Below are 230,686 nucleotides of genomic sequence, written 5' to 3'. Positions count from 1 at the left end.
AGGCATTGTTGAAGGTGATTGACAGTTCCGCAAACCCAAGGCTGGTGTTTGCTCACAACGATGTAATGGCGCTTGGTGCTTACGAAGTTTTTAAAGAAAAGCAATTGCCCCCTGTAAAAATAATTGGTGTTGATGCGCTGCCGGGAAAGGGCGCAGGAATGGAATATGTAAGTAACCATATCATTACTGCTTCTGTATTATATCCAACCGGTGGCGCAGAATCTATCCGCAATGCGGTAAGTATATTAAGTAACCTGCCCGTGCCTAAAGAAACTGTTTTGCAAACCTTGGTGGTTGATAGTGGGAATGTACGGATGACATCGTTGCAAGCCGATAAAATATTAGACCAGCAAAAAGATATCGAGCAGCAGCAGGTAGTAATGGATAAACAGCAGCAAACCTATCAAACACAACGCAACCTTTTATACGTATTGTTGATTACATTGGTATTGACCTTTTGTTTTGCCGGTCTTCTTTTCTACTCACGCCAATTGAACCGGCGCATGAACAAACAACTTGCACAAAAGAATGATGAAGTGCAAAAGAAAAGCGAACAGTTGATTGAAATGTCAGCAAAAGCAGAAGCTGCACACGAAGCCAGGCTTAATTTCTTCACCAATATTTCTCATGAGTTTCGTACACCACTCAGTCTTATACTTGGTCCGGTTGAAGAGCTGCTTGATTTTTCAAAACTGCCCCCATCAACCAAACAACCATTACAGCTCATTCAAAAAAATACACAACGTCTCCTGCGACTGGTAAATCAGTTGATCGATTTCAGAAAGATAGAGTTTAATAAAATGCAGGTGAAAGCCACGGAGACCGATCTGGTGCTTTTTGTAAACGACATTGTTCAAACATTTCAACCGCTGGCTGATAAACGGAATATTGATTGCAGACTCATAACCCGTGAAAGGGCTTTGTTTATTTGGGCGGACCAAGGAATGCTTGATAAAATATTATTCAACCTGCTTTCCAATGCGTTTAAGTTCACAGCAGAAGGTGGTTTCATTACTGTGTCGCTGGAAAAAGATCCTGTTGCTGCAAATGCTATTATTAAAGTAGAAGATAATGGAAGAGGCATGTTGCCGGAAGAAATGAGCCAGGTGTTCGATATTTTTTACCAAGGTGATTATGGCAGTCATAAAGGATCAGGTCTTGGACTGCCACTAACAAAAGAACTGATCACACTGCATCATGGAAATATAACAGTGAGCAGTCAAAAAAACAAAGGCAGCGTTTTTACAGTAAGGCTTCCGTTGGGGAAAGAGCATTTCACAGAAACAGAGTTATCATTTGCGGATGAAATACAAAAGTTCAGTAGTGAGGAAGAAGAAATATTTATGTCGGATCTTTATTCGGAAGACGTTTTCTTACCAGCCATTGAAGAAAGCAAAAAAGAAAAGCTGGGCTCTATTGTAGTTGTGGAGGATAATCCTGAAATGCGGAAATTTCTCAGGCAAAGGCTTTCAGAATCTTATTATATATATGAAGCAGAAAATGGTGCCAAAGGATTACAGATCGTATTTGATCAAATGCCCGACCTTGTTATTTCTGATGTGATGATGCCTGTAAAGGATGGCTTCACTTTAACGGAAGAATTAAAAAAAGACATTCGTACTTCTCATATACCGGTAATATTATTAACAGCAAAAACATCGGCACAACAACAAATGGCCGGTCTTGAAATTGCTGCCGATGCTTATGTAGCCAAGCCATTTAATTTTTCGATATTAGAAAAAACAATCAGCAGCCTTCTTACAAACCGGCAGAAACTTAAAAGCCATTACAGCAGCGAAATACCTACGGAAATAAGAAGTGGCGGAAAAATAACAGACCGCCGCTTGGTTGCAGATTTTATTTCGATTGTTGAACGAAATATACCGAATGAAAATTTTTCCATCGATGATATCAGCAAAGAACTGAATCTTTCGAAGATTCAGTTGCATCGAAAAATCAAATCATTGATGGATACAAATATCAATGAGTATATATTGAACATGCGGATGCAGAAAGCTAAATACTATCTTCAGCATGAAGACCTTTCGATAGCTGAAACAGCCTACAAAACAGGCTTTTCCACAGCTTCTTACTTTTCTACAGTTTTTAAAAACAAAACAGGATTAAGTCCGAAAGATTTTAAAGGGAAAAAATCATAGTGACTAGCTTGATTACGATTGCATAAAAATGAAGCTTAGGGGTTTCAACTTTGGAGTGTAAAGCGGGTATCCCTACGAATAGTTAAAAGAATTTCATCGAATAACAGTATTAAAATCGATCACATGCCGTAGGTCGGCAAGCAAAAAGTTCGAACTCTGGCTAGTCCCGGGCACCAAAGTAAACCTGTTTGGCGATTCTGAAAAGAATCGCCATTTTTATTCTAGTCATGACCTCACTTTTTATATTCTGAGTATTTAAAGATTCAATCGCTCTGCTGACCGGGAGCAAAAAATCTATGCTATTTTTTATCAACTAATGCTTTAAAAGTTAAACTGGCATCTTCTAAACCGGTCGATCTAACAGTAAGTTTAATGTCACCAACATTGTGAGTACTCCTGATTACAACTAATACTCTTCCGTGCCATGCTTTACGTGTATTACCTGTATACTGATCAGTGTCTTTAAGATCAGCATTATCTATTCCAGCGATAATTCCCGGCCCATCAATTTCAACATGCAAGCGGTTTGCAGCATTGGGTTGAAATATTCCATTCTTGTCTGTTAGCTCAATTGTTACATACATCAAATCCTGTCCATTGGCAACTATTTCCTTCCGGTCGGCTATAAGTTTAATTTTTGCAGCATCACCTGAAGTTTGCAGAATGGTTGATGCTACCTCTTTGTTATTTTTAACAGCAACTGCTTTTAACACACCTGGTGAATAGGCCAATGAAAATGTAGCTTTATATTCCTGTTCTTTGGTTGTTGCTTTTTCACCAACAACTTTGTCATTTAAGTAAAGCCGAACGCCGGGGTATTTTGAATAAACTTCTACCTGCATTTCTTTTCCTGTATACTCCGGCCAAGTCCAGCTTTCCCAGGTGGGCCACACCGACCACCAGGTAGTTTTAATTTCTAATGGTTCAGGAGCAGGTTCACGAACAGCCATATAAAGTTTCTCAATATTATTATACAACATGCTTCGGTAATGTGATATTGGCTTTCTCCATCCTGTTAAATCAATATCTCCACAATAAGCGCCATGCCATGGAAAAAAATCATTCTCCCAATGCTCACCGGGTACATCCCCCGAATAATACCATCGCCCTATTCCTGACTCACCAAGATAATCCATCGCTGTCCAAACAAAATCGCCAATTACATAATCATTCTCCTGCACCAATTTCCAGTTGGCAAAAGCATCTTTAGGATAAGATTCTGTATGAACAATAATTCGTGAGGGAACTCTTTTATGATCATCCGGCGCACTATACAAATGATAATTGTAACCTGCAACGTCATGCACAGCCATCAGTGAATCAAATGCTTCCCATTTTTTTTCATTCACTACTATTGCTGATGTTACGGGTCTTGATTGATCGATTTTCTTAATAGCATCTGAAAGCATTGCGGCAGTTGTAATGGCTTCAGAACTTCCTCGTTCCGGAATTTCATTGCCTATGCTCCACATAATAATTGAAGGATGATTACGGTCACGCAGAACCATTGCTTCCAGATCACGTTGCCAGCATTGATTGAAATACATGGCATAGTCAAATTTATTTTTGCCAACTTTCCAGCAATCGAATGATTCATCCATTACCAACAAACCCAGTTTATCGCAGGCGTTGAGGAATGCTTCGGAAGGTGGGTTGTGAGAAGTTCTTACTGCATTAAAACCGGCAGCTTTCAGTAATTCAACTTTACGTTCTTCTGCCCGGTCGAAAGCTGCTGCGCCGAGGCAACCATTATCATGATGAACACAGCCGCCATTAAGCTTTACTGTATTACCATTAAGCTGGAAACCATTTTCAGTAGTATATTTTATAGAACGAATACCAAAATTGGTTTTAGTATCATCAACTAATTTTTTATTTTTTATTACCTGTATCTGTGCCGAGTATAGATGTGGCGTTTCAGGTGTCCATTGCAAGGGATCTGACACTGTTATTGTTTGTGTAATTTCTTTCTCACTATTAGCGGCTAATTCTATTCTTGTATGACTATCTCCTGCCTGTATATTTTTATTCCAAAGAAGGGTTTTAAGTATGATACTCTTGGTTGCAGATGTTTCATTTTTTACGATTGTTTTTACCTGCACGGTTGCTTTACTTGAAGTAACATCGGGAGTTGTAATTGCAACACCCCAATGCTTCACATGCACCGGATCGGTAACCATCATCCAAACATGCCGATAAATACCCGAGCCACTGTACCACCTGCTGTTCATTTGTTGTGAATTATCTACCCTTACTGCTATCACATTTTCACTACCAACATTCAGATAAGGTGAAAGGTCATAGCTAAAAGATGAATAACCGTATGGATAAGTGCCAAGCGATTTTCCATTGACAAAAACTTCGGAGTTCATATAAACTCCTTCAAAATAAATGGACACTTTTTTGCCTTTCCATTCTTTGGGCACTTGAAATGTTTTGCGGTACCATCCTACTCCAGCAGGAAAGTATCCACCTCCACCACCTGTAGGGTTTTTAGGATTTATTTTCCCTTCAATACTCCAATCGTGTGGCAGATCAAGGCTTCGCCAATTTTTATCGTTGAACTCTTTTAATTTGGCAGATGTTGTATCACCCAAAAAGAATTTCCAACTAAAATCAAACAGCTGTTTTCGTTCAGTGCTGTTCTGATATGAAAAGTTTTGCTGAGCAATAAGCGAATGAAAGAGCAGCACACAAATAATTGTGGTTAATTTCCTATTCATTTTACTCCTTTGTGATTTATTTGTGCGATTCCCGACAAGACTTTCTACGTTTTTATTTTTGAGTAATTCCTTTCCATGTATCTGTTCTGAAAGGAATGGCGGGCAAACCTGCCGAATTCACTAAATTACAATCAGGGTTATCGGCCCATGCATAACGCACAGCTTCGGGTTCAGTCACTTTATCACAGTAAACCACAACTTCATTTCCTTTGATAACAGCATTGGCCCAGTAAAACTTTTTGTCTTTGCCTGCAATGGCAAATCCTTTTATTTCTGTATCATCTTTTGTTGAAAGACCGGTTCCGGTATTTGTAAAACTGATACGAATTTGATTACCTTCTTTTTTAAAACTTTTATATACTGGGCCTGATGCGATCGTATTTTGTTTATATATCAACTTACTTGCATGTAAAGCCAGGCGACGGCCCACTTCCTGTTTATTGATTGGATGAATATCATCAGCATCACCAATATCTATAATACACGCCATTGCAGTATTGGGCAGCGATAAAGTCATTGTTTGTGCTTCTCTTAATTCGGCCCATTCACTCTCAGAAGGAAGGTCTTTTGCCTTTTTGAAGTTGGCCAATTGAACATATAAAAAAGGAAGGCTACCCTGCTGCCATCGTTGTCTCCAATCGTTTATCATCATCGGAAACAGTTTACGGTAATTGTATGCATCGCCATCATTTGCTTCTCCCTGGTACCAGATAAATCCCTTGATGCCGTAAGGGATCACCGGATTGATCATAGCGTTAAACAATACTGAAGGGTAATAATGGTAGTTATGGATCTTAGGCATCGTCGTTTCAATATCTTTGTTATACAACCAGCTTCCTGCTAAAGTAACTTTATCATTGCCATCAGTGATATAAATATTATCTGCAGGGGGATTTAATCCACCACCACCCCATAACATTGCTATGCGTAGTGAAATTGTGTTTTCTCCATTCTTCACTATACTGGCAGGAATAGTATAAGATTGTTTTGGATTATTATTCCAGATCGTTTTGCATATTTCAACACCATTGAAATAAAGGGAATAATTCATTTCCGGGTGGCCAATATTCAGCACCAGATCTTTTCCACCGAAAGATGCAGGTAATGTAATTTTCTTCCGCATCCACATCATCCCTTCATAATTACCAATCCCAAAATCTTTAACCAGGCGTGGCATCTCAACTGAAGGCCAGGCTGCATCATTATAATCCGGCAAAGGAATCGTTTTGTCAGCATTGTTCTGAGGTTGATAAACGATATCCCAAAAACGAGTCATATTCAATGAATCGTTTGCAAAATGCTGAACGGTAAGCGTATCATTGGCAAGTGTGGCGTTTTTTGTTATTGGCGATGAAAGCAACATGTCCCTGCTTGTCCACGATTCTACCGGCGTGCCACCCCATGTGCTTTGAATAATACCAATGGGTATGTTTTGTTCTTTGTGAATTTTTCGGGCAAAATAATAAGCCACTGCAGAGAACTGTTTTACATTATTTGTATCGCATGTTTTCCATTGACCGGCTGCAAAATCTGTTTGAGGAGTAAGTTTAATATCATGCTCAACAAATAGAAAACGGATGTTTGGATAATTTGCTTTTGCAATTTCACTTTTGGCATCTTTCGATTGTTGCACCTGCCATTCCATATTTGATTGACCGGAAGCCAGCCATACATCACCAATTAATATTCCTTTTAATTCAATACTACTATTAGCCTTCCCCGATTCGGAAATTTTAAGCGTGTATGGACCACCTGCTTTAAACTTTGGAAAACGAATCATCCATTTCCCTTTGCTATCTGCTTTCGTAGCAGCACGAATTTTTCCGAGTTGTGCAACAATCGATGTGCCCGGAACAGCATTTCCCCAAACAGGAATGGCTACATCCCTTTGCAAAACCATACTATCGCCAAATACTTTTGGTAAAATTATTTGAGCATAACTCAACGATTGAAAAAAAAACGTTATAAGCAATACAATTCCTGATCTTGCAATTTTTTTCATATACTAAATCCTGTAAATTTTATTTAACCGAAATTTTCACTGATTTTGAAATATTACGTGATGAATTGCCCATGTGTAATACGAATTCACCTGTTTCCACATTCCAGCCTTTTTTTGTTTCGTCATAAAAAGCCAGATCAGCAACTTTTATAGTCAGCTCAATTGTTTTTGATTCGCCGGGTTTCAAAAAAACTTTTTCAAAAGCTTTGAGTTCTTTGTCGGGGCGCAATACAGAACAAACCGGATCGCTTACATACAACTGTGCAACCTCTGCTCCATAGCGTGAACCGGTATTTTTTATCGTACATTTTACACGGATGGTTTCTCCTTTTCCATAACTTGTTTTATCTGTAGTAAAATTGTTGATAGAAAAGTTAGTGTAAGACAAGCCGTAACCAAACGGATAAAGCGGTTCAATTTTTTTTGTATCGAACCAGCGGTAACCTACCAAAATCCCTTCGTTGTATGTAAGCGTTTTATCTCCCGGAAAACTATTGGTGGCATGTGCAGGCGATTCGTTAATGTTCTTTGGCATTGTCCACGGTAGTTTACCTGAAGGATTTACATTTCCTAACAATACATCTGCCAAAGCATTTCCACCTTCGGAACCATTGAACCAACTCCAAACCATAGCCGAAGTTTTTTTGTCTATTTCGTCTATATCAAAAGGAGCTCCACCAATAAAAACCACAATGGTTTTTGGATTTACTTCCAATATTTTTTTTATCAGTTCTTCTTGCCCAAATGGAAGCTTCAAATTTCTGCGGTCAGATGCTTCGGTTTCGTAATCACGGTTAGATCCCGCAAAGATGATGACCATGTCTGAATTTTTAGCAGCTTCAATCGCCTCTTGTAATTTCACAGGATCTAACTGATCAATGGTTACAGGTCCACTTAATGTAATATCACCTAACTTACCCGATTTCTTTTCTTCATAACGTTCTAAATAGCCTTCGGCATAATTAATTTTAATCGAAGCTGGCAACCTGTTCTTCAACCCTTCCAGGGGAGTGATTTCTCTTTTTGTTTTTACTCCTGCACCAAAACCACCCAATGCATTTTTTTTGGTTGCATTATTTCCAATTACAGCAATCGATTTTATACCAGCTAATTTTAATGGCAATGCATTATTCTCATTTTTTAATAACACTACCGACTCTGCTGCAATTTTGTAAGCATCCTGGTAATGTGCTTCTGTAGCAATGCTGCCTTTTACTCTGTCCTTTGCTCCCATTGCCTTTACCTGAAATAAAGTGCGCAAAATTCTTTTCACATGTATATCAATTTCTGCTTCGGAAATTTCACCTGCCTTTACAGCAGCAATTAATTTGTCGGCAAGAAAAAATTCGTTGAAAGGTTTTGGTGTTCCCATTTCAATGTCTAACCCGTTTTTCAGCGATTTTACTGTGCTGTGAACTGCAGCCCAATCGGAAACAACAATGCCTTTGAAACCCCATTCATTTCTTAATATTTGATTGAGCATGTAATCATTCTCGCATAAATATTCGCCTCTGAATTTGTTATAGGCGCCCATGATGCTATATGCTTTTGCTTCTTTTATGGCTGCCTCAAATGCCGGCAAATAAATTTCACGAAGTGTTCGCTCATCCATTTGAACATCATAAAAATCACGATTGGTTTCCTGGTTGTTGGCTGCAAAGTGTTTGATGCAGGCCATTACATCGTTTTTTTGTAAACCTGTTACCAACTGCACCGCCATCTTTTTATTCAAAAAGGGATCTTCAGTTAAATATTCATAGGTTCTGCCGCCCAATGGTGTTCTTACAATATTAATTGCTGGTGAAAGCAACATGTCTTTGCCTCTTGCACGCAATTCCTGTCCCACACTATTGCCAAACGTGTAAGCCATTTTCGTATTCCAGGTGGCGGCCAAAGCTCCTGAGGCTGGATAGTAAGTTGCAAAATCATTCGTCCAACCTGCCGAAGACCAATTGTCTCGTGAAATTTCTTCACGAACCCCCAACGGACCATCAGCCATTTTTAATTCAGGAATCCCTAAACGTTTTACGCCACCGGTTGAGAACATACTGTTGCCATGCAACATGCCTATTTTTTCTTCCAACGTCATTTTTGAAATCAGTTTATCAATTTCAACATCATACTTAGAGCTTATTGGTTTTACCAGCGCTGATACTGTTTGAGAATGAGTTTCGGTTACTGCACTAATCATTGTTAAAGCAACTATACCCAAGGCAACTATTTTACATTTCATTTTCATCAACATTTATTATTTCAACATATTTATTCATTAACGTTTAACCAGGTTTACCATGATCACATCGTTTTCCCTGATCTCGATTTCTTTTGAAAAAGAAGCATTGGATTTGATTTCAATTTGCTGTGTGGTAACAGGTTTACCATTGTTTTGATTTTTTATTTTCTCTACCTGCTGCCTATTCAACTGGTTTGGCTTACCCATATCCAAGTAGCTTGTGTAAGCATCGTTTACACGATAACCACATTTGTAAATTTCCATTGTGTATTTGCCGGCAGGAACATTCGCTAAATTAATTTTCACTTTGCCTTTCGATTTTGCCGGTAAATCTTTGATATAATAGTTTTGATTGTTGGTTGAGTCTGGCAGCGTATAAGTAAAATCCCACAATAACATTTGCACATCGCCACGGGTATTTTTTGTAACCCAGGAACGGGAATCGGTATTGGCCAATTCTGTTTGCCCTAACTTATTTAAGAACTGATAAGCATAAAATGCAGGTTTGTTAATACCCTGTATGGTGAGCAATCCAAAGCCGCCGTGAAAAGGAGTATGACGGGGACCAGGTTCTTCAAAAATGTCGGTGAAAACCCAATACGACATTGAGTTGGCTGCATTGCCCACTTGTTTTAGTTTTTCTAAAATATAAGCCGCTTCATGGTAACTATCGTGAAGAGGATCGGCCGGAGTGTAAGAAGAACTCCATTCGGTATAATGCAATTCAAGGTTTGGTTTTGACGATGTTTGAATTTCATTTCGTGATTGCAACACATCGCCACTAACACTCATGGGATCTTTGCTTAATGCCGTACCGCCTTGTCCATACTCATCTAAAAAACCTTGTGTAACACCATACGAATGTGTACTAACGAAATCAATTGGTACATTATTTTTTTTACAAAACTCAATCGTTTCCGCTTCCCATGCAGCACCAGCAGTTCCCGGGCCGCCTACACGATATTCCTTATTTACACTTTTAACTGCCTGCGCAGCGTATTTGTATAATTTGAAATACTCTTCCTGTGTACCTGTCCAAAACCCGGGAGTTAAGTTAGGTTCATTCCACACTTCAAAATACCAGGTCTTTACTTCTTCAGCTCCATATCTTTCAGTAAAATGTTGTGTAAGATTTCGAACCAACGCCGCCCACTTTTCGTAATCCTTTGGTGGTGTTACATTACCCTTCCACCAAAAAATAGTTTGAGGGCCGCTTGCCAATGCATGCGGCATAAACCCAAGTTCAACAAATGGTTTCATTCCTATGCTTTGTAAGAAATCGATCAATGCATCAACATACATATAGTTGTAAACCGGGTTGCCTTTATTGTCCTCGGTATAAACCGCCATATCATCGGTAAGCAAGCCATGCATTCGTATGTATTTAAAGCCGCATTGTTTTTTTACATAAGCCAATTGCTGCTGCCAGTCTGCACGTAGCCCTTCATTTGCTCTGCCTGCACCCACACATTCTTTAAACATTGTATTAAGCTTCCCCGATGTTTTATGGTAATCGACACTGATCGTTCTTTGTGCCGGTGCTGTTATTAAAACTGTAACCTGAAAAACCAACCATAGCAAACCTTTTTTTTTCATCTGTGTATTTATTTTAGCATTTAATAACTATTCACTCCATACCAGTACTCCGGCAGGCTTCAGTACTTTTTCGCCAATTAAAATTTTACCTGTTACGGGAATATTCATTGTGTAATTTTCAGACGAATAGTTTACAGCAACATAAAATCCATCACGCCAATACACATAAACACCTTCAGGATAATTTTCAGTGCTTGCATTTGCATCGGTAAATATTTTACGCATCACATTTTTTTCAAGTTTTGAATCATCTGTATCAACACCTATGTATGTTACAGTACCTTTACCAAGCTTTCGTTTTACTACCGCAGCTTTTCCTTTATAAAACTGGTTATCGTAAGTGGCAACTGTTTCTGTGTTTTCATCAGCCACAAGCAAATCGGCCCAGTTGTTCCACTTGTAATGTGTTGAGTTCATCACAATATCGCCTTGTGTATGATTGGAAAGCATATCAGTTGCTTTCACTTTAGCGCCAATGAGTGTTGTTACAGGTGCTGCGGTTTCTGCTTCCCAGAAATGACCCATACGGTTTTTGGTAGCAGTGCGACAAGTAATAATTAAATGGCCTCCGTTTGATGCATACTCGCTCCACTTTTTCACCAAAGCATCATCAACCATTTCATACGCCGGTATAATAACAAACTTGTATTTCGACAAATCTGCTGTTTCAGGTATGATATCAACAGGAGCTCCAAATGACTTAGCTATTTCAACAAACTTTATTGGATAATTCCATGCGTCCCACTGGTAAGTCTGCTTTTGTCTTTCAATCGTCCAGTAATTTTCAAGATTCCAAACAATAGCAGTTGATCGTGCAGTTAATTTTTCTGGCATGCCTGCACCAGGCTTATATTGTTTTCGCAGTTCCTTAATTTCTTTCACGAACTGCATATAATCTTCTCCACCTGGTGATGGTGTTACTCCATCTGTTTGTATAATACCTGAATGGTACTGTTCTGCACTATAAATGATTTGACGAAAACGATATGAACATGCAAGTTTTCCACCGGCTGCAAACGTGTGATACAACCACATGCGTACTGTACCTGGCAACAACAGTGGATTATAGCTTCCCCAATTAACCGGGCCAGGTTGAATTTCCATTACGCCTGATACGCCACTTAATGATTTATAATAATCCGCAGCAAACAATATTGATCTGCTATTACCTATTCTGAATCCCAGGTTGCCGAGGTTATCGCTGCCTCCGTTAGGATAAGAAGTATAGGTAGCAAAGTCTAGTTTCTTCGTACGCATGGCATCGGCACCGGTTGAAACTGCCGTGTAATTAGTTGTGATGTATTGATCTTTTGAAATGTAGTTTCTTAATGTGTTTGCCTGGAAGTCGAGTAGTTCTGCCTGCGCATCTGCAGCGTATCGTTTAAAATCAAGTAAAGCATGCGGGTTATTGCCCCACCACCCTACTAAGTTTGTATTAGGTATAATTACCTGGTTGAAATTAGTGAACCATTGGCTCCAGAAAGCTGCTCCCCATGCTGCATTTAATGCATCAATGGTTTTGTATTTATTTTTTAACCAGGTTCTGAATGCTTGCTGCGATGAAGGACTGTAATCAGAAATGGCGCCTGGCTCATTATCTATTTGCCATCCGAGAACATTTGGATTTTTTCCGTAGCGTTTCGCCATTTCCGTTACTATTCTGCGAACGTAATTCCGATACTTTTGATTTACGATAGAAGCTAATCCCCTTGTTCCGTTTTCAGCACGGATATAATGACCATCCATGCTGAATGTTTCAGGATAATTTATACGCATCCATGTAGGCGTGGTTGCAGAAGGTGTACAAAGGAGTACTTTCAGGTGATACTTTGTGCAAAGGCTCACCACTTTATCAAGCCATGTAAAATTGAATTTTCCTTCTTCGGGTTCCATTTTAAACCAGGCAAATTCAGCAAGGTGTACAAATTCAAAACCCATTTCTGATATCTTCTTAATATCCCGTTCCCACTGGCTTTCTTTCCAATGTTCAGGATAATAATAGATGCCTGTTGTAATCAGGTCTTTTTCCGTGAAGAATATGTTTGGCTCTTGTGCTTTTACATTTAATACAGCAACTGCTAAGATTGCCAGAAATACCGTTACAGCTTTTTTCATAATCCAAAAACAAGAATATACATGTAGTTAAAACGTTTACACAAATGTTGCAACTCATTTAAAAAAGACCTGCAGGGGCATTGGGTTTTACCAGTTGCCCCACAGGTTATCTATCATTGCTATGCCAATAGCCCGTTGATTTTTTTTCCGGCAGCATTTTTATGTGCTCTATAAAAAATAGCACATGCGCATACTTCAAAGCATCTAATCTTTATTCTTTTGTTTATTCATCTGCTTATGCTTCTTCAGAATTTAACCGACCACATGATCTAAACATGTAAAAAAGACGGGCACTATAGAAATAGACCCGTGTACGATTCTATTTGCCGCACCGGTTTGATGGTCATAAACCACTTACGGTGAGAAAATAAGGCCTGCAGGGTGATTTCACTTTCGTTCAACACTCACAGACCATCGATGTCTGCTATATGAGAAACTTGTAAATTTTAAATGAAGTAATAGATTTCGCTATTCCCGATCATTATCAAAATATGATTAACACTGTTGCCATAACCTTAGTTATGACAACAGTGCTAATTTTTTAAACAGCTTTAATGTGTATCGTAATAATGCTTTGTTATATAATTATAGATGAGCCATTCGTTCGCATTTTTTTTAGCAATAAGTTGCATGGTACTGTCGGTAAGTGTTTTGATCAGCATTTTTGCGTTCCAGTTGGCAACCTGGCCACCCTGTGCTTTATCGTGTAATACCTGGGCGCCGATTGTTTGTAACTCATTTGAAGTTGAGTACAACATAAATTTACCAGTGCCTGAGAGGTCAGGAAACATTTTATTATCAGCTGTAAAATTTGCATCACCAATCAAATCAAAAGTCATAGTACCATAATCGCCTGCTGAAACTCCGGCCCAGGGTATATCGCTAAATTTAGGAGCCCATTCCCATCCTGTACCACCAAAGTAAAAAGGCCCATCAAAAAATTTACTTACAGCGTTTGCATCCAGATCCAAAACCCATGTTTTTGATTGTCCCAATCCTCCTGTCAGTGCAATCCACATAGGTTGACTCACTGTGTTCTGATCAATTGAATTGATCGTTACTGTTACAGGATCGGCATATACAAGACCGCCACGACTTTGAACCGCATACTTAATGGTATAAGTACCGGGAAAAGGAATGTTTATCGTGTCTGTCATCCTGATTGAATTTCCTGATGGCGATACCCAATAAGGAGTCGCATTAGGAGTAAGGCTTTTAAGAACGATGTCATTGGGGTTATTAGCGCTCGGACTTACTGTAAATTTCAATGCCGCTTTATCTAACGCAGGACCAAGTTCAATTTTTTCAGGTCTGCATCCTGAAAACAGGATGATTAATATGCAAACTGCTATTGTAGAGTGAATGAATTTTTTCATGTTATTAATTTTAAATAATTAAAACAATTACCAACCTGCGTTTTGTTTTAATACGCCGTTAGACAAAGTGATTTGTGAATAAGGAATTTGAGACAACCCTTTTGTTTCAATGATCTTTGATGCTGAAATTGTCTTCACTGTAGCCACACCACCATTTTCAAGTGTCACTGTTTCTGCAATGGTTGATGATGCGACATTTATGCCCTGGCGAAGCAGATCCCAGTAACGAACTCCTTCCCCGGCAAACTCAAATCTTCTTTCATCCAGAATATTAGCCTGGTTTACGGGTGTTTGAACAAAGTTGGTACCATAAGCTCTCTTGCGTACATCATCGAAGTATGTTTGAGCATTAGGTGATCCTAACTCTGCTGCCATCAATAAAACATCTGCATAACGGATGGAAACAAAATCCTGGAATTGTCCAATCATAAAACTTACGCCACCCATTTTCTCAGCAAGACTTGCACCTGCCGCATCGGCCATTGGGGTATACTTTTTTGTATAGTATCCTGTATATTCTCTTTGATCTTTTTTGTTTTTGAAGTCGAGGCTTTCTCCGTCAATTGAAATAATAGAAGCATTGCGTCTTGTATCATTTACACTGTATGCATTCCAGAGTTTTGGATTTACAGTGCCGCCTCCCCAACCAAGCCCATAAGGATAAATGGACTGGACACGTATGCCCATCATTACCATCCAATGATTGCCATCAACATTGCCATTCCAATCGCTGGTATAAGTATAGCGGATACTAAAAACAGTTTCCTTATTATTTTCTCCAACATAATTATTAAGCGATGCAGCAGGCCACAGGTTGGCGAAATTTTCAACAAGACCAAAACCTCCGTTACTAATAACATCTTCAAGTGCAGCTAATGCTTCGGCTTTCGACACAAGACCAACCAGATCAGGTTTACCATAATAGCCGGTATAATATAAAAATACACGGCCAATCAATGCTTCGGCTGCCCATTTAGTGACCCTTCCATAAGTTGCAGGAGCTTGTGAAGCATAACTTGTGGCGGGGAGATTGGCAACTGCAAATTTCAAATCTTCAGCAATCAGCTTATACACTTCATCAGGATTTGCCTGCGGCACGTTTTCAGTTGTTGGCGCTTTAATCAATGGAATATTGCCCCAAAATCTTACCATATCAAAATACAGGTAGGCCCGTATAAATCTTGCTTCTGATTCATATACCTTACGCAGATTATCGTTGCCATTCCAATTTACCTGGTCAAGATTTTTCAGCAACATATTAGCACGATAAATAGCCTTGTAATAAACAGTCCAGTTGTCACTAAACATGTCCTGGTCAGAAGGTGAACGGAGTTTATCAAACTCGTCCATCATCTGAAAACCAAACCCGTCGGCATTTCCTGTAGCACCAAATGCATTATCTGACAAGACCTCAGTTGCAACAACAGCCAACCCGGAGCCAGATGAACCTGCACGTTGCAATCCATCATACACCCCCACTAATGCTTTATAGGCATCCGATGGGGTTTTATAAAAGTTTTGCTCTGTGGCATTTGTTACATCTTCTGTATCCAGAAAACTTTTTTTGCAGGCCGTCAGCGATAACAAAGCGATGACAGGTATATATAGTTTTAGTTTTTTCATGTGAGTAATTTTTTATTTTACTGTTTGTGAGATGGAACTTTGCATGATAAACTTTTCATTGCATTTTATTTTACTAATGAAAGCTTTACCATACTTCGTTTCATGTTCATTTAGTTTTTTAATTAAAAACGAATGTTTGCGCCAACCATCATTGTTCGCGGTCTTGGATAATAGCCCACATCTACTCCTGTAGAGAAACCTTCATTGTGTCCAACTTCAGGATCCAGTCCGTTATACTTTGTGAAGGTGAAAGCATTTAATACAGAAGCGTATATTCTTACTTTACTCAGGTAATTTTTCTTTACGATGCGTGCTAAATCATAACCCAATGTAATGGTGTTGATGCGTACGAAGCTGCCATCGTAAATGTACAGGTCAGAGAACTGCGCCCAGTTAGCTCCTTCTTCTGTTACTCTTGGAATTTTGTTTGATGTGCCGGGCCCAGTCCAGCGATCTAAAATTTCAGCAGTGTAATTGCCACGGCCTCCTGGGCCTCTCCATGATTTTACCAATTCATTACCAGCTACACCCGATCCCTGCACCATAAGATCAAAGCCTTTATATTCAAGTGATACATTGAAACCAAAAACGAGATCAGGATTGGGATTGCCAATCATTGTTCTGTCTTTGTTGTCAATTACACCATCATCATTCAAATCAGCATAACGCAAATCACCGGGTTTAGCTTCGGGCTGAATAACTTTACCACTTTTGTTTTTATACGAAAGAACTTCTGCTTCTGTTTGAAAAATACCTGCTGTTTTCAAACCCCAGAAATAACCAACAGGCAAACCGTTTTGGGCCCTGTAAAACTCAAGCGAGTTGGCAAACAAAACATTGGTATTACCATGTATAATATGATCATTGGTTGGAATGTTGCCGATTTTGTTTTTATTATACGAACCATTCACCCCAATTGAATAACTCAGGTTTTTACCGATTGTATTGCGATAGTTAAGAGCCAGTTCAACACCTGTATTTTTTACATCACCACCGTTGATCAATGGAGCATCTGCTCCTGCTGTGGCAAGAATTGGTGCTGTTATCAACCAGTCTTTTGTTTCTTTAATATAAAAGTCAAATGCAACGTTCAATCCTCTTATAAGTGTGGCATCAAATCCAATATTTGTTTGCTCTGATGTTTCCCATTTTACGTTTGGATTAGCTAAGCGACTGGGATAGGCGCCCGGAGTATTAATGCCTTCAGCATTTCCGAATACATAACCCGCCTGGTTAAAACTGATAGGCGACAGGAACTGGTAAGCAGGAACACTTTGATTACCTACACGGCCCCAGCTTGCACGAAGCTTCAGGAAATTTAACCAGCTAATGTTCTGCATAAAATTTTCCCTTGAAGCAACCCAGCCAGCAGAAACGGAAGGAAAATAACCCCAACGATGATCCGGTGCAAACTTGGAAGAACCATCGGCACGGAAAGTAGCATTGAATAAATATTTTTCATTGAAGTTATATTGCACCCTTCCGAAATAAGAAAGCAACGCATCTTCAAACGGAGCACCGCTTGCACTAAGATGATTTGATTCCGGAGCTCTGTTTTGAGCAACGTCAAGATAAGCATGTTCCATATCTACAACACGTAAATCCCAGTTGGAACCAGACAGGCTGGAACCCATTGTATTGATAGCGGTAGTACCGCCCATTACATTGAAGCTGTGATTTTTTGCAACCCTGAAATCGTAACTTATTGTATTATCAAACTGAATTGTTCTGCCGCTACCCATTGACTGGAAAACGGTAGATGTATCATTCATATCAAAAATGGAAAGTTGGTACACCGGTCTGAAACCATGACTTTTATTGCTCCAGTAATTAAGCCCAACACTTGTACGAAGTTTCAAACCTTTAATGGGTTCAATTTGTAAATATGCATCGCCAAAAAGATTCTGACCACTGTTTCTGTTATTAGAATTGTAAACCATTGAAGCGTATGGATTCGATACGCTGTTATCCCACTGCGGATCGCCTACCTGTCCGGGATTCCACGGCTTATCATCTGATCTGAAGAAATTTCCGGCTGAATCATACATTGGCAAAAATGGCGTGGTTGAAAACGCAGAACGCAGTGAGTTACTGTATTGACCTCCTGTTGCAATGCCATGACTGTTTACATTGTTGATTGTAAGATGTTGTCCAAGTCTTACAATATCCTTATATAATCTATGCTCTGTGTTTATCTTAAATGTGTAACGTTCGTAATTGGAAATGGGCGGGCCACCTACAATGCCGCCCTGGCCGGTATAGCCAAGTGATGTGGAATAAACAGAACCAGCGTTACCACCATTTACACTCAATACATAGTTTTGAGTAGGAACATTATTTGCAAACATCTGACCAAGCCAATCGGTACTCACCGGCAGGTTATTAATTTCATCATTGGTGAAATAAGGTGATTTACCTGAGTTGAGTGCCTGCTCATTCATAATAATGGCATACTCCTTTGAATTTAACAGCGGAGCTTTCCATGAAAGATTCTGAACGCCGTAAAAAACATCCAGCGTAATTTGTGCTTTTTGATTTTGTCTTCCTGTTCTTGTTGTAATAAGGATTACACCATTAGCAGCTTGTGAACCATAAATGGCGGCAGAAGCTGCATCTTTTAAAACATCAACGGATTCAATGTCGGCAGGGTTAATAGAATTTATATTAACACCCTGAACTCCGTCAACCACAACCAATGGCCCGAAATTGCCAATGGTGCCTTTACCCCGAATAACGATATTGAATCCTGAGCCAGGCTGTCCTGATGAGGAGGTGATTTGCACACCTGGCGCCTGGCCTTGCATAGCATGCAAAGCGCTGGTGGTGTTTTGCTTTTGAATATCCTCACCTTTTACCTGCAAATTAGCACCGGTAACCAACTTTTTCTTTTGGGTGCCGTAACCAATCACAACAACCTCTTCCAATTTGTTGTCGGCTTCCTGCAGTTGAATACTTAATGAGCCGGCTCCAACTGTTGCTTCTTTAGAAATGTAGCCAACAGAAGTAATAACCAGTACTTCACCGGCAGATGCATCAATCGTAAACTTTCCTGCGTTATCTGCGCTTGCAGAGCGATTGGTGTTTTTCACGGTAACTGTTGCTCCTGCCACAGGTTCGGCAGTACGCTGATTGATAATTGTGCCACTAACTTTTGTTGTTTGTGCGCACAGATTTGTGCTCACCAGGAATACAGAAAGAATTCCCGATAGCAGCAGTGACATTAAGCGAATCGTTTTGGAATGGTTCATACTTGCATATTTATTATTGAATGGATAGATTGGTTTTTCTTGTTATTGTTTTTGATACCAAAAAGCTTTTTCCCGCACAAAGACCATTTGCTGTGCTGATAAACTTTGCACGAGTAAAAGCGATAACACCGTCTTATGATTTGAATGAAAGGAGAAACAAAGCCAACATAGCTTTGAATTGAGAGAGACTGAAAAATATAGAAATGGCAATCGAATTTTCATAACAGCAATCTTTCACTTGAAATCGTTCAATAAAATTACGTTGGTGGTTACTCAAGCAGGTTGCTCAAATGTTGCAGACTAGGGTACAAAATGTTGCAAGTAGATGATTTTCAGAATGTTTTTTTTTGAAACAAGGGAATGTGCAATACTTTTTGCAGTTGTATTTAAACGCATTCACTCAGTGGGCATAAAAGTCGTTTTCAACGAAAACGGAAGCTGTTTTGGCGTTAAAAGTCCTTGTCTTTTTTGTTGGCAACATATTGTGAAGGCAGTATTTTAAATTCTTCCTTAAAGGCTTTTGTGAAGTTTTTTGGATTGTTGAAACCCACCTCGTATGCAATTTCGGCAATTGACATGCCACTTTTTTCCAGCAGTTGTGCAGCCCTTTTCATCCGTATCGAACGGATAAATTCAATGGGCGTTTTACCGGTGATTGAAAGAATTTTTCTGTACAGCGTAACACGGTTCATAAACATATCACGGCTGAAATCTTCTACCGAAAACTCAGGCTTATCCATGTTTTTTTCAATAAGTTCCAGTGCTTGCTTTAGAAATTTTTCGTCAACTGAGGTGATCGTTACTTCCGCCGGGTTAACCTCAATTTGCTTTTGAAATCTTTTTTGCAGCAATTCCTGCTGTGCCAGCAAATTTTTGATACGTGAAGCCAGTATCTCAAACGTGAAAGGTTTGGTGATATAATCATTCACACCCGCCTTTAAACCCTCCAGCTGTTTTTCCTCGCTTCCCATAGCAGTAAGCAGAATAACCGGGATATGTGCTGTAAGCGTTTCGGTTTTTATTTTCCGTGCCAGTTCAACTCCATCCATCAAAGGCATCATAATATCGCTCACAACAAGGTCGGGGTTCAGATGTTTGATTTTTTCCCAGCCTTCTTTTCCGTTTACAGCCTCTTCAACTTTATAATTTGCTTTTAAATTGTCTTTTAAATAAAAGCGGATGTCTTCATTGTCTTCCACCATCAGGATTGTTTTTTTCCTGCTGACCTTTTGGCTTTCTTCCAGCATTGTTTGTTCTGCATCTTCCAACTGAGCAGTAGTCATTGCAGTGCGCTCAGGAGTATGATGAATCTTTTTTGCCGGCAGCAAAACTGTAAAACAGGTGCCCTGCTCCGGTTCACTTTTTACGGTAATGATACCGTTGTGTAACCTCACAAATTCTTTTGTTATTGCCAGGCCAATACCGGTTCCCTGGTTCACCATACTTTCAGGAACATCTGTTTGAAAGAATCGTTCAAATATTTTTTCCTCCATGCCTGCAGGAATTCCTATGCCGTTATCTTTTATTTCAATTGACAGTGTTCCATCTTCATCATTTGTTCCATGAGGGGTATACGCCATGTTAAGGCTCACCATGCCATTATCATGTGTGTATTTAAACGCATTTGAAAGCAGATTGAATAAAATCTTTTCAATTTTATCCTTATCAAAATAAATTTCAAGGCTGTCAAGATCAGAAGAGAATGATAACTGTATATTCTTTTTTTCAGCGATATCCATAAATGATTCGCAGATGTCTTTGCTAAACCCGATAATATCGCCAATGGCAGGATGCAATTTTATTTCCTGCACTTCCATTTTTCTGAAATCGAGCAATTGGTTTACCAGGCTGAGTAATCGTTTTGCATTACGCTGCACAAGATTCAATTGCTTTTTCTGTTCTTCATCTGTTGCCTGTTTAATGATCTTGTCTAACGGAGAAATGATCAGGCTCAAAGGTGTACGAAACTCATGACTTACGTTTGTGAAAAATTTTGTTTTTAACTGATCAAGTGTATGTGCCCTTTCTGCTTCCCTTCGTTGATGTTGCACTTCATACCGCATGTGAATTCTGTCAATAGTAATTCGCCGGGCAAGGAATAACAAACCAGCCAGGATCAACACATAAATCATGTATGCAATATTGGTTCGCCAAAATGGTGGATGAATGTTGATCTGCAAACTTTTTTCATCACTCCAAACACCATCATGATTTAAAACCTTTACTTTAAGCGTATATTTTCCGGGATTGAGATTGGTAAACGTTACTCTTCGCTGTGTGCCATCGGCATACAACCAGTCTGAGTTAAAACCTTTCAGCATGTATGCGTATTTATTACCGGCACTGTGCCCAAAATCCAAAGAAGCAAATTCAATTGTGAATACATTTTCTTTGTACTTCAGATCAATACTTTGCAGTTGCGATAACGATTGTTTCAACAAAACCCGGTTATTGATCAATTCGCCCGGCTCAACATTGTTATTTAAAATCTGCAAACCCGTAAAAACAATTTTTGTGCGATAAGCCGTTTTTTGAATTTTATCGGGATTAATAATATTAAACCCGGAAGGCCCGCCGAAGATCAATTCGCCTGCCCGTGTTTTAAGTGCAGCGTTGTCGTTGAATTCACGGTTTTGCAGGTTGTTCGTTACATCATAACTAATAACAGAAAATGCAATACCGTTTTTGGTTTGTTGTGGAATAGCATTACATAATCCGTTTGGTGTGGAAATCCAAAGTGTGTGGTGTTTATCTTCCAGTATATTCAAAATTATATTATCTGGTAACCCATCTGCTGTAGTAAATTTTTGGAACTCCTTTGTTTGTTCATTAAAAAAATTCAACCCTTCCCGTGTTCCTACCCAAATCTTTCCTTTGCTGTCTTCCAAAAGACAAATAACATTGTCATTGCTTAAACTACTTTTATCACCGGTTTGCTGAAAAGAAAATGTTTCGGTTTTATTTTTTTTAAAAACTGTTAATCCACCAGAAGTGCCAACCCATAAATTGCCCTCCTTATCCTGCAGGATAGAAGAAATGTAATTTGATGGTAAAGGATATTGGGTTCCGTTATATTGAGTGTGTTCAAACCTGTTTGCCTTTCTGTCAAAACGATCTAACCCTCCCCCAAGTGTACCTATCCATAGATTGTTTTGCCTGTCTTCAAATATCTCCCAGATGTTATCATTTGATAAACTTAAGGAATCGCTATCGCTATGCCGGTAGTGTGTAAACTTCTTTCCATCAAAGCTGTTAAGGCCGCCGAAGTATGTTCCAATCCAGAGAACATTCTCATGATCCATCCACAAGCTTACAATTACATTATTGCTAAGGCTGTTTTTATTGTTTGGATCGTGCAGGAATTGTTTGAACGTATTTTGCTTCCTGTCGAAAAAAATCAATCCTCCACCATTGGTGCCAATCCATAGATTACCAGCCTTATCTTCAACAAACTTATTGACATCATCATAAGGAAGGCTCTTTACATTCGATTCCTGGTGACGATAAAGCGGAAATAATACAATGTTGCTGTTTAAATAATTTACCCCCTGTTTATAAGTTCCCAGCCAGATGATTCCGTTGTCATCCTTATACATTGTTCGTACGCTATTTTGACTAAGGCTCCGTGGGTTTTTGAGATCATTCACCAGGTAACTGCTGCTGAAGTTATTTTTTTTATTGATGAGGTTTACACCGCCATGGTCAGTAGCCACCCAGATCAAACCATTGTTATCCTGTACAATTTCGGTTACCAGGTTTGTATTCAGTTTTGACGGGAATGAATTTTCATTAAACTGCCTGACTGAATTAAATTTTGGCTGAAAAAGAAAAGCTCCGGTATTGACAGCCCAAAGCCAAATATCTCCATCTCTGTCGATAAACAAATTATATAAATTGATTCCTTTATTCAGGTTTTGCAGAGTGGTACTGTTGAAAATGATCTTGTTTAATTTAGGATCATACTGTTGCAAAAATCCATTCTCATATACAATCCACAATTTTTCGTCTTTCGTTTCTTTAATGGATGTGATTTTTTCCAGGTTTTGATTACTGAAATTCTGTCTGAAAGGTTTTGCTTTCTTATCGGTGCTTGAATAAAGGAATATGTCCAGATTATTATACAAAAACCAATACCGGCCACTGTTTCCTTTTACAACCTTGCTGATAGCACCGGAAGGAAGACCAAGAGATTGCAAATAGTTATTATAATCAGGATCGAATTTTTCAGTATAGGAATTATAAATACAAGTCCCTCCCCCAGTCAATACCCATATCTTTCCATCGGGAAGCTCATAAAGTGATTCAACACTGTTATCGGGGAGCGATGAACTGTCATTATAGTTTTTACGAAATACCCTGCAGGAATAACCATCATAACGGTTGAGACCAGATAAGGTGCCAAACCATAAGAATCCATCCTGATCTTTTAGTATGGCAGTAACCTGGTTATGCGAAAGACCAGTATAGGTATCGAGTTTATAAAAATTATATTGCTCACTTTGAGCAAAAACCGAAAGCGATTGTAAGAATACAATTATCGAAATTATAAAACGCATCACATCAAGTTTAACCCTGGCATTTTTTACAGCACAGTTTAATATCCTGTTCAATTTCTATCTGAAATAGAGCATCAAGGTAACAAAATGGCCTGTATTACTGAATTTTCCATGTCATCTAATTACAACAGAACGCAATAATTTCTATAATAAATTTATCATCCCCCAATCTATCTGATTTTATTCACTCAAATCTCTCTTGCCGTTGAAACATCCTGATTTTAAAATCCTTAAAGCATAGCTTGTTATAATTAACTTTTCATAATTATTTATGTGTTATTTTGAAAACATGCGCCAGTAGATTGCTGTTCTTTTGGGGTAGAGTTATAGAGAGCCCTTGCCCATTAAATTCAAAAGATAATGGTTCCTTCATTCCCAACAGTTCAATTTTCTGAATGCCGGGAATATGATATAAGCTATTGCTGGCTAAACTTTTTATAAGCAGCTTCCCATTTTCCGGCCATCCCATTGCAGTGGCATAAAGATGGTTTCCTTTCACATTAAAGCGAATGTCTTCATGGGTAAATGGCTTTGCTTTTCCTTCATTAAATCCTGGTCCGTCGAGCTTTGCCGAAGTTTGTTGTGCTGGTCCTTCGCCAAATATTTTCCATGGCCTTGTGCTGTAAATACTTTCGCTGTTTACTTTCATCCACTCACCTATTTGCTCCACAATCTTCCTTTCTTTTTCATCAATACTGCCATCGGCACGAACAGGGATGTTCAACATAAGGTTGCCGTTCTTGCTAACAATGTCAACCAAAGTTTGAATAACAGTTGCTGCTGTTTTGTAACCATTACGTTCATACAATCCACGATCATAATGCCAGCCACCAATACAGGTATCGGTTTGCCATGGTAATGGTTGAATATCGTTTGCTTGTCCCCGTTCAATATCCCACACCATTGCCTTGCGTTGATTTTCATCTAAAATTTTTCCATTGATCACAGCACGAAGTTCTCCATGTTCTTTAATGCTTTTATTGTACACGTGAGCAGCAATGCGTAAGCCTACATCACTAACAGGCCATAATGGTAATTGCGAATCATCAAAATAAATCACATCTGGATCATATTTGTTGATGAGATCAATTGTACGATTGTAAAATTTAGTACAATACTCTTTTGAAGGCGGTGTGATGATTCCTTCTTTCCACTCCCAGTTATAGCCCTTACTTAACTCATGGTTTTGTGCATACAGTTCCTGCGGATCAAGACCTTCCCACCATTTTCCTTTTCCATCTGCTTTGGTGAGTTTGCCATCATAAGGCACACCAGCCAGTTCTCCATTCTTGTCAGCAAGCTGAGCGTACTCATACCACATCCATGCATGGGATGCATGAATACTTACTCCAAAGGGAAGTCCATTATTTTTAGCTGCTTTTGCCCAACCTCCAATCAGGTCTTTCTTTGGGCCAATTTTGGTAGAGTTCCAATGTTTTTGGTATTTGCTGTTGTATAAATCAAAATTATCATGATGGTTAGCCATTGCCATGAAATATTTTGCACCGGCATTTTTATACAAACTCACTAATTCTTCCGGATCCCATTTTTCAGCTTTCCATTCGTTGATCACATCTTTAAATCCAAACTTTGAAGGATGACCATATTTCTGTAGATGAATTTTATATTGCCATGATCCTTCTTCGTACATATTTCTTGCATACCAGTCACCGGCTTCGGGCTGGCATTGTGGCCCCCAATGTGCCCACATGCCAAACTTTGCATCACGAAACCAATCGGGAGTTTTATAATTCTGTAATGATTCCCAGGTTGGTTTGAATGGCCCTTTTATAAATGATTCACTTATTTTTTCTGCTTGTAAAAAATCATTACCCAATGCACGTGATAACCACAATGAAGGCAATGCTGCTGCCATGCCTTTTATTAATGTTCTGCGTTTCATTTTTTATAAGTTGTGAGTTTAGTATAATACTGTGAGTATGTAATTACAATTGAAAGATCTTATCCATTAAAATCCATTTCTCTCCCTTCTTTGCCCATGCCAATGGTTGTTGAAATTTCCACATCAGTTGCTCCCACTCCTGCACTTTGGGACTACCATTATCCATGGCTGCTTTGCGTTCGAAACTGAAACCATCATCTGTTTCAATGATCATGAACAGCCTGTTACCTGTTCTGTAAATCTCCATGTTGTTGATACCTGAATCGGTAATGCTTTTCGTAATTACGGGCCATGTATTTTCTTTTTTGTGCCACTCTTCATATTCGGCAATCAAATCAGGATTATCTATTAAGTCAACAGCCAGGCAATATTTTTTCATATTATTAAATTTACTCTTTAATTGATTAATCAGATGTTGAGAAACTGATCAGTTCATCTCAACCATTGCTTTTATAACGGCTTTAGCCGGGTTAAGCCATCCTTCAAATTCCTCTTTCACCTGCTCAAATAATACACGATGGGTGATGTACGTAGTAGGATCTACTTCTTTTCGTTTCATACACGAAATGACATGTTCAAAATCTTTCCGTGTAGCGTTCCTGCTGCTCATGAGTGTTGCTTCCCTTTTATGAAATTCAGGATGGCTAAAACTAATTTGTCCTTTCTGCAACCCGATTAAAACAAATCTTGCTCCATGTGCCATGTATTGAAAAGCATTATTAATAGCATTTAAATTTCCAGTGGCATCAATGACAACAGTTGGCATTGATGCATTTGTAATTTTCATTAACTGCTCCATCACATCAGCCTCAAGTGCATTAATCGTGTACTCAACATGCAATTTCTCTTTGCAAAACTTCAAGCGGTTGTTATTAACATCGAGAACGATAACTTTCCCTCCTGCGATGCGTGCAAACTCAATTGTTCCCAAGCCAATTGGGCCCGCACCGATGATCAAAACAAACTCATCTTTCATTACCCCGGCTCTCCTAACTCCGTGTGCACCAATTGCCAAAGGTTCAACAAGAGCCAGTTCATCAAAACTCAACCCCTCGCCGTGAATCAACGAATAAGAAGGCACTGAGAGATATTCTGCCATACCTCCATGCTGGTGCACGCCACACACTTTTATATTCACACATGCATTTTGTTTTCCCTTTCTGCAGGCAATGCATTTTCCACAATAGAAGTAAGGAATAAATGTAACTGCTTCACCAATTTCAAAATCAAAAGCGTCATCAACTGCAATCAATTCGCCTGAAAGCTCGTGACCTAAAATGCGTGGATATTCAAAAAACGGTTGCGTTCCTTCAAAAGCATGCAGATCTGTTCCGCAAATACCAATACGTTTGATCTTTATGATGGCATGTCCTGGTTTTAATGCAGGCATTTCGCTTTCTTTATACTCTAACTCTCCCGGAATTGTACAAACCAACGTTTTCATTTTTGCTCTATTGATTCTTTTTTGAATTGGTTGTTGAAGTTGGAAACAAAATCTACTTCAATTAAGTTTTTGTTCTTTAATTCGCTCCAAAATTCCACCGGAATATGTGCGTCAATCATTTGAAGGTTCGATTGTACACGATGTGCATGAGTGGTATTTAATGCAATACTTTTTACTCCGGGAACATTGTATGCAAACTGAACACAGGCTTCAGCAGGCTTTACATTGAATTGGCGGCATGTGTTAAAAAAGTCTTCTCTCCATTTCAGCAATGTATCGTTTTCAGCAATGCCCGGTTTTACTAATTGGTAATCAAAATAATCGCTGCCTACCAAAAAACCGGAATGAAACACTGCGGAGTTAATAACAGAAATACCTTTGCTATTCATCTCTTCTATAAAATCCAATAGTTCTTTTGGATGCCTTTTAATGGTCATGCTATTTGCAATCATAATCCAATCTAATTCAACATCCCCTGCAATCCGTTTTACCATTTTCCAGTCTTTTGCACCCACACCAACAGACTGTACTTTTCCTTCTTTCTTCAGATCATACAATGCTTCATAAGCATCGAGAATATCTTCATACAATTTTTGGGATTGAGGATAGCCTTTTGATGAAGCCATATATTCATCGGGGTCATGCACCGAAACCATTTGGGGATTGTATCCATTCAAAAGCTCATTACCTTGTTCGAAACATTCCATGATCCCATCATAGCTGATCTTTTGTACTGCATCATGTTTCAAATCTTTCCACACACCAGGTTCAAATGTAGGTTCAGCAGTTTTTAATTCGGTTCGTAACCATCCCAGCTTATTACTTATGATAACATCTTCTTTGGAAATGTTTAACTGCTTTAAAAGTTTACCAAGCGTTTCAAGAGCAAGTCCGGCTCCATACTTTCCAGCAGAATCAAAAACAACTTTTCCTTTACTCAGCCGGATACATTCTTCAATAATATCCAGCTTCTCTTCCTCTGTTAGTACAACAAATAAATTTCCAAGCCCACTTGTTCCAAAAATTACCGGCGGCAGAACAGGAGTAGTCTTATTGTCTTTATTCGCCTGATCTTTTACTAGCATTATCGTCAATTTTATAGTTCAACTTTGTATTGTGGAATGTTACAGCATTTTATTTTCCGTATTGACCACCTTGAAACCTCTCCAGCCAAACCAGGCAACAATTACAAAACACACTAATGGTACAATATATCCTAACTGTATATTCCCCGTGGCATCACTGATCCATCCAAATGCCTGTGGCAAAACTGCACCACCAACAATAGACATGATCACCAAGCTGCTGCCGTACTCTGTATCTCCACCCAAATCGCTAATGCCTAATGCAAAAATGGTTGGGAACATAATGGACATAAAAAAGCAAATAAGAATTACAGCATACACCGTTGTTATGCCATGCCCTGCAATAGCAACTATGCATAATAATATGTTGATGAAAGCGTAAATAGCCAGCAGATTACTTGGTTTAATATATTTCATTAGAAAGGTGCCTAGGAAGCGACCGGTCAAAAAAGCGATACCACATGCGCCTAAATAATCCGCAGCTTTTACTTCACTTACAGATGCCGACTTAGTAGCATACAATATGAATAAACTGAATACACAGACCTGTGCTCCTACATAAAAAAATTGTGCAACTACTGCCCATGTGAGGTGTTTATGTTTGAATGCATGAAATATGTTCTGGCTCTTTTGTCTTCCTGTTTCTTTATGCTGGATTTTGGGAAGTTTAGTGAGCGCAAACGCAAAAGCGATTAATAACAACACAGTACCTAAAATCAAATAGGGTGTTTTAACGGATGATGCTTCGGATGCCAATGCAATTTTCTTTGCTTCACTGGTCATGGCATTTAATTGTTCATTGGTATAGCCCTTTGTAAGAATCACCCGTGCTCCAATAACAGGTGCCAGCGCAGCAGCCAATCCATTAAACGATTGCGCAAGATTTAACCGTTGCGTACTTGTTTCAGGAGTACCCAATGCTGCCGCATAAGGATTTGCTGCCGTTTCAAGAAAACCCAACCCGCAGGCAATTACAAACAGCGCCACAAGGAAAAATGCATAAGATTGTGTATTTGCAGCCGGGATAAATAAAAATGCACCTATTGCAAAAAAAAGTAAGCCTGCTATGATGCCAATCTTATATCCAAAACGTTTCATGACATAACCAGCGGGCAATGCCATAAGAAAATAGGCGATGTAAACGGCAAAATCAACCAAGGTTGATTGCGTAGTGGTAAGCGTAAATGATTTTTTTAAATGGGGGATCAGGATCGGGTTCAGATTGTTGGAAAAACCCCATAAAAAAAACAGGGAAGTCACTAAAATAAATGGAAAGCCTGTTTTGGAAGCCGCTGTAGTTGTTGCGTTTTGCGGAAATGCAGTATTCATAACTATGGCAAGTGTATGATGTGTGAGCTAAGTATCTCAATAACAAATCTATTCCCTATCTTTCATCCGGTCATTCAATGAATAAGACTTTGTTTTATACAAATCCGACTTTTTTTAAGTTTTAAATAACTTTGCTGATGAGCAAAAGATTACTGCGACATAATTTTTCATTGCTGCATGTGAACCATGTTAAGCTCAATGAACAATGGAATTATGCCAATGTGATCAGTCCCTATTTCCGGATTTATTATATAGATGATGGCGAAGGATTTATTTCAAGCAGACAGGAAAAACTTAAACTGGAAAAAGGATATTTATACATTATCCCCAGCTTTACATTGTGCCATTTACGTTGTAACGATTATTTAAGCCAATACTTCCTTCATTTTTTCGAAGAGTCAGCAGAGGGTATTTCAGCTTTTGAATACAACAGAAAGATCATAAAAGTACCTGCTGGCAAAACAGATATTGTAAACTTTAAAAGATTACTGGAAATAAATCCCGGCAGAGGTATTAACCGTTCGGACAACCCGAAAGATTACGAAAAAAATGCTTACTATAAAAGCTACCAGGAGCTGAATAATATCGTAAGTGATGCTGTTTACTTTGAGACACAAGGGATCATGCTGCAACTTATTTCACGTTTCTTAAGTTCTGACCATTTCAAGTCCAGTAATTCGAATCCGATCCCATCAAAGATACTTGATGCCATCAGGCATATCCAGCTAAATCTGAAAAAGAATATAACTGTAGCTGACCTGGCTAAAAGAGCGAATCTGCAGCACGATTATTTTTCAAGATTATTTTTTCAATCAACCGGAGAACGTCCCTTGAATTATTTACACGAGAAAAGAATTGAACGTGCCCAGTATTTAATTGCAACTACAAGTTTATCGCTTAGTAAAATAGCTGAAGAAACCGGGTTTGAAAATGTTCCCTATTTTTCAAAAATCTTCAAGAAGGTTACCAGTCTTACACCGGGTGAGTATAAAAAGCAAAACGAGTTGATTTATCCAATAAACTAATAATTGACTTTTGTAAGTGTTAGCCAGGCCAGGTATTGTGTCAAAGAGACATTTCATTTTATTGCAATGGCCGCTCCTTACTAGACTATACTTTTTTCTTTCACCATCCTGTTTTTTGATCTTTAATGTGTTAAGAATTTTTATTCTTGCCTTTTATCACATGTTACTGTTGAACTATTAATCATTCGTAATTACAGCTACTTCAGCGTATCCTGTATTGTTGTTACCTTCTGTATTTTTTAACGCTCTCAGCTTAATATAACGGGCCATGTTAACAGGAAATTTTTTGATCTGCCATAAAGGGTTGTTTTTAATGTTAGAAAATTCTCCTTCATCAATTAACTTCCATTCTATGTTATCATTCGAAATATAAAATTGGTAATGGTTGATGATTCCGGGATTCCATAAACCCTGGTCAGGCAGATATCTGAATCCGCTCAACGATTCCTCTTTACCCAAATCAATTACAAAATCAACCGGCAGTTTATTGTCTTTGTTTTGATGCCATGTGGTAGATGGATCACCATCCAGAACAGCAGTTGCTTTTTCATCTTCAATGCCAACCAGTTTCCAGTTCTTTCTTGGAATATCAAATTTTTCATTTGTTACAGGACCGATTTTGCCTGATGCCGGTTCATAAGCAATTGCGTTTACTTGAATCTTCCCATCTGTTACAAAAGGGCCTGTATATTTTTTTGATTTCGGGTTAGGAACACTTCCATCCAAAGTATAATACAGTTCTGATTCTTTATCGGCTGCTATGATATGTATTTCGCCACGCTGATTCCTGATAACTGTTGGTGCTTCCAGGATTTGTGGTGCATTATAAATGCCAATATTTGAAATTATCGGGCAACTTTTAGCATCGGTAATACTGAAGCGAACTTTTGTTGCCGTTATACTTGGGAAAAGAAGGATGCGTTTGTAGCCAATAGTTGTTGCTTTTGCCAGTTCTTTCCAGTTACCATCAACAAAAGCTTCTACTGTAAACGATTTAACACGCTGTCCCAAACGAATATATTCCTGTACCAAAAAGCGATTGAATGTTGTTCGCTTACCAAGGTCTATTGTTAATGATGCTGTTTTTATTTTATCATCCGTTGCCCAGTAACTATTTTTATTTCCATCAACTGTCATTGCTGCAGCAAATTGCTTTGCATTGCCCCGCACATTTGTTACAATTACTTTTTTATTTAAGGCAAGGTTTACAGCAAATGCTTTTTTTACTTCATCAGCAAATGAAAGAGCAGCATTCTCATCATTCTCATGAATTAATCCTCTTGTGTCTATTGGAAAATTGAGGAGCAACGTGCCGTTTCGCCCAATAGAATTGTAATACGTTTCCATTAACTGCGGCACTGTTTTTACCCGTTCATTTTCACTTGGATGATAAAACCATTCGGGCCTGATGGATGTATTTACTTCAGCAGGCACCCATGAATCTCCGTTCTCCACACCATAGTGCAACATATTAAAAGGCACATCGCCTTTAGCATTCAATAAACTCCAGTTTGTTTCACCAACCCAACCTCCTTCTGTTCCCACCCAACGCAAATCAGCTCTGTCTCCACCATCGTTCCAAATTACAATTTTTGGTTGCAGCTTTCTGATCAGTTTATAGGTATTGCTCCAGTCGTAATATGTGGTGCGGTCAATTTTCCGTTCTTCATTTGCACCACCATAATAACCTGTGCCACCGTTAGCACCATCAAACCATATTTCGAAAATGGGGCCATAGTTGCTGAGCAGTTCTGTAAGTTGATTTCTGAAATAGGTAATATATTCAGGCTTTCCATAATCAGGATGATTTCTATCCCATGGCGATAAATAGATGCCGAGTTTCAAACCATATTCTTTACATGCTTCAGCCATTTCACGAACCACATCGCCCTTGCCATTTTTCCACGGTGCATTTTTAACACAGTACTCTGTGTACTTCGAAGGCCAAAGACAAAAGCCGCTGTGATGTTTTGCTGTAATGATAATTCCTTTCATTCCAGACTGTTTGCAGATACGTGCCCACTGCCGGCAATCTAATTTTTCAGGATTAAAGAGGTTGATATCTTCATTGCCAAATCCCCACGATTGATCGGTGTAAGTGTTCAATGAAAAATGGACAAATGCATAAAACTCCATCTCCTGCCACCGCATTTGATTTTCAGTTGGAATGGGGCCAAAAGCTGCAGGAGCTTTTAGTTGGGTATAACTATTGCCGATTGAAAAAAAAGAAAGAATAACTCCATAAATGAAATTGCGTATCATCATATTGAAATATTTATACAGAATTCAATTTAGTAAGGTCTGTTTATATGCACTGAAATTGACCGGTTGCAATGACGTTTTGCACAAATAATGTACAAAGCGTTACTGGCGCAGCAAAAGTGTTTTTTATTCAATTTATTAAATGAAGTTTATACTTTCAGTGAAATCATTCAAGAATCATTACAAATCCAGCATTTCCATTTAATGTAATATCCACGTTCTTATTTTTGAGTGTGTTCATTTCTGTTTTTGAAAACAGTACTCCCTTTTCACCATCTGTAAAAAGAGTTGCCTTGCTTTTCTTAAATGCAGTAAGGTCAACACGCAATTTCTTCTCGTCTGTTGTGCCATTTATACCTGCTATGTACCAACGGTTACCACTTCGTCTTGCGATAACGACATATTTCCCCGGATAGCCGTCCAAAAATTTTACATCATCCCAATAATCAGGAATTGTTCTCAAAAAGAGTTTTACATCATTTGGAACATTCGCCATCCCTTCCGGTGCCTGAGCATAATGTTGTATACCAGATAAGAATAAAACTGAAAGAGCCAATTCAAATGCCGGCGTTGTTTTCCTTGTACACTTAGATGATGTAAGTCCTGTAAGATTCATAGGTGTAAAATCCATTGGGTCGAATGCGTTTCTCGTAAATGGCAACATAGCACAATGGTTGGCTTGCTTATCGGCTGCACTCTGATCAAACGTTACCATCTCCATTCCATATATGGCTTCGGCTGTCATAAGATGAGGATATGTTTTTTGCCATCCTCTTGGTAATGTGGCACCGTGAAAATTTACAAGCAGCTTGTATTTTGCAGCATCATTCAAAATGTCAATGTAGTATTGAATCATGCTTTGCCCATCGCCACCGAAGAAATCAATCTTTACACCTTTAATACCCATTGCCTTGATACGACTGAATTCTTTTTCCCTTCCTTCTTTCTTCAGCAATTTATCTTTTGGCGTATAGGTTACCGTGTTCCAATCTCCTGCAGAATTATACCACAACAGCAACGCAACATTTTTTTTAGCAGCGTAGTCACTCAGAATTTTTATACTATCATATCCAATCTTCCTGTCCCAGTCTGCATCCACCAGGCAATATTGCCAATGCATGTCAGCAGCATAGTCAATATATTTTTTTTGTTCACTGAAAATGATATTGTCATCCTTGCTGTTGATCCAGCTCCACGATGCTTTGCCGGGTTTAATAAATGATTGGTCTATGTTGATAGCTTTCGGAGCCAAATCAGTACCTAGTGTTGATTCGGCAATTGTTTTCAAACTGCCAATTGTTATAATGCGCCATGGTGTAAGCCAGGGCTTATCATTAATTGGTAAATAACCGCCACCTGTAAACACTTCCCTGGGATCGGCAAAGCCAATTGAATAAACAGACGAAGCAGAGTCGTTAATTAATCTTGTACCACAGTAAGCACCATCAAGTGCTGCTTCTGTAATCAGCATCCAAGTATTATTTGTTTTAAATAAAGCCGGGTACATCCAACCTGATTTTAATGGCGACACTGTGCCAGCAGGAATATCCTGCAAGTAATGTTCTTCATAAGATGGATGAACTTTTTGCCAACCTGTTTTTGCTTCACTCATTGGTTGCAGCCAGGCTTTAGCATTTTTATTAAATGTAAAAGAGGAATGTTCTCCAATAATTGTCTCCATATTTTTTATCCAGAGAAAAGAATACCGGAAAGCAACACCATCGTTTGACAACCGGAAAATGATGTCCATTTTTTTCTTTTCTTCATTTGTAAAAGACAGTACCAGTTGATTGGCCTGGTAAACAATGCTGCTTTTTTTTGCATTCTTCGTTTGGTAACTGTCTGTTATACGCACCGGTTTTGATGTCGTCAACAACTTCATGCCTTGTGTAAAATCATGGCCCTTCATCGTTACACCTAAAGCCGAAGGTTCAATAATGCTGGTTCCGGATTTTTTTATGCTGTATTGAATTTTACCTGAAGCTGATAAGAATACATTTAGTACGATAGACTTGTCAGGACTTTCCAGTTTAGCAACCTGCGCAAAAAGTGAATGACAAAACAGGATACAAACAGTTACAATTAATTTCGATTTCATATTTTTCTTTAAGAATGATTCCAGAGACGGTTGAACGTTGATTTTATTTTTGAGTGATGCCTTTCCAATTATCGGTTCTGAAAGGAACGGCAGGCAAACCGTAAGTATTTATGAGATTACATTCCGGGTTATCGGCCCATGCATATCTTACAGCTATTGGTTTTTTTACTTCGGCTGATGATACCAGTATTTCATTTCCTTTAATAATTGCTTTAGCCCAATGAAATTTTTGGTCGGCACCGGCAATTGAAAAACCAATGATTTCTTTCCCATCTTTTGCTTTAAGTGCTGCACCATTATTAATAAAACTGATCCTGATATGATCGCCTTCTATTTTATAACTTTTATACTGTGGGCCGGAAGCAATACCATTTTGTTTGTACACCATTTTATTGGCCAGCAATGCCAAACGGTAGCCAACGTCCTGTTTGTTTTTCGGATGAATATCACCCGCTTCTCCAATATCAATCGCACAAGCCATGCCTGTGTTTGGTTGCGATAAGGTTCGTGTTTGTGCTTCTCTCAATTCTGCCCATTCGCTTTCTGATGGAAGTGGTTTTGTTTTCATGTAATTGGCCAACTGCACAAATAAGAATGGAAGATTACCTTGTTGCCAGCGTTGTCTCCAGTCTGCAATCAGCATAGGAAATAATGTTCGATAATCATAAGCCGCTGCTGCATTTGATTCGCCCTGGTACCAGATAAATCCTTTGATGCCATAAGGAATAACCGGGTAGATCATGTTATTAAAAATAACAGAAGGGTTTTGCTGATAATTGTGCATCTTGGGAAGTGCAGGTTCAACATCTTTTTTGTAAACCCATTTACCGCCTAATGAAATTTCAGATGAACCATCGGAAATAAAAACTGTATCTGCCGGATTCAATCCACCACCTGTCCATAACATAGCCATTCTTAATGCGATAATATTTTCTCCGTTCTTTACCAGGTTGGCCGGAATGGTATACGTATGTGTTGGATTGGAATACCAAACATTTTTACAAATTTCCTGACCATTAAAGTAGAGCGTATAATTCATCTCGGGATGTCCAAGGCTGATGGTTAATTCTTTTTGATGATAAGATTCAGGCAGGTTGATTTTTTTTCTTAACCACACGATACCTTCAAAAGGACCGATTCCAAAATTTTTTATCACATTGGGCATTTCAATTTCAGTCCAACCTGCATCATTAAATTCTGCAGACGGGACTAACTTGTCCGCATTATTTTGTGGATTATAAATGATATCCCAAAAACGTATCTGTTTCAAACTGTCCTGAATAATATCTTCCTGGCTTAGTGAAATTGTATCAACAACAAGTGTTCTTTCCCTTGTAACAGGTGAAGTAAGCAGCATTTCTTTGCTCATCCATGATTCGATGGCGGTGCCGCCCCAGGTGCTTTGAATAATACCAATCGGGATATTTTGATCTTGGTGAATTTTACGGGCAAAAAAATATGCAACAGCCGACCATTCCTTCGCATTTGATGTATCACAAATTTTCCACTGATCAGTTTGAATATCAGGTTGAGGTTTTATTTGTTTACCCTGCTTCACATAAAGAAATCGAATTTTTGGAAAATTTGCATTGGCAATTTCTTTAGCAGCATCTTTTGCTAACTGTAGTTGCCACTCCATATTTGACTGACCTGATGCTACCCAAACATCACCAATTAAAACATCGTTTAGTTCAATGCTGGTTTCAGGCTTTCCCTGTTCAGTAATTTTTAGTATATAGGGACCACCTGCTTTAAATTTCGGAAAACGGATCATCCACTTTCCTTTGTTATCAGCATTTGCTGTTGCACTTATATTTCCCAGAGTTGCTATTACTGTTGCTCCCGGACTGGCATTGCCCCACACCGGAATTTGAATATCCCTCTGCAACACCATATTGCTGCTAAACATTTTTGGCAAACTGAGTTGAGATAAATTACTCTTGCTTGATCTGAAAATGTGCTGTGCAAAATGATAAAGGTTATTGGCCCATTCAACATCGTCATGCCCGTTATCATCTACATGCCATACATGAGGTACTTGCTGTTCTTTCAGATGATTGTGCACACGCTGGCTCACACCAATCAAGCCATCTTTACTGCCACAGCCAAGCCAAAGCAATGCAAGTTGTTCTTTTGCTGCCAACAGATCGGGTAACAGTTTGATGTTATTAAGTCCTCCGAATTCATTTGTATTCGGGGCTGATGAAAATCCGCCAACAAAAGCAAACGTATTGATATGCGAAAGACCAATATTCAGCGACTGCCCACCACCCATGGACAAACCTGCAAGTGCACGATGCTTACGATCGGTGTACACAGAATAATGCGATTCGATGTAAGGAATAATATCGTTGAGCAAATCGTTTTCAAACAAGTTACCATAACCTTTAAATCCGCCCTTTCGTTCTTCCTGTTCATCAGGTTTGGGATTGGATACTGTTACATTGGTATTACAATTAGGAAAAACCATAATTACAGGTTCAATTTTTCCATCGGCTATCAGGTTGTCAATCACATGATCTGCACGCACCCAGTACGGCCATTGACCAGCACCTGAATTGAGACCATGCAATAAATAAATCACCGGGTATTTTCGATCAGTTGAATAACCGGCAGGTGTATACACCAACATCTCCCTGCGTGCAGAAACCGTTTTGGAATCGTACTGAACAGTGCTGATTGTACCATGAGCAATATTCTCTCGCTTGCTCCTGAAACCGGCAGGAGGATTGTTGTAAGCCGGCTTATCATCGGGGCCTAATTGAATGGGTGGCCGTTCCTGTGCCCAAACGTTTTCATCAAACAATAAGAAAAAAAATAAAAAACCAATGTATGCAACGGCAGATAATTGTTTAAACATTTTACTTGCACTGTTCTTAATAGTTAAGAATAATTTCCTTGCCTTTTATTTGTACTTAAGAAACTTCAACCTCGTTTTTCTGTTTTCAACGCACTGCAGGTGTTTAACCGGCAGTAACATTTACACAAGAAAACTTTTGCTCAACTTCTTTTTTCGACATCCACATTTTTAGCATCATCAATCGAATTATTTTTAATGGTATTGTTTTGTATAATAAACCAGGAATGCTTTAATAAAGCATTCCTGGTGATTGAAGAAGATTTGTCAATTAACAATGAGCCTTTTCGTTAAACTATATGCCTTGTAAGTTATCCTCACAATGTAAAGCCCTGGTTGAAGCTGCGAATCGATCTCAATTTTTTTATTGCTCTGGGCGCTCTTTTCATAAACCATGCGTCCCTGGTCATCAAAAATTTTCACTGTCGCATTTTCCAAAGTTTCCGGAAGGATAACTGTGAACCTTCCCTTATTGGATGGATTGGGATACAGATTGATCTCATCTTCGTTAAGACTAACAACAGCAGATGAACTACTGCCACCTGCAGGAACAAACGGAGAAAGATAGCTTCCTGCAATTACCTGTTGTGAAATACCGGGGCCTTGCCATGCTACAGCTATATTATCTGCACCAGTACCTTCCTTGTGAAGGACTTCGATGTAGTATTTCTGTCCGCCAGTGAGGTTGATGGTTACTGACTGTTGTGAGGCATACTTATTCCATTGTCTTGAATTTGTTGAACCATTCACATAAGCTATCCTTGAACTATTAGCAGGATTATCGCTTGTGCTCAGATATAATTCAGTATTATCATTTCCGGCCACCCAGAAAGTGTAGCTTCCGCTTGTAGCAGGATGAACATATCCACGTATTCTCGTTCCGTAGTTATTCGCCCAGTTTGTAGGGCCTTCAAGACTGGTGAGTTGCACACTACCCGTTGGATTGTTAGGGTAAATAACATTGGTAGTAAGACTGCTAATTGTACTGCCGTTAATACCTGTCCAGTATTCTCTCAGTATGGAGCCTGTGGCGGCTGTTGTCACAGTAACATTAAAAGTCTGTGTGCTTTGGCATCCTCCGTCATTGGTATATGTAGCTACGTAATTACCTGCCTGGTTAGCCTGAATATTTGAAATGGTTACTTCACGTGTTGTTGCGCTAAAATTATTCGGCCCGCTCCAGTTCCACGATCCTCCCTGCGTAGGCTGTGGGCCAAACATTACAGAGCCTCCTGCAGTTAAAGAAGCATTGGCGGTTTGCTGCCATGCTCCGCCGTTAATTTGTAAGTAAGGTGTGATAGCAGTTGGTGTGCAGGGGGCAGTCACCGTGATGTTAAACGTCTGTGTACTTTGACATCCTTCGTTATTCGTGTAAGTGGCTGCATAATTCCCTGCCTGGTTAGCCTGGATGTTTGGAAGAAAAACTTCACGTGTTGCAGCACTAAAATTATTCGGTCCACCCCAGCTCCATGTTCCTCCCTCTGCAGGTTGTGGGCCAAACATCAACGTGTCGCCAACAGTTAGTGAAGTATTGGCTGTTTGCTGCCAGGTTCCTCCATTAATTTGTAAGTATGGTGTAATTGTAGTTGGTGTACAGGAGCCAGTAGCAGGTTCCCAATAAATTACACCTCTTCCTCCGCCGGCACTCATAAATACTCTTCCTGCAACGTTCATATCTCCAATAAGCAATGGCGCTCCTGCAAACTGGTGGGCATCATCATTCAGCCTGAGCCATGTGACACCTTGGTCTGTTGATCTGAAAAGCCCGGTGACTCCCGATACTGTTCCCCAAATGAAAATAGTAGGATAATTAGATCCGGACATTGCCTTTCCTATCCCGATAGATTTACAATAAGTGACATTGGAAACAGTTGTATAAGCTACTCCGGCGTTGGTTGAATATTTCAGGCCATTGCGGCCAAGAGGAACCCATACATGTCCTTCAAAACCAGGTAGTGTGCGGATCAAGACTGCTTCCCACGGATGATTTGCTGTGGAAGAACCTGGAGTGCCAGCCACTGAAAAACTCACTCCTTTATTGGTGCTTCTGAACATTTGTCCTGTTGATGGATGGAATATGTAGAAATAATTTGCATTTACCTGGTCAGCTACCGGAGCAGCATCTCCGAGCGACACACCTGAAGAGGCAGACCAGTTTCCTCCATTGTTAGTGGTATAGTATGTTGTTGAAGAACCTCCCGGGCAATGTAATATAGTACCTCCATCTGCGCTGACAGCAACTCTTCCCGATGCGCCCATATTAGAAGAAGCTCCTGTCCATGTGCTGCCCTTATCATTTGAATAGTAAACAATGTTATCTCCATTACCAATTCTTACAACTTTGTTTGTGTTGCCGGCGGCATACGCAATACTATGGTTATTATAACCACCCGCAGGAGAAAGCCTGGTTGAAGGAGCAGAAGTCAGCGGCTCATGTCTAAAGCCCGATACGTCTCCGAAAGAAGAAATAAACGGTCCACCGGGAATGCTTGTGCCGTCAAGAAATGCTGTTTCTTCAATACCGATAACATCATATTTCCAGGATGTATTAGTGGCTGTAATATCCGAACAGGTGTATACTCCACCTCCACCGATTACCCGAACTTTTAAAAGATTGTCTTGATCAAACTCGATGCAGTCCATCCAGTTAATCGCTCCCCCTCTGGACCATTCCATACCGTTAGCATCATAGGTGGCATTTGAGCCATTTTTAAGCGTCCAGGTCGATCCTCCATCAGTAGTAATAAAAATAAAATCTCCCCAGCCGGTACCAAACTGGTTGTTCCAATACATACCACAGGTAGAAACTATTACACGATTGATATTTGTAGGATCGATACTTACACCACCGTATGAATAATCCTTCGAATGAACGGGAGTAACATTTGTCCAGGCACCTGTAGAAGTATTAAGCTTGTATAACTTTCCATCTCCATTGAGTGCCGGGCCTGCACCATCTGCATAAGTAACATACATGGTAGTTCCCTGCAATGCTGCCCGATGCGGCATAAAACTGGTGGTGGGGGTAATGTCGGTAAAGCTGGCACCTCCGTTTGTGCTCTTGTAAATGTTCCCGCCTCCTGTGCGTGAAACGCCTATGTAAATGGTTTGACTGGCTCCGTTTACCACGCTACCTGAGGGATCAAAAAGCACAAAGCATATTCCGTTTTCATTGGGAGTGGTTGTTACACCATTCCACGCAAGATTCCAGGTAACGCCGGCATCAGTACTTTTCCATAATCCATTACTCCTGGTTCCGCAGAATAAGATGTTGCTGTTTTTGGGATCGACAGCAAGACGTTCTCCATTGCCTCGTCCGTTCCCGTTTCCGTGGGTTTTAAATTTGGAAGTAACATCTGTATAGGTGAATGTATTTCCTTTATCCGTGGATTTCAATATCGCCGTTCTTCCGTTGTTGATATAAGAAGTACCGCAAAGCATATAAACATTATTTGCATTCTGCGGATCCAGTGCTAAAGCATCCACGCCAATAAATCCATTTTCTGACTCGTTAAGCCAGTCGAGCAATTGAATCCATTTATTGTTCGCAGCATCCCAACGGTAAGCACCACCCACGTCTGTGCGGCAATACCTGTCGCCAGATGTTTTATGCGTAACGATTCCTGTTACAAAACCACCACCACCAATGGGTGCATTCTTCCAGGTATAACCTGAAGTTTGCGCCTTTACTTCATATTGAAACAGACTGATTAAAAAAACTAAGGATAATAAGGCAATTGATTTTTTGCTGAATTGCGGAGATACTTTATTTCGCAAGTATGCGGATAAATTAAAGTGCTGCATGATCGTTTAGTTTTTTCTATTATAAAATATTGGGTTATCACAATTGTTGCAAAGCTGAAAAGGCCGGTTGCGTTTGGCATATCGCTTTATCCTCAACCGGCCAGTTCATCATTTATAAAAAACACTTTACTTGGTTGCTGCCATAAGCGCATCAATTGTACGCTGATCTTTTACTGTATTGTTTGCTCTGTCTAATGCACCACCTGTATCCCACCAAAAAGGTTTTATTCCACGGGCCAATGCTTCTTTGGTAGTAAAGGTTGTCCAATAGTCCACCGAAGCTTCATGCTTCTCCATATCTTTTGGAATATTAGTTGGGCCCTTGCGCCTGTAAGCTCCATACTCACCCATTATCACAGGAATCCCTTTATCAATAAATGCAGTTTTCACCTTGTTATAGTCAGAAATGATTTCGCTCTCTTCTCCAAAAGTGGCGTTACGGTCGGGTTCAATGGTGGAATGATTCCCATTGCCCCAGTAATAAATCATCCTGCCCCAGCTTTGGTCTTCACCTATGAAACAAAACAATGAAGGTGTATAGTTGTGCACTTCCACCATCAGTCGGTTAGCCGCAGGGTCTTTTGGTAGTGTGGTCATCAACCCTGCCGTTAATGTTGCCGATGTACTTGGCCCCTGCAGAATTAAAACACGATGACTGTTCTTTCCACCTGTTGAACGAACAGCATTAATAAAGGTTTGATGATACTGCGACAGGATTTCTGTTTCCTCTGCATTATGAGCAGCCGGTTCATTAGCACTTGCAAACATCAGGTGTTCTTCAAAGTCACGCATTGTTGTAGCTATCTGCTCCCACAATGCTTTTTGTTTTGCATTGACTGAATCCTGTTTTAGTTTGCTGATGTTATTTTCAAGCCAGCCACCATCCCAGTGAATGTTCAGCATAACGTACAGATCATTGTTTACACAGTATCCAACAATTTCTTTAACCCTATTGAGCCAGGCGGGATCGATCTTTGCAGTTTTTTCATCGCTTAAATGTGTCCAGTTCCATGCGCATGGAAGCCGGATAGCAGTAAAGCCTTGCTGCTTTACAAATTTGATATACGACTCTGTGATCTGAGGATTACCCCAACCAGTTTCACCATTTGGAGCTTCCAGCGTATTACCAATGTTCCATCCCAATTTGAATTTTGCAGCCAGTTGCACAGCAGTACTCATTCCTGTTGAATCGGGTGCTTTGGGAGATGTGTTATAAGAAGGATATAACGTGGGACGTTGTGATACCTTCACTCTTCTTGCCTGTCCGTTTGAAAAATTTACGGATAAGTATACTAACCGGGTAGAACCTGTTTCATTTGATGTTGATGATAATTTGATAGTATTGCTACCACTATTGCCTGATGTTGTGCTTAGTTGCAGCCATGCAGCAGCGTTACTGATCGTCCATTTTAGATTTCCGTTTATTGCTAAATCTGCTGTTCCTCCTTCGGCAGGAAGCATGATCTCCGATGGAGAAGCAGTGAGTTCGGCATTATTGGTATCATTCTTTTTTTTACAACTTGTAAAAAGTAAGATCGCCATTAAAAATCCTATCATTCTGTATCTGTTCATTTTTTTGTTTTTTAATTCAGAGAGGTAAATCTGTACAAACTTGAAATGGCCAACTCTTGATTGATCATCTCAAGTTTGATTTTATGTTTCTGTGAGATTTTTTTAACGTCACTTTATTTTTACCACACGTACATTATCAAATGCAGCATAAAATCCGGTGGTTGTTGCACCTGTGCCATAGTTATGCAGGTAAATACTCAAACCTGTATTACCGGTACCTCCTACTAAATTTGCTAAGCTTGAAACCGAAGCTCCTTTACCGGGACCAAGTGTTGGATCTGCTGCACGGAATGAAGACAAAGGAATCGTTATTGTTTGCCATCCTTTGGTAGTAACTGCTGCCGTGGCGTTGGCAGAAATTTGCCAGGGTTCATAACGGGCAATGTAGCTACCTCCGGCAAAACCAGATTCAAAACAAAGTGTGCCACCATTCCATGGTTTCGCAATGCTTATTTCAAATTTGATTGCCCAGTTACCAACGGGGTCAGAAAGATTAGAGACGGGCACCCATTCATTTGCTCCAATGGGGAAATTATAAGGACCAAAAGACTGTCCGTCGCCTGCAGGAATACTGCTTGTATTAAATGACACAAACATGCTGTTGTTTGTTCCTAATACTCCGTCGAAGTCAGATCTTACTGTAATCCATCCGCCACTATTTGCCGCACTGTTAACGGTAAGTCCTGAAGCTCCCCACCATCCCCAACCGAAATAATTACCCCACTCCATATTCGCTAACATACCAGTAGTACTGATCTGGTTATTTACTTTGAGAATGGTTGTAACGCTGCCAAACGGGGTAGTAATTGTTATTGGTTCACTTGTTGAAATGGAAGGCATCACAAAACCAACAGAGCTACCGTCGGCGGATGATTCAAAAGAACTGATCGTTGCGCCGCCAAAAGTGAACGACTGAATATTTTTTAAATAAGTACCATACACATAAACCGAATCGCCTGCGATGGCATTTTCATTTGAAACATGAGTTATTGTTGGAGTCGCCACAATTTGAAAATCTACTGATCCGCCTTTTGTGCTAAGCAATACACGGTCTGATGGTTGTTGTGCCGGCATTAGAAATCCAAGAGAAGTTCCATCAAGGTTTGATTTGAATGATGTAATGGGCGTTCCTGCATAAGAAAGACTTTGAACCAAAACCAAATTGGAGCCATATAAGAATACGGAGTCTCCGGGATTTGCAAATACATTTGAGATAGCCGAAATAATTGGCACACCTGGTCCTAATTTAAAATCGAATGTGGTGGAGCCGCCGGTAGTTGTATATTCTATCTTATAAAGTTTCGTAGTGTCTATTGTTGAAAACAGGATTGCTGGTATTTGCACCACTGCACTGTTCTCAGCAAACAACGTGCTGTTGAACGATGCATTTACACCATTAAACTTTATTTGTATTGCATTTTTTAAATTCTTGCCCGAAATAACTACCCATTGACCATCGGCTACAAGGCTGTTAAGAACAGAATCATTGGGTGATGCTTCATAACTCCTGATCTCAGAAATGACAGGAGGCATCTCCATACTTTTCTTACACGCCGTTACTAATGCCACGATCATTATTGACAGCGACAAAAAATACAAGCGGTCTTTTAATCTTTTATTCATAATAGTATTTTATATCGTTTTGGATTAATAGTATTTAACCGGAGGTTCAGCAAGCTTGGGATCAGCTGCCAGTTCCGATGCAGGTATTTGTAATGTAAACGCTGCAATGGTAGCAGGTACGATGGCTGTGCCAATAGGCGCATCGGGAGTTGCTACTCCGTTTGCATAAGCAAATGTTACCCGCTGCTGGTTGTTGAGAATATTTACAGCTTTGGTGGGGTTCCAATACGAAAGACGAACAAGATCAAGCCAGTATTGTCCTTCAAAAGCAAATTCAATTCTTCTTTCTTTAAGAATATCGTCTATATTAATTGTTGCAACCGGATCAAGACCAGCTCTAACTCTTACTTTATTAAAAAACTTCAACGCTTCAGCATTGGAAGTGCTTCCATTATTTCCAAGGATCGCTTCTGCATAAATTAAATAAACATCTGCAAGGCGAAGCAAAGCATCATGTTCAATAGAAGCAGTAAAAGTCATAGAGGGTGAGTTGTTATCCTTCTCGTTTCCGATAATATGCTTCTTCATGCTTTGACCATTAGCTGTGTATCCGCCTCCAGCAGCATTCAGCTCCGGATAATAATCACCATTAAGGGTAAACGATGCTTTTCTTCTAACACTATCCTTTACCTCATAATTCAGATATAAATCATAAGTAGGTGACAAAGCTGTCCATGCACCATTTCTTTGCGGGTTAATGTCGTTGGAGGGTGAATAAGTAAGCAACAAATTACCTTCCTCCCAACCGATGCCCGGACCTGTAGCCCACTGAAGCGCAAACAAAGACTCAGGATTATCGTTGTACTGAGATCTGAACAGGTTATAATAATTATCCAATAAACTCAACCCACTCTCATTACAAACAATTCCTGCAAAATGCTTTGCACTGTCTAAATACATCTGGTTACGTGTTCCGTTGCCTTCAAGACCTGCCCTTGTAAGGTAAACCTTCGCCAACATGCCTTGAGCCGACCATGTAGTAACACGCCCTTTTTCATCAGTACGAGGTAAATGTTTGGCGGCAAAATTTAAATCGAGAGTGATAAACTTATAAACATCGGAAACAATGTGACGATTCACTAACGGGTCCTGGATCAGTTTACTATTGTCTTCAATAATGGGAACTGCGCCCCACAAACTAACGAGATAATAATAAGCCATTGCACGAATAAATTTTGCTTCACCAATAGCTGCATTTTTATCTGCAGTGCTGATAGAATTAGCTCCTTTTTGTTCAATGGAATTAATAACACCATTGCATTGGCCAACTAAATTATACAAGCCCTTCCATCCTCCCTGTAATACACTATTACCGGCAGTGATGGTGCGTGTATAAAGCTGTACCCAATCACTGATCCATTGACGGTTACCGTTGCCGCTCAATATATCACCTAGAGGCAAATAGGCTTCGTGATGCCAAATACCCCAGGTTGCACCTCCATAAAGACTGGCAGTGGCTAGTCTTAATTCTGAAGTAGTTTTATAAAAGTTATCTGCACTTATTTGTGATTGTGAAGGGCGCTCGAGAAAGCTTTGTTTACAAGCAAAACAGCATACAGCAATCACAGCAACCAGTATGATTCTATTAAAATGTTTCATGTGCTGATTTTTTATTTTTTGAATTTGCTACATGTTATTCGTCCGGATTGTTATCGGACTCATTTCATGATTTCAATCGTTTTTTATTTGGTTAAATTCAGATTTAATCCGAACGTAAATGTTCTCGATTGTGGATAGTATCCACCATCCCATCCTGCCTGTAACGGATTCCATGATCCAATTTCAGGATCCATACCTGTGTACTTTGTAATAATGAAAGCATTTGAAACAGTTGCGTATACCCGCAGCGCATGTATATGTGCTTTGGATAATATTTTTGCCGGAATTCTGTAGCCCAGTGTAATGTTTTTACACCTGATAAACGAAGCATCTTCGATATACAAATCAGACGGACGGAGATTTTCGTTTGTATTATCATTTCTCAAGCCTGGTATTGTTGTGTTTGGATTTGAGACATAAGCATTATTAATATCATCACGTGGCCCGTTAGGATCTATATATTCAACTCTTGCATAGTTCATAACAGACTTGAAATAGTTGGTATTATTGCGGGGATAGGTTTGAGAAATTGTTAACTGGTTAAGCACTTTATTTCCCAGACTTGCACTAAGAAAAATATTTAAATCGAAATCCTTATAAGTAATGGTGTTGTTGAAACCAAATTGAAACTTCGGTAAAGGAGATCCCAAAAAAGTTTGATCCCTATTATCAATAACACCATCGCCATTTAAATCCTTATACTTTCTATCACCATACCAGATACCACCACCGTTCGGCGAAACAGGATAAGGGTTTCCGCTTTGATCAACAGGCAATGCATGAGAGGTAAAATCTTCAGGCTTTGCAAAAATGCCAGCGAACTTCCATCCATAAAACGATCCGATTGACTGACCGACAACAGTTTTTGCAAAAACATAATTGTTGAGCGTTTGAGAAAGGTTTGCGCCATCGCCGCCATTACCCAAACTGGTGATCTTGTTTACATTGTGTGAAACTGTAAAATCAGTTCTCCATGTAATATTTTTCGCCCTGATGTTTGTAGAGCTGATTCTGAAATCATATCCTTTATTGCTAACCGCACCAATATTTACATAAGGTGCCTGCATGGCTCCGGGCGACCATGCTGTTGTGGTTCCGGAAAACAAAGGCAATGGCAGTTTTAATAAAAGTCCATTAGTGTTGCGATCATAAATGTCAAATGAAAAACTGATTCTCCAGTTTAAAAACGTTCCGTCAATTCCTGCATTGGAGTATTTGGTTTTTTCCCATGTTACAAATGGATTTTCAAGGTTTGATTGAAATTGTGCAGAACCTGAAAGACCATTGTTTACAGAAGTAAGCATGGTAACGAATGTGTTACCGGGTATTCCCTGGTTATTGGTAACACCATAGCCTAACCGCAGTTTTAATTCATTCACAAATTTTACATCCTTTAAAAAAATTTCGTTGTTTATTTTCCATGCAAAAGCGCCGGAATAAGTTGTTACCCTGCGTCGGCCGGGAGCAAAATTTGAAGAGCCATCGTTACGTACATTACCAGTTAACAGATACCTGTCATTCCATCCCAGGTTTACACGGCCAAAATAAGATTCCAGTGCTGGTCCTGATCCCCATGTACCACTGTTTGCAGCAGTATTGGCATCGCCACTGCTGATAGATGTAACATTATCAGAAGGGAAATTTCTTCTTGATGCAGATACAAATTCAAAGCTGCTTAGTTGCGCTTCATGCCCTGCCAATGCGTTTACATTAAGTTTTCCAAATAAATGGTTGTAGGTAAGAAAATTGCGAACTACTGTATAAGTATTCTGCCCGGAAGAAGATGATGATGAATTCAACGTATTGATCGCCCTTCCAAAATTATATGTAGGATTGAACGATTTTTCGTTGGTAAAATCAAAATTTCCGGAGAGTTCACTTCGCAATGATAAATCCTTGTAAAACTGAATTTCGGCATACACATTTCCAAAAACCTGGTTTCTTTTCTTTGTGTGCGAATTCAGAAGTGCAAGTCCCACCGGATTGGGAATAGGTACAACCCAACCAGCATCATTGGTAACACCACCCCAACTGCCATCTAAATTTTTTACAGGAACATCAGGTGTTAAACTCAGCGCATTAGATATAACGCTTGATGTAGTTGAATTCACATTCTCGTCAACATGTGCTAACTGAATACTTGTTCCAATCTTCAGCCAGTTGGTTGTTTTATTATCTAAGTTCAAACGAAGCGAATATCTTTTAAACCCGGAGCCAAGAGCAATACCTTCCTGGTTAAAATAAGAAGTTGAAAGTAAATATTGTGTTCTTGCATCGCCACCGTTAATTGTAATCGAATGATTTTGCATGGGCGCATTGCGGAACAATTCCGATTGCCAATCGGTACCCATTCCCAAATATTTCGGATTGGCAAGTTCAGGTCTTGCATCGAACTGCCAAACAGCGGCACGATCGTTTAACAACGTGGCAAACTCCTGTAAATTAACAGTAGGAAGTTTTTTAGGTAATGCCTGGAAACCAAAATAACCATCATAGGAAATCGTAGGCGTTCCGGACTTTCCTCTTTTGGTAGTAATGACGATTACACCATTGGTAGCCTGGGAACCATAGATAGCAGATGCCGATGCATCTTTTAACACATCAATACTTTCAATTTCGGAAGGGTTGATCGTGTTTAATGGATTAGATCCACTACCCGGATCACCGGAAGATGGAATGATAACACCATCTATTACATATAATGGTGAGTTATTTCCACTGATTGATGAAACACCACGGATCTGGATAGATACACCACCACCAGGTTGACCGGAAATCTGCTGTACCATTACACCTGCAACCTTGCCTTGCAATGCCTGATCAATCGTTGTAGGAACGGTTCTGCGTAGTTCCTCACCGGTAACAGAGGAAATAGAACCAGTAACGTCTTTACGTTTTGTTCTTCCATATCCAATCACTACCACATCATCCAATTGTGAGCTGCTCTCAGAAAGCTTCACCTGGATATTGCTGTTTTTACCAACAGTAATTTCTTTTTTCACATATCCTACCATTGTAATTACCAATATATCGCCCGATGAAGCTTCAATGGAGAATCTTCCTGCATCATCTGCAACTGCAGAACGTTTGGTATTCTTAACGGTAATAGTAGCTCCGGCGGCGGGAGCTGATGTTCGCTCGTTAGTGATTGTTCCACTAATTTTTGTTTGTGCAAAGCTGTTTGTGCTTGCAATAAGCAGAAGTGTAAGAATAACAGAAAGCAGTTTTAATTTTAAGCAAATCGTTTTGGCTCGTTTCATAATTGAGTGTTTAGTAACTAAAAGAAATTACATTTTGATAATTGTTTTTTTGCCATTATAAAAAACCATTTTACCCGAAGCATTAAATTGTAAGGAATGTGTTTTAACAGGAGAAATGATATTGATCATGAAAACTCTCTTTTGCAGCATGCCATTATAGTTACCTTTTCTTTCTTCTATCGTAATTGTTTTTGCAGCTTCATTATACTTAACAGGAATAATTGAAAACAACCCCTTTTCATAATTGTAATTGGTTCCTTCATCTTCGTATAAATTGAAAGAAGCGTCTGCGCCCGCATATACATTCAACATAATTGTGTCGGCTTGTTTTTCAGACGTGTATTGCAACTCTGGTCCAAAAGGAATAATAGAACCGGCTTTTACAAATACCGGCATGCGCTCATAAGGAGCATCGGCCATAATATGTTTTGCACCGGAATACCATATGCCTGAATAGAGATCATACCAGCCGCCAGTATTTCTTGGCAAGTACACAGAACGTTTTGTTTGTTTGTATGCAACTACAGGATTGATCAATAACGATGAACCAAACATGTATTGATCTGCGATATTCAACACAGCCGTATCATTTGCAAAATCCATTGCCAGCCCACGCATGATGGTGTAATTGTTATGATAGGCATCTCCGGCCATTGAATAGATATATGGCAGTAAACGGTAACGCAACTTGTCGTAATAGAGAAAACTTTTGTATGCTAAATGATCTTCAGGAGCAGTATTATACACTTCACGAAATGGAAACTGACCATGTGAACGGAACAAAGGAGCAAACGCACCAAACTGCGTCCAACGTGTCATCAACTCTCGCCATTCTTCTAAATTTTCTGCATTAGGTTTTTCAAATTTTTCCGGAACAACAAAACCACCTATATCCATTGTCCAGTAAGGAATACCCGACATTGAAAAATTTACACCGGCAGAAATCTGGTTTCTCATATCATCCCAGGTAGAACCAATATCACCACTCCAAATCGCTGCGCCATAACGTTGCGAGCCTGCAAATCCTGAACGTGTTAAAAGAAATACTCTCTTTGATGAATCAGTTGAACGTTGGCCTTCATAAATTCCTTTTGCATTTTGAAGTGGATATGCATTTAAAAATTCTGCTGCACTGCCCGAGGCCGTTGGCGTCATTTGCAGTTTTCTTTTTTCAGGATTTACATTAGAAAGAATATCAGGCTCGCTTGCATCCATCCACCACGCATCAATTCCTTTGCTGTATATTTTCTTGTTGATGAGATCCCAAAAACCTTTGCGTGCCTGTGCATTAAATGCATCATAGAATGTTGACACATAGCCCTGGCCTATCCAATCACGCTGGCGATGTTCAATGTTACCTTTATAGAGCCAGCCCATTTTATTAAACTCATTATATGTTGCAATTCCTTCATAAAATTTCGGCCATACCGATATCATGATCTGTGTATTGTATTTATTATGCAACACATTAATCATGCTGTCAGGAGAAGGGAACCGGGATTCATCAAAATCCTGGCTACCCCACTCTGCTTCTCGCCAATAATTCCAGTCAAGTACAATATTGTCAATTGGAATTTTTCGTTTACGGAATTCTTCAACTGTAGAAAGTAATTCTTCTTGCGTTTTATATCGCTCACGACTTTGCCAGAAACCTAAAGCCCATTTGGGAATAATTGGTGCTTTGCCGGTTAGTGTCCGGTAACCAGAGATCACTTCATCCATATTACTTCCATAAATGAAATAATAATCGATCTGCTGGCCAGCTTCTGAAGAGAAGCTGAATAAATTTTGTTCTTTTTGAGAAAGCGGTTCAAGCCATTTTAACGATAAATATGATTCAGATGCTTCGGGAATCCATTCAATTTTCAGCGGCACTCTCTCCCCCTTCTTTAACGCAACCGGCAGAATTACCGATGCGGGGTTCCAGGCTTTGCGCCAACGGTCTAAAACCAGTTTTCCTTCTATCCATACTTTCAGGGTGCCACCTAACGTGAATCTTAGTTGATGTTCTCCCGAAAAATAACTGGCAATACTACCTTCCCAGGTTACTGAACCTGTTGCTCCTGTAAACTCTTTTGGAAGTATTAGTTTAGAATCGTTGAGATATTCCATATTGATCTCGGTCTCTGGTCGCTCAATAATGATCTCTTCTTTTTTTGATTTGTTATTACGATACGATGCAGTGAGCCATCCCTGGTCTCCGCTTTTTGAAAAGAGCTGCAGGGTTGAAAGCGGATGAAATGATCTTGCATCTCCGGCTTTTGTCAACGAATAATTATCCCATAAAATGCCGTAGTTTTTTGAAGAAATTAAAAAGGGTACGGCTACTTCTGTATTGTTCTGGAAAAAAGTAACCTGCTTACCCTTGTAATTCATAATACCGTCCTGATGTTGACCTAATCCATACAAGCCTTCATTATTGCTTACTTGAAATGTTTGCGTAATACCGTAAAAGGGTTGTCCATCAAATATTGCAGGTTGAAAACTTCTTCCAAACAATGGTTTTTCATGCACTATAATATTACCTTTCCTATCATAGAAAGAAACAGCGCCATTTTTCAGCTTAACTACTGCACTAATACTCTTGGTTGTAAGCGTAAGTGTTTCTTTATCTGAAACAATGTTCCAGGGAATATCTGCCCGTTTACTGTAAACTGTAACTAAACTTTGGGTTGTTGATATTTCCTTATCGGGTGAAACAATCACCCTTATTATATGATCGGAAACTACCTCCAGCTTAACTGCATGTGTTGTGCCCGTAAATAACGAATCTGTAAAAACAATAACTCCGTCTTTGGTTTTAATATAAGATGGAGTGCCGGCCAGAATGGCGCTAAAAAAAGAAAGGCAAACTAAACTTAGCACTAGCAATCGTATTTTCATATAAGCAATCTTAAACCTTGAAATGATGCTGTAAAACTACAGGCGGCTTCTATGAGAGAGGGGCTCAGATTGTTGCAAAGTGGGGATTAGATTGTTGCAAATGGCTGGTTATTAAACCATTTGTAAATGCATCTATGCCTATTCAGATTTTTTATCCTTCTTTGTCTGAAAATACCAGGTATCTTTTACAGTAGCAGTTCAACTTGAAATTTCCTGCTGAGTTGGCATCTTGTCTGTCACTTTTCTGATGATTATTCTTTACCAAAAAGTGGTTTGCAGATCATGGAATAACTATCAAAAGCATATTTATATATGTGCCATCTTCTGGTATTATCTGAGGTAAGCACTAAATGAATAATTGAAGAAATGTGTACACAAAGCCGGGTTGATCAAATACTTTTATCAGAATACTACAAGCGTCCCAAAAAGCAGATATTCTCATCCGAATCTGAGATCAGACAGATTATTTCATTGCTGGAATTTTTGACCTATTCATCTTAAATCGGCGAAAGATCTTTGCTCAATCCACAAAGATCAGTTTGAATAATGTGTAACGATCGGGATAAGTATTGAATGTGGAAAAAGATGGTTAATTATTTCGTTTGAAAAACTTGCATAAGCCGGGATGGTTGCAAACAAATCCTAAAACTGAATTTTATTTCCTCAGTTTATTCAGTTCGGGTTGTGTTACGGCATCCAGTAAAGTTTTGTCGGTATGTATAAGTTCAAAAACTATCAATTCATTCTTTCCTTTCTTTAGCCATTCGGCTGGAACATAAATTGTTTGTTGTGGCCCGATCTCCCAGTAACGGCCAAGATTGTGTCCATTGATCCATACACAGCCTTTACCCCATTTGCTCATATCTAAATAAGTATCACCGGTTTCTTCCAGTGTAAATTCCCCGTGTTTTAAAACAGGCGCATCGCTCTTTTTAGCCGTTGCCGTAAAGTTGATACCATCAAGCTTTTCAAATGGTAAGCTAAACATTTGCCAACCTTTTAATTCATTGCCATTAAATAATACAGATTGTGTGATGCCTTTTAAATTCTTAAGCAGGTGTGGGCCAAAATTTACCCGGCCTAAATTTTCAACAAGAATATCAATGGTAATTTTTCCAGCAGGTAGTTTAAGAAACAAACTGTCTTGTCGTAGCCGGCGATCGAGTATGCCAACACGTTTGCCATTGATCATCACAATGCCATAATCTCTGAGCTCTTTGATCTTTAATATACCAGCTTTGCCACCGTTAAGTGTAGTTCTGTAAAGTACATAACCGTATGCCTGGTTAAGAGCTTCAAATGTCAAAGGATTACTGCTGCTTTTTGATTTTGGCAATACATCGAAAATACTTACCTGTTTTTTTAGCGTGATAGCAGGAATGCTGATCACTTTTTTCGCTGAAGGAACATCCGGAAGAACTGTTCCTGCGGGAAGGTTTTTACTGATGGCATTTCTGAATTGCCAGAATTTTGGCGTTGCATTACCTGCTTCATCCAAAGGCGCATCATAATCATAACTGCTGATCTGTGGTTCATAACCACTGCTGTCATAATAATTGGCACCATTCATGAAACCACGTGTGGTGCCTCCATGAAACATGTACATATTAATCGAAATCCCTGCGGCCAATACTGTATCTAATTTGCCTGAATAATTCTCTGCAGGAACAGTATGATGTTTTTCGCCCCACCAATCGAACCATGCAGGATACCATTCTGCAATAAAGAACGGACCTTTGCCATTATTGTATTTTCTTACCAGCGATTTCATTTGTGAAGGTTTATCTAATCCGTTTACAGCCGGAAACAAACCAGGCAAATGACCTTTGTCAACGTCCTTCGCAGGGTCGCATGTGTACAGAGTGCCATCGAATCCAGCTTCAACAAACATCTTTCTGTTCAACTCGAGATATTCTTTATCATTAGAATAAGAACCATATTCGTTTTCAACCTGCACCAGGATAATGTTTCCTCCTTTATGAATCTGTAAGGTGGCAAGCTGCTTGCCGATCTGCATAATGTATTGCCTGTATGCCTGAATATATTTTGTTTCCCTGCTGCGAACCTGTAATCCTTTTTCATTTTGTAACCAATATGGATAACCACCGAACTCCCACTCTGCACATACATAAGGACTGGGACGAAGCACTACCCATAAACCTTCTTCCTGTGCAATTTTTACAAAAGCAGCAATATCATTATTGCCGGAGAAATCATATTTCCCTTTTTGAGGTTCATGTACATTCCAGAAAACATAAGTTCCAATTGTGTTAATGCCCATTGCTTTCGCCATCTTCATTCTGTGTCGCCATGCTTCTTTTGGTACACGGGGGTAGTGAATTTCACCAGAGATCATTTGAAACGGTTTTCCATTCAACAGGAACGCTGTATCATTATACGCAAAACTGTTTCCTGTTTGTGCGTTAACAGCAGTTATTCTTAAGCCGACCATGAGCAAAAGCATCGCAAATGGCTTGGCGTAGTTTATCCAATTAGAATTAAGCATCGGGAATGAATTGTTGTGATAAGTAAATTTCAGATTGTGTATTTTCCTGTTACAGAATAAACCGGTGTATATGATCATCAATAATCTGTAACCAGCGTTGTAATGCTTCTTGGGTCAATAGATAAGGTTTCGGTCAATGATAATAGTTTCTGCATGTTTTTTTGTTCCGATGTGGTATATACATCAAACCTTGTAAGATTAGTTGAGTTTGCAACATTTGTTAATGATACCTGCTGTGCATCCCAATTGGTATTAACAATAACCACTACCATTTTTTTTGTTATAGTATTGATGTATGCAGATGCTGTAACTCCGGTAGCGTTTTCACTAAATGAAAGATCTACCCTTGTCATTCCCGGACGAATAAATCTTGAATAGTTTCCCAAAGCCCACAGCATTTTACTTGGATAAACAGTTCCATTCGATTTATTCTGATCGATATACACAAGCCCGTCTTTATAATCATAAGGAGATACAGCCAACCACCATTGCCATGCAGTTGCATTGGCATATACAAGATCTTTATGAATAACATTGGCCACATACAAAGCCGGAACAATCCCAAGATCTCTTTTCTCACCTTTTATTTCACCGTCGTTATCGCCAAGAATACAATACTCCGACTGCCAGTAATGTATGCCGGGCACAGACGCTACTCGTGTTGCAATATTTTGCCGCATTGATATAGCAGTTACTGAAGGTGAAGTAGAGAAATAACTATGTGCTGCTATTGTTTTATTTACATTAGTAAACTGTCCGAGATAGTAACTCGATGAAGGATCGAAAAAAACATTCACCTGGTTTCCTCTGCCATATTTATCTTCATCAGCAAGCAGGTATTTGATATGTCCTGATTCCGGAACAATGATCTTTGTAAGTAAATTATTTTGCTGCAGATTCCTGTTAAGTGCTTTCACAACACCGAAGATCTCTTCATTCTTAAAAGGGCTCCCTTCCTGCCCGCCATCACTCCAATCCCACTGCGGTTCATTAACCGGGCTGATGTAATTGAAGTCGATAGCAGTTGAAGTTTTTACTCCTTTGATCACTTCAACAATATATTTTCCAAGATCATCAAACTTACTGCTATCAATGTTTGTAATTCCGTTGCTTGCAAATGCTTTTTGATTCTTCGTGAAATTAATTGGCGGACTGTTCAAAAAACCAAGGAACTGTTGCACTCCCCTTTGTTGCGCTGCTTTCAGAAACCATACCTGTCCGGCCTGTCGGTTCCAATTATAAGTTCCATTCAACTCCATAAATGATTCTGCACGTCTCCATTCATCTCTTATACCGCTTAATTCACCTTGTTGTGTACTGCCCGCACCGATATTAAATCTCCACAATGATAGACCGATACCTTTAGGACTTCCATCGCTAAAGGTATCGGTACTAAAAAGCAGATCTGCAATAGCGTTCTTCTTTTCATCGGGCCACAGACCTGCAAACTGGCAGGCCCAGGCATCTGATGCTCCAAAGTTTTCAATAACCTGGAATTGTTTATTTGTGTTGACACTGATCTTCAGAAGTACAGGTTCATTGTTTACCGGCAAACCTTTGCGGGAATTGCAGGCAAAGGAACAACAAGCCACTATGAATAAACAATGATAGAATAAACGCATTACAGTTAATATTTCAATGATCAATAACCGGTGTTCTGACTAATCTTGCCATTAGAAGCCTGTATCTCTGCACGTGGTATTGGCAACCAGTGATGCTTATCTTCAAACTTTCTTCCTGTTAATGCAACCTTTGTTGAATAAACAAAAGTGCCGTTGCCAAGTTTTTGTACATCAATACCATAAGCAGGTTCATTTTCAGTTTGCATTGCTATTTTCCAACGGCGCACATCATAAAAACGATGTTCTTCAAATGCCAATTCAACTCTTCGTTCATTCCTGATCCTGTCACGCATTTGTGACTGTGATAAGCCTGCTGGCAAAGGCGGCATGTTAATACCAGGTCGTTGACGGATTTGATTGACGGACCTGTATACAGATGCATCGGGTCCTACTGCTTCATTTTGCGCTTCAGCATAATTCAACAAGACTTCTGCATAACGCATATAGATCCATGGTTGAAAACCTGCCACTTCCCAAGGGTTATTAATTGGATATTCATCGTTCAGGAACTTCAGCAACAGATAACCTGTTTTAGATGTATTCCAGTTTTCGTTTCCATCTTTACTGTCTTTACCACCCGGTAAAAATGTTTCAACGTTTCTGCCTCTGTATGGAGCACCATTGTATAAAATGGTTTCATAAAAACGCTGGTCACGGTTGGCATAAGGATTTTGCAAACTATAGCCCGATGTAGGATCTTCAATAGGGTTACCATCTTTTGTTTCATAATCATCTACGAGGTTCTGAAGTGGAGTATTGCCACCCCATCCACCATATCCGTTTGGTGCGCATGCAATCTCTAATGGAAAATGTGACGCTCCTTTTGTATAAAGACGTTCAAAAATGATCTCGTTATTATCAGGAGTAAGAAACAATTTGCGATAACCACCGGTATAGATACTATAACGGTTTAAATCGATCACTGCCTTTGCAGCAGCTGCGGCATCGGTCCAGCTTCCTGCACCATACAATGGACTTGCAGCATATAACGCCAGTCTTGCTTTTAATGCAAGAGCAGCACCATTTGTTGCTCTGCCCAATTTCCAGCTGCTGCTGTTAAATGCAGGCAAGCCACTTGCAGCTGCAGTTAATTCAGCCAATGTATAATCAATGCTTTGTTTTATAGTTGATCTTGTATAAATACTTGCATCACTAAAATCATCATCAAGCTTATACACTTTATCACCTAATAAAATAACACCACCATAATTTATAATAAGATCAAAATACCTGTATGCTCTTATGAATTTTAATTCAGCAATCAGCCTGTTCTTATGCTCAGCACTCATTGTTACCTTCGCAATATTACCTAGGGCAAAATTACATTCTCTTATACCGCGGTAACTTCTTCCCCAAACAGTTCCTGCAATACCGAGGTTTTCAGGTGCTAGTAAACCACGTACAATACCCCAGGTATTATCATCGTTATTATAAATAGCTTCATCTGAAAGTGATGCCCACATGGCCCAGGTAAAACCTCTCCCGAAACCTGGAATATCTTCTTTATCCTGTAACCTTACACCGAGGTAACGGTTGGTAACGAATGATTCAAACAATGTTGAATCTGCTAATAGCGCCTCTTCAGAAAGACGATCTGTTGGCACAACATCAAGGAAATCTTTTTTACATGCCGCAAGAAGAGAAACCATGCCAGCTATGCAAAAGATGTTTATATATGTTCTTAGTTTCATTAGAAATAATTTTTTAATTCGAAAAAGATGTTGATCAGAATTTTACATTCACACCAATGTTGATAATACGCTGTTGCGGATAAAACTGGCCACTGCCGCTGCTGCCTTCCGGATCGTAATCTTTTACTTTTGTAATAGTAACCAGGTTAAATCCATTCAGATAAAAGCGAAGTGATTGCATTTTTATTTTGCTGAGAAATTCAGGTGAGAAATTATAACCCAACTCAATATTTTTCAGACGGAGGAAAGAGGCATCATTCAACCAGAATGTATTTCTGTACAATCCGCCGTTTATTGAAGAAGAAGCTCTTGTATCAACACGTGGGTATGAACCGTTCGGGTTTGAAGGGCTCCATCTGTTATCGGCCCAACTGCTGTAAAAGTTTCCGATCGTTCCTGATTCTGGCAATACATACTGACTAACTTTTGCCTGACCTGCCAGCACAAAGGAGAGATCGATATTCTTGTAGTCGAAATTAAATACAGCACCATAAGTGATCAGCGGGATATTGCCATACTTTGTTCTTACCTGGTCATCTGCATTGATCTTTCCATCTTTATTATAATCTTCATAAATAAGATCACCGGGTTGAGCGGCACTTAAATGAGGATACTTTGTTAAGTCAGATGGAGTTCTGAAAATGCCAATTACATTATATAACAAGTAAGTATTTAAAGGCATTCCGGTTTGTTTTTGGTAATCCAATACACCGGGAGCTTCATCAATAAAAATGATCTTACTTTTTGCGTATGTAATATTACCCGTTACGCCGTAATGAAATTTTCCTTTGTTATTACTATATCCGGCTGTTGCTTCTATACCGCTATTATTTACACGGCCTATATTTTCAGACGGTACAAGTGATGAACCGCCAAATGGATTTACAATGCCTGAAACAAACGGAATAGAAGCATTTCTGATCGCAAGAATGTTTGAACGTTCCTGTTTGAAATAGATCACTTCAAATGAGAAGTCATTAAAAATCCTTCCTTCAATACCAATATCTGTTTTCTTTGCTTCTTCCCATGTAATTTGATCGTTTGCAAGTTTTGTAAGATCTATACCCGGAGTAATACTTGATCCTGATACATAGTTATTGGCAAACGTATAGTTACTGAAGTACTGAAACTGTGCAACATTATCGTTACCCAATACACCATAGGAAGCACGGATCTTGAGATCGTTAATAAACGAATTAGTATTGAACCATGCTTCTCTTGAAATGCGCCATCCTGCCGATACTGAAGGGAAAAATCCGTACTGGCTGCCTTTAGGAAAAGTAGATGATCCATCAACACGTGCCTGCAACTCTGCCAGGTATTTTTCGCTGTAGTTGTAACCAAGCTTTGCTAAAAAACTTCTGCGTGTGAAATTGTAGCTGCTTCCCCAGTTGTTCTGATCTATTGCAGCTGTTCCGCCCTGTGAAAGTTCAGGTGTTTGTGTAGTTGGAAAATTGATTCTTGATGCACCGAAAGTTTCACTTTTCAACTGGCTTTGCTCAACAGCAACAAAACTACTGATGGCATGCGCACGAAAACTTCGTTGGTAGTTGATCTTAAAGTGAGAAGTTGTTTGCGATTGATTATACTGGCTTTCATTAAGTGTAGCAGCACCGGATGCTCCTCCCACTATACGCTGTTCATATGCGTTTGTATTTCTGTTGTAAGAAAACAAAGGGTACGGTTTGCTGAATGCTTTTGAAAAAGACCATGATTTATCAAAAGCCATAAACCCATCAACAGACAAACCTTTTACGCTTGCAATATTGTAACTGCCTTTTAATATACCATTGAAAACCTGCGTAGGATTTCTGTTAAGTCCGCCTTTATCTGTAGCCATCATTACTGGATTATTTCCTTCAATTCCAATAGAAGGAAGACCATTTGGATATACAGCAGGAATGGTTGCATACGCTCTGTAAATTGAACGGAAGATATCTCCGGCACCTGCTATTGGATATACTCTGTCTTCCTGGCGACCGGATAAGTAAAGACCAACTTTCAGGTTCTTTGTAATATTCGCATCAATATTTGATCGAAAACTGTATTGCTTGTATTTAGTAGCACCATTTTTATAAAGACCATCCTGGTTGAGAAAACCAGTTGACAAATAATAATGAACATTATCGGTACCACCGGAAATGCCAATGTTGGCCTGGCTTTGCAAAGCAGAACGTTGCAAGGTTTCTTTTGCCCAATCAGTATTTGGATAGTTTAATGGATCAGATCCATCAGCAAACTTTTGAATTTCTGCTGCAGAGTAACGTTGGTTCATACCACCGTTAGGATTATTGTAATAATCAATTTCATTATTGATGGTTGCATAGGTTGCAGCATCTGCCATCTTAGGCAATCTTGTTGGTGAAGTAAATGCCTGGTTATAACTTGCAGTAATAACCGGCTTACCTGATTTACCTCGCTTTGTAGTAACAAGAATAGCGCCATTAGCTGCACGGCTTCCGTAGATAGCAGCTGATGCATCTTTCAATACTGAAATACTTTCAATATCGTTTGGGTTCAATCTTTCCAAACCACCGATCTGGCTGGGAACACCATCCACAACAATCAACACATCGTTGTTGCCGGTGGTTGCAAGACCACGAATCGTAAATGACGATCCATCGTAACCCGGCTCACCACTACGGTTGTTAATGATCAAACCGGAAAAACGTCCGGCAAGTGAGTTTGATACATTTGGTTGTGGACTTTTCACAAGATCAGATCCTTTTACAACCGAAATAGAACCGGTTAAAGTTGCTTTCCGTTGTGAGTTATAACCCACTACCACAACCTCACCCAGGTTCACACTTTCGTCTTCCAGTTCAACCTGAACAGATGATCTACCATTAAGACTTATTTCCTGAGTTGTTTTTCCAACGAATGAAAAAACCAATGTTCCATTTGCTGGTGCATTGATTGAAAATTTACCCTGCGCATCTGAAAGTGTAGAAGCCGGGCTTCCTTTTACACTTACAGTAACATCTGGTAAAGGAACTCCTTTAGAGCTGACCGTACCTGTGACCTGCAGTTGGTTTTGTGCGATCAGGTTGATTGAAAAAAGATTGAGAAAAAGAAAAAACAGGACGGCTGAGGTAATCCATTTACCTGGCACCATCCTTCGCATGAAGGGGGATGGTAATTGACTCATAAAGCAAACAGTTTCGTTAAATTGATTTCAAAAAATTGGGTCTATTGCCCTTTCAAATGCAATTTACCACCCTCCTTCAGCCCTTCGTGGTGGGTAAAATGTCGAAATGTGGGGGGTAAAATGACAATTAAAAGAAATTGCTGGCCAGTACAAAGACTAATCCTGTTTAACAATATTGAAATCCCGGTTAAATGAATTGCGGTATTTTGAAATATACTCCGATGGGTTCATGCCAAAAAGTTTTACGAACTGTTCCCTGAAGTACCGGGCATCAGCAATACCCACCTGGAAAGCGGCCTGGTTAATATTCATATTACCGGTTAGCATCAGCACAGCTGCTCTTCGTAAACGGATAGAGCGAACAAAGGCATTTAATGATTGGCCTGAAACAGATCTCACCTTTTGGTAAAGACTGGAACGACTCATGCCCATTGCCTGAGCGAATTTTTTGATGGTAAAATCTTCAGTATCGATATTTTCTTCAACTACCTGGATGCATTTCTTTAGAAAATCCTGGTACTCTGCCGGCACCTTTATGGAAGTTTCTTTAAGTGTAATATTATCAAAGAAATACTGTTGCAGCAGGTTTCTGTTTTTAAGGATGGTATCAACTTTTGCCAAAAGCATTGCAACATCAAAAGGCTTGGTGATATAATCATCGGCACCGCCTTCAATTCCTTTTAACTGGCTTTCGTTTGCAGTTTCTGCCGTAAGCAGGATCACAGGAATATGACTAAGTGTAGATGATTTTTTTATGGCTGAACAAAGTTCCACCCCGTTCATGACCGGCATATTCACATCACTGATAATTAAGTCGGGAACTACTTCATTAGCCATTTTGAATCCCTCTTCACCATTTTCTGCAGTGTAAACAAGAAATCGTTCTTCAAAAACTCCCTGCAGGTAGCGACGTATTTCATCGTCGTCATCGATCAACAAAACCGATCTTCGATTTGTGATCACCTCTTCAGCCACTTTTCCTTCTTTTGGTTTAATCGATTGTTCTTTTTTAGAAAGAGGTACAAAGGTTTCTTCCGTTAACTCATCCAGGAAGCCTGATTGTTTAGCTGCTTCATTGCTGCTAAAGTTTTCCGGAAGATGAGCCCGTCCTTTTTTTAATGTAATATAAAAGGTAGTGCCTTGGTTTTCCGCACTTTCATAATTAACAGATCCCTGGTGCCAGGTTACAAAATGCTTTACGAGGTATAAACCAATGCCAAAGCCGGTCTTGCTCATGTTTTTCTGGTGACTGGATTGTTGAAACTTCTCAAATATTTTTTCCGCTTCGCCGGGAGCGATACCACAGCCGCTATCTTTTACAACAAGTTCAACTGTTTCATCAGCTTCATTTAATTGAAGGAGAATAGTGCCACCATCAGGAGTAAACTTAAATGCGTTGGATAACAGGTTAAACAGTGCAATCTCAATTTTTTCTTTATCCAGAAAAAGATATAGCGCTTCACTTTCAATATTGTTTTCAAATTGGTAGGATATATTGTGGACCTTTGCCTGCTGAATAAAGCAATAGTAAACATCATGACAGAGTTCCACAATATCTGCTTTTGCAATTTTCAGTGTATCTGCACCGCTGTCAGCTTTTCTGAAAAGTAACAATTGATCCACCAGGCTCAGTAATCGTCTTGAATTTCGATAAACAATATTCAACTCATTTGCTTGTTTATTGGCAACAGCATCTTTATTAACCATTTCTTTCAACGGATTAATAATAAGAGTAAGAGGAGTTCTGAACTCGTGTGAAATATTGGTAAAGAAATTCAGCTTCCTTTCATTTACTTCTTTATCCTTTTCATGTTCAAGATGAGCAAGCTTTATTTCAAATCTTAATCGTTCCTGCCGTTTGGTATACCTTATGTATAAATAGATCATGCCAGCTGCAAAAACGATGTAGAGCAAGTATGCCCACCATGTACGGTACCAGGGTGGAAGCACAATAACATTCAGCAAATGGGTTTCAGCTTTCCATTCGCCATCGGTACCGGCTACTTTAACTTTAAACTTATATTTTCCTTCTGAAAGACGTGTATAATTAGCTGTGCGTATATTATTGGAATAGTTCCAAACCTTATCCCATCCTTCAAGATAATAGGCATATATGATCTTATCAGCACTGGAATAATCCAATCCGAGGAAATCAAGACTAAGCGCTGCCTTATTAAAAGGCAAGGTTATTTCTGTTATCTTTTCAATTTCACGCTTTGAAATATAAGATGCATCTTCTTCAATCGGGTTATTATTAATTTTTAAGCCCGTTAAAAAAACCTTTCGTTCATTTTTATTTGCAATGGTGCTATCGGGATAAAAAATATTAAAGCCCTTAATGCCGCCAAATAAAAATTCTCCTGATTGGAGTGCAAGACCGGCATTGAAACTAAACTGGTTACTTTGCAATCCATCTGATTGAGAATAATTGAGCGCCACTTTTTTATCAGGATCAAATTTTGTTAACCCATTAAACGTGCTAAGCCACAAATCGCCTCTCTTATCTTCCAGTATACGCAGGATCGTATTGCTTGGTAATCCATCGGCAGTTGTAAAACTTTTATACTTACCCGTTTGCCTGTCAAATAACAACAAACCACTCCCCTGCGTACCCACCCAAAAATTCTTACGCTTATCTTCATGAATACAACGTACGGTTGTTTCCAACGGGTACACGTTGTGTTTTTTTGTTGTTCGGTCAATTTTGATTAGTGATGAATAATTACCACCCCAAAAATTTCCATCACTGTCTTCTGCAATTGATTGAAGATTGAGAATTGAAGGATCAAACAGCTCAAACTTATTGAGCAAACGATTAAACAAATAGAAACTTCCATCGTTGGTTGCACTAGCCCAAATTCTCTGTTGACGGTCTTTATAAACAAACCATGTATTATTTTCTATTGCCTGTGTTGATGGATTATAAAGTGGAAAACGTTGAAAGGTTTTCGTTACCCAGTTAAACCTGTTGATACCGCCAAACCATGTGGCAATCCAGATATCACCATTGATATCTTCGGTAACACCCGTAATAAAATTGCTGCTGATCGAATTACTGTTTCCCGGTGAGCGCACAAAATCTGTGGTTTCGTTTGTTGCTCTGTTCCAATAACGCAGGCCGGCACCATCTGTGCCAATCCACAGGTTGCGTTGTTTATCCTCACAAAATGTGAGGATGAAGTTTTTAATTGTGCTGGGTGTACCATCCGATTGATGAACAATATGCTTGAATGGGCTCGTTCTTGATTCAACCATATTTACGCCTCCACGAAGTGTGCCGATCCATTTTCTGCCGTTTGTATCTTCATAAATAGAATATACGGCATTGCTGTTGATCATTGCTTTTCCTTGCTTTGAAAGAAATGGATAAGCTGTTGTGGCAAGCGAAGGAAGCAACCATACTCCGCCTCCATCTGATGCAATCCATAATACAGCTTTATTATCGATAGTGAGATTAACGATCTTTTGCTGCACAGGTAAGAAATTCCCCTCGTAAGATTTTGTTGCAAGCGAAAATTTGAAAACGCCATTATCAGTGCCTAACCAAACATCTCCGTTAGCCGAAGCTTTTAACGTATTCCCTTGTTTTATGCTATCACTAATTTTTACAAGAACAGTTTTTTTATGATCATACATAAAAAGACCATGGTGTTGTACAAAGACCCATGATCGCTGTTGTTTAAGATCGTACTGTATTGCCCGAACCATGTAATTGGTTGTACCCGTGATGTGCTCTAATGCAATCTTTCTACCTGTATCCTGTTGATTTAAATACAATAACAAACCATTATGCTGTGTTCCCACAAGTATGCTGCCATTATCAATGGCCTTAATGCTCTGCACTTCATCAGTAAGAAGTTGAGCAGCTTTATTCTTTCCGGGATAATACCAAAGCGTTGAAAAATTTGATTGAACCGGGTTGTAAACACAAGCTCCTTTCTGACCACCTACCCAAAGGTTATGTTTACTATCTCCTTCAATTGTGTAGATGTTATTGTTGCTAAGCGAATTCTTGTCACCGATTTTATTTCTGAATATTTTAAATCCGTAACCATCGTAACGGTTCAGTCCATCATAAGTGCCAAACCACATAAATCCATTATAATCCTGGTAGATACTCGTTACAAAATTGTTAGAAAGCCCTTGTTCAATGCCGATATATTTTACAGGTAGATCAGCAGCGAATAGTTGAAAGCAAAAAAAACTGCTTGCAAAGACAATAGCAAATCGGTTCATTTGCTAAATGTATTTATTTTATGAAAACTAAAATAACAGCCTTGTTAGTTTTCATTTAATAAAGAGAACATTTTACTCAGCCCAATTTACGAAACCGTTTTCGCTGGTTAGCACTTAGTATCCAATTTCTATTGTTTTACTTTTTGATTGATTTATACATGTTCAAATAACTACGGGTTAATGTCCCCCACTCTTTTACATCAACATCTGTCCATTTCCCTTCTGATGCAGCCGATGGGTTAAGGATAGAGCAGGTTTCTTTTTTATCTGAAACCGACCAGGCAACCCAACTCAACCCACGTGTATCCATCCAATCAACAAAGGCTTTCCACTCTGCAACATCAAGTGGCCCGTCGCCTGTTGCTTCCATTCCTGCACATTCTGAAATAAAAACCGGTAGTCCTTTTTTAATTGCATCATCTGTACGGTCTCGCAACCATTTCTTGTGTGTTCCTGCATAAAAATGCATCGTGTACATAAGGTTGTCAAATCCCTGAATTGGATCTGCTGCGGGCAAATGAATATCCTGGTCCCATTTCGGAGAACCAACTAAAATAATATTGTCAGGATCATTTGCACGGATCGCTTTAATCACTTCTACTGAATACGCTTTTACTTCCGGCCATGTTTCGTAATCAGGTTCATTGAATATTTCATAGATGATATGTGGGTGATGACCATATTCTTTCGCCATAATCGAAAAAAAAGCGACTGCTTCTTTTGTGTGAATATTATGATCGTGCCAATCAATGATAACGTACACACCTTCTTTAATACATGCATCAATTACCTTTTTCATCAGCTTAACGGATTGTTGAGGACTTTTCAGATAACCGCTTTCGTTCAATTCAATACCCATCGATGCACGCACAACCGTAGAATTCCATTTGGTGACCAACTCATGCACGGCTCCTTTGTTGTAAAACCTCGGCCAGAGATTGTGCCAGCCAAAACTCATTCCGTGTAGAATAACAGGTGTTCCTTTTGCATCAACAAGCTGTGTGCCCTGCACATGCAATTTTCCGTGTTGGGAAACTGATTGTGATTGCGTGATGTTCGTAACGATGAAGAAAAAGCAAAAAAGTTGTAGCCGCATAGAAATATATTATGTACAAGTTACATGATCTTGAATTGTATCCTCTTAAAAAAAAAACAATTCACCAGTTCATTGTTTTGCCTATGAATGCCGATAACTCAGAAGCAATCTGCGTATGCTCTTCCAACGAAGGATGATTATCACATCCACTTTTGTATTGCTTACTGAAAATATAGGCATGGACTTTTCTTTCACCTCTGGCTTTTAGTTCTTTGATTACATCGGCGATACTTTTCCGCATGAAGTTCTTTAATGTTTCGCTTGCCATGGGGCTTGAAAGCAATATAAATATAGCGTTGGGATAAAGTGTTCGTAGTTGTTGCATAAATGTTACATAGTTGCGACAGAATATCGTTTGATCCTGTATGCCATCATTCTGTCCAAGACAAACTGTAACAACATCCGGTTGATAGTTGGCAAAATTCCATTGAATGCTATCATTACGCATGCTTACTTTATCGAACACCTTCGGCATTGTAATATTCATATCGCAGCAACTACGCATTAAGCCAATTCCGGAAACAGATGAAAGATGAAATTGTGCATTGAGTTTTCGTGCCGTTACTGCACCATAACTGTACCATGCATTGTGCTGATCCTGCCACTTACCTTTTCCGCAAGGGATTGAACTTGCATCGCTGCCTGTACCACAGGTGATAGAATTACCAATGCATTCAATTTTACGTTGGGGTTTTGCTAGTGGCTGAAGCAATTCCCGGCAACGGATACCTGCCAGTTCCATATAACCGATATTGGCCTCAGTATTCTTGCAAACAATAACAGTATGCTCTGTCGCTGCTGATAAATAGGTTGTAACAGATAACGTGTCGGTCTTTGTCTTCGTTTGCAAACGAAAAGCCTTGCCGTCAACTATCAGTTCGATATAATTATGATTATTACCCCAAAGCATTTCATCGTTCAACAACAGCTCACATTCATCACCTTGAAATCGAAAACTGATGTATACACCCGGTTGCCAGAAACGTGGTAACTGCGGATTACTGAAATCAATACGCCCCGTGTATTGAATAAACGGATGATCAGGCAGGTATGTTTCCATCTCTCCATCTTGAGCTGATGCGTGAAAAAACCAGCTGACAAAAAAAAGAATAATACTGACCTTCTTCATTTTAGTTGATACTTTATGCGTACATATTCTTTCCGTATTAATTCCTTTTCTCAACTGCCAAACATACAACTGCTCTTGCCGGTACCGATACTCTCACCGTTCCTGTTGCCGAAGCTGCATATGGGCTGATGGTTTTGTAATTCGGTGGCCCACCTGCCGCTCCTGCAGGACCACTACCATTCACAAATGTCTTACGTGAAAACTCTCCATTATCTGTTCCTCCTGTTAAAGCATACCAGTAGAACTTACTCCCTTTACGGAAATTTTTAAAAATCAACTCTACAGATTTTGATTCTGTACTTTTATTTACCAAAGTAATACCCGTTTCGCCCGATGTAAAAGAAGAAGCATAACTAACAATATCTGCCGAAGTAGAATATGAAGCTACCAACCTGTCACCAAGATATTTTTGAAAAAAATACATATGGTAGAAAGCTGGTCGTGGAGTCCACTTCGGTATCGCATCGGGTTCATCGCCCTGGCTGAACATGCCATGATCATTGCCATTGTCCCATGCATTCGCCAGATTCCATCGTGCTGTCATCCCAAATTTATTTTTAAGCGATTCGCCTAACACCATTACAGCATGCAAACCATTAACATGTGATACTTGTTGTTTTGATCCTGTAGAAAAAATATTCCACTCATTTAATACAACAGGTTTTTGGGTAAGCCCTGCCGTGGCGATTGATTGTTTTACATAATCCATCATGGTTTGTGTTACAGGTACAGGCGTATTCAATATTTCAGCTGCATTAGCATTGGTTTGATAGTTGGTATAGTAATTATGAACAATATAAAAATCGGGCGAGTTACCTGCACCGCTGAATAATCCGTTATTCCAGTTTTTAGCTGTGGTTGTCCACCACGAAAGTGGTGCCGATTCAGACATTACCGCTCCTATGTATATTGTTTTACCAATTTCCTGTGCCGCTTTGCGCATACTATCTGCAAAAACTTTGAAGTGCTGTCCATATAATAACCCACTTAAGTATTCGGGTTGTCCATCTTTGTTATTTGCAGTGTTGATGCGATACCCTGCTTCCCAATCGCCAAAATTTTCATTACCGATTTCCCAATAACGTGTGCGGCCATTATCGTAGCGAACCCAATCGGCAGCAAGATGTGCTGCCGATGCAACAGGATTTGTTCCCGTACCATAACGTGCATAACCATAGTTTACCGTGATCATGCCTTTGTTATTTGTTTGTTGCAACATGTTGTAATAATTATCAACAGAAAGTGTCCAGCTTTCAGAATTCTTTCCAAACCAATAACCGGCATTGGCCGTGCTGCCATCTGCTTTTACCAATTGTGCAGGTGCGTCAGTAGGTGCTGTATTGGGTTGTGTATTCCAGAAAAAGATATCGCTGATACTTCCACCGGGAAAACGGATCAGATGCGGATGCAATGTAGTGAGATGATCGAGCAAGGGAGCTTCTGTTACCATTTGTGTCATCCAGATATTGGAATTGTTACCGGCGAACGAACGTGGAATTTTGGTAATGACTGCACTGCGGTCGACCGTTACCGTTATACTGGATGTAACGGGAACAGATCCACCCGTGGTTGCAGAAGGGATCGCAAAATTTTTAACTTCCCAATCGTCAATAAAAAAACCAATGGTTGGTGCCAGCGCAGGATCAACCTGGGGGTTCACAGTTGTAGTATCAACAGGATTTGCAGGTCCACCTGGAGGAGTAGTTGGAGCAGCAGGATTTTTCCTGCAAGAAGAAAAGATGCTGCTGCTGCTGATTACAAACCCCAGTAAGGCTACTGATATATATTGTCTTATAGCCATTGATCAGATTAAATTATTGATGCGATGCATAACTTCCAGCAAAGCCCGGCTGTTGTGATAAGGACATTTCCAGAAACCTGCTTTTTCTTTTTGCATCGTTGAGTAATCGTTGTTCACACCCCAGAACCACTCACCTTTCGTTTCGTCTTTGATATGTTTTTTAATAAAGCCCCAGCTGCTTATTGATTGCCTGAGATAATGTTGCGCACCTGTAATTTGGTATGCATTGAAAAAGCCGATTATGGCTTCGGCCTGAGGCCACGAATGTTTTTCTTTTATCAGGTGATTGTTTGCAGGTTCATACTCATACCAGAGTCCGCCATCTTTATCCAACCCTTCTGATGCAGCATTTGTAACCGGAACAGCCAGCTCTTTGAATTGTTGGATAAGTGTAGGATGCTTGATAACCTCAGCACATTGTTGCAACAACCAGGCTGCTTCAATATCATGACCATAAGATTGTAATGTTGACCGAAGGTTCCATACATCACCAAAAAACAAATGAAGATGGTGATGATCTTTACTGATGAAATGCTGTTGAAATAATTCAAGCAGGTTTGCTATTCGATTTCTCAGCTTTTCGTTTGGCCATACGGTATAGAGATTACTGTAAGCCTCTACAATGTGCAAATGCGTATTGGCTGTCTTGCTTTCATTGTTGTCTTTTGCACTTAAGCGCAGATCAGCTGTTTGCTGCCAGTCTCTGGCAAAAGCCTCCGTGTAGCCATTGTTTACTTCATCGAAACTTTTTTCTTCGATGTAGTTATAAAGATCAATAGCTGTGTTCAATGCAGTTGAATTACCGGATATTTTATAGAATTCCGTAAGACCGTAGATACAGAAGGCAAGTCCATAGATCTGTTTTTTACCATCGAGTATATTTCCTTTTGCATCAACCGACCAATAAACTCCACCAAACTCTCTGTCGATAAAATGATCAAAAATATAATTGAATGCCCGTTCGGCCATTGTAGAATACTGAGGTTGTTTATTGAACCGATACGCTGCCGAAAAACTCCAGCAAATACGGCTCATCATCACAATGCCTTTTGCTGCATCTTTGTCGGGTTCGTTATTGTTATTTACGCTACCATAAAAACCTCCATCTTCCCGATCAACAGTATAGTTTATCCAGTAATCAAGAACACGCACAAGTTCTTCCTGCAATTCAGTTTTGTATTGCCGAAGTGCAAACGGAGTCGTAACTTCTGTTACATTTATCAATTCCATCACAAACCTTTTTTTGCATAACCGTTTCGAACCAATACTTCCGCCTGATTCTTATCGATCAGATCAACCAATGTTTTTACTGTTTCTGCCGAACGATAACCATCCTCCGGAGTATTCATTACGTAATCGAGTAAACGCTCAACCGTTGTTGTGGCTACGTGCATGCGTGTATCAGATGATGCATAATAAATAAATACTTTGCCGTCATCATCGGCTATCCATCCGTTACAGAATAATACATTCGATACATCTCCGATACGTTCATCGCCTTCAGGTGCCATAAAATAACCGGCTGGTTTATATGTTACTTTCTTAAGATCATTCAGGTCGGTCATGAACATATACAATACATAACGAAGACCCGCAGCCGTATTACGCACACCATGCGCCAGGTGCAACCAGCCATGTTTTGTTTTGATAGGTGCAGGGCCTAATCCATTTTTCAATTCGTAAACAGTGTGATATATTTTTCTGTCGATCACCGTTTCTTTTTCTACCACTGCCTTTTCAATACTTTTACTTAAACCAAAGCCAATTCCACCACCCTTTCCTGCTTCAATAAAACTATCCTGTGGCCTTGTATAAAATGCATAACAACCATCTACAAATTCAGGATGCAATACCACGTTGCGTTGTTGTGCAGATTTAGTTACAAGATCATTCAATCGTTCCCATTGCAACATGTCTTTTGTTCTTGCAATACCACATTGAGCAACAGCCGCTGATTGATCGGCTTCAGATGCAGCAGGATCTCTACGTTCAGTGCAGAACAATGCGTAGATCCATCCATCTTCATGCTGGATCAAACGCATATCATATATGTTGGTGTCAGGCACTTCCGTTTCAGGCATTACAACAGGGTAATCCCAAAAACGAAATTGATCAACGCCATTCGGACTTTCAGCAACGGCAAAAAATGATTTACGATCAGCAGCTTCTACTCTTGCAACTAATAGATATTTATTATTCCATTTAATTGCACCTGCATTCAATACTGCATTAATGCCGAAGCGTTGCATAAGATGCGGATTTGTTTCCTCATTCAGATCATAGCGCCAGAACAAGGGCGTATGCTTGTTCGTTAATACAGGAAATTTATAACGGTCAATAATACCGTTTCCTGTTTCCTCCCGTTCATTTTGTCTGTTCAGCAATTGCTCAAGCTCTTCTTCAAGCTTTGACAGACGGTTGTAAAATCGTTCAGACATAATTCGTAGTTAAAAGGTCAATCTTCCAGTTTATTCCACCATGTTTTTTTCAGGATAAGAATGATCAGAATCATTATTACAATAGTGATGATAAGAGGTAAGTGCATGGAGAGCACAACATACATAGGCAAAACAGTCATACATAACTGACCTATGATGCCTAATACAACGTTGAACATATCTAACTTAAACCTGCGGTTGGGTTCAAAGGATGGATCTTCTTTTTGTACAATTTCCTGTATTGGTTTCCAGAAACCCCAAGGGCGAACACTGCGATAAAATGCTTTGAGTGTTTCAGTATTTGTTGCCGGTGCAGTGAATGTTCCGATGAAACTTCCTGCAACAGACAATAAAAACAGTACAGGGAAATAGTATAAAAATTCGATGCCGGTAAATAATCTTGAGAAAACCATTGCACCTGCAACACCGGTTAGCATACCAATATAAAATCCGTTGGCATTAAAGCGCCACCAATACCATTTCAATACATTGGCAGCAATGTAGCCACCATATAAACCCGATACTATCCACTGAAGAATACTGTTCACATCTTTTGCAAAAAAGCCAAGTATCACGCCAACAGTCACCACCACAATACCTGCGAGATAATTCATGCTGATTATCTTCTTGGTTGATGCAGTTGGGTTAACATATTTCAGATACACATCGTTGATAAGATATGCCTGTGCTGCATTAAGCGTACCCGAAAATGTTCCCATAAATGCACCCAGTAAGCCGGTTAGAACTAAACCTAAGATTCCTATGGGTAAAAAATTATTAATAGCTGCTGGTAATATCCGTTCGAAATCGGTGCCACCATTACCATCGCTTAATTGTAACTGATCGTAGTACAACAAACCAAGTACAGTAAGACCAATAACCATTGAATAACGAACAGGCAACAACACAATGGAAACAAAGCCTGTCATCTTTGATGCTTCCTTGGGTGATTTCGTTGAAAGTATTTTCTGCATGTCATAGTTAGGCGCCGGGCCAGCTGCTGCTGCAAATACTCCTTTGAACAACATCATCATAAAGAACAAGCCAAATAAACCATAGCCATCATCTGCAATTTTCTTATTGGCATCGTTCACAATTCCTGTCCAGTCAAGACCAAGATGCCAGCCAAAGAAAGGATCATCCCACCCTGCCGGAAGTTTTAACGTATTTCCGTTGAGATGCATCATTGCAATAACAGCAATGGCAATACAGCCAATGGTCATGATTGCATATTTGATGAGATCACCTAACACAATGCTATGCATGCCACCAAGAATTGAATAAAACATAGCAAACAACGTAAACACAATTCCATACACATGTGCTACATATTGTGGAGCAACATCAAAGGGAACATAATCTTTCACTATTTCCCATGGAACAAATATTTCAATGAACTTTCCAAGACCAATAAAACCATAAGCAAGAAACCCAAGACAACCGATCAGTGCAAAGGCCACCACAATACTGTGGGATCCCTTTACACCTTTACCTGAAAGACCAAAACGTGTTGCCAGCCACTCTGCACCTGTTGTTGCGTTTGAACGGCGTAACCATTTTGAGAGATACATCATGTTAAACACCTGGTTGAACACGGGCCAAAGCCAGGGTATCCAGATACTTTTAATACCATAAACAAAACATAAACTCACCATCCACATGGTACCACTGATGTCGAACATATCTGATGCATCACTCATGCCCAGCATGTACCATGGAAGTTTTTTCCCTCCCATGAGATAACTCTCTTTGTTCAGTCTTGCTTTCTTGCGAAGAAACCATCCCAGCATAACCATTGTTACGAGGTACAGGACAATTATGCTGGTATCAATAAAACTTAATTTCATTTAACGAATATCTGTTACTTCATGCGTTGAACAAAGTGCAGACTGAAGAATCAGTCCGCCAATAATTGACTATGATTGCTAAAAAATCATTGGTAAAGTTTTTCTCTTGCTGCATCTTTTTCAAAAAGCGTTTTTTCATGTTGATAAAATTTCTGAAAATCAGCTGCTGATGTTTGCCCTTTATACGGCGCATAATAATGCATCTTCTTCATGCCTTCATTGTATCCATGATTACGCCAAACCAACACATACGAAATTTTATTGTCGCCGACTGCCTTGAGCAAAACGTCTGTCCACCAGTTTGTTTGCGGAATCGCTTCATAACCTGTTTCAGCTAAGGCAGTCAATTTATGTTTCTTATCTGCTATTGATTGCACAATCGATAACAGATGGTTTGTTTTTTCTGCGAATGAATTTGATTGCGAGTTATCGCCATACTGGTATGTATCGAAGCTGAGCATATCAACCATATCATCACCCGGATAACGTTCCATAAATTCTTCAGCTGTTTTAAAATCACCTGAAGTATTATACACCCACAGCAGGTTGTTCAGTTTTTTTTCATTGCGCATATACTGAAATGTAAATTTCCATAGTGCTTTAAACTCTTCTGCTGTGCATTGCCGTTGTCCCCACCAAAACCAACTTCCTGTCAATTCATGAAAAGGACGAAACAAAACAGGAATAGCTTCACCTTTCTTTCCTCTCAATGAATGAAGGAAGATGGCTACTTTATCAAGCCATGATTTGTATAATTCATGATTGACTGCACCAGGTAAAATCGTTGCAACAGTTCCATGCGTGGTGTCCCAGGCGCTCTTTTTATTTCCAAGCGGACTGTAGGCGTGCCAGCTGATGGTAATAATACCGCCACGATCGTACCCTTGTTGAATAAACTGCTGCATTGTTTCAAATGGAACAGCATCAAGATTTTTTGGATGATCTAATTCAAGTCCGCCAAGTTCCCAACCGTACACGGCCGGGAAATCACCTGCAGCCTCTTTTACATCGCTTCGTCCCTGTTCATATTTCCAGTTTACACCATAAGCCAAATCATCCTGATGACCGAACATAAAACCTTTAGAAGCCAATTTCTGTAAGTTGTTATAGAGGTTTACTGTTTCTTTCGTTGCATTTTTATCTGCAGGTAATTCCTGCTGCGCTTTTACCTGGCAGTTAACAAGTAAGAAAACTGAAAAAAATACAATATTTCGCTGATTGTAGTATTTCATTACAATACACTTAAGTTTTTGTAAAGAGACGGATTATTGCTCATGTGCTGCAGCTTTTTGATCCTTATAAACATCCACTTTCTTTATTTCAGCAAAAGAAAGTGGATGTTCATTTTACGCATCATTTTATTGTTACTGTTGTTACCTTAATCCAACATGGTCAATATGAATTACTCCACTCCATCCTGCAGACTGAAGAACAACTTCACTCAATGTAGTTGAAGCACCTATTGCAGAAAGATCTAAACTAAAAGTAGACCACTCTCCTGCTAACACCGTTACCGTTGCAGGAGCGCCCCAATTTCCGTTTATAACAACATTCAATGTTTTACCTCCTGTACCTGCTTCGCCGAATACAGAGAATTCAAGTTTTGTATATCCTGAGGTTGCAGTTGGAGCTCCTGCATGAAAAGTAATTCCTTCATAACCACCGGCACCGTAAGTAGCTTTAATTGATGTAGTACCCTGACGAACAATTGCTGTACTGTTGAAATCATTCGCTGCCCACGACCAGTTCTGATAAGCATTTTGCAATGCATCAGTATAAATTGGATATGGAAAATTAGCAAGAGGAGGAAGACCGCCAATTAAATCCAATACCTGGCTTGATATAACAGTTAATGAAGAATTTAAAACAGACAATGTTATTTTACCTTTCAATGTACCATCAGGAACTTTTACTACAAGTTGCGTAGCCGATTGGCTTACAAAAGTTGTAACCGGATTAACAATACCTGTAAACGAAACACCAGTTACCAAATCAAGATTTGTTCCTGTAATTGTGAGGTTGTCTAAAGGAAGTATTGGATTGGGGCCAATGTTTGTAATTGCAGGCAATACAACCTGTAAATCCATTGTTGAAACGGAAGTAACGCCTGAAGCAGCAACTAATGTTACTTTACCGGTTTGTGCTCCCGCAGGAACTTTCACAACAATCTGGGTAGCTGACTGACTTTCAAAAGTTGTAACAGGAGTTGCAACTCCGGCAAATATTATTTTCTTAGCAAGGTCGAGGTTTGTACCTGTTATGGTAAGATTTGTTTGATGTTTAATTGGATTGGGAGATAGAGCTGTTGTAACCGGCAAAGTAACTTTCAATGTATCTGCTGTTTGCACATCAGCTGAATCAGTTCCTCCGTAAGAAAGAATCAATGGCCCTGTTTCTGCATCAGCAGGTACTGTAACCACAATTTGATTGATTGATTTACTTACAAAGGTTGTTGCCAGTTTGTCTCTTGCAAATGTGATCCTTGTTACCCAGTTAAGATAGTTACCCGTAATGGTAATATTTTCTCCGGGACGAGCCTGGGCGGTAATAGAAGTTACGCTGGTTAACACATTCAGGTTAAAAATTGTTTTTGAAACAATATCACCATCGGCTGTTTTCAATGTTACAAATCCTTTTTCTGCAGATGTGGGAACAATCAGTTTGATGAGTTCTTCAGAGTGCATTACAAAATTTTTCTGCTCAATCATTGCAGCGGTTCCTGTAAACTGAATGGATGTTACTTTACTTAGATTTTTACCGATAAAAACTAATGTATCTCCATGCCTTGCACCTGTCGGGCCAAAACTCAACAATTCCACCTTGCCGGATTTCACATCATTTTTTTTACATGATGACGTTGCCGTTCCTATGACTATAGCAATGCAAATAAAGGAAAGGATCCGTACAGTAAATAGTTTATTCATTGTTTTGAATTGTATGATTAACGAGATGTTTATTTAATAACTTTTGGTACTACCCTGAAGTTATCAAAAGCAATATCTGCATCGAGGCTGCCTTCTGCGTGCCCCATAAGTAGGCGGCACCAGTAACCGGCAGGATTAACTACAGGTTTTGGTGTATACTCTGCAAACACTTCTGTTAATGGAATTACCACTGTTTGCCATTGTCCTTTTGTATCGTACGGAGGTATCCATTTGTAACCATTGTTATCTTCAGCACTCAGTGCAACATTAATTTTCAATACATTTCCGTTATAAGGTTTGATCGTATTTACCTCAAACTTCAGGTAATAATCTTCAGGCTTTAAGATTGCAGCATCAGGAATATTTTTACTGTGTGTTGGCATTGAGGATGCAGGGCCACCCGCTAATTCATTCCAGCTCCACGAACCGATTTGTTTTGTAAACCGTATATAATTTCCACTGATAGATGGAGGATCATTTGGGCTGGGATTGCTCACTACATATCCTGCATTCCACCAACCTTCATACGGATCACTGTTTATAAAGTGGTTCCGGCTGTCTCTAAACCAGAAATCTGATTTTGTTTCACCAAAATTGGTCTTAACAATTATTTGTCCTGCTTGTGCTCCTGCCGGAACCTCCACCTGTATCAGCTGGTCTGTTACAGAAACAATGTTTCCATTAACGCCGCCTGCAAATGTTACAGTTAACGGTTCGTAAAAAAAGTCGCCTTTAATTGTTGCTACACTTCCGGTGTTCACAAACTCGCAAACCATTCCGCTTATATATGGCTTACTGATCTGTACTTCAAAATCATGATTCAGAATAAAGCCATTGCTGAATATAATTTTCAGCTTATTCGTGATCTGTTTCGGAATTGGATTGGGGACCGATACCAATATGGTTGTATTGGTAATGTATGTTGGCGTGAGCATTGCTTGCTGGTCGTTAAACCAGATCTCAACTGCGCCACCTAAGTTTTCGCCAACTATAGCGATCAGGCTTCCCTGGCCGGCACCAACTAATAATGAATCGGATGATTCAGGGCTTGTTATTCTTACATACTTTATTTTAGGTTCACCGTTTGTTTCTTTCGTGCAGGAATAAAGCACACTCACTAAAGCAACAGTCATCAGAAAAAAAAGTATGTTCTTGTTTACTGGTTTCATTTTAATGTCTTTTTGATTTAACAATCTGCGTGGCATCAATTATGGATAATCAACTGGCGGTTTCTGAAGATTTGGCGCATTGCTGATTTCTGAATTTGGAATAGGTAACAGAAAATTACCTTCATTGGCAGAAATCATTCGTTCTGTAAACCAGGATGTTTTTGTAAATGTCCATTGTGTTGGATTCGGCATTTGATCCGGTCTTGTAAAGAACAAACCTCTGTCTTGCGAATTCAGGATAGAGAATGCTTTTGCAGGATTATAATAATGCAGGCTTACAAGATCGTACCAGGCCATTCCTTCCATTGCAAACTCTTTAAAACGTTCAGAGAAAATTGCATCAAGTGTAAGTGGGCCACTTCCATTTACACCTCCAACCACATAAGCAGGCAAGCCGGCTCTTGTATGCACTTTATTAAAGTATTCAATTGCAGTTGCATCACTGGTTGATGGATTATTACCAATGGTAGCTTCTGCATAGATCAAATACATTTCAGCCAGCCGCATCATATACGTGTTATTCGGATAACGTTGTTGAGCAGCAATGCCTGCTAAATCAACCGGAGAACCAATTATATATTTTTTTACTGCAAGAAAATTTTGATCTGTACCTGTAAATGGATAGATAAGTTTTGTCTTGTCGGAAACTTTTGTAATCTCAGGATAATAAGCTCCCGGCAGCATGAATGTTGAGTACAAACGGTTATCGAGTGTGCGCCCTCTTAATGTACCATCAGTTTGCTCTGTAATTCCGTCGTATTGTTTTATGAGCCACCATGTTGCTCCTTTATCTCCGCCCCATCCGCCAAATGCAATATCAGGACTATAAGCAAGATACTCAGGCATACTATTCGAAATACCCCAAACATTTGCGCCTGCAAAAACCCATTGCAATTCAAATAATCCTTCAGAATTATTATCATAAGGATGTTTGAACAGATCATAATAATTAGAAAGCAATTTCTTTCCGCTGTTATTAATTACTCTTGCAGCATAGTATTTTGCACTATCTAAAAACTGTTGCTTTCTGACACCACCTGTTGCTTCAACGCCAGCTCTTGTAAGATAGAAACGGGCAAGCATTCCTTCTGCCGACCATTTTGTAAGTCTTCCTTCCTGTGTTGCTGTTACTGGTAAATCTTCAGCAGCTGCACGCATTTCCCTTGTAATAAAACGCCATACACTTGTTACCGTATTTCTGCTGATGGATGTATCAAACAATTTATCGAAGTTGTTTTCAATAACCGGAACAGGGCCCCAGTTCATCACCAGGAAACGGTAAGCTAATGCACGCATAAATCTTGCTTCGGCAATGGCTGTTTTTCGTACTTGTGCTGAAACATTCGGTCCACCGTAACGATTGATATTGTAAAGGAAAAGATTTGATTGACCCACAACATTAAAGAATGCACGCCATGATGCACCGTTCTCCCCATTATCACCAGTGGTATTAAACAATACATTTCCCCTGTCGTTCCATGCAGAAAATGCAGTACCACCTCTGAAATCACCAAGGTTGTACATTGCTTTATCATTGTAATCAAACCACACTGTACTGTAAAGCAAAGCTGTACCTGCTAATACCTGCTCATCTGTTTTATAAAAGTTGGCATCTGTAATTGAGCTTAATGGCGGTTTTTCCAGAAACGTTTTTTTACATCCTGAAAATGCCGCAACGGCAACCAATAAGCCTGCTAAATATTTTATGCTATTAATTTTTTTCATATGAATAAGTTTAGAAGTCAACACTGATTGTCGCAGTATACATGCGGGTTAACGGATAGCGCCCAAAGTCAATTCCGATAGCCTGGTTCGATGCGCTGGATCCTGTTCCAACATAGGAACCTACTTCAGGATCATATCCTTTGTATTTGGTAAGTGTAATAAGATTCTGAGCGCCAATTGTTGCTCTTAATCCTTTGATTACTTTGGTATAATTTAAATATTTGAAAGGCACATTGTAAGAAAGTGTAACATTCTTTAACCGCAGGTAAGAACCATCTTCCACAAATCTTGTGGTAATTTTTCCATAGTTATTTTCATTCGAAACAGGATTGTTTGACATGCGTGGAATAGTTGTTCCTGCGTTGGTCAAAAATGGCTTCCCGTTCACATCTGTGCTGATCTTTGCATAACCCATTGACGCTGTCAATAAATTTCTACTAAGATTGATGTTATTCGGATTACTTGCTTCTGAAGCAATGTAATTGTAGATATCGTTACCGTATGTACCAATGATAAGAACACTCAGATCAAACCCTTTGTATGAAAACGAGTTGGTTAATCCTGCTGTGAGTTTAGGCCACGGGTTTCCGATATTCGTCATATCGTTTACATCGATCTTTCCATCACCATTTATGTCTTTGTATTTTACATCGCCAACCCAGATGCCGTTTTGCGGATCTGTAGGTCTTCTGTTTCCACTGTTATCAACAGGTACCGCACTGTTATTAATTTCTTCGATTGATGAAAATATTCCTTCTTCAATATATCCTCTGAATAGCCAGGGCTGCTGACCAATCGCTGCACGTTGAGTCCAGTTGTTCATCCACCACGATGTTCTGTCGATAAACGCATTATCTGAGTTTAATGATTCAATCGTTGATCTGAACTGAGACAGGTTGAGGTTTGTTTCCCATCTGAAATTTTTATTCTGGATGTTCGTACTTACAATAGAAAAATTCCAACCTGTTGTTCGTAAGGCACCGGCATTTACTAATGGTGCACCTACAGAACCGGGACTGCCGTTTGTGCCCATGTACCAGGGTAAGCTTGCCTGCAGAATCAGGTTGTCTGTATTCTTTACGTAGTAGTCTCCTTCAATTGCAATCCTGTTATTGAGTAATCCAAGGTTAAGACCAACATTGTGCGTCATTGTTTGTTCCCATTGCAATTTGGGATTGGTAAATGATGCAGGCAGCAAACCTGTTCCCCACGGCGTAGCTCCTGTATTTAATGGAGCATAAATACCTGAACCTGTACCTTGATTTCCTGTGAGACCGGTCTCGTATCTTAATTTCAATTCACTGATGAACGGAACTTTGAAAAAGTCTTCCTGCGAAACTCTCCATGCTGCAGATACGGAAGGGAAATTACCCCACCTGTTATCAGCACCAAAATATGGAGAGCCATCTCTTCTGAAAGTACCGGTTAACAGATAACGGTTTCCATAATTATAATTAATTCTTCCAAGGTAAGATTCCATTGACCATGGATACGTGCCTCCTTCATTGGTGGCTGAAGTAGGATTTCCTGCATTTACATCAAAAATATCATTGGTAAGGAAACCGGTTCTTCCTGCTGATAATGCTTTCCATTGTGACTCCTGCGCTTCATGACTTACCATTACAGTAAAACTGTGTTTATTAATCTGCTTTGTATATTCAAGCATTTGGTTCCAGTTCCAATACCAGCTTGAATATGTTCCCGATTGCAATGATGCAAGTAAGTTCGTACGCCATTGATCAATACTGTAAGTTGGAGTATAGTAAGTAGAAAGTCCGTTTCCTGCACTTGCATTAATTGAAGTTCTGAACACCAACCCCTTCATTAACGTGATGCCAAGGTTTAAGCCTCCCAGGAATTGCCGTTTCATATTGTTATTGGTAATGAGGCTTGCAAGTGCTACAGGATTTATAGGTGCAAATTGATTGGCGCCATTCACCGGATCGCTTCCGCCCCATGAACCATTCAGGTTTTTAACAGGTATCTGTGGAGTTAAACGCAGTGCATTTGAAATAAGCGGACTTTGTGCATCGCCATAATTTGTTGCTGTGAGATTTTCATTCGTTTGATTAAAACTCAGGTTTGTACCAATGGTTATCCAGTCTCTCGGTTTATTATCCATGTTCAGCCTGAAACCATAGCGGTTAAAACCAGAACCTAACGCAACGCCATCCTGTTTCAGGTATTCACCCGACAGATAATAAGTAGTATTGTTATTGCCGCCACTTAAACTTAATTGATGTTTACTCATGGCCGCATTATTAAATAATTCCCGCTGCCAGTTTGTGCCTTCGCCTAAGAGTGATGGATCTAAAAACTCTTCAGGAGTAGTTCCGCCTGCAATAGCATGGTATTCTTTTACCATTTGTGCATACTGGCTCAAATTCATTACATCCAGTTCGTCAGGCGGAGTTTGAAGATTGTATTGGTAAGTATAGTTGATTTTAAAATCTCCCGCCTTACCACGTTTTGTTGTAACCAGGATTACACCATTGCTGGCACGTGAACCGTAAATAGCGGTGGCAGATGGACCCTGCAAAATCTGTATATCTTCAATATCATTTGGATTGATGCCGGCTAACGGATTGGAAGAACTGGATGAGCCATATGAAACATCTTCATTTGCCTGTATTTGAACTCCATCAACTACATATAAAGGTTGTGTACGGCCCAATGAACTTACACCACGGATATTAACAGAAATACCACCGCCCGGCTGTCCGGAGTTTTGTGTAACATACACACCGGCAGCCCTTCCCTGTATAGCCTGCTCAATTGTTGTGTTCACTGTTCTGGCAATATCTTTTGCAGATACTGTGGTTTGGGCACTGGTAAGATTCGAACGTCTTGATTTACCGTAACCAACAATAACAACCTCACTCAACTTTGTTTCCGTAACATCAATTGTTACAAGAACATTTGATTTGCCCGCTGTGGAAACTTCTACAGATTTTGCGCCAACAAAGGATACAACTAAAACTGAGTTAGGAGATGGAACTGTTATTGTAAATGTACCATTGGCATCTGTTACAGTTGCAGTCCTTTGTCCCTTTACACTCACTGTAGCACTTCCAACGGGAGCACCTGTTTTGTCTGAAACAACGCCGGTAACAGTTTTGGTTTGTGCAAAATTGACAATAGAGAATAAAAGAAACACAATAGCCATTGTGATCTTTTGGGAAGATTGACACTTTCTCATATAGCAAGAATATTTACTCAAATGTAACCGTAAGAATTACTAAAAAACTAATACTATTTTACCAAAGAATTGTATTTTATAACTCTTGATTATTTTAGAATTCATTGAAAGCGTTGATGTAAGCGTATTTTTTTGCAATTGTTGTTACAGTATCATGCGATCAGAATTGTACTTTTTTACCTTGCTATTGCTAACTTTACTGCAAACGATAGCTGATGCACAAGGATATTATGCGGGAAATAACGCCACTTACCAGTAGTGATTGCTTTACTTTTTTTACCCGTACAAAGAGTGAGTTTGATTTTCCGTTACACTGTCACGAAGAGCTGGAATTGAATTTTATCCGCAATGCAAAAGGCGCCAGGCGAATTATTGGCGATCATATAGCAGAGATCGATGGATATGAACTGGTATTGGTTGGATCGAATCTTCCTCATGTGTGGGAAACACACAAATGCAAAAGCAAAGAAATTAAAGAGATCACCATTCAGTTTCATAAAGACCTGTTCGATGAAAAGTTTCTGAGACGAAACCAGCTGAGTTATATCCGCAAGATGCTTGAACGTTCTGCAAAAGGAATTATGTTTTCGGTGGAAACTATTCAACAGATAGAACCAAGATTGACCATATTAAGTCAGAAGCATGGATTTGACTCTGTACTTGAGCTTCTATCGATCTTACATGATCTTTCCGTATCCCGTAACATGCGTACCCTGTCTGATACAACTTTCAGTGGAGCAGAGTTAACATACAACAGTCGGCGGATTGAGAAAGTGCTCGAACATATGAATCAGAATTTTCACAAAAATGTTACATTAGACGAAGTGGCAAAGCTGGTGAATATGACGCCGGCATCGTTCAGTCGTTTCTTTAAACAACGTACAGGTATTTCATTTATCGACAGTTTGCATGAGTTAAGATTGGGGCACTCTTCCCGTCAACTAATCGACACAACACATTCCATTGCTGAAATTGCTTACAACTGCGGATTTAATAATATCTCCAATTTCAACCGCCTGTTTAAAAAGAAAAAAGGTTGTACGCCTAAAGAGTTCAGGGAAAATTACAATTATCACAACAGGATATTTGTGTAAGATTGATTGGTTTGTTCCTGGTAACTGCTGTAATTAATTCACCATCACTTCATCAACAAATAGCCATCCCTTATCTCCTTTGCCCGGATGCCATGCCGGTAGTTTACCTACAGTGTTACCAACGATTTTTATATATTTTACAGTAGAAGGATCGAATTTACACTCAAAGCCCCGCAGCGATGAAGGTTGAACCATTGTTGGTTGCGATGGCTTTACTGTACCAAGCAATTTCATTTTCTTTGGATCGTTTCCTCCCCAAATTTCAATGCTCGACGGCGGCATAATATAACTTCCAACATCAATCAACGTACTGAGTGTAACACTTTTTATCGTGGTTGGTTTGGTAAACAGTAACAGTACTTCCATTCTTGTTTGTCGCCATGCAAGCCAGCTGCCTAAACGAAAATTTGTTTCACCTTTAATCAGATCAGAAAGCATTTTAGCTTCTCCTTTATAAGCAGGATCAGGTTGCAACAGAAACAATACACTGTCAGCTTTAAATGTGCTTCTGTAAAAATTTTCTTCCATAATATCACTGCTGATCCATCCGGGTTTATATGCCTTTGCTTTTATCAAGACATTACCATCGATCATTTCGCCGGGTTTAAAGACAGGTGATGTAAGGCTGTCAGGATCGCTGCCATCTGTTGTAAACCGAATTGTAGTTCCATTGATATAGTGCTTCAGCTTTAATGGAATTGGTAAAGTAATGATCGATTCTTCATTCTGTATAATGGGTGCTGATAATTTCAGAACCATCGTGTCACCTTTAAAGCCTGTTTCAAAGCGAATATTTTTTGTCTGCGTTTTTATTTTCTCCATATCAGCAGCAGCGACAGGCATATTCCAGGTATAAACTGTTTTCAGTTGAGGAAAGCTTTGCAACTGCTTCAACTGTTCTGCATTAACCTGTGTACCGGATATCGAAAGACTTCTTAAAAACTTCAAACGTTTCAATTCTGCAAGACCGGCGCCGGTGATTGCAGAAAAACTAAGATTGAGTTTCCTGAGATTTTCAAACCCAGCAATAATCTTCAGGTCCGCATCCTTCACGGGCATTTGCGAAAGATCGAGTGAAACAATCTGCTTTTTAATTTTCGATAATTCTGCCAGCTGTTCTGCTTTAAATAGTTTAGTGTTGAAAAAACTTACATGCAGTGCCGGTGATTCAAGCGCTTCTGCAGTAACCACACGGTTAACCGTATTGAGTTCTTTAACAACAGAAGCATCTGCTTCATCAAAATCATATTCTGCTGTTTCTGCGGCTGTCAGCATATTATTTGCTACGATAAACAATGAATCATCTGTTGACAGATCAGCAACACGCAATTTAAAATCTGATCCTTTTTTTATCCAGTGTCTTAGTATGACGATTTCATCCTCTGTTAATTGGGGTTTGCCTTGAGGAGGCATATGTTTTTTTTCTTCGAGTGGTAAATGTATTCTTCGCAATAGCAGACCTAAGTCGGCAGAAGTGCTGTCCCATAAAACTCCGTTCTTCCCTCCCTTCAACAACAGATCTTCTGTTTCCATTACCAGTTCACCTTTTGCTTTTTTACTGTTATGACAGGAAATACATTTGGCTTCAAGGATCGGTCTTACAAGGTGTGTATACAGTTCTGCTTCTTCTGCAGATACTGCAACTTGTTTTTTCTCCGGTGTGATCGGTGCAAGTACAAAATTCTGTCCATGTGTTATGCCAGCACCCTGGTGACCTGCAACTACAATCAGTACAATGGCTACAATGGATGTAGCAAAAGCTGTGATCTTTTTCGCCTGCAATGTTTTCTTAAAGAGACACCATAACAACATGAAAAGAGAAATTGCTACCCCACTCCATTTGTGCCACTGCAAAGCATCAGCATCATAGCCTTCTTCTCTAGCTAAAAAGAAGCCTGCCAATGCTGTGATAGCAGAACTGAAAGCAGCCAAGTGTAAAATAAGATCAGCGATATACAGATTATGATTATCCTTTGTTTTCTGTACATGAAATAACAGCACAAGCAAAGCATACATGACGACTAATACAACAGGAAAATGCAAAACCAGAGGGTGCGTACGCCCCGCCACCTGTAACCATAGCGGAACTGATATCCTGCTTTCAAAAAATAACAGGAACAGTAACAGGCAATTCAGTAAAAGAGAAAGGTTGAGTAAACTATTTTTAAAACGTAACATGTTTAATATACTTGTATTTCATCAATGAATATCCAGGCGTGATTGTCTTTGCCCGGATGCCATGCAGGTATTTTCTTTAATGGAGATAATACCAGCTTCAGCTTATTTGTTTTAACCTTTCGCTTTGGAATAATTTCATGGGCACTACATTGTTTTGGCGATGGCCCTTCGCCCAAAAAAGTTTCTTTACCCAACGGCAGATAACTTTTTTGCGCCTCATCATAATAATACAACAGAATCTGCTCAGGTAAAAAGATCCAGCTGCTCTCGTTTTGTAACAGATCCAGCAACACAGCATTGATCGTTTCTTTTTTCTTTAATACAATATCAATTTCAACTGTATCGCTATCATACCCCAGCCATGCACCTGAACTGAAATTTGTATTCCCGCCCATTTGATCATTCAGGATGTTCTTATTGTTTGTAGTGTATTTCGGATTTGGTGCAGTAAAGTTGATTTGCTGAATGGCTTTGCCTGTCTTTATAAACTCTACACTTACTGTTTCGGATGGAAGAAAATCAGTTCCCATCGCCTTCGCTTTTATACTCGTTCTTTTACCTGCAATTACAATGGGCTTTGTGTAAAGCCGATCTTTTGCTGTTGGTTCATTGCCATTGATCGTGTAACGTACTTCTGCGCCCGGTTGTTCAAACTTTATTTCCAGTGTAGTCTTGTCCTGGAAAAAAACAGATCGATAGTTCAATAACGGTGGTGCCAGTTGAAACAACTGTTGAGCAAAACTGCATTGAGTAATAACCAGAAGAAAAAGGAACGCTAGTCTTTTCATAAAGGCTGGAGTTTGTAAGGATACACTTGTCCGCTGTTCCATTGTGCTACATAGATATTTTCTTCATCATCAATACATACATCATGTGGGTATTGAAAAACTTTGATCGTTTGGTACAGCTCATTCGGCTTATTGCCTGTATAAGCAGGCTCATTGCCACCGAGATTTGAGATCACTTTAAAATTCTTATCGAGTATTGTTACAAACCCAGACTTATCACCTTGTCTTGCATCTGTTTGCAAAACCGCTGCATACAAATAATCACCTTTAATAACAGGTCTGCAAACCCATGCTCCGGGTAATGGAATCGTATTAATATAAGTTCCATTCAACGTATAGCGCTTGAATGCATGCTGTTGTCGTGAAGTAACCACAAGACAAGGATTGTTCTTATCCCTGTAATCAACACAAATACCATGAGCATTCAACAAATGCTTTTCTTCATTCCCTCTTCCACCGAAATGACGGATGTAGTTGCCTTTGTAATCGTATTGAATAATAAAATCTTTTCCATAACCATCGGCTACATAAATATCACCGTTAGCTGCAATGGCGGTTTCCGTTGGAATATATTCATCTGCTTTTGTATACACGCCTGTTTCCTTTGGATAATCGAGCGTCATTAACACTCTTCCATCAATTGTGGTTTTAATTACCTGGTGACGGTTGTTATCACAAATGAATAATGTATCAGTACCATTTTCATGAAACAACGTTAGACCATGTGCACCGGGATATTCATTTCCCCAGGTAGTGATCAGTCTCCCGCTTTTATCATAAATAATGACATTGTTTTTTGTTTCATTGGTGAGCAGAAGAATCCGTCCAGATTTATCCTGCACCATTTCATGACAATCTTTTACAGGGTTTCTTGCAAAATCTGCCTGGCTCCATTTGGTATTGATGCGGTAGCGTTTCTTGTTATGCCCAAGAATAAGTTCATTCATGTCAGAGCCATACAACAATGGTGTTGCATACAACGAAGCTGTTGCCAGTGAAGAGTTTTTTATGAATGTGCGGCGATTCAATTTTACTTGTTTTAATGATAATTCACAATATGTACGAGGTACGAAGTCGGAAGTACGTACCTCGTAAATCGTACTTCTGTATTCTTCCTTTAAGCTATCAATCCTTTCACCACATTCCCTGCAACATCAGTTAAGCGATAGCGCCTGCCTAAATGTTTAAATGTAAGTTGCTCATGATTCATGCCCATCAGGTGAAGCACTGTTGCATGAAAGTCGTGTACATGCACCGGATCTTTTACAATGTTATAACCAAACTCATCTGTTTCGCCATATACACCGGGCCTCACTCCTCCACCCGCCATCCAGATCGTAAAGCAACGTGGATGATGATCACGACCATAATCTTCTTTTGTTAGCGGACCCTGGCAATAATTGGTACGACCAAACTCTCCACCCCATATCACCAATGTTTCATCAAGCAAACCACGTTGTTTCAGATCGGTGATAAGTGCTGCTGATGCTCTGTCTACATCTGCACATTGTCCTTTGATCTGACTTGGCAAATTGTTATGTCCATCCCAACCCTGGTGATATAATTGTACAAAGCGAACATCATTCTCAGAAAGTTTTCTTGCAAGCAAACAGTTTGCTGCATAAGTTCCGGGAGTTAAACAATCGGGCCCGTATAATTTTATAATGTCTTCGGGTTCTTTACTCAGATCGGTAATATCAGGCACTGATGTTTGCATGCGATAAGCCATTTCGTATTGCTGAACTTTTGCCTGAATCTCCGGATCACCAAATTCTTTATAAGTTTCCTGGTTTAACTCAGCAAGATTATCCAGCATTTTGCGTCGCTCATCTTTATCCATCCCATCCGGATTGTTGAGATACAACACAGGATTATCACCACTGCTGAACTGAACACCTTGATGAACGGAATCAAGAAAACCATTCGACCATAATTTTGAATAAACACCCTGGCCATTTCCTTTTCCTTTTGAAAGCAACACACAAAACGCAGGTAAATTTTTATTCTCGCTACCCAAACCATAGCTAAGCCATGAACCCATACTTGGCCGGTTACCAACCTGTGCTCCTGTCTGGAAAAAAGTTAATGCAGGATCATGATTGATGGCTTCGGTATGCATACTGCGTATAATGCAGAGATCATCTACCACTTTTGCTGTATGAGGAAGCAACTCGCTGATCCATGCTCTTGCCTGACCGTATTGATTGAATTGAAAATAACTTCCTGCTAACGGAAACTTTGCCTGGTCAGCGGTCATACCTGTTAAACGCTGACCCATGCGGATAGATGCAGGAAGATCTTGCCCATGCATTTTTTCCAGCATCGGTTTATAATCAAACAGATCTAATTGCGATGGTGCTCCGTTTTGAAAGAGATAAATGATACGTTTTGCTTTTGGTGCAAACTGCGGCAAGCCGGCAAGTATTGCTTCTTCCGTATCACCACCAAGCATATCAGGAACAAGTAATGAGCCTAATGCCATACCACCAATACCCATTCCGAGTCTTGATAAAAAACGGCGACGGTTTAGATGTAAACCATGTTCAAGAATTTGTTTTTCCATCATCAGGTTTTTGTTATTGCTTCTTCCATGTTAAAGATTGTATTGATCGCTTTCATCAACGCAGCAGATTTATTTTTATCTACATCATTGTTCTGCGGATATTCACCGGCTTTCAATATGATCGCTGCATCTGATTTTTTCTGTTGAAATAGTTGCAACTGCTCATTGTAATAATTCTCCAGTATACTCAATTCTTTGGCCGATGGTTTTCTGCAAACGATCAAACGAAAAGCTTTTGTTATTTTATCATTCACTTCCGATCGATCGAGCATTAACTTTTGTGCAAGTACTCTCGATGCTTCCAGTACAGCAGGATCATTCATCATCACCAGTGCCTGTAAGGGCGTATTTGTTTTTAACCGTTTTACTTCGCATTGATCACGGTTACTTGCATCAAACATCGCCATGCCCGGTGGAGGAACGGTTAATTTAATAAATGTATAAAGTCCCCTGCGGTACAGATCATCTCCGTGATCCTGCCTGTAAACGGCTAACACTCCTCTTCCCGAAGTGGCAGCTTCCCAAAGACCTTTCGGTTGATATGGTTTCACACTTGGCCCGCCAATCGTTTTTACCAATAAGCCACTGCTTGCTAAATAAAGATCACGGACAAACTCTGCTTTTAAACGAAGACGTGGGCCTCGTGACAAGTAAATATTCTCCGGATCTTTTTTTAGCTGCTCTTCTGAAACTTTTGCGGATTGACGATAAGTTGCTGAGGTCAGAATCTGTTTCACTAATCGTTTTATATTCCATCCGTTTTCCATAAAATCAACTGCAAGCCAGTCGAGTAATTCAGGATGCGAAGGAAGTTCGCCCTGCATACCAAAATCGCCTGAAGTTTTTACAAGGCCTCTTCCAAAAAACTCCTGCCACATCAGGTTTACAAAAACTCTTGCAGTGAGTGGATTGTTTTTATTCACTGTCCATTGGGCAAGCCCGACTCTGTTGCGTGTGAATTTGCTTGTATCAAATTTCATGACTGCGGGAATAGCCTCGGCCTTTACTTCCTCGGTCGGTTGATCGTACACCCCACGGTTCAGCACAAATGTTTTACGTAGTGTATCCCGTTCGCCCATAACAGATACAGTGAGGTTGCCGGTATCTTTTGTATTAATGAAGGAGAGAATATTTTTCCGTTCTTCTTCGCTGATGGTAAGTATCGGATTCTTTGCAGGTTTTGATGCGCTTACATCACCTTCAAAGCCTGCTTCTTTTGTGTTGTTGAAAAATGCAAGAAAGGAGTAATAATCTTTTTGTGAAAACGGATCGTACTTATGATCATGGCATTGCGCACATTCAATGGTGATGCCTAATATTCCTTTACCAAATGTTTTTGTTTTATCGATGAGGTATTCAATACGATACTCTTCAGGAATCACACCACCTTCTTCGGTGTACTTATGATTACGGAAAAATCCTGTAGCCAGTATTTGTTCTTTGTTTGCTTCAGGTAACATGTCACCTGCAATTTGCCAGGTGAGAAACTGATCATACGGAAGATTTTTGTTAAATGCATGGATCACCCAATCTCGCCAAGGCCATTGCGTTCTTATATTATCATCCTGGTAACCGTAGCTGTCTGCATAACGGGCAACATCCATCCATTGCACCGCCATTTTCTCTCCATACTGCGGACTTGCCAGTAACTCATCGATCATTTTTTCGTAGGCAAACTCACTCTTATCGTTTACAAATTTATCCATCATCTCAATTGATGGTGGTAAGCCGGTTATATCAAGAGCTATCCGTTTCAGTAACCGTTCTTTATCGGCTTCTTCATTTTGTTCGAGACCCTGTTCATCTAACTTGCTCAGGATAAAATAATCGATCTCATTTTTTGCCCGATTCTTATTATCAATTTCGGGAAGCGGAATTTTCTTTGGTGAAGCAAATGCCCAATGCGATTCATACTTCGCACCCTGCTCAATCCATTTCTTGAAAAGCTTTATTTCATACTCACTTAAAGCACCCAGATGCGCTTCGGGTTCAGGCATCATGTATTCGGGATCAGTAGAAATGATGCGTTTATACAATTCCGAATTTTCAGGCTCACCTGCAACTAATGCAAATGCTCCTTTTGTTTCTCTGAGCGGAGCAAAAGCACTGTCTGCAATATCAAGGCGCAGACCTGCTGCCCTTTTGTTACCATCGGGACCATGGCATTTAAAACATTTGTCGGAAAGAATGGGACGGATATGAAAATTATAGCTGACCGTTTTTGGTATTGAGGAACCATCGCTGTTCTTACCACGAAAGCAGGATACAGCTAATAGTAAAATGGAACAAATAGTCGCTATTGTCCAGATAGTTTTTTTATACATGGCAATCGGATGGCTTTTGCGGAACCCCGGTCAATAATTCCCTAACTGATTATTGAAAGGCCCTGATAAATCTAACGCAAATTATTTTTATTACGAAAGCGAAAAATAGACAATCGGACGAAATGATGGAGGATTCTATTGGGAGTAACGAGCTGGGCTTCATGCAGGTTGGGAATTGAAATTGGTTGATGTTTGCTGGTCAGGCCCAACTTGCATAAAACCCAATGTTACAAGCCATTTTTTTGTGTCACCTGACTACCATTTTGAATTATTTTAATTTTTTCATAGCGAAAAACCTTTGCAGGCTCTGGGTCGCCTTTTGTAGGAAAGTAGTTTGCAGGATATCCTTTCTTTGAGTAAAACTGTCCAGTTACAGAAATTCGTAATGGAATGTTTGTCCCGTTATAAAGTTTGTTTGCTGCAGGTATTTTATTGCTTGCTGGTTCAAGATAAAAATGCTCAATGTTGGAAGTGTCGTTGGAGTATTTTGTCTCAAACCATTGAGGACAGGTACACATAATTGCTGCATATGAAACGTCAAGTGTTTTTGGCTGTCCACTTAATGAGCCTTTCTCAACTAAATATTTCGCACTGTCAATTTGGTCTGCAATACTTTGGCCATAATTACTTTTTACAATTTTATACGAAGTGTATCTAAACACTTTGGCTTTGTCAACCTGTTGTTCATCTTTTACAAAACCGTCTGGATAGCCTTTGTCAACATAATACTGTCCTGTAAATTGGACGATGTCGCCTGTATACTCTAATGTGTCAGAAAGAATTAGTGAAGAGTCTGCTGGCTCAACAAAAACGCAGTGTGAAGCAAGACTGTCGCCTTCATATTTTTCTATTGCATCAAGGGTCGCCCAATTTGCACATTCACAAGCCCACATGATATAGTGAAACTCCTCTGTCTGAACCTTACTGTCCAACTTACTTTGTTGTGTCGAACAGGAGAGAAGGAATAATATTATTGTCGCTGCTGATAGATGTTTCACTGCTGAATTAAAATGGCTTTTACGTTTTAGGGCTTTGTGTTGTGGTGGGTGTCAGGGAACGTCAGCCCAAACCATAACCGAAAGCCCGATTGAAAAACTAAAGCTAAGCCTTTGTTCGTCACCCCACCATAACACAAAACCCATGTAAGCGGTAGTTTAGTTGTCCAGCAAATGAAAGTTGCATAGGCGTAAATTTAAAATTTTTGAATCAATTTTTGCCCACTCGTCAGGCTCCTTGTGATAAGAGAGCTGGCTTGAGAACAATAATTCCAAATCTTTTCCAACTGTTAATTTAACGGAGTCGTAAAATATTGTTTCTATGTAAGTGATTTTTTCTTGGTCGAGTTTTTTCTTAATGCTTTTTAGTTGTGTGTCAATCCAAGGCTTTTTAAACCAAGATGTTACTTTGAAGTTTTCGTTTTGATAATGGAAGTTTCGGTTAAATTTCCAACTACTTGCCCAGTTTAAAATATGAGAGTTTGAAATGGAATTTAGTTTGTCCTGCCTAAAGTTGAATTCATATCGGTCATACAAAATGGCATCGTAATTTTCTGGATTGAAATCTGGATTTGAAAAGCCGTCAGGTTGCCCTAGCGTTTGAATTACAAAGTCTTTCTTGTCGCCAATTTTAATAGGTCCAAAATTTTTACCCTTAATTAAGTCTATAAATTTTACTTCAATCATTTGTCAAGAATACGTCTTAAAGTTCAGGTTATTTGGGGGGCTGTTTAAATTACCGCTTACACATAAATATACGATACAAACACACTTTTCAGAAAATTGCAGAAATTGATTTCTAAGCAGTTGTAATTCGCCATCTTCATTGTAGTGTCGCCAAGCCAATTCTCATTTTTTTGGTGAATGTCTGTTGAACACAATAGTTCATGTGTGTGCATAGGTCAATTAAACAATGAACGCAATCGCTCATCTGTAAAATCCTTCACACACATCAACACATGGTCAAATTTATCAAACTCATATTCTTCATGCAAAGTTGTGAGCACCACTGCTTTCATACCTGCACGTTTTGCACTCTCCACTCCTTTTGGAGCATCTTCAAATACAATACAGTTGGTTGGTTCAACGCTTAATCGTTCAGCACATTTCACAAATGTTTCAGGATCAGGTTTGCTTACGGCCACATCATCGGCACTTACGATTGCACTGATATAATGACGCAGATCAAGATTGTCCAACACAAAATCAATATTGAACATGATGGCTGCTGAACCAATCGCCATTTTAATTTCTTGTTGATTTGCTTCTTCTAAAAACACATGCAACCCCGGAAGTAATTTCAAATGCGGTTTGAATGCCAGTTGATAATGCCGTTCCTTCTCATAACTCATTTCACGTTTTTCATCGTCACTGAAACGGCCCGGAAACATGCGTTCCAACAGCTCATCATTTTTACCATAACATTCCTCCTTCATCCGCTCCATGGAAATATCTGCACCTAACTCATTCAGTATTCCATGCCATGCTTTGATATGATAATGCATATCATCGATCATCGTTCCGTTCAGGTCGAATAAAAATGCTTTCTGTTGATTCATGGTTGTGTTATTGCAGCGCAAAAGTATTGATCAATAAACAAAACCGCCCATGCAAATATGACATGGGCGGTGTATGAATTATAAGCTTACGTTTTATTCTTACCAGAACTTCACATACAATGCAGTCAATATAAGCAATGTAAATACGATCATGGCAATAACAGAAGGTTTCAGCTTGAACATTGATTTATCCAGTTCAAATGCTTTTGGATTAACCTTAGGTCCGGTAAGACTGATACCGATCATCACAGCCATGGTGATAAAGAAGGCCCATCCCATATTGATGAGGAATGGAATTTCATACACACCATCATTGTTTTTGAAAGCAGTATACATCAAAGTTTCATGACCAAATATGTTTACTGCAAAGCTGTTGAAGAAAATAGCCATTACAAAACCCGTAATTAAACCGGCTACCGCAGCGCCACCTGTTGTACGTTTCCAGAACATACCGAGGATGAACATGGCGAATACACCGGGACTGATAAAGCCGGTATACTTCTGAATAAATGTAAAGCCGCCTTCACCACTAATGCCCAGCATATCTTTCCATTCAAACACCACGGCTAATACGATTGAAACCAATGCAGCCATTCTACCAACCCACACCATGTTTTTCTCTTCGCCTTCTCTGTGTGCGTTAGCAATTTCAGCTGTTGAAGAAATATCTTTATCTGCTGCAGGCTTTTTCCTGAAGTACTTTAAATAAATATCCAATGTAAAGATGGTACCAATACTGTTGAGCTTACCTGCAAGTGATGCAACGATGGCAGCTGTTAATGCAGCAATCGCTAACCCCTTTAATCCCGATGGTAAGAAACCAAGAATTGCCGAGTAGGCATCATCCATTCCTCTCAAACCTTCCAGGTGACCATTCTTATGTAACACATAAGCAGCGATACCAGGTAACATCACAATGATCGGCATCAACAACTTTAAGAACCCAGCAAACAAAATTCCTTTACGTGCAGTATCCAGATCGGCACCCAATGCCCGCTGTGTGATGTATTGGTTACAACCCCAGTAATTCAGATTCACGATCCACTGGCCGGCGAAATACATCGCAATACCGGGAAGGATCAAATACTTATTGACATCCTCCTGCGAAGATTCCGCAGTTGGTTTATCTAATATCATATGGAAGTGGTCAGGAGCCTGATCCATTAATGTTTTAAAACCTGCCATTGCATCTCTTCCCAAACCAAACTTTTCACTCACAATCGTTAATGCAAAATAGATCGTTGCAAAACCACCAATGATCAATACAGCTACCTGTATTACATCGGTGTAACCGATCACCTTCATACCACCTAATGTAATGATGAGTGAGAATACAGCGAGTGCGATCATTACTGTGTGTAAATATTCAGGTCCGATCAATCCGCTGATAGCGATGGCTCCCAAATATAAAATGGAAGTAAGGTTTACAAACACGTATAAGAACAACCAGAAGATGGCCATGATCAACGACACCGTTTCGTTATACCTCGTTTTTAAAAACTGGGGCATGGTGTAGATCTTGTTCTTTAAATACACGGGCATGAACCAAACAGCAATGATGATCAATGCAAGAGCAGCGATCCATTCGTACGCTGCAACAGCAATACCAACAAAATAACCGTTACCACTCATTCCGATAAATTGCTCTGCAGAAATGTTAGAGGCAATTAACGAAGCACCGATTGCCCACCATGTAAGTGAACCTTCAGCTAAAAAGTAATCATGCGATGCGGAGATGGTGGCTTTCTTCTTTTTATTGTAAACCCAATAACCGTAACCGGCAACAAGGATAAAATAAAACACAAAGATGAGAATGTCTAAGCCTGATAAACTGTTCATTAGCAAGTTTTACGTTTTGAAAAAATAGGATGGCTGTTTAAAAGCTTTAAATCTATGAATAAAAACAATTAAATGTTCTACTTATAGAAAACTTGATTCCATCGTAGCTCATTTTTGAATTGATAGAGGTCTGTCTGCTTACCAATGCGGACGTATTCGATACCTGCCATCTCTGCAAAATCTTCCATATGCTCTGAAGTGAGGTTCTGACTATAGCCTGTGTGATGTGCTCCACCGGCTAATATCCACGCTGCACAACCATCATTCATATTTGGATATGGTTTCCACAGCACTCTTGCAACAGGAAGTTTTGGAAGATCAGCAACAGGTGCTATTGCTTCCACTTCATTAACTAACATTCGGAAGCGGTTGCCCATGTCAACGATTGATGCATTCAATGCAGGTCCTGCTGCAACATTAAACACCAAACGAACAGGATCTTCTTTACCACCTATTCCTAATGGATGAATTTCACAATTTGCTTTTCCATCAGCAATGCTTTCGCAGATCTCCAGCATATGTGAGCCAAGTACCAATGGATTCTTTGGATCGAAGTGATAGGTATAATCTTCCATGAAGCTGTTACCGCCTTTCAAACCGGTGCCCATTACTTTCATGGTTCTTACAAGCGCTGCCGTTTTCCAATCACCTTCACCAGCAAAACCATAACCTTTACCCATTAAACGTTGCGAAGCTATGCCCGGCAATTGTTTCATGCCATGCAGATCTTCAAACGTATCACTGTATGCTTTGTAGTTTCCGTGTTCAAGGAAGTATTGCATGCCCAACTCAATTCTTGCAGCATCACGCAGCGACTGGTATTGTTTACCATCTTTCTTCAACGATGCAACAACATTGTAGGTATCAAAATATTCCTGAGTGAGTTTGTCAACATCAGCATCACTCACTTCATTGATGACTTTTACAAGATCGCCAATGCCATGCGTGTTCACACTATAACCAAATTTCATTTCTGCTTCCACTTTGTCACCATCGGTAACAGCTACATAACGCATGTTATCACCAAAGCGAACAATGCGTGCACCTTGTGAATCATTCCAACCAGCCGCAGCTCTTGCCCATGTATTGATCTTATCCAATACAACCGGATCCTGCCAATGACCAACCACTACTTTACGTTTCAACTTCATGCGGGTCATGATAAAACCAAACTCTCTGTCGCCATGTGCACTCTGGTTGAGGTTCATGAAATCCATATCAATTTCACTCCATGGAATGTCACGGTTGAATTGTGTGTGCAGGTGCAATAATGGCTTATGTAAAATATTTAAACCTCTGATCCACATTTTTGCAGGTGAAAATGTATGCATCCATGTAATGATGCCGATACAATTGGTTGCTGCATTTGCTTCGGCGCAGATGGCATATATTTCTTCTGATGATTTAACTGTTGGTTTAAACACAACGTTTACCGGTATCACAGCAGCATCGTTGAGTGATCCTGCAATTTCCTGTGAGTGTGCTGCTACTTGTTTTAATGTTTCTTCACCGTACAGGTCCTGGCTGCCTGTAACAAACCATACTTCTGAATTTTTAAACGCTTTCATTTTTTAAATTGAATCTGTGATCGATTGAATGTTTGCTGTAAGATTGGCTGTAAGATTTTTTATGATTGCCCGTAATAACTGTCAGGTCCGTGTTTACGTTCGTAATGTTTTTGACGAATAGAATCTTTTAAACGTGGAGCAGAGGGATTGATCTGTTCAGTAAGCAACGATGTTTGTGCAATAAACTCCAGCACCGCACTGTTGTGTACTGCCTTTGCTGCATTCTTACCCCAAGTGAATGGAGCATGATTACCCACTAAGATCATTTCCACTTCTTCATAACTCAATCCACGGTCTTTAAAGCAATTGAGAATCTGAAAACCTGTTTCGTATTCATAATTGCCTTTGATCATTTCATCACTCATGGGAGCAGCACATGGAATATCAACGGTATTGTAATCTGCATGTGTTGTACCGAAGATGGGAATATCCCGTTGCGATTGTGCCCATGCTGTTGCATACGTTGAATGTGTGTGAACAATACCGCCGATCTTTTCCCAATGCTTGTACAATACTGCATGTGTTTTTGTATCGGATGAAGGACGAAATGTTCCTTCAACTGTGTTGGCATCAAAATCAACGATCACCATTTTATCGGGACTCAGATCTTCGTACGGAACACCGCTCGGTTTAATGGCGAATACACCCAAACTTCTGTCAACCGCACTTACGTTACCGAATGTAAACAGCACCAACCCTAGTTTGGGCAACTGCATGTTTGCTTCGTATGCTTCTTCCTGTATGTGACTATACTTGCTCATGAATTATGCTGTTAATGATTCTACACTTACTTGTTTGGTTTGTTCTTCCATGAACGCACCAACTTCTTTATACTTTTCATAACGGTGCCGGTAAACCGCTACACGATCAGGATTGGGATGATACTCTGCATCAAAGCCCTGTCCCATTGCTTTCATAGCATCTTCCACTTTGTTGTACACACCGCCAACAGTTGCAGCAAACATCGCTGCTCCTAATGCACAGGTTTGTTCGCTCTTATGAATTTTGATAGGCATATTCATCACATCGGCCATCATCTGCATAATGAATGGAGATTTTTTTGCTACACCACCAAGACCGATCAATCCTTTCACCGGAATACCTTGCTCAACAAAACGTTCAACAATTGCTTTTGCACCAAAACAAGTTGATTCAACAACTGCTCTGAACATTCTCACGGCATCGCTTCCCAGATCAAGACCGGTAATAGAAGCCGTAAGCAATTGATTGGCATCCGGCGTTCTTCTTCCGTTGAACCAATCCACTGCCAATTCACTATGTTCATCTACTTCTAATTGTTCTGCCAGCTTGCTTAGTTGCGGAATAATTGCATCTTCTGTTTCGCTGATGAGTTTTGATTTTGTTGCATCATCAACTAAGGTTGACTTTGACAATATCTGTTGCAATGGCCATGTGAGTAAACGTTTGTACCATGCATATGCATCACCAAATGCAGATTGACCTGCTTCCAACCCGATCATACCGGGAATAACGGAGCCGGGTACTTGTCCGCAAATACCTTTGATAAGTTTTCCTTCTACATCTTTTACCGGTGCCACCATCATATCACAAGTGGATGTGCCCATTACTTTACTTAAGTAATAGGGTTCGATCTGTCCACCCACTGCACCCATATGAGCATCATATGCACCAACACCAACCAAAGTTGTTTCAGGTAAACCTAAACGTGTTGCCCATTCTTTGGTGATAGTTCCCACTGATTGATCAGCCGGATATGTGTCTTTGAATAACCGATCAGTAAATCCGTCAAGCAACGGATCTAATGTGGCAAAGAATTCATTGGGAGGAAGTCCACCCCACTCTTTTGCCCATAATATTTTATGACCTGCAGAACATACGCCACGTTTCATTTGATGTACATCTGTTCCGCCAACTAATAAGAAGGGGATCCAATCGCAATGTTCAACAAATGAATAAATGCTGTTTCTCACTTTTTCATCTGCACGTAACACACGCAACAGTTTTGCCCAGAACCATTCAGAAGAATAAATACCACCAACGAATTGTAAATAGTTGGGTTCAAATTTTTCTGCATGTGTATTGATCTCTGCTGCTTCGCCAACGCCTGTATGATCTTTCCACAACACAAACATGGCGTTGGGATTTTCTTCAAAACCGGGAGTTAATGCAAGCGGTGTTCCTGTTTTATCTACAGCAACCGGTGTTGATCCTGTTGTATCAACAGAAAGTGCTTTTACTTTTGAAGCAACTTCAGCACCAACCTTTGCCACACATTCTTTAATGGTTGCTTCCAGTCCTTCCACATAATCCAACGGGTGCTGACGGAACTGGTTCTCGTTCATGTTGCAGTACAACTGCTTTCTCCATCTCGGATAATAAAACACCGATGAAGCAAGTTCTTCACCGTTTGCTGTGTTCACAATAATGGTTCGTACGGAATCTGATCCGTAGTCGACACCAATTACATAAGACGCTTCACTACTCATAAATTCACTTTATAAAAATCAATTAACGGAAATTTTGTACTTGGTTACGGTATGATACTTTTCACCCGGTTTTAATAAGGTTGACGGAAATGCTGGTTTGTTTGGTGAATCAGGGAAGTGCTGTGTTTCCAGACAAAGTCCTGTGCGGAGATTGATGGATTTGCCATCACTTGTTTTGATTGTTCCATCTAAAAAATTTCCTGAATAAAATTGTAACCCCGGTTCAGTGGTAAAAACTTCCAGCTTACGACCACTTACAGAATCACTCAACGTTGCAACCAATTCAAGATCGCTTCCTGTACGTGTCAATACAAAGTTGTGATCGTAACCACCTTCAACAGCAGCAATGCGTTCACCAATTTTGTGTGGTTGTAAGAAATCAAACGGAGTTCCTTTTACATCTTTCAACTCACCTGTTGGAATTAATCCTGCATCAACAGGAGTATATTTATCGGCATTGATCTGCAGTTGATGATCAAGAATGGTATTGTTTACATCACCTGTTAAATTGAAATAACTGTGGTTGGTTAAATTCACCACAGTTGCTTTATCTGTTTCTGCAGTATAATCGATCAATAACTCATTCTCATCTGTGAGTGTATAAACAACAGTGATGTTGAGGTTACCGGGATAACCTTCTTCTCCATCTTTGCTTAAATAAGTAAGCGTCAAAGATGCAGTGCTGTCAGCTGGTTTTGCATCCCAAACAACTTTGTCGTATCCTTTGTTTCCACCATGCAAATGATTTGCACCATTGTTGGTTGCAAGTTGATACGTTGTTGTATCGATCTTAAATGTTCCTTTACCAATACGGTTACCATAACGGCCAATGATGGCACCGAAGTAAGGAGGCTTAGCCAAATAACCACTCAGGCTATCAAAACCTAACACGACATTGCTTTTGTTACCGGCTTTATCAGGTGTAACCCATGATGTAACAACGCCACCATACGTTGATATCTTAATCTGCACACCATTTGCATTGGTTAACGTGTACAGGTCAACCGGTTTGCCATCAGCTTCACCCCATGCAACTTTTGTTACTTTTTCATTTGTTGATTCTTCGCTTTTCTTTTCAGCGCCATCGCCACATGATGTGAGTGCAGCAGTTGTAATTGTTGTCATCAATAATAGTTTTTTGAAATTCATATGATCGTTTTATTTTTTTAATGTTGGCCAGCCTTCTTTATCCCAGGCGAGTTCGTTAATTAATAGTTTTGATCGTCCTTTATCCAGCGCATCATATCCATGATAAACAATGTAGTCTTTACCATCAGCATGATAAACCGCATTATGTCCTGCACCAAACCATTCCTTAGCATCGCCTTCGAGTACCAGCGTGCCTCCATTAGAGGTCATAGTTACAGAATTTTTATCAAGATAAGGACCTGTTACCTGTTTACTTCTTCCCACCACTACTTTGTAATTGCTCTTTTCGCCACGACAACAATAATCCCATGAAGCGAACAGGTAGTAGTATTCTCCTTTTTTGAAAATGAACGGCGCTTCAATGGCATTTCCTCCGGTTGTATCAGTTCCATTGCCGTTTGATCTTGCAGCAATAGAAACTAATTGATCCGGTTGAGCAAGCGTTTTTAAATCACTGTTCAGTTTTACCAATTTAAGTCCGCTCCAGAATGAACCGAAGCTGAGCCAGGCCACTTTGTTCTCATCAATAATAAGATTGGGATCAATTGCATTCCAGCGATCTTTCCCGGGAACAGATGCAATCACTTTGCCCAGATCTTCCCATTTATATTCGGGTGATGAGGGATTCAATGTTTTATTGACTGCCACACCAATGCAGGAATTATTTTTTCCAAACGTTGATACAGAATAGTAGAGATAATACCTGCCATTGAAATAGCTGATATCGGGTGCCCACGTGTGACCACGATAACCCGGTACAGCTTCAACAGCCCATTGTGGTGCGGTAGCGAAAACAGGTTTTTCTTTTTTCCAGTTTTGAAGATCGGTTGATGAGTAAACAGAAATACCAAAGCCCGTGCAAAACAGATAATATGTGTTGCCTTCTTTGATCATCACCGGATCATGCACAGATGTTTGACGCATTGGTTTAATGGTGCCAACAGAATCGCCCCTGCCCTGCGCATGAATCATTAATACACTTAACACAAATACTATCGTTGCAAAAAGCTTCATTCTTTTTCTTACGGCAGTTTTATTCTTAATACCGAAAATGAATAAGGAGCTGCCATGTAATCAAACTTTTTATTTTTTATTGCGATGGTTGATTCTTTTGGTGCAACCTGCATGGGTTGATCGAATGAATTCACCTCTGTTAAACTGCTTCCCTGCAACACCGTTAACTTTCCCTGTGCTGCTAACTTCTTCACGCCTTCAACAGATAATATAGTTGCCTGTTCTTTGTTTGATGCATTAACGATCTTGATCACCAGTTCATTTGTTGCTGCATCAATTACTGATGATGCATACAAACTGTCCTGTCCGGCAACAACATCATTGTTGAGTGTAAGCGGAACAACCTTCGAACCTTTATTTAAGGAGAAAAGTTTTTGTACATAGTAAGTAGGCGATCCGTATGAACGGAGATTATCAACCCAGATCATATCAGGCGCCCACTGCCATCCATCGATGTGTGAGAACAATGGCGCATAAGATGCCATGCTTACAACATCTGCATTGCGTTCCAAACCTGTCATGAATGCAGCTTCGCTGATGGCTGCCAGCCATGTGTTGCGTTGTGCACCATTTGTTTTATCAACATGTGATGCATATTCACCTGCAAATACTTTTGAACCTGTTCTTGGGTAATTATCGTAACGTCTTACACTGCTGAAGAACCATTCTGGACTGCGGTAATAATGCTCATCAATCAGATCGGTATTCATCTTACGCAATTCTGTATTCAATAATTCAAAACGATCACCATCAGGTCCTGTACCTGAGCTTGCAACTATTTTAATGTTTGGATATTTGTCCTTGATTGCTTTTTGAAAGATCTTCAACCGCTCAATGTATTGCGGTCCCCAGTTTTCATTACCAACACCAAGAAACTTTAAATTGAATGGAGCTGCATGTCCCATCTCTGCACGTTTCTTACCCCATTTAGTAGTTACATCGCCATTGGCAAATTCAATGAGATCCAATGCATCCTGTACATACGGATCGAGTTGATCTAACGGAACAAGCTCAGCAGAATTAAACTGGCAAGCCATGCCACAGTTGAGAATAGGTAATGCTTCTGCACCTACATCTTCTGACAATTGAAAATATTCGAAGAAACCTAAACCAAATGTTTGAAAATAATCAGGAGCAGGACGATGAGGGAATTCAATATTCCAACGGTTCATGATGAGCTGACGTTCTTCAATTGGCCCGATCGTTTTTTTCCATTGATAACGATTGGAAAGATCAAAGCCTTCCACAATACAACCACCGGGGAAACGGATAAAACCGGGCTTCATATCTGCCAGCAGTTGAATCATATCTGCACGCATACCACCGGGACGTTTCTTCCACGTATCTTCAGGAAACAAAGAGATCATGTCAAGATCTATTGTGCCTGTTCCTTCAAACCAGATTCTGAACTGTCCTTTTTGTGCTGTATCAGTTGATTGAAAACTCTTTGCTAATTTCTTCCATGCATCTCCGGTTGCTGTTGCATCAACAAAGCTGTTGCCGATCAGCTGGTTCTTTGCATTCAGTAATTCAACATGCAGTTTAATATTCCCTGATGTACGATACATCACAGAGAAATCGTAACGCAGATCCTTTTTAATACCCATGCCACGGAAACCTTCATTCGTCATGCTCAGGTTTCCTTTTGCTGCATTGTTTAACTGCACACGCAGGAAACGTGGATTAGGGAGATTTGCTCCCTGCCTGTTCTGTACAGTAACTGCACCTTCAACAAAAGGACGTTGATCTACTTTCCAACCCATCAATGGTTTAAAGAATTCGAATGATCGGTTTTTGATGAGTTCAGCATAAATGCCACCATCTGCACCGAGGTTAATATCTTCAAAAAACACACCCCACATGGTAGGTTGTATATCTGCAGCCGGTTGGTTTGCTTTAATGACCAATGTTTTTTTCTGCTGAGCGAATGAAGTAGCAGAGAGAACGAAGACTGCTGCAATAGCAATGATCATTCTCTTGCTGAATATCTTATTGAATTGATACTGCATCGATAAAAATTATTTAAGGGCAAGAACAACTACTGAAAAAGGAGGCAACTGAACCTGTAAAGTATTACCAGTCAGTTTAGCGCCATTGAAAACAGTTGGTTGAATATTTGTTGGCTGATCAAATGAATTATAATCCTGCAGTTTTTTAGACGTAAGAATTCTGCCTGACACAGATTTGATATTTAATCCACGCACATCAATTGTTACGGTTTGTGATTTAGAAGCATCAATATTTACAAGTGATACATGGGCTGTTCCGTTTTTATCTTTTGAAGCGGATGCAGAAACTGCAGGCAGCTTTTCATTACCCAAAACATAATCATTTGTTTTTAGTTGCAGGGGAAGCATGGTAGCATCCTGGTGAACATTGTACATTTCCATTACATGGTAAGTGGGCGTGAGCAACATCTTCTCCTGGTTTGTAAGGATCACCGCCTGCAACACATTTACTGTTTGTGCCAGGTTAGCCATGCGTACACGATCAGCATGATTATTGAATATATTCAAAGTCATACCTGCAATCATTGCATCTCTTATTGTATTCTGCTGGAATAAAAATCCGGGATTTGTGCCAGGCTCCACCTCGTACCATCCACCCCACTCATCAACAACCAACGCCACACGTTTATTCGGATCATATTTATCCATGATCGTACTATGGCGGGTAACATATTCTTCCATGCGCCAGGCCGATTTCATGGTAGCAAAATATTGTTGTTCAGTAAAATCTCTTGCCGGACCTTTTTGGTTCCAATTAATAACTGCATAATGATGCAATGCAACACCTTCCATCATATTATGTGGAATATCACGCATCAATACTTCTGTCCAGTTATAATCATTCCCGTTTGCGCCCGATGCTACTCTGAATTTATTAGCCTCGTTTTCAAAGTCAGACATATAAGTAGCATACTGACGGTAGATATTTGCATAATACTCGGGCTTCATGTTTCCACCACAACCCCATGCTTCATTGCCAACACCCCAGATATTTACATTCCATCCTTTTTCACGACCATTTTTTACACGCCATGTGGTCATTGGGCTTGTATTGGGTTTACCATTTACATATTGCACCCAATCAGCAAGTTCCTGAACGGTTCCGCTTCCAACATTTCCAGCGAGATAGGGCTCTGCTCCAATCATCTCACACATATTAAGGAAGTCGTGTGTGCCGAAACTGTTATCCTCAGTAACACCACCCCACCAACGATTAACGATTGCCGGACGATTTGCTTTAGGACCAACACCATCTTTCCAATGATAGGTATCAGCAAAACAACCACCGGGCCAGCGAAGATTGGGCACCTTCAGTTTCTTCAATGCGTCCACAATATCATTGCGTACACCATTAGTATTGGGGATCACCTTATTGGTATCTCCAACATAAAAACCTCCGTAAATACAGGTTCCTAAATGCTCAGCAAAGTGACCGTAGATATGTTTACTGATCTTGTCTTTTCCCAAATCGGCGTTGATAACAACAGAATTCTGCGCACTGGTAGTCAGTTGCGTAATGACAAGAGCGAAAACGAATAAAGATTTAATGAAGTTTCCTGGCAGATGAAGCCTGGATGTGCTGCATGGAGCATACTTTCTTTTGCGAATGGCAACAATCATGATAGCAAGTTTTTTGAAAGCCTCCCTGCTGATCAGCAATTTTTCAGCAGTTGGCCGGAAGCCTTTTGGTTTAAAAAATGAAAATAAATACTTTTTTGATAACAATTGTCATTTTTACATTTATTTTTATCCTCATTTCTACTTCCTTAACTTCGAAGCCATGCTGAAGTATCAAAACCAGACCCGCTTGCTTGTTGCAGTTGACTGCATCATTTTTGGATTTGATGGTAATAAACTCAAGATCTTATTGATTAAAAGAGGCCTCGAACCCAAGAAAGACCACTGGAGTTTGATGGGTGGTTTTGTGCAACCCGCAGAAAGTACCGACGAGGCGGCTAACCGTGTATTAAAACAATTGACGGGGCTCGATGGTGTTTACCTGGAACAGTTCTATACCTTTTCAGCAAAAGACAGAGATCCGATCGAACGCACTATTTCCGTAGCTTATTTTGCTTTGATCGATATCCACCAATATGAAAAACAGATCAGTGAAGAATATCATGCTGAATGGTTCCAGCTCGATCAGATACCCGAGCTGATCTTTGATCACTCACAAATGGTAGCAATGGCAAGAGAGAAATTAAGATACAAAGCAGCCTTGCATCCCCTGCTGTTTGAATTGCTGCCCGCAAAATTCACACTGCCACTGTTACAGAGTTTGTTTGAAGATGTGTATGAAACAAATTTTGATAAGGGCAATTTCAGCCGTAAGATCATTTCAACCGGACTTTTGATCAAACAAAAAGACAAGGATAAAACGAATTCAAAAAAAGGCGCCTTCTATTATAAGCTTGATAAAAAGCATTACAAGAAAAATTTCCATTCGGTGTTGAAATTCATTCCCAACCTGAATAATCATCTGGAAGTAGAGAAGTAATCGGCTCTTGGATTACTTCATATAGAATACATCCTTTAACGGCGTGCTCACAGGTGAGTTATCCGGGTTTGTTTCCATGATATCTTTCATATACGCCCACCATTTTTGCATGACCGGGTGACCGGGCAGATCGCTCAACTTTGCTGGGTCTTCGGCTTGAAGCACAGCAAACAAGTCACCTGTTGTTTCATCAAGGAAAATGCTGTAATCGCTGATGCCGGTTTGATGCAGCAACTCTTCAAGATCGGGCCAAAGTTCATCATGACGACGTTTGTATTCTTCTTCCTGGCCTTTGAATATTTTCATGCGTGATGCAATACGTGGCATAACGATAAGTTTAGTGGGTAATTATTTTTTTATGATGTAACGGGTTAATTCACCGGGATGCTGTAAGATCAATTGTTGAATAACAACATCTGCGTTGATCTTTGCACCATCAAGACTGGTATGCGTATGATCACCGTGAAACAGCTTTTTTACTTCTTCCTGGCCCATTTCATCATACTTGTCTGCAATCAGTTTGTTTAGATCAAGAAAGTAAGCACCTTCTTCTTTGGCAACTTGCTCAGCCCATAATGCATAGTTATCTGATGAGCGTGTTACTTTTCCATTCTTCCAGTTATCACGTGGAATCAATGAACAGACAATCGGAATGCCGCCCTTGGCTTTTGTTTCACGCACATACTTACGCATGTACCAACCATAACTATACACTGTTTCATTGATCTTGCGAATAGGGTTATAAATCTCAGAACTATCATTACCAACGCCACGGATTGTTCCTCTTGCACGAGCCGTATCATCTAACGGACTTGCATCGTTATGACCAAACTGCATAATGACATAATCACCTTTCTTTAAATTGGCAAAGATCTTTTCCCAACGGCCTTCTGTGATAAACGTACGACTGCTTCTTCCGCCAATGGCATGGTTCTGTACAGAAATTTTTGTTGTATCAAAGTATCCGGCCATAAAACTACCCCAACCCCACTGACCATTTTTACCGCTTCCATCACCATTACGAACAGTTGAATCGCCAATGATATAAAACACAGGCTTGGTTTGCATTACTGTAAATGATACGATCCCAAGAACAACAACAAGTGTTAACAGCTTACTTAATTTCATACTACAAGTTTATGTGATAGAGTTATTTCTTAAGATAGGTTACCAGCGGCAATTCCTTACTCAGGTTGCGGATACCTTCTACAACTGATGCCGCATTGATCTTTGCACCATCTACATTTGTATGTGTATGATCACCATGAAAAAGTTTTTTAACTTCATCCGGCCCTAACACATCATACTTATCGGCAGTAATTGCATTCAAGTCGATAAAAAAAACGCCTTCACTTTCTGCAACTTCCTTTGCCCATTTACCAAAGTCATTATTTGCACGCTTTACTTTACCATCAACAAACTGGTTGCGTGGAATCATTGAACAGATGATGGGTCTTGCTCCTTTACTTTTTGCTTCTTTGATAAACTTTTTTAAATACCAACCATACGTATGCACGGTTTCAACAGTTCCATCTTTCCATGTCAGTTCAACCGTTTCGTCACCGGTTCCTCTCAGCACACCACGGTAACCTGCACGTGATGTATCAGGCTTGCTGCCTTCATTATGTCCAAACTGCATGATCACATAATCACCTTCAGTAAGTGTTGACATTACTTTATCCCAGCGCTTTTCTTTGATAAAAGTTCTTGTACTTCTTCCGGCCATTGCCTGGTTACTGATGTTGATTTGCGTTGAATCAAAGAACTCAGCAATCATTTCACCCCAGCCGCATTGCGGACGGTTGGTATTACGAACCGTTGAATCGCCAATGATATAGATGGTTGGTTTATTGTTACTGAGAACAATAAAAGAGGTCATCACAGAAAACAATAATAGTAATCGAAGTACATGTGCATTTGCTCTGATCCATTTCATGCGCTGATGATTTTATTTTTTTGTAATGATCGTGATGTTCGGTTTTGGCGGTGTCTTCATTCCTTCGCCCAAAAAATAACTTACATGCGGTGGTTGATTGTAAGCCACATTCTGCCAGGCAATGCTTAAACGATATTGTGGATTGTGCATCAACGTGTACAGTTTTATTTCTGTTGGAATAGCTGTTGAATAAATACGCAACTCTTTGCTATCTGCCGTACGGCAAATAATTTCTTCTCTCCAATCGCCAAACAAATCAGCACTTAAGCATGGATTAGCTTTCGTACCATTGTTACTTACACAACCGAAATCTCTGCCATCAAATAATTTCACCATTGAACTGTTGACATAATCCCATTTGCTGATGTTTACACCATTCAGTATTTCACTCAATGCATCTCCATCCCAATAAATACCCATGTTGCAGGGTGGTGTTTTATCGGCGATCTTATTTCCTTTATTATCAAATAAACCGGTGATCCCTGCACCTGCCACCCAACACTCAAAGCCGGGATAACGTGGATCAATATCCAATGCTAACCCACGACCGGGGCCTTCGCCATCTTCACCTGCTTTCACAGATGCTTTCTTCCAGATCACTTCACCTGTTTTTGCATCACGAAAATTTGCACCTGCATCACCAAATTTTTCCTGTATGCCGAACACTTCCAGACCCGGACGCTCGGGATCCATATCACTCGTATGCAATGCATCTCCATGACCAATACCTGTGCTGTATAATCCTTTTCCATTATCATCAATCGTCATTTGACCATAAATAATTTCATCTTTTCCATCTCCGTCAACATCAGATACATTGATATTATGATTTCCCTGTCCTGCATACTCTTTATTACCCGGTTCGTTGCTGTCAAACACCCAGCGTTTCACTAATTGATTGCCTTTGAGATCCCATGCAGCCAACACCGATCTTGTATAGTAACCTCGACACATCACCAATGATGGATGTTTACCATCTAAGTAAGCAATAGCAGCAATAAAACGATCCATACGGTTGCCATAGCCATCACCCCACATTGTTTTTAGTTCGGCTTCTGTGGGGTTAAGAGAGGTTGGATACCGTGGAGGATCATAACTAACTGTAGAAATAGCTGCACCTGTTTGTCCATTAAACACCGTTAGAAACTCAGGGCCGCTTAAAATATATCCACGTTGATTGCGGAAGTCTTTTGTGCTGTCGCCAATAACATTTCCTTTACCATCAATTGAACCATCGGCCGTTTTCATAGCGATCTCTGCTTTGCCATCGCCATCAAGATCATACACCATGAACTGTGTGTAATGTGCTCCTTCCCGAATATTTTTTCCAAGATTGATCTCCCATAAAAATGTACCATCCATTTTATAACACTGAATAATTGGAGGATCAGTCATACCGGCTTGTGAATTATCTCTTCCTCTTCCTGTCATATGAATAAAGACCTCATACACACCATCACCATCCACATCACCAACACTGGCATCATTCGCTGAATAGCCGGTTGGTGTTCTTAATGGAATAGAAACATATGGTTTTGCATTTGCAGCAAGTGTAAACGATTCGCCTTTTGCTTCTTCTTTTTTGTTGATGATCGCTTTAACCGTATAAACATTTACTGCATTTGTATCAACTGCTTCATCAGTAAACCCGGTTGCCTTCAGCAATGGAGCTTTATTCAGCTTACCGGTTTTACCATTAACGGTCTTGTAAAGATTAAATGAAAGTGATTGATCTTCTGTTCCCAGCAAGCGCCAGCTCACAAATACTTTTCCATTACCTGCCGGCACTGCATGCACACCACGGGTAAGGAATTCCATCTGGTATTGTGCAAACACACACATACTTAAGCAAACGAAAACAGCAGTGAATGATACAAATCTTTTCATAATAAAATGATTATCCTTTTAGACGCTCCTGCTCTTCAATTCCTGTGGGTTCTTTTTTCTTTTCAACAGGTTTTGTTGAAATATCAATGGTTGTGTTGATGAACTTCCAGCCTTTCGTGTATTCCATACTGCCGATTGTTCCGGCAGAAATAAACGAATTGATGAACTGAAAATCTTCCAGCAATGATTTTGGCAAACCATTTATCTCAAATGCCTTTTGTGCATTCGTGATCTTCACATTACGAATGATGAATTTCTTTGCATACGGTGTTCCCTTTTCAGCAGGGGTTACTTTCTGCAACATCGATTTCCAATGTGCAGGTACAGTTTCCATCGTATAACCTTTCGGCAATTCAGAATAACTGTATGCAGGATACCAGTTGAGATTGAACTGGTATGCATTACGCACTGAATCCAAAACAGAATTCACGAAGTAGATATCTTCAATGGTACCACCACGTGTGGTTGCAGACTTGATCCGTAAACCATTATCTGTATTTTTTGCATAGAGATCAGTACAATAAATATGACGGATGCCGCCCGATGTTTCGCTGCCCAACGTAACTAGCCCTGCTCCTCTTCGTGCAATCGATTTTCTGATCACAACATATTCTGTCGGACGGTTTACTCTTAAACCATCCCAATCACGACCGGCTTTTAAACAAAAATTATCATCGTTACAATCGATATCACAATTCTGTATCAACACCCAGCTCGATGAATCCACATCAATGCCATCGGTACTTGGGCCGCTTCCATCTTCATTGTTCCTGATCACAACGCCATCAACCGTCAAATAGGAAGAGTATAATAATTGTACTGTCCAGAAACCGGCGTTCTTAAACGTTAATCCTTTAATGGAAACATCGGATGAATTTTGAACCAATAACGTACGCACACGTTTGGCATCATAATCAACGATCCAGCGTAAGCCTTTTTTATCGTAATCCTTACGCATCTCCCAATATTTATCCCAGCAAAACTTTCCTCTTGCATTTACAATGCCTTCACCGGTGATCGCCACATTCTTTACATTCAATGCATTGATCAACGCAGCAGGCCATTTCATTTCTAATCCTGCAATACGTGTATCCATATCAGGATAGTCATCGAAGTTTTGTGAACCAAGGATCAATACGCCTTTATCAATACGCAAATGCACATTGTTCTTCAAGAAGATGGCACCCGTAACATAGGTGCCTGGTTTAAACGCTACGATACCTCCGCCTTTTGCAGCACATGCATCAATAGCACTTTGAATAGCTTTAGTATTGACCGTTACTGTATCACTTACAGCTCCGTAGCTGTTCACATAATAAATTGTTTTACCGGCTGGAAAACTTCTTGCACCTGTTTTCTTTGTCCACTCCGGGGCAACAACGGTTTGCGCTAGTGTAGTAAGTGTTACACATAAAAAGAGAATTAGAAAACTGCTTTGCTTATTTGTAGTCATGTTATTGTTTAATGATCTTGATAGTTGTTTGTTGTTTCTTAGCCGTCACCTTCACGAAATACACACCTGCCGCTAACCCTGCACCTGTTTCAATTTGATTTACAGCCCAACCTTGTTGCTGCAGTTTCCCATTAACATCATAGATGTGAAAACGAAAGCTTCCGTTTGCTCTGATGAAAAAAGTTTTTACGGAAGGGTTAGGAAATACATCAACAGTTATTGCAGAAACAGTTTGATCGCTCACCGGAGTTGTTATAGCATTCACCAGTTGAATGTTGGGTGTTGGCGCTGCATTCATACCATCTCCCAAATAAAAACCCGGATGCGGCGGTTGATTGTATGCTGCATTTTGCCATGCAATGGCCAAACGATATTGCGGATCGTGCATAAGTGTGTAAATACGATGTGTTGTTTCATTTACAGTTGTATAAATGTTGAGGAATTGATTATCGCCGCTACGCATAATGATCTCTTCCCGCCAATCGCCCAATATATCTGCAGTTAACGCAGGATTTGCTTTTGTTGAATTGTTACTTGAAGCTGAACCCAGATTTGCAAGATACAAGGTTAATAAACGATTGAGCCTGTTATTGACATAGTCCCATTTCTCCAGCTTTTCATCATCCAGTATTTCACGAAGCAGATCCCCATCCCACCATATCGCATGGTTGATTGTTGGCCGTGATGGACCGATTGAATCACCTTTCACATTATAGAGATAACCGGTAGAGCCCCAACATTCATACCCTTTGTAACGGGGATCAATATCCGCTGCTAATGCACGGCCAATATCACCGGTTGCATTTACGCCCCACACAGGTGCACCTGTTGCAGCATCAAATAAACGCAAGCCCTTGCCTGCATACTTTGATTGTTCTTCATAACACTGCCATAATTCCAAGCCCGGACGATCTGGATCCATATCACTCATATGCAAGGCATCTCCATGACCTAAACCATTGGAGAAAAAACCGGTGCCATCATAATTAACAGCACTTGATCCATTATACACTTCATCTTTACCATCTCTATTAGCATCACCCACGGTCATCTGGTGATTACCCATACCTGCATACGCACTGTTGCCTGCATTATTACTGTCAAATATCCAGCGTTGTGTTAACTGACCGTTTTTAAAATCCCATGCACTACGCACCAAACGTGTATAATAACCACGACCAAATACCATACTTGGATTAACTCCATCGAAATAAGCAACAGCAGCAATAAAACGATCGACACGGTTTCCATAATTATCTCCCCAGCTGCTTACTGTTCCTCTTGCAGGTGTATAATTTTCAGTATCCATTGCAGCACCTGTTATTCCATTGAACACAGTTAAATACTCCGGTCCGCTCAAAACATAACCATTACTGTTACGATGATCAGCAGTTGCATTACCAATCACCGTACCAACCCCATCTTTTGTACCATCAGCAGTTTTACAGGCAAGTTCTGCTTTACCATCGTTATCAAAATCATACACCAAAAACTGTGTGTAGTGTGCGCCTGCACGTATATTGATGCCAAGATCGATACGCCACAATCTCGTACCATTCATTTTATACGCATCGAGATACACATTTCCTGTATAGCCGGATTGTGAATTGTCTTTTGAATTGGTTGGATCCCATTTTAAAATAATCTCATATTCGCCATCACCATCCAGGTCACCCACACTTGCATCATTTGCAGTGTAAGTATACGCAACTGCATCAGGCGTTGTGCCACCTGCAGGTTGTTGTATCGGGATCTGTTTGTATTGTTGTGCCCATACAGTTGCTTCTACACTGTTACTTTCTTCAAGATCATTTATCACAGCCTTTACCATGTAAGTGCCGTTTGTAGTTGTACTGTGTTTATAATTTGTTGCACCTGTAATGGGCGTTGCATTGATCTTTACTCCGTCACGATAAATATTAAAGGAAGTAGTTGATGGTTCCGTACCCATCAACCGCCAACTGAGAAACACTTCAGAACTGCTCACACGAACTGCAACAGTACCACGGTTTAGTTTTTCCATTTTACGTTGGGCAGGTAGCTGATGCATAATACAGCACCACAAAAAGAAACAAACGAATTTCATTTTGAAATCAGACATAGCAATCATTGGCCACAAATTAGCCATAGATACCCCCTTATCTATCCTGCGGCATCCTGCACAAACGTTTGCGAAAACGATTACTTGATTTTATTACAGATATGCCATGAATAGCCGTTGATTTTCGGGTAATTTCGTGCCTTATTACTGAATTTGACTACTATTTCAACAGCAACCAACCATTACTCAAATCTGCAGATGCGCATTGCCGTATCGGTATTCTTTTTCTGCCAGGGTATTTGCTTTGCCAGTTGGGCAAGCCGCATCCCCGATATTAAAACAACTTTGCATTTATCAGAAGCAGCATTAGGCAGCATTTTATTAGCGTTACCCGCCGGACAATTAACCATGATGCCTTTCAGTGGAAAATTGGTGACACGTTTTGGCAGTAAGTATGTTCTTCGTTTAGCGGCTGTAGGTTATGCGCTTACATTGATCACGATCGGAATTGCAAACACTCCGTGGTTGTTAGCTTTATGTCTGTACGTATTTGGCTTAACAGGTAATCTCTGTAATATTTCGGTGAACACACAAGCTGTGAATGCTGAAGCATTGTATGGACGAACCATTCTTGCATCGTTTCACGGTGTATGGAGTACAGCAGGCTTCATAGGAGCATTGGTTGGTTTGTTGATGATGCGGCTTGAGTTATTGCCTATGTATCACTTCATGATCGTTGCAGCAATGGTGATCACATTAAATATTTTCTTTCAGAAATACCTTATTCTCACGCCTACCAGTCGCACAGCTTCTTCGCTGAAACGATTCCAGATGCCGAAGGGATTGCTATTGCAATTAGGATTGATCGCTTTCTGTTGTTTGAGTGCAGAAGGTTGTATGTTCGACTGGAGTGGTGTTTATTTTAAAGAAGTAGTGAAAGTAAAAGGAGAATTGGTATCGCTGGGTTATGCTTCGTTTATGATCATGATGGCAACAGGACGTTTTACAGGAGATAGGTTGGCTGAACGTTTTGGCCGTACAAAAATGGTACAGATAAGCGGTGTGTTGATCTTTACAGGAATGATGACAGCGGTGTTATTCCCGAACATCGTCATGTCAACCATTGGCTTTTTAATTGTTGGTTTTGGTGTTAGCAGCATTATTCCTTTAGTTTATAGTACTGCAGGTAAAGTAAAAGATGTGGCGAGTGGTATAGCGATTGCTACGGTTTCAGGTGTCGGCTTTCTTGGCTTTTTAATGGGCCCACCATTGATCGGTTATATTGCAGAACTGGCAGGACTTCGTTATTCCTTTGCTGTGATTGCCTTGCTTGGTTTGGCGATCAGTTATATGATCAGTAAGTTAAAACTTACGTAGAGCTTGTCAGAATTTGATCTTATGAAAAGTTTGACTGGCTATTAAAACTCCACTGATCAAAATAACAATCTGTAAAATTCTTGCAACCATCCTCTGGGTACTCACTATTTTCTTTGCTTCACTTTCCAAGACTTTATTTTCGACGACGTAAAGTTGTTTGTAAATGATCATTTGTTCCGATGCAATGAGTAACATCAAAACCCAAATAAAAATCATAAGGGGATACTTGACAATGATTACGGCTGAAAGTATTCCTGCTAAAAATAAAGTTTGTGAAACGAAACGATAGAAATTGCTTTTTTTCATAAGTAAGTTTATTTAGGTAGCAACTCAAACTCCTTTTTGCTGATTTTAAAAATCGTTCCGTGACGTATTCCCTTTGGCATGGCTAATTTATCCGATACATCAGTCCAGTTTTTCAGATCAGTTGATTGTACAGCGCCATACTTATGATCTCTGTATTTATCGAAGTAAACAATCCAGGTATTATTGATCTTTAACGTGGTTGGTCCTTCTGCCCAGTAATTACCGGTGATTGGTGCAGAGGCTTCGCTGTAACCATTGCTGAGTTTTTTGCTGGTTGCTATTTTGATATTCTTCTGCACAGGCTCTCTTGTTTCATCTTTCAAAAACATCACTAACTGCTTTCCATTGGGGACAATCGTCGCATCAATTACATTAAAGCCTTTATCGTACAGCATTTTTGTCTTGCTGAAGGTTTTGAAATCTTTCGTGAGTACATAATACATGCGGTGATTGTAACCATTCTCCACTTTGGGATCAGCTTTGTATTTGCCGGCAATGGTGGTAGCCCAATAGATCATGTATTGTTTCTTCCTGGCATCATAAGTGATCTCCGGTGCCCAGCAGTTGCGTGCAGAATCTTCCTTCATCATCACCGGAATAAAACGTTGTTCACTCCAGTTGATCAGATCTTTACTGCTTGCGTAACCAATACCACGATCGTTCCAGCTAACCGTCCACACCATATGAAACAAACCATCAGCACCACGAATAATGCAGGGATCACGCATCAGTTTATCTTTTGCAACAGTTGGTTTGAGAAATGAACTGTCTTGCTTTAATGCACTCCATGTAAAACCATCAGTACTGTAAGCAAGATGCAAACCATCCTGCCCGTTGTTTTTGAAATAAGCAAACATGTACACCGAATCAGATTGAGCATTTACACTCAACAACTGCATCAAGACAATAACCAATAAACTGCCCCTTTTCATCATTTCATTTATTTAAACATCGCTTTGTAACGAATCATGGCTTCAACGAAATAATAATCAGCATAAGTTAATGGCACATCAATTTCTGTTTGCGCAGGAAAATGTCCTACACTATGTTTCAATAAAAAACCACCATTGGTTCCTGCGGATGCTTTGTATTGTTCGGTTGAAAGATTTTTCAGAATCGTTTCTGCTGTTTTGAAATACTTCACCGATAATTCTTTGTTTACATAGCCGCTTAATTCAAGTAAAGCAGAAGCCATGATCGTTGCTGCAGAAACATCACGCAATGCATTGGGAATATTCGGTGCATTAAAATCCCAGTATGGAATTTTATCAGTTGGCAGATTCGGATGATTTAAAATAAAGTCAGCGATCTTATTCGCCTGTTCAAGATATTGCTTGTCTTTTGTTTCCCTGTAGGTTTCAGTATAACCATACAAGCCCCATGCCTGTCCACGTGCCCACGCACTTTCATCAGCAAAACCCTGTGCTGTTCGTTTTTGCTGAATGGCTCCTGTTTGGGAATTGTAGTTGATCACATGATACGAACTGTTGTCTGCACGAAAATGATTCCTGATGGTTGTATTGGCATGTGTCACAGCAATTTTATAGAAGGAAGAATCACCTGTAACCTGTGTGGCCCAGAACAATAGTTTCAGGTTCATCATATTGTCGATGATTACCAGGTATTCATTGGGCTTACCGTCCCATGATTTGATGCAGCCGGTAACCGGACTGAAACGGGTTGACAATGATTTCGCACTGGTCACTAAAATATCTTTGTAGGCAACTGATGGTTGAATAAGATTTGCATTTCCAAAACTGCAATACATCATAAAACCGAGATCATGTGTACGGGTGTTGAATTGCTCTTTCTTCAATACTTCAAGAATGCGTTTTGCTTCTTTGTAAAGCGTTTCATCTTTTGTTTGTTGATAGAGGAACAGCAAGGTTCCGGGATAAAACCCACTGCACCACCATCCTGAATTACTGAATTCGTATTTATTGGTTGCAGGAAAATAGGTTTTCGGAAATTTATCAGCTGGCAGATTTTGCATCAGCACTTTGTATTGTGCGGCCGCATCGATCATACTCTGATCAATTGTTTTTAATAATGCTTTATCCGGCTGATGTTTGGTTTGTGCATGACACAACATCAGAATAAACAAGCAACAGCTAAATAGATAAAAACGTTTTGCAGACAACATACAGTAATCGTTTAAATGGCAATATAAGACTTAGATCTGTTGATTCGTTGTTTACCGGATCAATGTTACACTCATCAACCCAATCACCACATCATTGGCAATGCTTTTGAGTGTAAAACTTTTTAATTGTTTATGTGGATTCAGTTTTAGATGCAGTACCGTTGCAGCACCACCCTCAATACCAAAATTGGAAAAACCTTTGATGCCCGTGTATCTGTAATTTGGCGGAATCAGCTCTCCTGTTTCTAATAAAACCCGTGTTGGCTTTGCTGCATCAGTAGTGAATGCAAATCCATCCACAAAATAATCTTGCTCAATCGGCCACCAGTTCTCCGGGTTTTTCAATTCAAGAACAGAAGATGTACCATCCGTATAGTTCACAACAACACGCCCGTTCACTATTCTGCTTTGCATCGGATTGGTACTGCCTGCCATCAGGAAATAAGCATGCGCTGCAGTTCCGCTCAAAGGCAATACAACCGAATCAGGATAATTATCCCACATCGATGTAAACACGATATTCTTCTTTTCGGTGGAGGTTGTTTTGAAAGGAATCTTGTTGATCAGTACTTCATTCTTTACCCCAGCTTTTACACGCAGACCACTATCGTTGATGTTGGCAGTGGTTAACGGATAAGCCCAGTTACCGATACCCTGCGTGGGCAATTGCAACGTTGGTACGGCCGGACGAGGCGATAAATATTCATTCTTAAAAATATTCGTCACCGCATCATTGAAATGCGGAGTAAGATCAACGGTTTCAAATTTTGTTTCAGGGCTGATCGTTACTGTTTCAACGAAGGGTTCATCAACGATCAAAGAAAAATTCAATGGTTCAAACCAGCTGAAATCGCCTTGCTTCAATTGCAGGTACAAACTGTTTACACCTGCATTGTTCAGGTTACCTGATACCGAATTTGCTGTACGCACTAAATTCCGCAACACTTCCACCGGCTGATAGGTATTTGTGATGATCGCCTTATTCAGTTTCACCTGCACCAATTCTTTACTATTATAGGCTTGTTGATATGTTGGCTTTTCAAATCCTTCGCCCTTCCATTTAATCACAATCAAATAGGATTTTGCAGGCGCAGCATCAATCTGTAACGATGGCGTACCGATGATACTGTCAGCTATTTTCCATTGCACAGACTTACCATTCACCGTAACCGATTCAACAGATTCCCTGTAAGCCGGAATGATCAATTGCAGCTTCAATTGTTTACTGAATGTTGGCTGCAGGATGTATTCTTCCGTTAAACGGGTACGCTTGAATACAAATTGAATATTGGGTGTGGCTAATGAAGCATTGTTCCATTGTTTCGGCAAACCGGGCTTGATCACCAAACGATCATTCAATGCATCAGGCAACACACCAAATAATCCTTCTACCACTGTTCTGCCGGCCATGCCAATCGGGTCGGCAAAATCCCTGTACAATTCACCCCGTATGGCATCATAAAAACTCAGCTGTTGAATATTACCAGGACTGGCTCCGAGATACATACTTTCCATCAACGAACTTTTCCATAAACGGTAGGCTTCTTCTTTATCACCACCCTGCCAGAACGCCAATGCTGTGTGAAGTAATTCGGGCAATGCCACATTATTCAAGCTCCAGGTATACGGTTGCCAGTTGGTGGTTGATAATGTATAGAGCGACGAATCCTTTAAGCCTTTTGCAACTATGGGAATATGTGGTATGTATTGCTGCACATACTGCAATGATTGATACGCCTGGAACGGATCAGCAATGCCTTCATCAATGGCATGATAGATTGTCCACAACGCAGCCGACTCATGCAACAGTTTATTACCAAGCAAATCCTTGTATTCAGCATACCAACCCTTCTGCTTCATCCACAACTGCTGATTGATCGCATTTAAAATTTTATTCGCTTCCGCTTCATATTGGCTGCCATCAACTCCAACAATCTTTGCGAGCTGAGCAGCCATTTTATTCGAACGATAGTTATACGCTGATGAATGCGTTACTCCTCCACCACTGTATTGCAATGCATCACTTGCCCAGATAGCCGCATACGAATCATACAAACCATCCCCATCTACATCGAAGTTCCGTTTTTCCCAATCAAGATGACGAACAAGTAAGGGCCACATCTGTCGTACATAAGCCGTATCACCTGTCCAGTTAAAATGATTGAGCAACTGATCGATGAAAACGAGGTTCATATCATAATGATGTGCCCGCAGATCACCGCCGGGATTGCGTGAAATGTATCCACTGCTGAACAAGGAGGTACCCAGCTTCTCCTGTTGTCGTCCTAAATGCAAAGCCGTATCGGCAACAACGGGGCCGGTCAATGGTGTTTTCACTTGTGATAAAGCATACCCATTAAAATGTTTTTTTGCACGATCGTGCCAGCCAAACACATCGGCCACGTACGCTCCACGCCATCCATTCAAACGCATACGCCATGCAACCGCACCATGCATAAACGATGGATCTTCCCATACGCCATCGGCTGCAATACCCAATACCCCTCCTAATGTATTAATAAACGGATCAGGTGTAACTACCTTGATGCGATCGGCGATCTTCTTTCTTGCTGCTTCTGCCTCTTGAAATAATTGCGGCAAAGAAGCATAGGTAATAACCTGGTTCTTCTCCGGCTTTTGTACAGCAAAGAAATACGTTTGTTTGTCTTTTAGTTGAAGACTGGCAGTGATTAATGGAGAAGCTGCTGTACTGTCTGATTGCAATAATGCAATGGGCGATTGTTGCTTTGTTGCATCCGCAATTTTCAAAACAGCAGTTAATGGGAATACACCGGTTAGTTCTTTTCCCTTTTCTGCAACAGATGAATTGTTATTGGCATTTGCAGGAAGATGCTGCACTTCATACCGCTCTTCTTCACTCAACGGTTTTGCAAAACCATACAGTAGCTGAAAACTGTTTTGTTTGATCTTGAAAATATTATCCCTGCAATACTCAGGTTTTAAATAAAAGGATGACTCAGGATCGGCACCAATATCACCATCACGTGAAAACTTTTTACCTGTAGCACCACCATACACAGCGATCAACTCTACTGCTGTTGAAATTTTTTCTGTCTGCAGTTGCACAATCATTCCTTCACTTGCATACAAGGCAATTACATGCAGACGGATAACACCCTCACCCAACAACTCATCTTTAATTTCATACAGCATCGAGCCTGCACGATAGATCGCTTTGATCTTTTTACACTCGATTAACCATTTGCTTTTTCCATTGATGACAAATCCAAATTTCAAATTACCTCCCATGCCCGGCATGTACAACGCAAACTCAGGTAAGTCTCCTGCTTCAGCACGAAACGCCGTATTGCCGCCATACAATGCACGGTTGAAACGTCTTGTTCCATTCTCGATTACTATATCAGTTCCTTCAGGACGATAACGAACCTGCCGCTCAATGCCATGCCATAGTTTTTGCGTTTGTTGTGCAACAAGATTGTTCAACAAACCAAAGAGTCCAAACAATACAAACAGTAATCCTTTCATTAAAACATTTTTTTAAGTCCTTCCCACTTCACCTTCCACTCTTTCGGAAAACCAATATTGATCCCTTTATCTGCATCTGCACCGGTACACATCAACGCCACTGCATTCAACACACCACCATTCCCCGGCAGATAAATCGTTAGACGATCATCCTGGAAATTATGCCCGTTAATTAAATAAGTATTCGTTCTTACCGGCATCAGCAACGCATTCACCGCTTCTTCACCCATGTGCAAACGTGCAGCCGTCATCGCCATCAGCGGATAGTCCCAACCCCATGTTTCATTCCAATCCCATTTTTCCAATACGGTGAAATAGGTTTTCTTCATCACAACCGTATCCAAACCATTGGCAGCAGGTATTGTACTGTAAGCACCCAACACGGCCGGATGATCGGTTAAATACTTCGATCCTTTTTCATAACAGTCAGGCGTATTCGCTGCTGCCAGATAAACGCCATCAATCTGCGGCAATGGTGCAAGATTGTTGATGATCTCATCCCATTTCTTTTCTCTTTGCAATCCTGAACGTATACGCCATTGCTGTGCTACTTCCAATGCCCAGCTCCAATACGACAATTCATACGTTGGATTGAACGTAGAAACTGCATCAAAACATTCCTGTGCAGGAATCAATCCTTTACCGAGATTATATTTTTTAGTGGCTGCATTGTAAGATGGAAACGATGCCATGAAATCGGCAGTCGCATACAACAACTCTTTGTATTTATTTAATGTTTTACTTGTTGGGTTATGACGATACATCAACTCCGCCATATAAATAAAATGCGGTTGTTGCCAGATGAGAAATGCACCAACAGACGATGGCGCTTCATCACCATTGTTATCCGTCATCTTTTGCCAACGCAACCCTTCAAAGCCCTGGCGTTTGGCAATGAGCTTTGCTTTTTCAGCGACAGAAAAATACCAGTCTAAACTTTTCTCCATCAGCTCCGGTCGGCCCCATTGTGCAAAATGCACCGCATGCCACCAATGCATTTCCAGGTGTGGTTTGCCATACCAACTGTTATAGGTTAACCCTGTTTCCTGTGGAGGATATGCAGCCGAGCATTGTACTTTGGTGAGGTATTGTGATAAGACCACCCTGCGTTCCAATTCAAATGCACGTTTATCAGCAGTACCGGAGAAATCAACTGCACCACCACTCAACCAGAATTTCTTCCAGTGTTGTTCACTGTTTTCTTTCACCGCTGCAAAGGATGCAGCAAATCCTTTACGATAGGTTGAACTGAATTTTGCAGAAAGTTCAAACTGTGTCGTTCCGTTTTTTGGTTGTATAAGGAAATAATGCGCTGTCTGTTGTTTGATCGATGCACTCCCGTTCCATTTCAGTGAAGTATAATACACGGTTGTATCAAGTACACGTTTGATGGTTGTTTCGGCAGCACTCTGCATCAAAACAGACTTGTGCTGATCATCGTTTTTAAAATTGTCGCCACCATCTTTAAACTGTCCATTCGGGTAAGGAAAACGCAGACGTACTGAAATACGTTTGCTGTTAAGTAACGGCGATTCAATACGAAATGAAACAGCATCGTGTTGTTGATGGGCAGCGGTGGTTACTTTCACCGGCACACCTTCAATCATAAAATTACTTGTGATGATTCCCGTCCAAACATTCAACTCCTGGTTGATTTTTTGAATATCCTTTGCAGTTGCAAGTGTTCCATCTTTCTTCTTTATTTCCAAACCAATATTGCCCAATTGTAAACGATGTGGGTTCACACGGAAATATTCCACTGCCATCTTTACTCTGCCTCCTTCTTTCGGCTGAACGGTATAAGAAATTTTTCTTCCTTCCAGTTCATATACTTTCTGCGCTTCCTCGACTCGCAAATTTTCCGTATTGGGAAAGCTATGCCAGCCCCACACCGATTGTGTACCCAGCGGTACTCCTTTGATATATGCATCCGGAAAACTCTGCATACCTGTTGCATCAACTGTAAAAGCGAAATTGCCATTACCTACCGTGAGCGATGAAAGTGAATCAACTTTTTTCACTTTTACATTGTGGCGTTTCACTACGGCTTCACGGTTGATGGATTGTGATTGAACCACAAAGGCACAAAGACAGAAAGTAACACTAAGAAGAAAGTTTGTTTTAAAATTCATTCGTATTATTTTAATTTACCGCCATCAGGGTTTGCAACCACTGACGGGGTGCCACACTCGTCATTCATTACTCATCACTCATCATTAGAATACATTGTCGATGGTCGGACGACTGTAATTCTCTTTTGTATCAGTTGTTTTCGGCATGCCGAAATAGAAATACAAAGTCCGTTTCTTGTTCCCGTTCACATGATTCAATTCACTCATCGGGCCATACACTCTTGTGTTAGTGGTTAAACCAACCGCCAGCTTTGTACCAATGGGCGGAATACAATCAAGAAACGAAATATTTCCAACAGGTACTTCCGGATGTGGTTTGTTGGCACTGCTCAAAGCATAAAAATCAAAGAGACGCACAAACAAACCGGTGTCAGGTGAAGCAATATAAAATTTCCCTTCCACCGTACTCAGCTCCATCCAGTTCACTTCGCCATAATAACCTTTGAACTCGGGATATACCACCGGTGAATAGCCTGTATGTGTGTTGTTATATAAATTCTGCCACACATTCACAGGTGTTCCTGCAATACGGTTTTTCCATTGGCGAACCGGACCTTTTCCCAACCAACGTGCTGACAATACATAATTCTCCGGGTAGTTAAAACTGATACCGGTGAATGGCTGATCACCTGATGCACTGTATTCATACTCCATCGTTGTCCAGCCGCTTGCATTGATCTTCCAGCGCACATACTTCATATCACCGCTATACAAAAATTCAACAACAGTGTTTGCATCTTCTTTATAGGTTCTGGATGAAATAACAGCTGCTGTGCCTTTCACCAACACCGGCCCGTTATTGAACGACAATACATAATCATTGGCTGTATTTTTTGTGGTAACAAGGTTTCCTGTTTTCTTATCTAACACAACGGTTACATCACCACCGGTGATCGCATACACGGTATCTGTTTCCTTGATGGTAGTTGCATCATTTTTTACTGTTACAAATCCATTCAACTGCAATGCATTGCTTTTGATCTTCGATGTCCACTTATACAACTCATTACCGTAGTTGTCTTTGGCAACAATCACAAGTGCATCATAATTTTTATAGTCAGCAGGAAGAGGAAGTTTCAAGGTTCCTTTTTGGGTGGCAGCAATGTTGGGAGCTGTTGCGGTTCCTTTTTGTTTTACCACGTATCCATCAAAACGGTCGAATGGTTTGCTGAAATCAACCAAGGCCCAATAGAACGTACACTGATTGGTATTGAGAAAATGAAAACGGTTCTCCACTTCTAGTTCACCGTTAAATGAAGCAGGTAATGCATCCGGCAAGTTCAATTGAACAGGTGAAAAAATTTCACGCAAAGCATAGAAACTTCCTTCTTTCTCCCGGTGCGGGCCGAGAATACCATCATTGGCATTCAAACCATTTGCATCAAGTACATTGTTTAGATCAGTCCGCATTACGGCTTCATCGGCCATTACCCAAATAAATACACCGCCACTCTTCTGCGATTTCCAATGCAGGTTCCAGAAATCTTCCATAGCTGCACCACCACCGCCATCATCCTGTGCATGCAACATTTCGGTGGGCATATAGATCAACGAGTCATTCAATATTTTTTGTGTGCTGTAATAATCTTCATAGTGGTTACAATCAATGCCGTTGATGGCATTACCCGGACGATGATGTGCATGAATAACCGTCCGCTTTGAAAAATCATATTTGGCATAATCATCATCCAGTTCTTTATTATGTCCGCCTTCGTTACCGTTGCTCCACAAAACAATGGAAGGATGATTGAGATCACGTAACACCAGTTCCTTTACCAATGGTTCTCCGGCCTTGGTGCTGTATGCCTTTTGCCAACCAGCCAATTCATTCAACACATAAATGCCCAATGAATCGCATAACTGCAGAAAATATTTATCAGGTGGATAATGACTGCAACGCACGGCATTCATGTTCATCTCTTTCAACAGCATTGCATCTTTCAATTCATTTTCTTTCGACAATGATCGTGCAGTCTCAGGCCAGAAGCAATGACGGTTAACGCCTTTAAACTTTACCTGAGTGCCGTTGATATAAATTCCCAGCCCCTGTTTTACTTCAATGGTTCTGAAACCAAACTTCTCACTCAGTTCATATAATTTCTTACCTGCCGCATCCTGTAATACTACAGTTGCCGTGTACAGGTTTGGTGTTTCGGAAGTCCATGCGTTGATATTGTTTACCTGTGTAGCTACAATGACGTTTTCAGCCGATTTTGCAACCGTTGTTTTTGTGGTGACAACCACTTTCTTGTTCTTATCGGTAATGGTTGTAACAACCGTTGCATTTTGTGCAAGACCTTTTGTCCACACCTGCATCGCAAACTTGCCGTCATGTTTTGCATCAATACCCACATAGTCGATGTATTGCTTGGGTGTTGCTTCTAAAAATACCGGGCGAAAAATACCACCGAACACCCAGTAATCAGCCAACCGTTCTGCATTATTTACACTGGCATCGCTGCTCATCTTACTCACCGTTACTTCAAGTGTATTCGCCTTATCAAAATGCAACAATGAGGTTACATCATATTTGAAACGATAGAATGCACCACGATGAATGTCGCCAGCACTCTTCCCGTTGATTTTTACTTCGGTATCCGTCATGCTGCCATCAAACACAATATGGATGTTCTTTCCTTTCCATGATGCAGGTACTTTGAATTGGTACTTGTACATCCCCTTCTCATCATAGAAACGAAAATTCTTTCCGTTGGTTTTGTAATCACGACCATAGTTGTAATTACCAAACCCTTGCTGCTCCCAGCAACTGGGCACCTGTATCTTTTTCCATTCGCCGCTGTTGCGACCGGCTGTGCAATAAAAATCCCATTGCACGGTGTGTGCAGCATCAGTACCGGAGAGGAATTGAATTTGCTTTTGTTGGGCTAAAAGGCAGGTTGTAAGCAGTAAGTTGTAAGTGATAAGTAAACCAACTTTGCAGATCTTGTTCATTGTAGTTTGTTTCAACATGTAGAATTGGGAAAAGCTGTTCAGAAACTGACAGCAGCTGCGGTTGCGCTCTGAAAACAGGTCATAAAAAAACAGGCAGACGGAAAGAAGGAAGCAAATGATCATCACCATACAGCAATCGTTTAAAACAGCATGTAAATTTAACGTACTGGGGAGCTAAGCTATCCTGCGGTGTCCTGCAATGAAATTGTCGGTTTTTACCGGTGCGGGTTCCCCGACCTGTATTTATCCGTTACTTATGTTGGAATTGTTTGTTGTGGTTCGATCAGTAACACCTGAGCATTGGTCAGTGACCTGCGCCATCGAGAGCCAAATAAGAAAACCCATTGTTGTAGGCTCGCCCAAATCATTTGCAATAAAGACTCTTCAAATTGTCAATGTCTTGATCAAATTCTCGTAGAAAGCCACGTTCACCACCGAAATAATCAAGCGTTATTTTCGTTTTTGCTTCGCTGGCATTTTTACAAGCTTCCTCCGGCTTATCGAGTTTACCAAGAATTTTTGCCTTAGTTACAAGTCCTTCAATGCTGTTTGGATATTTTTCTAAAGCATCGCCAATTGAATTTAAAGCCTCTACATACTTTCCCTGCTCATAAAATAAAACTGCTTGATAAACCAACCCTCTCTCGTTTTCAGGGAATCTCTTCAATTGATCAATTTCGTATTGAGCTTTCCCAAAATCTTTGTGTTTTATATACAGCCTTGCAACAGCCACTGAATAGAAGAAGTCATTTGGTTTTCTTGACTGCAAATAACGATAATCGGCTATGGAGCTTTGTAAAGAGTCTAAGTTGTCATAACAGTATGCTCTAAATTTTAAAATATCACAACTATCCAGTGGTTGGTCATTGGGGAATGTAATTGCATTTGGGTTATCGATTTTGAATTGCTGCAAATATTTAAGCGAAAGGCTTAGCGGCTCAATGGCCGATTGGAATTTATTGGCTTGCGCAAACATCATTCCCTTCATAAAAAGCCAATTAGAATTCATTGGGTTTGCTTTAATTGAATCATTAATCATTTTTACAACTTGTTCTTCGTCTGTCTGTGCATAAACAGCTGTTGTCAAGAAGAGGCTTGTAAAAAACAATACGAATTGTCTCATAATGGAGATTCTTATCAATGGCATACAATACAAATATATATGTTGTTTGTCGGCCCGGGGTCTGGCCACAGCCGACCCCGGGATTCCACTACTACAGCACATCTTCAATACGCATGAACTCATCATACCAGCCAACTGATCCTTCATAAATCAAAGTATTTGAATATGCATAGCAGTTACTGCTGCAGGTCTCCCGACCTGTACCTATCCGTTACTTAGTTTGGAATGGTATGTTGTGTTTAGATTAGTAACGTCTGGACACCGGCCAGAGAGGTTAATAACAGCACAATCTCAGCAAGCAGGCTGCTTAGTGCTTCATCAGCTTTGGATCAGCAATCGTCTTATCCTCGTCTAACGGGTTTCGTTTATGCGTCATCAACCCGAACATCATCAGCAGCGCCATTAAAAGAATAACCTGGATAATAAGCGATTGATTAACCAACGGAATAGTATGGGCAGGGTCAATCGACAAAAACAACAAAATGGTAATCAATCCACGTGGCGCCACAAACAATAAGGGCCGCAACGGTAATTTCGATAAACGCAGTTGCACATATCGGAACAACACAATAATCAACACAATGGCCAGGGCCCATACAAACGTATCGGCATTTAACACAGTACTCGTTTCAATTAAGAAACCAAATAACAAAAAGAACGACGCACGTATTACAAAGGCAGCTTCGCTTGTTAATTCACGAAACTTAATCACTTCCCTGTTCAGCTCATCGGGTTGAAGCTTTTCAATCCATCTAAACCGTTTCAGCTCATCAAGGTTGCCGATGGATAAACCGAAAAACAGGATAAAAATCAGGCCCGGCAAATGATACACTTTCGATACCGCATAAATTAAAATGATAATGAGGATGATTGGTATAAACTTAATGTGATGTTCAATTTTGTTCAGCAAAAAAGCAAGGGCAATGGTTGCAATAAACGATACCACGGCAATAATCAGCAACTCCAGCGCAAAATGGCCGAACGAACCGGCACTGACGATTTCGTTGTAAGCAAGAAAATTAAATACAATCACACCCAGTATATCCGATAAACTGCTTTCATAAATAATAAACTCTTTGTGTTGCCCCGAAAGGTTGCGCACACTGGGTATGGCAATGGCACTGCTGATAACACAGAGCGGCATGGCATTCAGCAAACCGTCTTTCAACGAAAAATGACCACTGGCATAAAACGCAAAGGCAAGCAAAAATGCCAGGGCAAGCATCGGCACAAAAGCGCCGAAGAAAGACTTGCGGATGAGCCCCAACTTAGACCGGTTCAGCTCCAGCTCCAGTGAACCCTCCAGCACAATTAAAATTAAACCGATGGTACCCAGTACGGGTAATAACGGCGAAAAATCGGGCAACTGAATATGTAGCCAGGAAGCCAACTGTTTCACCAGCCATCCCGATAACAACAGGAGGATAACTGAGGGCACTTTTGTTTTCGACGATGTAAGATCGAACACATACGCTATAAGCAACAGCAAACAAAGGCTGATGATGATGGTTACAGTCATACCCGAAAATAGAGAAATGTTTTTTGTCGGCCCGGGGTCTGGCCACAGCCGACCCCGGGATTCCACTACTACAGCACATCTTCAATACGCATGAACTCATCATATCAGCAAACTGATCCTTCATAAAACAAAGTACCTGAATGTGCATAGCCTTTTCGTCCGCCCGGGGTCTGGCCTTAGCCGACCCCGGGATTTACACACTACAGCACATCTTCAATACGCATTAACTTATTGGGGTCTGGCCTCAGCCGACCCCGGGATTTATGCACTATAGCACATCTTCAATGCGCATTAACTTATCGTATACACAAACAGCTTCTTCATAAAACAACGCACTTGAATGGGCATAGCTTAAATAATCTTTTGCCAGCATCCATTTACCACTTGTGGGATTATGATGTATATAATCCAGTTTTTGATAGATGAAGTCTTTTGACATACACTTCTTCGCATCAAAACTATCTTCAAATACTTTGTGCAGTTGTCCTTTCTTCTTTTCACTTTCCTTTACACCTGCTGCCAACTGTTGCAACAGTCCGCTTTCGTTTGATGCTTCAAGACGTTTTACAATTTCATATGCGATAAAGCGTTTCCCATTTCCGATTACGGTATTCAACGACTTTTTCATTTCAGGGAAATACAGCATTACATGTGCATGATTGGGCATGATGACATAACCGGTAATACGAATGTTTTGTGTATGCAAGTAATCAAACCATTTATACACCAAGTCGTATGAATCGGTTTGCTGAAACAACAGCAGCCATTGATAACAGGTAAACGTTACAAAATAAATACTGTTTGCTTCCTGCTCATGTTGTGTGCGAACGGCCATGATGTAAGATACAAAAGATGAATTCTAACTCCTGGGGTCGGCCGAGGCCAGACCCCGGGCCGACAAAAAATCTTCTGCTGAACGCATATACTTCTGTCTGTATTGCTTGAAACTTGTGTTAGCGGAAGAGCATAAGGCAAACTTACCTGACATCATAAACCAACACAGGTTTGTAAAAGAATGGCTTAAAGGTTCCTACAGTTTTAAATAAATGCGGTTCCTTTAAGAACTCATAACGGCCTTTTAAAAGGGTGTCCAATCTGGATTGTGTAGTAATTACAACAAGAATATCTTTTGTGCTACCACCGTTGTAGAACATGCCCGCAAGGTCATTTAAGTCAAGCGTTGTGTTCGGTGGTAGCATTACTTTAAAATGTGCTGTGTCTACCCAAGTTACGTTGGTGTAGCTGTCGAACCTTTTGGTATAACCAGCTTTGAATGAGACTGCCTCATGGGCCGTTTTAATTTGATTGGGCAAAGTGCGCCAATCGGATTTATCAAGTAGATATACATCAATCAGCGCTGTATCATTAGATATGTTCCTTACGTAAGCCCAAAAGATCATTGAGCAAGAGGATAATGAAAGTATAGTTATAAGCAGACCTGTAAATAATATGTTTCGCATAGCCTTTCTGTGATTTTCGCTAATGTTCAAGGCTTGCCGAAGTACCGGCCTCCTTTGCCTTGTCGTTAGCATAAAGATATACAGCTTGTTGCTGATTCAAAAGCTGGTAACATATTCTTCAGCTGGCATTTTGGCAAGCCTATGTTAGCAACCCTTCGATTTTTGCTGGTGCAGGTCGCCCGACCTGTGCCTATCCGTTACTTATTTTGGAATAGTATGTTTTGGTTAGATTGTATGCTCACCCAAATCATTTGCAATAAAGGCTCTTACGCCCGCCCGGGGTCTGGCCTTAGCCGACCCCGGGATCACAGTACTACATCACATCGTCAATACTTTACTGGTGCAGGTCTCCCGACCTGTACATATCCGTTACTTGTTTTGAAATAGTATAATGTGGTTAGATTATTAACGCTAGTTCACAGGACAAATGGAATTAACCAGATCTGGTGACTCGTATCCTGGATTTCAAGCCAGGATAATATTTGATTAAAAGAGCAAGTGTTTTAGAACCTGTATTCTTTAGAAAGGGCTTATAAATTGGGTATGGTTTATCGAGCACATAAATAACCCGGCTATCTGATAGCGTAAACTCGAGCATTTCTATTTCCCATCTTGTAGTTCCGTTATTGAATGGAACAATTTTGATAATCGAAGTCACCGCTATTAACTCCCCGCCGAAATAAATACCGTTATCAAGGATGAGAGATTTCACCTTCTTTGTTGCAATCCATATCGAGTCAATAAGCCAAAAAAAGCACGCTATAAGGGTGCAAACAAAAACTAATTCGTTCAAATTAATTTTTGTTACTCCAGCAAGCAGCCATACAATTAAAATGCCTGCAATCATTAGAGGAAGAATGACAACAAAAAGACGTTCAATATAAGTTCCGTTTATGCGCATGTATAATTGCAGCCAACGTTTTGCTGCTTCATTGTATTAATTCTGTTTGCTTCTTCTTCATGTTGTGTGCGAACTGCCATGGTGAAAGATACAAACGATACATTCTAACTGCCGGGGGCGGCTAAGGCCAGACCTCGGCCTGACAGAAAATTAAAACAATAAACTTTATGCTTCAAGTTCTAGCTCAGTTAAATCTTCAACGCCAGCTATTTCACTTAATAGTTGTGCATAACGAATTATATCCACTCTTAAAGATTCTAAACTACTTCGAAATTCATTTTTTGTGGGCATATCAATTTCCTGATCATAATTTAAAGTTTTGTGCCATTTAGTTGCAAACGGCCTAATTATCTGATTCAAAACAACAACTGCAATTTTTGTAAATTCAAAACAATCCGGGCCATTTTTTTTCAAAATCTCTCTTGTTAATGGGAAAATATTGTAAATACTTTGTAAGGCCTGTTTCTCGTCCCCTCCATCTTTCGAAAGTTGCTGAGTTGCAACTCTTGTTAGTAACTCAACATATAATTCCCAAGCAGCTGCTTTGTCAGAATCTGTAAAATTCAATTCAATTTCTAAAAACTTAGCGTTGATTTTCAACTTTTCAAGTTTCCATTTTTTTAGCCAGTTAAGTAAATTCATAGTTAATATAGTTTTGGTGGTTTACCTTTGTTATCTACTACTTTACGAACATAACCCTCCCATTTTCCCAGTATCTGATTCCATTCATTAGATTTTAAATATTTTTCAACATCGCCGTCTAAATTAAATTCAGGCAAATACGTTCCAATTATTCCTTTTTCTAAAACTCCATCTGCTATCACACCTTTTTCTCTAATAATAAGGACAGGTAGTCCAATTTGAAATGCCATTGCTGGTTCAATATGACTGTAAGGACTTGTAATCCATGAATTTTCTAAAAGTATTACATTGTCATCATAATCTGTTTGTGGTTTTATCGCACCTCTTTCAATAAACGTTCTTCTAAAAGCTACTGTGATAATACCGTTGCACTCTAACATTAATCTTCGAATCGCAGTTAAAGGTTCTTCCATGTCATAGTCAGTTACTCCTAAAGTTCTTGCTAAAAATCCTTTTTCATTAAGAATAGACTTAACTTTTTCAATAAACTGATCTTGACGTTTTAAATGCGGTTTAGGATAACTAAGAAAAATCGGAATCTTATAACTCATTATTATCAATATATTTAGTTGTTAATAAATTCGCCTAACATTGAATTATTTTCGAAGGAAGGGTTTTCATCATTTGTTTAAGCCTGTACAAATATTCATATAAAATATATACTGACGTTAAGGTATCAATTCTGCAAAAGAAACATCTGTTCCAAGTTACTGCTGATAGTTACAAACAGGATTTGCTATTTTAACAGCTGGATTGCAAATACTTTTGTTTCGTTTCTTTTTTTCTAGCTACAACTCCTAAAAGGACATTGCGTTTACACCATTTTTTTCTCTTATTCGTTACACAACAGCACATAAAGTTTCTTTTAATTAAATATCAGTAATTTTTGAGACATGTTGCTTCCAAAAGAACTACAGCAAGGGCACAAATATAATTTCACCTGTTTCTTAACCATTGAGCAATAGGAACAACTTTGTTGTTACCATTAACTGACGGATAAACTAAATATGTTCCTTGTGATCTGTAATCTCCTTTAAAATATTGATAGTAATCTATGTTGAAAATGTAAGGGTAGATTTCCAAGTATTCACTGCCGGAAAAATCTGAATAATCCTTTTTAATGGGAAATAATGCGATATGCTCAATATATTTAGCAGCATCACCAAGCCCAAGTTCCCAGTTGCACCATTTGGAATTTATTGCTGATTCTGTTGCAAGTAATACAAACTTGTGGGTTTCTTTAATCTTTTCTTTTATTTTGACAGCAGTTTCGCCTGAAGTTGTTTTAGGCATTCCTTCATCTAGCCAGTCGACATATATATCTACACCAAAAGTTTTCAAAATCGAAATTGCACCTTCAAGATATTCCTTTTCATCGTGCTTATGTGACAAAAATATTTTTGTTTTAAAAAAAGAACTTTCCCTTTTAAAATTCAGTAGACTTTCATTCACAGATGAAAGTGTTTTAACTGATCTTCGCTGATTTTGGAGCTGTGTTTCGGTAATTAAACCCATTTTAATCAAGATTTACGTGAACATCATAGGATTTTTCATCATCCTTTATTTCAATAGATTTCTCAATATAGAACTCATGGTTATTTCCATTCATAAAATCTCCCCACTTTACAGTTTTAATTAATGATGGCTCATCATTTTCATGAATCTGAGACCCATTACATTCTCTTATTTCTTTTTTTAAGATATTAAACATATTGTCACGCAGGATTTTAAACAGTTGTCCTTTGTGATGTGTTATGCTGTTACAATTTGGATTTGATGTATAATACCATTCATAGGTCCCGTTTTCGTCTGGTAAAACAATTCCTAGTACAGCATTCATCTGTTTTGTATATCCGCCTGTTGGGACTGTCCGTAAAGAATATGAAACTTCCCAAGGAATCCATTGTTCTTTTTCAGATTTTACAACTTCCTTCATACCCTTAGAAATCATCACTATCGTAACACTACACTGTCTGATTCTTTGTTTTAATAACGTTTCAATTTTTTCATCAGAGAAGTTTTCTAGACTTTCACCATCTCGTTCACCTAGATTAATGTTACCTGCACCGATTTTCTCTTGCAGTTTGTCTACATAATCTCTCACACGTGTATTTCTAAGATTATTTATCATGCGACCATTAACTTCCTCATAATAGGTGTCATTAATTTTTGCAACTTTTTCATCTTTATACTTGTAGGAAACAAAAACTTTTCTACCCATCGTTTTATAATTTATCAATTAAAAATTTCTGAAATAAAGACATATATCCATAATCCTTTAGGAGCCGTTCATTTTTCATTTCTTCGGGGAGAAAATTGTCGTAAACGATTTTGGTTGCAGCACCTGTACTTGCGATTGGAAGAATTAAAGCTTTTGGAAATTTCTCCCTAAACATTTTATATTCAGTTTCAATACCATCCATGCCTCCAATAAATACAGCTGCGGAAAATTCAAATTCTGATAACATTCTCTCCCGCATATGTAATAAGGATTTATCACGGTCATTACCGACAATATCAGTCAATACCACATTACTAAATTTATTATTATCTGCAGGGAATTTTTTTTCAAATATTCTAGATTGATAAAGTGTAACATGATCTTGAATGTTTAAGCCCAATTTCTCCATTACATAATATATCAGCGGAGTAATAGATGGATGCCCACCCCAAACAATTCGATGATACGGAAGCACTGTTGTAGCAAGTGAAACAACAGCATCTCTTATTGCAATAATATCAGCAGTCTCGATATATTGAGGGTCTCTCTCAGGCAGAGGAATGCTAGCTGATAGAAAAATATTCTTTATTTTGTTGCCAGAAGCCATGATTTAAAGTCTTGTTTCTTTAATGTTAGAATATCTTTTTTGAAGTTGTCATTTAACCAATCGAGATGCTTTAACCATTTATCTCTGATTCTTAAATCATCATAAATCAGCCTAACAGAAGTGCTCATATTAACTTCTAATTCATGTCTGATTTCAGCGGATTGACAACTAGTCGATTGAGGAATTCCAATTGTAGGTATATAAATAATTCTTTTTCCAGAAGGCAGATCTTCAGTAATAAATTTTTCTGGCTGAACCGTTACATTTCGTCCACATTCGACTGCAATATTTCTAAAGTCAGTTATAAGATTATCTTGTCTTGAAGCTAAGTTTCTTGCCCTAACAGACTCAACTTTTTGAATTATTTCCTCAACTGCAATATCAACTAGTTTTGACTTGTCTTTATTGTTGTAGATATTATCAACAAAGTCTGATTCTTTTAAAATTAGTGGGTAGCTTATGTGCGATCCAGAATCTATTTTTTTGATGTCATGATTTGGCCAAACCAGTTGAACTAAACCTATTTTTTTTGTACTCGCTTCTGCAAATTCTTCCTTGCACCAATGACTTTCTAAAAATTTAGGGGTGTTAAGCAAAACTATAACATCACAATCAGTCATTCTATGCCATATTTCATCTTGAAATGGTTCGCCTTTCCCAATAGTATGGGTATCCAAGAACACATCATAATTATAGGATTCAAGAGCTTCATATAATTGGATCGCTACAGAAGTTGATTCATTCCTTCTGTAACTAATAAAAATTTTTCTTGTGCTTCTAAGCAACTCGAATGACTCTAGAATGATATTGGCAATTCTATCTGTTTCACTTTCAATAAATCGAATCCCATTTTGATTAGATAAAATATATGGAATTTCTTTTGCGAAAGCCCCATCATCCGGAATACCAAAATATACGGGTAGAATCATTGTTCCTTCCTTCAATAGTCTTTCTGTAATATCTAAATCTTTATGTTTTCCATCTATATCCCCAAAATAGACTCCAAAAGCAGGTTGATTTCCCAAGTAATCCGAGGAAAAATTTTCAGCCACAACAATTCTCAAAATATTATCTGACAAACCCAAATCTTTTAGTTTTTGAAATAGTTTTGATAGTATTTGAGATTTAGCCCCAACTTCAGAACCGAGTAAAATCAATTGATATTTATACTGCATATTCTATTATTAATTTTTAGCATTCCCCATTTCGTCGATTTCAATGTTTACGGTAGTATTTTTCATTTCCCCGGTTGGGTATTCTGTCTTGCAACTGTCAAATTAACCACTGCCTGTATGAAATGGGCTGCATATTGCTTCGCTCTTTTGAATGCAAAAATTGTCATTACTAAATAGAGTATTCCTAAAATCCACTGTTTATTTAGAAATGAAATTATTGTCGAGATGAAAAAGATTAAGTTTATTGAATTGAATAATTCATTTAAGACATACCAGTATTCAGCTGGAGTATAAATTTTTTCAATTTGCAGTTTGGCACAAGAGGTCCAAAACTCAGCCACACTTTTAAAAGGCTTTTCTGAGCTGTCAGACTTTGTCCATTTTATAACTGCATAAACTACTCTTTGTCTATAAAATAATTGTTGAAGTTTAATTAAAATAAAATATTTCCATTTTGGTATTTGCTTGCCTGATTTTTTGAACTTTTTGTCTGTCCAAACAAAGAATTGAAGTGAGCCATAACTTAACGAACCAATGATGTGCCCCAAAAGGTAGATTGCTGGTATTAATAAAATTGTCACCAGAAAGGAAAATTCTTTTACAAAATCATACTTGTCAAAAAAAATAACAGTTAACCTGAAAAGTTCGGCATGGAAAATAGTCCCCAAACAAATAAGTAGCGTCAAACCAGACAATAGGTAAACAAAAAAGTCTCTAAGTGTAAAATTTGTGGTCATTGGTTATGGAGGCTATAAAATTAGGTTTAACACTATAATTTAGGATACCAAACTATTACAATTCTTTTTTCATTATCTGAGACAAACATTTCTTAACGCTTATAACGGATAAAGCTGTGGTACATTTTTTTCCAATAAATCTCTATAGTATCCCCGCACATCATCTCTCCTCTTCTCCTGCGCAGCAATCAAAATAAAATTGTCCGGGGTAAAGCGTGGATCCGATAGCTATCGGATTTGGGTTAGCTCTGGCTGTTCCGGTGGTTCACGGTAGCTGGTTCACTTGCTGGCGCAGCTGTAAAATACTAAAAAACAATCAACTTGCTTTAAAATCAACAAGAGAGGTAATAGAAATATCCAATGCCTTGGCTATTTCATAAAGTGTATAAAGTGTAGGGTTCACTTTTCCGCTTTCCAATTTTTCAATGGCCTGTCTGTCTTTACCGCAGGCTCTTGCTAAATCTGCTTGTGTAAAACCCCTCTTCGTTCGCTGGTCGATAATTCGTTGTCCGATCTTCTTATTTAAATCTGTTTTTTTCACATCACAATGTGCTGAAAATAATTTTGAAAAATGTCATATTAAAAGTTGACATTTTAAAATATTGTTTTTACGTTTGTCATATTATTTGCTGACTATTAAAAATTGCCAATGCTATACCATCAACTCCCACCGCAATTCAACAATACACCGGTACGCTTAAGTAACAAGGAAGCAAAACTGGCCGGCAACTTCATTCAAAATTTTTTCGGTGCCTACCATCTCCACGAGATCCGTCGCTCACTCGCCGCTCTTACCGAAATAGCCCTTACAACAAACAACACCCATTTCGAAGATGCTAAAGAAAGAGACAGCATCCTCTGGTTCTATTACGAGCTCGAGATATTCATCGAAGCCGTGTGGTTCCATCATCAGTCAACCAGCAAACCAAAAACAAAACCCAAAAAGAAAAGTAAATAACATCTGCGTTAATCAGCGTCCATCAGTGGCTACCCTTAACCCATAACCCTAACCCTTAACCGTCTTATCTATGTCTTACTCCGAACAGGAATTCATCAAACTGCTCTTCCTCCTTTCCGACACACAGCAATGGCTCACACAAATGAGTCATGATCTGTTTGCTCTGTTACCAAACTCAAGCCGTTTAAAACAGAAGTCCTACTATCTCAGCATCACAGCATTTGCCCACATCATTGAACGGCACTACTACCGCATTGAACGGCACCCTGGCACAGGAAAGTTTTGCCTGCCTGTTCACGACATCATTCAACACATCAAAGAAGCAAAGGAAGAAACAACACACCCTGTACACGGCACCTTGAATTATTACCGCACCAAAGACACAGGCACCATCATCGGGCACGAACGTAACGGCAATCCCACTTCCCTCATTACAGTCATCACCTGCCCCGCTGGAAATATTATCACCGCCTTTCCCGGCTCGCCTTAACTGTATTTCATCCGTGTACCTCCGTGCAATCCGTGAGCAACATAACCAACAGTTCCCTCGTATCCTCGGGAAGACAACTCATATCAACAGCAGCATAAAACATCATCACATGAGCACGCTTTCACCCACCCACCGTCAGTACAAACAAATACTCAGTGGCAATCCCTCCAAAAAAGAACTCTGGGAAATCATTCATGATTTTATGCACGTTTATTCTGCCGAAGGAGTCAAGGAAGAACTCTGGCTCCTCACCGTGGGCACCCTCTCCGGCGATCACATGGAGCAGGTAAAAGATGGCATCCGCCGCCACAACCGCCTCTTTTTTTACGAACACAGCATCCTTTTCATCGATGCCGTAAACCAATTATACCGGCAACACGAAAAGAAAAAGAAAAAACGTAAATCAAAATCCTGACGCACAACCGTCTACAGTGCCTCCAATCACAGCCTGGGTTCCCTTCCCCCCCCCAACATCTCAATGCAGCACAGCAATTCCAAACTCCCAATCCCTTTGCCTATTGCCTACTGCCTTCATCCTTCGCTCATCCTTCGCTCCTAAAGGCAGGATACTCCCACTATACTCCCTATATAAAGCCTATATACAGCCTATTTAAAGCGCTCACGACGTATAAATCCGACAGAGTTCAACTCCGGTTCAGGGCCGGCTAAGGCCAGATCCCGGTCAGACGTTAATACAACAGACCAACCTTTTTGTCATTCCGACGAAGGAGGAATCTGTCCATCTCTTGCACTACAGCCCAACAGATCCCTCGTTCCTCGGGATGACAACTATATTGCAACAGCAGTACAGTTATTTGGCAGCGTAGTTCGTACTGAATTCATATTTCCCCGAACCTACTTTCACTACCACATATTCTTTCTCCTTACCCACTACCTGTAGTTCTTTTACTAACGCCAGCGGCTGACCGCTTTCCAACACATCGGTTGCAGCAGCTGCAGGAATATAAATGGTGGCGGTTGTATTGGCCGGAACTAAAGCATGCAGCATCAGTTTACCATTCTCTATTTTCCAGCCACTGCTGAGTGTACCGTATTGTGTTTCGTAGCGGGCAGATGCATGGGTGAACTTTCCACCCACATGCGGTTGTATACGGATCTTCTTATAACCAATACCCTCTTTATCGATATCCAAACCAACCATTACACGATACATCCAGTCGCCGATGGCGCCGTATGCATAATGGTTAAAGGAGTTCATGGTAATGGCCTGGAAATCGCCGTTGGTGCGGATACCATCCCAACGTTCCCAAATAGTAGTAGCGCCTTTTGTTACAGGATACAACCACGATGGATAGGTTTTTTGCAACAACAAGGTATACGCCACATCGCTGTAACCATAACGACTCAACACATGACACAAATAAGGCGTGCCCAAAAATCCGGTGGTTAAATGATTACCGTATTGTTTGATGTTGTTCACCAAACGATCGGCTGCCTGCTGACGTAATTCTTCCGGAAACAGATCGAACTGCAGGGCCAGCACATACGATGTTTGTGTGTTGCTCATGGTGGCACCATTGGGCGTTGTGTATTCTTTTAAGAATGCTGTTTTTATCTTTTGCAGCAATGCTGTGTAGGTTGCCACATCATCGGCCTTGCCTAATTCCTTTGCTGCATTGATGAGCAATTGCGTGGAGTAGGCATAAAAGCATTGTGCTATTAAATATTTATTGGTGATGGCGGCATTACCATCATTATCATCGGCCATGGTGTAAAACAACCAATCGCCAAAGTGATCGCCTTTATTCCAAAGATCGTTAGTGCTTTGGCTTTGCATATAACCCACCCATGCTTTCATACTGTTGTACTGGTTTTCCAAAATGCGTTTATCGCCATATACCAGGTACATTTCCCAAGGGATGATGGTTGACACATCGGCCCAGCCTGCACTGCCACCAGCTCCCCATCCTTCTTCGCCCAATACATTCGGAATAACATGTGGTACACTGCCCGATTTTGTTTGATCGGCTGCCACATCTTTCATCCATTTGGTAAAGAAATTATTGACGCCACGTAAGAAGGTGGCGGTGCGGAAGAAGGCCTGTGCATCACCTGTCCAGCCCATACGTTCATCACGCTGCGGACAATCGGTTGGCACATCTAAAAAGTTTCCTCTTAATCCCCATTCAATATTGTGCTGCAGTTGATTGATGAGTGAATCGGATGAAGTGAAGCTGCCTGTTTGCTGCATATCAGAATACAAAGCAACGGCTGTAAAATTCTGTGGCTGCAATTCTGCTGCAATGCCTTCCACTTTTATATAACGGAAACCAAAGAAGGTGAAATGCGGTTCAACTATTTCTTCGCCGTTTCCTTTTAACACATACACTGCCTGTGCTTTTGCATTACGCAGATTCTCGGTATAAAAATTTCCGTTCTTGTCTAACACTTCTGCATGCGATACTTTGATGGTATCGCCTGCTTTACCTTTTACTTTTAACTGCACCCAGCCCACAAGGTTTTGACCGAAGTCGATCACTTTTTCTTTTTTAGGTGTGGTGATGACTTTTAATGTTGCAAAGGTTTCATGCTTTTTGATGGGCTCGTTATAGGTTGCTACTAAAACATCTTTTGATGCGTTGGATGTTTTTACTGCTGTCCAGTTCTTATCATCATAGCCTGCAACTGTCCAACCCATCTTTTCTTTTGTTGCATCAACCACTTCACCTTGATAAATACCATTGGAGCGGATGGCACCTGTAGATGATTTCCAGCTTGCATCAGAAGCAATGGTTGCTGTTGTTCCATCGGTATAAACGATATCGAGTTGAAGCAACAGTGCAATATCTTTTCCGTAAATATTTCTCCGGTGATCGAAGGAGAAGTTGCCACGATACCAACCATCGCCCAATGTAACAGCAATAGCATTGGCTCCATCTTTCAACAGGTTGGTTACGTCGTATGCCTGGTATTGCAGACGTTTGTTGTAACTCGTCCAGCCGGGTGTGAGATACGCATCTCCTACCCGTTTGCCGTTGATCTGTGCTTCGTACAAACCATGTGCAGTGATGTAGGCGGTTGCTGATTTTATTTTTTTGCCATTGCTGAATTCTTTGCGCATCAATGGTGCTGCAAATTCTTTGTCTTCGGTATAGCCGGGTTCGATCCATTGTGCTTTCCAGTCTGTTGGTTTCAATAAACCCATTTGCCAGGATGCAATTGCACTCCATGCTGATGCTGTTCCTTTGTTATCATATACACGCACCTGCCAGTAATATTTTTTACCCGATTGTAAGGCAGTGCCTTTGTAGGGCACATGAATCGATTGATCGGAATTGATTTTTCCACTCTTCCAGATGCCCTCGCCTTTTACTAATGCTGCGGGTTCTACACCTACTCTTATTTCGTATGCTGATTGCATTACATTCCGTTGATTGGAACTTAACTGCCAGCTGAAATATGGTTGCAACACATCAAGCCCTATTGGGTTTGTTAGGTTTTCTGTTTTGAGGTGATCGACTTTTAGCTGTGCGAATACTGATACGACGAGTAGTTGAAGGAAGAGAAGGAAGCTTATTTTTTTCATGATGATGAGAATGAATTTATCTTAAAATTGTTTTGATTAACGTCTGCCCGGGGTCTGGCGCCAGCCGACCCCGGGATTCAAGTACTACAGCACATCTTCTATGCGCATTAATTTATCATAAATACAAACAGTTCCCTCATAAAACGAAGCACTTGAATGGTTGTAGCTTAAAAAATCGTTTGCCAACACCCATTTACCACTTGTAGGATTATGATGAATATAATCCAGCTTTTGATAAATGAACTCTTTTGACATACACATCTTCGCATCAAAACTATCTTCAAATACTTTGTGCAGTTGTCCTTTTTTCTTTTCACTCACTTTTACACTTGCTGCCAGGCGTTGTAACAATTCACGTTCGTTTGATGCTTCAAGTCGTTTTATAAACTCATATGCAATAAAACGTTTCCCATTCCCGATTACGGTGTTTAGTGACTTTTTCATTTCCGGGAAGTACAACATTACATGAACATGATTTGGCATGATGACATAACCAGCAACACGGATGTTTTGTGTGTACAAATAATCAAACCACTTATAAACCAGATCATATGAATTCGTTTGATGAAACAACGGTAGCCATTGATAACAGGTAAATGTTACAAAATAAATACTGTTTGCTTCCTGTTCATGTTGTGTGCGAACGGCCATAAAGTAAAATACATAAGTTATCTGCTAACTCCCGGGGTCGGCTAAGGCCAGACCCCGGGCTGACGTTTATATTATGAGCATTGTCTTACCCAAGAATTGTTTCGATCTGCTTTAATTCATCTGCACTAAACTGCAGGTTGTTTAAACAGGCAACTGAATCAAGTAACTGTGCACTGCTGCTTGCGCCAATGAGTACCGATGTTACCCGTTCATCTTTTAGCAACCAGGCCAATGCCATTTGTGCCAGAGATTGATTGCGTGTTGTGGCGATATCGTTGAGGGCTCTTACTTTCATCAATACTTCTTCGGTAATCTGTTCCTGTTTTAAAAACACGCCTTTTGTTGCACGTGAACCTTCGGGAATTCCTTTGAGATATTTATTCGTTAATAGTCCCTGTGCCAATGGTGAGAAGGGAATACAACCCACACCGTTTGCTTCAAGCACATCCAGCAATCCATCTTTCTCCACCCATCTTTCGAACATCGAATACTTGGGTTGGTGAATGAGACAAGGCGTGCCCAACTCTTTTAAAATAGAAAATGCTTTTGCTGCATCTTCACTCTTGTAATTGGAAATGCCCACATACAAAGCCTTACCCTGACGAACAATCAAATCCAAAGCAGTCATCGTTTCTTCCAATGGCGTGTTGGGATCGGGACGATGATGATAAAAGATGTCAACGTAATCGAGCTGCATGCGTTTTAAACTCTGGTTTAAACTGGCAACTAAATTTTTCTTACTGCCCCACTCGCCATAAGGGCCGGGCCACATATAATAACCTGCTTTGCTGGAAATGATCAGCTCATCACGATAAGCAGCAAAATCCTGTTTTAAAATTTTTCCGAAATTAATTTCTGCACTGCCGGGAGGCGGGCCATAGTTATTCGCCAGATCGAAATGGGTAATGCCGCAATCAAAAGCTGTATGCAGTGTTTTGCGATACACTGCTTCATCATCCACATCGCCGAAGTTGTGCCATAAGCCTAATGAAAGTGCTGATAACCGGATACCGCTTTTTCCGCAACGGCGGTATTGCATTTGCTGATAACGTTGTTCGTTTGCTGAGTAAGACATGGCTTAATATTATTTCAGCTTGAAAGTTAAGGCTTCATCTCTATCGAATATTAAACAACCCGATTATTTATCATTCACATTCTATTCCGTCAGACGAGGGCGTCTGACGGAGCCACTATCACTTTAATGCCGTTATTGTTACAGGTCCCAGTAAACCCGATGACAATGGTTTCCATTCTGCAGCAGAAAAAATTCCCTTCTTTATATTTTCCGGTTTACGTCCGGGCATATTAATGTTATAGAATATTTTCCAGGGAAGATTATTCTTATCCATATATGTGATACGGTTGGCCATTAAGTTGGCAACAATAATCTCCAGTTTATTATTGGCCTGCATAGCCGATGCAGGAATCACACATTGAAACACCGGGCCGATCACTGTTGCGATTTTTTTGCCGTTGAGCATCACCTCTGCTGTTTCATCTACAGTTCCTAAATCGAGTAACCATGACTTTGCGTTACCTGCAGGTTTTGTAAAGGAGATCGAATACTTCGCTGTACCGGAGAAATTCTTTGCATCATCGCCGCCTAGTTCTGTCCATGATTTTAATACAGTTGTTGTAATAGCAGCAGGAATAGTTGGTCCACCGTCGAGGAAGTTGATCGTCCACTCTCCTTTTATTTCCTGTGGTTGTGCAATGCTTTCTTTGTACGGAAATGCTTCACCTGTTTTCTTTGTTGCATACGATTGTACAATGATTGCTTCGTACGATTGCAATTGCAGCAATACTTCCACAGCACCCTTGCTGTTCCTGCGCCATTTCGCCAATCCCTTTTTATTATTCATTGCATCAAACAATGCAATGGATGCTGCATGGGTATTGAGCTCGATCCATTCTTCAAAAGGTTTGTCTGTTCGGTTGTTGATGAGCCACATGGTTCCTTCACTGTTCTTTCTACGCAATACCGACAATCCTTTTTCGGTATAACTTTCTTTTCTTGCTTTAGCAGTCAACAACAACACATCCAGATCATCACTGATCATGAAGGCACCTTTGCCCACAATTGCTTTTTGCAGGTTATCTGATTTTGAAAATTTTAATTGACTGATGAGCTGCTGAAATCTTTTTCTTCTTGCATCTAACTGGTTAAAGCCGGGTACATCGGTTGGCAGATTTTTGTACACAAGTATTGCTGCTCCCTGTTGTGCAAGTTTTACCAACTGCTGCAATGCTTTTTCAGTGATGAGTTTATTGGCAGGTAATAATATGGTGCGATATACATTGCCGCTGCTGATGATCGTATTACCACGGTTGGTAAACTTTTGCAACTGACGTTCACTAAAGAAATCAAAACTATATCCTTTCTCTACCATCCATTTCGACACATGTTCAAAATCAGTATTCACAAAGTTGCGTTCCATGCCATCGAAATGCTGCAGCATTACATTGCCGGGTTCTGCATAACGATCAACGATCGGGTAATACAGCAGCACATCATTATCAGGTTTACCCTTCTGTAAAAAACTTTGTGTACGTGTGATGTAACTATTCAATGCATGAAAATGGTTCCATTGTGGATTGGTGGGTTGGAAATGCACCGCTGCATAAAACAACCAGCCCGGCCATTTCGCTTCTTTGGGCGAATATTCTGTACCATGATAAAATATATGATTCACACCGCCGAGGAAATACAGATCGATGATCTTCTTCACATCGCCCCAGCTGGATAAGAAATGTTCATTGAGCCAGGTTGCAGACTCAGATGATACCAATTGCTTACCCGATACGTTTGCTGCTGAGGTTGCAAATTTGAAACGGAGAATATCGGTTCCTTCTGTCTCCGGAATATCAACTACGCTATACAGGTCTAATGTATTTGCAGGTGAGCCATGCGATTGGTTACGCAGCATTTTTCCTTTGGTGCCTGCCCATTTTTTCCAGGTCATGGTGAAATGCTCCAGCAACAGTTCATCAATTACCGAACGGTAATCATAGATCACACGACTGTTTTTTTCAGGTGTATCTTTTCCAAACAGTGCTGGTAATTGTGTTTTCAGATCGTAACCCTTCCGCTTTTTAAACTCAGCAAAGAAAGTTGGTGTCCAGTTGCTTTGACCTCTTGCATCGTCCACTTCATACGAATCGTTGAAGAACGAACGCAGGTACGAAATATCATAGCCATTAAACGATGCATCAAACTTTTTGAAATAGTTCGTTGCTGCATTTAATGAAAAGTGATCGATGGCATAACCTTCACCACCGGGGGCTGCACGTTCTACCATCTTGCCATGCAAGCCTTGAAACAATGCATACAAGGTCCAGTTACCGGTTGGAGCTGTCCAGTTTAATTTCCCGTTTGCATCAACCTTTGTTGTAAGATCGATGGTTTCATTCTTATCTGAATAAGCGATCAATGTTTGTAATGGCAACTTGCCGGGATATTGAATTTGGTCCAATGCCAATGCCTGCAGATTCTTGTTTGTCCAGACAGGTTTCAACACCTGGTCGAATGTTGCCGGTTTGTTATTCGCTGTGCGGATAAATCCTTCCTGTTTGTATTCAACAGCTTCGTCTAATTGTTCACCGCCTTTTACTTTAAACGTTTTATAAAAAATAGTTTTGCTGGCATCATCCTCTTTCACCCAGGGTCCGCCAAAAGGCCAACCGGTTCCATTTGCCAGGTCAACACCAAGACCTAACCGTTTTGATTCGTTGAGTGTAAACGAAAACATCTGCATCCATTTTGGTGACAGAAAATCGATGAATTGTTTTTCTGTTCCTTCCACACCGTAGATGGGTGTTAACTCCACACCACCTAAGCCTGCTTGCTGGTATTGTCGTAAGTTCCAGGTAAGATCAGCTTTGTTCACAGCGCTTCCTTCCCACCACCAACGTGTCCATGGTTTGGTGATATTGGTAATTGATGGCCAGTTGATTTGTGCTGTTGCAGCAAAACCATTTATAACGATTGCCGATGCAAGAATTAATTTTCTCAATGTTGTTTGTTTAGGATTCATCTTGTTGTTCTATCAAGCGTACCTACGGCACGCAACTATGATTTATTGTTTTTTTCTACCGATCAGTTGTTCCTACGGGACATGGTGTTGATGATGTAAACTTTGTTACAAAAGTTGCAACGTAACATTAAACCCACCCCTAAATCCCCTCCCAAGAGGGGACTTGCCAACGCACAGCCCTCGCCTATTAACCTCTCCGTAATTACTCATGCTGTTTCCTTCTTCATTCACCACTCACCATTGACTACTCACAACTAAGCTTAAGCTTTGAAGAGCGGGTACACTCATCATTCATTACTCATCACTCATAATTCCACCGCATACACATTCTCAATGCCTTCGAAGTTGGCTCTAAAGATCACCCACTTCCCATCCGGACTGAAATGTACATTGGGCTCCAATCGATAGTTATGATGTTTCATATTCACCAAACGAGTTGAAACGAATTTATCTCCCTCGGGTTTGAATAAATAGATCCACATCCCATCTTTTGCTCTTGCTACTTGTCCTGAGTTTCCACCATCACCACAAAACAAACTATTGTCTTTATTACTGTTGAAATGAATACTCCATTCATCACGTTGTAACTCGTATTTTGTTTTTTGCCCCGTGTTTACATTGTGACCTTCCACATAAAACTTCGTGCTGCGTGGTTGCTGCAGATCGTACCAGATAGTTTGTCCATCAACACTGGGCCATTCATGTCCTGCAATTTCCATATCCATGATGCGTTTGTGGATCTGTGTGATCTTCTTTGTCTTTACATCAATCGTCCAGATACGGTTTACTTTATGCCAGGGGCCTTCATGACAGAACATTAATAAGTTGGGGTCGGTAGTAGAGAACTGTACATGATTGAGCCATGCACTATCGCTATGCACTTTGTCTAATGCTCTTGTCTTTACATTTATTGTGAACAAGGTACGTGGCAGCTTTGCTTCATAAATGATATCGAAGTAACTTGATTTGTTGGGATACTTTTTAAAGAGTTCTTTTTCTTCGTCACTTGATTTGGCTCCACCCAATAATGTGCCATCTGCATTAATGGCTGTAACGGTTCCTTTAAAATCGTCAGGAAAAACAAATACCTGTTTTACTTCTTTTGTTTTTGCATTAACGCAGAAGACAGTGTCTCTTATCTGGTAATAAACAATTCCTTTTTTGTTATCGACGATTTCCCCATTCATCGGCAGGCGATGATATGTTAGTTGTTCACTCTTTAAAGTTTTGAGATCGAGTAAATGAATTTGGCGGTTACCGGATACAACAGTGGAGATTTCCTGTTTACGTACGCTGTCAACATTGTTTTTGTTGCTGCTGTAAAACACCATCGAGTTACCGATGAAAGGATTGTTGTGAAAGTAGAAGCTGAGATTACTTCTGCCTTCCATTCTTGTTAACTTCACTACACGATGTTTGGTGTCTTTATCGATCCATTCGTCGGGCATTTTTTTACCGCCGGTTTCGAGCATTTCCTGTGCATGCAGGGACAATACAGTAGCGAACAGCAGAGCAACCGTTGAGAATAACTTCATTTTTATACAGCTTTTAAACAGCCTATAAAGTAAAGACTTAAAAGCAGGACGGTTGTCCTGTACAATCCTGCTATTTTCCCGCCTGTTTCAGTGCACGGTATCTTTTCCGTATATCGGGGAAAAAGATGAAGTTAAAGTAGAGGAAATTAACGATAATGATAACGTAAGCAACATTGAACGGCAGCTTTGAGCGATACCAAACCATTGTGCACTCCAGCGCAATAATGGTTAGTGCCAGCGTAAACAATTTCGGACTGATGACTTTTCTCATAAGAACCTGGAATAAGTAAGTGCTGCAATATACTTATTCAATTGAATCATGCTTAAAATTCAAACCACAATCTCCCGTTTACTCTACCAGGAACAGGATCATTCTTCTGACTTTGCGGCCCCATTGTGTTTGCCGCCCTGAATTTTGTACCTATTGGTGCAATAGCATTCAGGAATCCAAAATTTCCTTCCGGGAATGGCGGGTTCACATGTGGAATAAATGTGGTGGAGGCCTTTTGTGGTTTCAACATCTGTACAAACAAATCTTCCTTATCTGTGTACACAGTAAACGATGATGATGCTGTTTCGACAGACACCCAATATACATTTCCGTGATAACCTGAAAATTCAGGATAGCTGATTACTTCACCTGTTATTGCTTTATTGTATTTCTTCTGCCATACATTCAGCGGTGCTCCCTTTAAACGATTCTTCCAGACACGGTATGGGCCTGCACCCAACCATTTCATTCCTTTCAGTTTTGATTCATCAACATTGAATGTGATTCCATAAAAATCTGCAGCCACTGATTGCGTGTAACTGTATTCAAGTTTAGCAGGCGAACCACTTGTGAATGTCCATTTCACATTAAGCGAAGCATCACCTGCATATTCAGCTTCCACTACATAAGTATTGCTGCCTTGTTTAGCATGTGTAAACTTTTGCAGTGTTTGCTTTCCGTCTGCGATCACAGGGCCATTACCAAAAGGGATCAGTTGTTGATTTTTTGTAACGGTGGTTAAACAACCTGTTGTTGTATCAAACCGATAACTGATGCCATCGCAAAGAATTGAAATTGTTTTTCCTTCGGTTGATTCTTTTATTGGAGTTGCCGGCTTTTTAGTGGTTGCTAAATTTATATTGGCAATTGATGCCGGTTGTTGAATGGGCCAGGTCCATGTATACAATTCACGACCGTATTGATCTGTTGCAGTAAATGATAATGCATCTGCATTCATCCAGTTGGCAGGAAGTGCTATTTGAAGTGTTCCAGTTTTTCCTGCTGCTAATGCAATGGAAGTTTTACCCGATGTGATAACAGCATGCCCGGTTTTCTTTTCCTTTGCCAATGGAAACTTTATTAGTTGCCAGCTGAATTTGCAGGTGGACAGATTTGTATAATGATAATTGTTTTCAACAGAAAGTTTTCCTGTGAAATTTTTATCCAGCGTTGGCTTTGCAACCTGCACAGGGCTCCATATTTCTTTAATGGTATAATAACTGCCTTCTTTTTCATGATGCGGCCCCACAATCCCATCGGGAGCATGATTGCCATCGGTATCTAAACTATCGTTCAAGTCTTTCCGTACAACAGCTTCATCTGCTAACACCCATAAGAATCCGCCTGCATGCCGTGGATTTTTGCGAAAGAGTTTCCAGTAATCATCCAGACCGGCACCATGTCCACCATCATACAATCCATGGATCATTTCTGTATGTAACAACACATCGCCTTTCTCAGCAGATTTTTCTACATAGCTGTAATCAGGATAATGTTTGGTATCAACATTATTAAAATTGCTCCAGGGATGCAGAACAACCCGTTGTTGCGGATCGTACAATGCATAATCATCATCCAGGTCTGTATTCCATCCGCCTTCGTTACCATTATCCCAAAATAAAATGGAAGGATGATTGACATCTCTTATCACTAATTCCTTCACCAGTTTTTCGCCAACAGGTGTTCCATATTTATTCTGCCAGCCTGTTAATTCATCCAATACAAACAAACCCAATGAATCACACAGATCTAAAAATTCAGGATCGGGTGGATAGTGCGACATACGAACAGCATTCATGTTCATGTCTTTTATCAATTCAATATCCTTCAAATGAATCTTTCGACTTAATGTTCTTCCACTCTCCGGCCAGATGCTGTGACGGTTAACACCCTTCATCATTATCTTAACGCCATTTACATAAATGCCATCTCCTTTTCTTACTTCAACTGTTCTGAAACCAAAACGCTCATGATACACATGTACGACTTTTCCTTTACGACGAATGCTTACTTCCACTTTATACAAGTTTGGAAATTCAGCATTCCATTGTTTGGGATTGGTAAAGCTGTTTGATAACTGAATTTTGTCTGTTGGGTTTGTTACAGTTGCTGAGAACGCTTTTCCGACTGCAACACCTTTCAATGTTTTTACCTGTGCAGTTATTTCATCACCTGTTTTTGCCTGTTCGGCATACACATCCATTGTAAATTTTCCATCGGCTTTTGCATCAATCGCTACACGTTGAATAAAAGAAGCCGGCAGAATTTTTAAATACACCGGGCGATAAATACCACCAAAGACCCAGAAATCACCTTCACGTTCTGCATTGTTCACTGTTTTGTCTGCACTTACTTTACTAACTGTTACTTCCAATAAATTTTCAGCGCCAGGTTTAATAAAATTTGTGATGTTATACTGAAAGCGATAAAATCCTCCCTGGTGTATTGGCCCAACCAATTGCCCGTTTACTTTCACTTCTGCATCGGTCATCACTCCTTCAAATACAATTTCAATCTGTTTATTGGCCCATGCTTTATCTGCTATAAAACGATGTTTGTATAAGCCCTGCTCTGTACTTTTCTTTTTGGCATTGCCTTTTTCATCATGTCCATAATTATATGCACCAAAGTTTTTCAATTCCCAATTTGACGGAACAGGTATGGTTGTCCATTTGCCGCTATTCATTCCGCCTGTACAAAAGAACTCCCAGTTAACAGTGTTGTCTTTGTCTTTACCAGATAGATAATGAATGGCAGTTTGCTGTGCATACAACGCTCCCGCATCTAACAGTAAGCAGCTTATTACAACTACCAGTTGCCAAATTTTTACTCTCATTTATATGTTCTTTTTAACCATTCTTCTGGTACAGCAATAATACAAATGTTCATTGATCTTCCATCGGCCGATAACATAGCTGATTGAATCTGGATCTTTGTTCCATCGGGACTCATCGTTGGATGCGGATGATCCCCTGCTGTTGTTTTATGACCGGTTGATAATAAGATCATTTCGTTTGTATGCCGGTCGATGAGATAAATATTGCGTGCAAAATCATCGCCTACTGCCCAACGTCCATCAGGCGATCCACTCACATGCCACAGACCACTGCCGATTTTTGTTTGTCCGGCAATATAACTTTCCCTGGTGCGTAGATTGACAATAGCCAAACCGGTTGGTTTTTCTCTTGTTCCACTTGGTCCCCATGCAGGATCCTGTCCGGGATTGGCACCGCCCACAGCAGTACCTGTTGTATCAACGCCACCAATCTTACGGTGACCCATAATCGCAATCGCCACTTCATCTTTACTGATCAAGGCTTCATGTGTTACCCATTCGTATTCCGCTTCCGGATAAACCGGACGAAGCCCCGAACCATCACGCATCACCGTCCAGGTACGTTGTGGTGATTTGCCTCCAGTTTCCCAACAGAACACAATTTCACCGGGCATCCATGGATTGGTTTGTATATGACCGATCTGGAACGGAACAGAAACTACATATTTTATTTCACCCGTCTTTACATTCATCGCTGCAATACCATTTGGCCCTGCACCCATGTTGCGTGGCCCGAAATTATCGGCAGGTTTTGTTCCTGCAGGCAAATGTTTTGCTGCTGCATTTTTGCCCACACGGAAATAAGCCCACTCTTCATCGCCATCCAATGCCATATCGCCACCACCTTCCAGTTCAATAGGAATTGTACCGCAGATGCGTTGATATTCATTTGCAGATTTCATCTTTCCTGCTTTACTGTCTGCAAATACTTTTGCCAAATCCACTTCAACAATCTGCAACGGAATCGGATTTCTTCTGCGTGCTGTATCACTTTGTGTTCTTCGTGCAGTATCACGCTGCGGATAACGCATGAAATAAAGCTTCATGCTTTTGCGGGCTACATTCAACATCCCCGTGTAACCACCTTCAGTTACTTGAACAATGTCTCCTGTTTTTTCATGTACGGCCAACGCTTCATTGCGTGCACGATTGCTGCGGAAGATGAGCCATTCGCCATCGCTCGTCCATTGATTATGTGTTTGATAAATTTTTGAATCACCTGCAGGTGTGCTTGTTAAAAACAACAGTTTTGTTCCTGTAACTGGATCAATCACTTCTTTTCGCTCCGATGGAAAACGTTTGCCGATTTGTGCAGATGCACACATCGATAAACTTACTGCTGCAATAATGAAAATCTTTTTCATGTTTTTTATTTTTTACATGGGCTAAAGCCCAAATTGGTTTTTTCACTTGCCCAAGCCTTAATGGTGGGCAAGTGAATGCAATTACCAATCTAATTTCAACAGGCTTACGCCTTGTTGAGGCAATGAAATGTTTATATTCAATACGCCATTCGTTACTTTCAATTTCTTCGACGCTCCCATTGTTTTTAACTGTCCTGCTTTTTCCAGTATCGTTATCTGTTCTTTGGTTGGATTTTGTGGCGAACCCATTTTCTTCCACACTTCATAACTGTTGCTGTGCTCATCATCAATACGATATTCCGTAACGGTTACTGTTGTTGCAGATAGTCCGTTGATGTTTACCGCAACAGGTAATGCTGCATTCTTTACATCATCATCATGATAATTCCAGATCATCACTGTTGCCGAACGTTTATCTTTCGCAGCAAGTCCACCCACATCATTGTACTTTCTTCTTACACTTGAGTCAACCATTGTTTTCAACTCATACATCTGGTTGCCTTGCACCATAACACGTTTCCCTTTCATCATACCAAACATGCGAAACACATTCAGCACCGGTTTATCTACACCGTTTGTTGCAAGATCACGAAAGCCATAGAACCATGGCTGATTCTCAAATTCAAATGCCCAGGTTACTGCACCGAGAAAATTTACGTTGAAGGAATCGGCTAATAAATATTTGCGTGCAAAGGAAGCAGCTGTATAACTGGAAAACATCGTACCGTTACGATAAGCATTCTCAGGATTGGTATGCATACCACAGGCGGCACATCCTTCCGGATCACTTTCGCCGATAATAACCGGCAGATTTTTTAACTGCGGATAAGAAGCAACAAATTTGAAACCTGCATTAATATCTCTTAACTGTGTGCCCATATTCATCTGCACATGACCGTTCACTACTTTGGGCGAACCTTTTGCATGAAACAAAACAGCATCAACTGGTGAGCCGATTTTCTTTGTAACATAATTCGTATCGCTGTAACAATGTTTTACAAATGCATGCAACCATTCCTGCGCACCTTTGCTTGCAGTGCCTGCTATATTGATACCGCCGATCTTTGCTGTTGGTAATGCACGCTTCACTGCATCTGCTGTGTAATCGTATAATTTAAAGAATTCTTCCTTTGTTCCTTTCCAGTAGCCGTTCGGTTCGTTCCACAATTCCCAATACCAGCTCTCCACTTCTTTTTGTCCGTAACGTTCTACACTGTGCTTCACCCATTGAAAAACCAACTCGGCCCATTTGTTATAATCTTTCGGTGGATAAGCCCAACCCGTAATGATTTTGAAATAAGGATCGCCGGGTTTCCAATCGTGTTTATAAGGAACAGGATTGGTTGATAATGCTTCCGGCATAAAACCAATTTGTGCCAATGGTTTCATTCCTCTTTGCACATAGGTATCAAAAATACTGTCAATGATTTTCCAGTTGTAAACGGGATTGCCGTTTGCATCTTCGGTATACGCATTCGTGCTGCCCCATTTCAATGCAGGTTTACCATCGCCTGTTACCAATAAACTATGTGCACGCACATACACCGGAACAGGACTGAGCTTTGAAATCTCTGTGAGCAATTTCTTCCCGTCCTTCATATAAGTATAGTTCGGCTCATCATACCCAAACCATGCCCACACAGGTTTCATGTCGCCTGTTTCTTTTTTCAGATCAACGTTGATGGTTGCTGTTTGCGCAAGAGCTTTGGAAAATAAAAAAAGTATAAGCAACAATCGTTTCATATGTTTTATTTTAATTGTTCTTAATTCCCATCCGGTTTCGTACTCGTCATAAACGAACTCATGGGCCAATAGAAACTTTCAAATGTTGCAGGTATTGCCGGATCGTAAGCAGAAATATCTGTACGCAGCAACTGAGCTAACGGCAAATTCTGGTCCTGAATACTTTTTACAATACACTTCGCCAGCTCGTATGCACCATAGGTGCTGAAATGTGTATTGTCTTCCAGCTTGGTGGTTTGGCCGGGAAACGTATTAGCAGGGAAATGTACAAATGCTTTGATCGATTTAGTGGGTCCCCATGCTTCGTATAATACTTTACTCATCGCATTCAGATCAACTACTACTACATTTTCTTCCTTAGCAGTCTGCCGAACAGCATCCGGATATTCCAATAGTGTATTGATGATCTTTCCGTCTTTATCAAAATTGCGTCGATGCATGGAAGTAACCAACACCGGTATACCGCCTTTCTTTTTTACTTCAGCAATATAGCGTTGTAAATTTTTCTTGTAGGAAGTGAATGGTCCAATGCCCGGTCCTTTTTGCTTCATATCGTTATGTCCAAACTCAATGAACAGATAATCGCCGGGCTTCATCAGGCTCAAAATTTTATCCAATCGTCTTGCACTTAAAAACGAATTCAGTGCTTCCCCACTCTCTGCATAATTCGCCACAGCTACTTTGCCGGGCGCAAAGAAACGTGGAATCATTTGTCCCCAAGCCGCCCAGGGTTCACGGCTTTGATCTACTACAGTTGAGTTGCCTGCAAGGAAGATCGTTGTTGCTGTTTTGTTGGGTGTAATTTCAATCGCACACACTTTCGGCAACGAATCGTTGAACTCGATAGTAAGAAAATTATCCCAGTGCAGGTATTCGTATTCTCTTGGCTTCAGCTTTACTGCTTTTACAATATTTCCTTTTGCATCACGTATCAAACTGTCTCGCACATTTACGGTAAATGTCTCTGTAACAAATTTGCCTTTTGCAGTGCGGATATTTTCTAAGAACAAACGACGGCATTCTGCACGCACTGTTGTAGCAGAAGTTGCTTTCTTATCGCCGAGAATAATTTTTACATCATAATTCCCATCGGGCAGGTTCACTGAAAAATAAAAAGGCTTGGTGGATGTGATATAATCATCATTCACCGATTTACCGCCACGGTCAACAGCTGATACGTCCGAACCATTGGTAAAACCAAATCCCTTTTCGTTCGCAAATTTCGATTCGGATGTAACAGCCGTATAACCTTTCTTCACTCTACCGTTACCAAAATCGAACTTATATGTTTGTGCTTTTGAACATACACTCAGCAATAATGCAGCAACTAAAACAACAGAAGACTTCATAGTTTATTTTTTCGACAGCTGCAGCGAACTGTCGTTGATCTCAAATTTGAATTGATTGAGTAATTGATACATTTCAGCTCCTGCTAAAATTACCGGGCCATAACCATGTGCCGCAAACACGTTCACCGGACGGTAATAATAAAATGCAGGATCAAAAGCCATCCCCGTACCAACACAGGTTCCTTCTACTTGTCCCTGCTTATTTACTTTTGTCGATACTGCATTCCATGCAAGGATAGCTGTTGGCGCATACGTCATGGCATCAATCCAGCCTTTATTAATGGCATGTGTAATGCAGTAAGCATAAATAGCCGTTGCAGATGTTTCCAGATATGAATCACTTCTATCCAACAACTGATGCCAGAAGCCCGTGCCATCCTGGTATTGCATCAAACCATTTACATGTGCTTTAAACTGTTGCAACACAAATGTTCTGCCGGAATGTGTTTCAGGTAATGCATCCAGTACTTCACTCATCGTCATCAAGGCCCATCCATTTGCTCTTGCCCAGCGAAACTCCGGATGATGTTCCATACTTTCTACCCAGCCATGCATGTATACACCTTTCTCTTTATTGAACATGCGTTTGGTATAAAGCTGCAACTGGTTTACGGCATCATCATAATATTTTGTTTCGCCTGTGAGTTTGCCCATGAAGGCCATGGTGGGCACACCCATATACAGATCATCCAACCACAAGGTGTTTGCCTGCGGACGCATACGTGCAAGTGTACCATCTTTCAAACGGTATTCTTTATTGATGACATAATTCGATAAATGATCGATAATGGGACGGAGATTATTACTCAACCCGCTATTCTGTGCTTTGATCATGGATGCGCAAACTGCACCACCATCATCCAATGCATGTGGATTGATCGGCTGCGATAGCAATCCTTTTTTACGGATGTACTCCCACGTGAATTTATTCTGAATAACAGGTATCCATTTCGCCAGGAAATCATATCTGGTCTTTACATACTCCGCATACTTTTTATCACCGGTTGTTTCTGCTGCCCGTTGAAAAGCAGAATACGTTACTCCCCACTCATAACTGGTTAAACGGAAATCGCCTTGCTTTAACACCGTGTTTGTATCCAATGCATTTACATCGGTTACAGCAGCACCGGTTTTTTTATTCATCATTTCTGCAGGCGTAACGGCATTGAGATAGTTATAGACTCTATCCACGATCGCCTTTACACTTTCTTTCGAAGGTGCGCCATATGGCGTTGGATAATTCACTTTCATAGCGTGTAACGGCGTGGTTACATCGTTTTGTTTTGGCTTAGGTTTAACCTGTGCGTTGGCTGCTGTTACTGTAAGCAAAGCTGCACTTACAATTATTCTTTTCATGGCAATTTGGTTTCTGTTTATATCGCTAAATATATCATCTCTTTACGGAAAGTAATCAGGCTTTCGACTTAATCGATTTCGTAATTAACTGTAAAAACTAACTTAAACGAAAAAGACAGGTATTTTACCTCCTGCCCTTTTCTATCGATTGCTTGCTGAAAACCAGTTTACCATTTGAATGGCAGATAATAATCTTTCGCCATCAGTTTTGCTCTTGCGGTTGAAGCTGCACCTGATGACAGACCTGATTTAATGAGTTTATTGTATACTTTATTTGCAATAAAAGAAGGATCGTCTCTGCGCAATGTAACACGCAACAGATCTGGCCAACGTGTGCCTTCAAATGCATTCTCCAATGCAATCTCCTTCATTAAACCAGTTTCGATGGTATTAAGACTGTCGCCAACGGGCACCGGTATATCTGTAACAAGCGCCCTGTTGCGAATACCTATGTTACGATACCAATCTGCACGGAAATATGGCACAGAGTTATTACTGTTTCTTCCATCAAAGTTGAAGGGATAAGGTTCGTTTAATGTGTTGTGATAGTTTGTTACATCAGTAATACCTGTGGGTGGAGGGAAAGCTCTTTCGAAACCATTATTTAACAACGCCCACGCAAGTCTGTGTTTTCCTGAACGATTTGCAGCTTCCGCAAAGCGCATGTGCAAATGTGTTTGGCGATACAGAAACCATTTGCCATTCTTCTGCAATGGATTAAGTGCAGTACCTGTTGCCCAATTGATATAATTATAGAGATACTTCATTGCTACCGGCTGTCCGCCAATATTCATTGTACTCAATAACTTTCTTGCATCATAAGGAATTGAGCCGCCTTGTGCAGTACGCTGCGTTTCTCCATCCCAAAGATCATATACTTCCTGCGACGGACGAACGAGATACTGTCCACCTACAGGAGAAAACAATTTGATCAGTGTATTCTCCGGCTTGAATTTGTTATCGAAAGGCAAAGCCCATATCCACTCTCTACGGAAACCATCTGAGGTCCATGCACTTTCAAACATAATTCTCCATCCATCACTATAATTTAATGAAGAAGCATCGCCTGCTCTTGCATAACTGATATAATGGTTGAAGCCACCGGCCCATCCTAATTTATATTGCGAATAATAGTTTTCGCCCTGGGTACCAACGGTTGCAAATTCCATTACCTGCCGGTAATTAGTAGCTGCTTTTACATAGTCGTTCTTCCACAGATAAAGATCACCCAATAAACAACGCTTGTTGATGTAGAATTTTTCTGTTGGATACCCATCTACTGAAATATTCAGATTGGTACCTGCCGGATACACATCTTTAAATGGAAGTGCTTCTGTAAAATTCACAAGGCTATCGAGCAAAACATTAAATGGAAGACGGGGAAAATTGCCTGCATTCTTTACTTCATCCACATTTTTTAAAGTACTGGTTACATACGGCACCTGGCCAAAATGTATACCAAGCTGGAGATAAATAAACGAACGTAACGCACCAACATCAGAATAACGTTGGTTAAACTGATCTTCCGTCATTCTCTTTTCAGCAACCATCACTTTAAAATTCTCCAGCACATCATTACAATTCAGGATCAGTTCATAAAAAGGTTTGGGGCTTGCATACGGGTTATTCTCAGTAACACTGTGTGTGCTTAACTGGCGAAGGCTTTCATTTGAATTAACCGTTACATCAAGCAGATCAGCACGCAATTCATTCAATACAACATATTGCTCAGCCAGCCCCATGAACTTTCCATAAATACCCACTACTGCCGCATCTGCATCGTACACGTTCTGGTAAGCATTGCTTTCATCGAGCTGTTCTTCCGGCTTTATATCAAACAATTTTTTACAACCAACTAAACTCAACAACATGGTTGCAAACAAAACAGATTTTATCAACTTTATTTTCTTCATAACTGAAGTAAGATTTAAGATTCACATTTTTTAAACAACAAACATTCCTTCTTACAAACCGATCCGTGCACCAAGGGTTATAGTTCTGTATAATGGATCAAGGCCTGTGTCAATACCTTGTGCAAACAAGCTTGGTGATGCACTGAATTCAGGGTCGTAACCTGTATATCTTGTAAGTGTAAACAGGTTGGTTCCGCTGAGGTATACAGATGCATTCTTAATGAATTTATCTTTGAACGGAATAGCGTAAGTAACAGAAGCACTGCGCAAACGGATATATGAACCATCTTCGATCCAGCGTGTGCTGAAACGGTTGTTACCCATCGGGTCGCCATAAGTTGCCTTAGGCATATCTGTTCTTTGTCCTTCTGCTCTCCATCTGTTTACAACACTGGTCAATTGATTTTCTACCCCGCTTGCAGATTCAAGTTTGTAACGCAGGTAGTTGAAAATTTCATTCCCTTGTGAGAATGTAAATAACGCATCTAATGAAAAACGACCATATTCAAGTCTTGTGCTCAAACTTCCAAAAAAATCAGGGGTTGGAATACCAATGATGCCTCTATCCTTTTCATCAATGATATTGTCATTGTTTACATCAAAGAAACGAACATCACCCGCTCTGAAATTTGTATAGGAACCGTCAGCATTTTTCTTCTTTAATCCTGAGTTTGCTGCATCTTGTTCAGTGCTGAAAACACCCTTTGCGATGTAACCATAAAAGAGAGTTGACTGGAGCGAGTTTTGCGTAAGGATGGTTGCGCCAGAGTATTCAGTTGTCATTTGTCCTCCGGGAATCGATACAACCCTGTTTGTATTTTTTGCAATCATCAACCCTGCATCCCACTTCCATTTATTGTGATTAACAAGTCTTGCATTCACAGCAAATTCAATACCGCTGTTTTTCATGCTGCCACTGTTGGTCAGTACTTTTTCAAAACCGGTTGCAGCTGCCAGTGGTTCGTACACCAGCATATTTTCGGTTTTGTTATGATATACGTCAACACTTGCGTTTATGCGTTCGTTCCAGAAAGCAAGGTCAACACCCACGTTTAATTTCTTGTTTGTTTCCCATTGGATAGCAGGATTTGGAATACCATTACGTACAAGCCCCTGCATACCAAGAAGGTTTTGAGAAGAATAGGTTTGACGGCCAGTGTAATTACCAATATCATCGTTACCGGCAATGCTGTAGGTAAGACGTAGCTTCAGGAGATCAAGTGTAGTATTTGCCATGAACTCTTCAGACGAAAGCAACCATGCAGCTCCAATTGATGGCATAACAGCATATCTGTTGCCGCCAATGTTTATACCATTCTTCACCTGCGATCCAAATCTTGAAGAACCATCCATAGCTGCATTAAAGCTGAAGAACAAACGATCTCTGTATCCATAATCTACATTGAAGTAAGTGTTCATCCAGTTCCACTCGCCAATACCACCACCGGTTTGACGTAACGCATTAATACCATTTTGTACACTGATCAACTCGTCAGTTGCAGAATTATAGCCAAGCGTGTAATCCTGCTGTGCTTTATTGTGCTGGTAACGCAATCCTAATCTTGAAGAAAAGCTATGGCGCAGGTTATAGGTTTTCTTAAACTCAATTCTTGAATCAGAGAATACGGAGAACAGGCGTTTTACCTGGGTACCAAGCCGGCTATCGGCAACAAAGTTGTTTAATGTATCGTTGGCTACCCCTTTGCGTGGCACAAAAATGTTTTCACGCACTTTATCGAACACGAGGCCAAAGAGTGTTGATGCAGACCATGATTTATTAAAATCGTAACTGAATTTATAAGAGCCCATAAACCTGTAATGCCTGTTGTATGCCTGCATATTGCTGATCAATGCAGAAGGATTACTGACGCCTAATATATCGGTATCTTCCAGGTTGGGAGAAAGCACCCCTTTTTCATTTACTTCGTTCGGTCCAAGGAATGGGGCTTTTATTAAAGCCGTGTACAATGCTCCCGTTTTTTCAACTACACCCTGGTATTTTAAATTTGTTTGATTGTAGTTAAACGCCAGGTTTGCTTCGCCTGTAAATTTCTTTGAAAAATTAAACTTGGCATTGAAGCGTGTATTATAGCGTGTAAGATCTGTATTTGTAATTACACCTGCATTTTTGCTGAAGCCAACACTTAAAGCATAAGTTGCAATATTATCACCACCGGTTACTTTCAGGTAATAATTCTGATTAACACTATTTCTGAAAACATTACGCTGCCAGTTGGTATTGTTGTGATAACGGTAGTAAGATGCATTTGATGCTGTATCATCATTCATGTAGGGCATTGCAGCAATATCAGCAGATGACATTCCTTTGCTTTGCAGCATTTCACTTAAATAGATCCTGTAGTTATTGGCATTCATTACCGGCATAAGATCCGGAGCCTGGTTATAGCTGGTGTACACACCAAAGTCGATGGCTGTTGCTTCTTCTTTTGCCCTTGATGTAGTAATGATAATAGCGCCGTTTGCACCTTTTACTCCATAAATGGAAGACGCATCTTTTACAACAGTGTAATTGTCGATATCCTGAATATTTATCAGCGCAAGAGGGTTTGTGTAATTGTTGGCAATTATGCTTGAACCGTAATCATTGATGTCATACACAATCCCATCCACCACCACCAAAGGCGAATTGCTGCTGTAGAGTGAATTAAATCCTCTTAAGAAAAGATTGGCTCCAATACCCGGAGTGCCCGAGCGTCTGATCACATTCAATCCGCTCACCTTGCCTTGCAAAGCAGCATCTGTAATTTCAAACGGACGACTCCACTCGCTGTTTGCATCGTAACCAACAGCGGCCGCCGTTAAATTACGTTTCATGATCTTCCCAAAAGGAAGTGTTACTTCATCCTGAAAAGTTGATGCCGGCTGGCTCAACAGCGCAACAGTAATTGATTTACTTCCTTTTAATGATACCTGCTTTTTTGCAAATCCATCAGCCATAATTTCGACATCAGCAGTATACGCCGGCACATTTAATGTGAAAGCACCAGCCTCGTCTGTAATAGCTGCGGAAAAATCTTTTACTGCAACACGCACACCACTGAGTGGTTTCTTTGTTGCGGCATCTGTAACAATACCGGTTAAGGGCAGTTTTACTTTTGCCTTGGTTGTATCCGTCTTTGCAGTTTGAATTTGTTGGGCAGCCAATTCCTGTATGCAAACAATCCCACCGCTCAGCAATACAGTTAAAAGCAGTTTATGTAAGTTAGTTTTTGTCATTACGAATATCTTTTTTTGTTCCTTATATTATAAACTGGGTACGAGTTTTATATAATTACATACAATAGGATTGGTTCCGTTGGCAACCAAATAAACATTGAATAAAGGCGCATACTGGCTCATCGTAAACTCGCCAATGTATATTTCGTTGTAATTTCCGGCAACAACATTAGTTAAAGGAAAGGTTGCTGAAGCAGTTGTTCCGATTGCAAGTTTCTGTGTAAATGTTGCTGTCTGAAAATCGTTTAATGCCATCCAATACGCTTTGTATTTTATAGAAGGCACTTCTTTCAGCTCGTAACGGATATTGAAAGCAGAAACGCCATGACCTATCACAAGAACATCACGAAAATCGAGCCCCGTAAGTGTATTAATACGATCACGGAAATAAGTATTGCCTCTCCTGTCATGACTGGTAGATGTATAATTTTCACCCTCGATCAGGATTGTTTTCATTTTAGACGCAGGTTGCACATCCATTTTATTCATGATATAAATAATACCATTGCTTGTTTTAATTGTTTTAACAATCGCTGCTCTGTCGACCGGTAACTGTGTACCAAATTCCGACACAACCACACTTGGTATTGAAGATGGCTGATACACTGTATCAACTGCAAAATCCTTCACAACATTCCAGCTTGTAACAAGTGTATTACTATCTGCGTTATTTGTAACAGCGTAGTAAGGTTTAAACTTTGTTACCTCGGCATCCCATGCTGCATCTGTGAGTACGAACAGTGTGTACTGTTTCTGTTCGTTTTTGAGATCATGCACCCGGTTCCAGAAAAGATTGGTGAATACAGAATCTGTTCCTGCCTGATAAACAGGTTCCCCTGTTGTTGGATTAACTCCAATTACAACAGCATTACTTGTATCAAACACATTTCTGAAAAGCGACAGCATGAATGCTTTCTGCTTCAAGGGCACATCTGCATTCGTTGAAAGTACTTCCCAGCAATTATCAATCGCCGGAAGAAATTTATCAACCACCTGTAATAAACCGTTTGCTGCATATTTATCTGCATTCTTTATCACAGCATCGCCTATTTGTGTGCCCTGCAGGTTATTGTATTTATTGTTCAACATACTGATCCTCGTAAGTACAGGAACATCAGCAGTGCGGTAAAGCTGCCCGGCAATATGGTTGCCAACAAACAGTTTCAGCTTTGCAGCATTATTAACGATCGCAGGATCCAAAGAAGTCAATGCACTGTTGACCGGAGCATATACTGTGTAATTTTTCGAAGAACCCAATACTTTATCATACCCTGTTTGTACAAGATATTGTGTAAATGTGCTCAGGTCAGGATTGGCACTTATCAATTCAAATAATGTGATCTTTAAAGATTCATCTGTTATGGCATTGTGGTCTTCTTTTACTTTACTGCATCCATAAAGCAGCATCAATCCAAACGCAACCAGTAACAAATTTTTATACCTGCTCTTCATTTATTATTATTTTATTTTAATCAGCGAATCGTTTTGTATGATCATTATTGATAAACCTTTGTTCCATCCGGTCTGAATCTTGGTAATATCTGATCCTGATCGATCGGGATAAAGTGGATCATATCGAGGTTGTTGTTGTTTTGTGTACCTGACAACGGCGTAATTCTGATCGTTTGTTGTTGTGTTGTTGTAAACTCAATTACACCAACCTGTCTTGCAGCCTGTCTGTTGCCATTTGCTGCATTTTCAATATAGCGCTTCCAGCCTATTGCTTCCAGCTCAGCATCAGTTCCCGTAGGTCTTGCTTCAGTAAAGTTCATCGTCCGTTGCATCACTACGCCATTTACAGAAACCTGGCAAAGCATGTTAGAACTTGATGACTGCTTTTGCCAGGCATAACAGATCCATACTTTATATTTTCCTTTAACGATAGGCGGCGTTCTCATTTCCCACCAGATAGGCCGGGCAGGCAAGCCCATTGGTAACATGTTTGCATCATTATTAACGCAATAGTTCGTAACACTGCTTGAAGATGAATAGATGTAAGACAAAGTGTTTGTTCCTGCCAATGAACCCCAACCCCAATAATGATCTTTTATGGGATTATCTGCTTCAGTTGGACGGGCAAAATTGTAATTCGCTTTTTTGTAGTAAGCCGGTAATTTCTTGATCTCTTCAAAAGAAGAAACGTCCCAATAAAGTGCTGAAGGTGCTCTGTACTTCACCTGGAAATGTGCTGCTGCATCGTGCCAAACACCATTTGTTGCAGCCAGGTCACTTTTATTCCTGTTTAACGTAATCCCTTTCTCCACTACACCGTTGAATTCATCTTCATTCAACACCACCTGTTGATCGATCAGTTTTACACTGAGCACTTCCTGTGGTTGCAATGTGAAATGTGTTGGAGTTGAAATAATATCTCCTAAAAACTTAAGACCTTGTGAAATATGATAAGCTACATAAATATGTAGGCTGTCGTTTGCATTGGCAGGATTGCCTGTTTTGGAATACCTTGTTTTTAACGCTGCATAACTGTTTATACCACTGTCAGCCAAAGCCTGGTTACTTTCTGCAAAAACAGTCAGCCACCGTTTTGATGTATCACTGTCAACTGTATTTAGTTTTGTAAAGAATCCTGTTTCTTTTAATGCTTCTACGAAAATGGAATAATTGGCATTTTCTTCCAGCTGCCTGGCAATTGTTTTAACAGCCGGTTTCAATACATTGTTAATTACATGTATGATACCATTACCAACTCTAACATTCGATTTGAGAACGATTGCCTGTCTGTTGATCAGATAACTTGATACACCTTCTGAGTTTGCAACAGCCGTAACAAGGTATTGTCCATACATGGTAATAACCGGCAACTTCCCATCAGTAAACGAACTTGTGTAAATAGTATCCTCCAGCAAATGCAGCCTTACCATATCCTTCAACGTATTAAGATCTGCCGCATCAACTGATGCAGCGCCAATACTGGTGAGATAAGTTTTTACACCACTGTTTGTTGGTGCAAAGCATGTATATGCTCCGTAAGCATTCAGGAACGCTGCATTACCTGTTCTGTCGAGTATCTGGCGGAACAGCGAAAATGAATCGAGGTTTTTGTCGAGATAACCTACGATGTTTACGTCATCCGTTGTTGCTTCTTCAATTTTCAGTTTGCGACAACCTGGTGCAGAAAACATCATTGCTGTCACAACGATCAAACCTATGGCAAGAACAATATTTCTTTTCATAAAACAGGTTTCAATTATTTATAAAATGGATTTTGTACTAATTGTTTATTTGTTTGTATCTCGTAGAGATAGATCGGCAGGTAGTGGCTGTTGACATCTTTAAATTTCGCCTGGGCCGATTGCTGAATATTAGAAGGAGCACTAATGGCCACCATACTCAATAAAATACCAAGACGTTGATAGTTGTTGCGTTTTGCATTACGCAGCACATCATACCAGCGCTTACCTTCAAAACAAAATTCTCTCGCCCGTTCTTCAATAATAAAATCCTGGATCAGGTTCTTATCATTTGCTGCAGGCATCAGGTCGGTTGCATCAAGTGCATTTGCCCTTGTACGGATCTGGTAAACAATATCCAAAGCTTCCTGTCCCATGCCAAGCTCATTTAATGCTTCAGCTTTCATCATCAAAATATCTGCATAGCGATAGAAGAACCAGTGGGCGTAACTCTGATCAAGCGTACGTAAACCCGTTGCTGATGCTCCAACATATTTCCACACGGTGGATGTTGCTGCTCTTACTGAGCCGCCATCACCACGTATGTCGTAATTTTTATCATCAGTAAAATCAACTGTAAACACCCTGTCCATAAGATCAGGTACTGCTGTCCACCTTCTTACACTTATGCTTGAAGAAAAAATCGGGAAATAAGGATTAAGTCGTTGCTGGCTGAACTGTAGTTCAAATATTCCTTCATTCGAATTACCATTGTAGTAAAGTGTATTGAACCAATCTTCGTTGTACTCAACCACAGGACCATTTCTTGTAGCACCTTTGATCAAACCAAATTTACCTGAGTTAATGATCTTATCACATGCAGCTACACTTTCTGTATATTTCTCCATCCACAAATACACATCTGCAAGAATTGCATTAACTGTATAAACTGTTACTCTTCCTTTATCAGAAGCAACATTGCCATAAGTAGTTACTGCTTTTACTTCCGCCAGTTTAAGATCTGTAACGATCTGGGCGAATATATCTGCCTTGGGAGATTTAGGAATAGGCGTAATATTTTCATCACTCAACGTTGCATCAAGTTTCAACGGCACGTCACCAAATGTTCTTACAAGGTAGAAATACATCAATGCCCTGATGGTTAATGCCTCGCTCAGGTATTGATCAAGTTGTGCCTGTGTAAATGTGTTATCATTCGCAAGCACTTCCGGAGCCTTTTCAATTACCGTATTGCAAAAATTAATGGTGCGGTAAAAAGGTCGCCAGTTTGCATTTACATTCGTGGGTTGAATATTTACATTGATGAGTGCAATATCATCTGCACTTGAAGCAGTTGCATTGGCAACATGATCGGCCCTTCCTTCACCCCAAACAAAGAGCAACTCTGCCATTGAAGGAACATAGTTTATATTCCCATATGATCCGGTTGAATACTCCATCATTGAGGAGTAAATACCAATAACAGACGCCTGCACCTGTTCTTTTGTTTTCCAGAACTCTTCCTTCACAATTCCATCCTGCGGTTTTAAGGCCAGCCATTTTTTGCAGCCTGTAAAACTTAAGGCGATAACAAAAAGCAGTAAATAAGATAGTATGATATTCTTTTTCATGTTATTATTAATTAGAAGCCTGCAACAATTCCGAGTGTAATGTTTTTTGCCGGTGGCGTCATTGAATTATCATAAGAAACCCTGAATGGATCTGAACCACGCATTGATACTTCAGGATCCTGACCTAAATAGTTGGTGAATGTGAACAGGTTTTCAGCAGTTATATAAAAACTTGCCGATTTCATGCCCATTTTCTTTAACCATTTCTTATCGAAATTGTAACGTGCAGTAATTGTTCTGAAACGGATATAAGATGCATCTTCCACATAACGATCGCTGCCCAACCAGTTATAACCACCAGCAATTAATGCACGTGGCATATCAGTTACATCGCCTTCTTTTTTCCAACGGCTAAGTACAGCTGTACTTTGGTTATCGAAGTTGTACATATTGGTTGTACTCATCTTTGTACCATTGATAACATCGTATCCCCAACGGAAACTGAAGAAAGAAGTGATCCGCAGATTTTTCCATGTAATGGAAGGACCAAAACCACCTGAGAGTTTAGGATTACTGTTACCGAGATAAACGACATCCATATAATTGATGTTACCATCGTTATTGATGTCTTCATACATCGCATCACCGGGCTGGAAAATATAATCTGTTTGCGGATAGTTGAACCGCATATAGATCGTTTGTCCGTTTGGTCCGATGATCGGGTTGCCTTTTGCATCAGATGCAATGGTTGATGATTTGTCTTTGTAAACACCTTTGTATCTGTAACCATAAAACGAACCAAATGGATTGTTGATCTGTAAGAGGCGGAGATACTCACCGTTCTTGGTTACATCACCACGTTGGTTTGGATAGAACTCAGATATTTCACGAATCACATTCTGGTTTGCTGAAATATTGAAATCAAAACCAATGGTCAGGTCTTTTGTTTTGTAAGGTTGTGTCCAAACAGCAACCTCCCACCCTTGGTTATCCATGGTGCCCACATTCATGAACAATGAGTTGAAACCAGTATAAGAAGCGATCTGTAAACCATCGAAGAACAGATCTTTTGTTCTGTTGCGGTATATTTCACCATCCATACGCACACGGCCCTTAAACAAACTGAAGTTGTAACCAATGTTTGTACCATGCAGGTTCTGCCAACGCAGGTTCTTTAATTCCATACGTGAAGGATAAATACCTGCCTGGTCGAGATATGCATAATCGTAGGTAGTGTAGGTGTTGTAAAACAGGTAATCATAACGGGGAGCTTCACCCGAAATACCATAACTCGCTCTAAAGCTGATGTCATCGATCTTTTCAACATCCTTCAGGAAATTCTCTCCTGAAATTCTCCAACGGAATGATAAAGAAGGGAACACTCCATACCTGTAATTAGGACCAAAACGTGAGTTACCATCGCCACGAACTGTAGCGTTAAACAGGTACTTATCCATAAAGCTGTATTGTGCACCAATTAATGCACCAATGGAACGTGTTTGCGACTGACCCGATACAGCTCTGAGTTCATTATTCTGCGTTCTTGAAGAAATAGAAGGATCAACCAACAACGATGAAGCTGTGTTTGACGACATTACTTCCTGAAACACGGCCGTGTAATCGTTGGTAAGTACATTCATGTAGGCCTGTAAACTATGTTTATCGCTTTTAAACTGTGGCGTATAAACCAAACTTGTTTTTGTTCCAACACTGAATGCATCAATATCTCCATCATATGCACGGTTTACAACTGTTTCCGTATTAGGACGTCCGGTTGCAATTTGCGGAAGGAAGCTGTTGTTCTTTGTGTTATTAATATCAAACTGTACATCGAATGTAGCTTTCAATACTTTTTTCACAATATCATAATCAACCTGGAAACGTGGAATTACCCTGTCGCCCAGCACAGAATATTTTGCCTTATCGGCCATTGCAACCGGATTATAAATACGGCTGTACTGGCCCTGTGTATTTGCAGCAGGTGAAAAATAGTTAGTAGTAAGATTACCCATCGCATCATATTCAAACACACTCATGTTTGGCATTTTAATATATGCCATACCACGGATAGAGGCTTCGCCGCTTGCAGAGTTTGAACCGAGATAGTTTCTTGACTGGTTTGAATGTGTGAATGAAAAGCTGGTAAAGAATTTGATTTTTTCAGATACTGTATAATCAAGGTTGATACGTGTGCTGATACGTTGTAACGCTGTACCAATAGTAATACCCTTCTGATCGAAATAACCAACAGATGCAAAGTATTTTGCTTTTTCACCACCACCTGTTAAGCTTACTGTATGATCCTGGAGATAACCTGTTCTTGAAACGGCATCGATCCAGTTAGTGTTGTTGCTGTAGTTGTGATACCAGTAAGGATCATTCGGATCGTAGTTAAATTCACGGTTAACGGTTGTGTTAAGCGAAGTACCGATCCTGTTCATGAATGCTTCAGGAATGAGAGTTGAATACTGATCACCATTCAGCAATGGAATAGGTTTTGGCACTAACGATACTGAACCTTTAAATGTGTAGTTGATTGAAGGTTTGCCGATGCTGCCACGTTTTGTTGTGATCACCAATACACCGTTCGCAGCTTTTGCGCCCCAGATAGCTGTTGCAGCTGCATCTTTTAACACTGTAATATCTTTAATATCAGCAGGCGAAATATTCAATAACTGGGCATAACCCTGTTCATCGGCAGTACCAAAATTGAAATCGCTTGGTATTTCTGTTTCGTATGGCATACCATCTAAAACGATCATTGGTATACCGGTAGAGTTGATGGATGATACACCACGAATGCGGATATTCATAGCAGCTCCTGGATCACCACTTGATGCGGTAATATCAACACCACTTAAACGGCCTTGCAATGCCTGATCGATACTCGGTGCCTGCATTTCTTCCAGTTCCTTCCCACTGATTTTTGATACAGCTGTTGTAAGATTTTTTTCGGGGATATTCACCATGCCATTTGAAGTTGAAGGCCGGCCAATGATCACCACCTCTCCCAGGTCACCCTGTGAATCTTCCAATGAAAGATTAAGCGTGGTTCTACCATTCAAACGTTGAGTAATTGTTTTGTAACCGATGTAGGAAAGAGATATTCTGTTCTTTGGGTTTACATTCTTCAACACAAAATTTCCTTCAATATCTGTTTGCGTACCCTTTACAATACGGTTATCAGCATCCATTTCAGAAACCGATACACCTTGCAATGGTTTGTTTTCTTTGTCTGTAATCTTTCCTCTTACAATATCCTGCGCCACTGCTGCCAGGCTGAGGATAGTAAGAAATGCTGCAAAGGAAAAGACCAGGATAATTTTATTCCGCATACGTTGCATTGTTTGGGTCATTGGTTTAATTATAACGCAGGTAGTTATTAATAAGATGAATGGTGCACCTGTTGCTCAATTGATTGCTGGATGCTAATATGACATTCGCAGAGCGACTCATCATATCATTCAATATAATTGAGTTGGGTGTTGAATTATTCACGAAAATGGATGACGGATCACCATTCGAAAATTTGAAAATTGTTTCAAAAGTTCCGCTCTCCTCTCCGTCCGTTGCAATATTTTTCTTATTAAGAATGTGGTAATAGATAAAGTTGGATACTTTCTCTTTGTCGGCCGGCAGTGTTGGATTAAACAGCGGCACTTTATTCGGCGCAGTTCCTGTACCCGGTAAATAACCTGCATTAACTGCTGCTAATATGGCTGCATTATCCGGTATAAAAAATGTGTAGAACGAACCTGATGCAACCTGGAGGATATCGCCTGATGAAGCAGTATAAATTGACGAATTTCTTAAGTATTGCCAGAACGAATTGTATGGAGAAGATACAGGCGTACCCAATGCTTCAATGTGTTTTCCGATTGTCTTTTCACTGAATTCGAGTATTCTGTCCAGGTAGTAAACAGTTCCGTTTTTAGCTGTTTTCTTATCTATCACATTGGCTTTAATACCGGCATCACTGTTACCGGCTCCGGCAACCTGATTGCTGCCAAACTTGATAAACTCACCGGAATAAGATTGTGCAACACCATCTTGCGTAATGGATGTAATGTCTCTGCCGGGTATAACATGCATATTCAATATACGCTGCAAACGCACCAATGCAGACAATCCAACTATATCAGCAGCACCACCCGGTGGCGTGTAACGCCATTGCTCATTCACATTGTTACTTACTGTAGCATCAGCTTTGTAACCGGCAGCATTCAGTGCGGCATTACTCACCAGGAACAATGTATACTTCTGATTAATATTTGAAATCTGGAATTTCAGATCAAGATTCAGCAAGCCTGTCATCATTGAATATGCAGGATTGAGATAAGCCTTGCCATAAACACTGCTGAACACATTTGCATCCTGCACTTTGTTTGTACCATAGAAAATACCGTTACTTAAGACCTTTTTATCTGTGATATCCGTCTGCGCATTAAACCTTGCTTCTTCGCCAACAGAATTAAATGTGCTTGCAAATTTCGAAGGCCATACGGCAGTACGCCACATATGCGCATTCATGAAATCGTAAATGATATTAACCGGCAGCGATTCAACAGTTGGATAATGTTCTAAAAGAACTGTGTTGATATAATTGAGAAGAGCTGCATTCTCAGGAACGAACATTGTATAGGTATCTGATTGCGCATCGTTATCCTGCAACTTCAGAAAGTTCTCATTATTTGGAGAAAAGGCGATGTTGGGAACAAACACTTTGGTATAAATATCAGTAGACGTTCCGTAGATATTCTTGTAGTTCTGTGTTACAGTTTGATTTAACACGTAAGCCACCAGAAACCTGTCCATCAGTTTTTTAAACTCACTATACTTTGGATTACTGCCAATGTATTGATCGATGCTTGGTAAGGAAGTGATCACCCTGTCAACAACATGGATGATTCCGTTTTCAGCAGCAATATCTTTTTCAACCACTTTCGCCTCAGCAACATTAAAACCAGTGTAAGTTGATGTAGGATAGAAATAATTATAGTCTGTTGCAGTTAAGGTTTTACCGGTCATAAAACCTGTTTCGAAAATCGGGATATGCTTGTTGTTATTATCAGCATCAACATAAAAGAATGTACCTGTGTTGTTACGGTTTGATGCGATCGCTTTAATATTTTGACCTGTAAGGTTTACTGCATCATACACACCGGTATAATTTGCCGTGCGGCGTTTGAATGCTGCGTTCTCTACCCATCCAAGATTGCTTTGGAAATCAGAAATGCGTTCCTGTTTAAACGCATTGTACACCAGGCAGTAGGTCACAATTTTCCTGGCAGAAGCAGAATCAATTGCATCAACACTGGCAATACTGTTTTGGGTCAGATATACATTAACAGCAGAATCGTGTGGAGCAAAAAGTGTCCAGTAACCTGCGGTTGAAAGCGTTTGCTTATACCCGGCTTTGTCAATCAACTTCAGGAACTGACCAAATTTTCCTTTGGCCTGTAATTGCTGATAAATGGGTTGATCCAATGTATCAGGACGCTCATAAAATTTGTCGAATTTTTTCTGGCAGGCAAAGAGCAAAGTCATCGTCACCAAAAAAAAGAATACCTGTTTTAGTTTCTTGTACATGTTACTACAGATCATTTCTTATTTCGTTTGATAAATACAGAATTTCGAACTTGATATAGAAGGGAAAATCGATTGTTTGCAAAAAAAACTGAAGAGCACTGTAAAAAAGGGAACTGGTGCCTGGAATGGCAGTGTACAGCAGCAAGTTTAACAGCAGAGGTCATACAGCAGCAATCTTTGTTTAGCAATCAACGCTTTGTTATCGACATCGATCAGCAATCGATGTTATTGTTAACGATACTAAATTAGTATAGTGGAAATACGTAACTGTCATGTGCCATCCTGAAAAGCTGCAGCTTTTACGCAATCGTTGCCGTGCACACAATGCATAAAAAAGGCTGCACATCAGGCAGCCTCTTTATTACAATTAAATAGTATTTGATCAATATCCAGGATTCTGATAAGCAGCCATATCAGCCGCTGTCATTGGTTTACCGTTAACAGTTTGCGCCAACATCTGAAGCAAAGGGATTGGGCGAAGCTTATGGAACTGGGCGAATGAAGGGCTTACATCTGCATTGTACAATTTCGTTCTTTCAAAAAGTGTTTCGGTACGTACCAGATCCTCCCAACGATAAAATTCACCACATAATTCACGGGTTCTTTCATTAAGTATAAAATGAATGAACCTTGCTGCGGTAGATGTAACGGTTGCAGGATACAGTTCGCTGGCAGCATTGGTGGTAAACAGATCTGTGGTTGCCAGGTTGCTGGCTGTTGTATTTGCCAGCGTGTTAGGGCCGCCCATGTACTGCCAAATTTGTGGACTGCGTGTTTCATTGGCTTTATAGGCAGCACGGGTTCTTAATATATTCACATAAACAAGAGCATTTGCATAGTCACTCTTGCGACCATACGCTTCTGCAAGCATCAGGTAAGTATCGGCCAGTCTTGCAAATGTGCCGTTACGTATACCTCTTGCTTCATTATTAGTGGTTGTGAGGCGGATCGGATCGGCAAATTTTAAGAGCGTGAGGTATTTGTTACCGGTATAATCAGAAGAGATGGCCCCTCCTGCAGTTGTTTGCTTATATCTTGCAAAAACAGAATAGTAACGCATTCCTGAAATAGTTGAAGTAAGCAGCGGCATATTGATGGGATTTACAATATAAAGTGCTGCGGTATCACCAATACCTACACGGGGTTTACCCACAAGGCTCGGATCAGGTGCATTGGCGGCGGTAAATACAGGAAGATTCGCATTAGATGCCACGTTCCGGTGGAATACTGTTTGAAAACTTTTGAAGAACCTTGAATCATTGATCTTATCGTAAATATCAATTGTATAATCAGTTGGACGTAATCTTCTGAACGGGCGGCCATTAAAGAAATCTCTTGCCATACCGGGGATACCTGCATCATAAGCTGAAGGGTAAAACAAATGGGTCTGGTTGTTTAAACCTGCAAGATTGAGGTTAGAGCTAAATTGAGCTGCGTAGATAATTTCATTACTTGCGTTATTGGCATCAATTTTCGCCTTGCTTCCTGTTGGCACTGAACCGTTCTGTCCCGGCAATGGAATAGCGCCATCCGGATATGCAGAGTTAAACAGATTACCATAGTCTGCTTCCAACGCATGGCCACTGTTGGTAATTACATCATTTGCATAATATATCACACTGTCCATATCGGTTGGTTTTTGGCCACGGGCTTCTGTTACAGCACTTCCCCGGGTGAGATAAGCTTTGGCCAAAAAATGATAAGCCATCGCTCGTGTGGCACGGCCACGGTCAGCGCCGGTATAACGCCAGGGTAATCCCGGGCCCGCAGCTTTGAAATCAGCAATAATCTGACTATACACATCTGCTACCGAAGCACGTGGAAATTCATATTGTGGTTCCTTTGGTACCGAAGTAATCAATGGCACGCCTCCCAGTTGAGTTAAAAGCTGGAAATAATACAACGCACGCAGAGCTTTTAATTCAGCAATACGCAAATCTTTTTGTGCCTGCGTTCCAAGTACACGTGAAGAAGCATCATTAAATGCAGCGATCATTTCAATACCTTGATTACACCTGCGGATGCCTGAATAGTTATTGGTCCATAAACCATTTACAAAAGCGTCATTAGAATTCAGGTTGGCATCATAATCGTTATAGCGGACGTTATTAAACTGATCTCCTTCACGAAATTCATCTGTGCCAAAATTATGCATGCCATAAGACTGTTCACCGGTAAAACGCCATTGTAATGGTGTGTAAGCCGATTTTACCAGGTCTTCCAGTCCAACATCTGTTTTGTAATAATCTTCTGTAAGTGTAGTAACCAGTTCTTCTTTTATAAATTTTTTACAGGATGAAACGGCTAACATACTTGTAAGTGCCAGTGCTACACCTGTTATTTTAAAATGCTTATACATAATAAATGTTTTTTTGCTTGAACAATATTGTTATAAATCCAATCTTACACCAACTACATAACTCTTATAACTGTAAGAGTTGGGCCCTACTTGGTTGGTAGTGCTGCCGGGAAACTCACGGTATGGAACCGTTTCAGGATCGTAGTCTGAATGTTTGTGAATGAGAATTGGGTTTACTGCGCTTGCATATATTGAAAAGCCGGTCATGTGTAATTTATCTGTGATATTTTTTGGCACTCGATAAGTAAGCGTAATGTTTTTAAACCTTGCAAAGGTTGCCTTACGGTATGTAAGCGCTTCCCAGTTAAGTGGGATATCACTTGTTTGAGTTGGCTGTTGATAATCATTGCTGGGGTTGGTTGGTGTCCAGTAGTTCACTTTGTTTGATTGGTAACGACCAACAAGTCCCGGACGTGGCACACGGTACAAACCACCTACACGGAAATAAACGAGGAAATTCAGTTCGAAATTTTTATAGGTGAACGTGTTTCCGATACTTGCAATGAAATCTGGATTATGAGAACCTAAGATGATTCTGTCTGCTGGACTGAAAGCAGAGTCTTTATTGGCATCAACTATCTTGATGCGGCCGGGTTGATAGTTCACATTGTTACGACCATTCTTAGGCCAGTAGTATGTAGCGAGTATACCTTTACCGGGGATTGTATCTTCATACTGGAAGATGCCATCTTTCTGGAAGCCCCAATAAACCTGCAGTGGCTGATCTAATATCCAGAGGTTTGCATAGTTGCTGTTTTTACTTCCATCAATATTAACGATCTTTTCTTTGTTGGCAGTAAACATAAAGTCAGTACTCCATTTGAAATCCTTCTTATCAACATTCATTGTGCTGAGGCCTATCTCTATACCTTTATTGTTTACTTCACCCAGGTTGAAGAACACAAAGTCAACACCATTTGCAGCAGGGATTGAACGACGCTGCAACTGATCAGTTGTTTTTGAGTTATACCAATCGATGGTACCCATGATCCTGTTCTGCCACAAACCGAATTCCAGACCTATGTTTGTTGTAGTAGTTTTCTCCCACGTAAGATCCGGTGTCTGGAAGGTTGTTGGAGCTGCACCAATGGCAGCAACACCATTACCCCAATTGTAATTTGTAAAGCCAAGCGGACCTGCTGTTTGATAAGGATCAATAGAAGCATTACCCACTCTTCCAATGCCGGCACGTAGTTTGGCTTTGGTAACTATACTTTGCTTTGCGAAGAATCCTTCATTATCTATTTGCCATGCAACTGAAACTGCCGGGAACCATGCTCCTTTATTTCCTTCGGCCAGCACAGATGAGTTATCGTAACGATTGCTTACTGTAAGCAAGTATTTGTTTTGAAAACCATATTCCAGACGTCCCATGTAAGATTGATACTGTGTTGCAGAGAATGTACCTGAACCTGTAACTGTTGCATCTGTGTTCCGCTGCAATGAATACCATTTTTGCGATTCAAAAATCAGGTTATTCGCAGACATGGTTAAGGAAGAAGACCGGTTGAGGCTTTGTAATTCCTGCAAAAGGGTTACGTTAATTGAGTGGTCTGATTTGATTCTGGTTGAATACGTAAGAATATTATCATACACCCATGAAGAAGCCTGGTTGGTAGTTTGAGAAGCATTTGCCGGGCTGCCAAGACGTATTGAAGATTGAGCTCCATTAAATGTTCCCCGTATAGAGTTACGGCTATCTAAGCCAAACATGGTGCGATACTTTAACCCTTTTAGCAACGTAACTTCTGCAAATACATTTCCGAAAATGCGGTTTGCTTTGGTCTCATCAAAAACCGTATTCCGATCATTTACAGCGTTTATAATTTGTTGATCCCTGTTGGGAAACAATATCCAGTTACCGGCTGTATCATAAGGCACAGTCATCGGTATCATACCTGAAGCATTCGCATACGAACTCGTACTTGTATTTGTAAGGGCGTGAATGTAATTGATAGTTGTTCCAAAATTCAGAAACTTAACAGGTTTAAATTCCACAGAATTGCCAATAGAATAACGTGTATAATCCTGTGCATATTCAATACCTTTTTGTTTGAAGTATCCTGCGTTGAAAGATGCTTTGAATTTTTCACTTCCGCCTGTTACAGAAATACTGTGGTTATCTGTACGTCCCTGGCGCAGCCCTACTTCATTCAACCAGTCGAAACTTCTGATCTTTGATGGATCATACATATCAACGCTGTCCACTTGAGAAAGACCAAGATTCTGCATCACTGCTCTTTCTTCCGCTGTGGCTAGTCGTTTCTTGGCTATGTAAATATTGTTTGCAGGATCATATGCCAACCAGGTATAAGCATCCTTGATAGAATTCCATTGTGTTTCACTGCCAAACCTGTTTCTGAACAATGCCACATCAGCCAAAGCTGTTGGGTAATAATATAAAGGATTGGTTCCTGATGCTGTACCGATATTACGGGTGTATTGTCTGTCAGCAAAAAAAGCCTGTCTCCAGGAATCGGCAAGTTCTACAGAGTTAAAAATGGGTAGTGGACGAATAATAGTTTCTATTGCAGTGCTTCCCTGATAGCTCACTGAAATTTTTCCTGTTTTACCTTTTCGTGTGGTGATCTGTATAACACCATTTGCTCCACGTACACCATAAACCGCAGTAGCCGATGCATCTTTCAACACGTCGATCGATTCAATATCTGCAGGATTCATATCATCAATCGTGTAACTAACCGGAAATCCGTCTACAACATATAACGGTTCATTACTTGCACTAAGCGAACGGTTACCACGAATACGGATTGAACTTCCTGCACCGGGCCGAAAACTACTTGGTGTTGAAAGAACACCCGGCAAACGTCCCTGCATAGCCTGTGTAATATTTGTTGTTTGCACAGAGCGTAACTTATCTCCGGATATAGAAGATGTTGCACCTGTTACTTCAACTTTTCTGCGTGTACCATAACCAACCACAACTACATCCTGCAGATTTGAAGCACCGGCTGCAAGCGTTACGTTTATTGTTGATTGGTTGTTGAGGGCTATTTCCTGATCGGTGTAGCCTACCGAAGAAAAGATCAGAATAGATCTGCCTGATGGCACACTTAACTCAAAGCTACCGTCTGTACCGGTAGTTGTTCCTACTGTTGTTCCTTTTACCAAAACACTTGCACCTGACACAGGTTTATTGGCATCATCGGTCACTTTACCCGATACCTTAAAAGAGTTTTGAGAAAAAGAAGTTGAAACAAATAGAAACGACAGCAATAGAAGCACGCAGGAGCGTACCCATTTTTTTTCTTTCATATAGCAGCAGTTATAAAGGTTTAAGGTTACTAAAGTAGACGAATTCCTAAGCGACCCTATCCTGCACCATCCTGCATTTATTAGTTTTTTTACGCAATCGTTCCCGAAGCTTTTTAATGACTTACCATGTTAGTCACAAAAAACAAATGATGCCAATTTGAACGAATTGCCAATCCTTACGGGAATATCTACACATCAATAAAGAATAAACAATCTTGAACCTGCAGCAACAGCTCTTTAAAAAACAATTCAGGATGCGGCAGGATGCTGTACATTTTATAATGGAGTAATATTGAACCTTAATTAATTAACATTGCTGCTATGCTAAAAAGAATCAGTTATCTGCTGCTGTTTTGTGCCGTAACCCTAACGACTTCGGCCCAGAAAATTCCGACAAAGAAAAAAATTCTGAAGACACTCCGGCTCACCAACCAGTATTTCATGAACAAGTGGTCCGATGCAGGCAAATCAATTTTTACCAATATCGAACGTCCCAGCAATATCTGGACACGTGCTGTTTATTATGAAGGTTTGATGGCTTTATACAGCATCGATAAACAAAAAGCATATTACGATTACGCATTGCAATGGGGCGAGAAACACAAATGGGGTTTGCGTGGCGGAATTAAAACACGTAATGCCGATAACCAATGTTGCGGACAAACCTATATCGACATGTACCTGATCGATAACAAACAACATCCTGAACGTGTAAAAGATATTAAAGCATCCATCGACTCGATGATGGTTACAAAAAAAGTGGATGACTGGAATTGGATCGATGCATTACAAATGGCGATGCCGGTATTTGTAAAACTCGGCAACCTGTATAACGATACAAATTATTTCAACCGCATGTATGAAATGTATGCGTTTACTAAATACAAACACGGTGGTAACGGGTTATACAACCAGGCAGAGAAACTTTGGTGGAGAGATAAAGATTTTGTGCCACCTTATAAAGAACCCAATGGTGATGACTGTTACTGGAGCCGTGGTAATGGCTGGGTTGTTGCAGCTTTAGCAAAAACGTTAGAGGCTTTGCCAAAAACTGATCCGCATTACAACGAATACTTGCAGGACTTTAAGGATATGTGCGCTGCCTTGCTGCCATTGCAACGTGCAGATGGTTACTGGAATGTAAGTTTAAATGATCCCAATAATTTTGGTGGCAAAGAAGTTTCCGGCACATCATTATTCATCTATGGTTTCGCATGGGGCATTAACAACGGCATCCTCGATAAAAAAACATACAAATCATCAATTGCAAAAGCCTGGAATGCAATGTGCAAAGAGGCTGTACATCCAGATGGTAAATTGGGCTATGTTCAAGGCACAGGTAAAGAACCTAAAGATGGTCAACCTGTTTCTTATACAAGTACACCCGATTTTGAAGACTATGGCTTAGGCTGTTTCTTGCTGGCGGGAACAGAAATAAGCAAATTAAAATAACAAATAACACATGAAAAGATTGCTGCTGTTTACTGTTCTTTTGTCAGCAAGTGTAAATTCATTTTCACAACGAACGAAATATAATTTCAACCCTGCATGGAAAGTATTTAAAAGAGATGATTCATTAGCGATCAATCTGTCTTATGATGATTCAAAATGGAAACAAGTAACTCTCCCCTATGCCTGGAACGAAGATGAAGCGTTTAAAAATGATATCGTGGATCTTTCAACAGGCATAGCATGGTACAGGAAGAAATTCAAACTTCCCGCAACAGCAAAAGGACAAAAAGTATTTATTGAATTTGAAGGTGTACGACAGGCCGCTGCCATTTATGTAAATGGTCAATATGTTGGCTTGCATGAAAATGGTGTAACAGCTTTTGGTTACGACATCAGTAAGCTGTTGAAGTTTGGTAACGAAGAAAATATAATTGCAGTACGTACCGACAACAGTTGGGAATACCGTGAAAAAGCAACCAATACAAAGTACCAATGGATCGATAAGAATTTCAATGCCAACTATGGCGGTCTTAGTAAAAATGTATTCCTGCATGTTACCGGAAACGTATATCAAACATTGCCACTATATAATAATCTTGGCACCACAGGTACTTACATCTACGCCAAGTACTTTGATATTAAGAACAGGAAAGCAACTATTGTTGCATCATCAGAAGTAAAGAATGAATCCGGTAAGGAGCAAACTGTATCGTATGCTGTGACAGTAAAAGACATGAATGGACTTTTGGTGAAAACATTTTCATCTGCTCCGGTTATCATTCAGCCAAATGAAACAAAAACAATCAGTGCTTCTGCCTTAGCCTCCAATCTTAATTTCTGGAGCTGGGGTTATGGTTATTTGTATGATGTGGAAACAAGTTTGAAGATCAATAACAAAGTGGTTGATGTTATTGTTACAAAAACAGGATTCCGTAAAACAGCATTTAAAGATGGCATGATTTATCTCAATGACCGTGTGATACAGGTGCATGGTTATGCACAACGCACATCAAACGAATGGCCTGCCATTGGTATGAGTGTGCCTGCATGGTTGAGCGATTACAGTAATAAACTGATGGTGGAGAGTAACGGCAATCTTGTACGCTGGATGCACATCACTCCCTGGAAACAAGATGTAGAAAGTTGCGATCGTGTTGGATTGATGCAGGCAATGCCGGCAGGTGATGCCGAAAGAGATGTAACAGGTACACGTTGGGAACAACGCAAAACTGTTATGCGTGATGCCATTATTTACAATCGTAACAATCCAAGTATTATATTTTACGAATGTGGCAACGAAAGCATCAGTGAACAACACATGATCGAAATGAAAGCCATTCGTGATGAATACGATCCGTTTGGTGGCCGTGCCATCGGTAGCAGGGAAATGCTCGACAGCAAAACTGCTGAGTATGGCGGCGAAATGTTATACGTCAATAAAAGTGCAAACATTCCTGTATGGGCAATGGAGTATTCCAGGGATGAAGGTTTGCGTAAGTACTGGGATGATTATTCACCACCTTATCACAAAGACGGAGATGGCCCTTTGCATAAAGGTGAACCTGCAAAAATTTATAACCGAAACATGGAATCGCATGCGTTGGAAAATATTGCACGCTGGTATGATTTCTGGAAAGAACGTCCCGGCACAGGTAAACGTGTTAGTTCCGGTGGCGTGAACATTGTGTTCTCCGAAACAAACACCCATCACCGAGGAGCAGAAAATTACAGAAGAAGCGGTGAAGTAGATGCATTACGTATCATCAAAGAAAATTTCTATGCGCATCAGGTAATGTGGGATGGTTGGGTTGATGTAGAAAAACCACGCATTCACATTATTGGCCATTGGAATTATAGTGACACAACCGTGAAGGACATGTTTGTGATCTCATCTGCCGACAAAGTGGAACTGTTTGTCAATGGCAAATCGTTAGGCATTGGTGTACAGAGCAACCGTTTCCAGTTTACATTCAAACAAGTTCGTTGGCAAACCGGAACCATTAAAGCAGTTGGCTACGATGTAAATGGCAAGCAACTCTGCAGCACACAAAAAACAACGTCCGGCAAGCCTGTTGCAATTCGTTTAAAGTCGATCACTCATCCAAAAGGTGTACAGGCCAATGGTCATGATCTTGCGTTAGTGGAAGTAGAAGTAGTTGATGCATCCGGTCAGCGTTGCCCTATTGCTATGAACATGATCTACTTTAATCTGGAAGGTGAAGCAGAATGGAGAGGCGGTATGGCACAAGGAAAAGATAACTATATACTTGCCCAACAACTTCCTGTTGAAAACGGCGTGAACCGTGTACTCATCCGTTCTACAACAAAAGCCGGACGAATAAAATTAAGTGCAACTGCTGACGGATTAAAACCTGCTTTACTTCAATTGCAATCAACAGCGGTAACAGCAAACAATGGCCTCAGTACACAATTGCCATCATTCGGATTAAAAAGTAACCTTCAACGTGGCCCCACTCCTTCCATTCCATCGTTTGTGCAAAAAAGGAATGCATTAACCATTGTAAAAGCAACAGCAGGATCAAAAAGCGATAGCGCTTTCGCAAGTTTTGATGACAACGAATTAACTGATTGGTACAACGATGGTAATCTTTCAACTGCATGGATCGAATACGAACTCCAACAACCTGCAACCATCAGTGAGGTAACGTTGAAACTTAATAATTTCCGATCACGCAGTTATCCCATACGCATTTCAGTTGACGGGCAGGAAGTGTTTAACGGCAATACTGCAACGAGCCTTGGCTATTGCACCATTCTGTGCAAACGATTGACCGGTAAGAAGGTGAAAATTGAATTGGTAAAATCGGCTAACTTAACCGGCGAAACTTCCACAGAGGTATCGGGTAAGAAGCTGGATGATGGCGTAACACGCAATGATGCAAACAGCAAGGGAAGGTTGAGTATAATTGAAGTTGAAATTTATGAGCCGGTGAAATAAAGTGCCGGCCCAATTTGTAACAGATCATTTAGAAATAGCCGGTTATTTTTATGAACCCGGCTATTCTTTTAATTATGCACTACTATCGACTGCTTACCATATTTCTTTTTTTCTGTTGTGCCTTATGCACAGCACAAAAAATACAATACAGCAAGAGTGGGTTAAAAACACCCGGCGGTGGTGACATGCGATTAATTGCTGATGTCAATGGCTTTCATCATCTCATTCATTTCAGCAATATCAAAAAACCAGTCATTCATATTTTCAATGAACAGCTGCAATTGAATGCTACACGGGAAGTGAATATTAAAATTGCAGAAAATTCAAATCTCATGCTTCTCAAAATGAAGGAGTATTATGTGTTGTATGTTCATACCCCACGGCCATCGCAACATCAGCTTTTAAAGATATATGGCAATGGAGCTATCAGTGATATTTCCTACCTCGTAAATGATCCTGCTGATTCATCATGGAATAAGAGCAAAGCCACTTTCCAGTTGTTTAATATTGATAACAGTTTCTTCTTGGTTTCCCACACTTACTTCAATAACATCAAAAAAATTAAAAGCACTATTGTAAAACTAGAACCAGAACGAAAAGCCGAAGTTGTAACAAAGCTGATGTTTCCTTACAATCTGCGTACTGATCAGTTAAGAGAGGTAACATTGGTTAACAATAATCTGTTTGTTGTAAAAACATCACAGGATGAAGCCGGATCAAGTATACTAACTCTCTTAAAGATCAACTGTGCATCAGGCAATATTTTGTCGAAGCAATATGAAAGCGGAAAATATCTTTATGCCTCTCCAACAATTCGCTACAACGGTACAGATTCCAGTACGTTTATTTACTCAATGCTGCGAACTCCTCCCGGCTACAGAGGTGTAAGGCCGGGCGTTTTTATGACACAGTTAGACAATTCATTGAATGAAATGGCACCAATAAGCATTCTGCCAGATATTTTCAAAGACAATACTGCATCCAGTTTTATTGTTGAAAAAAGTAAAACCAACGGCTGGCTTCATTTTTCAGCTGCCCCAACTAACAGAAAAACGGGAGTTAGAGTAACCAAAGACATTTACTCTAACATTGATCCTGATTTCATGTATACTCAGACCTACGATTATTCTTATTACACTTCAGCACCAACAGCTGTGCGGATGACATTACTAAATAGTAAACTGGAAAAAGAAAAAGACAGTGTGGTAAAAAACAATGGGAGCTACTATAAAATTCATCCCGGCCCTTATGCCCAGTTTGTGATGCACAACACATCTTACCTGTTGCTGGTGCAGGAACTTGTTGCTAAAAAAAGAGGGTTGCTTTTAGTTTATCCAAATGAAGATGGCCATTTCAACACACTTCCCCTTCGTGTGTATGATCAATTCAACTTTATGCTGTCGCTGCTGCAAACTGTCGGTGACAACTATTTTATCGTTCCTTTTACCAATAAAACCGAAATGGGTTTGATGAAAGTTTCATTAAACAACTAACTTCGACAGTTCCTAAACGTCAGACAACTAAAATGAAAACTATTTTCTCGATTCTCCTCTCCATTTACCTGTTAAACAGCTTCTCAACATTTGCACAACAACCAAATATCATTTTCATTTTTGCAGATGACCTGGGTTATGGCGAGATCGGCTGTTATGGCCAGCAGAAAATTGAAACGCCCAATCTTGATGTGCTTGCAGCGAAAGGAAAAAAGTTTACTTCGTTTTATTCAGGCACATCCGTTTGCGCTCCATCACGTGCCTCGTTAATGACAGGATTGCACACAGGCCACACTCCTATCCGTGGCAATAAGCAATTTGCACCCGAAGGTCAAACACCTTTGCCTGAATCAACCAAAACCTTTGCTAACTATTTACAGCAAAATGGATACGCAACAGCAACATTTGGTAAATGGGGAATGGGATTCAACCAGAACAGTGGTGATCCGAATAAGAAAGGATTTGATTTGTTCTATGGCTATAACGATCAGGCCCTGGCGCATGATTTTTATCCACCCTATCTCTGGAACAATCACAACAAAGTTGATCTCTCCATTAACAAAACATACGATTCAATTTATTCTGCTGCACTAATACATCAGCAGGCGGTGCAATACATCAAAGAGCAAGGCAACAAACCTTTCTTCATGTATCTCTCTTACACATTGCCTCATGGAGATGTGATTGGCCCACATGACAGTTTGTATAATTACTACAAACAAAAGTTCAATGAACAACCGTTGACTGGTAATGCATTAAGAACAAGAGCGCATAATATGAAGCCTGAACCATATCCGCATGCACAATTTGCAGCAATGGTTGGCCGCCTGGATCAGTATGTTGGTGAAATTGTAAAAGCCATCAAAGAAAAAGGATTGGCTGAAAATACACTCATCATTTTCAGCAGCGATAACGGTCCACATAAAGAAAATGGTGGTGATCCTGAATTCTTCAACAGCAACGGTATTTATCGTGGTATCAAACGTGATCTGTATGAGGGCGGTATGCGTGTACCATTCATTGCGTACTGGCCAACTAAAATAAAACCGGCAGTGGTTACACAACCTGCTGCGTTATGGGATATGTATCCCACTTTTTTAGAACTGGCAAAGGTTCCTGTAGAAGAAAAGATCGACGGCATTTCAATTGTTCCATTGCTTATTTATAATAAAGGCAGACAAAAACTACATGAACATTTCTATTGGGAGTTTCATGAAAACGATGGGCGGCAAGCCGTACGTTGGGGAAAATGGAAAGGCGTTCGTTTGGGTGTAAGTAAAAATGAAAATGCGCCGATTGAATTGTATAATCTCAACAATGATCCATCAGAACAAAAAAATGTAGCTGGCAAATTTCCAGAAGTAGTTAAGATAATTGAGCAGCTGATGAAACAGGAACATGTGTTTCATCCAGACTGGCCATTACTGTCTTCAGAAATGAAAAAATAAGATTTATAAATTGGCAGAATAGATATTACTCTGCCAATTTATAAATTCCAAATGAAGAAAGTGTAGGATTTAACCTAGATGACAAGATGCGAAGTCTTACCTCTTTTGCTGTAACAGGTTTAAATTTCAGTAATCGTTTATAACCGATCGTACTGCCTTCTGCAAGCTGTTTCCATTCCTCACCATCTTTATATTCAAAGACAAACTTTTCTACCCGCTGCCCAATGCTGATGTTTTCCTGCAGACTCAATACATCAAATGTTTTTGCAGTTGATAATGTAAACGTAATGGTAGTGCTTGTATCCTTTCCTTTAGTTGTAAAATAAGTTGTGTACGATTGATCGATTAATGCATTTGTATTGATGCCGTTGCTGCATTTAATTGTTGCGCCTTTTGCGAGGTTATTCGCAAATGTTTTTTTGAGTAATGCGGAAAAGCCTTCCAGACTTTTCACATCACTTGCAGATAACAATCCTTCTTTGTTTGGCGGAATATTCAACAGCAACACACTATTGTAACCAACCGAACTGAAATAAATATCAAGCAATCGTTGCGGCGATTTTACTTTATCATCTTCTTTTGCATGATAAAACCAACCCGGCCTGATAGACACATCCGTTTCAGCAGGATACCAGATCAATCCTTTTGCATCTTTTATTTTTTCCCTGCTGCCGAGGTCCTTCTGCATCTTATCACCCTTCGGTGCAAAGGCTACATCTTTCTGCGAACCATCGGCAATCTTCTCCATCATATTTTCATCTGCAGGTATTACGCTCCACTCTTCTTCCCGACCCATACCACCTTCTGTACCAACCCAACGAACATCGGGCCCCATAATAGCAATCGTTGCAGTTGGTTGAAGCTTCCTGATCACTGAATACCAGCGATTAAAATCATACACTTGTTTTTTACCGTTAGGGCCTTCTCCATTTGCTCCATCAAACCATACTTCATCCACCCGGCCATATTGTGTAAGTAACTCTGTTAACTGGTTTGTAAAAAAATCGTTGTACTCATCCGTTCCGTACATCGGTGCATTCCGATCCCACGGTGACAGATAAACGCCAAAGCCAACTCCAAATTTTTTACAGGCTGCTGCAACTTCTTTCATCACATCGCCTTTGCCGTTTTTCCACGGACTGTTTTTCACCGAATGTTCCGTGTACTTGCTGGGCCACAAACAAAAACCATCATGATGTTTGGCTGTAATAATCACCTGTTTAAAGCCAGCTGCTTTTACCGTTCTAATCCACTGCTCTGCATCAAACAATACAGGATTAAAAATAGACGGACTTTCTGTTCCATCTCCCCACTCTTTATCCGTATAAGTATTCACACCAAAATGAAAGAACGCTGTCAACTCCAGTTGCTGCCAACGTAACTGCCTTGCACTTGGTGTTACGTTTGCTGCTTTCGCAACGATCTCCTTTTCGGTATCACTTGGTTTTATGACTACGTAATTTTTACTGCCTGTTTGCGCAGTACAAACTTGTGCGGCAACAATAGCAGCAACAGCCAACGGATACTTTATTGATTGATGAAATTTCATGCGTTTTTATTTAACCGGCACGATCCAGTAAGTATAACGATGATCGGCAAACGGAATACGGTATTGCTGCATCGGCATCGAACCCCAACTGTCGATACCCTGCAAACCGGTTTGCTGCAGATCAACATGCATATAAATTTTATCTCTTACCTGCAGTTCACCTGAATGATATTGTTTTTTCTCGGTCTCCGGATCCAGATCATCCAGGGTATAAGGTAATGCAGAAAAATTCAGCAGACTATCTGCATAAACAAACTCTACTCCTTTACCGGCTTTGTTCGTCATCTTCACCCAACGCACATCGGCTTTGTTACCACTCTCCTGCGGACGTGCATAGGAGAAATATTGATTGCTCACCGTTTGCTTGTACAAACCGATTAACGAAGCCGATTTGCGATCCCAATAATTTTCCCATGGGCCACGGCCATAAAAACTTATCTGATCAAATTCCTTTTTCAACTGCAGATCATTACCTACACGCAGCAATAACGGATATTTTCCTTTTACTGCATCAATGCTGCTGGTTACTTTTATTTTACCATCTGCATAAACAGTAAACTGCTGTTCACTTATTGCATCACCATTCACCACTTCTTTTTTAAAGAGAATAGTATAAGAACCATCTGTTTGTTTTGTTACCGTAGCAACAATTAACTTGCCCTGCTCGTATGCATTACGCCACATACGAAGGTTGCGGTTAAAGCCAGCACCAATATCATTATCGGTTGGTGCACGCCAGTACGATGGCTGCGGGCCTTGCTCCACAACGGTTGTTCCGTTTACAACATACGAACCCATAGTGCCATTCTTCAAATCAAAATTCACCGTAAAGCCTTTACCGGAAATGGTACAACTTGTTTCGGTTTGTTTCACCTGCAGGTTTCCTTTTCCGGTGATCATATCCTGTATAACCGTTCCGGGATTCAAAGCAAACTGTTCGTAAGCGATTTCATATCCCTTCTCCAAAAACGGCTCCGCTTCTTTCAATGTATAATGCACATTGATAAAATATTCTTTTGCTTCTTTTTGCTTTGATTTGATTGGCAGTGTTACCGTTGTTGATTGCTGTGCTGCAATTGACAATTGATTAATGATTCCTTTTTCAATCTGCTTACCATCTTCCATCAGCTCCCAACTCAACTGCACATTATCCAGGTTGCGGAAGAAGTAAGAATTACGAATCGTCAGTTCATTGTTGTGCAGCGTTGATTTAATGAACTGATGCACTTTTTTAATTTCAACAGCCATGGGTGTTAATCCACGATAAGCGGTTACCACACCTTTCACACAAAAATTATTGTCGGTGAAATGTTGCGGCACGGGTCCTTCCAATGGGAAGTCGCCACCATAAGCCATAATACGTTTGCCATTCTTCACTGTATCAATTGACTGATCGATCCACTCCCAGATAAAACCGCCCTGCAGGTTGGGATTGTTTTCAATCGCATCCCAATACTCCTTAAAGTTACCGAGACTGTTACCCATGATGTGTGCATACTCACTCATGATGAGCAAACGGCTTGGGTTGCGACCTGCATAACGCTTCAGCCAATTCGGATCAGGATACTGCGGAACGATCATATCGGTATTGTAATCATTCTCTGCACGTTCGTATTGCACGGGACGGATATCATTCTTCTTTAACCAATCGTAGGCTTCATAAAAATTCACACCATTCCCTGCCTCATTACCCAACGACCATGTTACAACCGATGCATGATTCTTGTCACGCTCATACATACGGTAGATACGTTCAAGGTGCGGTATCCGCCATTGTTTATCGTTACCCAAAGTGTAAGCCAAGTCATAGTAACGGCCATGCGATTCGATGTTCGCCTCATCCACTACATACAAACCAAATTCATCACACAGCTCCATCCAGTAAGGATCGGGCGGATAATGCGAATGACGAACTGCATTCACGTTCAGCTTCTTCATCATCTCCATATCCTTGTGCATGTCTTCTTTGTTAAGCGTATGCCCTTGGGTTGCATTATGTTCATGACGGTTCACACCTTTCAGAAATACACGTTTACCGTTCACTAAAAAATTATTGTTGATGATCTCGATGGAACGGAAACCCACACGCTGAGGAGTCACTTCTACCACGTTTCCCTGTCTATCTTTTAACGTAATGTATAAAGTGTAGAGATAAGGCAATTCAGCCGACCATTGTTTTACATTGCTGATTTTTTCTTCGAAAGTAACAGTGCTTTTGTAATTACCCAGCACCGTTTGTATGCCTGAAGTTGATTTTTTTAGGATGCTGTAACCGGCTGCATCTACCAGTTCAATATCCACAGCAAATGTATCAGGCTTACTGTGGTTGGTGCGCTGATCGATATGATAGTTGTTTACTTCAGCTTTTATACTCAACAATCCATTGGTATAATTATCAGTAAGCGTGCTCATCACTTTAAAATCACGCACATCGAGCTTTGGTGTAGAGTAGAGATACACATCACGTTCAATACCGGAGATGCGCCACATATCCTGGCACTCCAAATAACTGCCATCGCTCCAACGATACACCTGTAAGGCAATCAGATTTTCACCCGGCTTTACATATTTCGTAATATCAAACTCAGCTGCGAGTTTACTGTCTTCGCTGTACCCAACCTTCACACCATTCACCCAAATAAAAAATGCAGACTTCACTGCACCGAGATGAATGAACACTTGTCGGCCGTTCCATCTTTCGGGTATGTTTATTTTTTTACGATACGAACCAACAGGATTGTTATCCACCGGAATATCAAACGGCGGTGTCATACGTGCACCTGTCCTGGTGCTTCCTGCAAACTCATACGGTTGATTTACATAAATGGGTAAACCATAACCATTCACTTCCCAGTTGGCAGGCACTTTAAAATTATTCCATGCTGCATCGTTGAAATCTGTTTTATAAAAATCAAGCGGACGTTTGCGTGGATCCTGCACCCAATTGAACTTCCAGTTACCATTCAGCGAAAGAAAATAAGCCGACTGTTCTTTGTTGCGGCCTTGTGCCAATGTACGGTTTTCAAATGCAAAAGCCGATGCACGCATCGGCATCCGGTTTATTGAAACAACATCGGCGGTTTGTAATTCTGTGGGGAGTTCCTGTGCAATAGAAATGCTGGTAAATACTAAAAGTATCAGGGAAGAAAAAACAAGTTTCATGGTTCAAATTACTCTCTTATTACTGCACGGTACTGTGCAATCGATTGAGCGATTTATATTCTTGCTGTAGAACAGATGATCAATACTCTACTTTGTAATCTTTTTTGAGCACATCACCATTCCATGCTTTTTTGCTTGTCCAGCTAGCAGCAGGATCTGTCCAGAATTTATTTTCTGCCGGAAGACCCAATGTTAAAAAACCAAGTGTGGTTAAATACAAACTACCTGTTGAAGTGTATTGATCAGCCACCATTGGTTGATGTCCGTTGAAACCTAAAACCAGCCAACCATTGGCATCGAAGTTCTGGTTGCCATCAAACATCTTATGCATTACCGCAGTTAATCCGCAGCGAACCTGTGCAGGTGAAACATGTGCAGGTAGTTTTTCCATTAATGCAGTTTGTGCCAATGCCTGGAACGCAGCTGTGCGATAAGTAATGGAACGGCCAAATGCAGGATAAGTTCCATCCGGTGCAATCACACGTTCAAGAAATTCACCGTAACGGATCATGCGTTGCAAAGCAAGATCATATTCCTGCTGCTGTGCCATTTTCTTTTCAACCAATATGCCCAACAGATCAACCAACATAGGATGAATAACAAAAGAGTTGTAATAATCCATGCTGAATTTTTCACCATCGCCATACCATCCATCACCAGCATACCATTCTTTCATTTTACGAATAGAAAAATCAATACGTGCAGGATCGTGCTGCTCTCCTATTTTCAGTAGAAACCCTTCTGTAAGCCCTGCAAACAATAACCAGTTGTTATAAGCTCCTTTTCTTGTGCGTAATGATTTAAATTCTTCAATGAAACGTTTCTTTGTTGTTTCATCGAGCGGCTCCCACAATGCTTTCGGTGCACGGATGAATGCGTGCGCTAAAAAAGCTGCATCAACAATCGGCTGAGCTTCTGTTCTGAAGTTGAGATAATCCGGGTGGTTTGGATCAACAGCATTGGCTAATCCTTTCAACAGTTCACTACGCATCTGTTTCCGCATCTTTCCTTCTTCAGTTTCATCATCAGGCAATGCTAACCAAGGCGCAAGCCCGGCCATTGTACGGCCAACAGCTTCTAAATAAGTAACCTTCTTTACAGGTAAGTAATAATTAGGCCCTTGTTCCAATGGTAAATTTTGCTTTAGTGTTCCTTCAGCAAGATTATGTACAACGGGATAAGCGATCTTATATAATGTATTTGCCCAAAACAACCTGTCTTGCTGACCAGTTACAATCGCAGGTTGCAGCTGTTCTTTTTTCTTTATCTTTTGTGCGAATGCTTTATGTGTAGATATAACTGATAAAACTAAAATTGCTAAAAGCGTGAAACTTTTTTTCATGAAAATCAATTGAGCGTAAAATAGAAGATGACTTGAAATTACAGAACTTAGCCTTTCTGAGCTGTAAAGAGTTTCTTTCCTTTCATCAACAGATCGTAACGTTGTAATGCTTCAAGAAAATAATAATCAGCATACACCAGCGGCACATTAATTTCTGTGTTGTGAGGAATACTACCTACAGATTGCATCAACAGAAAATTGCCATTGTTTCCTATTGGCGCCCTGTAAGCCGGACTTGACAATGAATGCAGCATTTTAACTGCAAAATTCCGGTATTGCTTCCCTTTTGAACTGCTGTAGGTACTCAACTCCATTAAAGCAGACGCCACAATTGCTGCTGCTGATGCATCACGGTAAAGTTGTTTCACATTATTTGCGTGAGAACGAACACCGGGCGTATAGCCTTGTTGATTTGCATTAAAATCCCAATAAGGAATTTTATCGGCGGGAAGGTTTTTGTGATGCATAAAAAAATCTGCCAGACCTTCTGCTGTTTTTAAGAAGCGTGGATCTTTCGTTTCACGATAAACCATAGTGAAACCATAAATAGCCCAAGCCTGTCCTCTCGACCATGTTGAATTATCTGCATAGCCTTGTGCGGTTTCTCTTCCTGCCACTTTACCGGTAATGGTATCGTAACACACAACATGATAAGAGGAATAATCTTTTCTTATCTGGTTCTTCATGGTATTTTCTGCATGTGTAACTGCAATATGACGGAAAGATGTATCGCCTGTTTCCTTTGATGCAAAGAAGAGCAATTCAAGATTCATCATATTGTCAATGATCACCGGGAAGTTGTATGTTTTATTTCCGTGCCATGACCTGAATATGTTCCATGATTTAATACATCCTGTCACAGGATTGAAACGTGTACTGAGAGAACGTGCCGACTGAACAAGTATATTTTTATATGCTTCATTACCTGTAAGCCTGTAAGCATTGCCATAGCTGCAATACATCATAAACCCGAGATCATGATGTTGGGTAAACGTCTTGAGAGGTTCGAGGCGTTCTGTCCATTGCACTGCAGCCGTTTTCAAATCTGCATTTTTACTGTATTCAAATGCATACCATAAACTGCCTGGAAAAAACCCTGGTGTCCAGTCGTACATATTTGTTGTAACCAGTTTCCCTGTTTTATTAATGGTACGGGGAAAAGCAAGTTTATTGTTTTCCGTTGCCGTGAGCATATTCTTCAGCTGCTTACCTGCATATGTAAAATTTTCTTTTACAAAAACCGTCTCCTTTTTATCGCTACGGAATGCGAATGCAGCTAAAGAAATAAAGCCAAGAACTACAATTGATTGTTTCATTAAATATTATTTGCTGTTAATAGATTCATTTTTTGCGATCACAAATTTGTATCGCCCTTTTAACTGTTGTTTTTTAGCTGTTAAGCTTAATCTGTAAATTTCATTGCCCCAAACTTTTGATAAACGCTGATCTGTTTGAGGAATGGTTTCAACAGCTGCATCAAACTGTGCTGCATTATATTCCAGCTTAACAGACTTGCCTTCTTTTTCAAGCAACACAACACCTGCTTTTGAAAGGTCAGGTTTTGCCCATGTAAGAAAGTTGACTTGGTTTGCTGCTTTCAGTTCAGTTAACTCAAATGCATCATCAATGATTAACTGAGTTGCCAATAGTGTATAACTACGCACCCATTTTTTTACAGAAGCTTCTTTATTATATGCATCGCTGATGTCAGCACTGAATAAACTCTTGTTTGCATCAAACGAAACATCTTTTGCTTTATACTGTGCACCAAACTGCTGCGGATTGCCATTGATCATAGGCAGATTGTGATAGTTACTCTGCATTGTCCAGATGGTATAACGTTCGCTGCTGAAAGTTTGTCTGCTGTATGTTCCTACCCCTGCATCAATCAACATCGGCACTTCATTTACATACAATGAAAATGTACCAACGTCATTATGATTATGACTTTCGTTGTTAAAGCCTGCTTTACCTGCAAAGAAGAAACCTTCTTTGTTTTTCATGTAGCAAAATTGTGTTTGCGGATACCAGGTGTAGTTTGCTGTTGGCAAAGCTGGTTTTTCCCGGAGCAATTCGTTGTATGATGCAAGGTTTTCAATACTGCGGAAGAAATCCCTTCCTGCATTGACCTCAACTTTACCCTTATTTGCATTTACAAGATAAGCAGCAAATGCCTGCATCTCTTCACTGCTCACTGCTTTACCATATCGGTAGATCACACCGGCATCACCACCTCCTTTTGCAGAAGCGTCAGCAAAATTCACGACCCAACCATTGCCAACATAACTGCGGGCAATGTATTCACCCATGCTTTTGATCATGGGCTCATTAAAGATGCTGAGCTTGCCATTGCTTGCATTACTCAGCAGTTGAAGATAATCGTATAGTTTACCGGCAGCATGTCCCCAATACGATGGACCTTCTTCACATGCGCCATCGGACTGTACATAGTTAATGAAATGATCTACACTTTGCATGGTGCGATACACTGCAGCTGAAAGTTTTGTTTCATCCTCTTCCAACAAAAGAAAACAAGTGAGCACATTTGAATTACACCAGGGATTCCAGTTGTTTACCAACACTCCGGGTTTGTAATTGAATGCCTGCCACCAGTAGTCACTACGCTGCATGTATGGATCAAGAATACGTTTCTGAATATTTGCACGAAGTCTTGATGAAATAACAGGGTTTATTTTATCAAATTCAGCATGCAAAAAATACCATGTCCATGATAAGAACGAACCCATATCGGCAGAAGTAAGATCAATGATCTCTTCACGATAATCGGGTAACGAACGTCTTGATTTTTGTGCACCTAAATGTGCCGACAAAACCCATGATGACATATCGCAGGTTTGCCACACACCATTAATAATTTGGTTCATGAAACGTCCCTTCCCTTCTGCCAACTCTGCAAATACCAAGCGACTTAATGCAGTGTTGTTTGCATTAAACGGGTTTTCCATTGCCACACGACTGCCACTGCGATCATACTCTAAATAATCAGACGCTGTAACCACTTTCCATGTATAGTTAAGATAGGATTCACCTTCTTTAATTAATTCATCTTTCAATGATCCGGTAAATGCATCCCAGCCATTCCTGTTTACATAAGCAGGATACCTGATCCATGCTGTTTTTGAAACAAGACTTGCTTTCACCTGGTCAACTGTTGCTTTCTTCTGTAACAGGTTACGTGTTTCGTACGCACTTACTGTAAACGCATGAAAGAACAACACAACAAGAATAAATACACGAAGCATAAACAATCGTTTTAATTATTGAAGACTATAAGTTTATACTGAGCAAGGTTTGATTGTATCATGTACAGTATATTTTTTATCAGCACAACCTGTTGATGTAAATACAAAAGCCAACATGATTTAAAAGGCACCCGTTCAAATAAACAGGTGCCGTGCGTGTTATATAAACGAAAACTGCTGCTGTTTAAAAATTCTATATGATAAGATTTCGATTACCAGTTAGGGTTTTGTGTTAATGTGTTATTGCTTAATCCTATCTGTGCAGTTGGTACGGGCCACAAATAATCTTTAGCCGGATCAAATTTTCTTTTATCTGCTGCCTGGTACAGAACATAACCATTCTGCGTTGTGGGAGCAGTAGCTCCACCATAGTTTACACCTGTGCTGAAATATTTGCGTCCCAATACTACTTTCGGCAACTCTGTTTCAGCTGTTTTCCAACGTAACAAATCCCAGTAGCGAAATCCTTCAAAAGCCAGTTCAACTGAACGCTCTCTGCGTATTTCAGTTTGCATATTTAATCCATTGGCAGTAACAAATGCGTTGGTCAACAAGGGTAGTTTTGTAATATCATTATTCGTAGCCCTGTTACGCAGAAGGTTAACAGAAATATTCAGATCGGCATCAGAAATACTATTGTTCAATTCATACACAGCTTCTGCATAGTTTAACAGTACTTCGCCGTAACGTATAGCAATAAAGTCCAAGAAAATATTTGGTGATGCTAAAAAGTCTGCCTGGCCTGTCCAGTATTTTTGTTGATGATAGTGATATGTATTGCCGTAGGTAGGATTACCACCGGCGATAGAAGCAAATGGATCACCTGCTTTGAATGATGTCAATACAAAGCGGGGATCCCTGTTCCGGAAATCTGTGAGCAGACTTGTTTCCTTACCATTTGAATCAAGAGAGGATTTGCCTGCAGGTAAACCATCAGCATAAAGCGCCAGCAAATGAAATGTTCTCGATGCGGAATTTCCACCATCTGTAAGGTGCGTACGCATGTATGACTGCGAGGCAATAACATTGCTAATATCCTTACCATAAATTCTTACGAGAATATTTTCTTTGTTATTTGTGTAACCTTCGCCCGGGTACCTGAACAGGTTTTGATAACTCAGTGCACCATCTTTTGTATAAAGATTGTGTTTTCCCTCGTTCATGACAAGCAAAGCCGCATCACGTGCTATAGTAAAATGCCTTGCCGGATCTTTTGTTCCTGTAAATTCCGGCGCACCATGAAACTTGTGCCATGAACCTTCATATAATGCCACACGTGATTTAAAAGCGAGAGCTGCACTCCTTGTAATACGTCCATACTCTCTTCCCGGCTGACCTGCTGAAGCGGTGCTACCCGGTAGTTTATCTGCCTGCGGACAAACACTTGCAGCAAAATCAAGATCAGCATAAATAGAATCTACAACTGCTTTCCGGTCTGTACGGGGAGTATATAAAGCCGGGTCAGAACTACCATTAATGGTTTTGCCGATGTAAGGCACCGATCCATAAGTTCTTACCAAACGAAAATAAGCCAGAGCCCTGAAGAAACGTGCCTGTCCGATACAATTGCTTTTCATAGGTCCATCCGGAATACCGGCGGCTTTTTCAATTACATTATTGGCCGCTCTAATGAAAGTATATAAACTATTCCACTGGCCATCGGTGGCAGGGACAGGACGGCTTCCGTCACTCACAGTATTAAGATTATAAGCACCAGCAGAGCTTAGGTTGATTGCCAGGTCGCTATAACGATCTTCCAGGGGCATATCGAAATCAGGGATACTTGTATATAAATAGTTTGTGCCCACAATTAAATCGCTGGAGTCTTTCCAAAAAACAGGGTCTGTAATGACTGTCCTTGTATTAATATCCAACTGCTTTGTACACCCGGTTGTAATAAGCGCAACCGTTGCAACAACTATACATATTTTAAAAGAGATTTTATTTAAACGCATTTCTTGAACATTGTAATAATGAATAATAGTGATTCCATTTCCCCAAAGGCTAAAAGCTGATGTTTAAGCCCATTGCATAGCTTCTCCAGATCGGATAACCAAATGAAACTCTATCTGTATTCTCCGGATCGTAATAATTAAACCACATACCAGTCAACTCCCAAAGATCCTGTCCGGAAAAATAGAGTTTAATGTCACCCAATCCTTTTACGTTATGCATGGCCTTGCTGAATGTATAACCCACTTGCAGGTTTTTCAACCGTATGTAACTGGCATCCTGCACCCAATGAGATGAAACCTGGTCGTTTATCCTGTCACTAAAACGTATAGCCGGGAATTTGGCATTTAAATTATCGGGCCTCCAGTAATCCTGGTGAATTGCCCAAGGCATTCTCCACCCGTCATATAACCCGATACTGGCAGTAGGTTCAATTAAAATATTTCTTTTGCCAACACCGTTGAAGAGAAAGGACAAGTCAAAGCCCTTCCAGTTAACGCCGGCACTTACACCAAAAACATAACGGGGATTTGTATTACCGAGATAAACCAGGTCGCCATGATTGGCCGCAGTGCCTATACCCTGGTTAATGAAACCGTCTTTATTCATGTCAAGCAATTTGATATCGCCTACACCTGTATTTGTGGTTCTGCGGGGCGACCCTTGAACTTCTTCAGGAGTATCAAAATATCCATCAGCTTTGTAACCAAATATTGAGTTGGTTGACATGCCTAAAATTGTACTGTTTATGCCCGCAGAGTAAGTATTGGCTCCATCATAGCGAACAACTTTATTGACATCATCGCTGAGGTTGGCTGAAACAAAATACCCTCCGTTTCTGAATTTATCGCTCCAGTTAACCGTAACACCCCAGCCTTTTACCTGGATAGCGGCAAGGTTGGCGCTGTTTGGCGTTACTCCCAACAATGCAGGAAGATTTTGTGCAACAAATACGTTGTCATTTTCTTTTATAAAATAATCAAAGTGCACACGTAACCTTCTTTTCAGCACTTCGATGTCAAACCCGAAGTTGGTTGTTTCTATGATCTCCCATTGCTTGCCTTCTGAGGCCAGTTCTGCTTGTCGCAAAAATGCCGTACGAGAATCATTGAATGGATAAAAACCTCTTGCCAACACACTCTGGAAATCATAGTTGCTGGCATTAGGGTTGGCGGTTTGTGCACCACCGGCCGTTCCGTAAGAAACAGCTAATTTAAATTCATTGATCCAGGGCAATGTTTGTTTAAACCACGCTTCCTGCGATGCACGCCAAAATGCGTTGAGTGCATAGAATGTCTGAAACTTATTACCCGGAGCTAAACGTGAACTACCATCATGACGAAGCACTCCTTCAAAGTAATATTTACTCGCATAATTGTATGATAACCGTCCGAAATAAGACAGCCATCTGTTTTCTTGTATGTTATCTGCTACATTCGTCACATCAGCTGTAGCAAGGGTTGTATAGTTTAAAGTTTCGAAATTATTCAACAACAAAGCCCTTTGAATAGCCTGCATCCAGTCGTACGTATATGTTTTATACTCTGTGCCGCCTAACAAATGGAAACTGTGGTCGCCCAATTTATAATCGTAATCGGCTGTTGCAAAAATGTTCTGACTGATGGTATAAGGCCTGGTTTTATTATACGAGTTCACCTGGTTAATGGCGGTGCCGGGAATTGGAACTTTATTTGAGTCAATTGAGAAACGTGCGACTGTTTTATTAAACACTTCTCTTGCAGAGAAAACCATACCCGGACTATACACCACTTTTAAATCAAGTCCTTTTACAATTTGTTTAGCATTAAGGCTAAGCACGCCATTCATGTTATACCTGTCCTCCTGATCATAACCTCCATCTTTCAAAATGGGATAAGCAGTGGATATTGTACCAATGAAAGCATATTTGCTGTCGTTTGTGCCCGGTGTGAAAATGGGGTTACGGGCAGCACGGATCGAATAAATATTATAGATCAAACCTTCACCGGTAACACCTACTGATGGAGCCAGGATATTTTCCTTAACAAAAGACAAGCGTGTATCAATAGAAAATATCTTAGATAACTTGGTATTATAATTCAGCCTTGCATTGAACCTGCTGTAGCTGTCAGGCCCAAATTTGAACACTCCCTGTTGACCCAGGTATCCTACAGAAAACAGGTAAGTGGATTTATCTCCGCCACCCGAAGCACTAAGATTGATATTGCGTTGTATACTTTGTTTACGCATTAAAATATCAACCATGTTATTATTGTAATAGTAGTCCCATGCTTTAGTATTTGTATTCCATACATCTTCAACAGTTGGATCATCAAACCATTCCAGTTGCTGATCAGTAAAGTCTTTATTCTGGTTAGCAAATACCCGGGCTGCGTTTATCAGTTCGCCCTGCCTGCGTGAGCTCAACAATTCCGGGCGTGCAAACGGAGTACGGGTAGTATACATCGTCGTCAGTTCAAAACGGGTTTTTTGACTCATCTTGCCGGCTTTCGTGGTCACCAAAATCACACCTCCACCTGCTTTTGCACCGTAAATGGATGCCGAGGCTGCATCTTCCAAAACAGATATTGTTTCAATATCATTAGGGTTTAATGAAGCAAGATCTCCTTCAACTCCATCAATAATTACTAAAGGAGAATTATTAACCCCCAAGGAAGTAATACCTCTTATTCTAGCTGTCAGTCCTTCACGACCAGGCTGGCCATTGGTACGGGTGATGACAAGCCCGGGAGTAGTTCCCTGCAAGGCATCCAAAGTATTTGTAACCGGCCTGTTATTCAGTAATTTTTGATCTACTGTTAATATACCACCACCAATATCACGTTTGGTCTTGGTGCCGTAACCTACCACCACCACATCAGTTAATTCAGTAGCCCTTGTTTTTAGTTGAACATTAATGTTGTTTTCGGTTCCAACAGTAACCTCACTTGATTCAAAAGTTACAGCCGTAATGATCAGTACATCTCCGGATGCAGCAGTAATGGTAAAGTTGCCGGCCTCATTGGTAGTTGTACCGGTGTTTTGCTTTTTAATGCTGACAGATGCACCGGAAACGGGTTTCCCGTTTTCATCTTTTACTGTACCTGTTATTGTTTTTGACTGTGCAAAAACGATGAATGGAAGGAATAAGAGAGCGCCTAACCCGCATAGCAATTTAGTGCCGGGAGGCAATGAAAGATTTTTAAGCAATCGCATGAGCAGAAGTTTTTATGTAAATAATCAAGGGATGTGCTGTTAGAATTTTAAACACTTAAGGTTGTAATAATTCTTAGCATCACATTTCTACATGCAATATTTGTTGCGGTAGAAAAAAGATGGGGTGACAAACCTAAAAGAATAGGGTGAATTTCATAAACGAAAAAACAATCCGTTGGTTTTCAATGACAAATCAAAACGAAGGAAGGAAGCTGTTGTGGGGTTTCATCCAAATATCTTTACTTTTAAACCTGTTGATTTAAACGATATGTGCCAGGTTTCCTATTCACTCCGCTGCTTATTCAATAAAGTTTGTTTTGCGTTGCTGTTATTAATGACACTACAGGGCAACGCACAAACGATGTCCTTTAATCATATTACCATTGAAAACGGTCTTTCAAGTAATTCCGTTTTAGCGATTACCCAGGATAGTACGGGTTTTTTATGGTTTGGAACAAGAATGGGCGTTAACCGATATGATGGCACACGGTTTAAAAACTACGTACATAATGCAAAAGACAGTAATACGCTTTCGAATAATGATGTGATCTCACTTTTCTGTGATTCCCGCAAAACGCTTTGGGCAGGTACTTATTTCGGACTTAACCGTTATAACGAAGAAAAAGATGTTTTCGAGCGAGTTAACTTCAGCAGCGGCTTCATTACTATTAACTGCATTTATGAAGATAAAAAAGGGACGCTCTGGATCGGTAGTTCCAACGGACTGTATGCTTTTGCCAACCGGCAACCCGAAAAACTAAAAGTATATAAATCAGGGAAAACAAATTCAATAGCAGGAAATAATGTGCGTGCTGTGTTTGAAGATCATAACGGGCACTTATGGGTAGGCAGCAACAACGGACTTACCCGTATGATTCCGCAAAAGGATGGTTATCGCTTCGAAAGCTTTACATACGAACCTTCCAATCCCCGCTCGTTAAGTGCTGTTCATATAACAACAATAACGGAAGATGCAAAACAGCAATTATGGATCGGCACACATAACAGTGGTATTAATTTATTTGATCCATCTACCGGATCGTTTACCCGTTTTGGAAAAACAGGCAACAGCACTTCAGGTCTTATTAATAATAATATCCGAATTATTGCATCAACACGCAAGGGCTTGTTATGGGTAGGTACCCAGGAGGGTTTAAGTATTATTGACCCGGTCACAAAAAATATTCAATCATATCAAAACGATCCCGGCAATAAAAAAAGCCTGAGTCAGAATTCCATTTACAGTTTGTATGAAGATGCAAATGGTTCTGTATGGGTAGGTACTTATTTTGGCGGCGCCAACTCAACCTATCCTTACAGTACAAATTTTTCGGTTTTACAAAATCATGCCACACGCTCAAGTCTTAGTAATAATGTGGTGAGCAGTATCGTAGAAGATGGCCGACAAAATTTATGGATAGGTACAGAAGGTGGAGGATTAAATTATTATAACCGCACTACTAACCAATTTACAGTTTATAAAAATAAGCTTGGTGATGCGGGCAGTCTTGGCTCAAACCTGGTAAAAGTTGTGATGATTGATAAAGAACAAAACGTCTGGTGTGGCACACATGGTGGCGGGTTGAATGTGCTCGACCCAAAACAAAGTAAATTCAAACGTTACCTGTACAAAGAAAATGATGCCACCACACTCAGCTCTGAAGTTTTTTCGCTGATGGAAGATGATATCGGCAGACTTTGGGTGGGGTCTAACTTGGGTTTGAAGTTGTTTAGTAAAAAAGGAATTGAACTTACACCACTTTCGTTCAGCACAATTACTGGTTTTGTAAATGGTATTCCGGCCAGGACATTCTATAAAGATGCAGAAGGTGCTGTATGGATCGGCGGAGTACCCGGCTTATATGTGGTGAATGGGAACAGCATGAAAGAATTGAACACCGACTTACATGTGAATAATATCACACAGGATAAAAAAGGAAACATCTGGTTAGCATTAAGCTATGGGGGTATTGCCATGTACAACAGCAGTAACGGCCAATTTATACGCTATACAGAAAAAGATGGATTGCCGAATAATAATATCATCAGCTTGCTTGAAGATGAGAATGGTTTCTTTTGGTTAAGTACGGATAATGGATTGATCAAATACAATCCGACTTTAAAAACGGCCCAAACTTATACTGTAAGCGATGGACTTGCAGGTAATGAGTTTAACTACAATTCCTATCTTAAAGACAGTCGTGGTGAGTTTTTCTTTGGAGGCTATCATGGCATTAGCAGCTTCTTCCCTTCTGCAATTGAAACAAACAGTTATGTTGCGCCTGTTGTGTTTACAGGTTTGCGGTTGTTCAATAACACTGTTGCAATTAATGGTGAAGACGGATTGCTTGATCGCAACATCAATCAAATGAAGCGTATTGTATTTACGCACAAACAAAATGTATTTACCATTGAGTTTGCTTTGCTGAACTTTATTAAAAGCAACAAAAATCAATACGCTTACAAACTGGAAGGCTTTGATAAAAACTGGAACAAAGTAACAACTGCATCTGCCACATACACCAATCTCCCCTCAGGTTCTTATACCTTCCTGGTAAAAGCTGCTAACAATGACGGCGTGTGGAGCCAGCCTGCTTCAATTGATTTAAAAATACTTCCACCTTTTTGGCTTACATGGTGGGCCTATTGTATTTATGTTCTTGTTTTTGTGGCCATTTTATTTTTAGTAGTTCGCTTCTTCTTCCTGCGTGAGTTATTAAAGAAGGAAGATGAATTGCACCAGGTAAAACTGAATTTCTTTACCAATGTATCGCATGAGATCCGTACGCATCTTACGTTGATTATGGCACCGGTTGATAAACTGCTCGACACAAAACAAAACGATGGGTTTATTCAACAGCAATTAACCCAGGTAAAAACCAATGCCAACCGTTTATTAAAACTGGTAAGTGAGCTGATGGATTTCCGCAAAGCAGAAACCAATCATCTGAACCTGCACATTGAACGGCACAACCTCATCCCCTTCCTTCAGGATATTTACAGCAGCTTCCAGGAAACATCAGCGGCAAAGCACATTCATCTTTCCTTTATTCATGATGCAGAAGATATTCCTGTATATTTTGATAAAGAGCAACTGGAGAAAGTGTTCTTTAACCTGCTTGCCAATGCATTTAAGTTTACACAGGAAGGCGGGCGCATTTCATTAATGGTTGAACAGCACGATAACAAAGTGAATATTACAGTCACAGATAACGGTCGTGGTATTGCGCCTGAATATTTAGATAAATTATTTACCAATTTTTTCCAGGTGGCAGATCATGGCCTGCAAAACACCGGTTATGGAATTGGCTTGGCTTTGTCGAAAAATATAGTGGAGCTGCATAAAGGAACGATCAGCGTTGAGAGCGAACAATCGTTGAACGGTAAGGAAAGTAGAACTGTTTTCACGGTTACATTGTTCCAAGGCAACCGTCACTTTGAAACAACTAATCTTTCAGAGACTAATCCTGTTATTAATACAACAGTGATTGAAGCTGTACCTGTTGAGGCAGCCCATCAGCCAATCACGACAGCAGAAACAACGAAGGAAATGCAATTCAGTATTTTAATTACAGAAGACAATCCGGAATTACGCAGCCTTATGAAGGAAACATTCATTGATCAATACAATGTCATAGCCTGTGAAGATGGGTTGCAAGGATGGAACACTGCTGTTGAACTAATACCTGATCTCATCATCAGCGATGTAATGATGCCCGAGATGGATGGGTTTACACTTTGTACCAAATTAAAAACCGATGAGCGTACCAGCCATATACCTGTAATCTTACTTACTGCTAAAAGTTCAGAGAACGACCAGGTAAGTGGATTGGAAACCGGTGCTGATATTTATATCACCAAGCCTTTCAATACAAAGATCCTTGAACTGAATGTTCGCAATCTACTGGCTGCACGTGAAAAATTGCGGCAGAAATTCAGTCAACAGATCATTGCAGCACCTGAAGCAACAACAACACCAGAAACAGCTGCTGATACATTTGTAAATACTGTTGACAAGGAATTTCTAACCCGTGTAATGCAGTTAGTGGATGAACACATAGACGATCCTGACTTTGGCGTAGAAAAACTGGCAAGAAAAGTAGGCATGAGCCCTCCTATCCTTTACAAGAAAATCAAAGCTGTATCAAACATGTCGGTCAATGAATTTGTAAAATCGCTGCGCTTGAAAAAAGCTGCACAATTACTGGAGCAAACGGACATGACCGTTTATGAAGTTGCATACAATGTTGGCTACAACGATCGTAAATATTTCAGCAGGGAATTTAAAAAGCAATTTGGTAAAACGCCGAGTGAATACGCAGGAATTGATAAACATGAATAGCATTTAATTATTACAACCTATGTGTTGAAACTTTTCAATAAAAAAGTCCCCCGTTGTGCGGGGGACTTTTATGCTGCTTCAAAATTGTTCTGTTTCTTTGTCCGTTCTCTTAAGGTACAGAAGCCAGCTTGGTTTGGTTTGGTTCATAGGGCCAGGATTCAAAAACAGGCCTTCAATTGGATTTAAAGTGGCATTCGCCATTTGGTTTTTCGGTATCGGATTACTGTTGGTAGTGCAAGGATACTCCAGTTAAATTGTCTTTTGAACAATTACAGCGGCTTTGTTTTAAAAATTCATGCTAACCTAAGTTATAGCTAAGTGGTACTACCTATTTGAGGTATTTTTTCGCTGCATCAGCCTCCAACTTTATTCATTCACATCGTTGTGAACAACTTTTTTTAGAAATGTTTGACAGTTTTTGCAATTTAAAATCCAGATTTACAGCGTTAGATTACCGAAACCCATGTAATGGAACAAACAAAAGAAATAACTGCCCTGCTCCACCTCATTGATGATCCTGATGATGAAGTGTACTCACAAGTGAGTGAAAAAATCATTTCACTAGGTAAGGAAATCATCCCCAACCTTGAACATTTATGGGAAACAACGGCAGATGAATATACCCAGGAGCGTATAGAAATGCTCATCCACAGTCTTCATTTCCGTGATCTGCAAATGGATCTGAAGGCTTGGGCGAATGATAAGGAACACGATCTGTTTACGGGTGCTTTGCTCATAAGCCGTTACCAATATCCTGATCTTAATTTGCTTACTTACTACCAGGAGCTGGAGAAAATGCGGAGGAATGTGTGGCTTGAACTCAATAGTTTTCTTACATCGCTGGAGAAAGTGAATGTGCTCAACAATATCCTTTTCAACTATTATAAGATCAAAGGAACAGAGATCAATTACAGTCACCCTGATGATTTTCTTGTACATAAATTGGTTGAAGGAAAAAAGGGTAATGCAATACCTATCGGAATTTTGCTTCTTTCAATGGCAGGATTGCTTGATATTAATCTGTACATGATCAATATTCCCCGCCAGTTTATCCTTGCTTATTTTGATGATGATCCGGAGAATAATACCGGTGTTGAATTTCCACCTGAGCATATCCAGTTTTACATGGATGGAGCTTCAGGACAAATATTTTCGCACAAGGATGTTGAAACCTACTTCAAACGCATAAGCGTACCACCTACTGCTTCTTATTTCAAACCACTTGACAACAAACGCATCATACAACGTATGCTGGAAGAATATGCAAAGTGTTTTGATAATGAAAAGAATGCTTACAAGAAAAACGATCTTCTTTCACTTGCTGCGCAATTAAACGAATCGGATGAGTGAATTGATTACATGGGCATATTTTGAAAAAGTTGAAATTTGTGCAGGCACCGTCATTGATGTAACTGATTTCCCTAATGCAAGAAAACCCGCTTATCAATTGACCATTGATTTTGGCGAACATGGTCTTAAACGTTCATCGGCGCAAATTACCCATCACTACAGCAAAGACGAGTTGAAGGGGAAACAGATTGTTGCAGTCATTAATTTCCCCGTAAAACAAATTGCTAATTTCTTCAGCGAGTGTTTGGTATTAGGAGTGTATGATGAAAACAAAGAAGTCATTTTACTGACGCCAGATAAGAAAGTTCAAAACGGAGGAAGAATTGGCTGAAGCATCAATTCATACAGTTTATTACAAGTCACCGATAGGCACTATTTTATTAGAAATTGAAGATGAGCAATTGACTGTTGTTTCATTTCGTGATGATGTTGCACTTGCCGAAACAGGTTCAACAACATCTTTCATCCTGAAATCAGCCATTCAACAATTAGATGAATATTTTGCAGGCACCAGAAAACAATTTGAACTGCCACTTCATCCGGTGGGCACGGCTTTTCAACAAAAAGTCTGGGATCAACTGATCAAAATACCATACGCCGAAACGGTTACTTATCTGCACATGGCCAAACGTTTGGGGAATATAAAAAGCATTCGTGCTGCAGCCTCGGCCAATGGAAAGAACCCGATCGGTATTATCATACCCTGCCATCGAGTAGTTGGCGCCGATGGTAAATTAACCGGTTATGCAGGTGGCCTACATCGCAAGCAATGGTTACTGGAACATGAAGCTAAAATGGCTGGCAAGTCTTCTTCCCTTTTCTAATTACTTCAAATCTGTACTTGTAAACGACAATGGTAACAGCATTGCTGCATCGGGTATGATATAAACCTTACCATGCATGCCACCCAATATTAACCGGGTTGGTTGTTTGGTTTTTTCCTTAAACTCCTGCAATGCCTGACGGCAAATGCCACAGGGAGAAATGGGATGATTGCTTTCTCCATTGTTGTTGAAATAGCTGATCGCAATTGACTCAATAGGAATTTTAGGATAGAGCGAGGAAATAGAAGCCAATACAACTCGCTCAGCACAAAGACCGGCAGGGAAAGAAGCGTTCTCCTGGTTACTACCGGCAACGATCTCACCGTTATTCAGTTTGGCGACAGCCCCTACCTGGAAACGGGAATAAGGCGCATACGCATGTTGAGTTACTTCTCTTGCTTCATCAAGCAGCCATTTATCTTCCTCTGTGAGGTCGTCTATTGAATCGTATACCTCATACTCGAAATGATACTCGTGTTTATTCATGTTCACTTATTTATGACCGAAGTTCCATCCGGCATTTTACCCTTATCAGAAACTTTGGCAACAACCGTTCAGAAAAGGTAAAAGACAAAAAATCCCCCGAACATGTCGGAGGATCCATCATAAAAGCTCGGTATCAAATATAAGGTTTTATTTAATTGAACGGAAAATCCTCTTCCATCGTGGACCGCCATCCCAACTAAAGAAAATGAGCGATGCTTTACCTACCACATGATCTTCCGGCACAAAGCCCCAATAACGACTGTCGAGGGAATTGTGGCGGTTATCACCCATCAACCAGTAGTAACTCATTTTAAAGGTATAGCTGGTAGCCGGCTGGCCGTTGAGGATGAACTTGCCGTCTTTCATTTCAAAATCATTATGCTCATATGTGCGGATGACACGTTCGTAGCGGCTGTAAATATCAGGCGTAAGCTGAATGGTTGCTCCTTTTTTAGGGATATATAATGGTCCGAAGTTGTCGAGTGTCCATTTGCAATAAGTAGTATCATTTGGGAACACATCGCCGCCCATTGTTGGTCCGTTAGCTGAATAAGTTGAAACAAATGGCGCAATCGAATCTACGTAAGGCAACTTGCGGAAAATATCTAACTGTTCCTGTGTGAGAAATATCTCATATACATTATTACCTAAACCCGGAGCCTGTGATACTTCACGCAAACTTTCCCTGATGCCAAATTCTTCTTCAAGCATGGCATAATCAAGTGGCTGTCCTTTTGTTCTCAGGTAATAGTTCGTTTGAACACCTTTTGGAATATCATTCACTTTGCCATTGATGTACACCACTCCGTTTTTTATTTCAAGTGTATCTCCTGCAACAGCAACGGCACGCTTGATAAAGTTCTCACGCTTATCTACAGGACGGGTGATGATGATATCGCCATAATCATTCCAGATACGGTTTCTGTCGCCACCGGCCATTTGAATCGCATCGTAATAAGTTACTTTCGATCCGAAATTTACTTCGTCGTTAATAACGGTGTCGCCTACCGGCAAGTTAAACACCACCACATCATTCCGCTTTACAGGTTTTGCAAACCAACGGCGATAATCAAGCTTGATCCATTCGAGATATGATTTGGTTTTGATACCCGGAAATGTATGATGCACCAAAGGAAAAGCCAATGGCGTGTTTGGAACACGTGTACCGTAAGCAGTCTTACTTACAAATAAAAAGTCGTTCACCAGTAACGAACGTTCCATAGATGGCGTTGGAATCACATAGGCTTCAAACACAAACATTCTAATTAAACCGGCAGCAACGATAGCAAAGATGGCTGCATCAACCCATTCACGGATGGTAGATTTTTTATGTTTATGAACAGATTCTGCACCCAGGTATTTATCTGTACTGTTATAACCGATATAACTGAAATACAGAATTGGTACAAGTGCAGTTAAAGCATGTTGCCAGAACGCAAATTTTCCAAAGGTTTTTACAAAATCAATTAATATAGCAATGGTGATGAACCAGCCAACAATGGGAATAAACTGAAGGTAGAACCAGTAGCGTTTCATCCCTGCCAGCTCAACCATGATCCATACGTTGTAAAAAGGCACAAATGCTTTCCACCCTTCAACGCCGGCTTTTTTAAACATGCCATACAAACCAACAGCAGGTAACAGAACCAGGAAAAGGTTGATGTAAAAAATCCAAAGAAACTCGTTTAAAGACATGCTCTCTTTTTTTAATGCTCACAAAAGTAAGGGTTTCGGTTTTGCAGCCCGAACCTACCCTCAAATATTCTGTATCTGTTAACTCCGTTTTAGTTCATCAGAAATAATACGGCTGATCTCCTCTGCTTTGTTATACACCATAAAATGCCCGCCTTTGTCAATCACATAGTCAGCCTTCACGTACCTGATGGGGAACAGCTTATCGGCATTTCCATGAATATGTAGGCAATTGGCAGGAATTGTTACATTGTTCCAATTCACAATTTGATGAATGGCCCACTTGAGATACACTTTATTAACGGTTTCACGGAAATGATTGGCCAGTTTCTTCTCCGGCTTTGTATGTGTACCAAGGAAATAATTTTCGATTGGATATAGCAAAGGATGAGGTTGCGGCTTGATGAGTTGATGAAGTTTTAACTTCCCCGAAGTACGCATCCACCAAGGTTCTTCATTTCGAGTTTTAACAGATGAGATTAGGATGAGTTTTTTTACATTGATCAGCTTGGTTAATTCAACGGCCAGCATACCGCCAAATGATAAACCAATAATGACAGGCTCAGGTTCTGTAATGAAACTGCTCATTCGTTTGGCATAATCAGCAAAGGATTCATTTGGCTCTGGATCGATCCATTTGATAAAATGAAGTTCATAACCCGGCAATTGAAGCCGGGAGAATGCCCGTTCATCGGCTCCCAAACCGCTGATGCAATAAATTGATTGGCTCATGCCCTTGGGATCACAAAATTGTAGACATCTTCTTCGGTTATCACTTTGCCGGAGAGAATAACAAGACGTTCCATCACGTTCCTGAACTCACGTATATTACCACTCCAGTTATGTTTCTGCAATGCTTCAACAGCTTTTTTGTCGATTGCTTTTTTCGCTTGTCCGTAATCGTCAGCAACCTGTTGCAGAAAATGATCGGCCAGTAACGGAATATCTTCTCTCCGTTCGTTCAATGAAGGAACATGAATAATGATAACACTTAAACGATGGTAAAGATCAAGACGGAAATTTTTCGCTTCCACTTCTTTCAACAGATCTTTATTTGTTGCGGCGATGACACGCACATCAACTGTAATATCTTTTTCACCACCCACACGGGTGATCTTACTTTCCTGCAATGCACGCAACACTTTCGCTTGTGCAGTTAAACTCATATCACCGATCTCATCCAGAAACAGTGTTCCGCCATTTGCCTGTTCAAACTTGCCGATGCGTTGTTTAATGGCTGAGGTAAACGATCCTTTCTCATGACCAAACAATTCACTTTCGATCAATTCGCCTGGAATAGCTGCGCAATTCACTTCAACAATTGGCCCGTTGGCCCTGTTGCTTTTTTCATGCATCCATCTTGCCACTAATTCTTTACCTGAACCATTTTCACCGGTAATCAGCACACGTGCATCTGTAGGTGCAACTTTTTCAATCGTGTCTTTTATTTTTTTCAAGGCACTGCTTTCGCCGATCATCTCCTGCACCTTACTCACCTTGCGTTTCAGCACCTTGGTTTCCGTTACAAGCGTTTGCTTATCCATTGCATTGCGGATGGTAATTAGTAACCTGTTAAGATCCGGTGGCTTGGCTACATAATCAAATGCTCCTTTTTTCACCGCTTCTACAGCTGTCTCTATAGTACCATGACCAGAGATCATAATGATCGGCACATCCGGATTGATCTCTTTCGCTTTTTCTAAAAATTCAAGACCATCTACTTTCGGCATCTTGATATCGCACAAAACAACATCGTATGTTTTTTCTCTTATTTTTTTTAACCCTTCATCACCATTCTCTGCATCGTCAATTTTATAACCTTCATAAGAAAGAATTTCACCTAATGTTTTCCTGATTGCTTTCTCATCGTCGATAATTAATATGTGACTCATACGGTTTAACAGGTTCTTTTATGGAATTTTTTTTGAATTGCTTCAAAGCTAACCAAAAACCATGCAAGTATGTATGCAGCTGCTTTTTTCTTTCTTACTGCCGGATTTGCGCTGGCAGTACCTTTTGATTCACATAATTTAGTTAACAAACACAGTTACCCAAACCAAATCAACGACATTCCGTTGCCTGAAGGTTATGAGCGATTGCAATTACAGGAAAGCAGCTTCGGCTATTTTCTACGCCAGCAAGCATTAAAAAAAGATAAAACAGTTTATCTCTACAATGGCCAACCCAAATACAATCAATCTGCTCAATATGCAGTGTTGAATATATCTGTAGGAAACAAAGACCTGCAACAATGTGCCGATGCAGTAATGCGGCTACGTGCTGAGTACCTCAGGCAGCAACAGAAACCAATTTGCTTTGCTGATAACGCAGGTAAGAAATATTGCTGGGAACAATACAAACATCGGGGCTGGCAAGGTTACCTTGAAACGGTATTTGGCATGTGTGGTACCATTTCACTAGAAAAAGAATTAAAACCAAAAGACTGGAAGAATTTAGCTGTTGGTGATGTGCTCATAAAAGGCGGTTCCCCCGGCCATGCTGTGATTGTGATGGACGTTGCCCGGCACAAATCCACGGACAAAATTATCTTCCTACTGGCCCAAAGTTACATGCCGGCACAGGATATTCATGTACTTCATAATTTGAATGATAAGAAGCTAAGTCCATGGTATCGAGAACCTTCAGGTGACAAACTGGCTACGCCTGAATGGACATTCTACGCTACCCAACTACGTAGCTGGCGTTGAAACCGCTTCGGTAATTACCGAAAGAAAATACAGGTTTTCTCCGATTGTTTTTGAATGGGATGATGTTTACTTTTGATACGTACCAAAACCAATCCCTATGAAGTTAAGTTCAATCTCTACGCAGCCGGCCTGGAAGATCGCTGTTAAAATTTCAGCTTTGGGCCTTTCGCTTGTATGTATCACTTACGGCTTTGTTTGGTTGCTGTTAAGCACCCTGCGTCTGTTCGTTGAAGGACTGATGCCGTAAAGTATTTGGCTTCCACAAATTGTAACTCTGCAATGCGGCTGACTCCCCTTTGCTTATAAAAAAAGAAAGCCGGATAGAAATCCAGCTTCGTTTAAAATCCAATATCCTATGAAAAACCGTGGCAAATATGCTGCAATTCTTTCGAATAAAAAATTATACAGACATTTATTTGTCTGCTAATGCAAAAAGCCGATCAAATTGACCGGCTTTAAAGCATTATTTCTAGTTTTTTATTTCTTCATGTACATCACTTCTTTCACAAGCTTCACTGTACGAGGCACATCTGGAAGATAACCGCCCACTAAAGTTGGTGCATAGTGCATTGGAGCATCAACACTGGTAATACGACGGATAGGCGCATCAAGATAGTCAAATCCTTCTTTCTGAATACGATACGCTATTTCAGATGAAATTGAAGCGAAAGGCCATTGTTCTTCCACAATCACTAAACGATTTGTCTTCTTCACGCTTTCAAGAATAGTAAACCAATCCAACGGACGAATCGTACGCAAATCGATCACTTCGGCTTCAATGCCTTCTTTAGCCAGTTCTTCAGCAGCGCCAAGCGCCACTTTCATCATCTTATTGTAAGAGACAATTGTTACATCACGACCAGGACGCTTAATATCAGCTTTGCCGATCTCAATAATATATTCACCCTCCGGTACGTCGCCTTTATCGCCATACATCACTTCACTTTCCATAAATACAACGGGATCGTTATCACGGATAGCCGCTTTCAACAATCCTTTTGAATCGTATGCTGTAAAAGGCGATACTACTTTTAAACCCGGGATGTTGGCATAATAGCTTTCAAATGCAGTAGAGTGTTGTGCACCCAGCTGACCTGCCGAACCATTTGGTCCACGGAAAACGATGGGGCAACCAACCTGTCCGCCACTCATGGCAAGCATTTTTGAAGCCGTATTCAGGATTTGATCCAATGCCAGTACAGCAAAGTTCCAGGTCATAAACTCAACGATGGGGCGCAAACCATTTTGTGCAGCACCTACTGCAATAGCAGCAAATCCAAGTTCAGAAATGGGTGTATCAATTACACGCTTTTCACCAAACTCATCGAGCATACCCTGGCTTACTTTGTAGGCACCGTTGTATTCGGCAACTTCTTCACCCAGCAAAAACACTTTCTCGTCTCTGCGCATTTCCTCTTGCATGGCTTCACGCAATGCTTCACGCATGGCAATTGTTCTCATTGAAATAGCTTTGTTTTTAAAGTGGGGCAAATTTATTGATAGAAGGCCAAACACCCAAAACTGATTCAGCCAATAATTAGCATATGGTTATTTGCAAATTCTCACCTTACTTTATATTTCTTAAAAATTATTTTGATTGAAAACGATTCTTGTATTTGGCGCAGGTAAATCTGCAACAGTTTTAATTGATTATCTGAAAACAACTGTTAGCGAAAAGAACTGGAAACTGATTGTGGCAGATGCCAATGCAGAACAGGCCAAAACAAAATTGGGCGACGCTCCCAACACCGAAGCGATTGAAGTAAATGTAACAGATGCTGATGAACGCCGTATGCTCATCGAATCATCTGATCTTGTGATCTCCCTTCTGCCTCCTTTTTTGCATATTCATGTGGTGAAAGATTGTGTTGCTGTTGGTCGAAACCTGCTTAATGCATCTTATGTGGATGATGCCATCAGAAACCTCGAGGCGGAAATACGAAGCAAAGAATTATTGTTTTTATGTGAAATGGGGCTCGACCCCGGTATTGATCACATGAGTGCCATGCAGTTGTTTGATGAGATAAGAGAAAGAGGCGGGAACATTACATCGTTTAAATCGCACTGCGGAGGTTTGGTTGCACCGGAAAGTGATGACAATCCCTGGCACTATAAAATAAGCTGGAACCCTCGCAACATTGTAATGGCCGGCCATGCCGGTGCTGCTTATAAAGAGAACGGCCAACTTGTACAGAGGACATACAACGAAGTGTTTGAAAACTGCCAGGAAATTGTTGTTGATGAGTTGCCGGCTTTTGCATGGTATCCCAACCGGGACTCAATAAGTTATATGCCCTTATATGGATTAGAAAATACCAGCACATTTATCCGCACAACTTTACGCTATGCTGATTTCTGTAAAGGCTGGGATGTTATTGTTGATCTTGATCTCACGAATGAACAGGATCAAGCATTGATAAGTAAAAGCAAAACATATCGTGAATGGCTGAGTGCAAAGTTGCAGCAAATTGAAGGCAGAGAATTAAGCCTGCGTATGTATCTTGAATTGTATGTGAAAGAAGCTGATCATGACATTATCCTTGAACAGTTTACATTTCTTGAACTGTATGGTAATGATACCTTACCGGCAAATGCGAAGTGCAGTGCAGATATCCTTCAATCAAAGGTTGAACAAAAACTTGCTTTACAACCAAGTGATAAAGACATGATCGTAATGTTGCATGAGATAGCTTATGAACTGAATGGTGAAACAAAAACAATCAACAGCAGTTTAGTCGTTAAAGGTGAAGACAGCTTGCGTACCGCCATGGCAAAAACAGTAGGTTTGCCATTGGGCATTGCTGCAAAACTTATACTTGAAGAAAAAATAAAACTGAAAGGCCTGCATATTCCAACCTGCAAAGAAATTTATATACCCGTGCTGGAAGAATTAAAACAACAAGGCATTGTGTTTAAAGAAAAGAGAAACTAAGTGGTTTTATCAAGTGCATCCCGTTCAACATCCAGAAGTTCATATTCCTTATTTGCAAGAATCAGTTTGCGGGATTTATAAACTTGTATCCAGTACAGAACAAAACAAACAAGCCAAATTAAGGGTACCACTATTCTTAACTCTTCGACGGGAATGAGCGATGCAAAATTTAAAATCAGGGATGAAATACCTATCGCACGTGTAGGATATAATTCATTAGTTGGAATGCCCAGACGTTGAAACTCCGCAGCGAATGAAGCAGATAAACGATTTACTACTACAAAAGCCCAATAGACATTAAACAGAGGTATCAACTGGAACCATATATCATTTGGTGCCAACTTCCTGCTGTTTTGTGAAATAGCCTCAAGTGCTAAATATTGCCCATACAGGAACATGATAAAAATGGCTAACAGAAGTGCTATTTTCAAAAAAGGCAGATCAAAAAAGCTAAAGCGATAAACATCAAGCATATGAACAATCAAAAAAAATCGACGTATGGTTATTTCACATCTACCAAAAAACTTCCAAGATCAACCACATCTCCCTCTCCCATCCTGAACTGCTGCAGGTCTTCAATGCTCAGTTCTTCTAATACTTTGGTGGTGTAAACGGGTTTGCCATTTTTCATGATCATAAAATAAAAATCGGGCCTGGCCTCATTAAACGCTGCATCGTTTACAAACGCATCATGTGCAAAAGCAATGCGTATGTGGCCATCAGCATCCAAACGGCTTTCCCCTAAGAAATCATCATCAGCAATATCACGATCATATAGTCTTACGGTAAAATCATCGCCATGTAAAGGAGCATCATCTCCCTTCTCTATAAATCGGGCGGTAACTACAAGATCCGGCTCTTTGTTAAGTGTAAAATCGCTCATAGTGCATTTTTGTTTGGGTAAACAATGTGGTGAAATACAGTATTTTTACACGGTTACATAACGCATGCCGCATGAAAGCGCCACATCATAAATATACTTTCTTTTTACAATTGCTCCTTTGCTTTTTTCTTATTTCTGCAAACAACGGCTGTAATAGAAAACAAGCGATGGCATCATCATCAAATGAAGAAAAAAAAGTAAGTGAAAGCCCCCGGCTACTTTACCTGACTATCGAATCCACTATTGATTCTGTTACAGGCAACCCAAACATAAAGATCATTCAGCAACAACTTGTAAATGGAGAATTAAAAGGAGATGCTGATCCAACATCAAAACACGGCGACTGGCAAATTTCTCTGCTCGACAGTAAAGGAAAACGTATAGATTCGCTCATTATCGAAGATCCACATATTCGGGATATGGAGTATGTAAATGAGAAAGGTGAGTTTGCAATACGAAAAATTCAGTATATCAGAACTGAAGTGCCGTTCAGGTTCAACTACTCTTCAGCTGTAAAGGAAATTGAAGTAATAGAGATAACGGGAGATTTGAAGAATAAACCGCTCTTTCGTTCAGTACTGATTTTATAATTTTTATCTGAAAAGCAACGTCTGTCCTGTCGATCGAATCAATTCTGTGTGACCAATTACCAAACAAACTGAGCACATGAAAAGTTTTACAAACCTTATAATCTTCCTCTTCCTCTCTTCAACTGCAACAGCACAGGTATTTACGGTTGATACCATCAGTAAAACCGGTCCATTAGAAAAACGTATCAATCTTGTTTATCTCGCCGATGGTTATACTGCCGGCGAGCAAGCCAAATTCATAAACGATGTCATCAGCATCAACGACAAACTCTTCAACACAGTTCCTATAAAAGAATACAAGAACTATTTTAATGTATTTGCGATCAGGGTTATTTCGATTGAAAGCGGCGTGAAACACCCAATCACCGCAAGCGATTGCCCATCTGCTGCCACACATCCTCAATCAAATCCCAATAATTATTTTGGAACAACTTTCGATGCAGGTAACATTCATCGTTTAGTTGTGCCATCGAGCTATGCCAATATCAATTCTGTACTTGCCACCAATTTCCCATTATATGATCATGCATTCATTGTGGCAAACACTAGTTTCTATGGTGGCTCCGGCGGAACCGTCGCAACAAGTACTACAAATACCAACGCAGCCGAAATTATGATCCATGAAATAGGTCATTCGTTTGCCAGACTGGCTGATGAATATTGGGCAGGCCCACAATACGCACTTGAAAAACCAAACATGACTGCACAAAGCAGCCCGGCTTTGGTAAAATGGAAAAATTGGACCGGCGCACCCGGCATTGGTGTTCATCAGCATACCGGTGGAACCGGCTGGTATAAACCTACAACCGGTGGCACTTGCAAAATGGAGGCGCTGGGTGCTGTCTTTTGCAGTGTATGTAAAGAAACATTTGTTGAACGGATACATGAACTATCCTCACCTCTTGATAGTTATTCACCTTCAAATGCAACAACATTCAACGTTTACAGTACAGTTGGTTTTAAGTTGAACCTGCTGCAGCCTGTTCCCAACACATTAAAAGTTCGTTGGTTGGTTAATACGGAGGAGAAAGCATTGAACACCGATACATTTACTTTACTGCAAGGCAGTTTGGTAAATGGAAATTACACTTTGCTTGCTAGTGTTGCAGATACAACGCAACTATCACGTGCCGATAATCATTTAACCATTCACACAACAAACATCAGTTGGCAAGTAAGTATGATAACTGGTGTGCAGGAACCTGATGTATTCAGAGCCAGTTTAAAAATATTCCCGAACCCTTTCAGCGAAAGCCTGATGTTGCAATACAAATTGGAACGAAGGTCAGCAGTGAGTGTGCAATTGATCTCCATGAATGGAACCAGCACACACCTGATCCAGGAAAAAAATCAACCCGCCGGCTCTTATTCAATTCCTTTCACACTAAATAAATATCAACTGGCTGAAGGTGTTTATACAATTGTGTTCAAGATCAATGGAGCAACCATTGCAAAAGAATTGATCAAACTGCAATAAAAAAGCACAAAGAAAAATCTCTGTGCTTAAAATATTTATTGAATAGCCCCCTCATACTTCGGGATGACTACTTAATTGAACATCTTAATCATCCAGTTTCAACACTGCTAAGAAAGCTTCCTGCGGCACTTCCACGTTACCGATCTGGCGCATACGTTTCTTACCTTCTTTCTGCTTTTCCAAGAGCTTACGTTTACGGCTGATATCACCACCATAACATTTCGCAGTTACATCTTTACGCATGGCACTGATGGTTTCACGGGCAACAACCTTTGCTCCAATAGCTGCCTGTATAGCGATCTGGAATTGCTGACGTGGAACTAATTCCTTCAACTTTTCACAAAGCTTGCGACCAAATTCCTGTGCACGACTACGATGGATCAATGCACTCAAAGCATCCACTTTATCGCCATTCAACAGCACATCCATTTTAATGATATCTGCATCACGATAACCAATGGGATGATAATCGAACGATGCATAACCACGGGTTTGCGATTTCAGCTTATCATAAAAATCAAATACTATCTCTGTCAACGGCATTTCAAACATCAGTTCAACACGTGTTGGTGTGAGGTAGCTTTGATTGATCAGGATTCCACGCTTACCTAAACAAAGCGTCATGATGTTACCAATGTAATCGGGCTTGGTAATGATCTGTGCTTTAATAAAAGGTTCTTCAATCCTGTCCATAGCCGTTGGTTCCGGCATTTGTGTAGGGTTATTCACCTGTATCTTTTCGCCCCGAGTGGTATACGCAATAAAACTTACGTTGGGTACAGTGGTGATTACTGTTTGATTGTACTCACGTTCTAAACGCTCCTGGATAATTTCCATGTGCAGTAAACCAAGGAAGCCGCAACGGAAACCAAAGCCAAGCGCTTGTGATGTTTCCAATTCAAACGTTAATGAAGCATCGTTCAACTGGAGTTTATCCATGCAATCACGTAACTCTTCAAAATCTTCTGTAACAACGGGGAATATCCCGGCAAACACCATTGGCTTTACTTCCTGGAAACCTTGAATAGGTTCCTGCGTAGGATTTGATGCAAGTGTAATAGTATCACCCACTTTCACCTCTTTGGCATTTTTTACACCGGTAATAATATAACCAACATCACCGCAGGTGACTTCTTTCTTTTCTGTCATCTTCAATTTCAGGATACCGATCTCGCTGGCTTCGTATTCCTGACCGGTACTTACAAACTTCACCTTATCACCTTTTCTGATCTTTCCGTTGCGAATACGATAGTAAACAATTACACCACGAAAACTATTAAACACGCTATCAAAGATCAACGCCTGTAATGGCTCATCGGGCTTACCAACCGGAGGCGGAATACGCTCAACAATGGCTTCCAGTATTTCTTCAATACCAATTCCTGCACGGCCACTGGCCAACAAAATTTCTTCAGGTTTACAACCGATCAATTCTACGATCTGGTCTTTTACTTCCTCAATCATCGCCCCGTCCATATCAATTTTGTTGATCACGGGAATGATCTCAAGGTTATTATCGATTGCTAAGTATAAATTCGAAATGGTTTGTGCCTGGATACCCTGTGCCGCATCAACCAGCAACAAAGCACCTTCGCAGGCAGCCAGTGCACGGCTCACTTCATAGCTGAAGTCAACGTGACCGGGAGTATCGATCAGGTTCAGGATATACTCCTGACCATCTTTGTGTTTGTAATTTATCTGGATGGCGTGGCTCTTGATGGTGATACCTTTTTCACGTTCCAGGTCCATATCGTCCAAAACCTGGTCCATCATATCACGGTCGCTGATGGTGCCGGTGGTTTGTAATAAACGATCCGCCAGGGTACTTTTTCCGTGGTCAATATGCGCAATGATGCAAAAATTTCTGATATTCTTCATTCAAATCTCCTTCATTTTCAAGGCGGCAAAGATAGGTGAAAAGAGCGAGTGGAAAGTAGTGTGTTTGAGGTGGGGATAAAGTGAAGAAAGGCAATGATAAGGTTGAGTTTTAAACCCTTTTAGACCAACACAATTGATAGAAGACAAATTTGTTCCGGAATGATCACGAAGCAGGTGAAAAAAGTCTGTTAACCTGAATAACAGAATAGCGGATTTTTTTTATCTTCCTGCTAAACTTGCCATAAATGGATACTGCCCAATTACCAAATGTATTGCTGCAAATAACTACCCTTAAACAACAAGGCCTGAGCAACGAGGAAATTCTTCAACGTTTATTGGAAACCGGGTTACCTGGTGAGGCGGCACAGCAATACGTCAATGAATGGAAAAAACTCCGCATTGAAAAGAAACGCAATGCAGCTTTTGTGTACTGTGGTATTGGCGTGTTCCTGTTAACAACGGGATTTCTTTTCACTGTATTCCTGTTCAGCAATAACAGCAATTTCAATTTTGCTTTATACGGTCTCACCATCATAGGGCTTGTATTGGTGTTTAAAGGGCTCATTGACTTGATGAGTTAAGACCTTTAGAAATCATACGTAAAACTCAACACGCTCCAGCCATTACGATAGTTGCCATCGCCAAACATAAACAACTGCTCAATGTGGTTGTATTCTTTTCCCACAAGCTGCTGTGGTATTGAAGCAAAGAAACTTTCGCTCTCAAACATTCCATTGGCGATAACGCAATGATCGCCATTACAGGTCCATGATTTTGCGGCAACTGCATTCAATCCTTTGTAATAGATCTTCTCAACGGTGAGATCGATCCATTTAGCACCAACATTATACAAACCAAGAAACGTATCTTCCGGACGAATACCCATTACTGCGATCACACCATTCCCTCCATCTTTCATAAATACACGGGGCACCCAGTTTACATCTTTAACAGCAGAAGGAGCCGCATAAACTAATCCCGTTTTGCTATTAGCAGGTTTGTTTATCTTTTTTACATACATCGAACGGTGACTGTTCATCAGTTTCTTTGTATACAACCTGATCTCCATTGTTGCAGCTCCGTTTGTTAATGAATCAAGCGAAATAATAAATTTCCCGGTCTCTTTCTTCATGTTCTTTTGAACACGCTGTCCATTTACATTCCACCAGATATAAGCTGAATCTGTATTATCATCTGTGAGATATGCATTATCCAATTGAATAACAAGATCTGCAGGGGCTGGTGAAGGCACCGGCACAACAGGTGTTTTTTTACAGGCAACAAAAAGCAGCAACGTAATTGATGTAATGAATAAGGTTAATTTGTATGTCATGGCTATCTGTGTGACTCCACATATGGAAGAAACGTTGCAAAAGTAGTTTGCATATCCTCCCTTTACTATCGCATAAACATGTGAGATTACAAAAGATTGTATATGTAAACGGTGAATTTAATCAGTTAATGCTTCTTATCTTCCATCCTTCTAAAAAAATCAAATCAGCATGAGAAGTTTTTTAATTATTACCTCCCTTTCCCTGTTCACATTTGCAACAGCACAAAAGAAACTGACTGTTACCAAAGATGATCAGTTCAAAACACAGGCATCAACGTCTATTCAATCGAATTACGATCAGTATAAAACTATGGCGTTCCAGATATGGGATTATGCCGAAGTTGGTTATAAAGAAGTAAAAAGCAGTGCACTCTTACAACAAACATTAAAAGACAATGGCTTTAATGTTGAAGCCGGTGTGGCAGGTATACCAACAGCATTTGTTGCTACGTACGGCAGTGGCAGCCCGGTGATTGCTATTCTTGCAGAGTTTGATGCATTGCCCGGCTTATCACAAACCAATGCGCCGGAAAAAATCAGTGCCGGTAAAGATGCAGGACATGCATGTGGTCATCATTTATTTGGTGTTGCTTCTGTTGCATCGGGTATTGCTATTAAGAAATTAATTGAAGAGAAAAAGTTCACCGGCACCATTAAGGTATTCGGCTGCCCTGCAGAAGAAGGCGGCAGCGGCAAAGTGTATTTAGTGAGAGCAGGATTATTTAAAGATGTGGATGTGGCTATTCATTGGCACCCCGGAAATGAAAATGGCGTAACCATGACAAGTGCCTTGGCAAACATGAGTGCCAAGTTTCGTTTTCGTGGCATTTCTGCACATGCAGCAGCATCGCCTGAACGTGGCCGCTCTGCATTGGATGGTGTTGAAGCTATGAATAATATGGTGAACATGATGCGTGAACATATTCCGCAGGAAACACGTATTCATTATGTAATTACTAATGGTGGTAAAGCGCCCAACGTAATTCCTGATTTTGCAGAAGTATATTACTATGTGCGTCACCCAAAGAGAGACCAGGTGCAAAGCATTTTTAATCGTGTAGTAAACACAGCTAATGGAGCAGCAATTGGCACCGATACCAAAATGGAATTTGAAATGATCGGTGGCACACATGACCTGTTACTCAACAGAACATTGGCCGAAGTGATGCAGAAAAATTTAGAAAAAACAGGTGGCGTGCAATACACAGCTGCAGAAGTTGATTTCGGGAATAAACTCCAGGCGACTTTTGGATTCCCCGCTCCTCCTGTTGCAAATGCAGGTATAATAAAACCATTGAAAATTGAAATGGACGCAGGCGGTGGCAGTACCGATGTGGGCGATGTAAGTTATGCAGTACCAACTGTTGGACTGCGTTCAGCTACATGGGTATCAGGAACTGCAGCACATAGCTGGCAGGCTGTTGCATGTGGCGGTACGGAGATCGGTACGAAGGGAATGATGGTATCTGCAAAAACTATGGCCTTAACTGCGATTGATCTGTTTCTTCATCCGGAGTTGATTGAAAAAGCAAAAGTAGAATTCAAACAACAGGTTGGTACTTATCAATACAAAGCATTATTGGGCGATCGTAAACCAGCTTTGAATTACAGGGATTAAAAGATATACATCTACTTAAGTATGCCATACTTCTTATACTTTCTTAATGAAAGAAACAAGTAGATAAGTCTGGCATACTTATCTGCACATTCATTTATCTTGCGGCACTTTAGCTAATTGCATTCGCATGTTTACATTTACCGATTCGAGTCTTGAGGCGCTCTCTGTACATTATATCGACCAGGAAGGACAAATTGTTTTAACGGAAGAAGGTTTTCCTTTAGCTGACATAGATCTTCGTGACCTGCTCAGCCGATTCTTTTTAACTGCATTTAAAGAAGAGCAGCAATACCAGTTTGTACACGAAACCGATTTGAAGTACAATGAAATGTATGCGTATTGCAAAGCAGTATTTCAAAAGCCTGACAGTCTGCATGAGCAATCAGTAGCTATGGCGAAACATCTTGCTGCCGCAAGTACTCATCCCGGGATCAAACCCGGTGAATTATTTACTGCTTATTTTAGAAACTTAAGTTTTGACAGTAAAACAGTTGATGGCATTGTACTCATCAAAGCAGAAAACAAGAAAGATTTCCTGTTGGTTGATCTGATGCGTGATCAACTGGATATTCAATCAAAAAAAGGACTTGATCCAAACAAAGCAGACAAAGCCTGTGTTATTCTCAATACTGAAGCAGAAGATGGTTATCGACTGTTTTTGATTGATCACACCAACAAAGGCAACGAAGCTATTTATTGGAAAGAAGATTTTTTAGGTGTGAAAGAATGCGCTGATAGTTTTGCATTCACGAAAAACTTTTTATCTGTTGCCAAAGAATTTATTGTAAACAATATGCCTGCTTCTTTTGAAACATCCAAGGCTGATCAGGCGGGAATGTTGAATAAATCGGTCGCTTATTTTAAAGAAAATGAGAATTTCAATATCAGTAATTTCCAGGAAGCAGTATTCCGTGAACCCGAATTGATTGAATCATTTCAGCAGTTCGGCTCATCATATCTGCATGAACATAATTTGGAAATTGCAGATTCATTTGCTATCTCCCCTTCTGCGGTAAAAAAACAGGCGAGGGTGTTTAAAAGTGTCATTAAACTTGATCGTAACTTTCATATTTATATTCATGGTAACCGTGAATTAATTGAACAGGGTTATGATGAAGTAACGGGCCGCAGGTTTTACAAAATATACTTCGACCAGGAAATGTAAATTGAATCGTATTTAAAACAGCACATATGATTGCAAAAGCCACAAACGAAGATATCCCTCAAATTGTTGAACTGCTCAATAGTGCATACCGTGGAGAAAGTTCCAAAAAAGGCTGGACAACAGAAGCTGATCTGATTGCCGGTGAACGGCGTACGGATTTTGCTAACGTAAAACAAGTCATGGATCAACAGGGCAGCATTATTCTCAAATACACCAATGAAGAAGGAAATATCATTGGCACGGTGAATCTTCAGCAACACGATCGGGGTGTTTATCTCGGAATGTTTGCCGTCTCGCCCAACCTGCAAGGCGGCGGCATTGGCAAACAACTACTTAAGGCAGCCGACGAACATGCAAAAACGGTTGGCTCAAAGAAAATCTATATGTCGGTGATATCAGTTCGAAAAGAATTGATCGACTGGTACAAACGCCATGGTTATGCTGAAACTGGCGAGCGAAAACCTTTCGTGGAAGATGATCTTACAGGTAAACATTTGCAAAAGCTCGAATTTCTGATTCTGGAAAAAAATATTTAAGTGGATTCACTTATTTTCGTGGAAACTTACAACTTATGGATTTGCATCAACAATTTGAACAGGCTGTAGCCGACAGTAAAGAACTCAGCGAAAAGCCAAGTAACGATACACTGCTTCAACTCTATTCACTTTACAAACAGGCAAGTGAGGGCGATGTAAATGTTGAAGCGCCATCTAATCCATTTGATTTTGTGGCCAAAGCGAAGTACGAAGCATGGGATGCATTGAAAGGCAAAAGCAAAGAAGCCGCCATGCAGGAGTACATTGAACTTGTTTCAAAACTGAAATCCTGATTTAATTTTTCACAAGCAGATCCTGGTACCAATCCAGTAACTGTTTACCGATAATATGTTCATTAAACTGATTAGCTGCTGTTGCAGCTATTTCTGTTTTATTGTACTTCATTTTCTGTTGCAGGAAATCTTCTAATGAATTTTCGAGTGCATTTGTATCACCGGGAGCAATTAAAACACCATTCGATGAATTTACCAGCTCGGCTATTCCGCCAACATCCGATGAAATAACGGGTAAGCCACAACATAATGCTTCATTGATCACACAAGGAAGGTTTTCATAGTTACTGAAATGCACCAATGCATCTGCTGAACGCATACATTCTGCAACAGCATTATAAGGTAAAGTTCCTTTCCAGTTTACATGATCAGAAATACCAAGTTGCTTTGCCAGTTCAATATTCTCTTTAAGCTTAGGGCCAACAAACCACATTTCCCAATGAGTATTGTTTTCTTTCAGCGCTGCCAATGCATGTAAAATCCCCTTAACGTTTTTCAATTCATGCATCATTGACACATGAATAAACCGGGGATATTTATTTTTATTCTCAAGCGGATGAAAAACATTTGAGTCAACAACGTTGCGGATAAGTTTTGTTTGCTTGATATTGAACAAAGAGCTTAAACGTTTCAGCAACCAATCTGATACTGAACTTACTGCAGCCGCTTTTTCAAATGATTGTTTTGTCACAAACCTGAAATAGCGGTTACGAGTGAAATAATTCTCCGGGATATGTTCAAAGTAAGCGGAGCTATGTTCGGTAACAACAAATGGAATGTTATGTTCTTTTTCCATTTGAACGGCAATTGAGCCTGCTTTAACAGGCACATGAAGGTGAATCAGATCAGGCTTTCCGTTTTTGCTGATGTAATCAGCCATAAGTTTTTTATACAGCGATTGATATTGCTTATTGAAGAGAAGCTTTCGTAAAAAGCTGATTGTTGTTTTTGGCAAAGGCAAAAAGTAAACAGAAGAACGTAACTGGCCTTCCTGCTTTTCTTCCGTCCGAAAATTTGTTTCTTTTTTAAAAAAGTTGAAATTCTGTACTACATGTATTACATCAACCTGGATGTATAACGACAAAGCTTTTGCCTGACGTTCAATAAAATCACCATCGTAAGGATCTACGCTGTGCGGATACCAACTGCAAAGCCAGAGTACTTTCATGAAACATCTGTTTTGCGTGAAGATATTTTTTCCATCAGCAACTTATAAAAAAGCTGCCCATCTTTTTTACGGAAGAAAAGAAAATCGGCAAAGCGGCTTTTGTATTCTTTGCGATGCATCAGTAAAATAAAGCTCATGTAACAGACATAACCAACACTGCTCACCATAGCTGCACCGGTAATACCAAAGCGTGGAATCACAAGCATATCGCCAACAACAATAATCGTGAGAGCTACCAGATTCCCTTTAAAATTCACACTCAATACCTTTTTCCCACTATAATATGCAGCCAATAAATGAATAACTGAATAAGAAAGAATGGCCGGCACCAGCAATACAAAAGGCAGGTACATGTTATTAAATGTTTCACCAAAAACCAAAGGAAACAACCAATAGCCAGATGCAATCAATCCCAAACAGGCGATACAGTATGACAAAATCAACCCACGGGAGAGCAATTGCATTTTTTCATTCATCTCTTCTCTCCTACCCGATGCGGTCATTGGAAAAACCACCGATGCAAGTATAGATGGAATTATAAAGAACAGTTGCGCAAGTTTGCATGCCTGTATATAATTTCCCAGATCAGCATCAGTACAATATTTGTTCACAAACCAATAATCGATCCTGTACATTAAAAAAGTCATGGAGTTTGTTACAACAGCGATAAATGCAAACGATAAAAAAGGTTTGATCAGCTGTGCGGGGATTCGTTTCAAATCACTCAACCTGAAATAACGAAATAAGAAAGCAACCATCAACAAAAAACCCTGCATAAAAAATCCAAGAAAGTAAAGTTGTACATAGTTTTCATTACTCATGAAACTTTTTACCCACTCATTATTCGGCACGAGTATGACCAGCAGAATATTAACTATTACCAGTAACAGATTAGGCAGTACAAAATCCATCTTTGCATAAAACAAAGCAACAAAAAAAGTAATGAGTAGATTGCCTGTAAGAAACACAGTGGCTGAAAAATGAAATCCAGCCAATTGCAATATCCCTTCTTTTGGCACCCCCATCGATCGAATGATGAACCAACCCGGCAACATGATCAGTATGGTCCATGCAACAGAAATAGCAGCAAGTTGTGTTTCGTTCATTTTTTGTTGCGAGAGATAATAGCCCATCGGCGCCTCCAGGCAAAGACTGATAATGATGAGCGTAAAAGCGAGCAGGTTAATTATGTAATAAATCTGACCACTGCCGTCCGATTGAAAATGTCTTGCCACAAGGATATTGAGCAACATCACCGAAACAAAGTAAAACCCACGCCATAAAATACTCTTGGAAAGTGCTGTTGCAAGTTTCATACTCAGGATAGTCAGTTTCAAATATAGAGCGAATAGGTTGTACAAAAAACAATATTTGCCATATCAGTAACGGCTAATATCTCTACAAAGCTTCATTTCTGTAGTTTTACAGATATTTGAATATGGCATCATCCCGAAGCCGGCGTAACAGCCTCGCAAAAGAAAATAAAGAAACCGGGCTTAGCGTAAACAGTAAGCAAAGCGGTGGTCGTTTTTTTCAAAAAGACGGTCGCCCCAATATACGTTTCCGTGGCATCTCGTATCTGCAACGGTTTAGTGTGTTTCAATACATGTTAAAGATCCCGTCCTGGAAATTTATTTCACTGGTTGCAGTTGCCTATGTTGTGGTAAACCTATTCTTTGCCTTCGTTTATTTTATGGTGGGCGTGCATCACCTGGGCGGTATGGAAGAAATAACAGTGATGGGCAAATTCTGGGAAGCTTTTTTCTTTAGCACGCAAACACTGTCAACTGTTGGCTATGGGCATGTCTTCCCTGATTCGTTAACTTCTAATACAATTGCCGCTGTTGAATCTTTTACCGGTATTTTGATGCTTGCATTAGCAACGGGTTTGATCTATGGTCGATTTTCGCAACCAAAGGCATACATCAAATACAGCAACATTGCTTTGTTTTCTCCTTTTAAAGATGGCTATGCGTTGATGTTTCGATTTGCACCTTTTAAACAACACTTTTTAACTGATGTTGAAGTAAAGGTTACCTGTGTTATGAAATACACAGAGAATGAAACAGAACGGAAAAACACTTTTTACAGTCTTGATCTTGAATTAGCGAAAGCCAATACATTAACAAGCAACTGGACGATTGTACATATGATAAATGAAAAAAGCCCGCTTTATCAGCTAACAAGAAATGAAATTGAGGAAGCAGAAACAGAAATTCTTGTTTTTGTAAAAGGTTACGATGAAGAGTATGCAAACACTGTTGTTAGCCGTACATCATATGTACCGAATGAATTTATTTACGGTGCAAAGTTTAATATGATGTACGAGCCCAGCGAAGACAGCAGCACAACAATACTGCATATGGATAAGCTGGATAGTTATCACGAAGAAAAATTACCTGTAAGCATTTAAGATGAAGACAGAAATTGGCATTGATCTAACAACAGCAGCTGAACATTTAACGAAAGGCGATTTGGTTGCCATACCTACCGAAACTGTGTATGGACTTGCTGCCAATGCACTAAATGAAGATGCAGTTTTGAAAATTTATGCAGCCAAGAACAGACCACAGTTCAATCCGCTAATCATGCATGTAGCCTCATTTGAACAGGCCAGGAAATATATTAAAGACATTCCGATTGAAGCAGAACAATTGGCCGCAGCATTCTGGCCAGGACCATTAACAATGCTGTTCAATAAGCAGGAAGCAGTTCCTGATCTTGTAACTGCAGGAAGTAAACGGGTAGCTATACGTGTTCCAAATCATACATTGACATTACAGTTGCTTTCTCAACTTGATTTTCCTGTTGCGGCTCCAAGTGCCAATCCATCGGGTTATGTTAGTCCAACCACAGCACAACATGTATATGAAGGATTGCATGATAAGATTCCTTATATACTTGATGGCGGTGCATGCGGCGTAGGTGTTGAATCAACTATTGTTGGATGGAATGAAGAAGGCGAAATTGAATTGTATCGATTAGGAGGAATTGCTGTTGAACAGATAGAAGCTGTGATCGGCAAAAAAATAAAGCATCACAAAAAGGTTACTGACAATCCGAATACACCCGGGCAATTGAAAAGTCATTATGCAACACATACTCCGTTGTATTTAGGAAAGATCGATGAGCTGTTGTCAACATTTGCAGGAAAGAAAATCATTCTGATCAACTTCAAAAATCATCATCCCGATATCCCCAAAGAGCAACAGTTCATTTTATCTGCAAGCGGAAGTACAGATGAAGCTGCTAAAAACCTATTCCGTATGTTGCGAGAAGTTGACAGTATGAATGCTGATGTTATTCTTGCAGAACTGTTACCTGAGGAAGGTTTGGGTAGAGCAGTAAACGATCGATTGGAACGGGCTCAATACAGTATGAAAGGTAAATGAATGATGAGTAATCAGTGGTGAGTAGCATCCGATTGTATCAATGCTCAATCTGACTTGCTTCTATCCAGTTCAACCAACTCATTATTCATCACTCATCATTCATCTTTCTTCACCTGCTCATCAGCAATCAAACTATCCTCATCCCAACCTAGATCTTTTACGAGGTGGAGTTGCTTGGTATCCGCTTTAATGATTTCTTCCAGTTCTTCAATGTATTCTCTTGCCTGGTTAATATATTCTTTTTCATTATCCCTGAGCTTCGAAAGATCTTTCAACTTCTGTTCATCGTAGCGGAAGAATGTTCGTGCAGCACGTTGTGCAGTGTAAGCTCTGTGACCAAGAATCTTCATCGCATCCACACCCATGCGGAGTGAGGTATCGATCGTTTCACGATAAATATGAAGGATACCTGCATTCATCTGATCGTACGTATCCTCTCTTGTGCTGCTGCGCACCAGCATTTGCAGATCAGGAAAATGTTTCTTAATGGTTTCGATCATCTGTAACCGTTTCTCCGGATCATCAACAGCAATAATGATCATCTTTGCTTCAGCAGCTCCGGCAGCCAACAGAATATCGTAACGGCTTGCATCACCATAATATACTTTAAAGCCCATCTTGCGTAGAAACTCCACACGGTTACTGTCGATATCCAATACCGTTGTCTTTACACCATGTGCTCTAAGAAAACGTCCGATTGTATTCCCGAAATGACCAAAGCCTGCAATGATCACAGGATTTTTTTCATTTACAGCATCTGCTTCTTTTTCTGTTTTGTTTGATGACAGTCGCTTATCAATAAATGGCAACACAATTTTTTCATTGAGAAAAAAAGCAATAGGTGTTAATGCCATACTGATCGCCACCACAGCCATCAAAACCTCAACATAACCTCTTTCAACAATACCTTCAGTCAACGAAAAACTCAACAACACAAATGCAAACTCTCCCACCTGTGATAAAGAAGAGGAGAAAATAATATTCTGATCGACACGTAACTTGAAAATCTTACCCAATACTAATAACACAACAGCTTTCACAAACATCAATGCTAATACTAATCCAAAGATCAATAACGGTTGATTCATTATCAATTCAAAATTGATGGATGCCCCAACTGCAATAAAAAACAAACCAAGTAACAATCCTTTGAATGGTTCAATATCACTTTCCAACTCGTGCTTGTATTCACTGTTTGCCAGAACAACACCTGAAAGAAATGTTCCCAATGCAGGGCTCAATCCTACCGAAGACATTAACACAGCTATACCAACCACCAATAACAAAGCTGTTGCAGTAAACATTTCACGCAACTGTGTTGCTGCTACTAAACGGAAAATGGGTGGAATCAAATAACGTCCACCAATGATGATAAAACCAATGGCACCTGATACAATCAGGGCTCGCATCCATCCACTTTGGCTTTCTATCCAACCTTCTGCTTCATTTACACTAACATCAGCAGGCGTTAATCCGGCAATAGCAAGTAACGGGAAGAACGCAAGCATGGGGATCACAGCAATATCCTGAAACAGTAATACTGCAAATGCACTTCGTCCCGCTGTTGTACGATTGATCCCTTTCTCAGCAAGTGTTTGCAACACCAATGCCGTTGAACTGAGTGCCAACGCCATTCCGATCGCCAACGACGATTGCCATGGAAGTTTCAAAAAATATGCAATAGCTGATATAATGATGGATGTTATAAGCACCTGTAATCCGCCCAAACCAAGAATAGCTTTTCGTAATTTCCATAGCAATGCCGGTTCCAGTTCAAGACCAATCAGGAATAACATCATCACTACACCAAACTCTGCTGAATGCATCAGGTCTTGCCCTTCGGTGCCAATGAACTGCAAAACAGTAGGCCCAATTAAAATACCGGCCAATAAATACCCGAGCACCGAACCGAGTCCCAACCGT

The 230,686-nt window shown here is 40.2% G+C and carries 145 protein-coding genes (2 of these 145 only partly in view); 27 read left to right on the top strand and 118 right to left on the bottom strand.

The genetic code is table 11. The features are described from left to right. Window positions 1–2,159 carry the 3' portion of a hybrid sensor histidine kinase/response regulator transcription factor gene (locus tag VK159_RS15030; protein WP_324230979.1) on the top strand. It extends 619 nt beyond the left edge of the window, so only the last 2,159 of its 2,778 coding nucleotides appear in the window; its start codon lies off the left edge, out of view; the stop codon is at window positions 2,157–2,159. Between the two features lie 299 nt (window positions 2,160–2,458). Here the strand turns inward: VK159_RS15030 and VK159_RS15025 are convergent, their stop codons facing one another. The 14 genes from VK159_RS15025 to fucP form a co-directional block, all read right to left on the bottom strand. After that, window positions 2,459–4,882 carry a sugar-binding domain-containing protein gene (locus tag VK159_RS15025; protein ID WP_324230978.1) on the bottom strand — a complete coding sequence of 808 codons (2,424 nt, stop codon included), beginning with the start codon at window positions 4,880–4,882 and terminating at the stop codon, window positions 2,459–2,461. 52 nt (window positions 4,883–4,934) lie between these two features. Next, window positions 4,935–6,884: a sialate O-acetylesterase gene (locus tag VK159_RS15020; RefSeq protein ID WP_324230977.1), complete on the bottom strand. Its 1,950-nt coding sequence runs from the start codon at window positions 6,882–6,884 to the stop codon at window positions 4,935–4,937. Between the two features lie 19 nt (window positions 6,885–6,903). Beyond that, window positions 6,904–9,117, bottom strand: a complete 2,214-nt coding sequence (locus VK159_RS15015; protein ID WP_324230976.1) for a glycoside hydrolase family 3 C-terminal domain-containing protein — start codon at window positions 9,115–9,117, stop codon at window positions 6,904–6,906. Between the two features lie 36 nt (window positions 9,118–9,153). Continuing rightward, complete coding sequence (locus tag VK159_RS15010; RefSeq protein WP_324230975.1) at window positions 9,154–10,713, bottom strand: GH39 family glycosyl hydrolase; 1,560 nt, start codon at window positions 10,711–10,713, stop codon at window positions 9,154–9,156. A gap of 27 nt (window positions 10,714–10,740) precedes the next feature. Further along, window positions 10,741–12,828, bottom strand: a complete 2,088-nt coding sequence (locus tag VK159_RS15005) for a beta-galactosidase (protein ID WP_324230974.1) — start codon at window positions 12,826–12,828, stop codon at window positions 10,741–10,743. Between the two features lie 551 nt (window positions 12,829–13,379). Beyond that, window positions 13,380–14,204, bottom strand: a complete 825-nt coding sequence (locus tag VK159_RS15000; RefSeq protein ID WP_324230973.1) for a hypothetical protein — start codon at window positions 14,202–14,204, stop codon at window positions 13,380–13,382. A 27-nt stretch (window positions 14,205–14,231) separates the two neighbouring features. Next, on the bottom strand, window positions 14,232–15,827 hold the full coding sequence (locus VK159_RS14995) for a RagB/SusD family nutrient uptake outer membrane protein (protein ID WP_324230972.1): 1,596 nt from the start codon (window positions 15,825–15,827) through the stop codon (window positions 14,232–14,234). A 122-nt stretch (window positions 15,828–15,949) separates the two neighbouring features. Then, window positions 15,950–19,075: a TonB-dependent receptor gene (locus tag VK159_RS14990; protein ID WP_324230971.1), complete on the bottom strand. Its 3,126-nt coding sequence runs from the start codon at window positions 19,073–19,075 to the stop codon at window positions 15,950–15,952. A 449-nt stretch (window positions 19,076–19,524) separates the two neighbouring features. Continuing rightward, window positions 19,525–23,631, bottom strand: a complete 4,107-nt coding sequence (locus VK159_RS14985; RefSeq protein WP_324230970.1) for a hybrid sensor histidine kinase/response regulator transcription factor — start codon at window positions 23,629–23,631, stop codon at window positions 19,525–19,527. A gap of 265 nt (window positions 23,632–23,896) precedes the next feature. Further along, window positions 23,897–25,534 carry an alpha-L-fucosidase gene (locus tag VK159_RS14980; protein ID WP_324230969.1) on the bottom strand — a complete coding sequence of 546 codons (1,638 nt, stop codon included), beginning with the start codon at window positions 25,532–25,534 and terminating at the stop codon, window positions 23,897–23,899. Window positions 25,535–25,577: 43 nt separating this feature from the next. Beyond that, entirely contained in the window at window positions 25,578–25,913 is a 336-nt protein-coding gene (locus VK159_RS14975; RefSeq protein WP_324230968.1) for an L-rhamnose mutarotase, read from the bottom strand. A 48-nt stretch (window positions 25,914–25,961) separates the two neighbouring features. Next, window positions 25,962–26,978, bottom strand: coding sequence for a zinc-binding alcohol dehydrogenase family protein (locus tag VK159_RS14970; protein WP_324230967.1), 1,017 nt, complete (start codon window positions 26,976–26,978; stop codon window positions 25,962–25,964). Continuing rightward, complete coding sequence (locus VK159_RS14965; RefSeq protein ID WP_324230966.1) at window positions 26,975–28,063, bottom strand: aldo/keto reductase; 1,089 nt, start codon at window positions 28,061–28,063, stop codon at window positions 26,975–26,977. The genes VK159_RS14970 and VK159_RS14965 overlap by 4 nt, the downstream gene beginning before the upstream one ends. Before the next feature lie 39 nt (window positions 28,064–28,102). Further along, on the bottom strand, window positions 28,103–29,392 hold the full coding sequence (fucP, locus tag VK159_RS14960; protein ID WP_324230965.1) for an L-fucose:H+ symporter permease: 1,290 nt from the start codon (window positions 29,390–29,392) through the stop codon (window positions 28,103–28,105). 137 nt (window positions 29,393–29,529) lie between these two features. Between fucP and VK159_RS14955 the strand changes: the two genes are divergently transcribed. Next, a complete protein-coding gene (locus VK159_RS14955) occupies window positions 29,530–30,417 on the top strand; it encodes an AraC family transcriptional regulator (protein WP_324230964.1) in 888 nt (295 codons plus the stop codon). Window positions 30,418–30,594: 177 nt separating this feature from the next. Here VK159_RS14955 and VK159_RS14950 read toward each other — a convergent pair whose 3' ends face one another. The 25 genes from VK159_RS14950 to VK159_RS14830 form a co-directional block, all read right to left on the bottom strand. Further along, window positions 30,595–32,682, bottom strand: coding sequence for an alpha-L-fucosidase (locus tag VK159_RS14950; protein ID WP_324230963.1), 2,088 nt, complete (start codon window positions 32,680–32,682; stop codon window positions 30,595–30,597). 163 nt (window positions 32,683–32,845) lie between these two features. After that, the gene (locus tag VK159_RS14945) at window positions 32,846–34,777 is read right to left on the bottom strand and encodes a glycoside hydrolase family 97 protein (RefSeq protein ID WP_324230962.1); all 1,932 of its coding nucleotides are present in this window, start codon (window positions 34,775–34,777) and stop codon (window positions 32,846–32,848) included. 43 nt (window positions 34,778–34,820) lie between these two features. Next, a complete protein-coding gene (locus VK159_RS14940) occupies window positions 34,821–37,637 on the bottom strand; it encodes an alpha/beta hydrolase-fold protein (RefSeq protein WP_324230961.1) in 2,817 nt (938 codons plus the stop codon). A gap of 264 nt (window positions 37,638–37,901) precedes the next feature. After that, window positions 37,902–41,438, bottom strand: a complete 3,537-nt coding sequence (locus VK159_RS14935; protein WP_324230960.1) for a T9SS type A sorting domain-containing protein — start codon at window positions 41,436–41,438, stop codon at window positions 37,902–37,904. Between the two features lie 126 nt (window positions 41,439–41,564). Then, complete coding sequence (locus VK159_RS14930) at window positions 41,565–43,010, bottom strand: cellulase family glycosylhydrolase (protein WP_324230959.1); 1,446 nt, start codon at window positions 43,008–43,010, stop codon at window positions 41,565–41,567. A 108-nt stretch (window positions 43,011–43,118) separates the two neighbouring features. Continuing rightward, entirely contained in the window at window positions 43,119–44,633 is a 1,515-nt protein-coding gene (locus VK159_RS14925; RefSeq protein ID WP_324230958.1) for a glycan-binding surface protein, read from the bottom strand. Between the two features lie 24 nt (window positions 44,634–44,657). After that, window positions 44,658–46,232 (bottom strand): RagB/SusD family nutrient uptake outer membrane protein, encoded by a 1,575-nt coding sequence (locus VK159_RS14920; RefSeq protein WP_324230957.1) that lies wholly within the window; start codon window positions 46,230–46,232, stop codon window positions 44,658–44,660. Between the two features lie 83 nt (window positions 46,233–46,315). Further along, on the bottom strand, window positions 46,316–49,492 hold the full coding sequence (locus VK159_RS14915; RefSeq protein WP_324230956.1) for a TonB-dependent receptor: 3,177 nt from the start codon (window positions 49,490–49,492) through the stop codon (window positions 46,316–46,318). A 27-nt stretch (window positions 49,493–49,519) separates the two neighbouring features. Then, window positions 49,520–52,375 (bottom strand): TIM-barrel domain-containing protein, encoded by a 2,856-nt coding sequence (locus tag VK159_RS14910; protein WP_324230955.1) that lies wholly within the window; start codon window positions 52,373–52,375, stop codon window positions 49,520–49,522. Between the two features lie 655 nt (window positions 52,376–53,030). Next, the gene (locus VK159_RS14905; RefSeq protein ID WP_324230954.1) at window positions 53,031–54,881 is read right to left on the bottom strand and encodes a beta-galactosidase family protein; all 1,851 of its coding nucleotides are present in this window, start codon (window positions 54,879–54,881) and stop codon (window positions 53,031–53,033) included. Between the two features lie 77 nt (window positions 54,882–54,958). Beyond that, window positions 54,959–56,503, bottom strand: coding sequence for a glycoside hydrolase (locus tag VK159_RS14900; protein ID WP_324230953.1), 1,545 nt, complete (start codon window positions 56,501–56,503; stop codon window positions 54,959–54,961). A gap of 20 nt (window positions 56,504–56,523) precedes the next feature. Next, window positions 56,524–58,194, bottom strand: coding sequence for a RagB/SusD family nutrient uptake outer membrane protein (locus VK159_RS14895; protein WP_324230952.1), 1,671 nt, complete (start codon window positions 58,192–58,194; stop codon window positions 56,524–56,526). Between the two features lie 34 nt (window positions 58,195–58,228). After that, window positions 58,229–61,342 (bottom strand): TonB-dependent receptor, encoded by a 3,114-nt coding sequence (locus VK159_RS14890; RefSeq protein ID WP_324230951.1) that lies wholly within the window; start codon window positions 61,340–61,342, stop codon window positions 58,229–58,231. A gap of 156 nt (window positions 61,343–61,498) precedes the next feature. Beyond that, complete coding sequence (locus VK159_RS14885; RefSeq protein ID WP_324230950.1) at window positions 61,499–65,578, bottom strand: hybrid sensor histidine kinase/response regulator transcription factor; 4,080 nt, start codon at window positions 65,576–65,578, stop codon at window positions 61,499–61,501. Between the two features lie 136 nt (window positions 65,579–65,714). After that, a complete protein-coding gene (locus VK159_RS14880; RefSeq protein ID WP_324230949.1) occupies window positions 65,715–66,674 on the bottom strand; it encodes a glycoside hydrolase family 5 protein in 960 nt (319 codons plus the stop codon). A gap of 61 nt (window positions 66,675–66,735) precedes the next feature. After that, a complete protein-coding gene (locus tag VK159_RS14875) occupies window positions 66,736–67,803 on the bottom strand; it encodes an SGNH/GDSL hydrolase family protein (protein WP_324230948.1) in 1,068 nt (355 codons plus the stop codon). 37 nt (window positions 67,804–67,840) lie between these two features. After that, window positions 67,841–69,604 (bottom strand): alpha-L-arabinofuranosidase, encoded by a 1,764-nt coding sequence (locus tag VK159_RS14870; RefSeq protein WP_324230947.1) that lies wholly within the window; start codon window positions 69,602–69,604, stop codon window positions 67,841–67,843. A gap of 3 nt (window positions 69,605–69,607) precedes the next feature. Beyond that, complete coding sequence (locus VK159_RS14865) at window positions 69,608–70,834, bottom strand: AGE family epimerase/isomerase (protein ID WP_324230946.1); 1,227 nt, start codon at window positions 70,832–70,834, stop codon at window positions 69,608–69,610. After that, window positions 70,834–72,042 (bottom strand): glycosidase, encoded by a 1,209-nt coding sequence (locus VK159_RS14860; RefSeq protein WP_324230945.1) that lies wholly within the window; start codon window positions 72,040–72,042, stop codon window positions 70,834–70,836. The genes VK159_RS14865 and VK159_RS14860 overlap by 1 nt, the downstream gene beginning before the upstream one ends. 17 nt (window positions 72,043–72,059) lie before the next feature. Beyond that, the gene (locus tag VK159_RS14855; RefSeq protein ID WP_324230944.1) at window positions 72,060–73,889 is read right to left on the bottom strand and encodes a sodium:solute symporter family protein; all 1,830 of its coding nucleotides are present in this window, start codon (window positions 73,887–73,889) and stop codon (window positions 72,060–72,062) included. 86 nt (window positions 73,890–73,975) lie between these two features. Next, window positions 73,976–75,121 (bottom strand): glycoside hydrolase family 26 protein, encoded by a 1,146-nt coding sequence (locus tag VK159_RS14850; protein WP_324230943.1) that lies wholly within the window; start codon window positions 75,119–75,121, stop codon window positions 73,976–73,978. A 141-nt stretch (window positions 75,122–75,262) separates the two neighbouring features. Further along, entirely contained in the window at window positions 75,263–76,723 is a 1,461-nt protein-coding gene (locus tag VK159_RS14845) for an IPT/TIG domain-containing protein (protein ID WP_324230942.1), read from the bottom strand. Between the two features lie 119 nt (window positions 76,724–76,842). Continuing rightward, window positions 76,843–77,982, bottom strand: a complete 1,140-nt coding sequence (locus VK159_RS14840) for a glycan-binding surface protein (protein ID WP_324230941.1) — start codon at window positions 77,980–77,982, stop codon at window positions 76,843–76,845. A gap of 39 nt (window positions 77,983–78,021) precedes the next feature. Then, window positions 78,022–79,707 (bottom strand): RagB/SusD family nutrient uptake outer membrane protein, encoded by a 1,686-nt coding sequence (locus tag VK159_RS14835; protein ID WP_324230940.1) that lies wholly within the window; start codon window positions 79,705–79,707, stop codon window positions 78,022–78,024. Window positions 79,708–79,717: 10 nt separating this feature from the next. Further along, complete coding sequence (locus VK159_RS14830; protein WP_324230939.1) at window positions 79,718–82,906, bottom strand: TonB-dependent receptor; 3,189 nt, start codon at window positions 82,904–82,906, stop codon at window positions 79,718–79,720. Between the two features lie 215 nt (window positions 82,907–83,121). On the opposite strand from VK159_RS14830, the gene VK159_RS14825 reads away from it, so the two are divergent. Next, the gene (locus VK159_RS14825) at window positions 83,122–84,000 is read left to right on the top strand and encodes an AraC family transcriptional regulator (RefSeq protein WP_324230938.1); all 879 of its coding nucleotides are present in this window, start codon (window positions 83,122–83,124) and stop codon (window positions 83,998–84,000) included. Window positions 84,001–84,033: 33 nt separating this feature from the next. Here the strand turns inward: VK159_RS14825 and VK159_RS14820 are convergent, their stop codons facing one another. From VK159_RS14820 to VK159_RS14745, 16 genes are all read right to left on the bottom strand, one after another. Further along, window positions 84,034–86,178, bottom strand: coding sequence for an FN3 associated domain-containing protein (locus VK159_RS14820; RefSeq protein ID WP_324230937.1), 2,145 nt, complete (start codon window positions 86,176–86,178; stop codon window positions 84,034–84,036). A gap of 2 nt (window positions 86,179–86,180) precedes the next feature. Continuing rightward, window positions 86,181–86,966: a chitobiase/beta-hexosaminidase C-terminal domain-containing protein gene (locus VK159_RS14815; protein ID WP_324230936.1), complete on the bottom strand. Its 786-nt coding sequence runs from the start codon at window positions 86,964–86,966 to the stop codon at window positions 86,181–86,183. Next, a complete protein-coding gene (locus VK159_RS14810) occupies window positions 86,963–87,994 on the bottom strand; it encodes a 6-bladed beta-propeller (RefSeq protein ID WP_324230935.1) in 1,032 nt (343 codons plus the stop codon). Before VK159_RS14810 ends, VK159_RS14815 begins: the two co-directional genes overlap by 4 nt. 89 nt (window positions 87,995–88,083) lie before the next feature. Then, window positions 88,084–89,532, bottom strand: coding sequence for a DUF1501 domain-containing protein (locus VK159_RS14805; RefSeq protein WP_324230934.1), 1,449 nt, complete (start codon window positions 89,530–89,532; stop codon window positions 88,084–88,086). Further along, the gene (locus VK159_RS14800) at window positions 89,532–91,853 is read right to left on the bottom strand and encodes a PSD1 and planctomycete cytochrome C domain-containing protein (RefSeq protein WP_324230933.1); all 2,322 of its coding nucleotides are present in this window, start codon (window positions 91,851–91,853) and stop codon (window positions 89,532–89,534) included. The genes VK159_RS14805 and VK159_RS14800 overlap by 1 nt, the downstream gene beginning before the upstream one ends. Window positions 91,854–92,080: 227 nt before the next feature. Beyond that, window positions 92,081–92,785, bottom strand: a complete 705-nt coding sequence (locus tag VK159_RS14795; RefSeq protein WP_324230932.1) for a hypothetical protein — start codon at window positions 92,783–92,785, stop codon at window positions 92,081–92,083. A gap of 222 nt (window positions 92,786–93,007) precedes the next feature. Next, a complete protein-coding gene (locus tag VK159_RS14790; protein WP_324230931.1) occupies window positions 93,008–93,535 on the bottom strand; it encodes a hypothetical protein in 528 nt (175 codons plus the stop codon). Between the two features lie 215 nt (window positions 93,536–93,750). Further along, entirely contained in the window at window positions 93,751–94,407 is a 657-nt protein-coding gene (locus VK159_RS14785) for an HAD family phosphatase (protein ID WP_324230930.1), read from the bottom strand. A 99-nt stretch (window positions 94,408–94,506) separates the two neighbouring features. After that, complete coding sequence (locus tag VK159_RS14780) at window positions 94,507–96,246, bottom strand: sodium:solute symporter family transporter (protein ID WP_324230929.1); 1,740 nt, start codon at window positions 96,244–96,246, stop codon at window positions 94,507–94,509. 77 nt (window positions 96,247–96,323) lie between these two features. Continuing rightward, complete coding sequence (gene araA, locus VK159_RS14775; protein WP_324230928.1) at window positions 96,324–97,814, bottom strand: L-arabinose isomerase; 1,491 nt, start codon at window positions 97,812–97,814, stop codon at window positions 96,324–96,326. Between the two features lie 59 nt (window positions 97,815–97,873). Next, on the bottom strand, window positions 97,874–98,575 hold the full coding sequence (locus tag VK159_RS14770; RefSeq protein WP_324230927.1) for an L-ribulose-5-phosphate 4-epimerase: 702 nt from the start codon (window positions 98,573–98,575) through the stop codon (window positions 97,874–97,876). A 3-nt stretch (window positions 98,576–98,578) separates the two neighbouring features. Then, window positions 98,579–100,282: a ribulokinase gene (locus tag VK159_RS14765; protein ID WP_324230926.1), complete on the bottom strand. Its 1,704-nt coding sequence runs from the start codon at window positions 100,280–100,282 to the stop codon at window positions 98,579–98,581. Window positions 100,283–100,300: 18 nt separating this feature from the next. Then, the gene (locus tag VK159_RS14760) at window positions 100,301–101,407 is read right to left on the bottom strand and encodes an aldose epimerase family protein (protein ID WP_324230925.1); all 1,107 of its coding nucleotides are present in this window, start codon (window positions 101,405–101,407) and stop codon (window positions 100,301–100,303) included. A gap of 33 nt (window positions 101,408–101,440) precedes the next feature. Next, window positions 101,441–102,445, bottom strand: a complete 1,005-nt coding sequence (locus tag VK159_RS14755; protein WP_324230924.1) for an arabinan endo-1,5-alpha-L-arabinosidase — start codon at window positions 102,443–102,445, stop codon at window positions 101,441–101,443. A gap of 8 nt (window positions 102,446–102,453) precedes the next feature. After that, window positions 102,454–104,454 (bottom strand): alpha-L-arabinofuranosidase C-terminal domain-containing protein, encoded by a 2,001-nt coding sequence (locus VK159_RS14750; protein ID WP_324230923.1) that lies wholly within the window; start codon window positions 104,452–104,454, stop codon window positions 102,454–102,456. 9 nt (window positions 104,455–104,463) lie between these two features. After that, a complete protein-coding gene (locus VK159_RS14745) occupies window positions 104,464–106,074 on the bottom strand; it encodes an alpha-N-arabinofuranosidase (protein ID WP_324230922.1) in 1,611 nt (536 codons plus the stop codon). 160 nt (window positions 106,075–106,234) lie between these two features. On the opposite strand from VK159_RS14745, the gene VK159_RS14740 reads away from it, so the two are divergent. Next, on the top strand, window positions 106,235–106,951 hold the full coding sequence (locus tag VK159_RS14740; RefSeq protein WP_324230921.1) for an NUDIX hydrolase: 717 nt from the start codon (window positions 106,235–106,237) through the stop codon (window positions 106,949–106,951). Between the two features lie 12 nt (window positions 106,952–106,963). On the opposite strand, the gene rhaM is transcribed toward VK159_RS14740, so the two are convergent. From rhaM to VK159_RS14710, 6 genes are read right to left on the bottom strand one after another with little or no spacing between them, the layout of a single operon-like run. Next, window positions 106,964–107,278, bottom strand: coding sequence for an L-rhamnose mutarotase (rhaM, locus tag VK159_RS14735; protein WP_324230920.1), 315 nt, complete (start codon window positions 107,276–107,278; stop codon window positions 106,964–106,966). Window positions 107,279–107,299: 21 nt separating this feature from the next. After that, on the bottom strand, window positions 107,300–108,079 hold the full coding sequence (locus VK159_RS14730) for a rhamnogalacturonan acetylesterase (RefSeq protein ID WP_324230919.1): 780 nt from the start codon (window positions 108,077–108,079) through the stop codon (window positions 107,300–107,302). A 22-nt stretch (window positions 108,080–108,101) separates the two neighbouring features. Further along, the gene (locus VK159_RS14725; protein WP_324230918.1) at window positions 108,102–108,887 is read right to left on the bottom strand and encodes a rhamnogalacturonan acetylesterase; all 786 of its coding nucleotides are present in this window, start codon (window positions 108,885–108,887) and stop codon (window positions 108,102–108,104) included. Between the two features lie 12 nt (window positions 108,888–108,899). Continuing rightward, window positions 108,900–110,774 (bottom strand): rhamnogalacturonan lyase, encoded by a 1,875-nt coding sequence (locus tag VK159_RS14720; RefSeq protein ID WP_324230917.1) that lies wholly within the window; start codon window positions 110,772–110,774, stop codon window positions 108,900–108,902. 10 nt (window positions 110,775–110,784) lie between these two features. Further along, entirely contained in the window at window positions 110,785–112,227 is a 1,443-nt protein-coding gene (locus tag VK159_RS14715) for a glycoside hydrolase family 28 protein (RefSeq protein ID WP_324230916.1), read from the bottom strand. 1 nt (window position 112,228) lies between these two features. Beyond that, the gene (locus VK159_RS14710) at window positions 112,229–114,250 is read right to left on the bottom strand and encodes a T9SS type A sorting domain-containing protein (RefSeq protein ID WP_324230915.1); all 2,022 of its coding nucleotides are present in this window, start codon (window positions 114,248–114,250) and stop codon (window positions 112,229–112,231) included. Between the two features lie 276 nt (window positions 114,251–114,526). On the opposite strand from VK159_RS14710, the gene VK159_RS14705 reads away from it, so the two are divergent. Then, window positions 114,527–115,645 carry an MFS transporter gene (locus tag VK159_RS14705; protein ID WP_324230914.1) on the top strand — a complete coding sequence of 373 codons (1,119 nt, stop codon included), beginning with the start codon at window positions 114,527–114,529 and terminating at the stop codon, window positions 115,643–115,645. Between the two features lie 314 nt (window positions 115,646–115,959). Here VK159_RS14705 and VK159_RS14700 read toward each other — a convergent pair whose 3' ends face one another. The 18 genes from VK159_RS14700 to VK159_RS14615 form a co-directional block, all read right to left on the bottom strand. Next, complete coding sequence (locus VK159_RS14700) at window positions 115,960–116,886, bottom strand: glycoside hydrolase family 43 protein (protein ID WP_324230913.1); 927 nt, start codon at window positions 116,884–116,886, stop codon at window positions 115,960–115,962. Window positions 116,887–116,891: 5 nt separating this feature from the next. Beyond that, entirely contained in the window at window positions 116,892–118,094 is a 1,203-nt protein-coding gene (locus tag VK159_RS14695; protein WP_324230912.1) for a glycoside hydrolase family 88 protein, read from the bottom strand. Window positions 118,095–118,145: 51 nt separating this feature from the next. Continuing rightward, a complete protein-coding gene (locus tag VK159_RS14690; RefSeq protein WP_324230911.1) occupies window positions 118,146–121,601 on the bottom strand; it encodes a DUF4450 domain-containing protein in 3,456 nt (1,151 codons plus the stop codon). Next, entirely contained in the window at window positions 121,601–123,733 is a 2,133-nt protein-coding gene (locus tag VK159_RS14685) for a hypothetical protein (protein ID WP_324230910.1), read from the bottom strand. The genes VK159_RS14690 and VK159_RS14685 overlap by 1 nt, the downstream gene beginning before the upstream one ends. Before the next feature lie 84 nt (window positions 123,734–123,817). Next, on the bottom strand, window positions 123,818–126,685 hold the full coding sequence (locus tag VK159_RS14680; RefSeq protein ID WP_324230909.1) for a glycoside hydrolase family 2 protein: 2,868 nt from the start codon (window positions 126,683–126,685) through the stop codon (window positions 123,818–123,820). Between the two features lie 364 nt (window positions 126,686–127,049). Beyond that, entirely contained in the window at window positions 127,050–127,808 is a 759-nt protein-coding gene (locus VK159_RS14675) for a hypothetical protein (protein WP_324230908.1), read from the bottom strand. Window positions 127,809–128,115: 307 nt separating this feature from the next. Next, the gene (locus VK159_RS14670) at window positions 128,116–129,327 is read right to left on the bottom strand and encodes a hypothetical protein (protein ID WP_324230907.1); all 1,212 of its coding nucleotides are present in this window, start codon (window positions 129,325–129,327) and stop codon (window positions 128,116–128,118) included. A 268-nt stretch (window positions 129,328–129,595) separates the two neighbouring features. Then, the gene (locus VK159_RS14665; protein ID WP_324230906.1) at window positions 129,596–130,162 is read right to left on the bottom strand and encodes a hypothetical protein; all 567 of its coding nucleotides are present in this window, start codon (window positions 130,160–130,162) and stop codon (window positions 129,596–129,598) included. A 142-nt stretch (window positions 130,163–130,304) separates the two neighbouring features. Then, complete coding sequence (locus tag VK159_RS14660) at window positions 130,305–130,787, bottom strand: hypothetical protein (protein WP_324230905.1); 483 nt, start codon at window positions 130,785–130,787, stop codon at window positions 130,305–130,307. A 433-nt stretch (window positions 130,788–131,220) separates the two neighbouring features. Further along, window positions 131,221–131,688 carry a hypothetical protein gene (locus VK159_RS14655; protein ID WP_324230904.1) on the bottom strand — a complete coding sequence of 156 codons (468 nt, stop codon included), beginning with the start codon at window positions 131,686–131,688 and terminating at the stop codon, window positions 131,221–131,223. A gap of 165 nt (window positions 131,689–131,853) precedes the next feature. Continuing rightward, a complete protein-coding gene (locus VK159_RS14650; protein ID WP_324230903.1) occupies window positions 131,854–132,330 on the bottom strand; it encodes a hypothetical protein in 477 nt (158 codons plus the stop codon). A 2-nt stretch (window positions 132,331–132,332) separates the two neighbouring features. After that, window positions 132,333–132,881, bottom strand: a complete 549-nt coding sequence (locus VK159_RS14645; protein ID WP_324230902.1) for a hypothetical protein — start codon at window positions 132,879–132,881, stop codon at window positions 132,333–132,335. A 385-nt stretch (window positions 132,882–133,266) separates the two neighbouring features. Further along, window positions 133,267–133,845, bottom strand: coding sequence for a toll/interleukin-1 receptor domain-containing protein (locus VK159_RS14640; protein ID WP_324230901.1), 579 nt, complete (start codon window positions 133,843–133,845; stop codon window positions 133,267–133,269). A 1-nt stretch (window position 133,846) separates the two neighbouring features. Beyond that, a complete protein-coding gene (locus tag VK159_RS14635; protein ID WP_324230900.1) occupies window positions 133,847–134,551 on the bottom strand; it encodes a TIR domain-containing protein in 705 nt (234 codons plus the stop codon). 4 nt (window positions 134,552–134,555) lie between these two features. After that, the gene (locus VK159_RS14630; protein ID WP_324230899.1) at window positions 134,556–135,158 is read right to left on the bottom strand and encodes a hypothetical protein; all 603 of its coding nucleotides are present in this window, start codon (window positions 135,156–135,158) and stop codon (window positions 134,556–134,558) included. Further along, the gene (locus VK159_RS14625; protein ID WP_324230898.1) at window positions 135,137–136,333 is read right to left on the bottom strand and encodes a toll/interleukin-1 receptor domain-containing protein; all 1,197 of its coding nucleotides are present in this window, start codon (window positions 136,331–136,333) and stop codon (window positions 135,137–135,139) included. The genes VK159_RS14630 and VK159_RS14625 overlap by 22 nt, the downstream gene beginning before the upstream one ends. A 62-nt stretch (window positions 136,334–136,395) precedes the next feature. Beyond that, the gene (locus VK159_RS14620; protein WP_324230897.1) at window positions 136,396–137,070 is read right to left on the bottom strand and encodes a hypothetical protein; all 675 of its coding nucleotides are present in this window, start codon (window positions 137,068–137,070) and stop codon (window positions 136,396–136,398) included. Between the two features lie 316 nt (window positions 137,071–137,386). Beyond that, complete coding sequence (locus VK159_RS14615) at window positions 137,387–137,611, bottom strand: helix-turn-helix transcriptional regulator (protein WP_324230896.1); 225 nt, start codon at window positions 137,609–137,611, stop codon at window positions 137,387–137,389. Between the two features lie 108 nt (window positions 137,612–137,719). Between VK159_RS14615 and VK159_RS14610 the strand changes: the two genes are divergently transcribed. The 3 genes from VK159_RS14610 (at window position 137,720) to VK159_RS14600 (ending at window position 138,933) form a co-directional block, all read left to right on the top strand. After that, the gene (locus VK159_RS14610) at window positions 137,720–138,028 is read left to right on the top strand and encodes a hypothetical protein (protein WP_324230895.1); all 309 of its coding nucleotides are present in this window, start codon (window positions 137,720–137,722) and stop codon (window positions 138,026–138,028) included. Between the two features lie 70 nt (window positions 138,029–138,098). Then, window positions 138,099–138,518: a hypothetical protein gene (locus tag VK159_RS14605; protein ID WP_324230894.1), complete on the top strand. Its 420-nt coding sequence runs from the start codon at window positions 138,099–138,101 to the stop codon at window positions 138,516–138,518. Window positions 138,519–138,627: 109 nt separating this feature from the next. After that, the gene (locus VK159_RS14600; RefSeq protein ID WP_324230893.1) at window positions 138,628–138,933 is read left to right on the top strand and encodes a hypothetical protein; all 306 of its coding nucleotides are present in this window, start codon (window positions 138,628–138,630) and stop codon (window positions 138,931–138,933) included. Between the two features lie 396 nt (window positions 138,934–139,329). On the opposite strand, the gene VK159_RS14595 is transcribed toward VK159_RS14600, so the two are convergent. The 20 genes from VK159_RS14595 to VK159_RS14500 form a co-directional block, all read right to left on the bottom strand. Then, complete coding sequence (locus VK159_RS14595; protein ID WP_324230892.1) at window positions 139,330–142,065, bottom strand: family 78 glycoside hydrolase catalytic domain; 2,736 nt, start codon at window positions 142,063–142,065, stop codon at window positions 139,330–139,332. Between the two features lie 84 nt (window positions 142,066–142,149). Continuing rightward, window positions 142,150–142,716: a hypothetical protein gene (locus VK159_RS14590; protein ID WP_324230891.1), complete on the bottom strand. Its 567-nt coding sequence runs from the start codon at window positions 142,714–142,716 to the stop codon at window positions 142,150–142,152. Window positions 142,717–142,801: 85 nt separating this feature from the next. Further along, window positions 142,802–143,791, bottom strand: a complete 990-nt coding sequence (gene mgrA, locus VK159_RS14585; RefSeq protein WP_324230890.1) for an L-glyceraldehyde 3-phosphate reductase — start codon at window positions 143,789–143,791, stop codon at window positions 142,802–142,804. Window positions 143,792–143,909: 118 nt separating this feature from the next. Next, on the bottom strand, window positions 143,910–146,729 hold the full coding sequence (locus tag VK159_RS14580; protein ID WP_324230889.1) for a glycosyl hydrolase: 2,820 nt from the start codon (window positions 146,727–146,729) through the stop codon (window positions 143,910–143,912). Between the two features lie 326 nt (window positions 146,730–147,055). Beyond that, entirely contained in the window at window positions 147,056–148,285 is a 1,230-nt protein-coding gene (locus VK159_RS14575; protein WP_324230888.1) for an oligogalacturonate lyase family protein, read from the bottom strand. Between the two features lie 70 nt (window positions 148,286–148,355). After that, complete coding sequence (locus tag VK159_RS14570) at window positions 148,356–148,556, bottom strand: hypothetical protein (protein ID WP_324230887.1); 201 nt, start codon at window positions 148,554–148,556, stop codon at window positions 148,356–148,358. 52 nt (window positions 148,557–148,608) lie between these two features. Next, window positions 148,609–151,392 (bottom strand): glycoside hydrolase family 2 protein, encoded by a 2,784-nt coding sequence (locus VK159_RS14565; RefSeq protein ID WP_324230886.1) that lies wholly within the window; start codon window positions 151,390–151,392, stop codon window positions 148,609–148,611. Next, window positions 151,389–152,756 carry a hypothetical protein gene (locus tag VK159_RS14560; RefSeq protein WP_324230885.1) on the bottom strand — a complete coding sequence of 456 codons (1,368 nt, stop codon included), beginning with the start codon at window positions 152,754–152,756 and terminating at the stop codon, window positions 151,389–151,391. The genes VK159_RS14565 and VK159_RS14560 overlap by 4 nt, the downstream gene beginning before the upstream one ends. 81 nt (window positions 152,757–152,837) lie before the next feature. Continuing rightward, window positions 152,838–154,499, bottom strand: coding sequence for a GH39 family glycosyl hydrolase (locus VK159_RS14555; RefSeq protein WP_324230884.1), 1,662 nt, complete (start codon window positions 154,497–154,499; stop codon window positions 152,838–152,840). 20 nt (window positions 154,500–154,519) lie between these two features. After that, complete coding sequence (locus VK159_RS14550; RefSeq protein WP_324230883.1) at window positions 154,520–155,848, bottom strand: rhamnogalacturonan acetylesterase; 1,329 nt, start codon at window positions 155,846–155,848, stop codon at window positions 154,520–154,522. A gap of 3 nt (window positions 155,849–155,851) precedes the next feature. Next, complete coding sequence (locus VK159_RS14545; protein ID WP_324230882.1) at window positions 155,852–157,204, bottom strand: glycoside hydrolase family 88 protein; 1,353 nt, start codon at window positions 157,202–157,204, stop codon at window positions 155,852–155,854. Between the two features lie 167 nt (window positions 157,205–157,371). Further along, a complete protein-coding gene (locus VK159_RS14540; RefSeq protein WP_324230881.1) occupies window positions 157,372–159,117 on the bottom strand; it encodes a RagB/SusD family nutrient uptake outer membrane protein in 1,746 nt (581 codons plus the stop codon). Between the two features lie 51 nt (window positions 159,118–159,168). Continuing rightward, the gene (locus VK159_RS14535; RefSeq protein ID WP_324230880.1) at window positions 159,169–162,354 is read right to left on the bottom strand and encodes a SusC/RagA family TonB-linked outer membrane protein; all 3,186 of its coding nucleotides are present in this window, start codon (window positions 162,352–162,354) and stop codon (window positions 159,169–159,171) included. A 27-nt stretch (window positions 162,355–162,381) separates the two neighbouring features. Continuing rightward, complete coding sequence (locus tag VK159_RS14530; protein WP_324230879.1) at window positions 162,382–163,806, bottom strand: fasciclin domain-containing protein; 1,425 nt, start codon at window positions 163,804–163,806, stop codon at window positions 162,382–162,384. Window positions 163,807–163,850: 44 nt separating this feature from the next. Continuing rightward, window positions 163,851–165,548 carry a fasciclin domain-containing protein gene (locus tag VK159_RS14525; RefSeq protein WP_324230878.1) on the bottom strand — a complete coding sequence of 566 codons (1,698 nt, stop codon included), beginning with the start codon at window positions 165,546–165,548 and terminating at the stop codon, window positions 163,851–163,853. 14 nt (window positions 165,549–165,562) lie between these two features. Further along, window positions 165,563–167,116, bottom strand: a complete 1,554-nt coding sequence (locus VK159_RS14520) for a RagB/SusD family nutrient uptake outer membrane protein (RefSeq protein WP_324230877.1) — start codon at window positions 167,114–167,116, stop codon at window positions 165,563–165,565. A gap of 11 nt (window positions 167,117–167,127) precedes the next feature. Further along, window positions 167,128–170,412 carry a SusC/RagA family TonB-linked outer membrane protein gene (locus VK159_RS14515; protein ID WP_324230876.1) on the bottom strand — a complete coding sequence of 1,095 codons (3,285 nt, stop codon included), beginning with the start codon at window positions 170,410–170,412 and terminating at the stop codon, window positions 167,128–167,130. A 4-nt stretch (window positions 170,413–170,416) separates the two neighbouring features. Further along, on the bottom strand, window positions 170,417–172,645 hold the full coding sequence (locus VK159_RS14510; RefSeq protein WP_324230875.1) for a fasciclin domain-containing protein: 2,229 nt from the start codon (window positions 172,643–172,645) through the stop codon (window positions 170,417–170,419). A 382-nt stretch (window positions 172,646–173,027) separates the two neighbouring features. After that, on the bottom strand, window positions 173,028–175,004 hold the full coding sequence (locus VK159_RS14505) for a RagB/SusD family nutrient uptake outer membrane protein (RefSeq protein WP_324230874.1): 1,977 nt from the start codon (window positions 175,002–175,004) through the stop codon (window positions 173,028–173,030). Window positions 175,005–175,034: 30 nt separating this feature from the next. After that, window positions 175,035–178,280: a SusC/RagA family TonB-linked outer membrane protein gene (locus VK159_RS14500; RefSeq protein ID WP_324230873.1), complete on the bottom strand. Its 3,246-nt coding sequence runs from the start codon at window positions 178,278–178,280 to the stop codon at window positions 175,035–175,037. A gap of 441 nt (window positions 178,281–178,721) precedes the next feature. Between VK159_RS14500 and VK159_RS14495 the strand changes: the two genes are divergently transcribed. The 4 genes from VK159_RS14495 to VK159_RS14480 all read left to right on the top strand — a co-directional run bounded on the left by VK159_RS14495 (window position 178,722) and on the right by VK159_RS14480 (window position 185,632). Beyond that, window positions 178,722–179,732: a glycoside hydrolase family 88 protein gene (locus VK159_RS14495; protein WP_324230872.1), complete on the top strand. Its 1,011-nt coding sequence runs from the start codon at window positions 178,722–178,724 to the stop codon at window positions 179,730–179,732. 10 nt (window positions 179,733–179,742) lie between these two features. Next, a complete protein-coding gene (locus VK159_RS14490; protein ID WP_324230871.1) occupies window positions 179,743–182,691 on the top strand; it encodes a DUF4982 domain-containing protein in 2,949 nt (982 codons plus the stop codon). 74 nt (window positions 182,692–182,765) lie between these two features. Next, complete coding sequence (locus VK159_RS14485) at window positions 182,766–184,184, top strand: hypothetical protein (protein ID WP_324230870.1); 1,419 nt, start codon at window positions 182,766–182,768, stop codon at window positions 184,182–184,184. 32 nt (window positions 184,185–184,216) lie between these two features. Then, the gene (locus VK159_RS14480) at window positions 184,217–185,632 is read left to right on the top strand and encodes an arylsulfatase (protein WP_324230869.1); all 1,416 of its coding nucleotides are present in this window, start codon (window positions 184,217–184,219) and stop codon (window positions 185,630–185,632) included. A gap of 25 nt (window positions 185,633–185,657) precedes the next feature. On the opposite strand, the gene VK159_RS14475 is transcribed toward VK159_RS14480, so the two are convergent. From VK159_RS14475 to VK159_RS14445, 7 genes are all read right to left on the bottom strand, one after another. Next, entirely contained in the window at window positions 185,658–187,181 is a 1,524-nt protein-coding gene (locus tag VK159_RS14475) for an alpha-L-fucosidase (protein ID WP_324230868.1), read from the bottom strand. A 6-nt stretch (window positions 187,182–187,187) separates the two neighbouring features. Beyond that, window positions 187,188–190,343, bottom strand: coding sequence for a glycoside hydrolase family 2 TIM barrel-domain containing protein (locus tag VK159_RS14470; RefSeq protein WP_324230867.1), 3,156 nt, complete (start codon window positions 190,341–190,343; stop codon window positions 187,188–187,190). Between the two features lie 79 nt (window positions 190,344–190,422). Beyond that, window positions 190,423–191,685 carry a DUF2264 domain-containing protein gene (locus VK159_RS14465; protein WP_324230866.1) on the bottom strand — a complete coding sequence of 421 codons (1,263 nt, stop codon included), beginning with the start codon at window positions 191,683–191,685 and terminating at the stop codon, window positions 190,423–190,425. Window positions 191,686–191,732: 47 nt separating this feature from the next. After that, the gene (locus VK159_RS14460) at window positions 191,733–193,001 is read right to left on the bottom strand and encodes a glycoside hydrolase family 88 protein (protein WP_324230865.1); all 1,269 of its coding nucleotides are present in this window, start codon (window positions 192,999–193,001) and stop codon (window positions 191,733–191,735) included. 6 nt (window positions 193,002–193,007) lie between these two features. Beyond that, a complete protein-coding gene (locus VK159_RS14455) occupies window positions 193,008–194,948 on the bottom strand; it encodes a heparinase II/III domain-containing protein (protein ID WP_324230864.1) in 1,941 nt (646 codons plus the stop codon). A 212-nt stretch (window positions 194,949–195,160) separates the two neighbouring features. Then, window positions 195,161–196,903, bottom strand: coding sequence for a RagB/SusD family nutrient uptake outer membrane protein (locus VK159_RS14450; RefSeq protein ID WP_324230863.1), 1,743 nt, complete (start codon window positions 196,901–196,903; stop codon window positions 195,161–195,163). A gap of 49 nt (window positions 196,904–196,952) precedes the next feature. Continuing rightward, window positions 196,953–200,096, bottom strand: a complete 3,144-nt coding sequence (locus VK159_RS14445; RefSeq protein WP_324230862.1) for a SusC/RagA family TonB-linked outer membrane protein — start codon at window positions 200,094–200,096, stop codon at window positions 196,953–196,955. A gap of 175 nt (window positions 200,097–200,271) precedes the next feature. Between VK159_RS14445 and VK159_RS14440 the strand changes: the two genes are divergently transcribed. The 4 genes from VK159_RS14440 (at window position 200,272) to VK159_RS14425 (ending at window position 206,612) form a co-directional block, all read left to right on the top strand. Continuing rightward, window positions 200,272–204,438, top strand: coding sequence for a hybrid sensor histidine kinase/response regulator transcription factor (locus VK159_RS14440; RefSeq protein WP_324230861.1), 4,167 nt, complete (start codon window positions 200,272–200,274; stop codon window positions 204,436–204,438). A gap of 468 nt (window positions 204,439–204,906) precedes the next feature. Further along, entirely contained in the window at window positions 204,907–205,788 is an 882-nt protein-coding gene (locus tag VK159_RS14435; RefSeq protein ID WP_324230860.1) for a transglutaminase family protein, read from the top strand. Then, entirely contained in the window at window positions 205,781–206,119 is a 339-nt protein-coding gene (locus VK159_RS14430; RefSeq protein WP_324230859.1) for a tRNA-binding protein, read from the top strand. Before VK159_RS14435 ends, VK159_RS14430 begins: the two co-directional genes overlap by 8 nt. Next, complete coding sequence (locus tag VK159_RS14425; protein ID WP_324230858.1) at window positions 206,112–206,612, top strand: methylated-DNA--[protein]-cysteine S-methyltransferase; 501 nt, start codon at window positions 206,112–206,114, stop codon at window positions 206,610–206,612. The genes VK159_RS14430 and VK159_RS14425 overlap by 8 nt, the downstream gene beginning before the upstream one ends. Here the strand turns inward: VK159_RS14425 and VK159_RS14420 are convergent, their stop codons facing one another. The 4 genes from VK159_RS14420 to VK159_RS14405 all read right to left on the bottom strand — a co-directional run bounded on the left by VK159_RS14420 (window position 206,613) and on the right by VK159_RS14405 (window position 210,682). Then, window positions 206,613–207,098 carry a cytidine deaminase gene (locus VK159_RS14420; RefSeq protein ID WP_324230857.1) on the bottom strand — a complete coding sequence of 162 codons (486 nt, stop codon included), beginning with the start codon at window positions 207,096–207,098 and terminating at the stop codon, window positions 206,613–206,615. A gap of 147 nt (window positions 207,099–207,245) precedes the next feature. Next, window positions 207,246–208,793 carry a S26 family signal peptidase gene (locus tag VK159_RS14415; protein ID WP_324230856.1) on the bottom strand — a complete coding sequence of 516 codons (1,548 nt, stop codon included), beginning with the start codon at window positions 208,791–208,793 and terminating at the stop codon, window positions 207,246–207,248. Window positions 208,794–208,871: 78 nt separating this feature from the next. After that, window positions 208,872–209,522 carry an alpha/beta hydrolase gene (locus VK159_RS14410; RefSeq protein WP_324230855.1) on the bottom strand — a complete coding sequence of 217 codons (651 nt, stop codon included), beginning with the start codon at window positions 209,520–209,522 and terminating at the stop codon, window positions 208,872–208,874. Beyond that, a complete protein-coding gene (locus VK159_RS14405; RefSeq protein ID WP_324230854.1) occupies window positions 209,519–210,682 on the bottom strand; it encodes a sigma-54 dependent transcriptional regulator in 1,164 nt (387 codons plus the stop codon). Before VK159_RS14405 ends, VK159_RS14410 begins: the two co-directional genes overlap by 4 nt. A 69-nt stretch (window positions 210,683–210,751) precedes the next feature. Between VK159_RS14405 and VK159_RS14400 the strand changes: the two genes are divergently transcribed. Then, entirely contained in the window at window positions 210,752–211,498 is a 747-nt protein-coding gene (locus tag VK159_RS14400) for a DUF4846 domain-containing protein (RefSeq protein WP_324230853.1), read from the top strand. Window positions 211,499–211,975: 477 nt separating this feature from the next. Here VK159_RS14400 and VK159_RS14395 read toward each other — a convergent pair whose 3' ends face one another. Beyond that, window positions 211,976–212,959, bottom strand: coding sequence for a pyruvate dehydrogenase complex E1 component subunit beta (locus tag VK159_RS14395; protein ID WP_324230852.1), 984 nt, complete (start codon window positions 212,957–212,959; stop codon window positions 211,976–211,978). 136 nt (window positions 212,960–213,095) lie between these two features. Here VK159_RS14395 and VK159_RS14390 point away from each other — a divergent pair, with 136 nt between their 5' ends. Then, entirely contained in the window at window positions 213,096–214,430 is a 1,335-nt protein-coding gene (locus VK159_RS14390) for a saccharopine dehydrogenase C-terminal domain-containing protein (RefSeq protein WP_324230851.1), read from the top strand. On the opposite strand, the gene VK159_RS14385 is transcribed toward VK159_RS14390, so the two are convergent. Both VK159_RS14385 and VK159_RS14380 read right to left on the bottom strand, forming a co-directional pair. Continuing rightward, window positions 214,427–214,915, bottom strand: coding sequence for a hypothetical protein (locus VK159_RS14385; protein WP_324230850.1), 489 nt, complete (start codon window positions 214,913–214,915; stop codon window positions 214,427–214,429). The genes VK159_RS14390 and VK159_RS14385 overlap by 4 nt on opposite strands. A gap of 17 nt (window positions 214,916–214,932) precedes the next feature. Then, window positions 214,933–215,313: a hypothetical protein gene (locus VK159_RS14380; protein WP_324230849.1), complete on the bottom strand. Its 381-nt coding sequence runs from the start codon at window positions 215,311–215,313 to the stop codon at window positions 214,933–214,935. Between the two features lie 167 nt (window positions 215,314–215,480). On the opposite strand from VK159_RS14380, the gene VK159_RS14375 reads away from it, so the two are divergent. Together VK159_RS14375 and VK159_RS14370 are read left to right on the top strand one after the other, a co-directional pair. Then, entirely contained in the window at window positions 215,481–215,903 is a 423-nt protein-coding gene (locus VK159_RS14375; RefSeq protein WP_324230848.1) for a hypothetical protein, read from the top strand. A gap of 76 nt (window positions 215,904–215,979) precedes the next feature. After that, window positions 215,980–217,380 (top strand): M64 family metallopeptidase, encoded by a 1,401-nt coding sequence (locus tag VK159_RS14370; protein WP_324230847.1) that lies wholly within the window; start codon window positions 215,980–215,982, stop codon window positions 217,378–217,380. 84 nt (window positions 217,381–217,464) lie between these two features. On the opposite strand, the gene lepA is transcribed toward VK159_RS14370, so the two are convergent. Continuing rightward, window positions 217,465–219,258: a translation elongation factor 4 gene (gene lepA, locus VK159_RS14365; RefSeq protein ID WP_324230846.1), complete on the bottom strand. Its 1,794-nt coding sequence runs from the start codon at window positions 219,256–219,258 to the stop codon at window positions 217,465–217,467. Between the two features lie 245 nt (window positions 219,259–219,503). Between lepA and VK159_RS14360 the strand changes: the two genes are divergently transcribed. Then, window positions 219,504–219,839 (top strand): hypothetical protein, encoded by a 336-nt coding sequence (locus VK159_RS14360; RefSeq protein WP_324230845.1) that lies wholly within the window; start codon window positions 219,504–219,506, stop codon window positions 219,837–219,839. A gap of 5 nt (window positions 219,840–219,844) precedes the next feature. On the opposite strand, the gene VK159_RS14355 is transcribed toward VK159_RS14360, so the two are convergent. Continuing rightward, the gene (locus VK159_RS14355) at window positions 219,845–220,591 is read right to left on the bottom strand and encodes a hypothetical protein (RefSeq protein WP_324230844.1); all 747 of its coding nucleotides are present in this window, start codon (window positions 220,589–220,591) and stop codon (window positions 219,845–219,847) included. Window positions 220,592–220,760: 169 nt separating this feature from the next. On the opposite strand from VK159_RS14355, the gene VK159_RS14350 reads away from it, so the two are divergent. From VK159_RS14350 to VK159_RS14335, 4 genes are all read left to right on the top strand, one after another. Further along, on the top strand, window positions 220,761–222,209 hold the full coding sequence (locus VK159_RS14350; protein WP_324230843.1) for an amidohydrolase: 1,449 nt from the start codon (window positions 220,761–220,763) through the stop codon (window positions 222,207–222,209). 127 nt (window positions 222,210–222,336) lie between these two features. Further along, window positions 222,337–223,374: a nucleoid-associated protein gene (locus tag VK159_RS14345; protein WP_324230842.1), complete on the top strand. Its 1,038-nt coding sequence runs from the start codon at window positions 222,337–222,339 to the stop codon at window positions 223,372–223,374. A gap of 26 nt (window positions 223,375–223,400) precedes the next feature. Further along, window positions 223,401–223,910: a GNAT family N-acetyltransferase gene (locus VK159_RS14340; protein WP_324230841.1), complete on the top strand. Its 510-nt coding sequence runs from the start codon at window positions 223,401–223,403 to the stop codon at window positions 223,908–223,910. 35 nt (window positions 223,911–223,945) lie between these two features. After that, on the top strand, window positions 223,946–224,203 hold the full coding sequence (locus VK159_RS14335; protein ID WP_324230840.1) for an acyl-CoA-binding protein: 258 nt from the start codon (window positions 223,946–223,948) through the stop codon (window positions 224,201–224,203). Between the two features lies 1 nt (window position 224,204). Here VK159_RS14335 and VK159_RS14330 read toward each other — a convergent pair whose 3' ends face one another. Continuing rightward, the gene (locus VK159_RS14330; protein WP_324230839.1) at window positions 224,205–225,371 is read right to left on the bottom strand and encodes a glycosyltransferase; all 1,167 of its coding nucleotides are present in this window, start codon (window positions 225,369–225,371) and stop codon (window positions 224,205–224,207) included. Further along, window positions 225,368–226,687 (bottom strand): lipopolysaccharide biosynthesis protein, encoded by a 1,320-nt coding sequence (locus VK159_RS14325; protein ID WP_324230838.1) that lies wholly within the window; start codon window positions 226,685–226,687, stop codon window positions 225,368–225,370. The genes VK159_RS14330 and VK159_RS14325 overlap by 4 nt, the downstream gene beginning before the upstream one ends. Before the next feature lie 122 nt (window positions 226,688–226,809). Between VK159_RS14325 and VK159_RS14320 the strand changes: the two genes are divergently transcribed. Beyond that, window positions 226,810–227,784 (top strand): ion channel, encoded by a 975-nt coding sequence (locus VK159_RS14320; protein WP_324230837.1) that lies wholly within the window; start codon window positions 226,810–226,812, stop codon window positions 227,782–227,784. A gap of 1 nt (window position 227,785) precedes the next feature. After that, window positions 227,786–228,763: an L-threonylcarbamoyladenylate synthase gene (locus tag VK159_RS14315; protein WP_324230836.1), complete on the top strand. Its 978-nt coding sequence runs from the start codon at window positions 227,786–227,788 to the stop codon at window positions 228,761–228,763. A 95-nt stretch (window positions 228,764–228,858) separates the two neighbouring features. Here VK159_RS14315 and VK159_RS14310 read toward each other — a convergent pair whose 3' ends face one another. Beyond that, window positions 228,859–230,686, bottom strand: partial view of a monovalent cation:proton antiporter-2 (CPA2) family protein gene (locus VK159_RS14310; protein ID WP_324230835.1) — the 3' portion only. Its footprint extends 74 nt past the window's final position; 1,828 of the gene's 1,902 nt are visible here — the last part of the coding sequence; its start codon lies beyond the right edge, outside the window — the gene reads right to left on this strand; its stop codon occupies window positions 228,859–228,861.

The organism is Lacibacter sp. (assembly GCF_035299325.1).
Taxonomy (GTDB): Bacteria; Bacteroidota; Bacteroidia; order Chitinophagales; family Chitinophagaceae; genus Lacibacter.
Note: the sequence above shows the minus strand (reverse complement) of the source record. Positions and strands in the feature narration are given on the sequence as shown.

Bases quoted from the DNA above. Each gene is read 5' to 3' on its own strand.
- VK159_RS15025 (WP_324230978.1), bottom strand. From the start codon at position 4,882: ATGAATAGGAAATTAACCACAATTATTTGTGTGCTGCTCTTTCATTCG.
- VK159_RS15020 (WP_324230977.1), bottom strand. From the start codon at position 6,884: ATGAAAAAAATTGCAAGATCAGGAATTGTATTGCTTATAACGTTTTTT.
- VK159_RS15015 (WP_324230976.1), bottom strand. From the start codon at position 9,117: ATGAAATGTAAAATAGTTGCCTTGGGTATAGTTGCTTTAACAATGATT.
- VK159_RS15010 (WP_324230975.1), bottom strand. From the start codon at position 10,713: ATGAAAAAAAAAGGTTTGCTATGGTTGGTTTTTCAGGTTACAGTTTTA.
- VK159_RS15005 (WP_324230974.1), bottom strand. From the start codon at position 12,828: ATGAAAAAAGCTGTAACGGTATTTCTGGCAATCTTAGCAGTTGCTGTA.
- VK159_RS15000 (WP_324230973.1), bottom strand. From the start codon at position 14,204: ATGAAAAAATTCATTCACTCTACAATAGCAGTTTGCATATTAATCATC.
- VK159_RS14995 (WP_324230972.1), bottom strand. From the start codon at position 15,827: ATGAAAAAACTAAAACTATATATACCTGTCATCGCTTTGTTATCGCTG.
- VK159_RS14990 (WP_324230971.1), bottom strand. From the start codon at position 19,075: ATGAACCATTCCAAAACGATTCGCTTAATGTCACTGCTGCTATCGGGA.
- VK159_RS14985 (WP_324230970.1), bottom strand. From the start codon at position 23,631: ATGCGTTTTATAATTTCGATAATTGTATTCTTACAATCGCTTTCGGTT.
- VK159_RS14980 (WP_324230969.1), bottom strand. From the start codon at position 25,534: ATGAAACGCAGAACATTAATAAAAGGCATGGCAGCAGCATTGCCTTCA.
- VK159_RS14975 (WP_324230968.1), bottom strand. From the start codon at position 25,913: ATGAAAAAATATTGCCTGGCTGTTGACTTAATAGATAATCCTGATTTG.
- VK159_RS14970 (WP_324230967.1), bottom strand. From the start codon at position 26,978: ATGAAAACGTTGGTTTGTACAATTCCGGGAGAGTTAGAGTATAAAGAA.
- VK159_RS14965 (WP_324230966.1), bottom strand. From the start codon at position 28,063: ATGCTAGTAAAAGATCAGGCGAATAAAGACAATAAGACTACTCCTGTT.
- fucP (WP_324230965.1), bottom strand. From the start codon at position 29,392: ATGAATACTGCATTTCCGCAAAACGCAACAACTACAGCGGCTTCCAAA.
- VK159_RS14955 (WP_324230964.1), top strand. From the start codon at position 29,530: ATGAGCAAAAGATTACTGCGACATAATTTTTCATTGCTGCATGTGAAC.
- VK159_RS14950 (WP_324230963.1), bottom strand. From the start codon at position 32,682: ATGATGATACGCAATTTCATTTATGGAGTTATTCTTTCTTTTTTTTCA.
- VK159_RS14945 (WP_324230962.1), bottom strand. From the start codon at position 34,777: ATGAAATCGAAATTAATTGTAACTGTTTGTATCCTGTTTTGTCATTCA.
- VK159_RS14940 (WP_324230961.1), bottom strand. From the start codon at position 37,637: ATGTTTAAACAATTATCTGCCGTTGCATACATTGGTTTTTTATTTTTT.
- VK159_RS14935 (WP_324230960.1), bottom strand. From the start codon at position 41,438: ATGCAGCACTTTAATTTATCCGCATACTTGCGAAATAAAGTATCTCCG.
- VK159_RS14930 (WP_324230959.1), bottom strand. From the start codon at position 43,010: ATGAACAGATACAGAATGATAGGATTTTTAATGGCGATCTTACTTTTT.
- VK159_RS14925 (WP_324230958.1), bottom strand. From the start codon at position 44,633: ATGAATAAAAGATTAAAAGACCGCTTGTATTTTTTGTCGCTGTCAATA.
- VK159_RS14920 (WP_324230957.1), bottom strand. From the start codon at position 46,232: ATGAAACATTTTAATAGAATCATACTGGTTGCTGTGATTGCTGTATGC.
- VK159_RS14915 (WP_324230956.1), bottom strand. From the start codon at position 49,492: ATGAAACGAGCCAAAACGATTTGCTTAAAATTAAAACTGCTTTCTGTT.
- VK159_RS14910 (WP_324230955.1), bottom strand. From the start codon at position 52,375: ATGAAAATACGATTGCTAGTGCTAAGTTTAGTTTGCCTTTCTTTTTTT.
- VK159_RS14905 (WP_324230954.1), bottom strand. From the start codon at position 54,881: ATGCTTAATTCTAATTGGATAAACTACGCCAAGCCATTTGCGATGCTT.
- VK159_RS14900 (WP_324230953.1), bottom strand. From the start codon at position 56,503: ATGCGTTTATTCTATCATTGTTTATTCATAGTGGCTTGTTGTTCCTTT.
- VK159_RS14895 (WP_324230952.1), bottom strand. From the start codon at position 58,194: ATGAAACTAAGAACATATATAAACATCTTTTGCATAGCTGGCATGGTT.
- VK159_RS14890 (WP_324230951.1), bottom strand. From the start codon at position 61,342: ATGAGTCAATTACCATCCCCCTTCATGCGAAGGATGGTGCCAGGTAAA.
- VK159_RS14885 (WP_324230950.1), bottom strand. From the start codon at position 65,578: ATGAACCGATTTGCTATTGTCTTTGCAAGCAGTTTTTTTTGCTTTCAA.
- VK159_RS14880 (WP_324230949.1), bottom strand. From the start codon at position 66,674: ATGCGGCTACAACTTTTTTGCTTTTTCTTCATCGTTACGAACATCACG.
- VK159_RS14875 (WP_324230948.1), bottom strand. From the start codon at position 67,803: ATGAAGAAGGTCAGTATTATTCTTTTTTTTGTCAGCTGGTTTTTTCAC.
- VK159_RS14870 (WP_324230947.1), bottom strand. From the start codon at position 69,604: ATGGCTATAAGACAATATATATCAGTAGCCTTACTGGGGTTTGTAATC.
- VK159_RS14865 (WP_324230946.1), bottom strand. From the start codon at position 70,834: ATGGAATTGATAAATGTAACAGAAGTTACGACTCCGTTTGCACTTCGG.
- VK159_RS14860 (WP_324230945.1), bottom strand. From the start codon at position 72,042: ATGTCTGAACGATTTTACAACCGTCTGTCAAAGCTTGAAGAAGAGCTT.
- VK159_RS14855 (WP_324230944.1), bottom strand. From the start codon at position 73,889: ATGAAATTAAGTTTTATTGATACCAGCATAATTGTCCTGTACCTCGTA.
- VK159_RS14850 (WP_324230943.1), bottom strand. From the start codon at position 75,121: ATGAAATACTACAATCAGCGAAATATTGTATTTTTTTCAGTTTTCTTA.
- VK159_RS14840 (WP_324230941.1), bottom strand. From the start codon at position 77,982: ATGAAACCAGTAAACAAGAACATACTTTTTTTTCTGATGACTGTTGCT.
- VK159_RS14835 (WP_324230940.1), bottom strand. From the start codon at position 79,707: ATGAAAAAAATTAATAGCATAAAATATTTAGCAGGCTTATTGGTTGCC.
- VK159_RS14830 (WP_324230939.1), bottom strand. From the start codon at position 82,906: ATGAGAAAGTGTCAATCTTCCCAAAAGATCACAATGGCTATTGTGTTT.
- VK159_RS14825 (WP_324230938.1), top strand. From the start codon at position 83,122: ATGCACAAGGATATTATGCGGGAAATAACGCCACTTACCAGTAGTGAT.
- VK159_RS14820 (WP_324230937.1), bottom strand. From the start codon at position 86,178: ATGTTACGTTTTAAAAATAGTTTACTCAACCTTTCTCTTTTACTGAAT.
- VK159_RS14815 (WP_324230936.1), bottom strand. From the start codon at position 86,966: ATGAAAAGACTAGCGTTCCTTTTTCTTCTGGTTATTACTCAATGCAGT.
- VK159_RS14805 (WP_324230934.1), bottom strand. From the start codon at position 89,532: ATGATGGAAAAACAAATTCTTGAACATGGTTTACATCTAAACCGTCGC.
- VK159_RS14800 (WP_324230933.1), bottom strand. From the start codon at position 91,853: ATGTATAAAAAAACTATCTGGACAATAGCGACTATTTGTTCCATTTTA.
- VK159_RS14790 (WP_324230931.1), bottom strand. From the start codon at position 93,535: ATGATTGAAGTAAAATTTATAGACTTAATTAAGGGTAAAAATTTTGGA.
- VK159_RS14785 (WP_324230930.1), bottom strand. From the start codon at position 94,407: ATGAATCAACAGAAAGCATTTTTATTCGACCTGAACGGAACGATGATC.
- VK159_RS14780 (WP_324230929.1), bottom strand. From the start codon at position 96,246: ATGAACAGTTTATCAGGCTTAGACATTCTCATCTTTGTGTTTTATTTT.
- araA (WP_324230928.1), bottom strand. From the start codon at position 97,814: ATGAAAGCGTTTAAAAATTCAGAAGTATGGTTTGTTACAGGCAGCCAG.
- VK159_RS14770 (WP_324230927.1), bottom strand. From the start codon at position 98,575: ATGAGCAAGTATAGTCACATACAGGAAGAAGCATACGAAGCAAACATG.
- VK159_RS14765 (WP_324230926.1), bottom strand. From the start codon at position 100,282: ATGAGTAGTGAAGCGTCTTATGTAATTGGTGTCGACTACGGATCAGAT.
- VK159_RS14760 (WP_324230925.1), bottom strand. From the start codon at position 101,407: ATGACAACAATTACAACTGCTGCACTCACATCATGTGGCGATGGCGCT.
- VK159_RS14755 (WP_324230924.1), bottom strand. From the start codon at position 102,445: ATGAAGCTTTTTGCAACGATAGTATTTGTGTTAAGTGTATTAATGATT.
- VK159_RS14750 (WP_324230923.1), bottom strand. From the start codon at position 104,454: ATGCAGTATCAATTCAATAAGATATTCAGCAAGAGAATGATCATTGCT.
- VK159_RS14745 (WP_324230922.1), bottom strand. From the start codon at position 106,074: ATGATTGTTGCCATTCGCAAAAGAAAGTATGCTCCATGCAGCACATCC.
- VK159_RS14740 (WP_324230921.1), top strand. From the start codon at position 106,235: ATGCTGAAGTATCAAAACCAGACCCGCTTGCTTGTTGCAGTTGACTGC.
- rhaM (WP_324230920.1), bottom strand. From the start codon at position 107,278: ATGCCACGTATTGCATCACGCATGAAAATATTCAAAGGCCAGGAAGAA.
- VK159_RS14730 (WP_324230919.1), bottom strand. From the start codon at position 108,079: ATGAAATTAAGTAAGCTGTTAACACTTGTTGTTGTTCTTGGGATCGTA.
- VK159_RS14725 (WP_324230918.1), bottom strand. From the start codon at position 108,887: ATGAAATGGATCAGAGCAAATGCACATGTACTTCGATTACTATTATTG.
- VK159_RS14720 (WP_324230917.1), bottom strand. From the start codon at position 110,774: ATGAAAAGATTTGTATCATTCACTGCTGTTTTCGTTTGCTTAAGTATG.
- VK159_RS14715 (WP_324230916.1), bottom strand. From the start codon at position 112,227: ATGACTACAAATAAGCAAAGCAGTTTTCTAATTCTCTTTTTATGTGTA.
- VK159_RS14710 (WP_324230915.1), bottom strand. From the start codon at position 114,250: ATGGAAAAACTAAACCGTGGTACTGTTGCAGTTCGTGTGAGCAGTTCT.
- VK159_RS14705 (WP_324230914.1), top strand. From the start codon at position 114,527: ATGCGCATTGCCGTATCGGTATTCTTTTTCTGCCAGGGTATTTGCTTT.
- VK159_RS14700 (WP_324230913.1), bottom strand. From the start codon at position 116,886: ATGATGAAAAGGGGCAGTTTATTGGTTATTGTCTTGATGCAGTTGTTG.
- VK159_RS14695 (WP_324230912.1), bottom strand. From the start codon at position 118,094: ATGTTGTCTGCAAAACGTTTTTATCTATTTAGCTGTTGCTTGTTTATT.
- VK159_RS14690 (WP_324230911.1), bottom strand. From the start codon at position 121,601: ATGAAAGGATTACTGTTTGTATTGTTTGGACTCTTTGGTTTGTTGAAC.
- VK159_RS14685 (WP_324230910.1), bottom strand. From the start codon at position 123,733: ATGAATTTTAAAACAAACTTTCTTCTTAGTGTTACTTTCTGTCTTTGT.
- VK159_RS14680 (WP_324230909.1), bottom strand. From the start codon at position 126,685: ATGAACAAGATCTGCAAAGTTGGTTTACTTATCACTTACAACTTACTG.
- VK159_RS14675 (WP_324230908.1), bottom strand. From the start codon at position 127,808: ATGAGACAATTCGTATTGTTTTTTACAAGCCTCTTCTTGACAACAGCT.
- VK159_RS14670 (WP_324230907.1), bottom strand. From the start codon at position 129,327: ATGACTGTAACCATCATCATCAGCCTTTGTTTGCTGTTGCTTATAGCG.
- VK159_RS14665 (WP_324230906.1), bottom strand. From the start codon at position 130,162: ATGGCCGTTCGCACACAACATGAGCAGGAAGCAAACAGTATTTATTTT.
- VK159_RS14660 (WP_324230905.1), bottom strand. From the start codon at position 130,787: ATGCGAAACATATTATTTACAGGTCTGCTTATAACTATACTTTCATTA.
- VK159_RS14655 (WP_324230904.1), bottom strand. From the start codon at position 131,688: ATGCGCATAAACGGAACTTATATTGAACGTCTTTTTGTTGTCATTCTT.
- VK159_RS14650 (WP_324230903.1), bottom strand. From the start codon at position 132,330: ATGAATTTACTTAACTGGCTAAAAAAATGGAAACTTGAAAAGTTGAAA.
- VK159_RS14645 (WP_324230902.1), bottom strand. From the start codon at position 132,881: ATGAGTTATAAGATTCCGATTTTTCTTAGTTATCCTAAACCGCATTTA.
- VK159_RS14640 (WP_324230901.1), bottom strand. From the start codon at position 133,845: ATGGGTTTAATTACCGAAACACAGCTCCAAAATCAGCGAAGATCAGTT.
- VK159_RS14635 (WP_324230900.1), bottom strand. From the start codon at position 134,551: ATGGGTAGAAAAGTTTTTGTTTCCTACAAGTATAAAGATGAAAAAGTT.
- VK159_RS14630 (WP_324230899.1), bottom strand. From the start codon at position 135,158: ATGGCTTCTGGCAACAAAATAAAGAATATTTTTCTATCAGCTAGCATT.
- VK159_RS14625 (WP_324230898.1), bottom strand. From the start codon at position 136,333: ATGCAGTATAAATATCAATTGATTTTACTCGGTTCTGAAGTTGGGGCT.
- VK159_RS14620 (WP_324230897.1), bottom strand. From the start codon at position 137,070: ATGACCACAAATTTTACACTTAGAGACTTTTTTGTTTACCTATTGTCT.
- VK159_RS14610 (WP_324230895.1), top strand. From the start codon at position 137,720: ATGCTATACCATCAACTCCCACCGCAATTCAACAATACACCGGTACGC.
- VK159_RS14605 (WP_324230894.1), top strand. From the start codon at position 138,099: ATGTCTTACTCCGAACAGGAATTCATCAAACTGCTCTTCCTCCTTTCC.
- VK159_RS14600 (WP_324230893.1), top strand. From the start codon at position 138,628: ATGAGCACGCTTTCACCCACCCACCGTCAGTACAAACAAATACTCAGT.
- VK159_RS14595 (WP_324230892.1), bottom strand. From the start codon at position 142,065: ATGAAAAAAATAAGCTTCCTTCTCTTCCTTCAACTACTCGTCGTATCA.
- VK159_RS14590 (WP_324230891.1), bottom strand. From the start codon at position 142,716: ATGGCCGTTCGCACACAACATGAACAGGAAGCAAACAGTATTTATTTT.
- mgrA (WP_324230890.1), bottom strand. From the start codon at position 143,791: ATGTCTTACTCAGCAAACGAACAACGTTATCAGCAAATGCAATACCGC.
- VK159_RS14575 (WP_324230888.1), bottom strand. From the start codon at position 148,285: ATGAAGTTATTCTCAACGGTTGCTCTGCTGTTCGCTACTGTATTGTCC.
- VK159_RS14570 (WP_324230887.1), bottom strand. From the start codon at position 148,556: ATGAGAAAAGTCATCAGTCCGAAATTGTTTACGCTGGCACTAACCATT.
- VK159_RS14565 (WP_324230886.1), bottom strand. From the start codon at position 151,392: ATGAGAGTAAAAATTTGGCAACTGGTAGTTGTAATAAGCTGCTTACTG.
- VK159_RS14560 (WP_324230885.1), bottom strand. From the start codon at position 152,756: ATGAAAAAGATTTTCATTATTGCAGCAGTAAGTTTATCGATGTGTGCA.
- VK159_RS14555 (WP_324230884.1), bottom strand. From the start codon at position 154,499: ATGAAACGATTGTTGCTTATACTTTTTTTATTTTCCAAAGCTCTTGCG.
- VK159_RS14550 (WP_324230883.1), bottom strand. From the start codon at position 155,848: ATGAAGTCTTCTGTTGTTTTAGTTGCTGCATTATTGCTGAGTGTATGT.
- VK159_RS14545 (WP_324230882.1), bottom strand. From the start codon at position 157,204: ATGAAAAGAATAATTGTAAGTGCAGCTTTGCTTACAGTAACAGCAGCC.
- VK159_RS14540 (WP_324230881.1), bottom strand. From the start codon at position 159,117: ATGAAGAAAATAAAGTTGATAAAATCTGTTTTGTTTGCAACCATGTTG.
- VK159_RS14535 (WP_324230880.1), bottom strand. From the start codon at position 162,354: ATGACAAAAACTAACTTACATAAACTGCTTTTAACTGTATTGCTGAGC.
- VK159_RS14530 (WP_324230879.1), bottom strand. From the start codon at position 163,806: ATGAAGAGCAGGTATAAAAATTTGTTACTGGTTGCGTTTGGATTGATG.
- VK159_RS14525 (WP_324230878.1), bottom strand. From the start codon at position 165,548: ATGAAAAGAAATATTGTTCTTGCCATAGGTTTGATCGTTGTGACAGCA.
- VK159_RS14520 (WP_324230877.1), bottom strand. From the start codon at position 167,116: ATGAAAAAGAATATCATACTATCTTATTTACTGCTTTTTGTTATCGCC.
- VK159_RS14515 (WP_324230876.1), bottom strand. From the start codon at position 170,412: ATGACCCAAACAATGCAACGTATGCGGAATAAAATTATCCTGGTCTTT.
- VK159_RS14510 (WP_324230875.1), bottom strand. From the start codon at position 172,645: ATGTACAAGAAACTAAAACAGGTATTCTTTTTTTTGGTGACGATGACT.
- VK159_RS14505 (WP_324230874.1), bottom strand. From the start codon at position 175,004: ATGTATAAGCATTTTAAAATAACAGGTGTAGCACTGGCACTTACAAGT.
- VK159_RS14500 (WP_324230873.1), bottom strand. From the start codon at position 178,280: ATGAAAGAAAAAAAATGGGTACGCTCCTGCGTGCTTCTATTGCTGTCG.
- VK159_RS14495 (WP_324230872.1), top strand. From the start codon at position 178,722: ATGAACAAGTGGTCCGATGCAGGCAAATCAATTTTTACCAATATCGAA.
- VK159_RS14490 (WP_324230871.1), top strand. From the start codon at position 179,743: ATGAAAAGATTGCTGCTGTTTACTGTTCTTTTGTCAGCAAGTGTAAAT.
- VK159_RS14485 (WP_324230870.1), top strand. From the start codon at position 182,766: ATGCACTACTATCGACTGCTTACCATATTTCTTTTTTTCTGTTGTGCC.
- VK159_RS14480 (WP_324230869.1), top strand. From the start codon at position 184,217: ATGAAAACTATTTTCTCGATTCTCCTCTCCATTTACCTGTTAAACAGC.
- VK159_RS14475 (WP_324230868.1), bottom strand. From the start codon at position 187,181: ATGAAATTTCATCAATCAATAAAGTATCCGTTGGCTGTTGCTGCTATT.
- VK159_RS14470 (WP_324230867.1), bottom strand. From the start codon at position 190,343: ATGAAACTTGTTTTTTCTTCCCTGATACTTTTAGTATTTACCAGCATT.
- VK159_RS14465 (WP_324230866.1), bottom strand. From the start codon at position 191,685: ATGAAAAAAAGTTTCACGCTTTTAGCAATTTTAGTTTTATCAGTTATA.
- VK159_RS14460 (WP_324230865.1), bottom strand. From the start codon at position 193,001: ATGAAACAATCAATTGTAGTTCTTGGCTTTATTTCTTTAGCTGCATTC.
- VK159_RS14455 (WP_324230864.1), bottom strand. From the start codon at position 194,948: ATGCTTCGTGTATTTATTCTTGTTGTGTTGTTCTTTCATGCGTTTACA.
- VK159_RS14450 (WP_324230863.1), bottom strand. From the start codon at position 196,903: ATGCGTTTAAATAAAATCTCTTTTAAAATATGTATAGTTGTTGCAACG.
- VK159_RS14445 (WP_324230862.1), bottom strand. From the start codon at position 200,096: ATGCGATTGCTTAAAAATCTTTCATTGCCTCCCGGCACTAAATTGCTA.
- VK159_RS14435 (WP_324230860.1), top strand. From the start codon at position 204,907: ATGGAACAAACAAAAGAAATAACTGCCCTGCTCCACCTCATTGATGAT.
- VK159_RS14430 (WP_324230859.1), top strand. From the start codon at position 205,781: ATGAGTGAATTGATTACATGGGCATATTTTGAAAAAGTTGAAATTTGT.
- VK159_RS14420 (WP_324230857.1), bottom strand. From the start codon at position 207,098: ATGAATAAACACGAGTATCATTTCGAGTATGAGGTATACGATTCAATA.
- VK159_RS14415 (WP_324230856.1), bottom strand. From the start codon at position 208,793: ATGTCTTTAAACGAGTTTCTTTGGATTTTTTACATCAACCTTTTCCTG.
- VK159_RS14410 (WP_324230855.1), bottom strand. From the start codon at position 209,522: ATGAGCCAATCAATTTATTGCATCAGCGGTTTGGGAGCCGATGAACGG.
- VK159_RS14405 (WP_324230854.1), bottom strand. From the start codon at position 210,682: ATGAGTCACATATTAATTATCGACGATGAGAAAGCAATCAGGAAAACA.
- VK159_RS14400 (WP_324230853.1), top strand. From the start codon at position 210,752: ATGTATGCAGCTGCTTTTTTCTTTCTTACTGCCGGATTTGCGCTGGCA.
- VK159_RS14395 (WP_324230852.1), bottom strand. From the start codon at position 212,959: ATGAGAACAATTGCCATGCGTGAAGCATTGCGTGAAGCCATGCAAGAG.
- VK159_RS14380 (WP_324230849.1), bottom strand. From the start codon at position 215,313: ATGAGCGATTTTACACTTAACAAAGAGCCGGATCTTGTAGTTACCGCC.
- VK159_RS14375 (WP_324230848.1), top strand. From the start codon at position 215,481: ATGGCATCATCATCAAATGAAGAAAAAAAAGTAAGTGAAAGCCCCCGG.
- VK159_RS14370 (WP_324230847.1), top strand. From the start codon at position 215,980: ATGAAAAGTTTTACAAACCTTATAATCTTCCTCTTCCTCTCTTCAACT.
- lepA (WP_324230846.1), bottom strand. From the start codon at position 219,258: ATGAAGAATATCAGAAATTTTTGCATCATTGCGCATATTGACCACGGA.
- VK159_RS14360 (WP_324230845.1), top strand. From the start codon at position 219,504: ATGGATACTGCCCAATTACCAAATGTATTGCTGCAAATAACTACCCTT.
- VK159_RS14355 (WP_324230844.1), bottom strand. From the start codon at position 220,591: ATGACATACAAATTAACCTTATTCATTACATCAATTACGTTGCTGCTT.
- VK159_RS14350 (WP_324230843.1), top strand. From the start codon at position 220,761: ATGAGAAGTTTTTTAATTATTACCTCCCTTTCCCTGTTCACATTTGCA.
- VK159_RS14345 (WP_324230842.1), top strand. From the start codon at position 222,337: ATGTTTACATTTACCGATTCGAGTCTTGAGGCGCTCTCTGTACATTAT.
- VK159_RS14340 (WP_324230841.1), top strand. From the start codon at position 223,401: ATGATTGCAAAAGCCACAAACGAAGATATCCCTCAAATTGTTGAACTG.
- VK159_RS14335 (WP_324230840.1), top strand. From the start codon at position 223,946: ATGGATTTGCATCAACAATTTGAACAGGCTGTAGCCGACAGTAAAGAA.
- VK159_RS14330 (WP_324230839.1), bottom strand. From the start codon at position 225,371: ATGAAAGTACTCTGGCTTTGCAGTTGGTATCCGCACAGCGTAGATCCT.
- VK159_RS14325 (WP_324230838.1), bottom strand. From the start codon at position 226,687: ATGAAACTTGCAACAGCACTTTCCAAGAGTATTTTATGGCGTGGGTTT.
- VK159_RS14320 (WP_324230837.1), top strand. From the start codon at position 226,810: ATGGCATCATCCCGAAGCCGGCGTAACAGCCTCGCAAAAGAAAATAAA.
- VK159_RS14315 (WP_324230836.1), top strand. From the start codon at position 227,786: ATGAAGACAGAAATTGGCATTGATCTAACAACAGCAGCTGAACATTTA.